Source organism: Salinicoccus cyprini, from assembly GCF_007713705.1.
In the GTDB taxonomy this organism is placed as follows: Bacteria; Bacillota; Bacilli; order Staphylococcales; family Salinicoccaceae; genus Salinicoccus; species Salinicoccus cyprini.
In genome coordinates this window covers 1,036,534-1,217,395 of the sequence record NZ_VMSJ01000001.1, presented here as the reverse complement: position 1 = coordinate 1,217,395, position 180,862 = coordinate 1,036,534, and the positions used below count along the sequence as shown (strand labels likewise).

Genomic DNA, 180,862 nt, shown 5'->3' with positions numbered 1-180,862 from the left:
GGTTCGGCGTGCAAGTGTGGCGACACATTCAGCGGACGAATACTAATCGATCGATGACTTATTCAAATAAATGAAAACCGTGTTTGGTTTTCTGCGCAGCGCATTGTTTCTATCCGGTTTTGAATGTGCATGAGCTGCTTGATGCTTCAGCATTTAGCAGGTCAGTACGCCGCATTGGCGGCGCTACCGATGTACTTTCAGTTTCATATTGTCCGGTGGCGATGGCGGAGAGGCCCCACCTGTTCCCATGCCGAACACAGCAGTTAAGCTCTCCAGCGCCGATGGTAGTTGGACTGACGTCCCGTGAGAGTAGGACGCCGCCGGGCAGTATACATTTTAATATTAATCTTTGGAGAATTAGCTCAGCTGGGAGAGCATCTGCCTTACAAGCAGAGGGTCGGCGGTTCGAACCCGTCATTCTCCACCATTCATTCGCCGGTCTAGCTCAATTGGCAGAGCAACTGACTTGTAATCAGTAGGTTGGGGGTTCGATTCCTCTGGCCGGCACCATTTAATCATTATATGTATATGAGCCATTAGCTCAGTTGGTAGAGCATCTGACTTTTAATCAGAGGGTCAGAGGTTCGAATCCTCTATGGCTCACATATGCGGGTGTGGCGGAACTGGCAGACGCACTAGATTTAGGATCTAGCGCCTTCGGGCGTGGGGGTTCGACTCCCTTCACCCGCACCATTCGCGGAAGTAGTTCAGTGGTAGAACATCACCTTGCCAAGGTGGGGGTCGCGGGTTCGAATCCCGTCTTCCGCTCCATTATTACGCCGGGGTGGCGGAACTGGCAGACGCACAGGACTTAAAATCCTGCGGTAAGTAATTACCGTACCGGTTCGATTCCGGTCCTCGGCACCAGTTTAAAACCTTATATGATGCGCCCGTAGCTCAATTGGATAGAGCGTTTGACTACGGATCAAGAGGTTAGGGGTTCGACTCCTCTCGGGCGCGCTTTAATAATCACGGGAAGTAGCTCAGCTTGGTAGAGCACTTGGTTTGGGACCAAGGGGTCGCAGGTTCGAATCCTGTCTTCCCGACTCATAAGAAATATGCGGGTGTGGCGGAACTGGCAGACGCACTAGATTTAGGATCTAGCGCCTTCGGGCGTGGGGGTTCGACTCCCTTCACCCGCATCGGAATTTCTTTTATCATAAAATGGGGGCTTAGCTCAGCTGGGAGAGCGCCTGCTTTGCACGCAGGAGGTCAGCGGTTCGATCCCGCTAGTCTCCACCATTTTACTCAATATAATTTTCATGGCGGCGTAGCTCAGCTGGCTAGAGCGTACGGTTCATACCCGTGAGGTCGGGGGTTCGATCCCCTCCACCGCCATTATTGGACCTTTAGCTCAGTTGGTCAGAGCAAACGGCTCATAACCGTTGGGTCGCAGGTTCGAGTCCTGCAAGGTCCACCATGCTTTAATTGTATATCATACGGAGGAATACCCAAGTCTGGCTGAAGGGACCGGTCTTGAAAACCGACAGGGGCTTAACGGCTCGCGGGGGTTCGAATCCCTCTTCCTCCGCCATTTTTATTATTATTATCGCGGGATAGAGCAGTCTGGAAGCTCGTCGGGCTCATAACCCGGAGGTCGGTGGTTCAAATCCACCTCCCGCAATTTTCTTTTTTTATTTATATGTGGTCCCGTGGTGTAGCGGTTAACATGCCTGCCTGTCACGCAGGAGATCGCGGGTTCGATTCCCGTCGGGACCGCCATTCTAATAAGCAGTGGTTCAGTAGCTCAGTCGGTAGAGCATGTGATTGAAGCTCACAGTGTCGGCGGTTCGATTCCGTCCTGAACCACCATTTGTGTTGCCGGTCTAGCTCAATTGGCAGAGCAACTGACTTGTAATCAGTAGGTTGGGGGTTCGATTCCTCTGGCCGGCACCATTTTTTCAGTGTATCATGGAGGGGTAGCGAAGTGGCTAAACGCGGCGGACTGTAAATCCGCTCCTTCGGGTTCGGCAGTTCGAATCTGCCCCCCTCCACTTATAGGGGTATAGTTCAATGGTAGAATAGAGGTCTCCAAAACCTTTGATGTGGGTTCAATTCCTACTACCCCTGCCAAGATGGCGGTTGTGGTGAAGTGGTTAACACACCGGATTGTGGTTCCGGCATGCGTGGGTTCGATCCCCATCAGCCGCCCCATTATTGGGCTATCGCCAAGCGGTAAGGCAACGGTTTTTGGTACCGTCATGCGCAGGTTCGAATCCTGCTAGCCCAGCTTCAAGGCGCCATAGCCAAGTGGTAAGGCCGAGGACTGCAAATCCTCTATCACCGGTTCAAATCCGGTTGGCGCCTCCATTAGTTAGATTGCGGAAGTAGTTTAGTGTTCAGAACAGGCTTCTACCTGAAGCAAGACATAGGTTCAAATCCTATCTTCCGCTCCATAAATTTGTTAATACTGGGCCACCGTGGCGGAATTGGCAGACGCGCTGGACTCAAAATCCAGTTCCCTTTGTGGGAGTGTCGGTTCAAACCCGACCGGTGGTATTAGAAGTCTTCTATTAAATATAAATGGTATATCTAAAATTGCCGATGGCGGTCAGGATGAAACATTTCATCCTGACCGTCTTTTTTTGCGACTTGAAACAAGAAGGAGGAGATAATACGAATACTAAAGAAAAACCGAAGAACGTTGCATTACTGGTCAAGGAAATACTTCAAAGGCGATAGACGCTTCTGAGTGATCACCTGATACAAGCATTACACTTCCAAATATGTCATACTGGCATGAAGGCCATAGAGAGGAAGGAATGCTGCATGTCAGATCAGTGGTATAAGATTGATAATACAGGAAAGATTTTTCATGCGTTATCAAACGCGGAAAATTCCTTTGTTTTCAGAGTCTCTATGATTTTGACGGAAAGAATAGATCGAGAGGTGCTTCAGCAAGCATTGGATCAGATTGTCCGCCGTTTTCCAACATTGACTGTTTCACTGAGGAAAGGGCTGTTCTGGGATTATCTTGAGAAGAATGATCAGAAGCTCATGGTGCAGGAAGAGGAGACCTACCCCTGTGCCCCCATTAATCTAAAAACCAGTAGCGGATACTTGATCCGTGTCATATACTATAACAACAGAATATCTTTTGAAGTTTTCCACTCCCTTACGGATGGCAGTGGTGCGATGGAATTTCTGAAGACGCTTGTCTACCAGTATCTGCTTCTCAAAAGGAAAAATATTCATCATGATAATATGATACTTCTGCCACAGGATCTACCAGGTACAGAAGAAATCGAAGACAGCTTCGAAAAGTATGCTTATAAGAATGATAGAAAGTCGATCAGAATGAAAGAAGATCCTGCCTATCAGATTACAGGTACAGCACTTGATACTGCAGGTATCAGTGTCATCCATGGTATAATGGATGGAAATGCTCTGAACCGTCACGCAAAAGGTCACAGCACGACACTCACTGCGTTTCTGACAGCGCTTCTGATCAAGGTCATCAGCAACCAGCATACGGGGCATGAACCGATAGCAGTCGCGCTGCCTGTCAATCTGAGACGTCAGTTCCCATCAAGGACGATGAGAAACTTCTTTGCGGTAGCCAATATAGGTGTTAAAGTGGAAGATGACACAAATTTCGAAGAGATACTTGATGAAGTTGCAATGAAGCTCGTATCCCGTACTGCCAAGGAAAGCCTGCAGAAGGGGATCAACCACCATTTCCAGCTGCAGAGAGGGATGATGACACGCATCATACCAATATTTCTCAAATATCCTGCAATGAGGTATGGATTCAATCACATCGGTGAGCGGACAAAGTCGATGACGCTATCGAACATGGGGAACGTAAAATTACCGAAGTCCATGGAAGCGTACGTTGAACGCATGGATATTGCCCTGTATCCAACAAGCAGAAGTCCAATCAGCTGTGCGGCCGGAACGATTAATGGCCGCATGACAATTACGTTTACACTGTCGATAGCGGAAACGGATATTGTAAGGGATTTTTTCATAGAATTGAAACGGTTGACCGGCCTTGAAATAGAGATCAATTCCAATGAGTGGGGGAACAGCAATGAACCATTGTGAACAGTGCACTATCAATACGAAGCATAATATATGTCCGCTATGCAGCCAGCAGTTGGCATCCATCGATTCCAAGATGGAGAATAGAACATATCCGGCTTATGACAGGCAGTCATTGGGCAAAAGAAAGGCACCGAGAATTGCGGTATTTGCAGGTCTTTCCATCATACTGGCATGCATATTCATCAATCTGATCATCATGCCGCATTTTCTATGGGTATTCTATGTCATGGGTTCTGTTGCCTATGCAGTGATTTCATTGAATCATACGATTCTGTCGAAATCCCATCTTGGCAGCAAGATTGTCGGCCAGGTTGCGAGTCTGACGCTGCTGCTCCTGCTTATCGATTCACAGTCGGGCTTCCTCAGGTGGTCGATCAACTATGCAGTCCCTTTCCTCATCGTTGCCGGTCTCGTGATGGTGACACTCTCAATCCTGACGAAGCGTCTTAAGTGGAAGGGGTATATCAGTTCCATCCTGATGATTGCACTGAGCTTTCTGCCGGCCGCACTGTATTTCTCGGGTCATGCTACAGTTATCTGGCCGAGTGCAGTCGCCAGTCTGTATGCCTTCATGCTGATTGTGTTTTTTGGTGTGTTTGCCCATCAGACCCTATGGACCCAGTTGAGCAGAAGACTTCATATATAAAGGCGAGAGCCCCCTGCTTCAATCGAAGTGGAGGGCTCTTTTATTATTGCCTATAGATGATCAGCACAGCAAGTGTGCTGCCATATGAGAACTTGATATCGATGATTTCTATCTGATGTTCTCATATAGAAATTCGTTCACTTTCTTATCAAGGCCTTTCTCCGTCATGGCACTTATGGTCTTCACCTTCATTAAGCTTCATCCCCTCGTTATCGTTTAATCATATTATCTCCTTAAATTGACTGAAAAGTCACGTAATAATGCGTCGGAAATGGTAAAGTAGTGGCTAAGGGGGAGATACGAATTGAAGGACTACATCAAATATATGAATCTCAAATATCATAGCGAAGAACAAAGCCTTTATTTCATCAGCAGTGAGAGTGGCACGCAGCAGTTATGGAAAATGAATATTGATGGCGGACAGAAGCAAAGGCTCACCGGATCTGATCAGAATGTAAAGAACTTCTGGATTGAGGGGGGCCATATTACAGTTGCAATCGACTATCATGGCAATGAAAGAAACCAGTATCATGCATTCGATGGCAAAGACCTGACGATGTTGACCGATCAGCCGGATTATTTTCATTATTTTGGCATGTACGATAAAGAGAAGCATACGTATACAGTCATCCGCAACCATCATGAATCCTCGGCTTTCGAATTATGCACAATCGATGAAGCGGGTGCTGTTGATATTATTCGCACTTTCGACGCTCCCGTCCATTTCATCCATGAACTGTCACGTGGACGGTTCCTGATGTCGACGGATGTGAATAATGTCGATCAGACGTTGATAATTTTTGACGCGGAGACGGGGAAAGTGAAGACACTCCAATTTCCACAGGCGAGGTATGCAAATTTCAAGTTTGTCCGGAATACATGCCTATGCCTCAGTGACCTGGCCGACGGTTTTAAAAATATATACGAAGTCGATCTCGAGAATGGTACATATGAGAAACGGACCAGCTTCCATTGGGATATCGAGCATTTCAAATTGTTTGAAGACAATCGCAGAGCGTTGCTGTCATGCAATGAAAATGGCTGCTCTTCGCTGTACACCTTGGATCTCGCAACATGGGAAGTGGCCGAACTGCCTTTTGAAAAGGAAGGTGTAGTCCATTCAATGGCTGTTGGGGAGGGTGATAATGTCTTTTTGATCTATTCCTCCGTGGATCAGCCCCACCTGATCCACCGTTATCACCTCACCCGGAAGAATTCTGAAGTGATTGCCGATAATGGGAAAGCTGAAAAAGTAGCGTGGCGCATGGCAGGCTATCCGTCGTTCGATGGATTGGAGATTCCATATTTCATCTACGAAGCAAGCTCGGCTGGAGGGGCTGTCATCCATATCCACGGCGGACCGGAATCACAGGCCAGACCGGAATTCAATGCACTCTACCATCGCCTGAACAGGGCCGGTCTCTCTGTGGCTGTACCGAATATACGCGGCAGTATGGGATACGGACGCGCCTATCTTGAAGCGGATGATAAGGAGAAGCGGCTTGCTGCGATGCAGGATATCGTGGAATTGAGACAGCATCTGATTGAAGCAGGGTATGCAGATGATTGGAATATCAGTGTAATGGGCAGAAGCTACGGTGGTCTGATGACACTGCTGCTGGTCACGCATCATCCGGATCTGTGGACTGCTGCAGTGGATATTGTCGGCATATCGCATTTAAGGACATTCTTTCGGCATACGCCCCCATGGAGACGCAGCCTGAGAGCAGCCGAGTATGGTTCCATAGAGGCGCATGGTGCGTTTCTGGATGATATCTCTCCGCTTTCCAGAAGCAGGGCAATCACTGCCCCTCTGATGATATTCCATAGTCATCATGATTCACGTGTGCCATATACTGAATCCGTGCAGATGGCGGACGCCATGACAGAAAGCGGGCAGGATGTAACTTTTACAGCCTATGGCAATGAAGGTCATACTTTCATGCATCGGGAAAACCTTCAGGATATGAACCGAAAGATTACTGAATTTCTTGCTGCGTACCACATAAAAGCGTAAAAATAGGAAGCACCGAAAGGTGCTTCCTATTTTTATTCACTCAACAGCTCGTCGGAAAGAGAAACGATATACTTCAATTTTGCCCACTGTGCTTCCTCTGTGAGCTCATTACCATGGTGTGTGGAGGCAAATCCACATTGAGGGCTCAGGCAGATCTGGTCTTTTGATACGTATTGTCTGGCTTCCTCGACACGTTCCTTGATAACATCAGCATTTTCCAGTTCACCATGCTTGGAAGTGAACAGGCCGAGAACAACCTGGGGGCCATTCTCAGGGATATGCGCCAATGGTTCAAAATCTCCGGAACGGTCATCATCATACTCGAGGAAGAAACCGTCCACCTGCTCTTTGGCGAACAGCACAGGAGCAATTTTGGCATAGCTGCCTTCAAATGCCCACTTGGATCTGTAGTTTCCACGGCACAAGTGAGTCGTCACTACAAGGTCATCCGGCTTCTTCTCAAGTGCACCATTGGCGACTCTCAATGCGAGGTCGATCAGCGTCTCCCTGTCGTAGCCGCTGTCATTGAACGGAACTTCAGGGGCACTGAGGCCGGCGATATACACATCATCCAGCTGGAGATATCGGCAGCCGGCATCGTAGAAGGCCTGTATGGCATCCTGATAGGCTTTGATGACATCATCCGCATATTCCTCGACGTCAGGATAGATATCGAGGTTTCTAACACCCGCATTGAACAGCTGGTTCGGGCTCGGAATGGTCTGTTTGGCTACTGCACGATCACCGACGATCTCCTTGAATTCCTTGAAGTCGGCCACGTGGGGATGGTCAGGGTTGAAAGATACTTTGCCGGTTACTCGGATGTTGTATCTTTCCGTTTCAATGCCGTCGAACTGGTAGCCGTGGTCCGGTATGTAGCCTTCCACACCATCCAGGTGCTCCAGGAAATCAGTGTGCCAGAAGCGGCGTCTGAACTCTCCATCTGTAACTGCTTTGAGTCCCACCTCGATCTGCTTGTCGACAACACGCTTGATCTCTTCTGTTTCAATCTCCCTCAGTTCTGCATAGGATATCTTATCCTGGGCGTAGTCCTTTCTCGCCTGGTGGATGCTGTCAGGCCGCAGAAGACTGCCCACATGATCCGCTTTGAATGGTGCCTGCACTGTAGTTTTTGTCATTTTAATCCCTCATTTTCAAATTTTAATATAATAAATCCCCAACTTATCCGGTTAAGATAAATTGGGGATGAACACCCGTTTATCTCATCTGCGAGCATGGCTCTCTGGATTTAGCACGACACTTCATGTACGTTGCTGAGGTTTCATCGGGCCAGTCCCTCCACCTCTCTGGATAAGAGTTGTAATTATTATATTAGTGAGTACTCTAAAGGATAAAGAATTTTCTGTCAAGTGAAGCAGTAAGATTGACTATAACCATTTTTATAAATAAAGTATAAATAACTTGCTAAAAGTAAGTAAGTATTGTAATATTGAATTGTCTTTAATTAGAGATAATATTTTCTGGAGGGATTACAATGACAAAATTCGTATCAGATCCAGCGCACTCCGAAGTCGGCTTTCAAGTTAAACATATGATGGTTTCAAAAGTGAAAGGGTACTTCGAATCATTTATATTTGAAGTGGACACAGATAAGCTGGAAACATTCGAGAATGCTGAAGTGTATGCAGAAATAGACGTAGAGAGCATCAGCACAAAAAATGCAGATCGTGATGCGCACTTGAAATCAGAAGATTTCTTCAACGTTGAGAAGAATCCCAAAATCATCTTCAAATCAAGCAACGTTACGAAAAATGGGGATACAGTGACCGTCGACGGCAATGCAACAATCAATGGCATCACCAAGGAGATGAGCATCGACCTGCAGTACAATGGCAAGGGCACAAACCCTTGGGGGCAGGAAGTGCATGGCTTTGAAACTGAGTTTACAATCAATCGTGAAGACTTCGGCCTGACATGGAACCAGCAGCTTGAAACTGGCGGTGTACTTGTCAGCAAGGACGTCAAGGCGATGCTCGAACTTCAGTTCTCCGAGCAGAGCAAATAGAATAGGCAGCATCCGGTTCAACTGGCCACGGGAAGTGAATTTTCACTCTCCGTGGCTTTTTTGGTGTATAAACTGGGGACAAAAGCAACTGGTAGTAGTCATTCCCTCAATTTACAATAAAATTCAGAACTGTTATACTCGCGAAAAGTCCCTCAATAAAGGAGATGGCACATGGGAATGAAGAAAGGAAAACTTCTATCAGGTGCAGCTGTGTCGATCATGCTGCTGTCAGCATGCAGCAATGATATCGAAAGCATCCAGCAGGCACTTGATGGATCGGAAGAAAAACAGGCATCTGCTGTTTCGGAACTGCAGCAGGTGATGGAACTGGAGAGCCAGCTCCAGAATGCATTTCAAACGGGTATATCGGAAGATGAAGATTTGAGTTCCTTTTCTGACGGGTCTGCTTCTGTCTTTACTAATATCGATGAAAGAAAGCAGGCATTGGAGAATCTCGATGGCATCAGCAGTGAACTTACCGAGCAGAAGGAAAAGTTTGCAGAAATTGATGTACAGAGCGTTTCTGAAGAAACCGTCGATGAGGTTGAAAATACCATCCAATCCTTGAACGAATCCATTGATGCGTTTGCAACGAAGTATGGAGAAGACCTTGAACAGCAGAGGGATTATTTCGAATCCCTGGGGCAGGATGACACTACATATGAAAATTTCAAGACAGGGATAGAGTCCATCAATGACAGTCGCGAAAAGACGCAGTCACTGCTTGCCGAACTGGATACGGAGATTGCTGCCTTGCAGAATCTGCAGGGTGACCTTTCCTCACAGCTCGACGCAGCAGCCGATGAATGATGTTACCAAAGGAGATGGACATGATGAAGAAAAGAGTATTTCTATTGATGTGCTGCGGCAGTATACTATTTGCCGGCTGTCAGAACGATAGTCCTGAAGATGAATCGAACGCCGACGCATCCTCACATCAGGCGGCAAACGAAGAGCAGCCGGAATCAACTGAAGAATCATCTGTGGAAGAAGTGACGGAAGAAGCTGAAACAGTGGAATTGCCAAAACCGGTTGAACAAGCAGCATATGAGTATAGTGTCAACGAAAATACATATGCAATACAGCCGATCGAAGGCAGCAGTGCAGAGTCGCAGGTCGCCCTGCTGACATATGATGACGCACCGGATGGTCATGCTGTCCGGATTGCTGAAATACTTGCACAGCATGACGCGCCGGCCATATTCTTTGTCAATGGAATGTATCTTGAATCGGAAGCGGGCAGGGATGCTCTCAACACGATCCATGAAATGGGTTTTGAAATCGGCAACCATACACAGACGCATGCCAGCCTGCCGGATCTTTCACCAGAAGCACAGCGCGCGGAGATAGTGGAGACAAATGATCTGGTTGAAGAGATTACAGGTGAGCGGCCCCGCTTTTTCCGTGCCCCTTTCGGACAGAATACCGAAACGTCAAGCCGGATTGCCAGTGAACAGGGGATGGTACTGATGAACTGGACGTACGGTTACGATTGGGAGGCAGCCTATCAGGAAGCGGATGCTCTGGCGGACATCATGGTCAACTCGGAATATCTCAACGCCGGTTCCAATCTGCTCATGCATGATCGTGCCTGGACACGGGATGCCTCTGCCGATATTGTCGAAGGTCTGAGAGGCAAAGGGTATACCATCGTAGATCCGGACAAAATTTCATCTCCGGAAAGAGAGGCGGCAGCCGAATGAGCGGACGTATGATTGGTTCAGCAATAGCACTTCTATTTTCAACACTATTTATTGCATCGGAAGCAAGTGCGGCGGAAACTTCGGTGCTGGATCTGCATGAAGGTCCTCTGCTGAGTGTACCGGAGGAATTTCCAGAGCAGTTCAAGTATGACAGCGGCGTCGATATCGCCTATCCGGAGTCGGGGGTCAAGGGCATCTATGTATCCGGATATTCCGCGGGTGGCGCAAGAATGGATGATCTGACCGGTCTCATTTCAAATACAGCGCTGAATGCGATGGTCATCGATGTCAAAGAGGACGAAGGCTACATGATGATGGATCTTGATTCCGACAACGAGACGATCCAGTCGCTTTCCTATGATTATGTGGATCCCGAAAAGCTGATGACACATATGGAGCAGGAAGAAATATATCCAATTGCTCGTGTCGTCGTCTTCAAGGATTCACAGCTGGCCGAAGCAAGACCCGAGCTCTCCTTCACGGATCAGAACGGCAATGTGTGGAAGAATGGTCGTGGAGAAAGCTTCGTCAATCCTTTCTCAAAAGAAGTATGGGACTATAACGTGGAGGTGGCGAAGCAGGCTGTAAAACTGGGATTCAAGGAAATCCAGTTCGACTATGTCCGCTTCCCAGAAGGGTTTGAACACCGCGCAGATACACTCGAGTACACGATGGGCGAATATGAGAATGCGGATATGAATGCAGTCGACAAGCGCGTTGCTGCTGTGACTGATTTTGTAGCATATGCGCGACAAGCGCTTGAGCCATACGATGTCGATGTGTCCGTCGACATCTTCGGCTATGCAGCCACCTTGCCGGAAGCGCCCGGCATCGGTCAGAACTTCTCCAAGATAGCGAGCAATGTCGATGTCATTTCATCCATGATCTATCCGAGCCATTGGGGAAACGGCTATTTCGAAATTCCGAAACCCGACCTTGAACCGTATGAAACCATTTCGGAATACATGAAGGTAGAAAATGAAGTACTTGGACAGCTTGAAGATGCTCCTGTATCCCGGCCTTGGCTCCAGGACTTTACCGCTTCTTATCTGGGTGCTGGAAACTATAAGCAGTATGGTGTCGAGGAGATCGAGGCCCAGGTGCAGGCCCTTTACGATAATGGCGTACAGGAGTTCCTGCTGTGGGATGCCTCGAACAGATATACGCGAGGCGTGGATTATGCCGATGATGGAGCGCAATAGCAGTAGGAAACACATAATGAAGATCATGTCCCTCGACATGGTCTTCATTTTATTTGATAATGATTTTAACAAGGCAATAACAACCGTAAAAGGAGCAGAGCAGATGGACCACAGCCATATTATTGAGGACGCGAAAAAATGGGTGCGCGATTTTCATGCACAGGATGCAACAGGGCATGACTACTGGCATATCATGCGTGTGTATAACAACGCCCTCTCGCTGCAGGACGAAGAGGGGGGAGACCGCTTCATCATCGAAGTGGCGGCGCTCTTTCATGACATGATCGACTATAAGCTGATCGGCAATGTGGATCAGCAGATTGATGAGATAGAAAGGTTTCTGGATGAGCGGGATGTGGAGGCGGATACCATACGGCGCATCATCCATGCCATGCAGGCTGTATCCTTCAAAGGGGGCACCAATGCGGTCAAGGTGGGATCGCTTGAGGATGCAATTGTGCAGGATGCGGATCGTCTGGATGCACTTGGCGCAATCGGCATTGCGCGGACTTTCGTATATGGCGGAAATAAAGGGCATGATATGCACCATCCGGACACACAGGCACGTGAAAATATGACATTCGAGCAGTACAGCCAGGAAGACAATACGATGATCAGCCATTTCTACGAAAAACTGCTGAAACTGAAGTTCCTAATGCATACGGATACTGCAAAGGCAGTTGCAGAGGCACGGCATCAGTTCATGGAAAACTACCTGGAACAGTTCTATGCGGAGTGGGACGGCAAAATATAAACGGGATGGAGAGTGTGCTATGAAGAACCCATTATTTGATAGCTATCCGATTACTGAAACTATGGCGGGATATCATACTGTCTTTTGGAAAAATGAACATTATGCGAGGTTTGATCCGGATGATGCGGGCTGGACTTTAAAGATGTCGGATATCCTGGAAGCAGAGGCGCGTCTCGCACGTTTTGCTCCATTCATAGAAGCGGCTTTTCCTGAAACACAGCCTCATAACGGTGTAATAGAGTCCCCATTGATCGAAGTGGATGAAATGAAACAGCACTTGAATGAAAAGTATAATGTGAGCATTAGTGGCGCAGTGTATGTCAAAGCGGATGACCGCCTCCCGGTGTCCGGCTCCGTCAAAGCAAGAGGCGGCATCTATGAAGTGCTCAAACATGCAGAAGATCTTGCCGTTGAGCATAATATGATTGTCCCGGATGATGATTATGCGCAGTTCCGGTCGGAGAAGTTTCATCAGTTCTTTTCAGAGCATACGATTGTTTGTGGGTCGACAGGGAACCTCGGCCTCAGCATCGGCATCATCAGTGCTGAACTCGGCTTCAAAGTAATCATCCATATGTCGAGTGATGCGAAGCAGTGGAAGAAGGACATGCTGCGTGAGCGCGGTGTCATGGTCGTCGAACATGAAGATGATTACAGCAAGGCTGTAGAAGCGGGACGTGAAGTGGCACTTCAGGATGACCACAGCTACTTTATTGACGACGAGGATTCAGTGCCTCTATTTCTTGGCTATGCTGTATCCGCATTGCGACTCAAGGATCAGCTTGACACCGAGGGTGTCAAGGTCGATGCCGAGCATCCCCTGTATGTCTATCTGCCATGCGGCGTCGGAAGTGCGCCTGGTGGCATCAGTTTCGGTCTGAAGCAGGTTTTCGGGGATGCTGTCCATCCGGTCTTTGCAGAACCGGTCCAGTCACCGTGCATGCTGCTCGGTATTTTGACTGGATTGCATGATGTTATTGCGGTGGGTGATATTGGCCTCGATAATCGTACGACTGCTGATGGCCTTGCTGTCGGCAGACCATCAAAGTTTGTCGGCAGAATGCTTGAGAAGCACATCCACTCATTCTTTACAGTGGAAGATGCAGAAATGCACGCTCTTTTGGCTGCAGCGCATGACCTTGAGAATATGAAGATGGAACCTTCAGCAGCAACCGGTTTCCCGGGCCCCGCCATAATCCATCAGCATCCGGAAGACCCTCATCTGAGTAATGCGACGCATATCGTGTGGAGTACAGGCGGCAGCATGGTGCCGGATGCAGAATGGCAGTCGGACTGTGAGGCAGGCAGGTAGACTGTCTGAATGGATGGTCTTTCTGTTTGTCAGACAGGAAAAGTGAATGTATAATATAATGATTGCAATTTCGCATATGACCAGCTTCAAATAAAGAATTCATAAGGAAAGGCAGGTGAAAATATGAATAGACACGAATTCAAGCAGAAGGTCATCGACTATGCACATTCCATAGGCATCGATGAGATCGGATTCACCCATGCAGAGCCGTTCCATGAGCTCAGGGAGAAGCTGATCGACTATCATGCGAAAGGGTATGCCTCAGGCTTTGAGAAAGGAACGATTGATGAGCGGACGGATCCGAAACTGTCGCTCAGTTCTGCAGAGAGCATCATCTCGATTGCCGTCGGCTATCCGAACCGGCTGCCCGATGCGCCGAAGAGCAGAAAAGGCGAGCGGCGCGGACTCTTTGCCCGTGCTTCGTGGGGCGTCGACTACCATACGCTGCTCAACAGACGGCTTGAAAAGCTCGAAGCGTATATCAAATCTCTTGATCCTGACATCGAAACGAAGTCCATGGTGGATACGGGCGTCATGAGTGATAGGGAAGTCGCGAGACGCAGTGGTCTCGGCTATATTGGAAAGAATGGTTTTGTCATCAATCCGGAACTTGGCACATACTCATACCTCGGCGAGATGCTTACGAGCTATCCATTTCCACCGGATGAGGAACTGATCGACTCATGCGGCGACTGCAATCTGTGTGTCGACCGCTGCCCGACGGGTGCACTGGTCGGCAATGGACAGCTGAATTCACAGAAGTGCATTTCATTCCTCACCCAGACGAAAGGATTTCTGCCGGATGAATACCGTGGCAAGATCGGCAATCGCCTGTATGGCTGTGATACATGCCAGCAGGTGTGTCCAAGAAATAAAGGCATCAACACCGATCATCACGATGATATCGTGCTGGAACCTGAAATTCTGAAGCCGGAGCTTGCCGGACTGCTTGAAATATCGAATAGGGAATTCAAGGAGACATACGGACATCTGGCTGGTGTATGGAGAGGGAAAAAGCCCATCCAGCGCAATGCCATCATTGCACTGGCGCATTTCAAGGAGACAAGTGCTGTCGATCTGCTGAAGCGTGTGGCAGAGAATGACCCGAGGCCGGTGATCAAAGGGACTGCCTACTGGGCTGTCGGCCAGATAGAAGGAGACAGGGCACTTGATTATATAAATGAAAGATTTAGAATGGAAACAGACGAAGCAGTCAGAGATGAGATGCTCAAAGGCATCCAGGAAGTGGTCTAGGAGGTTTCAATGCCAAATCATATTGTTTTATATCAACCGGAAATACCGAATAATACAGGAAATATCGGCAGGACATGTGCAGCAACGGATACGACACTGCATCTGATCCATCCGCTCGGATTTTCCACCGACGACAAGATGCTCAAACGGGCAGGGCTCGACTACTGGCCGAACATCAATGTCGTCCATCACGACTCCGTGGAAGCATTCTTCGAGGCGACGGAGGGCAACTATTATCTCCTTACCAAATTCGCCACAAAGTACTACACGGATCTCGACTACAGTAATCATGATGAAAACCACTACTTCGTATTCGGAAGGGAGACTTCCGGGCTCCCGGACTGGATGAAGGAGAAATATGCAGATACAGCACTCAGAGTACCGATGACCGATAAGGTCAGATCCCTCAACCTGGCGAATACCGCTGCGATTCTCGTATATGAAGCGCTGAAGCAGCAGGCGTTCCCACAACTACACTAGGAGGCAGAGTATGAACTCAGTTATTGAACTATTGAATAATCACCGCTCCATCAGGAAATTCAAGGACGAGGCGCTGGATGAGGAAACAATCTGGACGCTTGTCACTGCCGCCCAGTCTGCAAGTACATCCAGCTATGTACAGGCGTACAGCATCATGGGTATCACGGATAAGGATAAGAAAGCGGCACTCAGGGAAATCAGTACCCAGCCTTATGTGGAGCACAATGGCCACCTTTTCGTCTTCCTGATCGACTACAACCGCCATGTCGAGCTATCCAAAGATAAAGGCGAGCCGATCGCCTTCGACAAGACCGAGCAGCTGATTGTCGGCACGGTCGACGCGGCCCTTGCTGCACAGAATCTGGCAGTGGCAGCAGAGAGCATGGGGCTCGGCATCTGCTATATCGGGTCTTTGAGAAATGATATGGCCCGTGTCATAGAAATCCTCGAACTGCCAAAAGGTGTCGTGCCGCTGTTCGGAATGGTCGCAGGCCATCCGGATCATTCAGGCAGCAAGAAGGAAAGACTGCCTTTTGAAGCGGTGTACCATGAAAATACGTACCAGCCGGTCGGTGAGCTGAAAGATGTCATCGACGACTACGACACACGCATCAGCGACTACTACAGCGAGCGCACGGATGGGGCGCGCAGTGATACCTGGAGCGATCAGGTCATCGGCATGCTCGGACAGAAGCAGCGTCTCGATGTTGACGGTGTACTGAAGAACCAGGGTTTTCTCGGCCAATAAAAAAATAAGCCATGCAGATGCATGGCTTATTTGGATTGCTGCTATATTTTCTCTTCGCCGTTATCCCTGTAGCCCCACTCTGATTCACGGCTCGATGCCAGAATAGAAGCAATGAAGGATATGCTGACCATCAGTATTAGAAATGCTTTCATGATTCGCGCCTCCTAATTTTCCGTACATAACATCATTATAAACGATAACCAGTAAAGAAAAAAGCTGAAAAGGCATAAAAGTTTTGTTAGAAATCCTTATGATGAGGGTAAAACAAGAAAGACATTGAGAAATCGAGGGGGAATCAACATGGCAATGAATTTTAAAATTTTCCAGGATAAAGAACTGGTCAGCATCTATATGGCCGATATCATCAGAAAACAGGTGCATAACAACCCGACAAGTGTAATCGGCCTTGAACTGAATGAGGAGCTGGACTGGACCTATAGGAAGTTTGTAGGTGAATCCAAGCAGCATCCGGCAGATTTCTCACAGATCTACATTGTCGGCATCAATCGCGACGGTGACAGGGAAGTATTCGAGCAACTGGATATACCGGATGACCAGCTTAAACTGGATGGTTCTGCCGATACGATGAAGAAGGTGCTGGATGACAAGGACCAGGCGAACTTGACAGTCCTTTCGATCGGTGCCAATAAGAATCTCGGATACACGGAATCCGGCGACAACGACCAGCTGTTTGATTCTCGGGAACTGATGCTTGTCGCCACCGGGAGTGACAAGGCCGAGGCGATCAGAAGTCTGTATGACGCAGTCGAGAACCACGATGATGATTTCGGCAAGGTGAAGCAGCACCGTATGGTGACAGTCGTGATGGATAAGGAAGCGGCAGCACTGCTTGATCAGGATATTGTAGAATACTACACTTCCGAATTCGCCTAGGAGGAAAAGTATGAAAAAGGATAATGACAAGGATATCGACTACAGAAAAGATATTGAGCCTGATGAGAACGAAATGACCCAGGACATGGAAGATGTGAAAGCACTCGGCAAAGAGATGGAACAGATCTCACAGAATGAAGACTATCCGATCGATTCTTCCGACGATGAGTCCCACGGGGTGGGTCCTGATGACAACTAAATGACATGAAACAGATGAATCCTTCTGAAAATTAGTATAAAATATTTCTTGTATACTAATTATCAGGAGGTTTTTTGATTGTCATATAGAATAGAGAAGGATACGATCGGTGAAATTGAAGTTCCAAGTGATAAATACTGGGCGGCACAGACGGAAAGAAGCAGACAGAACTTCCCTGTCGGCAAGGAGAAGATGCCTCTTGAAGTCATCGTTGCCTTTGCACATCTGAAGAAGGCGGCGGCAGTCTCGAACCATGCACTCGGCAAATTGTCTGAGCAGAAGAAGGATGCCATTGTCCATGCATGCGACCGGATCATTGCACGTGAACTGGATGAACATTTCCCACTCGTTGTGTGGCAGACAGGAAGCGGCACCCAGAGCAATATGAACGTCAATGAGGTCGTCAGCTATGTAGCCAACGAATATCTAGGGGCCAAGGGTAGTGAAGAGAAGGTCCATCCGAATGACGATGTAAATAAATCCCAAAGCTCCAATGATACTTATCCGACAGCCATGCATGTTGCGCTCCATCAGGCTGTAGAAGAACAGCTCATGCCCGCACTTGATCTATTGAGATCAACTTTTGAAGAGAAGGAGGAAGCGTTCAAGGATATCATCAAGATCGGTCGTACCCATCTTCAGGATGCGACACCACTGACGCTTGGCCAGGAGATCAGCGGCTGGAGATACATGCTCGAAAAATGTGAAACACTGATTGGTGAATCAAAACAACAGCTCAAAAATCTTGCAATCGGCGGCACTGCTGTCGGTACAGGCATCAATGCCCATCCGGAGTTCGGCGACAGGGTTGCAAAGGAAATCTCGAATCAGACAGGCTACGAGTTCATATCCTCTCCGAACAAGTTTCATGCGCTCACTTCCCATGACGAAGTGGTATACCTCCACGGTGCGCTGAAAGCACTGGCAGCGGATCTCATGAAAATTGCCAATGATGTCAGATGGCTCGCCTCCGGACCAAGAGCCGGCATCGCAGAAATTGAAATACCTGCAAATGAGCCTGGTTCCTCCATCATGCCGGGCAAAGTCAATCCGACCCAGTCCGAAATGCTGACCATGGTGGCAACCCAGGTGTTCGGAAATGATGCAGCAGTCGGCTTTGCCGCTTCCCAGGGCAATTTTGAGCTGAATGTATTCAAACCGGTCATTCTGTATAACACGCTGCAGTCGATCTATCTGCTATCGGATGGCATGAAGACGTTTAACGACAAGTGTGCTGTGGGAATAGAGCCTGTGGAAGAGAACATAGAGCGTTTCCTTAAAAATTCATTGATGCTAGTTACAGCGCTCAATCCGCATATCGGCTATGAAAACGCCGCAAAAATCGCAAAGAACGCCCATGAGAAGGGCATTACACTGAAAGAATCTGCAGTGGAATCCGGCCATCTTACTGAAGAGCAGTTCGATGAGTGGATCAACCCGGCAGACATGATTCAATCCAGAGAGTAGGAGCTTGCTTATGAAAAGGATCGGACTCATCGATATCGGTTCCAATACAGTGCGCCTTGTGCTGTTCGAATATACCAGTGGGACGGGACTGAAGGAACTGCAGAACATCAAAACCCCTGCAAGACTTGCACGGTTTCTTGATAAGGACAACGTCATGGCCGAAGAAGGCATCAATAATCTCCTTTCCATTCTGAACAGTTTCCAGCTGATCAGTGAAAAGTATGATGTTGAAGAAATCTATCCCGTAGCGACAGCGGCCATCCGCCAGTCGGTCAATGTGGATGATATTCTGAAAAGGGCAAAATCTGAAGTCGGCATGGAAATAAAAGTGATCACAGGCAAGGAAGAGGCCCGCTACGGCTACCACGCCGTCGTTCATACAATCAGCAATATGGATGCTGTCACCATCGATATCGGTGGGGGCAGTACCGAACTGACATTTTTTGAAAATAAAGAGCTGATCCATTCCGTCAGTCTGCCTTTTGGTGTGGTTACATTGAATACGATGTTCTTCCAGGGCAAGGAGCACAACGATGAAGAAGCACTTGAGAAGACGGAGAAGTATGTCAAGGAACAGCTCAAATCGGTCAAATGGCTTTCAAAACGCAAAGTACCTATACTGGCAATTGGAGGCAGTGCGCGGAACATTGCACGCATCCACCAGTCGTCGATCAACTACCCGATAGCAGGGGTTCACGGCTATTCCATGGATCGCAATGACCTTCAGGATGTCTATGACCTGCTCGAGGGTACGAATTCAGACGACCTGGATGACATCGACGGCCTGAGCAAGGACCGCAGCGATATCATCCTGCCGAGTTCAATTGTCTTCAAGTCCCTTTATGACGTCGTCAAGGCCAATGAGTTCAAATTCAGCCGCAAAGGACTCAGAGAGGGGCTCGCCATGTCCATTATCTCGAAGGACTACCCGGCGGCCTTCAACAAGTACCATATTTTCAGAGACTCTCTTATCGAACTGTCGAATGACTTCCACATCCAGAGAGAAGAGGGCGAGAAGCGTCAGCAGATCGCAGAACGTATTTCCCACGAGCTTGAAAAATTCGATTTCATCTCCCTTGGCAAGCACGAAAAATACTTGATGAAGAATGCGGCGCATATCTTCTATTTGGGATCCTTCATTGACAGGGACGCTACAAGTCAGCATACTTATTATCTGATCTCAAACAGTAATATCAATGGCATTGTCCACCTCGACCGGGTGCGACTGGCACTTCTTGCAAGTTTCAAGAACAAGACACTGCTACAGTTCTTCGCTGAAGAGACAGGGTGGTTCGATGCAGACGATCTGGACAGCCTGCAGACGCTTGGCAGCATACTGAAGTTTGCCAATGCACTGAATATCTCAAATACCAATATTGTCCAGGATCTCTTTTTGGAAAAGGCTGACGACAAGATGCGTCTGACAGTCAGGTATAAAGGCGATCCGATTGCTGAAGAGTATCAGGCGATAAGACAGAAGAAGCACATTGAAAAAATCATGGACACGGGTCTGGAGATCAGGTTCGTGGAAGCCTGATAACTATCTTTAATCAAGGGAGTAGGAGAATAGTGATGACATATCGATTGAATGATAAGGAGTATTACAACAATCGGGAATTGAGCTGGCTCAGATTCAACTACAGGGTCATTGAAGAAGCGGCAGATGTCAATAATCCGCTTCTTGAGAAACTGAAGTTTCTGGCAATCACCAGCTCGAATCTGGATGAATTTTTCATGGTCCGGGTAGCGGGTATCAAGGACCAGATCAAAATGAACTATCATGAGCCGGATACAAAAACACAGCTGACACCACAAGAACAGCTTGAAGGCATCAGCAGACTGAACCGGCAGAACAGCACGATACAATACGAATATTATCATCGTCTGATGCGCGAACTGGAAGAATATGATATCTACCTGAAGCGCCCCGACGACTTGTCGGAAGACCTTCAGAATGAAATCGAATCCATTTTCGATACGGAAATCTATCCGTCTCTTACTCCTCTCGGTATCGACGCCTATCGGCCGTTTCCAAAACTGATGAATAAGAAAATCAACATATTCGTCAATCTATCCAATAAGCTGGGCGAACAGACTGCCATCGTGCAGCTGCCTACCGTCATCCGCCGCTATTTTGAACTGACTGACGGCAGGAAGACCTATTTCGTATTGGCAGAGGATATTATAGAGAAGCATATCAGCAAGCTGTTCGGCGGTTATGAGATTGATCGTACCTTCCCATTCAGAATTACAAGAAATGCAGACTTGACGATACATGAGGAAGGTGCGGCGGATCTTCTGATTGAAATTGAAAGGTTCTTGAAAGAGCGTACAAAGGGAGCTGCAGTCCGGCTTGAAATAGACATCAGTAAAAATGACAGCACCAACGGTTCATTCCTGCGCAGTGAACTGGGACTGTCGGAACAGGATGTATATAAATTTGATGCACCGCTCGATCTGACGTTCCTGTTCGGATTGACTTCCGACCTGAAGGACAGATTCCCGCATCTGGCATACCCGCCATTTACGCCTCAGGAGCCGGCACTGCTGTCAGGCAAGAACATATATGAGCTGGCGCTTGAGAAGGATATATTCTTCCATCACCCGTTCGAGAGCTTCCATCCCATCGTCGACTTCATGCGCGAGGCGGCCGAAGATCCGAATGTACTGGCCATCAAGCAGACCCTCTACCGTGTATCAAGCGATTCGCCGATCATCGAAGCGCTGAAGAATGCTGCAGAGAACGGCAAACAGGTGACTGTCCTTGTTGAACTGAAGGCAAGGTTCGATGAGGAGAATAATGTACAGTGGGCGAAGGAACTTGAGGATGCCGGCTGTCATGTCATCTACGGCATGAACTATTTGAAGACGCACAGCAAGATCACGCTCGTCGTCAAGCGTGTAAAGGGCAAGCTGGTCCGCTACGTCCATCTTGGTACCGGAAACTATAATGATTCCACTGCAAAGCTGTATACGGATATGGGCATCATCACGACGGATGAGGATATCGGCAACGATGCCATCAATTTCTTCAACTATCTCAGCGGATATTCCCTGAAGCCGGATTACAAGGCCCTGCACGTGGCACCATTTGAAATAAGGGATCTCTTTGCGGAATACATCGATAAGGAGATCGAGTTCCACAAGGAGAACGGCAAAGGATATATTTTTGCCAAGATGAATTCCCTGACGGACAAGAAAATCATCAACAAGCTGCTCCAGGCTTCCCAGGAAGGCGTAAAAGTGGATCTTGTCATACGCGGCATCTGCTGTCTGAAGCCAGGAATAGAGGATGTCAGCGACAACATCAGAGTCATCAGTATCGTCGGCAGGTTCCTGGAGCACTCCAGAATCTACTACTTCAACCACAATGGGGAAGAGAAGATGTTCCTTTCTTCGGCTGATATGATGACGCGCAACATGATCAAGCGCGTCGAAATCCTCTTCCCGATCAAAGATCCATTGATTGTCGAAGAGATCAGATCCATCAGCCGTCTGTACCTGAAGGATAACATCAAAGCCCGTATCCAGAAGCAGGACGGTTCCTACGAATATGTTGAAAATGAGCACGAACCGATCAGTGCCCAGGTCGAACTGATGAGGCGTGCTGAGAGACATGGCAGGGAACAGCTGGTGCAGAAGGAAAACCAGCTGCTGCTGAAAGTCAGAAATCGATTCAGACGCAAAAATTAGAGTGGCTGAAGGCCAGGGAGGACATCCCTGGCCTTTTTTGCATGCCATAGTACATTGACTTTATTCTGAAATTTATATAAACTGACTAGATATAAATAGAAGAAGAGGTGAAGACATGACCACGTATGAGGAATTCCTTAAGAACGCCCGTAACTACCGTACTGTGCCGGTGATTGAATCTTTCAGCACTGATCTGCTGACGCCGGTACAGATGTTTCATTCGTTGAAAGATGAAGCAGTATATATGCTGGAAAGTCAGGAGCCTGATTCGGCGTGGTCCAACTTCTCCTTTATCGGTCTCGATCCAATGATGGAAATACAGGAATCGGAACACAAGTTCATCATCCGTGATCTGGAAAGAGGGCACCAGTCTACAGCACCTTCCTTCAAAAGGGCATTTGAAACGACGGTCGAGCGGCTGCAGGTGAAAATTCCGGATATGGACATTCCATTCAAAGGTGGCGGTGTCGGCTATATCAGCTATGATGCCATCAGCGATTATGAGCCTGTACCGGATGCGCCGTTTGAAAAGGAGCGGCTGTCGAACTATCACCTGCTGTTCTGCCGCTCGCTCCTTGTATACGATCATCATTCAAAAGAACTGAACATCATCCATTTTGCGAGGGTTGATGCCGAGCAGGATACTGAAGAGATCTACTATGATGCCATTGCTGCAATCGAGCATATCAGAACAAGTCTGATGCAGGGCAGCAGACTATCCGATCTGCTGCTGCCGACGGTTCTGCCGAAAACGGAAGGATTCGAGCTCGACAGCAACTATGAGAAACAGAAGTTTCTACAGGACGTCGGCAAAATAAGAGACTATATAGAAGCCGGAGATATCCTCCAGGCCGTGCTTTCGCAGCGTTTCCATAAAAAGACGGAGAGAAGCGGTTTTGAGCTCTACCGTGTGCTGAGAAAAGTGAACCCATCCCCCTACATGTACTACTTGAAGTTTGATGGTGTCGAAGTCATCGGCAGCTCCCCGGAGCGCCAGCTTGAAGTGCAGGATGGCAATCTGGAAATCCATCCGATTGCCGGTACAAGAAGAAGAGGGGTTACGGTAGCTGAGGATGAAATGCTTGCCGAGGAACTGCTCAATGATGAAAAGGAGCGTGCAGAGCACCGCATGCTCGTCGATCTGGCCAGAAATGACATCGGCAGGGTGGCTGAGTATGGTTCTGTAGATGTGAGCGAATATATGGTGATCGGCAGATTCTCGAGAGTCATGCACATCATCAGCAAAGTCCAAGGCAGGCTCAAAGCCGGCATATCGCCGATCGATGCATTCATCTCCTCGTTTCCCGCCGGAACGCTCTCCGGCGCCCCTAAAGTGCGTGCCATGCAGATACTGCGTGAACTCGAACCGACAGCAAGAAATCTCTATGGCGGAAGCATCCTATACCTCGGATTCGATGGCAATATCGATTCCTGCATTACAATACGGACCATGACACTGGTCGGCCAGGACCTGTATATCCAGGCAGGTGCCGGAGTGGTTGCCGATTCCGATCCTGAAGCGGAATATCAGGAGACGATCAGCAAGGCAAGCGCTCTGGAGCACACCGTCCGTCTGACAGAAAGCATTTTCGGCAACAGAAATACAATGAAGGTATAGGAGGGCTGATATGATATACATGATCGACCATTACGATTCGTTCACCTTCAACATTGTGCAGGCGCTTGGAGAAATGGGGGAGGAGATCGTTGTCAGAAGAAACGATGAAGTGGCCTTTGAGGAGATCGATAGGCTGGCTCCGGACCTCATATTCCTTTCTCCCGGAGCAAAGCGTCCGGAAGATACGGGAATGACCATGGAGGTCATAGAACATTACAAGGAAACAATTCCGATATTCGGTGTATGCCTCGGCCATCAGACCATCGCCCATGTATTCGGCGGGATGGTCGGGCGCACGAGCAGGCTGATGCACGGCAAGACGTCTCTGTTGTACCACGAAGGTACAGGCATCTATGAAGGCATGTCCCAGGCCTCGGAAGTGATGAACTACCATTCCCTCATCGTCGACAAGGAGACCTTGCCCGACTGCTTCATAGTCACAGCAAAATCGGAGCTTGGTGAAATTGCCGGCATCAGACACCGCACGCTGCCGATTGAAGGCGTCCAGTTCCACCCCGAGTCCATCGGTTCTGCAGAAGGCAGACGACTGATCAGAAATGTCGTGCAGAAATTCTGCAGAGACAAGAAAACACCTTTGAAACAATAAGTTTCAAAGGTGTTTTTCCATTCTATAAGGCATCCTTATCCAGCTGTACAGTGACTGTTTTCTGCAGTATCGGATGGATGAATTCTATTTTATAGCTGAAGAGCTGAAGGTCTCTGAGTGTGGAATCGCCATAGAGCGGATCTCCGATAACAGGAAAACCGGCATGTGCGAGGTGTACGCGGATCTGGTGCGTACGTCCGGTCTCGAGCTCTATTTCCAGTTCGCAGTAGTCGGCACCTACTTTCGAACCGATGATGTGGGTGACCGCTTCCTTGCCTTTTGATGTCACATGATACTTGTTGCGCTCCTTCGGATCCTTGGCGATGGGTGCACTGATCGTCTGGGGCTCAAAGCGTTTCTTCGTATCTATTCTGGCAATGTAGGTGCGCTTGATGTCGCGTTCGCTCAGCATATGGTCGAGCATCTTTTTGACAAGCGGGTTTTTCGCGACGAGCAGCACACCTTTCGTCTCCTGGTCGAGCCGATGGATGGGTTCGAGATATTCCGCTTCCAGTGTATAGATTGCATGGTTCATCAGCGTATTCGTTTCATTCATCTGGTTCGGGTGGGTTTTGACCCCCCTCGGCTTGAACAGTACCGCGAGATACCGGTCTTCATACATGACATCACAGTTGCGGTAGCTTGGCTTATACTGGCTGCGCGCGCCCGTATCAGGAAGGATGACCAGGTCATCGGCTGAGATCGTCGCGTTCAATGGTGCATTTTCGCCGTTGATGATAATATCCTTCGACATGCGCAGGAAGTGCAGTTCTTTTTTTGGCACGTGCAGCGTCTTCAGTACCTCTTCCAGTGTCATGCCATCGAATTTCTGATGCATATTGAATTTCATCTATTCCGCTCCTGTCATGGCATTGATGAACTGTACATATTCATCCGCATTGCCCGGGTTGCCCGCGAAACGGTCCACCTCTTCGCCATTTTCATAATAGACAAGTGTCGGCGTCGCTTCGATTGCGTAGTCGTTCCATGCCTGTTCGTATTCCAGAATATTGAGCTGGGTGACTTCTTCGCCGGTCTGATTGAATGCATCGATCAGGAATGGCGTGGCGGCGGCACAGTGGGAACATGTCGGACTCCAGAAGTAGACGAATTCGCCATCGCCCGCATCTATGATCTCCCTTGTTTCATCGAGTGTTTTGTTGTAGTGGTAGTTTTCGTCCTCAAGCTTGTCGATTGTGGCACCGCTCAAGTTTTCCGATTCGAGATCTGTGTACGGGTAGTAGCCGTCTTCCGGATTCTCAGAAGCGCTGTTCATGAAGATGAAGACAGCGGCGAAAGCGACGATGACAAGAGCGATGATGCCGTAGAATATTTTATTTCCCATGTTATGAACTCCTTTTTATTTTCTTTTTATCATAAATGATAATATAAAGATGAGGGTAAAAGCAATGAATGAGAGGAAAGGTATTGTGATGAAGCCGAACCAGTTGATGTACTGGACGGTGCACGATACACCTGTGCATGCGGCCAGATTATCCCCGAGGAAGCTGAGCTTCTGCAGTCCATAGTGGTAGACTGCAAGGAGCAGACCGATCCCGCTCATTATGCGGATATAGTATTTTGCACCCATATCATTCCTGATGATCGAGATGATCGAGATGATGACGAGCGGGTACATGAGAATGCGCTGGTACCAGCAGAACTCGCAAGGGACATACTGTCTGATTTCACTGAAGTAGAGAGAGCCGAGCGTGGCGATCAGCGCAGTGAAGAAGATCAGCTGCATGAAGAGTTTGTTATTGGTCACACTATTCCTCCTGTTTGCTGTTTTATTTCAGGTTCATACTATATCATTATAAGTGATATCATTGGACACGTGGGAACGATATATTTACAAAGTTATTAACATTTGGCCGAGGAGAGGTGTTACGATGAAAAGCAAGCTCCAGCTGCTCAAGGATATCGCTGAGTTCCTCAATGAGGAAACCGATCGCAGCACCATGATTCATGGTGCATTGAAGATGCTGGTCGACCATTCCGAATTCGATACAGGATGGCTGTTCTTCATCAACGAAGAAGGACAGCACGAACTGAGTGCCCACTACCGGCTGCCCCCCTCATTGCAGAAGGCAGGGCATCAGCATCTGTGCGAAGGCAGATGCTGGTGTGTAAACAAGTACAACAATAAGGAGCTCCGGACTGCGACCAATATATTCGTCTGCTCACGTCTTGAAAAGGCACGGATCGACTATCCGGAGGAGAATAACGGCATCACCCACCATGCGACAGTGCCGCTCATTTCTGGTGATGAATCCTTCGGTCTTCTGAATGTTGCGAGCCCGCACAGGCAGGAGTTCAGCCAGGATGAACTTGATCTGCTCGAATCCGTGGCATTCCAGATCGGATCAACACTGAAACGGATCGAACTGACTGCACAGGAGCAGGAGAACATGATCATCAGGGAAAGACAGCGGCTGGCACGGGATCTTCATGATTCTGTCAATCAGATGCTCTTTTCGATCGGTATCACTTCCCATGCAGCCAAAAGCATGAAGGATGAAAATAAGCTTAAAGACGCATTCAATTCGATCGAGCATACTTCAAAGCATGCGATGAAGGAGATGAAGGCACTGATCTGGCAGCTTAAGCCGATCGGTCTTGAAAATGGCATCATCGATGCTGTCGAGAAATATGCAGAACTGCTGGATCTTGAAATCGATATCCAGGTCGATGGCTTCTACGACGTATCCGACCAGGTGGAGGTGGGACTCTACAGGGTCATCCAGGAAAGCCTCAACAACATCAGAAAGCATTCAGGCGCCAATGTGGCAGTCATCAGAATGAACGCCGGTCCGAAAGTGCTCCAGGTCACCATTGAAGATGGCGGACGGGGATTTGACGCACTCGAGCAGCAGAAATTCAGCTATGGCTTGTCCAACATGAAGGAGCGCATCCATAAGCTTGGCGGCACATTTGAAATTACATCAGAAACAGGCAAAGGGACGCGGACCATCATCAGCGTCCCTTCAAAGGAGTGAGTACATGTATAATATCATCCTGGTGGATGACCACCATATCGTCAGGGAAGGGATGAAGTTCCTTTTGTCCACCACAGAGGACATCAATGTTCTGGATGACTTCAGTACAGGCCAGGAAGTACTGGACTATCTGAAAGGGAATCATGAAAGGACGGATCTGGTACTGCTGGACCTGGTCATGCCTGAAATGGATGGCATCGAAGCGACACGTGCCATTAAGAGCCACTATCCGGACATCAAGGTGCTCGTCCTGTCCAGCTATACAAGCGAAGAATATATCCGTCCTGTGTTTGCCGCCCACGCTGATGGGTACATCATCAAGGAGATGGAAGCCGAGGAACTGATCGATTCGATCATCAAGGTGATCGAGGGCGAAAAGGTGATCCATCCAAATATTCTTGAAGTCATCGATCGGGAAGGGGATATGCCTCATGAGAAGAATGCATTATCCGCCCGCGAAGTCGAGGTACTGCGTGAAATCGTCAAAGGAAAATCCAACAAGGAGATCGGCGAGGCACTCTATGTCAGTGAAAAGACTGTGAAGACGCACGTCAGCCATATACTGAATAAACTTGAAGTTTCAGATCGGACGCAGGCAGTCATCTACGCCATCAAATATAATATCGTTGAACTCTGATTACCCGCATCATAAAGGATAAGGAACCGTTTACACTTTCAGATTGCAAGCCGTGGTCCCAGACAGTATAATTGAAAGAAGAGTTTCAAGATTTGGAGGGGTAATATGAAAGTAGGAAATAAACTGACAATACAGATCATCACCGCCCTGATTCTCGGCATCATTGTCGGATCGGTATTCAACCTGATGGCCGACCAGGCATGGGTGCAGTGGATCGACCGGTACATATTCAATGTGGTGGGTCAGCTGTTCCTGAACATGATATTCATGATGGTTGTGCCTGTTGTATTCATTTCAATCGTACTCGGCGTGGTCAACGTCGGGGATCCGAAGATGCTTGGGGGCATCGGCATCAAGACACTGGCCTTCTACCTGGTGACTACAGCATTGGCCATCACCATTGCCATGACTGTCGCCAACATTCTGAACCCGGGGGAAGGACAGTCCCCACTGCTTGATTCCGACGAAGTATCGGAATACCGGGAGACTGAGCTTGAAGGCGGTGCCACAGGTGAAGCCATCCAGCAGGGATTTGACCAGACACTGATCAATCTGGTGCCGACCAATGTCCTTGAAGCGATGAGTACACAGAACATGCTGCAGATCATCACGTTCGCCATTTTCATCGGTATCGCAATGATCGCCATCAAGGATAAGACGACAGGTCTCGTGACGCTGTTCGAGCAGGCGAATGAGGTCGTCATGTGGATTGTTCTGGCCATCATGAAATACTTTGCTGCCATCGGTGCATTCGGACTGGTTGCCACAGCGTTCGTCCAGGCAGGATTCGGTGCAATCCAGCAGCTCGGCATGTACTTCCTATGCGTACTGCTGGCACTCTTCATCCATTTTGCGATTGTCTACGGATCAGCAGTCCAGTTTCTTGCGAAAAAAAGTTTCATCTGGTTCATCAGAAACTTTGCGCCGGCAATGGGTGTGGCGTTCAGTACTTCATCCTCAAGTGCTGTGCTGCCGATCTCACTTGAGACCGCGCAGGAGAATCTGAAGGTCCGTAAAAGCATATCAAGCTTTGTACAGCCGCTCGGCTCGACGATCAACATGGATGGTACAGCCATCATGCAGGGTGTCGCTACGGTCTTCATCGCCCAGCTCTCAGGAGTGGATCTGACGATCATGCAGATGATCACGGTTGTCATCATTGCAACGATCGCAAGCATCGGTACTGCCGGGGTCCCTGGTGTCGGCCTTGTCATGCTGGCGATGGTTCTGACGGCAGTCGGCCTCGACCCGGCAGCAATCGGTATCATCATCGGTATCGACAGGCTGCTTGATATGACACGTACGATGGTCAATGTCACGGGTGATGCAGCAATTGCACTGGTGATCAACGAGCAGCAGACAAGACGCGAAGAAGCCGGAAATAGCCGGACATAGAACTCGGGATTACACAATCTGATAGGAGCATATATTGAACACTTAGTGAATTTCAATATATGCTCTTTTAATTTTTCGTGAAATATATTATTATATTAAAAGTGTATTATTATCGAATGGAAATTTTACAATATCCGATATGAGTGAAAGGAAGAAAAGAATGGATAAACAGACTTTTACGGAGATGCTCCAGTCCAAGTTCAAGATTGTCAGAACGGAAGCCGGCTATACGCAGGATTCCATGAGTCAGACAATCGGGCTCTCCAAAAAGACGCTCGTACAGATCGAAAAAGAACGTATCCTTCCCAACTGGACAACATGCATCTCGCTTTGCGCACTCTTCAGGGATAGTGAAGTCCTGACCAATTCGTTTGGAGGAGATCCTCTGGAACTGGCACAGGTGATTTCAAGAGGTCACTGTGTCTACCCGAACTATGAAGGTGAAGCGGTATATTGGGAAGATCTGGACAGAAAGAACGGTTTCCGTCTGCAATATAATAAAAGCAATAGGATATATAGAGTTCTCAACTCCATGAACCAGCCGGTACATGCTTCATATATTGAAAGAGAAATCAGAACATATTTCATGAGACAGACGGACCTGCAGCCGGTCTGATTACTGGAAAGCACCGGAAGGTGCTTTTTCTTTTGGTTTCGTGTACGATAATGGCAGGAAAAGGAGGGCTTTTTGTTGAATGATGGCTTTCAGATCATACTAATGACCATACTGGGTGCACTGATCGGCGGCTTGACCAATATGCTTGCAATCCGCATGCTGTTCAGACCCTATGAAGCAAAATACCTCTTTGGCAGACGTCTTCCCCTGACACCGGGGGTCATCCCGCGCAGGCGGGAGGAGGCATCTGTCAAAATGGGGGAAATCATTACGAAGCATCTGCTGACACCGGATGCCTTCGTAGAGAAGCTCGGAAGTCGTGAAACACAGAATTTCATCATGCTGTTCCTCGATCGGCAGATAGAAACGATCGAATCCGAGAAACTGACACTGAGGTACTTCATGAACCGCCTCAACGATGGGCTGGCGGACAAGGTAGTCAAGGGCTTCAACGACAAGCTCAGGGAGAAGGTCGATGAAGAAGGCGTAAACCTCTATGGCCGGAAAATAGGCACTCTGGTGCCTGAGGATGCCATGACGACGCTCGATGGCAAGGTCCGTGATCTGCAGCCCCAGATCACTTCGAAGGTGGAAGCGTATATCAATTCGGAGAAAGGGTATCGCGACTTCTATACCATGACTGACGAGTTCATTGAAAATCGAGGCAGACTGGCCCGCTCACTGAAATATCTCATGTCAAAGGAAACGATTGTCGCCAATATAAGGAACGAACTGAACAAGCTGATCCATCACCCGAAGATGAGCGAAATACAGGTGCGCATCATCAATGATGAATATGAGAAGATCAAAAACAGCCGGGTGGATGAACTGATTTCAGACAGCGACCGGGAAAAACTTGTCCATAGTGTCTATGATGTACTCAGAAAACAGATTGATATGGAAGGCATACTGGACTATCCGATTTCAGAGTTCAACCGTGATATGTTCGAATCCTTCAAAGCACGCGGCAAATACCAGCTGCGTGATAACATCATCGAATACATGCAGAAGAATACCGGCAGGATTGTCGAAAAACTCCAGCTTGCAGAAGTCATCAAAAAGCAGATTGACAGTTTCGAACTCAGCCATATAGAAGATCTTGTAATGGAGATTTCAAGCAAGGAATTCCGGATGATTACAATGCTCGGCTTCTTTCTTGGCGGGCTTATCGGAATCATCCAGGGTCTTATCGTTGTGTTTTTATAAGCTGCTATTTTGTGTTACAGTATAGATATCTTTATTAAAGGGAGTTTTTAATCAATGGCAGTTAATGTATACGATCAGGCCAATGCATTGGAAGATGCACTGCGCAAATCAGATGAGTTTCAGAATATGAAGGACCTGTACGGCAAGGTGAACTCCAACCCGGAATCCAAACAGCTCTTCGATGAGTTCAGACAGATTCAGATGGATCTGCAGCAGAAGCAGATGCAGGGTGAGGAAATCCTTGAAGAGGATGTACAGCAGGCTCAGAAATCAGCAGAAGATATTGAAAAAGACGAAAATATCAAAGCATTGATGGAAGCGGAACAGAAAATGAGTGAACTCATCCAGGATCTGAATCGTGTAATCATGAAACCTATAGAGGAACTCTATGGTCTGAATAACCAGAATTAATTGATGAAGAGGTCTGCCATAGGCCTCTTTCTTTTATTTTTTTTGGTATAATCAATTTATAATGCCTATGAAAAGTCAGGTGGAATATATATGGTCAAATTCATACACAGCGCAGATCTGCATCTAGATAGTCCTTTCAAGTCACGTTCCAAAATGCCTTCCGGCCTATTTGAAGTACTGATGGAGAGTACATATAACAGTGTTGCAAGAATGATGGATACTGCGATTGAAGAGAAGGTCGATTTCATCATCATCGCAGGGGATGTATTCGATCAGGCGAACCGGACTCTGAAATCCGAAATATTCATGAAGCGCCAGTTTGAAAGATTGAAGGAAGCGGGTATTTTTGCGTATGTCATCCACGGCAACCACGATCCGCTGACGGACGGCTTCAAGACGTCCTGGCCGGACAATGTAACAGTCTTCAAGGAAAATGTGGAGACATATGAAATGGTCAGTGCCAAAGGGGAGAAAGTGTCCCTGCATGGTTTCAGCTATTATCTCGATGACTCCTATGAGAATAAGCTGGATGACTATCCTATCAACTCGATGAATCAAGGTATACATATCGGCATACTTCATGGAACGTATGCCAAAAGCCGCTACAGCCAGGAGAGGTATACGGAATTCAATCTCGAAGTGCTGAATGACAAACTGTACCACTACTGGGCGCTCGGTCATATCCATCAGCGGGATCAGCTCAGCGATCTGCCGCCCATCCATTACTCGGGCAACATACAGGGCCGCCATAAAAATGAGCATGGGGAAAAGGGTTTTCTGCTCGTTGAAGGGGATGACGTCTATCTGAACACGCGCTTTGTTGCTGTACAGGAGATCATCTTTGCAGAATACCAGCTGGAAATCGATTCCTTGAACAAGCAGGATATATACCAGGCCATTGTCGAGTTCAAGCATCGCCTGAGGGAGAAGGGGCGGCACATCATCCAGCTCGATCTGATCTATGATGGCGAGGATACGATTGCAGACGCCGACTTCACTGAAGTCATCGAACTCCTGAAGGAGGATGAAAGAGATATCAGGCAGTTCATCTGGATCGATGCACTGCATCTTAAATATATGAACCAGGACAACATCGCCCTGCTCAATGATATAAAAGCAAGCTATTCTTCCAACAGGGAACTGTTCAAGGAAGCGGTGAATGCGCTCTACATGGACCCGCGACTCAACAGGTATCTTGGCCCCGTCCAGGACATTGCACAGGAAGAACTGCTGAAAGAAGGCGAAGAACGCCTTAAAATGCTGATGAGGAAGTAGTGGATATATGAAAATTATTGCGCTTAATATATATGGCTATGGAAAGATTACGGAGACGGAGATAAACACCAATCAGCATTTCATCCAATTTTTTGGAGAAAATGAAGCCGGTAAATCGACAATGCAGTCATTCATCCATTCGATCCTGTTCGGGTTTCCGACACGGAAGGAGCAGGAGCCGAGAAGAGAACCGCGTATGCACAACCTCTATGGCGGCAAAATTACCGTCGATTTTCCGGATGAGGATGGTCCCATCGAGATCGAGCGTATCAAAGGCAAGATCCAGGGGGATGTGAAAGTCTACTTCGATGATGGTACAGTGAGAGGTGAAGACTGGCTGATCAAGAAGCTGAACTTCATCGACAAGAAGACGTACCGGTCGATATTTTCATTCGATGTGCTCGGTCTTCAGGACATCCATAAGAACATGACCGAAGATAAGCTGCAGGAATACCTGCTCCGTGCCGGTGCCCTCGGCTCTCATGAATATGATGAGATGCTCAGTGCCATCGATACGGAAATGAAATCAATATACAAGAAGAATGGCATCAATCCCGAACTGAACAGGGAAATGGAAGAGATGTCCGACATCACCGGCAGAATCAAGGCATTGGAACAGACCGAGGAGCAGTATAAGCATCTGGTCAATGAAAAAATCAAGACCGAGGAAAGTCTCAATGCCAAAAAGAATGCATTGTATCAGCTCGATACGGTACGCAAGCAGAAGATGAAGGAAGTCATGTATCATAAGGACATCAAAGAGTGGAAATCACTTGAAGACAAGCTGAATATAGACCCTGTCATCTTTCCCGAGCAGGGGCTGGAGCGCTATGAAGCATTGAAGCATCAGGTCCAGCAGACGAAACAGGATATCGCGCTCCGATCAGAGAAGCTCAAAGTGCTCAAGGCTGAGCTTGCTGGCATTACATTGCCGGATAAGTCCCGATTATCCTATTTGGAAAGCATCCAGAAGAAGGAGCCGGACATCAAGCAGAAGCATCTTGAATACGCGCGGCTCAACCTGGCAATCGAAACGCTCGAGGAGGAGATTGTCCAGCTCAGGCGTGATATCGGCTGGAATCATGAGCATCATGAAGTGGACGATTCGAACATCGTCAAGGAGTCCGTCCAGACAGTACTGTCAAAAATTGATGAAGTCGCTCTTGAAGAGCAGTTCCTTGTGCGTGAAATTGATCATCTGAAGTCGGATATCAAACAGTTGAACCATGACATAGAACGCCTTGAAGAAGAGCAGATCAGCGATGACCGCATCCGCATCAAGAAGGAAGTGATCGACAGGGAGTTCGAGCTGAAAGAGAAGGAGAAGATGTTCAGCCTGATCGAGAAGGACTATGAGCGGGAGAAGAGGGAGCGCAACCGCATCAAGCGTGGACAGTCCGGACTCATCATCGGCATCAGTGTCATCGCACTCATTACCGGCATATTCTACCTCTTCAATTCGAACTGGCTGATGGGTGGCATCTTCCTGGCCATCGGTGTCATTACATTGCTGCTTCTGATGCTGACGAACCAGAAGGAAGATGATTCGCTGAGAAACGACTATGAAGATGAAGTCAAGGAGCTCAAAGAGATCATAGAAACAATAAAGAGAAACAATAATGTCGATTTCGATCTCAATGATGCAAGAGACCTGAAGATGGATCTGAAGACTCAGAAGACAAAAAGAATCTCCGCGAACGTCAGACTGGAAGAGATGAAGGAAACACTGGCACTGAAGGAAACCACTCATGATTCACTGAATACGGATCTTGCCGCAATCAAGCAGGATCTGAAAGTGAATCCGGATATCGAGAACAAGTACATTGTCGATGCAATCCATACCATCAGGGAGATCAAGCAGAAGAGGAACCAGATCAGCAGGCATAATGTGGAGATGGATAATATCAACCGCGAACTGAAGGAATTCAAAAGGTCAGTCAAGGATGAGCTTGTAAAGTTCGATATCCATTACGATGACAGTACTGTTTTCTACGATGTCAAAAACATGGTTTCAAAAATGTATAAGGATGAAAACCACTATAATAGACTGAAAGACCAGATCGGCCTGCTTGAGAATGAAATCAAAGTGCTATCCGATAGGAACAATGCAGGCAGCGAGGAGATCATCCAGCTCTTCGATTATGTCGATGCAGAAGACGAAGAAGAGTATTACTATTTTGCAAGGAAGTACAAGGAGTACCACAGCAATATTGAACGATTCAGAGAACTGAGTGAAAAGCTCGAGGAAGAACATTTCGATTATGATGCGAGAAATGAACTCTCGAAATTCCTTCTTGCTGATCTGAAGGAAGAGGAAGATGCCATTTCAGAACAGATCGAGGAGTTCAACCAGAAGGTCCAGAACGAACAGAAGGTCCTCGCGGAGCTGAATTCCGAAATCAGCAATCTGGAAAGCGACGGCAAACTGAGTGAAGTCAACCACCAGTTCGAGATGAAGAAAGCCTTCATCCAGAATCTTTCACAGGAATACATGTCACTGAACTATATCCGCATCCTGATAGAAACACATATCAAGGCAATCAAGGATGAAAGGCTGCCTGTCGTCATCGAGGAAGCGCGGAGCATCTTCGAGAAAGTGACGCGCGGACGCTACATCAACGTCATCTATGATGAGGATGGCATCAAGGTTAGGCATGTCAATGGACAGCTCTTCCATCCACTCGAACTGTCCCAGTCGACCAAGGAGATGCTCTACATCAGCCTGAGGTTGAGCCTGATCAAGGCGTTGAAAGGGTACTACCAGCTGCCGCTCATCATCGACGATGCCTTCGTTCATTTTGACAAGGAGCGCAAAAAGATCATCATGGACTATCTGCGCAGTGAAGTGAACGACCAGGTACTGTACTTTACATGTAATCTGGACAGTGCAATTTCTTCCTCCCAGACAGTCAAACTTAAAGAAAGAGTAAAATGAGGTGCTGCACTTGAATAATATATCCAAACTGAAACCAGGAGACTCGGTGGAATCATTCTACCTGATAAAAAGGAGCCAGCAGGGCGTCACATCCCAGGGAAAACCCTATATGACACTTTTCCTGCAGGATCGTACAGGTGAGATCGAAGCAAAATTATGGTCGGTCTCACGTGAAGATATGGAAGTTCTGAAACCCGAGACGCTCATCAAGGTCAAAGGGGATGTCATCGACTACCGTAATAAGAAGCAGATGAAAATCGCTGCGTTCAGAACAGCGACTGAAGCGGATGATCTGAATCCCAAGGATTTCGTGGAAAAGGCGCCGATTGATGAAGATACCTTATATGAAAGCGTCATGGATTATGTAATAAAGATAGAAAATGGCAGCCTGCAACGCATTGTAAGACAGATTCTGAACAAGTATAAGAAGGAATTTCTGAGCTTTCCGGCAGCCATGACGAACCATCATGATTTCGTCTCCGGTCTTGCTTATCATGTGCACTACATGCTGAGGACAGCAGAAGCATTGTGTGACATCTATCCATCCCTGAACCGAAGCCTGCTCTACAGCAGTATTATTCTTCATGATATCGGCAAGGTCAAGGAACTGTCGGGACCGGTGGGAACGACATATACGGTGGAAGGGAATCTTATCGGACATATTGTCATTGCCAGTGAGGAGATTTCCAGAGTGGCCGAAGATCTGAAGATCGACGGTGAGGAAGTCATGCTGCTCAAGCACATGATTCTGAGCCACCACGGCAAGCTTGAATATGGATCCCCGAAGCCACCGATGCTGAAGGAAGCGGAGATCCTGCACTTCATCGATAATATCGATGCACGCATGATGATGATGGACAAACATGTGGAGAAGGCGGACAAGGGCCAGTTCACAGAGCGGGTATTCCCGCTTGAGAACCGTTTCTTCTACCGTCCGGAAACACTCGATTAGAACTAAAAATGACCTGGGACATATGTCCCAGGTCATTTTTCTACTCTTCAGATGAAGTTTCTTCTGTGGATTCTTCAGCAGAAGCTTCCTCAGTCGTCTCTTCTTCTGTGGATTCCTCAGTAGATTCCTCGGCTGAGGCTTCCTCTGTTGTCTCTTCCTCGGTAGACGCTTCTTCTGTCGATTCCTCTTCAGAAGACGCTTCCTCAGTTGATCCCTCAGTAGAACCTTCTTCTGTGGAGGCTTCACTATCGGTGTTCAAGTATGTTTCTTCAATATACGTACGGATTTCTTCGTTTTCAAACTCTGCATTGTATTCTTCAAGCAGATCATTATAGAATCCGAGCACCTGTTCCTGATTCTCCTGGATTCTTGTGGAAACGATCTGACGTTTGATCGCATCGAGTTCTTCATCTATATTTTCTTCCTGATGTCTTTTGATGATATGATATCCAAATTCAGATTCTACGACATCGGACACTTCGCCTTTTTCCAGGTTGAAAAGAGCCTCTTCGAATGGTTCAACCATCTGGCCACGCTGTACATAGCCGAGTTCACCATTATTCTGGGCACTGCCTGTATCGTCGGATTCTTCAGCTGCAACCTCTCCGAAATCTCTGCCATCCTCTATTTCCTGAAGCAGGGATTCCGCTTTTTCTTTTGCTTCTGCATCACTGAGTCCGCCTTCTTCATCGGAAGTCTGGATCAGGATGTGGGATGCTTCACGTACGGATTCCATTGCTTCCTCGTCCGTCACTTCGAACTTCTCAGCAAAGAACGCATCATGGTATGCATTGTTGATGCGCTGCTCCTTGTACGTTTCGACAGTCATGCCGGGCTGCTGTTGCTGAAGCACTGCGGCAAACTGATCCTCTCCACCCATTGCTTCGATCTCCTCATTGATCTGGGCTTCGATCTCCTCGCGGTCGACTGCATCAGAATACTTGTCCTGCAGTATGGTATCCAACGTCAATTGGAATGTACGGTTCGCAATATTGTCTGTTCCAAGTTCATTAAGTATATCGTCGGTAGTGACATCGCCAGCATCGCTGGTAGCGAGTACGTTTCCGAATTCGGTTTCGTTCTCGGCTGCACTGTCGCTGCTGCTGTCATTTCCGCAGCCGGCCAGTCCTACAAGACCGAGGCCTACGACGATCGGCGCTAATTTCTTCTTCATCTGCAAATCTCCTTTAAATATGGCTATGGAAATTAATATAGCATAATAAAGCAGCGGCGTACAAATGATTGTACAGCCGCCGTTCCATGATTGCTATTTTTTTGTGAACGTATTTTGAACTTCCTCAGCCCGGTTCTGCAGATTGCTGACATCGCCTTTGATATGTTCTATATTCGGATTGATGTCAGCCTGGTAGTTGCTGATCATCGCCTTGATTTCATCACCCAGTGTGCTGAACACTTCCTGCGACTCATGTTTCGTCTTCAGGAAGGAAGACTTCACTTCATTTGCTTCTATTTTAAGCTGGTCGAGCTGTGTCTTGAGGTTCCCGGAATTTGATTTCAATGAAGACTGAAGCTCACTTCCGGACTTTGGTGCGTTAAGTACTGCAATCAGAGCTCCGCCGGTTGCACCTACAAGAAAGCCGACTGCAATATTTTTGAATTTCATAGTCGTGTCACGTCCTTTTTTTCCTACACATACCCTGACTTTTGAAGGGTTAAGCATTCAAATGGGTGCGTATGATGTTTTGTATTTCTGATTTTTCTTCGTCTGTCCGCTTATTCGGATCCTGTTCCCAGTGGTAGCCGAAACCATCATATTCATCCTTGTAGCGCGGAATCAGATGGAAGTGGATGTGGAATACCGACTGTGATGCATAAGCGCCGTTGTTCTGTACGACGTTCAGACCTTCCGGTGAGAATGCACTTCTGAGCGCATTGGCCATCTTCGTAATGACCTTCATCAGGTGGGCGCCTGTTTCTTCGTCAAGGTCATAGATGTTTTCCACCGGTTTTCTCGGCACGACGAGCGTATGTCCTTTCGATAGGGGGAAAGCGTCTGTGAATGCAATGCAGACATCATCTTCATAGACAATATTGGCAGGAATCTCACCAGCTGCAATCTGTTCAAAAATAGTTTTGCTCATTCATTGTACCTCCATTGATCTGTTGTGATATATTTGTTTAGTATAAGTATACAAATAATATATCACAAATAAAAGGAAGTCGAATATGGTACTTCAAATCAATCAACTGACTGGCGGCTATTCGAAGACGCCGGTAATACGGGATATCTCCTTCAATATAGAGGCAGGAGAGATTGTCGGGCTCATCGGGCTGAACGGCGCCGGAAAGAGTACCACCATCAAGCACATACTGGGGCTTCTCAGACCCCATTCAGGTGAAATCAGGGTAGGGGGCATGACCGCCGAGATGGATATCGAAGCCTACCGCAGACAGCTCGCCTATATACCCGAATCTCCGGTGCTCTATGAGGAGCTGACGCTTAGAGAGCATATCCAGATGACGGCAATGGCCTATGGCATCGACGAAGCCACTGCGCTGGAACGCTCAGAGCGCCTGCTTGAAATATTCAGGCTGGAGACGAAAGTGGACATGTTTCCTACACATTTCTCAAAGGGGATGAAGCAGAAAGTGATGCTGATCTGCGCATTTCTGTCGCATCCAGATCTTTATATCATAGATGAGCCGTTCCTTGGTCTGGATCCACTCGGTATCGAGTCCCTCATCAATCTGATGGTTGAAGAAAAGCATAAGGGCCGCTCGATACTGATGAGTACACACATCCTTGCGACAGCTGAAAGATACTGCGACCGTTTTGCAATCATAGATGATGGGCGTCTCATTGCTTTCGGAAGCCTCGATGCACTCAGGTCGGAGTTCAATATGCCGGGCGCCACTCTGGATGAAGTATACTTGAGAATCACAGGGGGCGGCATTCAGAATGTCTGATCAACTATTCAGAAGCAGATTGAATGAGGACATAGCGAGAAGGAGCTATTATGGGAAGTTCATTTTCAACAGCCATTTCCTCATCTTCCTGACAATTACAGCCGGATTCTTCCTCTATTCCCTGCTCAGTCTGCTCGAGACCCTCGAACCGACGCTGTGGCTTGATGTGATTGCCGCATTCCTGGTCAGCATACTGCTCATTCCGGCGTACCGGACATTGCTGAAAGAGGCGGATGGTGTTTTCCTGCTGCCCTATGAGGCGAAGTTCGGCAAGTATCTTTCGGCTGCCGACAGATACTCTCTGACCCTCGGTATCATCAAGCCGCTCATTGGCGGCACCATTGCCGTGCTTCTCCTGACAGTGGGGCATGGTCTGGTTGAAATCATCACTTTCATTGCCGGTGCCATCATCTTCTATGTAATGAACTTCCATATCAAGAAGGCAGTCGTAAACTCCAGGCTGTCGACTCCTTGGATGATGGCAGGCCTCATCGGCCTAAGCTTCATCTCCCTGATGCTGATCGTGCAGAGTCCGTTCTGGCTGCTGCCGGCAGTTGCGGTTTACTGGGTGGCACTTGTATATGCCAGACGTACCAGCCATCCCCGCCTCGACTGGAATGCCATGATAGACTATGAGGCATCCCAGCTCAACAGCTACTATCGTAATGTTGCCCTGTTCACCAATGTCAGCCATATCGATAAGCAGTTCAAAAGAAGAAGATATCTGGATCCCTTCCTGTGGCAGCCCAAAGGGCGGGCCTTCAGCAAGGAAAAGATGTATGAATATCTGTTCTACAGAACATTTGCGAGGAGTCACGACCTGCCGATGATCATACTGCGTCTGATTCTGCTGTTCGGCATTGTCATGGTGTGGATCGGAAATCTGTATTTCTCCATCATCATCGTGCTGTTCGGCATCTACATCATCGTACTCCAGATGTCCCAGATCTATACGGCACAGGCCTATCTGCTCTGGCCGAAAGTCTGGCCGGTCGACCGGGGATTCATCCAGAAGAGCTATGTCGACTATTCCCACAAGCTTGTTCTTGTGATCAGTGTCCTTTTCAGCCTCATATTCCTTGGTATCCACTACGAATATTTCTTTCTTGTAATCCTGTTTCCATTGTGGGGCTACTTCATCAATCGAAGTCTGAGCAGAACCGTGTATAGAAAAGAAAAAGAATTAAGCGACTGATATATCAGTCGCTTAAAATTCGTCTTCAGGGTCCGCCTCATTATCTTTAAGAGGCAGGTAGAGCCTTGCAGATATGGATTTGTGGAACAGCGCTTCTGCGGTCCTGTATTTGCTGAGCGCTTCTGCTGTAAGGTAGTTCCTGTAGCTGTTCGTCTGTTTGAAGTCATTATAGGTCGACGTCTTTGCCCACTGTATGAAGACGATGAAACCATCTCCGGCAAGCGCTTCACCGATGCGGTATGCCAGTACGCCATTGGTATCGGACAGTATATCGTTCACTTCGGCAAGGTGGCTGTACATCGGGTCCTTGTTCTCCCCGGGTATCGGGATGTAGTGGATTGAGGTGGGCGAATCTTCGAGTGGTCCGGAAGAATTGATGAGGTCATAGGATTGCCTCGAGCTGAAGATACTGTCATTGCTGTCGCTTTCATAGTACAGCACTGCATCCTGACCCATTGCTGCGATAGAGACTCCGGAATGCTTCCTTGCAAGGCTCTGCATGTAGGTAATTGTTCCTGTTGTCAGGTGTAGTTTCATTATGTTCACCTCATATATAGTCTTATCTTGACTATACCCTGAATACAGATGCGGGTAAACCTTCAAAAAATAAATCGATTTTTTGACATTCATACAGCAATTTATAATAATTATCATCAATGTGTTAGAATATTGATGGATATATAAAAATTGGAGGAAAAAACTTTGTTCAATGATACGATAATTAAAGCGGCTAAAGGAGAAAAGACGGATTATACGCCTGTCTGGTTCATGAGACAGGTCGGGCGCAGCCAGCCGGAGTACAACAAGGTCAAGGAAAAATATTCCCTGCTGGAGATCACCCGCCAGCCGGAACTGACCGCGTATCTTACTGCGACTCCCGTTGAAAACTATAATGTGGACGCAGCTGTGCTATATAAAGATATCGTTTCTCCTCTGGCACCCATCGGTATAGATGTCGACATCAAACCTGGAATCGGCCCGGTCATACAGAATCCGATCCGCGACATCAAGGATGTGGAGAAGCTCGGGGAACTCGACCCCTACAAGGATCTCGACTATATCTACAAGACCATCGAAATTCTGACCAAGGAAAAGCTGAATGTGCCCCTCATCGGGTTCTGTGGTGCACCTTTTACAGTAGCAAGCTACATGATTGAAGGTGGACCTTCAAAAAATTATCATAGGACGAAGCAGATGATGTACAACCAGCCGGAAACATGGTTCAAGCTGATGGACAAGCTTGCCGACATGAACATCCGATATCTCAGAGCACAGGTGGAATCCGGTGCAAGCATGATCCAGATCTTCGATTCATGGGGCGGCGCACTGAACAGCGAGGATTATGCATACTATCTTTCACCTGCAATGAAGAAGATCATCAGCAGTGTCAAGGAGATGGGTGCACCTGTCATCATCTTCGGCATCGGCGCATCCCATCTCCTTTCAGAGTGGGATGATCTCGGGACGGATGTCATCGGGCTTGACTGGAGAACGTCGATCGACCAGGCCAGAGCGGCCGGCGTGAAGAAGGCGCTGCAGGGCAACCTGGATCCGGCACTCCTGCTTGCAGACTGGGATGTCATCGAGAAGCAGACGAAGACCATTCTCGATCAGGGAAAGAACAACGGTCATATATTCAATCTGGGACATGGCGTATTCCCGGAAGTGGACCCGGAAACACTTAGGAAATTGACTTCATATGTACACGAATACAGTAAAGGACAGTGATTGGAATGAAACAGAAAAAAGGCCTGCTTGTCATGGCATATGGTACACCATATAAAGAAGAAGATATCGAACCCTACTACACGCATATCCGTCGCGGAAGAAAGCCATCCGAAGAGGCGCTTCAGGACCTGAAAGACCGCTATGAGGCAATCGGCGGCATCTCTCCGTTGGCTGATACGACCAAAAGACAGGCGGAAGCACTGGTCAACCAGCTGAACGCCTCACAGAACGAAGTGGAGTACGAACTTTTCATCGGTCTCAAGCACATCGATCCATTCATTGAAGAGGCTGTGGAAGCGATGCATGACCATGGCATCACGGAAGCGGTATCCGTCGTACTCGCACCACACTACTCCAACTTCTCCGTCGGATCCTACAATAAGCGGGCCAGGGAAGAAGCTGAAAAATACGGCATCTCGATCAAATCCGTTGAGTCCTACTATGAGCAGCAGCCGTTCATCGACTTCTGGACGGAAGCGGTCAAATCCTCTCTTGAGGAAGTGCCTGAGTCCGAACTGGCTGACACGGCTATTGTCGTCAGTGCACACAGCCTTCCGGAGAAGATCAAGGAACAGAATGATCCATATCCGGACCAGCTTGCAGAAACAGCTGAACTTATCAAGAACAATGCCGATCTTGAAAATGTCCATATCGGCTGGCAGTCGGAAGGCAATACACCGGATCCATGGCTTGGACCCGACGTACAGGATCTGACAAAGGCACTGCATGAAGAACATGGATACAAGCACTTCATCTACCTTCCTGTAGGGTTCGTATGCGAACACCTGGAAGTCCTTTTCGATAATGATGTGGAATGCAGGGATGTGTGTGATGAAGTCGGTGCCGGCTACCATAGACCGAAGATGCCGAACACTGACGAGCGTTTCATCCAGGCGATGATCAACGAAATCAATAGACTGTAGTAAAGAAGGCTGATTATAGTGAGAAAAGTAGCAGTGATAGGTGCCGGCATTACAGGATTGGCAGCTGCGCATTATCTGTCGAAGCATGATGATGTCGAAGTTGATCTTTTTGAAAAAAGCGATCGGGCAGGCGGCAAGATCAGAACGTACCGCCAGGACGGCTATACCATTGAACTTGGTCCTGAATCGTATCTGGCCAGAAAGCAGATCATGACTGAGCTGGCGGAGGAGATCGGACTTGGTGATGATCTCGTACGCAATCAGACAGGCACTTCATATATCTATGTAAACAACAGGCTGTCACCGATGCCAAAAGGTGCAGTGCTCGGCATGCCGACCGAGCTGGTGCCGTTTCTGACGACAGACCTCGTTTCAGCCGGTGCCAAGCTCAGAACAGGTCTTGATTTCATCAAGAAGCCGCTGCCGGTGTATACGGATATATCCGTCGGCAAGTTTTTCAGAAGCAGAGTAGGCGACGAAATGCTCGAGAATGTCATTGAACCGCTCCTGTCCGGCATATATGGCACCAATATCGACGAACTGAGCCTGATGTCCACATTCCCGAACTTCAAGGAACTTGAGGAGACGCATGGCAGCCTCATCAGAGGCATGTACAATCAGAGAAAGAACGCACCGAAATCCGGTGGACGAAAGCAGGGGCAGTTCCTGCAGTTCAAGCATGGCCTGCAGTCCTTTATTGACAGCCTGCTTGCCTTCATAGAAGAAAACGGCGTATCCGCGTTCTTTGAACATGATGTCGAATCCATCACCAAAAGTGGCTCGGGCTACACAATGCATGTCAACGGGGAAGAAAGATCCTATGACAATATCATTGTCACTACGCCGCACTTCCAGTATAAGAGATGGTTCGAAGACCTGCCGCTTGAATACTTCAAGCATATGAAAGCGACAAGTGTTGCGACTGTCGTCATGGCATTCGAAGATCATCAGGTGGAGAATGATATCGACGGCACCGGTTTTGTTGTCAGCAGGAAGATGGATACTTCCATCACTGCATGTACATGGACGAACAAGAAGTGGGCGCATGCAGCACCGGAAGGCAAGGCGCTCCTGAGGGCATATGTCGGCCGTCCCGGTGATTATATCGTCGATGAGAAGACGGATGAGGAAATTGTCCGTCTGGCACGGAAGGACCTCGATAGTATCATGACAATCAGTGGAGAACCGGAATTCACCATTGTGACCCGGCTTAAAAACTCCATGCCGCAGTACAAGGTGGGGCATAAGGAGATGATCGGCGGCATTCATGACTATATGGCCGAGCATTATCCTGGAGTGGTGCTGACAGGCGCCTCCCATAGCGGTGTCGGTCTGCCGGACTGCATCAGACAGGCAAAAGAAGCAGTGGACTCACTGGTTCAATAAGATGGCAAGAAATGCCCTGGATGTTATCATGTATAATATCAGGGCATTTTTTAAGGAGGCAGATTTATGAAGTTCATATCAAACAACAATATTACAGATCCGATGATCAACCTGGCCATGGAAGAATACGTGCTACGTGAAATTCCGACGGATGATTCGTATTTCCTGTTCTATGTCAATCAGCCATCCATCATCATCGGCAAGAACCAGAACACCATCGAAGAGATCAATGAATCGTATATCCGGGAGAATGACATCAAAGTCGTCCGCCGAGTATCCGGAGGCGGAGCTGTCTACCACGATGAAGGCAACCTGAATTTCAGCTTCATTACTGAAGATGATGGGGATAGTTTCCATAATTTCCGCAAGTTCACACAACCGATTGTTGATGTGCTGCAGGATATGGGCGTGAATGCTGAGCTATCCGGCAGGAATGACCTCGAAATTGATGGCAAAAAAGTTTCCGGGAATGCAATGTTCAGCCTGAAGGGCAGAATGTTCTCGCATGGTACACTCATGCTCGACAGTGACATATCAGAAGTACAGAACGCCTTGAAAGTGAACCCTAAGAAGATTGAATCCAAAGGCATAAAATCGGTCCGATCACGCGTCGGCAATATCAATGATTATATGGAAGAAAAGCTCGACATCGAAGTGTTCAAGGAGAAGATTCTGGAATATATATTTGATGGAAAAGAGAATATCGAAGAATATATACTGACAGAAGAAGACTGGGAGAAGATCAGGAAGCTGTCCGAGGAAAAGTATCAGACATGGGAATGGAACTATGGACGCAATCCGAAGTACAACTTCAATGCTTCCCACAAGTTCGATGCCGGACTGCTCGATGTCAGACTGGACGTCAGGAAAGGCAGAATACAGCACGCTAAAATATTCGGTGATTTCTTCGGGGTAGGGGAAGTGGATGTCATTGAAGAGAAGCTTATCGGCGTAGAGCATGAAAGACAGGCAATCGATCAGGCTCTTGTCGATGTTGACATCAGCTTCTATCTTGGGAGAATTACACGAGAAGAGTTTCTGAACCTTATCGCATAAAAAATAAGCTGACTTTCAACAATATGTACAGTGTACAAGTTGAAAGTCAGCTTTTTTCATGTCTGTTATGCGGCATCTTCATCTTCATTCGTCAATTCCTTCAGCAGTGATGTATAGGTCATGAACTTCTCTTCATCCTTTTCCATGAGTGCCTCTTCAATCTTTTCGGTATATCGATTACGATTGTAGTCATCCATAGCTTCCTGAAGTAATAGTTCAGCGGACAGGTCATTGATGGTATTGATGAAGACTCGCAACTGGTTAACTGGGTATACTTGTTTGTTCATCCCTAAATCCCCCTTCATCATTTGGTTGTTACAAATTATATAACACGAAATAGGTTTGGTCAAACTGAGTTTAGAATATTTAGATTATTTATTGTTGTAATTTTACTATATTGAGTAAATATTTAACATCAATATTATATATAGTTAACATTTATAAACTTATGTGATATCATGAAGATGTTGGAATATTTGAAAAAGGGGAGCCTAATGAATAGACTACATTATCAGATACATGAAGAAACGATGTACATTGTACCAGTCAGCAATGGAGGCTATATAGAAAGCAGAGTGGGGGAAACTTACGGAGAAGGTATCGAGTGCAGACTGGCACCGAACAAGCTGATCGAGCGCAACTGCAGAAACCATTCGCAGAACTACTCAGCAAGGAAGGACTTGAGCAGGACACTGACCGGAATCTCAAGCAAAGTGCCGATCATTGTCGATCTGTTCGGATCATATATATACTTCTGCACACATTCCGACAGGGTGAGTGAGAACAACTGGTTCAATATCAAGCATATCCAGTCCTATTCGAATGATGAAGGGATGACACGTGTACAGTTTTCAAACAATGAGGAACGCATCATCGATATATCATATGCTTCATTCAACAACCAGTATCTGAATGCCTTGAAGCTTCATTATAAATTCAACCAGCAGAAGGAGAAATACCAGAAGAAAGAGATGAATATGCATTTCCAATATCCCACACTCGGCCGGGGAGAAGCGGCTCAGATCAATGAATCCATCTATCATTCCTACATAAACTACATCAATGGCCTACAAATCAGGGATAGGGTGTAAATTTAAATTAAAACATGTTAAATAACGGTTGAAAAAACGTGTGGAATTGTTATAATTGTAAATGTTCGATTGAAAAATAACATTGTTCCACAGTAGCTCAGTGGTAGAGCTATCGGCTGTTAACCGATCGGTCGTAGGTTCGAATCCTACCTGTGGAGCCATGGAGATGTACTCAAGTGGCTGAAGAGGCGCCCCTGCTAAGGGTGTAGGTCGTTCTGCGGCGCGAGGGTTCAAATCCCTCCATCTCCGCTACATTCCCTGTAACCCCCGTGGTTGCAGGGTTTTTTGTTTTTTGGCTACAAAAAAAGAGCGCCATGAGCGCTCATATATCAGGAACAACTTTTAAGTTTTTCGAGTATATCCAGTGGTGTCATGCCATCTTCCAGATAACCGACTTTGAAAACCGGATTTTCAAGGTTTTCATATGCAACGACAGGCACTCCGGAGATGACCTTATGGTCCGGATCATCAATCATGCGCAGGAATTCCTCCATGCAGATGCCTCTTTCACTGAGGAGTTCTTCGATGGAATCATATTCTTCCACAAAGTAGCTCTTTTCAGTATTATCTATATGCTTACTCATCTTTTCTTTCAAATATTCCATCTCCCTATGTATGGGGTGTAGCGGGATTGCAAAGGCAAAGGGTCATATCGAACCTTATAATTAGATTGCTGCCTAGAAACAACTGCAGAAACTAGAATCAGATGTGTTCTTTCTATAATCTTCACATCTGTTTTGATGCATCAGATGCATTCGATCCATTATAGCATGTCCGAGTTGCCGAGTATACTTAAATTCGGGCAAGTTTGAAATCAATAATGTTATGATGCTGCAAATACAGAAATGACGGTGCCAAGAAGCACCGCCATCGCATTGTGATAATCTATGGATTTGATTTACTATCTGTTGATGAACTGTTCCTCTTCATCATCATGCTTCTTGAAATACTCCTCTTCGTCTTCTGTTATCATATCCGGGTTATTATCTTCCACTTCCACCATTGTCCTGACACCACTGTTCACATCAATCACTTCAGTGTCATACTCGTCTCTAGGGACGACGTTGATATACTTTTCTCCTACAGCATCCATTTCAGGAGAGTCCGTATCTTCAATGTTAAGTCCTTCAAAAACGATGATTTCTCCATTTTCGTAGTGGTTCATGAGATCGTTTCTGCTGCCTTCGTCAAAATCAAGCTGGTCTATATCACGATCGGGGTTATCGGAATTCTGATCAATGATGTTGATGCCTGAGAAGTTGTCTTTAAGTTCCGACAGGTCAGTTCTGGAGATGACAGTATAGTTTTTCAAGTCGATGTAGTTTTCAAGGTAGACTTTGGCATCTTTTACAGTTTTAAATGGTTTATATTGATTTTTATACATAGGTAATGACCTCCATTTATAGTTAGGTAGTTATTCCCTGCAAATAAAAAATCAAACTAAAAACCCTGCAATATGAGTTTGCAGGGTTGCCGTTTGTCATATATCCATTCAGCTGACAGCCATGATCACCCGGTTGCCTGAAGGATCGATCGAGGTGACCATCTGGTCTGCTGTAGAGACTTCATACTTCATTTTTCTGAGGCGTTCGACAGCCGCATCGAGTGCGTCCTGGTCCGGGTAGGACAAAGTGAAAGTATCCAGGCCGACACTTCCTGGCTCAGGCTGTGGAGCATCGGTGCCGTTCCATACGTTGATGGCGATATGGTGATGATATTTCCCTGTAGACATGAAAACGGCCTTGCCATGTATGTGGCTGACGACTGATAGTCCGAGACATTCTGTATAGAAGTTTGTTGCGGGTGCAAGACTGGAAACATGGAGGTGCAGATGTCCCATGATCGCTGATTCGGGCATCTTTTCCCATTTCTGTCCTGGCGCCATGGTTGTTGCCATATCTTCAAAGTTGAGTGGATCCGTTGTCATGACAACATGGTTTCGCGCCCAAGTCCATTGGTCGGGAGAACGGTCACAATAGAATTCTATGCCGTTGCCATCGGGATCATCGACGTAGATGGCTTCGCTTACATTATGATCAGCTGCTCCGACTTCCAGATCATTCTGCAGAAGGTGGACAAGCAATGCAGCAAGCTCCGACCTGTTCTGAAGGAGAATGGCAAAATGATACAGACCTGTCGTCTTCTTCTTTTCAATGGGATGCTCCGGCACAGTGAGCGACAGGAAGCTGGTTTTCCCATCTGCTGTCAGATGCACTTCATTGCCGTTCTGCTCGAGTATGGAAAAGCCGAGCAGGCCGGTATAGAAGTTGAGTGCAGCCTGCATATCCGACACATTTATTTTTACGTGGGAAACGTATGTTAAGGGTGGTGTATGGAAATTCATGTGTTCCTCCTTGGTAATAACTTAGTGTAACAAACTATATAATAGTAATAACTATATGTAAAGTAAAAAAGTATCTTTATGTATAGTAGTGTATATGATATAATGTGCACGTAAGGATGTGATATTATGAAACAATCAATTCTTTGTCCAAAGTTTGAAAAAGCTGTAACAATGCTGAGTCAGAGATGGACGGCCCTGGTCATCTATCAGATGCTCGAAGCACCTCAGCGTTTCGGTGAAATACAGGCTGCAATTGGAATAAGCGGCAAAGTACTCTCCGATAGACTTAAAGATATGGAGCAGGAAGGTCTTATAAAAAGGGATGTCTATCCTGAGACGCCTGTAGTTATAGAGTATTCTCTTACGGAGAGGGGACGTTCTCTCGAGCCGGTATTAAGAGACATTGAAAAATGGGCAGAGGAATGGGTCCAGATCGACTAGGTGGCAGACTGTCGCAGGACAGGTTTCCTTTGCTTATAAATAAAGTGATAGGGGGTGGAATCTTTGGAAGATTCCACCCCCTATCTATTTGCCTTGGATAACGGTAGAGGGTTTCTCCACATTATATATTACCATTGGTCGGGAAAACTAGTCATTAGTCCTTTTGACTTCGACATCAAGATCGGTAGTCGCTGGACCTTCTATTACGTTTCCTTTGAAGTTGAAGCGTGAGCCGTGGCATGGGCAGTCCCAAGTTCTATCGGACTGGTTCCAGCTGAGGCTGCAGCCCATGTGTGTACAGCGGTTGTCGACGACATAGTATTCATTGCTGTCCTCATCCTTATAAAGGCCTTTCTTCATCATACCATCCCTGACGACTGCACCTTCGCCGGCTGACAGATCGACCTCATCCATACTCGGGTAGCTCTTCAGCATATTCTTCGCCTCGACACCCATGCTCTCAAGCGGTGTCGTTCCCTGGTCTTTAAGCTGATGGAGTAGACCCTTGCTCCTATGGGGGCTCAGCATTTCATGATAGCGGTTGTCCTTCCCTTCAATCAGATCCGAGATGATCATGGAGGAGAGCACGCCATTTGTCATACCGTATTTATTGAATCCCGCTGCAACAAATACATTATCACGATCCGTATCAAAATAGCCGATATAGGGCATCGAGTCGACTGTCATAAGATCCTGGGCCCTGTATGCATAGAGGCGTTCATGATTGGTCGTCTTCTGATCGGCATAGAGTCTCAGTTTTTCAAGCTGGTCGACCATGTCCTTTTCCATGTAGGACATGTGCCCCATGCCACCGAAAAGCAGGGTAGGCAGTTCATTGTCTGCGCCCATTATATGCCTTGTCGTCAGGCTCGGTCCATCCTGACCACCAAGAGACACATTTTCAGGTGGCGGCGTGGAGGTAGTGACAACCAGACCATAGGAGCGGTTGATCTTGAAGCTGTTGAAATAGAAACCCTGGTAGTCGAGGAATGGAAAGTGTGTAGCGATGATCAGATGCCTGAAATGTATGCTGTTCCCATCATTCGTTGCCAGAGTATCGCCATCGAGAGATTTCCCACGAGTATGTTCATATATGCTGACGTCTTTTTCTGCGAGTACTTCAAGAATGCCCTTCAGATACTTGAGAGGGTGGAACTCCGCCTGGTTGCGCATGATGAGTTCAGCTGCCGTTTCAAAAGGGAGATCCAGTTCCTTTTTCAGTAGAGTCCCATCGATGCCCAGTTCCTTATAAGCCTCAGCTTCCTTTTCAAGTTCGCTGACGGATGCATCTTCCTCGACATACATGACACCATCGACTCTTCTGAAATCGCCGTCTATATTGTGCTTCCTGCCGATGGCCTCCATTTCAGCAATGGCCTCCATCTGGGAATCATAGTACAGACGTGCCGTCTCCTTATCCTTCTGTTTGATGAGCTGGCTGTAGAGCATTCCCTGCTGGGCCATGATGCGTGCTGTCGTATTGGCAGTTGTGCCGCCAAGAATGTAATCCGTATCAATCACAGTGACCTTATAGCCTTTCATGGCGAGCTGGTAGGCATTCATCAGCCCGGTGATGCCGGCACCGACGACAAGGACCTCGGTTTCAATATCGTTTTCAAGTTTTGGGTAGGAAGGCAATTCTGCAGTATCGGACCATATGGAAATATTATCATGCTTGAATTCGCTCATTAAGTAATCCTCCTTGAGTCGTTTGTCTCCTTTACCCCAAATGGAAGAAGTATACTTAAAAACAGTCGAATTAATGAAAGTGTAAATTTTACGTAACAAAATTAACAAAAGCGCTTGAAAATGTATGCTGAAAAGTATAATATATATATCAGGCGTTGAAACAGACGTAATAACATTAGCGCGGGATAGAGCAGTCTGGAAGCTCGTCGGGCTCATAACCCGGAGGTCGGTGGTTCAAATCCACCTCCCGCAATTTTTTTACATAAGGTCCCGTGGTGTAGCGGTTAACATGCCTGCCTGTCACGCAGGAGATCGCGGGTTCGATTCCCGTCGGGACCGCCATTTTTAATTATTACATATCTATAATCAAGGTTCAGTAGCTCAGTCGGTAGAGCATGTGATTGAAGCTCACAGTGTCGGCGGTTCGATTCCGTCCTGAACCATTATTCATCCATTTATTATGGCGGTTGTGGTGAAGTGGTTAACACACCGGATTGTGGTTCCGGCATGCGTGGGTTCGAACCCCATCAGCCGCCCCATATTAAATGCGGGTGTAGTTAAATGGTATAACCTCAGCCTTCCAAGCTGATGTCGTCGGTTCGATTCCGATCACCCGCTCCAATCATATTGTTCCACAGTAGCTCAGTGGTAGAGCTATCGGCTGTTAACCGATCGGTCGTAGGTTCGAATCCTACCTGTGGAGCCATGGCCCGTTGGTCAAGTGGTTAAGACACCGCCCTTTCACGGCGGTAACACGGGTTCGAATCCCGTACGGGTCATACTTCAGAAGTGAGCCAGCTCACTTCTGTTTTCAATCAAGGACAGTTGGCCGAGCGGCTTAAGGCGCACGCCTGGAACGCGTGTATACGGCAACCCCGTATCGAGGGTTCGAATCCCTCACTGTCCGCTACTTGAATAGCTTGAATATGAGAGACCCCGTCAAATGATGATTTGACGGGGTTTTTTCATGCTGCAAATTTTTCATTTTTGACGGTCGCTACAGTTTTCAGTTGTCGAAAGTGCATCATATCTGGTACTTTTAACTAATCGATGGTCCTTGTGATAAAATCGAACACGCAGACGATGAGAGGGGCAACTATCAAAATTTCTAATACAGATTTTGAGTGATAAAACAGGAGGAATTTCATATGAGTGATAAACTGGCTAATGTTATCAACTGGTTTCTATCCAAAGAGACAATGACGTACAACAAGCTGCAGACGCTGCTCTACTATTCCCAGGCCTGGACGGTGGCCATATTGAATGATAGTGAAGAGGAGCTGGACTATAAACTGTTCGATGAAAGTTTCGAAGCATGGGAATTCGGCCCTGCCATTCCCGAAGTTTATGAAAGGTTCAATGACTATGATGAGTCGGCATTGTCTGATGCTTTTGATAACTATGAATTCAATGAAGATGTAGAGGATATCCTTGAAGAGGTGCTTTCCTTGTATGGGGATTTCAGCGAAGAAGATCTCGGATACATTGTTCGGCATGAGAAGCCCTGGCGTGAAGCGAGACTCTATGATACTCGGCAGAATGTGATTCCTCTCGAGCGCATCTACAGCTACTTTGCTGAAAAGCAGGATAGATATAATTTTTGATGGTTCCTAAGGTGATATATTAATAAAACGTTCATGTGCATGGCACGTGAACGTTTTATTATCATGAGTGAAATGCATTCATAAGTATATGTAGAATAGACAGGCGGGCATTGTCTGCAATCCCCACCTGTGTCTGTATCAGTATATTATGCTACGTTTCTGCAAGCCTCTGCACATTTGAAGCATGCTTCCGCGCATTTCTGGCAGTGGTCGTGGTCATGCTTCTCACATTCTTTACCGCATGCTTCACAGATGGTCGCACATACGTGAGCCAGTTCTTTGACGAATGGGGAGTTTCTTGCGATTGCCTGTTCGAGATAATTGCATATGTCTGCACATTCTCTGTCGAGACGGATGCATTCCGCCATCATCTTAACGTCATCTTCCTTCAGGCAGGCGTCGAAGCAGTGGTTGCAGGCTGCCATGCATTCATGCAAAGTGCTGAGTAGTTGCTGGTGCTGTTCGTGTGCCATGAGTAATCACTCCTATATAGATTTTAACGCATACATATTTCAAATTCCCACTATCATAAAAATTAAACATCCTTGCGCGGATCAGGAGGACACATCCAAATAGCCGTAGTGGAACAGGCTGGTCTTTCTTTTCAGCTGGGTGAAACCCAACTGGCTGAACCGGCTGCTTTTCCAGTGGTCCTTCATTACGACACGATGTCGGGCGACGCGTACTGCTTCATGGATGATATCCAGTGTCAGTTCGCCATGATGCGCCTGCCGATGGATGTTTTGGATACCATCCGATGCTTCAATGCTTTCGTCGAACATTGGGTCAAAGTAGACGACGTCGTAGGCATTATCCGGAAGTGTCTCCAGATAGGAAAAATGATTTTTGTGCAGGGTGGTGATTCTGCGCATCGCTTCATTCATTTCATGGTTGCCTGCATCGTAAGTCCTGAGGCCTTCTGAGACAATCATATGGAGCAGGGGGTCAGCCTCCACTGCAGTGACCTGGCCGCTGCTGCCTGCAACAAGGCTTGCGATTATGCTGTCTGAGGCTAGTCCCATTGTACAGTCAAGCAGCTTCATGCCGGTCTTGAGTCCCAATGCTGAAATAAAGGGATCTTCTTCACTGTTCATGAGTCTTCGTGCGCGGACCATGGCCATGTTTGGATGAAATGTCATCGCGGTTTCCTTGTCGAGGGGGATGACAGAGATTCCTTTCCTGCTGACGACAGTGATATCCTGCTGGTATTCATCTTTCAGAGCGCTGATCGACTTTTTCCTGCGCGCGATATACGGGTGACCATATGAAGCGGCAATTTCCCCGGCATATTCAATTGTAGGACTATCGCTTCTTCCGCCTGTGGTTATTATCATGGACTGCTCCTTAATTAATATGACCCTGGCAATGGCAGCCAGGGTCATATTAATGGTCTTACATCAGAATCCATCAGATTACTCTTCGGAGTCTTCTGTAGTTTCTTCTTCTGTAGTTTCAGATTCACTCATTTCAATCGTGTAATCAAGTGGTTCCACTTCTTCCTCCGCCATTGGGTTTTCACGACTCTGCAGTACAGTTTCGAGTTCGGTATCCACTGGGCCATAAGCAACAAGAGCAGTTACTGTTTCGCCGGAATCTATTCTCTCTGATGAAGCAGCAGCTTCATCGCTCTTTTCAAAGTCTTCAGGTAGATCCATTGTCAAGTTCTCCAGTGTTGTTTCTCCTCCCTCAGTGATTTGTCTCACTGCAAGGTCAAGGCCAAAGGCTTCCTGTGGAGAAGTTGCAACATCAGAGTTGTTTGTAAACTCGAATTCAATAGTTACAAGCTCGGTCGGCCCTGGTTCTTCGGCACCTTCCTCTGTTTCTTCTTCAGCAGGTTCGGGTTCAATGGTGTGCTGACCGAATTCAGTCATCTCGTATTCCCCGTATTCTCCCGAAAATGCAACTGCACCGGATTCAGTCGAGCCGTCGGCAGATTCCTCCTCAGTCGATTCTTCCTCAGTTGCTGTTTCTTCCTCGCTGGATGTTTCTTCCGAACCACTATCCCCACTGCATGCTCCTAAAAGCAGAGCTGATGAAAGCCCGCCTGCAAGCAGGTATTTTCTTAAACTCATACGGATTTCCCCCTAAAAATGTAGATACATAATTATTATAGTATAATTTCATGAATAATCAATATTATTACGGTTCATGAAATAATCGATTTTTTTCTTTTTTGTAGTATAATGGAGTTACTAAATAATATCGATATAGTACGGAGAATGCATATGATAGCCTATCATGAAGTAAATGAATACTTGGATGCCATGGAATTGCCGAAGAGCATCGAAGAAATACTGACAATCGATTACGCGCTTGAAGGTAAGGAACTGAAGTTCCTGAGCGCCGCCAAACATCATTTGGAGCAATCCATAGATCTCGAAAGCTACCGATACAAAAAAGTACATTGCATCGGCTGCTGCAAGATCAATCTTACACGCACAGGACTCTATTTTCTGCTTGATGACGAGATCATCGGAGTACATACATCCATTATAAAGGGATTCAGTGATAATGCGGATTGGGAGATCACGCAGTTCCATCTGAAAGACGTCAAGGAGTTGGATTTTGATTTTGAATCTTCAAGCATCTCCAAATTCGAAACAGGCATCCTGTTCCTGAAGGTTCTGAATGAAAGAGGAGCGCTGCGCAGCCGTACTTTCCGCAATATTAATCCGAACCATTTCCAGTGCTTCCGCGATTTCCATACAAATGTAATGCAGGATAAAATGGTATAAAAAGACCTTGGCGACATGTCGCCAAGGTCTTTATATTCCTGTAAGTCCATTCAGCAGAAGCCCGATTGTCAGCAGTAATCCGAAAATGGTATTGAGTTTGCCCATGGATGCCATCGCTGGTATTAATTCCTGAGGTGTACTGCCTTTCCACATCAATTTTACCGTTTTTATGAAAACAGGTAACGACAGGAGTACGAGGAGCAGAAATATGGATCCGTATGGTTTGAATAGGGCAATCCATACGATGAAGCCATATGCGAATGCCAGCAGTGCTGCTGTCGTCAGGACTGCGATCGGCTTTCCGACAAGTATGACGAATGTTTTCCTTCCGCTCTCCTTATCCTTTTTCCTATCCCTGATATTATTCGCCATGTTCAGCAGACCGATGGTGATGGCGACGGGGATGGAAATCATGAGGGGGAAGTAGTGGAGGGTGCCTGTATGGATGAAGAATGTGATCATTATGATGACCGTCCCCATGAAGAATCCTGCAAAGATTTCTCCAAAAGGTGTCCATGAGATCGGATAGGGGCCGCCTGTATAAAGATAGCCGACTGCCATCGATATTGCGCCAACAACGAGTACCCAGAAAGAGCTGCCCAAGGTGATATATATGCCGATCAGTCCTGCCAGAATGTAGAAGGCGACAGCAATGCTTATTACAGCCTTCGGTGACATCCCGTTTCTGACGATTGCGCCCGCAATGCCGACCGACTCGGCACTGTCGAGCCCCTTTTTATAGTCGAAATATTCATTGAACATATTGGTTGCAGACTGGATGAGCAGCGTTGCAATAAGCATCGCGAAAAACATATCCCATCTGATTGATGAAAATAAAAGTACACTGGCCGTTCCGACCAGTACCGGTATGAAGCCTGCCGTCAATGTATGGGGTCTGGTCAGGCTGATATACTTTCTGATACCGGTATGTGTATCTGTTCCTTGCATGTCCATCTTCCTTTTTACTTATGATGAAACAATTTTAGCACATTTGGTCATATATCATACACAGCTAAATGAATAAATGATAAAATAGCATTAATTATGCAGAAAGAAGTGTGTATTAATGAACTTGGAAGCATATCAAAATATTCTGGATGATGTCAGGCTGGATTCCGAAAGCACATATCTCAGTCTGCAGCTGCCTACTCATGGATATGATCTGGATGAACAGAAGATTTTTTCATATTTTCATGAATCTCAGGGTGCAAGGTACTGGTTCCGTTCGAAAGATGACCGATACAATACAATCGGTATAGAGTATCTGGAAAGCATCAGGAGAGACAAATACTCTGCGAAGGCGCTCTCCGTCCAGAAATCTTCATTATATGGCAAGATCCAGCAGGTTCCGCTTGAAGCGGATATGCAATCTTCACTCAGCCTCTTTGGAGGTACACGCTTTGACAGCAAAGATACTTCCGATGAGTGGAATGACTTCGCGATGGTGGATTTCCATCTTCCGAAGTGGCAGTTCGATCTTGCCAATAAAGAGCTTTTCTATTCAGTTCGACTTGAAACTGTCGATATTGCTTCTGTTCTTACAGAAATATCAAGAGAGCTTGAAAACATTTCAGCGGTCACGAAAAGCACCTTCGAAGCACCGCAGATCAATATGGAAAAGGATATCTTTCCCGAGGAATGGAAAGCCCTCGTCGATCAGGCTGTCGATATACTGGACGACAGGGATTTCAGGAAAGTGGTGCTTGCCAGACAGCGTCTGCTGACATTCAAATCACAGGTGGATCCTCTTTTCCTGCTGAAAAGGCTGAATGACGAGGCCGACACCTATACCATCTACTATGAAAAGGGGAAATCGCTGTTCATCTCCAAATCACCTGAGAAGCTGTTCGATATCCGAAGCAATACGTTGACGACCAATGCGATTGCAGGTTCTTCAGAACGTACTGGTGAAGCGGCGAAGGATGAGGGACAGAAGGCCTTCCTCCTGAAGGATGAGAAAAACCGCTATGAGCATGAGCTTGTAAGGGAATCCATCGTGGAGGACCTCAAGCCATATACCGACCGGGTGGAATTCACAGCTGAACCGGATGTACTGGAGAACAAGTATATATACCACCTCCATACTCCAATCAGTGCGGAACTGACCGACGAGACCAGCGTCTTCGAACTGCTTGATGCCATTCATCCGACACCGGCCGTCGGGGGCATGCCGAAGGACCGTGCAAGGGAATACATCATGCAGGAAGAACATGGAACAAGAGGGCTCTACGCAGCACCCATCGGTATTATTCACGAGGATAATGAAAGTGAGTTTGTCGTTGCCATAAGATCCATGCTGCTTCACGCAAATAGTGCAACCTTGTTTGCAGGATGCGGGATCGTGAAAGGGTCCTCGAGCGAGAAGGAGTTTGAGGAGACGCGCGTCAAATTTACACCGATGCTGAATGTACTGGGGGTTGAAACAAGATGATGTCTACCAATCATCAGGAAACATTGACATACCAGGTGTTTACACTAATAGACCTTCTGCAGTCCTATGGCATGCGGGAGGTCGTCATCAGTCCGGGTTCTCGTTCAACACCGATTGCTCTGGCGGCGGAACTGCACCCGGATATCCGGACGTATATCCACCCGGATGAGCGGAGTGCAGCTTTCTTTGCGCTGGGACTTTCCAAAGAAGGGCGTTCACCGGTCGGTCTGATCTGTACTTCCGGTACTGCAGCAGCAAACTACATGCCGGCAATTGCAGAAGCCGATCTCAGTCACGTGCCGCTCATCGCATTGACTGCGGACCGTCCTCATGAGCTGAGAGACGTTGGAGCGCCGCAGGCGATCAACCAGCGGAACATGTATCGTAATTATATAAGATACTATACGGAGCTGCCGATCGCAGATGCCCACCCATCCCATTCGGATATGCTCGAGACGAAAATTCTCCAGTGTGCTCAGCATTTCCAAGGTGTGGACCGTGGGCCGGTTCATATCAATGTTCCGATAAGAGAGCCGCTCATGCCGGATATGACCCGCACTGATCTTTTCCACAGGACGCCGCGTGCTATGCCCGAGTACAGTGTGGCACTTTCGTCGGGTCTTCATTTTGAAGGTCATGGCCTGGTCATCATCGGGGAGACAGCAGATGATCTGGAAAGTGTGTCTTCAGTTCTCGATAGGGAGAATCTTACTGTGATTGCCGATCCGCGCCAGCATATAAGACGTACACTTCCGAATGTGATTACGCACCATGATCTGATTTTCAGCAATCTGAATCAAGAGCAGCTGAAGCGTCTCGAAGCCGAGGTCGACTTCATCATAAGAATCGGGGAACCGCTCACTTCGAAAGTGACCAATCAGTTCCTGTCGAAGACGGGCATTCCGCAATACCTTTTCAGTGAGTATCAGCAGTTGAAAACCTTCCCGGCCACGCCGCAGGCTGCCTATGTCGGACCAATCGGTACGCTCGTCGGTAATACTGGATTCACAAATGCCGGAGGCGGACCGAAGTCCTGGCTGACTGAGCTCGACCGCCGCATCAGCAACCGTGTCGAAGCATATGTTACGGACTATGAGGATGAAGGACGCTTCATGTATGAGATCATCAGGCACACCGACCCGGATCGCTCACTATTTCTGTCCAACAGCATGCCGATCAGGGATGGTGAACGGTATGATCTTGATAATACCCAGAAAATCTATGCAAACAGAGGCGCTAATGGAATTGATGGTGTTGTCTCCACCGCGCTCGGCATGGCGGTAAAAACACCGATCACCCTGATCATCGGGGATATTGCGCTCTATCATGATATGAACGGACTGATCATGTCCAAACTGGAAGGTATCGATATCAACATCATCGTCTTCAACAATAATGGCGGTGGCATATTCAGTTTCCTGCCCCAGAGCGAGAACAAGGACTACTTCGAACGGCTCTTCGGTACACCGCTCGATCTGGATTTCAAGCATGCCGCCGATCTATACGGTTTCAATTATACAAGTACGGAAATGGTCCAGGATGTGACGGATGAGCTGATGAATCAGGGTGGCCGGAATATCATCGAAATAAAAACGGACAGGGCTGTCAACGTCGACTCTCATCAGAAGCTGAGCAGACAGATTGAAGATGTGGTGAAATCCGTTGAGATTTAATTATCATTACAGTGACAACGGCAAGGAGCGGACCATTCTGCTCCTTCATGGTTTTATTTCGGATATGGAGAGCATGGCGCATGTTTCCGTTGCCGCTGGACCATACTTCAATGTGCTCAAAATCGATCTGCCTGGATTCGGAGGTACCCGGAGCGTGGGCATCGACTATACGATGGACACGATTGGGGACGGCATACAGGCCATTCTGGACGCGCTTTCCATCCCGAAAGTGAATATCATGGGATATTCGATGGGCGGCAGGGTGGCATTGTCCTTTATTGTCAATCATCCCGAATCGGTGGAGCGTGCCATACTCGAGAGCAGTTCGCCGGGAATCGCGTCTTCATCGGACCGGGAAAGCCGACTGTTGACCGACAGGAGAAGGGCGGACCGCATCAATGGGGACTATGGTTCTTTTATTGACGAGTGGGAGGCACTGCCGCTTTTTAACAGCCAGAAGCAGCTGTCTGACACACTCCACGCCGAACAGCGGGCCAACCGGCTTGCCCAGATACCGAAGGAAGTGGCGGACAGTCTGCTCAAGTATGGCACCGGTGTGCAGCCTGCGTACTGGGATAGGCTTCCCGACATCAATATGCCTGTTCTGCTTGTAGTCGGGGAAAGAGATGAGAAATTCAGAGCGATCAATGCGACAATGGCAGACCGGTTGCCGGATGCACGATTTGAGATTATCGAAGGAGCGGGACATAACGTCCATATGGAATCTCCGGAAAAGTTTGGTACAATAATGATAGATTTCTTAATAGGAGGATGAAGTATGTCAAGAGAATGGCAGACGCTTAAAGAATACAAAGAAATTAAATATGAGTTCTATAATGGAATAGCAAAGGTGACGATCAATCGTCCGGAAGTGCGCAATGCATTCACACCGCAGACCGTCACTGAAATGATTGATGCATTCATGAGAGCAAGAGATGATCAGAATGTTGCTGTCATCGTTCTGGCGGGCGAAGGCGATATGGCCTTCTGTTCCGGTGGAGACCAGAAAGTGCGTGGCCATGGCGGCTACGTCGGAGAGGACAATATCCCGCGTTTGAACGTACTTGATCTGCAGAGGCTGATCCGTGTCATTCCTAAACCCGTTGTGGCAATGGTGTCCGGCTATGCCATCGGTGGTGGACATGTTCTGCATGTCGTGTGCGACCTGACAATTGCAGCAGACAATGCACGCTTCGGCCAGACCGGTCCTAAAGTCGGTTCTTTCGATGCCGGCTATGGTGCTGGCTACCTGGCACGCATCGTCGGACATAAGAAGGCGCGTGAAATCTGGTACTTGTGCAGACAGTACAATGCAGAAGAAGCGCTCGATATGGGTCTCGTCAACACTGTTGTTCCACTCGAAGAGCTTGAAGACGAAACAGTCAAATGGTGTGAAGAGATGATGGCACATTCTCCAACTGCACTGCGGATGCTGAAGGCGGGCATGAATGCCGATACGGATGGTCTTGCAGGACTTCAGCAGATGGCAGGAGATGCAACGCTGCTCTATTACACGACAGACGAAGCCAAAGAGGGCAGAGAAGCATTCAAGGAAAAAAGAAAGCCTGATTTCGGCCAGTTCCCGAGATTCCCATAAGCATTAATCAGCCCATCGGAAGATGGGCTTTTTTAAAGGTGGAGTAGACTATGTATAATTGGCTGCAGATCCAGGCACAGCGTGTGCCGGATAAGCCGGCCGTCATTTTTGATGGTGAAACGGTGACTTTTTCACAACTATATAATGAATCTTTGAAGCTCAAAGATCATATGGCATCTTTGAACAGGGAGCGTGTCGGTCTTTTCATCGGAAATACTATGGATGCAGTGCATGTCATCCATGCTGCCATAATGGCGGGCATCGAGATCGTGCTGATCAATACGCGGCTGACGGAACGTGAAATCGCCCGGCAGCTCGATGATATCGGAGTGGACACTGTGGTGGCGACAGAACCGCTTGAATTGGAAGGATATGCTGTCCACGGAATGGCAGCTCTATGGAATAGGGACCCGGTCCCTTGTCAGCCCGCAGCCGTCTCAGGTGACAGTATACTATCGATCATGTTTACATCAGGTACGACCGGCAGGGCGAAAGCCGTTCCCCAGACGTTCGGCAATCATCATGCTTCCGCTCTCGGATGCGAAGACCGTTTCGGGTATTCAGAGGGCAGCGTCTGGATGAACGTCAATCCGATTTATCATATATCCGGCTTTTCGGTACTTTTGAGATCAGTGATCCGTGGATGTACGATGGTACTGGTGGAGAAATTTCACGAAGATTCAGTGTGGGGTGCAGTTGAAGAATACAAGGTGACACACACCAGCATGGTGCCGGTCATGCTCGATCGGCTGCTCGGCCGGCCGATGCCGGCTCATGAGCTGCAAGGTGTACTGCTTGGAGGTGCCGGAGTGACCAGGGAAGTTCTGAGGGCTGCCCTTGATGCAGGGCTGCCGGTATACAATTCATTCGGCATGACTGAAACGTGCTCGCAGATCGTCTCCATTGCCCATGATGATCCGAAGATTTTGGAAGGTACGGTCGGGCGGCCGCTCGACAACATCGAAATAAGGATCGATGACAGCAATGACGGTGAACTGCTTGTACGCGGTGCACCGATCACACAAGGCTATCTGAATGCAGAGATTAAGGTGTCGGACGGCTACTTCAGAACAGGCGATATGGGATATATCGATGCGGACGGCTACCTTTACATACTGGACCGGCGCAGGGATCTGATCATCAGTGGTGGCGAGAATGTGTATCCGAAAGAGATTGAGGATGCGGTCAATATGATTCCGGCAATTTCGAATGCGGCGGTTGTTAAAAGGAAGGACGCCAAGTGGGGCGAAGTGCCCATCCTGCTGATAGAAGAGAGGACAGGAATGGCAATAGAAGACGATGAGATCATGGGTCATCTGAACGGGCTTCTTGCACGATATAAACTGCCGAAAGAGATCCACCGGATGCCGCGCATCGTGATGACCTCGACCGGTAAAGTTTCAAGAGCACAGAATCAGAAAGTCTACGATGCAAAAAAGAAACAGTGATTCGGTGATCACTGCTTCTTTTCATAATTGTCCGGATTGAGAGGCACAGGATCGTACCCGCCGGGATGGAATGGATGGCATTTAAGAATGCGCCTGGCTGCCAGATAGCCGCCCTTGAAGGCACCATGTTCCTGTACAGCTTCTATACCGTAGTTGGAGCATGTCGGATTGAACCGGCAGCTCGGTGGAAACATGGGGGAGATCGCTTTCTGATAGAAGCGCATCAGCCATAGAAGGATTGTTTTCATATAATCACCGCTCCAGCATTTAATACTATTATGATATAGGGTACACTGGATTTAAGCAAATTTGGAGATGATAGCATGCTTCGATTCAAAGACCATAAAGGCAGGAAGGTCACGTTGGAACTCGGCTCTGATGCACCACCTGGTCACATACTCTGCATCTGCAGAATGGATGGAAAATATCTGCTGACCGATCATAGAACCCGCGGAATAGAGTTCCCGGGCGGCAAGATCGAAGCAGGAGAAAGTCCCGAGGAAGCGCTGCACAGGGAAGTGTTCGAAGAGACGGGCGCGAGCCTTGATGCAGTCAAATACATCGGTGCGTATACTGTGCATGACGCAAAACCATTTGTTAAGGCTGTATTCTTTGCTGAAGTGAAGGATATATTCTTCATATGCGAATACAGCGAAACACACGGACCGGTCATCTACAGGACAATCGAGGAGATTCCGGAAGACAGGAGAAGCTTCCTGCTGGATGATGCCTGCATCGACTACTTGTATCAGATGAGCAGGAATGACGAATTTTTCAAATAAATGCGCCGGATATCAAATAGGATATCGGGCGCATTATTTTTATTCATCTAGAGTTTGAAGCCGCCTGTTTCAGCAATGCCTTCGGATTCAGCTCCGAACTTCTTGAAGTTTTCTATGAATGATTCTTTCAATTTATGGGCTTTTTCGTCATATGCTTCTTCGGAAACCCATGTATTGCGAGGGTTCAGAATTTCCTTTGGGACACCGGTAACGAAAGCCGGAATGCTCAGTCCGAACACGGAATCCTCTTCAAATGCATTGAGGGCGAGTTCTCCACTGATGGCTCTTCTTACCATGGAACGTGTATATTTAAGGTCCATGCGTTTGCCGACACCATATTCTCCACCGCTCCAGCCGGTGTTGACCAGATATACATCCACGCCATGCTCATCAATCAGATCGCCGAGCATGTTTGCATAGGTCGTTGCATGCAGTGGTAGGAAAGGGGAGCCGAAGCATGTTGAAAATACAGGCTGTGGTGACGTGATTCCGCGTTCCGTACCGGCAAGCTTCGATGTGAATCCGCTCAGGAAGTGGTACATCGCCTGTTCTTTGGTCAGCTTGGAAATCGGCGGGAGCACACCGAATGCATCTGCAGTCAGGAAGATGATTGTTGTCGGGTGTCCGGCTACGGATGGTATGCGTGCGTTGTCTATATGGTCGATCGGGTAGGCTGCACGTGTATTCTCAGTCAGCGACCCATCATCATAGTCCGGTACGCCTGCTTCATCCATGACGACATTTTCAAGTACAGAACCGAATTTGATGGCTTTGAAGATTTCGGGTTCCTTTTCGGGGGAAAGGTTGATCGTTTTTGCATAGCATCCGCCTTCGATATTGAAGACCCCGTCTTCATTCCAGCCGTGCTCGTCATCACCTATGAGTTCCCTTTGGGAATCGGCGGAAAGCGTCGTCTTGCCTGTGCCGGAAAGTCCGAAGAAAAGGGCGACGTCCTTGTTTTCTCCAACATTGGCGGAGCAGTGCATGCTCATGACACCCTGTTCGGGGAGGAGATAGTTCATGATGGAGAAGATGGATTTCTTCATTTCACCAGCATATTCGGTACCACCGATCAGTATGATGCCTTTCTCGAGTGAAACGATGATGAAAGCTTCCGATCCCGTCCCGTCAGTCGATGGGTCCGCTTTGAAAGTCGGCGCAGATACGATGGTGAACTGTGATTCGATATCAAGCGCCTCTTCCTTCGTTTCAGGTCGGATGAACATCGTACGTGCAAACATATTGTGCCAGCTGAACTCATTCACTACACTGAGATTGAGACGCGTCTTCTCATCCGCACCCGCATAGCCATTGAAAACAAAGATTTCTTCCTTTGATCCAAGGTGATCGATGACCTTCTCGAACAGGTTATCGAAAACTTCCTGTGAAATCGGCTGATTGACTTCTCCCCAGTCCACTTTGTTCTCGGATACTGCATCTTTGACAATGAAACGGTCTTTGGGGCTGCGACCGGTATACTTGCCTGTCTCGGCACGCAAAGCACCTGTTTCCGTCAGTTTGCCTTCTTTTCTTTTCAAGGATTTTTCGACGAGTTGAGATACAGAAAGTTGGAAATGCGACGATTCTTTGGATACCAGATTCTGTATGAGTTCTGAGTGGTTTGTCATAATTTTTGCCCCCATTTTTATGTATTTAACAAAGTAAATGATACTTTCACGAATTAGTATAACACATTGATAAATGTCGTAACATAATATTTACAAAATAATATCGCCTTGATTTGAATGCAATCATATAGTATATTATAGGGAAGTTATCTCTTATCAAGAGCCGGTGGAGGGAACATACCCGACGAAGCCCAGCAACCTCTTTTCTATAAAGAAAGGTGCTAAAGGATGCAGAAGTTATTCTGATCGATAAGGGGAAGAGCGAAGCCTTTTCTCGTATTATTGAGAAAAGGCTTTATTTTTTGGTAGCAGGAGATAGCTAATAATCATAAAGGAGAAATATTCAATGGCAGAACGCAGACTTTTCACTTCCGAATCCGTAACGGAAGGACATCCGGATAAGATTGCAGATCAGATTTCAGACGCCATTCTGGATGAAATACTAAAAGGGGACCAGCACGCAAGAGTTGCCTGTGAGACAGTTGTCAACACTGGTATGGCAATGATCGTCGGAGAGATAAGTACAAATACTTACGTCGATATCCCCAAAATAGTGAGGGAGACTGTCAAGGAAATCGGATATACCCGTGCCAAATACGGCTATGATTACAAGACGATGTCCGTATTGACGGGTATAGATGAACAGTCTTCGGATATTGCGCAAGGCGTGAATAATGCTGTCGAAACAAGGGAGACGGAAGCCGTTTCAACTGGTGCCGGCGACCAGGGGCTCATGTTCGGTTTCGCCTGTGATGAAACGGAGGAACTGATGCCACTGCCGATCTCATTGGCCCATAAATTATCAAGACGTCTGACACAGGTCAGAAAAGATGGAACCATCGACTACTTGAGACCGGACGGGAAGACGCAGGTCACTGTTGAGTATGACGAAAATAATGCAGTCAAAAGAGTGGATACCATCGTCATTTCATCACAGCACCATGAAGAAGTCGAAACGAAGACGATCCAGGAGGACCTGATCACCCACGTCATCCAGGAAGTGGTGCCGGCAGAACTTCTTGATGAAAATACACGCTATATCATCAACCCGACGGGGCGTTTTGTCATCGGTGGACCTCAAGGAGATGCAGGATTGACCGGCAGGAAAATAATCGTAGATACCTACGGTGGTTATGCCCGCCATGGCGGTGGTGCTTTCAGTGGTAAGGACCCGACCAAAGTCGACCGTTCTGCAGCCTATGCAGCACGATATATCGCTAAAAATATTGTTGCTGCCAAAATTGCCTCAACATGTGAGATCCAGCTTGCATATGCAATCGGAGTCAGTGAACCTGTATCCATATCCGTGGATACTTTCGGTACTTCAGACTATAAGGAATCGGATATCGTCAATGTCATCCGTAGAACATTCAATCTATCTCCGGACGGCATCATAGAGATGCTTGATCTGCGCCGTCCAATCTATAAGAATACTGCAAGCTACGGCCACTTCGGCAGAGAAGACCATGATTTCCCCTGGGAAAGACTGGATAAGGCAGCCCGATTGAAAGAGGCGCTCTCAAGTCTCAAAGTAAACTAAAAAAAGTCCCGGACATTTGTCCGGGACTTTATATTGGATAAGAATTACTCTGACTCTTCAGATGTCTCTTCTTCCATTGTCATTTCTTCAGTAGTTTCCTCTTCCATTGTCTCTTCTTCCATAGTGCCTTCTTCTGTAGTTGCTTCTTCAGTGGATTCTTCACTACCGCCTCCGCCACATGCACCGAGTACGAGCACTGAAGCAAAGCCGCCTGCCATTAGATACTTTTTGAGTTCCATGATTATTCCTCCTAGTTTTTTAACTATAGGTTAATTGATGACACTCGCTATCTCTCTATCTATCTAGCAAGTTAATAACTTATTACCCATGCGAAAAATAATAAAACATGCTGAAACCTATAAATTTTAATTAAGACCAAAAAAAATCACAATAATGGAAGTGGTACCAAATAGCGCTTACAAAAAATAATGAAAAAGCTTGGGGACATTTCCATCAAATTATTTGTTTTTGACCGTAAATGTATATTATTTTGATATAATGAACAAAGCTTCAAGCAAAACAGCTATTCTAATATGGAAGGATTTGAAACAAGGCATGAATACGGAAATCTTTACAGACCCGATTTTTATTGCACTGGCTGCACTGCTGCTCATTATTGCCATTGCTTTCCTGGTCTATTATTTGAAGCATAGAAATAAAGTCGATGCGCTTCAGAAGGACTATGCAAAAGAAAAGGAAAATCTGGTTGAAAAGTATGAATCGGATAATGAAACGCAGCGGCTGGAGCATAAAAAGGAAGTTTCCACGCTGAATGAAAAATATCATGATGAAACAACACTGCTCAACAACAAGCTTTCAAGCCTTCGCCAGTTTACAGTGGACAAGGGGGAATATCTTACGGATCTGTCCCTGATCCAGCTGAAGGACCGCCTCGTTCGTAATGAAAAGATCAGGGAGACGGACATGTACATTCTGTCGAACGTCTATCTGCCATCCAGAAACTATACGAATACAAGAAAGATCGACCACCTGGTACTCACACGTACAGGCATCTATCTGATCGATTCCAAGTACTGGAAAGGGCATATTCTTCACGGTGTGAGCGAAAGCAATTTCGAGGCGCTACCATACGTCGAGTCCTTCTTTGATCTGCTCGACCTGGACAAGTCCAAGGAACAGACCCTGATCTTCGAGAAAGACGATGAAAAGAACGTCTCGGTCAACTATTATAATGATACAATCGAAGAAACCAAGATTTCTGCAGAAAAGCTGAAGAACATTTTCAAGCTGCAGTATGACGTTGTTCCGATCATCTATTTCAATCCGCAGGATAATGGCAACTATTCGATCTCGAACTATTCCACTGATCCATCCATCAAAGTGCTCGTCGGTGAAGAGGAGCTTGAAAACTTCTTCATGAAGTATGTTTTCCATGGCCGTTTCCAGTATACGGTCAAGGATCTCGACGAGATTGCAGAAGCAATCTTCCAATTGAATCCATAAGCCTATTCTTTGTTTTAATGAAAGAAAAGCCCTATAATTTTTTTATAGGGCTTTTTATCCATTCAAAGGAGGCGTCATGATGTCTGAAGAAATCGTGGTACTGAATCCTGCAACCGGTGAAGAGGTTGATCGGATCAGAAAGGATAGCAAAGAGGATATCGAGAAGAAGATCGACAAGGCACATGAAATGTTCAAGCAGTATAAAAAGAAGAACGCACATGACCGCAGTGCACTGATGGTCAGATGGGCAGCGCTCATCCGGGAGAACAAGGATGAGATTGCCGAACTGATTACGAAGGAGAATGGTAAGCCGATCAAGGAAGCCGCAGGAGAAGTGGAGTATGCGTGCAGTTATATCGACTACTATGCCGAAGAAGGCAAAAGAGTGTACGGACGTACAATTCCCCAGCACGAAGATGATGTGCGGCTCGTTGTGACGAAGCAGCCGATCGGTGTTGTTGCTGCCATCACACCGTGGAACTTCCCGGTGGCCATGATGGCAAGGAAGGCGGCACCTGCAGTGGCAGCCGGCTGTACATTCCTGGTAAAGCCGGCAAGTGAAACGCCGCTGTCAGCAATGAGATTCCTTGATCTTGCGCTTGAAGCAGGTTTTGAGGAAGGTGTCATCCAGTATGTCACAGCTTCCGGCAAGGAAGCAGGGGAAGTATTTGCAAAATCTGAAAAAGTCATGAAACTGACATTTACCGGCTCGACTGCCGTCGGTAAGACGCTGATGGAGGGTGCGGCTTCTACAGTAAAGAATATTACGATGGAGCTTGGTGGACACGCACCGCTTGTCGTCCATAAGGATGCAGATCTTGATGTGGCAGTGGAACATGCCATTGCAGCTAAGTTCAGAAATTCCGGTCAGACGTGCGTATGTGCCAACAGGTTCTATGTACATGAAGATATTGCAGAAGCGTTCAGTGAAAAGTTTGCGGAGCAGGTTAAGTCGCTCAAAGTCGGCAACGGCATGGATGAAGATGTCAAAATCGGACCGATGATCAATGAGGATGGCTATGACAAGGTCATTGAGCATATTAATGATGCGAAGGATAAAGGCGGCCACATCATTGCAGGCGGCGAAGGCAATAAGGATTCAGGATACTTCATCGAACCGACTGTCATTACAGGAGCAACGGATGACATGATCATCATGAATGAAGAGACATTCGGTCCCGTCGCACCCATCCAGACATTCGCGGATCTGGATGAAGCGATAGAGAAGGCGAATGACACCGAATATGGTCTCGCAGCCTACTTCTTCACTGAAAGCTATCGTGATGGCATCAGGCTGCAGGAAGGCCTGAACTTCGGTGTACTCGGCTGGAACAACGGCAAACCAAGTGCAGCACACATTCCATTTGGTGGACTGAAGGAAAGCGGCATCGGTCGTGAAGGCGGTCCGGAAGGTATCGAACCTTATCTGGAAACAAAAATCACTTCAATGAAAATATAGAAACATATAGAACAAGTAGAGGCCGCAACGCTTTGTTGCGGCCTTTATTCATGCAGCGATGGATACACCAATCAGCAGTCCGAGCGAAAGCGAGACCAGGCAGAAGAAAAACATCATGAAAGTGTACTTGATCAGTTTCCTGTATTCCTTCTGCTCAAACAGTTTCAGCTGTTCGACGGTGAAAGCGGAGTAGGTCGTGAAACCGCCGAGAAAGCCGAATATGATCATGAAATATAGGAAAGTGCCCTGAATGATCAGAGGCATGGAAATTCCCATGCAAAGGGCTCCTGCAGTGTTCACAGTAAATGCGGCATAGGGCAGGCTGAAGCGTTCAAAAATCCGAAGAGAGGCAATGAAACCTCTCAAGGATGCACCGGCAGCTGCACCAAGTGAGATGAGCAGAATATTGATCATTGCCTCGCTCCACCTGCCTTCCATCCGAGCAGTATCATGGATAGGCCACCGAACAAGTTGATAGCGCCATAAACTGTAAATATCAGGTAGTCACCGATTGAGAGCAGTACGTACTGATCATAGGTCAGTAATGAAAATGTGGTGAAGCTGCCAAGCAGACCGGTTATCAGGAAATCCTGCAAGTAGCCGGTCCGTCCCTTAAATTTGGATAGTACAGTCCCTGCAGCAAAAGCACCGAACATATTCACGGCCAATGTGCCGATGAAAAAGGGGAGCATCATGGAAGCTGCTGCCACGGAAATGGCAAAGCGGAGACTGGCACCAATCATGGCACCGAGCGATATGCATATGTATTTTTTCAAACTTCACCCTCCGTCAATATAATCTGGTAGCATGCAAAATCCTTTAAATATTACTATAATGTTATCATATACTTACAATTGGAGAGAATATCAAAATGGAGCATCAGCACAGAATAGCAATTATAGGCGGAGGGTTTGCAGGCATCTCCATCTTGAACCACCTTGTAGACAGTACAGCCTATGATGAGGAATTGCATATCGATATATATGATAGGGAGCAGATGATGGGTAATGGCCATGCATATCAGGAAGATAGCATGCACCTGCTCCTTAATATACCAACTGAAGCCATGGTCTTTGATGGCAGTGCACCAAGTTTCGAAAACTGGCTTTTGACAAATGGCTATTCTGCAGATACGTATGTGAGCAGGGCTCTGTTTGGCAGATATTTGAGAGACAGGCTGGATGTGCTGTGTACAAAGCATGAGTGCATCACCTTGAACTATTCGATGATCAATGATCTTCAGTATGATTCAACAACAAAACATTTCACCCTTCATGTGGAAGATGAAAAGAGAACATATACACATGTTTTCCTGACAGTTGGCCAGCTCGGATATGATGACCCCTATGACTTGAAGGGGACTCCAAACTACATCCATGACCCATATCCGGTCGAAGAGAAATTGCCGAGATCTGGAGAAATGTCAGTAGGCATCATCGGTTCCGGTCTCTCTGCAATCGACTGCATCCGCTATCTGCTGCTTGAGACCGATGCAAAGGAAGTATATGCATTTTCCAGAAGTGGGGAAATGCCGTCGGTGAGGGGGCCATATAGAGAAGTGGAGTTGCAGTTTTTCACTTATGATCGGCTGCATGAAAAGATTCATAACGAAGAAATCAGCTTTTCAGAAGTCAAAGCACTGTTCATGAAAGAGCTGACCTACCAGGGCATCGATTGGAGACTATTCTATCGGCGGACAGGGAACGCGATACAGGACCTCGAATACGACCTTGAACATTCCGGAGCGGTCGGCCAGCTGCAGTATGTAATATCGAAAGCGAATCCGATATTCAGTGATGTGTACCAGTTTCTCCCGCGGTCGGATAAGCGTAAGTTTCTGGCTAGATATCACCATTTCATCGAAGAGAACCATTCTCCGATGCCAGGGCCGGTAGCAGAAAAGATAATAGAATGGGCGAACTCGGGAAAGCTTCATATCATAGAAGGTGTAAGCGACGTTTCTGCATCGGGAGCATTTGATGTTGAGCTGGCGGACGGCAGGAAATTCACCATGGATGTACTTGTCAATGCTACAGGACCATCTGGAGAAGTACAAAAGAGCAAAGATGGCATCATCAGTAGAATTCTGGACCATTTCCTTGCCACTCCTGATGAATTTGGAGGCATAATGGTCGATCAGAAGGATAGGGTCATCAGTCCAAAAACCGGGACAGTCGATAATATGTATGTGCTGGGCGCTCTGACTTTCGGTTCAAACTATCTATCCAATTCTGTTCATCTGCTCACCAGTAATGCAAAAAAAATCATAGAAAGCTTCCATATGGAAAGAAAATAGAGAGGAGCGCAACCCAGGTTGCGCTCCTCTCTACTTTTTGAACACTTTCGCTAGTGCGAGTCCCGCGACTATCATTCCTGCAGCGGCCGCGCCTGTCTTGAACATCGGATTTTTCGTAATCGACTTTACGACAAGGTTGATGTTCTGGGGACGTTCTGCAAGTCTTCTCATGAAGTAGGCGTACCAGTCGCTTCCGAAAGGTATGTAGACACATACATTGTAGCCTCTATCCACCAGTTCCCGCTGCAGATCCTTACGGAAACCGAAAAGCATCTGGAACTCGAACTGGTCGTTCGGAATGTCATTCTCCTTGATGAACTCGATGATGTTCTCAATGATGTTGTGGTCATGCGTCGCTATGGATGTAAACCCGCTGCCATTGGTCAGGTGAAGTCTGATAAGCAGTTCGAGTGCCTTGTCTATATCGGCCTTCTCCTGTAGTGCCACCTGTGGGGATTCCTTGTATGCCCCTTTGACGAAACGGATTCTGTTGTCTTTATATTTATAGACATCATCCTTGGCAGTGAACAGATAGGACTGGAGCACTGTCCCCACATTGTCGAACTCCTCGATCAATGTATCGACGATGCGGATGGTGTCATCGTAGGAATCATGGTTTTCCATATCTATATTGACGAACATATCCTGTGCCTTTGCCGCCTCGACAATTTCCCTGATATTTAGAAGGCAGAAGTCATAATCTATATGGAGTCCGATCTGTGTCAGCTTGATGGATGCCGAAGCATCGACCCCATTATCTCCAATTGCCTGGATCATCTCCAGAATAAGATCCTTTTCCTTCAGGGCATCCGACCGCTCAGTGACAAACTCACCAAGGTTATCAAAACTGACGCTCATGCCCTGGGCATTGATATCCTTGATTCTTTCGATGGTGTCCTCCACCGTGATTCCGGCGACCACCTTGCTGGCTCCAAACTTCAGGCCAACCTTCTTGCTTGCTTCATTCAGTGCATCATTCTGTGATAGTGCGATGAAAACATCTCTTAGTAATGGCATAATCTACCTCCTGAATCTTCGTACAATTTATATTCTACTCCTGATCACAATTTTTTGACAACTTAAATGTGTATAAATCCGGTTATTTGTAATGAGGAATATGGTCGACATACGTTTCGTTTATTCTTTTCATATCCGCAAGATCTGCTTCCGTCAATTCCCTGACGACTCTGGCAGGTCTGCCGAAGGCCAGTGTATTGGCAGGAATCTCCGTACCCGGTGTCACCAGGCTGCCGGCACCAATGAAGGCGTTCTCTCCGATGACCGCACCGTCGAGTATGGTGGAATCCATACCGATCAGTGCACCCTGTCTGATGGTGCAGCTATGCAGTGTCACCTTGTGGCCGACGGTCACATGATCTTCTATGATGAGCGGCATGTCCGGCGTCTCATGGAGGATGGAGAGGTCCTGGATATTCGTGTGGCTGCCGATGCGGATGGGGCCGATATCGCCTCTCAACACGGTGCCGAACCATACAGATGCATGCGCACCAAGCTCAACATCGCCGATGACGGTTGCATTGGGAGCTATAAAAGCGCTTTCATTTATTTTTGGACTGTATCCCTTATAGTCGATGATCATTTCTCATGTCCTTTCTTCAAACAGATTGATATAATAAGTCTATCATATCAGAAAGAATTAAAGTACGTTAGGAGCATGGCAATGTGGAAATGGGAAACGGATAGGCAGGCAAAGGGTGTCATAGTGGTGGTCCATGATATGCTCGAGCACCATGAGTACTATACGCAGCTGATCTCACAGCTGAGAAATTCAGGATATCACGTCGTCAGCGGTGACCTTCCGGGTCATGGCCAGACGACACGTATGAATAAAGGACACATTTCCGACTTCAGCCAGTACACGGACCGTGTACGGGAATGGCACGAGGTGGCACGTGCCTATAGGCTGCCGACCTTCCTGCTGGGACAAGGTCTAGGAGGTCTGATTGTGATAGAGGCACTGCGTCAGAATCTGGTAGGGGCGGATGGCATCATACTGCTCAACCCGATGCTTTCATTCAAGCAGTCATTCATCAACAGGAAAAATACAATACGTACAAGCATAAGAACAACGAGCGATACGACGCGGTTCGACCCGGGCATTCATTTCAGCCAGTTCACTGAAGATCCGGGATTTCTGGATCAGTATGACAATGATGAGCTGCTTGTCAGAAAAGTGAGCTACCATTGGTACCGGACAGTCATCAACCAGATGAAGGCGACGACGGAATTCATGGAAGATTTTCCTGATGTGCCTGTGCTCGCCATGCTGAGCCGGGGAAATGAGATCATCGAGCCGCTTCTTTCCGCAAAATACATCAAGCAGATGCGTACAAGGGAACTGTCATTGCATATGCTCGATAATATCCAGCACAGTGTGTTCCAGCGCGATGATACGGATGTACCGTACTATCATCTCGAGCGTTTCCTGAATGCCCAGCTGTTCAGGATCGGTCTTATTGGATAAAAGAACAGGAACGCCTGAATTTTCAGGCGTTCCTGTTCTTTTCAATGCATATGATGAAAGGGGCGTCATTCTTCTGGTTGATGAACTGGTACTTCAGTATCTGCGCTTCTTTTTGGGACCACTTGGATAGAGACTCGAGCAGTACATCTTTTTCTGTTTTTCCAGCAGGATGACCGTGGTAGACAACAATGATGATTCTTCCGCCATCAACGAGCAGGTTGAAGATCTTCTCGATGGCAGGCATCGTCGACTCATGGCTGGTGGTGATTGATTGGTCGCCTCTAGGCAAGTACCCAAGATTGAACATGGCTGCTTTTACAGAGGTATCTATATAGCTGTCGGCATTTGCGTGGGAGTCCAGTATGAATTCGATATGATCCATCGTCCCGACGAGTGCGCGGGCATTGGCGAGTGCCTGTTCCTGGACGTCGAAACTGTAGACTCTACCGCTTTCCCCCGTACATGCAGCAAGAAACTTCGTATCATGTCCATTGCCGCATGTAGCATCAACTACAGTATCTCCCTGCTGGATGATTTCTTCAGCCAGAATTTTGGCCTGTGGCAGTATTCGTTTAAGCATTGGTCTTCTCCTTGTAGCGGGTTCCCTGATAGGAGCCTCTTCTTTTCAGTTCGTCATCGATGCTGTTCAGTACGTTCCATTTGTCCGTACTCCACATGGGTCCGATAAGCTGGTCGATCGGTCCGTCACCGGTGATGCGGTGGATGATCATTTCTTCCGGCAGTATTTCAAGCTGATCGCATACGAGCTTTATATATTCATCCTGGCTCAGGAATGATAATCTGCCTTTTTCGTACTGCTTGACCATCGGCGTGCCTTTCAGCAGATGGAGCAGATGGATCTTGATGCCCTGTACATCCATGTCGGCAACAGCCTGTGCTGTCTCCATCATCATTGCATAGTCCTCTTCAGGCAGGCCATTGATGATATGGCTGCATACATTGATATCATGCTTCCTGAGTTTTGCCACGCCTTTATGGTAGCACTGCATATCATGGGCGCGGTTGATCAGCTGGCTTGTCCTGTCATGGATGGTCTGGAGGCCGAGCTCGACCCAGAGATACGTGCGCTCGTTCAATTCCGCAAGGTATTCCACGACGTCATCCGGCAGGCAGTCGGGTCTGGTACCGATGGAAAGTCCGACGACGCCCTCTATTTCCAGTGCTGCCTCGAATTTTTCACGCAATACACTAACAGGCGCATGCGTATTGGTGAACGACTGGAAGTAGGCGATGTATTTGCCGTTCTTCCATTTCTGCTGCTGCATGCGTCCTCTGATCTTCTCGAACTGGACGGGAATCGGATCGACGCGGCTGCCGGCAAAGTCCCCGCTGCCTGCAACGGAACAGAAGGTGCAGCCGCCATAGGCGACGGTGCCGTCCCGGTTCGGACAGTCGAATCCTGCATCCAGTGCCACTTTGAAGATTTTTTCATTGAATGTATTTTTAAGATGATAGTTCAGTGTATGATACCGCTTATCATCAAAACTGTATTCGAAGCCAGTCATTATTTTCACCTCTTATTCCTATTTGGCATTGTACCATATCTGGCTGGTCCGGAAGTACATGATCTGGAAAGATCACTTCGGAAAGGGCAGTTTATAAAGAGCGGGACTTGTTGTAGTATGGAAGAAGAAAAGTGATGTCAAAACGTATAATGCTAAGGAGAAATTATGCTCAAAGTTGAAAAGTTGAACAAGAAGTATGGCAGCAGCTACGCAGTGCGGGATCTTGATTTTACAGTCGGCAGCGGGGAGCTGTTTGCGTTCATCGGTCCGAACGGCTCAGGCAAATCCACAACAATCCGCATGCTGACCGGGCTGCAAAAGGCATCGAGCGGGTCAGTGGAGATGTTCGGGGAAGTGATGGGGCCGGGCAAGACGCACCTGAAGGCAAGGCTCAGCTTCATTCCCGATACGCCGGACCTGATGGGCAAGCTCACCGGCAGGGAATACCTCAATTTCATAGCGAGTGTCTATAAGATTGATGAGACCGTCTTTCTGGAGGAGCAGCAGAAGCTTCTGGCACTGTTCGATCTAGAAGGACGGCTCGATACGCTGATAGAGGAATATTCCCACGGCATGAAGCAGAAGGTGGCATTGATCGGAGCACTCGTCCATAAGCCGGATATCCTCTTTCTCGATGAGCCGACAGTGGGGCTTGACCCGAAGAGCAACAGGAATCTCAAAGATCATCTGCGTGACTACATCAAGTCGGGCCGTACGGTTTTTCTGACGACCCACAATCTTTCGCTTGCTGAAGAGATCGCAACGGATATACTCATCATCTATAATGGAAGAAAGTTGGCCCAGGGCACTTTATCGGAGCTTAGAGAAGCGAATGGGAATGCCTCGGCACGGCTCGAAGATATCTTTCTGGAATTGACAGAGGTGGACCGAAATGATCCGTCTGATACTTGATACGGAACGGCGTGCGCTCTTCAACTATTGGAAAGTGCTGGGTGAATCGAAAAGAATCCTCTATATACTGATCGGTCTCCTGTTGCTGCTGATTCCTCTGCCACTCGTGACGACACTGCTGTTCTCGATCACCGCTTCGCTCGATGAGAACTATATGGACCTGTATCTTCTGATACTGTCGGTTGCCAGTGGGGTCATACTCATCCTGGTGTCGATACATTTCATCATCAAGGATATGATTCTGAGCGGAAGTATAACGCACTACATGTCGTATCCGATATCTGCAGCGGAACTGTTCCATGCGAAGTTCATCAAGCACAATCTGCTTTATTCAACTTCCATCATGCTGCCACTGTCAATAATAGTAGGTGCAGCGCTCGCTGTAAGATATGATCAATGGCTGCTGCTGCCAAACAGCATTGTCTACTTCATTGTGCTGGGGTTGGTTTTCACTTCCATTTCGTTCGGACTTGTATTTCTGACGGCAAACATCCTGCCGGTTAAAAAAGTCAGTGAAATACTCGCTTTTCTCGGTGGCATGTCATTTCTGCTGATCTACGTCATCATGTTTGCGATTGCCGACTCGTTTACGGGCATATTGGCGATGTTCCCTCAATTGCCGGTGTTATACAGCGGCGTTCTATATGATTACAGTGCTGTCCCGGGCATACTCGGCCCAATCATCATGATCCTGGCCGCAATCGCCATCATCATATCGACCAGATTCATCGTAGTACGCGCAATAGACAGAGTAGGGGTCGCAGAAGGGCATTCGGCCGGGAAGAGGAAGACCGGCAGAAGCAGCATCAGCCATCCTGTCATCGTGCTGGTGTCCAAGGATCTGAAGCTGTCGTACCGGAACTACAGGGAACTTGCTGTCCTGCTGCCCCTATATGTGCTGCCGCTCGTGCTTGTCTACTTCTCCTCACCGGCAGAAGCAGAGACGCGGTCGCTCGTCATGGGAGGCAGCCAGCTGCTCTCGGCAGCTGCCGGAGGTGCACTGATCACCGCATTATACATCAGTGCCCACCATACCGCGCGGGATGCGGAGCACTTCCAGATGGTGCAGCTGCTGCCGGTACAAGGCACCAAGCTCGCACTGGCCAAATATCTTTTCAACCTCGTGGCGACTGTACCAATCCTCATGGTCATTTTCACCATCACATGGTTTTTCTCGACAGCTGGAGTGGAAACCTTGCTGTTCATGCTTCCAGGCATCGTGCTGGTCTGTCTTGCCGCGGTGCCGGTCGGCATGCTGATCGGCAGTTCAAGTCCCGTGGTGAGCCGGAAAAATCCATCGAAACGGCTCGATACAAAAAGCGGCATCATCATCACGATGATCATGTTCTTCGTCTTCATGATGATCTCGATGCTTCCATTAATTCTGGAAGGAATGGCAGTGGGCATCCGGCAGGGGCTGATTGCCATGGCTATACTCGGCATATGCGCTATCATATCCTGGTTCATACTCGGCAGCGTAGCGAAGAAATACGACTCAGGTTTCAAAATCACTTATAAGGACTGATGGCAATGACAGAACTCTATTATATGAATACACCGATCGGCTGGCTGAAGATCCGTGCCGCCAGGGACCGTATTGTCGAACTGGACCACGTGCTGGAGATGGAAGTGCCGAATGAGGTTGATCTCGATGGATCCTCCCCGGTCATCAGGCAGTGTGTCAGGGAACTTCAGGAGTATTTCAGCGGGTCGCGCACCCATTTCGATGTACCGCTTGAGTTTACCGCCGGGACGCCGTTCCAGCAGAAAGTATGGCAGCGTCTCATCGAGATACCCTATGGTGAGACAATCAGCTATAAGATGCTGGCTGCGGACTGCGGGGGACCGAATCATTCGAGGGCGGTGGCGAATGCCAATGGAAAGAATCCGATATCGATCATCGTACCGTGCCACCGGGTCATTGCATCGGATGGTTCACTTGGCGGCTACACGGGCGGTCTTGATAAAAAGCGCGGTCTGCTTCACGTTGAAGGCATCGATATATCTGCCACTTGAAGATACATCTTGCCAATTGTATGAATATAATCTATATTTATAAGTGTTGGAGTCAGTAGTATACGGATGCATTTCAAGAGAGCTGGTGGATGCTGCGAACCAGTAGTGGATGTATATGAACTTGTCCAGATCAAAACTAATCTTATCAAATGAAGTTGCACTTAACGGTGAATGCGGGTGGTACCGCGGTCGTATAGATATATGATCGTCCCATGCTTATACAGGCATGGGATTATTTATATTCAAGGAGGATTCTTATGGCGTTCAATCATCAGGATATTGAAAAGAAATGGCAGACACACTGGGAACAGGAAAAGATATTCAGGACAGAGGAAGAGTATGACAAGAAAAAATTCTACGCACTCGACATGTTCCCTTATCCATCAGGCGCCGGGCTTCATGTCGGGCACCCGGAAGGCTATACCGCAACAGACATCATTTCAAGAATGAAAAGGATGCAGGGATACAATGTACTGCACCCGATTGGCTGGGATGCGTTTGGACTGCCGGCTGAGCAGTACGCCATCGATACCGGCAATGATATCCGTGAATTCAATGAAAAGAATATCGACAACTTCCGCCGCCAGATCAAGGAGCTCGGATTCAGCTATGACTGGGACCGTGAAATCAATACGACGGATCCTGAGTACTACAAATGGACCCAGTGGATTTTCATCCAGCTCTACAACAAGGGGCTGGCCTATGTCGATGAAGTGCCGGTGAACTGGTGCGAAGCACTGGGAACGGTGCTTGCCAATGAAGAGGTCATCGATGGTGTGTCGGAACGCGGGGGACACCCTGTCGTCAGAAAGCCGATGAAGCAGTGGATGCTCAAGATCACGGCATATGCCGATCGTCTGCTTGAAGATCTTGAGGATCTGGACTGGCCGGAATCACTGAAGGATATGCAGAGAAACTGGATCGGCAGATCTGAAGGGGCGAACATCACTTTCCAGATCGAAGGCACAGGTGAATCATTCACTGCCTTTACAACGCGTCCGGATACAATCCACGGTGCAACGTATGCCGTATTGTCACCTGAACATGCACTGATCGATGACATTACAACGGATGAGTACAGATCACAGATCGAAGCCTATCAGGAGAAGGCTGCGAGGAAGAGTGAGCTGGAACGTACAGACCTGTCGAAGGAGAAGTCGGGCGCATTCACAGGCGCCTATGCCATCAATCCACTTTCCGGCGAAAAAATGCCGATATGGATTGCGGACTATGTTCTTGCTTCATACGGCACCGGCGCCATCATGGCTGTACCGGCGCATGATGCGCGCGACTACGAATTCGCCAAGGAATACGACCTGCCGATCAAGGCGGTCGTGGAAGGCGGCGACATTGATGAGGAAGCATACACTGGAGACGGTATTCACATCAATTCCGGCGAACTCGATGGTCTCGACAAGGAAGCGGCCATTACAAAAGCCATTGAAATACTGAGCGAAAAGGGTGCCGGAGAACAGAAGACCACGTACAAGCTTCGTGACTGGCTGTTTGCACGCCAACGCTACTGGGGCGAACCGATTCCTGTCGTCTACTGGGAAGATGGTACGATGAGTGTGCTGGATGAAGCGGAACTGCCGCTCATGCTGCCTGAAATGGACGAAATCAAGCCTTCAGGCACGGGTGAATCTCCACTCGCCAATAATGAGGAATGGCTCACAGTCGTGAGGGAAGATGGCGTCAAAGGCCGCAGGGAAACGAATACGATGCCGCAATGGGCAGGCAGCTGCTGGTACTATTTGAGGTTCATCGATCCGCATAATACCGAAGCACTTGCTTCGAAAGAAAAGCTTCAGCACTGGATGCCTGTCGATCTCTATATCGGCGGTGCAGAACATGCTGTACTGCACCTGCTCTACGCGAGGTTCTGGCACAAGGTGCTGTATGATGTCGGTGTGGTGGAAACGAAGGAGCCGTTCCAGAAGCTGTTCAACCAGGGCATGATCCTTGGTGAAGGCAACGAAAAGATGAGCAAGTCCAAGGGCAATGTCATCAACCCGGATGATATCGTCATCTCACACGGTGCGGATACGCTCCGACTGTACGAGATGTTCATGGGGCCGCTCGACGCTTCCATCGCATGGAGTGACAACGGTCTTGACGGTGCACGCCGCTTCCTCGACCGCGTCTGGAGACTGCTTGTCGATGAGAATGGACAGCTGAAGGACAGTGTCGTCGAAAGTGCGACACCTGCGCTCGATAAGGTATACCACGCGACGGTCAGGAAAGTGACTGAAGACTTCGAGTCCCTGAATTTCAATACTGCCATTTCGCAGCTCATGGTGTTCATCAATGAAGGCTACAAGCAGGAACAGATGAACCGCGGGTATATTGAAGGTTTCGTCAAACTGCTGTCGCCTGTCGCCCCCCACGTTGCTGAAGAACTCTGGGAAAAACTCGGGTACAGTGAAACCATCAGCTATGCAGCATGGCCGGCATTCGATGAGTCGAAGCTCGTTGAAGATGAAGTTGAAATCGTCATCCAGGTCAATGGCAAGGTCAAGGAAAAGATGAACGTCCCGGCTGAAGCCGGCAAGGAAGATCTCGAACGCATCGCAATCGAGTCGGACCGTGTACAGGAGGCCATCCGTGAAAAGACGGTGAGGAAGGTCATCGTTGTACCGGGCAAACTTGTAAATATCGTTGCAAACTAGCAGAAGACCTCCCGGAATCCGGGAGGTCTTTCTATTTGGTAGTGCTGTGGCCGGCTACATAGCCGGTGACCAGTGCACTCGTAATATTATAGCCGCCTGTATATCCGTGGATATCCAGTACTTCTCCTGCGAAATACAGTCCTTTTGTCACCCGGCTCTCCATCGTCTGTGGTGTGATCTCCTTGAGTGATACACCACCGCCGGTAACAAAGGCCTTCTCGATGGACTGGGTGCCATCGATACGGAATTCGAAGCCTTTCAGAAACTGGATGATCTGTTCCGTATTTTCCTTGGAGACGTGATGCCCGTTCACCGAGCCATCGATTTCAAGGAAGTCGAGCAGGAACAGGACAAGGCGTTCCTGGAGCAGCGTCTTCAGTGTATTCTTCAGAGAGCGGTCACGGTTGCCGGCGATTGTTTCCTCGATCATATCACGCAGCTGACCTGCACTTTTGCCGGGGAAGAAATCCAGTGACATGAGTATGACTTTCTTCTTCTGGCTCTTCTGCTCCTTATAGACGAACTGGCTGCAGCGCAGTGCTGCCGGACCACTGACACCGAAATGGGTGAAGATCATATCCATCCTGTGCGTCACCCTCGGCTTTCTATTCTTCTTCAGAACGGAAAGGGCCACGTCCGAGAGACTGAGTCCTTTCAGTCTGCCTTCTCGGATGAAGGCTTCCGGCGAAGTGATGGGCACTTCCGTCGCGAAAAGCTCTGTGATCGTATGGCCCAAAGAAGCGGCAAAACGGTGGCCATCCCCCGTCGATCCGGTCTGTGGGACACTCCTGCCACCGGTAGTGATGATGACGTTTTCTGCTTCAAGAATTGATCCGTCCTGCAGTCTGACGCCTGTCACCTGTTCTTCATCCGTCAGAATTTCCTTGACGATGGTCTCGGTCCGTACTTCCACATTGTGTTCTTCAAGTGTTGCAAGGAAGACGTCCAGTATATCCTGTGCCTTATCCGTGACCGGAAACATCCTGCCATGATCCTCCTCCTTCAGGCTGACGCCCCGGGATTCAACGAAATGGATGATGCTCTCATTGTCGAAAGTACTGAACGGGCCATACAGGAATTTCCCGTTTCCCGGTATATGGCTGATGATCTCCTCATAAGGCAGACGGTTGGTCACGTTGCAGCGGCCGCCACCCGAGATGAGGAGTTTCTTTCCGAGTGACCTGTTCTTCTCTATGAGCAGTACGCGATTGCCATTTTCTGAGGCGGCATGCGCGGCCATGAGGCCGCTTACACCACCACCGACTACTATCGTATGATACATGGGATGTTCTCCTTTTTGTTTAAAACTGATATGCTTTCGATTATAATGGATATTATTCTTAATGTAAGAGGGTTATAAAATGTCTGATTCGAATAAACTGGTACGGGGTACATTCCTTCTCACCATTGCTACATTCATCACCAAGCTACTGGGAATGCTGTATCTCATTCCATTTTACAGTATTATGGGCGGGGAAGAAAATCTTGCCCTGTACGGCTATGCGTATACACCGTATACCATCATGCTCTCCATAGCAGCCGCCGGTGTGCCGGGGGCCGTATCCAAATATATTTCAAAGTATAATGCACTGGGTGCCTATGCAACCAGTCAGAAACTGTACCGGTCGAGCCTGATTGTCATGATGGCATCAGGTTTAATTGCGTTTCTTGCGCTTTTCATTGCAGCGCCATTCATCGCGGAGCTGCAGATGCTTGCAGCCGGGGACGGGGCACACAGATGGTCGACTGATGATATCACGCGCATCATCAGGGTCGTCAGTGTCGCAGTCATCGTCGTACCGTTCATGGCGACATGGCGGGGCATTTTCCAGGGATTTGAATCATTTGGACCGACAAGTGTCTCCGCCGTCATCGAGCAGGCGATCAGAATCATCTTCCTGCTCGGAGGTGCCTTCCTTGTTCTGAACGTGTGGGGCGGTACGGTACAGACAGCAAATGAAATTGCAGTCTTTGCCGCTTTCGTCGGCGTCCTTGGTTCCATGGCGACACTCCTGTATTTCTGGAGAAAAAGGAAGAATCACATTGATGAAATGATTGCATCGGATAATACCGAGTATGACTTCTCCTATCGTGAAATGTATTCTGAAATCATCCGCTACGGTATTCCATTCATCATCGTCAGCATCAGCATCCCGCTGACGCTGTTCATCGACCAGCTGACACATAACAACGGTCTCGCCCTAGTCGGCGTACCGGAGGAGTACCATGATGCATGGTTCGGCATGCTCAATCTGACGACCCACAAGCTCGTCATGATTCCGACTGCCTTTGCTTCCGCCTTTGCAATCACGGTCCTGCCATTCATTACGAAGAACTATCAGAAAGGCAATATGGAAGGGGTCCATCAGCAGATCAGAATGATGGTGCTCATGCTGCTCTTCTTCGTCATTCCCGCTGCACTCGGCATGATGATCCTGTCGGCGCCGCTTTATACATCATTCTATGAATTCAATGCGATGGGCATAAAGATCCTGCTGTTCTATGCGCCTGTCAGCATTGCGATTTCACTGTTCACGATCACCTGCTCGGTTGTCCAGGGGATAGACAAGCAGAATCTGACACTCTATGTGGTTCTAGCCATGCTAGCCATCAAGGCGGCCATCAACATCCCGCTGATCATCCAGTTCGGTACAGTCGGTGCCGTAATGGGTACAGGCATTGCTCTCAGCATCGGTGCACTGATCAACTTCCTGATCATCAAACGATATGGCAGATTCCACTTCAGGTCGCTCGTGAAGCCTCTCATCCAGATCGTCGTCTACAGTCTGGCGATGCTGCTTGTTGTGGAACTCATCTACTATGCATTCATTTTCAACATGGAAGTCGAGCAGAAGATCAACTCCATCATCATCATGGCAGTTGCCGTGCCAGCTGGTGGCTTTGTATACATGCTCCTTTCTTTCAAAAGTGGACTGGCGGATGAGATTCTAGGCAGTCGGGCGGATAAGATAAGAAAGAGATTGAAGGTGCTCTAGATGAGGCTTGATAAATATCTGTCGAATGCAGGGACAGGCAGCCGCAGTAAGGTCAAGGCAATGATCAAAAAGAAGCGGGTCGAGGTCGACGGTGTGGTTGCGACCGACCCGAAGTCGGAAACAGCCCACGACAGTGTTGTCATGGTCGATGGTGTACGCATAATACTTGAAAACCATATATACTTGATGCTCAACAAGCCGAAAGGCGTCATTTCTTCCACTGAGAAAGGACAGGCACGAACAGTGATGGATCTGATCGATCACCCGCAGAAGGATGAACTGTTCCCGGTAGGCAGGCTGGATAAGGATACGACCGGCCTGCTGCTGATTACCAATGATGGCAGATTTGCCCATGAGCTGCTGAGTCCAAAGCATAAGATCGGCAAGACCTATGTGGCAAAACTGAAGAAGGATGTTTCATCATCCGACATTGAAACGCTTGAAAAAGGCATTCCATTGAAGGATTTCACCACTGCGCCCGCAGCGGCCAGAAGGATTGCCGAAAGGGAGGTCGAGCTGACCATCACCGAAGGCAAGTTCCATCAGGTGAAAAGAATGTTCCAGTATCTCGGGAACGAAGTGACTGACCTCCACCGGACCCGGATCGGTGAAATGGTGCTTGATGAAATACTGCCGGCAGGCAGCTGCAGAAGATTGCATGAAAATGAGCTCAAGTTGTTGAAAAAGGTTTAGCCCCAAGGGGAAGGGGTAAATACCAATCAGATATTCAAAATAAAACTTTATAAGAGGTGTTGGAAATGGCTAGGAAAACTGGAGGATTACTGAAAGTTGCAGCAATGCTTGGACTTGCAGTGGCAGCAAAGCAATTATCCAAGAAAGAGAACCGCGATGTAGTTAAAAATGAATACAATAAAGTAAAAGAAGACCCTAAAGGCTATGCCCAGAATGTGCAGGAGAAACTTTCCAAGCAGGCTGGCGAGTATCAGGAGATGGCCAAGAATGAATATGGCAAGGTCAAGGAAGATCCTAAAGGCTATGCCCAGAACGTCCAGGGTAAAGTGACGGAGCAGGCTTCAGGCTATCAGGAGAAATTCACCAAACAGGCGGGCGAATACCAGGAGAAAGCCAAATCCGAGTTCAACAAGGCTAAGGAAGATCCTAAAGGCTATGCACGCCATGCCCAGGATAAGGTCAAATCCAGAATGAATAAGGAAGAGGCCGACCAGGAGCCGAATGATGAAAATGAAGAAAACAACCAGAATGACAAGATTTCTCCTACTCAAGGGGAGAGCAGCGTAGATGATGACGGCGAAGAGCATTTTACAAAGCCTGACAGAATGGATGCAGAAGGTCAGCTCACTGCCGAGCAGATGAATAACGAGTGGATTTCGGAAGGTGGTCTTCATCCCCAGGAGAATCTGCAGGATGATGTATCCTTCGGCGGTCTGAACAAGGATAATGCTACAGACGTCGATGTAGTGGATGATCAGGGCGAGAAGAACGAAAACCATAATATCCACGTCGTCACTGATGATGATAGCAATAAAGACAGCAAGTCAAACGGCAATAAGAACAGCAGCAAGTCGAATAACAGCAATTCCAACAACAGCAAATAGTCAGTTTTTCAAGGGAACAGGCGCATTTATTGCCCTGTTCCCTTGTTTTTGCATTTCTTTTTCTTTATTATTGTAAAAAAGATTAGGCTACATAAGATGGGGGAACATGCTGATGGATTATAAAGCTCTGGTTGAATCCTACAAGGAGAATCTGATGGAAGATCTGTTTGGGCTTCTTGAGATAGAAAGTGTCAAAGGAGAGCCTTCGAAGGATGCACCGGTGGGTACCGGGCCTAAACGTGCACTCGACTATATGCTTGAAATCGGTCGCCGTGATGGTTTTTCCACGCTGGATGTCAAGAACATCGCAGGGCATATCGAAGCCGGAGAAGGAGAGAGGATATTCGGCATATTAGGGCATGTCGATGTAGTCCCGCCTGGGAAAGGATGGAATACAGATCCTTTTACACCGGAAATCATAGGGGATGAAATAGTGGCAAGAGGGGTCCAGGATGACAAGGGGCCGACCATTGCCGCCTATTATGCCATGAAGATCCTGAAAGATCAGGGAGCGCCATTCAAATACCGTACACGTCTGATCATCGGTACAGACGAAGAATCGGACTGGCAGTGCACCGCCGCCTATTTCAAGACCGAAGAGATGCCGGATGCAGGCTTTGCTCCGGATGCCGCCTTCCCGCTGATACACGGGGAGAAAGGTATTTCAACATTCAATTTTGTTCAGAAGCAGACATCACTGGATGAAGACGAGCCGAGAATCGAGCTGAAGGCGCTGATTTCCGGTGAACGATATAATATGGTGCCGGAGGATGCCGTAGCAAAATTGAAGGTCCAGCAGAACATGAGTGAAGTCATCCAGTCCTACGAAGATTTTCTGAGAGAGACGGAGGCTGTGGGGGCATACGAAGTGGATAATGGCTTCCTCAAGCTGAGCATCCAGGGCAGGAGCGCCCATGGTTCCACACCGGAAGCCGGAGTGAACGCCGGACTGATCCTGCTCCAGTTCCTTGATCGTCTTGAACTGGATAACAATGCCAGGGCGTTTGCTGAATTTGCAATGGCCAGGCTGGTGGGGAAGACGGATGGCTCACAGCTCGATATGGACCACTCACACACTGAAATGGGTAAGACATCAGTGAATGTCGGTATGATCAACTATACAGAAGTCGACGGCGGCATCTTCGGCATCAACCTCAGATATCCGGAAGGGATGGATTTTAATGCCAGGATGGATGCTCTGAAGAATGATGTATCGAAAAAGGGCTTCACCATCGAAGATCTGGACTATCAGCCGCCCCACTATGTAGACAAGGAAGATCCTCTGGTCAAAATACTGACCGATGCCTACCGCAACCATGTGGATGATCAGACCGAGCCATTCACCATCGGCGGCGGCACTTATGCACGCACCCTGGAGAAGGGGGTGGCGTTTGGAGCCATGTTCAAGGAAACTGCAGATACGATGCACCAGAAGAATGAACGCATGAAGGTTGAAGAACTGCTGAAGGCGACGGAAATTTATCTGGAGGCACTTCATAGAATATGTATAAAGGGTGAAATGGATGAAAATCAGCTATTATAATGGAGAATTCAAAAATGATGATGAAGTCACAGTAGACTATAACGATCGGGCTTTCTATTTTGGTGATGGTGTCTATGAAGTGGTAAGAGTGTACAACAACGAGTTCTTTACATTGGAAGAACACATGGACCGCCTGGTCAGAAGTGCATCGGAAATCGGGATCGATAATCTTGACCGTTCCAGAATGGTGGAGATCGTCACCCAGCTGAATGAAAAAAATAATATTGATAATGGTTCCATCTATATACAAGTATCCAGAGGTATCGGCAAGAGGAACCATGCCTATCCATTGGATAAGTCGCCGGTTGTCCTTGCATACATGAATGAAATATCACGTCCCACTGCCCAGATGGAAGATGGCATCAGTACCATTACTGCAGACGACTACAGATGGCTGAAATGCCACGTGAAAAGTCTGAACCTGCTGGCGAACGTCATGGAGAAGGAGCGTGCTGTACGCGCTGGTGCCCATGAAACGATCCTGCATCGGGATGGTGTCGTCACCGAAGGTTCTTCAACAAACGTATTCATCGTCAAAGATGGTGTACTCAGGACACATCCTGCTGACAATATGATACTGAACGGCATTACAAGGCTTGAAGTGCTGAAGGTCGCCGAGGCCCGGAACATCCCTTATGAAGAGAAAGCATTCACTGTCGATGAACTGATGGATGCGGATGAAATCTTCATCACGAGCACTACGCAGGAAGTGACACCTGTCACCGAAGTGGACAAAAAAACGGTCGCCAACGGATCAAAAGGCGAGGTCACACATGCCATTCAGGAAGGGTTCGATGAGAAGATCCATAAATTAAACCTGGTTAAATAATGTTAACCTGAAAAATTACTCTAATTAATTTATGGTGCTTCAATGCTTACAGTGTATGGATTTGTGGACACGTAACGCCCTGTTGTCATAAAATCGATGGATAATAGTCCTTGAAATAAACAATGAAACCCTATAAAATTTATAACTACGAACAGAAACCGGCGCTATCTTATTTTTTAATATTTAGCGCTTTTTTCTTTGATGACGAAAAGAGGTGTGGAACTTGGAGCATTTCTATCAGCTCGGCTGGACACTTGACCCTGTGGGTGGAGCATCTGGCGAAGCCTACAAGGCAGAGCAAGATGGCAGGAAGCTGTTCCTGAAACGTAATGCCAGCCCTTTCCTTGCAGCGCTGTCCGCTGAAGGTATTGTACCGAAACTGGTCTGGACCAAAAGAATAGAGACCGGAGAAGTAGTGACAGCACAGCATTGGAAAAATGGCCGGGAGCTGACTCGTGAAGAGATGTGCTCGGAGAGGGTGGCCGCTTTGATGAAGAAGATCCATACATCAAGGCCGCTCCTCACCATGCTGAAAAAGCTTGGCATGAAACCCATGCTGCCTGATCTGCTGCTTAATAAGATACAGACGTCACTTTCCCCGAAAGTCAATGCCCACCACACTGTACGTGCAGCAATCCAATATCTGGAAAATGAAATGCCCGTAATAGACGAGGCGTTCTGTACAGTGTGCCATGGAGACGTCAACCATAACAATTGGCTTCTATCCGATCAGGATGAGCTTTATCTTGTGGACTGGGAAGGTGCCATGATTGCAGACCCTGCAATCGATCTCGGCATGATTCTCTATACGTATGTGGATCTGGATGACTGGGAAAGCTGGCTCGGTGTCTATGGTAAGCCTCTGGACCGGGATCTGATGAAGCGGATGAAGTGGTACACGCTTGTCCAGGCCATCACCATGATCCAGTGGTACGAAGATCATAAGCGTTTCAAGGATATGAATGACTGGATCATTTTCCTTAATAAGGTGATCCAGAGAGACCGTTTTATTTAATTTTAAATTTTCAAGTGATAGCAAGCAGGTGGAGAAAGATAATGAGAATGCGCAATAAGCCTTGGGCAATGGATTTTTTACAGCAGAACAATAGCATCGTGGACATCGATTCCTCCTATTCCGGAAGAGTAGGGGCATTCTTTCCCGAGACAAGACCACTTCATGTAGAAGTGGGTACCGGCATGGGCACATTCATAACCGAACTGGCAAAAAGGCATCCTGACGTCAACTTTGTTGGCATAGAACTGGATAAGAATGTGATGATCCGGGTCGTCGAGAAGGTGCTTGAGGCAGAGCTTCTGAACGTCAGGCTCGTGCTGCTCGATGCGAATGCGATAGATGCGTACTTCAGGAATGATCCGGTATCCCGCATCTATCTGAATTTCTCGGATCCATGGCCGAAGAGCCGCCATGAGAAACGCCGTCTGACCTCCCGGTCATTTCTTGAGAAATACAGTGCCATCCTGGAAGACGGGGGGCTGCTGCAGTTCAAGACGGACAACAGGGGTCTCTTCGAATTCAGTCTTGTAAGCATGAACAGTTTCGGCATGTCTTTCGATGAGGTCAAGCTCGATCTGCATGCTGATGAACCGGAAGATAATATCCGGACGGAGTACGAAGAGAAGTTTTCCGCAAAAGGGAATAAAATCTACAGAATCAGAGCATCTTTCTAAAGGTGCTTTTTTTATGTCGTGTATTTCCTCAGGAAAGAATGATAAAATAGTGTTGCGTACCAGAGCATCCAATCCGTCTATATAAAAGAGATCACGGAAACTACAGTTCAGTAGTTTCCATGATCTCTCCTGTATAGGCGTCGGCAGTGAACTGATAGCGTGCCTTGCCGCGTCTGCTGTTCATATGTAGGCGTCCTCTGTAGACGTCCCGGTCTATACCGAGAAATTTGCTTCTGGCTGTACGATGGTCTATCGAGATGAATGAAATGCCTTCATACCGGCTGTGCAGCGCATCAATGATCGACTCGGGCCGAATATGCCTGTTCCGTCTGAACCAGACATACGGCGGAATCAGAATGATGGCAAAAAGAAGTATGATTCCGATGATTTTCTGTATCATGAGCAGGACCTCCTATCGCAATAATTTTAGCATATTTTTCAAGTCATATGATTACAAAAGGGGAATATAGATGAAAATTGCAACCAACACACTCGAAAGAATGAAGACACTGACAGAACTGCATGGTGCGCCTGGTTTTGAAGACAAGGTGCGCAGCTATATGAAAAAAGAGATGGAGCCGTTTGCTGATGAAATCATGCAGGACGGTCTGGGTGGCATCTTCGCGCTCAAAAAGTCGAAAGTTGAAAACGCGCCGAAGGTCATGATTGCAGGTCATATGGATGAAGTCGGATTCATGGTGACACAGCTGGCGGACAATGGAATGATCAAATTCACTCCACTGGGCGGATGGTCGAACGATGTATTGCTGAGCCACAAGTTCAAAGTGCGGACGTCCGAAGACAAAGAAATTACAGGTGTCATCGGCAGCGTCCCTGTCCACTTCAGAAAAGGGGAGGGCAACAAGCCGGTCCAGCTCGACGATATGCTGCTTGATGTCGGTGCCGACAGCAGGGAAGACCTTGAGTCGATGGGCATCCGCCCTGGTGATTCCATCGTGCCTGACGTCAATTTCGAAGTGCTTGAACAGGAAAATAAACTGCTCGCCAAAGCATGGGATAACCGCTACGGCTGTCTGATCGCAATTGAGACGCTTGAGGCTCTGGCTGACGTGGAGCTTGACTGCGACCTGTATGTCGGTGCCAATGTGCAGGAGGAAGTCGGCCTGAGAGGCGCCAAAGTGAGCGCCAACATGATCAAGCCGGATATTGCATTTGCTGTGGACTGTTCGCCGGCAAACGACATGCTCGGCAACAAGGATGATATCGGAAAGATCGGCGAAGGCACGCTCGTCCGCATCATGGACCGGACAATGATCCTGTCGAAGCCGATGCGCGACTATATGCTTGAAACTGCTGATGCACATGATATCAAGTTCCAGTACTACCAGTCACCAGGCGGTACGGATGCCGGCAGCATCCACGTATCGAATGAAGGCGTCGTCAGTGCCGTTGTCGGTATCGTTGCCCGCTATATCCACACATCCCACTCGATCATCAATGCAGAGGACTACATGCACGCCAAAACGATGCTGACGGAACTCGTCAGAGGCATCGACCATGATAGAGTTGCAGAGCTGAGAGGACAGTAAATGAGAGGATTTCTTAGAAGATGGTTCATTGATGGCATGAGTTTCATGGCACTCGGCCTGTTTTCTTCGCTCATCATCGGTCTGATCATCGATACGATCGGAACCTATGTGCCGTATCTTGAAAGTCTGAAGGAGATCGGTGCAGTCGCCATGGCCATGACCGGTGCTGCAATCGGTGCCGCAATTGCCTACGGTCTGAAGGCTTCGCCCCTCGTCATATTCTCCGTCGTTGTCGTAAGCTACGCTGCCTATGATATGGGGGGTGCTGCCGGGAGCTATATCGCGAGCATCATATCGATAGAGATCGCCAGGCTCTATGCAGGCAGGACCAAAATTGATATCATCATCACACCGCTTTTCACCATCATTTTCGGTTATCTTATCGCGCGTTTTGTCGGTCCGGTCATCGGCGACTTCATGACAAGCATGGGCGAAGTCATCGTGTTTGCCACAGATCAGCGTCCATTCATCATGGGAATGCTTGTTGCGGTCATCTTCGGAATTACACTGACTGCACCGCTGTCCAGTGCAGCGCTTGCCCTCATGCTCGATATCAGCGGACTCGCTGCCGGTGCTGCCGTCATCGGCTGCTGCTGCCACATGGTGGGCCTGGCTGTAACAGGGTATAGGGACAATGGCTTTTCCGGCGTGCTGTCCATCGGCCTTGGCACTTCGATGCTCCAGGTGCCGAACGTACTGCTCAATCCATTCATCCTGCTGCCGCCCGTTCTGGCCAGTGCCATCATCGCGCCTGTCATGACGGTGTTCTTCCCGATGGAGAACAACGCAGCAGGTGCCGGCATGGGCACGAGCGGTCTGGTCGGACAGATCATGACCATCGAGACCATGGGACCATCACCGAGGGTATGGGTACTCATCATCGTGTTCCAAATTGTTTTACCTGCTGTAGTAACTCTGGTATTCTATACTTTGCTGAAACGCGCAGGGCTGATCAAAGAAGGCGATCAGAGGCTCAAACTGGGTGCTAAAGAATAGAACGGAGGAAATCTGATGAATATTTTCCAGCTGAAGAACAGGATTGTCGAGAAACTTGAAGAAAGACGCAATGATTTCCTGACTTCTTTCGACCGCAAAGAGGAAATGCTCAGGGTGGAAAGAAAAGATAACGGGAAAGGTCTCGATATTGCCTTGTCGAAGGCAGTCGACAAGGCAAAGAATGATGAGAATTTCATTGAAGAAATCGTGTATTATATAAATGAAACACTGGAGCGCATGAAAGAGGAGGAGATCAGTCTCGATGAGGCGGCGATCTATCCGGTCATCCGCTCGACAAGTTTCCATAAGGAAAATAAGAACGGTGATGCATTCATCGTTGATGCGCATACGAATGAGACGAATATATACTATGCAGTGGATTTTCAAAACAGCTACAGACTGATTGATGAAAAGCTGCTCAGAACGCTCGGCCTCGACAAGGAAGCACTGCGCAAGCTCGCGGAAAGAAACATGAAACAGCTGCCGATCTCACATAAAGGCGAAACCATCCAGGAGAACGACTTCTACTTCATCAACCATAATGACGGCTACGATGCCACACGCATTCTGAATGAAGAGATGCTTCGCGGCATGCATGACAAGTTCGACGGTGAAATGCTCGTAGGACTGCCGCATCAGGATGTGCTGATCATCGCCAATGTGAGAAACAGTGTCGGATATGATATCATGGCACAGATGATGATGCAGTATTTCGCAGAGGGACTGACACCGATCACCTCCCTGACATTCTCGTATCGTGAAAAGAAACTGGAGCCGGTATTCATACTCGGTAAACAAAAGAATCATAAAAGAGGTAGAGAAGAATGAAACTGACTTATAATCATAAGCATGTCGGAGATGTGCTGCTTGTCACTTTAAGAAAAACAGAAACCCCGTCCTATGAGCATCATGAAGGTCTGACTGTCATCAAAGACGGTGATGAGATCATCGGATTGAACATATTCGATGCTTCACGTTCCTTTTCCCTGCCGGATGCTGTCAATATCGAGCCGGATGAAACGATCGTAGGAGAAATCAACAATCTGCTGGAAACGAAGGGCATCAATCCAATCGACCCGGACATGTCACCGAAGTTTGTAGTCGGCAAAGTGCTCGAAAAATCAAAGCATCCGGATGCAGATAAGCTGAATGTATGCAAGGTGGATGTTGGCGATGAGGAACTGCAGATCGTCTGTGGTGCACCCAATGTCGATTCCGGCCAGCACGTAGTCGTGGCAAAAGTAGGGGCCATCATGCCTGATGGCTTGTATATCAGACCTTCTACATTAAGGGGTGTCGATTCAAAAGGAATGATCTGTTCCAAAAAGGAGCTCAATCTTCCGGATGACGGCATCAAAGGCATATATGTCCTCGATGACAGCTATGAAGTCGCACAACCATTCGAAGTGAAATAAGGGTGATTGGATGAACAGATCAAGAAGGAGAAGACAGTTTGGTCGCAGCATGGATGAGAACCATTCCGACAAGGAAAGGTTCAGATTTCCTCTGGATATGGATGATTCGGCGCAGGATGCTGCACTCAGTCAGCAGGAGGATCGGACTTCGGAACAAAAAAGCCATGATGATCCGATAAGAAGAGAGCAGCAGAAATCACTGCTCGATGACAGCCGCTACCAGAGAAGGCGTCCGAAAAAGAACACCATTATAAAGGCCCGCGAAGTGCCTTCGGCGATACACGGCTCGAAAGGGAATCCAGGTTCGAAAAAAAATGATCAGCAGGACGCGTCTGCTGACAGTGAAAAATCCGGGTACGTCTCACCAATCGTCGAGGAGCTGAAACGTGAACGTCAGAACCGTGAAAAAAGACAACAGAAGCGTCTCGAGCACAACGGGAAAAAGATGCAGATCCATCCGACGCATCTCGAGCCGTCACCTGCCGAAGAGACGCAGCCGGATGTTTCGGATCAGGACGAAGACATCCGTGAAGCGCAGCAGTCCGCTTCTCCTTTCAATGTCATCATGACACCCTATGATAAGAATAAGCATAGATCGAGCCAGAATACAGTTAAACGGAGTGGCCCTAAAAGTACGTTGCCACCCCTACATATATTAGGTGAAGGTCAAAACAGCGCCTATGAAACTTCCGGTGAATCATTCGCCGATGAGGTGGTTGCTGCGTTTGATGCGATTGGTGTCCCGACAAAAGTCATCGCCTATAAGACGAATGGCATCATCGGCCGCTACGAGCTTTCTCTGGAAAGAAACTTCAGGCTGAATGTCATCGGCAAGCTGAAGGAGCATCTCGTGGAAGTGCTCCCGTTCGATGACGTTAAAATCGTCGCGCCGATTGTGGGTACAAGCAATATAGGTGTCGAATTTGTACTGCCTGTCATCCACCCGATTCCATTCAGCACATTATTTGCATCCAGTTCACTCAGCACAAGAAAGAATGACTACAAATTTGTCGTAGGCAAGACGGTGGATGACCAGATATTCAGCTTCCCATTGCAGAAGGCCGGACATATACTGATCTATGGCGGAGAAGCAGTTGATTCCACATCGGTCATCGACAACATCCTCGTTTCCCTGATGATGAACCATGGCCCGAGAGAACTTGAAATCATGGTGGCTTCCGACAAAGAGAGCCACAGAGCATATGGTTCGCTTCCTTATGCATTCAGGGAGCCGGTATCACTGACAGAGAAGCATGTACTTACGGACGCCCTGGAAGAGCTGAATGACAGGCACAACCAGTTCAGAAGAGCGCATGTACGCAATCTGGACAGCTATAACAAGCGTGTCAGAAATGATGCCAAAAAGAGTGTAGTAGTGATTGTCATTGATGATCTGTCGGAATTGTTCGAGCATAACAATCCGGAGGCGATCCGCAGCATTGTACAGCTTCTGAAGAAAGGCAAGCCGCTCGGCATGCATCTGATCATGAACCATTCCAGGAAAGATGTCGGTATACGATTCGAGCTGCTGCAGATGATGCACACCCGTATTTCGTTCAAGGACGAGAAATCCCGGGTGGTGGATGGCAGCAATGAACTGGTCCGGGGCAATGATATGCTGATCCAGATTCCAACATCCAACAAGCCGCTCAGAGTGAATGCCGGTATATTGGACCAGAAAATAAAGGAGAATGTCCTTTCCTATTTGAAAGGTATGACCCGATGAACGAATTAATGAAAGTATGGTGACCGCATGGAAAAATATCATTTTATAGGAATTAAAGGCGCAGGTATGAGCGCCCTGGCCCAGGTGCTCCATGACCTCGGTCATGAAGTGCAGGGAGCCGACATAGAAAAGGAAGTTTTCACTGAGCACCAGCTCAGAGACAAAGGCATCAGGATTCTGCCTTTCGACCTTGCCAATGTCGTGGAAGGCTTCACCTATATTGCAGGAAACGCCTTCGATGACAATCATGTTGAAATCAGAACAGCATTGGAGAAAGGGTATCCGGTCATCCGCTATCATGAATTTCTCTCGCAATTCATGAACCAGTTCACATCGATTGCCGTAACCGGGGCGCATGGCAAGACTTCCACTACCGGCCTGCTCAGCCATGTAATGAACGGGGACGTCGATACGACGTTTCTTATCGGTGATGGCACCGGATTCGGCCTCGAAAACAGCGAATATTTCACTTTCGAATCATGTGAATACAAGCGTCACTTTCTGAGCTACCACCCGGATTATGCCATCATCACCAATATCGATTTCGACCATCCGGACTACTTCAAGGACCTGGATGATGTCGTCAGCGCCTTTTCGGAAATGGCGGACCAGGTGAAAAAGGGTGTCATCGCCTATGGTGGGGATGCACACACACGGACACTTGACTATAAAGTGCCTGTATACTTCTATGGCATCAATGGTGATTTTGACGTCCGGGCCTCAAATATTGAAACGGTCTCCAACGGCACACGATTTGATGTGCATGTCGGAAGTGAATTCCTGGATACTTTCACGATTCCGATGTATGGGGACCATCATGTGCTCAATTCTCTTGCTGTCATTACAGTCGGCTATCTTGAGAAGCTTGACATGGAGAACATCAAGCGGGCTTTCATGACGTTTGGTGGCGTCAAAAGGCGCTTCAGCGAGACATTCAAGAATGGCATGGTCATCGTGGATGACTACGCGCACCACCCGAAGGAAATACGGGCGACGCTCGAAACAGCGAGGAAGAAGTACAGTGGGCGTGAGATCGTCACTGTATTCCAGCCGCATACTTTTTCAAGAACGAAAAAGTTTCTGAATGAATTCGCGGATGCTCTGTCCGCTTCCGACAAGGCCTATATCGTTGATATATTCGGGTCTGCCCGGGAGAACGAAGGAGAACTGTCGAGCCGTGATCTGGTCGATCTCATCCCGGATGCGGAGCTGCTCGATGAAAGCGATGATATTGCGAGACTCAATACACATGAAGGCGCGGTAATCATATTCATGGGTGCCGGTGATATTCAGAAATATGAAAAAAGATTTACAGAGTTATTATCCTGATAAGCATGAAACATGTTTATTATAGATGCATTTGGGTTAATTTAAAGAGTGAATAACAAAAAGACATAGATGGAGGCGTTATGATGGATTGGCAAATTATTTTATACATTGCCGCAGGTGTTGCAGCACTTGCTTTCCTGATTCTTTGTATTGCAATTGCAGTCGTACTGTTCTCAGTCAAGAAGAATCTGGACCATGTTGCAAAGACACTTGACGGAGTAGAAGGACAGATTCAAGGTATTACGAGAGAGTCTACCGACCTGCTGCACAAGACAAACCGTCTGGCAGAAGATGTACAGGGCAAATCCGCGAAACTGAACTCTGTAGTGGATGCTGTACAAGGTATTGGGCAATCCATGAATAACCTGAATTCTTCAGTTGATAGGGTGACGAATTCAATTACCCACAACATATCACAGAATGAAGACAAGATTTCACAGGTTGTCCAATGGTCGAATGTCGCAATGGAAGTTGCAGACAAATGGCAGATGCGCCAGAAACGCAATAGCGCATTCAATACAAAGTATTCCACAACAGCAGAAAGCGATCCGGAGAACCTGCCGGTTGCTGTAAACCATTCTGTAACAACAAATGACAATCTGGATGAAAACCGTGTGAACGCTGGACTTGACGACGAAAGAAACAAATAGGAGGTCTTTATATGGAAACCTATAATCGTGACCGCCATCTGCACGGCGTTGAGGAGTACGAACAGCAGATCAATCAGACGACTGGCAGAGATTTCTCCATCGGTCTGATCATCGGCCTACTTGTAGGTACGGTTGGCGGTCTGCTGCTTGCCCCGAAATCCGGAGATGCGCTAAGAGACGATATTTCAGATCAGACCCAGAAATTCTCCAAAAGCTCAGGCAATGATAGTGGAGGAGAAGATAAAGGTCTCAAGGAGAAAGTTCAGGAAAAAACGGATGAACTTCGCAGCAAAGCAGAAGACAAGAAAGATGAAATGAATGCCAAGAAGGGCGAAAAGGAAGAGCAGAAGAGAGTGAAATCACTTGATGAATCCGCAGTCAAAGCACAGAAGGATGCGATTCATGAAGAAGTAAATGAACCGAGTACTGAAAATCCGAACACTGTAGACATGTCCAGGTTTGCTGAAAGTTCCGAAGCAGACAAGAAGTCATAGTTGTTCGTCAACAGAAAATAACCACATGTTCAGTCATGTGGTTATTTTTTTGATCGATATGTGCCATCAGAGCTATCAGATTAGAAATAATTTTATGCTTGGAAATATTTTTTCATGACGAAACTCCACGGTTCATGTTATTATATTACAAAAAGCGTTTTCAGAAGCGTGCGGAGGTGCAATATGACGGTTACTATATATGATGTTGCCAGAGAGGCCAAAGTTTCCATGGCAACCGTCTCAAGAGTGCTTAACGGGAATCCCAACGTCAAGCCCGAAACGAGAAAAAAGGTTAAAGATGTAATAGAAAGGCTGGACTATCGTCCAAATGCCGTAGCACGTGGTCTGGCAAGCAAGAAGACGACGACTGTCGGTGTCATCATCCCGGATATCTCCAACCTGTATTACTCTTCATTGGCAAGAGGTCTTGATGATATTGCCGAGATGTACAACTATCAGATCATCATTACCAATACGGATAATGACCCCGATAAGGAAAGGGACGCTTTCCTCGGTCTGATCAGCAAGCAGGTCGACGGCATCGTATTCCTCGGTGGTGCCTTGAATGAGGAAACACTCAATGACATCAAAAAGTCCCATCTGCCTGTCGTCATATGCGGCACAAGTGAAAAGGATGAAAATATGCCTTCAGTCAATATCGACTATAATGAGGCGATCAAAGAGGCGGCTTCGAAGTTTCTGGATGGTGGTGCCGAGCAGATTGCATTCGTCAAAGGGTCGTATTCCGAGCAGTTGGAACGCCATATAGTAGATGGTCTCAAGACTGCCTATAGTGAGCACGACAGATCATTCGATGAAAAATATATCCTTTCCACCGGAGCGGACTACCAGTCCGGAGCAGAACTCTACGAAACCATACGGGAACTCGAAGCGGATGTCGTCATTACGATGAGTGACGATGCTGCCATCGGTGTCCTGCATAAGGCGATGGATCATGATATTTCAATTCCTGATCAGCTTCAAGTATTGAGCTGCAGCAACACACGCCTTGTCAACATGGTACGCCCGCAACTCTCAAGCATCGCACTGCCGCTATATGATATCGGTGCAGTCGGCATGAGGCTGCTGACAAAGTATATGAACGAAGAGACTGTGGAAGAGGCCAATGTCATCCTTCCTTACAGAATCGAATATCGTGGCACGACAAAATAGCACATTTCTCCACATGGAAAAGCACCCTGATCATGATCAGGGTGCTTTTCTACATTTCTGCTACTGCTGCTCGAGATGGAGCATGGCACGCGACATCATGCTGCGGTTCTTTTCGTTTATTTCGTCGCGTCTTGGTATATCCATGTAGTCATCAAGTGCATCTTCCCAATTAATGGGGAAGTCGACAGGACATTTCTTCTGATACTGCGCCATATACGATTCGGGCAACCTGCCTCGAGGCGCTTTCTGACTGTTCATAGCTAACCAGACCTGGGCCCACATGCGGGGAACGACCTGCCAGATATTATAGCCGCCACCGCCAACAGCAATCCACTTCCCATCGGTATACTTGTCTGCCATCTCATTGACGAAGCGGGGAATCTCCTCGAAAGTGCGTGAAGTCAGCGAGAGATGGGTCATCGGGTCGCGAAAATGAGCATCGACACCATTCTGGCTGAAGATGACATCCGGCTTGAATTTTATAATTGCCGCTTCCAGCGTCTCCTTGAAAATCGATAGAAAAGAATCATCTTCTGTAAATGCATCAATCGGCAGATTGACGGCATAGCCGAAGCCTTCCTCGGTTCCGCGCTCTGTCAGGCTGCCGGTGCCTGGGAATAGATAGCGGCCCGTTTCATGGATGGAGTAGGTCATCACTTCGTTCGTATGATAGAAAATCCACTGTACACCATCCCCGTGGTGGGCATCCGTATCAATATAGAGCACGCGCTTATTATACTTTGTTCTAAGATATTCTATGGCGACTGCCGTATCATTGTAGATGCAGAAGCCGCCGGCGCGTCCACTGAAGCCATGGTGCAGACCGCCGGAAAGATTGAGCGCCTTATCGCACCTTCCTTCCATCACCGCTTCTACAGCGGTAAGTGTGGCACCGACAAGCATCCGGCTCTTATCATGCATGTCCTTGAAGCTCGGTGTATCCTCGGTATCAAGACCATAGTTCTCAAGCTTGTTTTCCGGAAGTTCACCTTTCCCTGCAAGTTTTACCGCTTCAATATAATCCCTCTTATGGACGAGTTCGAGCTCCTCATCCGTCGCTTCTCTTGGTTTGACAATATCAGATTGTTTCAGATGACCCGACGCCATCAATAGATCGGTGGTCATCTTAAGACGCATCTGATTGAAAGGATGAGTGGAATTGAACCGGTACTTGAGCAGAGCTTCATCATAGATGTAGACGGGATCTGTCATTGACCCATCTGGGAGGGTTCAAGTACTGTGAACCCTCTATCTTTGAGTAGGTCGATGGCTTTTCGTGGATTCATGGCCTGAACCCTGAGCAGGATGGTCTTGTATCCTTTCTTCTCCTTGTTCCTGTAGACGGAAATGCTTATTATTCTGATATTCAGCTCCTTGAATACTTTGCCGATATCGTAGATGACGCCTGTCCGGTCTTCGATATCGATTTCTATGATGGAGCCCGGTTCAGTCATGCCGGTGAGTTCAATGTAGGTGTTCAGCATATCCTTCTGGGTGACGATGCCGATCACCCTGTCATCCCTGAGGACAGGGATCGCTCCGATGGAATAGTGGTAGAAATCCAGTGCAATCTCTTCTACGAAATCCATCGGATGGCAGTAGGTGACGCGCTTGCGCATAATTCTTGAGATGGGCACGTTCAGTGTAAAGTCCGGGTCTTCATCGGAAAGTACAGAGGGCAGGGTCAGTTTGATATCCCTGTCTGAAATGATTCCGACCAGCCGTGCGTCCTTGTCCACGATTGGTATATGGCGGAAGGCATTTGCGCTCATCAAGTTCAGCGCGTCTTCGATCGTATGTACTTCGGTAAGTGTCTTTGCCGGTGAGGTCATTATTCTTTCAACTAGCATGCTACTCCTCCTAGATAAAAAAGCGGTTTTTGAATCTGAGTTTATCAAAAGCCATCATCTGTTCTTCTTCGATATTCTTGCCGACGCGTGCCATCAGTGTGTTTGCAGGGTGCCCGGTGATTTCGGGGTCGTTCGTCTGAAAGACTTCAAAGCCTGCACTCGCCATCAGTCTGATCATCAGCTCCTTGTACTCATACACATCGAGTCCGCTGTTCTTCAGATCCCAATGCCAGTAGTATTCGGTCGTTATGATGATGTAGTTCTCCATATAGTCATCCTGCACTGCCAGCCTGAGCAGCCGCTTGCCAAGACCGAAACTGCGGTAGTCCAGACTGATCTCGACAGCACCGAGCTCCATGATGTAGGGCAGGTTGCCGTCGGACCAGCGTTCCATGGGATCGGGGTGCAGGAAAGTCACGTATCCGATGATATGGGATTCCGAACGCACAATGAGTATCCGCCCTTCCTTTAGATCGGCAATTTCCATGATTGCTTCGAACTGCTCTTTTGGCGGACGAAAAGCATCCAGACCGTCATCGAATGTAAAGGCGGAAAGCGCGTCGGCTGTCAAAGGACCTTCGACGATAAAAGTATGATTTTCCGTCTCGTACTCCTCTTTGTAATAAGTCTTTGTATGATGCAAAAAAAGACCTCCCGAATTTATTTCAATTATTTTGAAAAATTGCTCTATTCTATTATATAATAATAGATGTAAAAGAGAAAACACAAAAGGGGAGTTATGATTATGAAGGTAGAACTCTATGAAGCAACGGATCAGAATCCTAATCTGAAGGATTATGATGAGGCGGTGAAGCACCATGACTGGAGCGAAGTCGAGAAGCAGTTTTCCTGGTATGAAACGGGAAAATACAACATGGCGTATGAATGCATAGACAGGCATGCTGAAAATGGAAAGGGAGACAAGATTGCCCTACATTATAAGAATGGCGATCAGAAAAGTTCTTATACATTCGAAGAACTGAAGAAGGCATCGAATAAAGCAGCCAACGTTCTGAAAGATGAAGCCGGAGTTGTCAAAGGGGACCGCGTATTCATATTCATGGCAAGAAGTCCTGAACTTTATTTCTCACTGCTCGGTGCGTTGAAAATTGGTGCAATCGTCGGGCCGCTTTTCGAAGCGTTCATGGAGAAGGCTGTCAGGGATCGTCTCGAGAACAGTGATGCGAAAGTCATCATCACGACACCGGAACTGCTGCCGAGAATTCCTGTGGACGACCTGCCAAGCCTTGAGAAGGTTGTTGTTGTCGGAGACGGTGTCGAAGCGGAGCATATCGATTTCAACAAAAGTTATGAGAGCGCTTCCGATGAATTCGAGGTTGAATGGCTGGATAAGGAGGATGGTCTCATACTGCACTATACGAGTGGATCGACTGGCCAGCCGAAAGGCGTTCTGCATGTCCAGCATGCCATGGTACAGCATTACATCTCAGGGAAATATGTTCTCGATCTGAAGGAGGATGATGTCTACTGGTGTACAGCCGATCCGGGCTGGGTAACGGGCACATCATATGGCATCTTTGCCCCTTGGCTCAATGGTGCAACCAATGTCGTTGTCGGCGGCCGTTTCTCTCCTGAAGCATGGTATGGTGCCATCCAGGATCTTGACGTCACGATCTGGTACAGTGCACCGACTGCCTTCCGCATGCTCATGGGAGCAGGGGATGAGATTGTAAATGAATTTGATCTATCCTCCCTACGTCATGTCCTTTCTGTCGGTGAACCGCTGAACCCGGAAGTCGTCAAATGGGGCATGAAGGTGTTCAACCTGAGAATACATGATACGTGGTGGATGACGGAAACGGGTGCGCATATGATCGTCAACCTGCCTTCCATGGACATCAAGGGCGGTTCCATGGGCAAACCGCTGCCGGGTGTGGAAGCGGCCATCATCGACGATGAAGGCAATGAACTTCCGGCAAACCGCATGGGCAACCTGGCCATGAAGAGCGGATGGCCGTCCATGATGCGCAAGATATGGAAGAACGATGCCAAGTACGACTCCTACTTCATTGGGGACTGGTACGTTTCCGGAGACTCAGCCTATAAGGATGAGGAAGGCTACTACTGGTTCCAGGGACGTGTGGATGATGTCATCATGACAGCCGGTGAACGTGTCGGACCGTTCGAAATCGAATCCAAGCTCGTGGAACATCCGGCTGTACAGGAAGCCGGTGTCATCGGCAAGCCTGATCCAATACGTGGTGAAATCGTCAAGGCGTTCATCTCATTGAGAGAAGGGAACGAAGCGACGGATGAACTGAAAGAGGAGATACGCAAATTCGTCAAAGAAGGACTGGCGGCACATGCTGCACCAAGGGAAATCGAATTCAAGGAGAAGCTGCCGAAAACAAGAAGTGGTAAGATCATGCGCCGCGTGCTGAAGGCATGGGAGCTCGATCTGCCGGCAGGCGATCTTTCCTCAATGGATGACGACTAGAAAATCGTACTTATGAAGTGGATAGCCCCTGCGAAATGCAGGGGCATTTTAGTGTTGATTATGGCATAATGGAATTGAGAGAATCGTTACGCATCAGAAAAGGAGATGATATTATGGCACATATGACAGATCAGGAAATCGCAGTGCAGGCAGACATCAGACCGATTGAGGAGATTGCCGAAAAGGCGGGCATTCCCTACGATGCCCTGGAGATGTACGGCAAATACAAGGCGAAGGTGGATATACATAAAATTGAAGGGGATGCCAAGCAGGCAAAAGTTGTACTTGTCTCTGCAATGAATCCGACACCGGCCGGCGAAGGCAAATCCACGTGCACAGTCGGACTTGCCGACGCTTTCAATCAGCTTGAGAAGAACGTGATGGTCGCGCTCCGTGAACCTTCCCTTGGGCCCGTCATGGGAATCAAAGGCGGTGCAACAGGCGGAGGACGTGCGCAGGTGCTCCCGATGGAGGAGATCAATCTGCATTTCAATGGTGACCTCCACGCCATCACGACAGCGAACAACGCACTGTCTGCATTCATCGACAACCATATCCATCATGGCAACACGCTCAACATCGATCCGAGGCGCGTGACATGGAAACGTGTTCTGGATATGAACGACCGCGCGCTGCGCCAGGTCGTTGTCGGACTGGGCGGTGTGACCCGGGGCGTACCAAGAGAAGATGGATTCGACATTACGGTCGCAAGCGAAATCATGGCTGTGCTGTGTCTGGCAAACGACCTCATCGACCTGAAGAAGAAGCTCGCTGAAATCGTCATCGGCTACACTTATGATCGTGAGCCTGTCACTGTTGGACAGCTTGAAGTGGAAGGTGCCCTTGCACTGCTGCTCAAGGAGGCGGTGAAGCCGAACCTTGTCCAGACGATGGAAGGCACACCTGCACTCATCCACGGCGGACCATTTGCGAACATTGCACACGGATGCAATTCCCTTATTGCTACGAATACCGCCAGAAAGCTTGCCGATATTGTCGTGACTGAATGCGGCTTCGGTTCCGATCTTGGCGGGGAGAAATTCATGAACATCAAAGCCCGGAAAGGCAGCTTTGCACCGGATGCACTTGTGCTTGTAGCGACGATCCGTGCACTCAAGATGAACGGCGGTGTTGCCAAGAAGGACCTTGGCGAAGCAAATCTTGAAGCTTTGAAGCTGGGCATCGTAAATCTTGAAAAGCATATTGAAAACGCACGCAAGTTCGGTGTTGAACCTGTAGTTGCGCTCAATGATTTCGTGACGGATACCGACGAGGAGAGAAACTTTGTGCTCGACTGGTGCAGAGAGCAGGACGTAAGGGTATCACTGACAAAAGTCTGGGAGCAGGGGGGTGCCGGTGGTACCGATCTCGCAGAAAAGGTGCTTGAAGTGCTCGAAACACCTCAGAACTTCCACCATCTTTATGAAGATGCACTGCCGATCGATCAGAAGATAGAGACGATTGTCACTGAAGTATACGGGGGCGATGGTGTCATCTTTACAGACAAGGCCAAGAAACAGCTGGCTGAAATCGATCGCCATGGCTGGGGCCGCTTCCCGGTCTGCATGGCCAAGACCCAGTATTCCCTGAGTGACGATCCCGCGCTGCTTGGAAGACCGACAGGGTTCAAAGTGACCGTCAGAGAAGTGGTTGCGAAAACCGGCGCCGGCTTTGTTGTCGCGTTGACAGGCGATATCATGACAATGCCTGGACTGCCGAAGACCCCTTCTGCTGTAAATATGGACGTAGACGCCGAAGGCAATTCCAAAGGACTATTCTAAAAGCATAAAAAAGATGGCCACTTTCCTATTTCAGGAAGGTGGCCATCTTCAATTTTTATTCTTCGTCATCTTCATCTTCGTCATCAGAGCTTGAGGAACTGCCCCGACCGACGCTGTAGCGGTTGTCATAGGAGTTTGTCACTGTACCTCTGAGGTCGGAAGTACTGAGTTCGGAGTCGAAATCCTCACCCATTCTTTCCATGATCTCAGAATTGTCCAGCTCTTCCTTATCAGTCAGCCTTGTATCTTCTGCAATCAGACCTTCAATCGGCCGGTCAAGATTACGTTCACAATCTTCTTCCGTCTCCATGGTCAGTGCACAGTACTCGACTTCCCTGACAGAAGATGGACGGCTGAAGCGTTCATTGGCACCGAGCTGTTCCGGAGCCACTTCGCTTATTGCCTGTGCCAGGGCACGCCAGTTGTATATATGCAAGTGCTGTTCGCTATCCTGATTGGCAACTTGAGGAATGTTGCGGTCGTAGCCCATCCATACACCAAGAGTGACTTTAGGGTTGTATCCCATGAACCATGAGTCCACAAAGCCGTTGGATGTACCCGTCTTCGCTGCCCAGTCGTAAGTGTCGCTGACACTGTTGTAGTAGTCCTGGATGTAGTAGGCAGATCCAGTCTGGAATGTCTCTTTCAGAATATCCGTCATCAGATAGGCTGTGGAATCCTTGAATACTTGCGTGGATTCACTTTCGTGCTCATAGATGGTCTCACCTTCAGGGTTTGTAATGGATTCAATCATATAGCTGTCCACGAGCTCACCGTTATTGCCGAATGTCGAGAATGCGTTTGTATTGTCTTCAATGGACATGGCATTTGAACCAAGAGGCATTGAAGGAATCAGTGTATCTTGATCTGAATAGAAAGTTTCACCAATCGGGATGTTCATTTTCTGGAAGTACTCCTGCGGATTTTCCTGCCTTACATCCGCCCACAGTCTCAATGTACTCAAGTTGTAGGAGTTGCTCAGGGCATGTCTGGCGGATACAAGTCCAAATTCTTCATCTACATCGTAGTTGCGCGGACTGTAGTCCTCGCCGTAAGGATTTGGTATCGTGAAGATTTCATCCAGCAGGACAGTGTCCGGTGCAATGATGCCCTTGTCGATGGCTGGACCGTAGGTGATCAGCGGTTTCATTGTAGAACCTGCTTGACGGCTTGTCTGGGTCGCATGGTTGATGGAGGAACGGTCATGATCACGTCCGCCGATGAAGCCTAGAATTTTACCCGTTGCATTGTCTTTCAGCATCGCACCGAGTTCATGCTCGAGAACCTCGTCACTTTCTGCCTGTTCTTCTTCTGTTGCATCGGTGGCATCAGCTACATTTCTTGATCCATAGTAGTAGCTCGAATTATCTTTGACGTTCTGCATCGTATCGTAGATGGTCTTATCAATCGTTGTTTCGATATGGTAGCCCTGATTTCTAAGAGCAATGTTGGCTTCGTTAGTATACTCCTGATTGATGAGCGGAGTGGAATCGACATCTTCTCTAGTCAGTCCATCCTGCTCGGCAAGATAATACTTGAGTATGTCGATGCTGCGTCTTTCCACTTCTTCAGTCAGGAATGGATAGTTCTGGTTCGGTACTGTGACGCTGTCCGCCAAATTGGCATAGAGGTCATACTCGAGCGCCTGATCATATTCCTCCTGCGTGATGACTTCTTCTGTCAGCATTCTTTCAAGAACGAACCGCTGCCTGTTCTTGCCTGCTTCAAGCAGTTCCGGATCTTTTACAGTACCACCCTGCAGAAATGGTGTATATGCATATGGATTCTGGGGGAGTCCGGCGATGAACGCACTTTCTGCCAGATTCAGATCGCCTGCATTCTTGCCGAAGATGCCTTCAGCGGCTGCCTGGACACCTGCGATGTTCTGACCATTGGCATTACGGCCGAACGATACGGCATTCAAGTATGCTTCCAGTATCTCTTCTTTTGTAAGCATTTTTTCGACCCGGAAAGCAAGCAGCAGTTCTGTCGCCTTGCGGTCGAATGTCGTCTCATTTGTCAGCAGCTGGTTCTTGACGAGCTGCTGCGTCAGTGTACTGCCGCCTGTACTGGAACTGGAGCCGGCAACCTGCTGGAGGGTGGCTCTCAGGAAGGCTTTCGGTACAACACCGTTATGATCGTGGAAGTATTCATCTTCAGTGGCGATGAGTGCTTCGGAGACGTAGGGTGATATGCTGTCGTAGTCGACCCGCTCACGTATCAGATCGGCTCTTAATGTACCAAGCGCTTCCCCTGAACCGAATGCAACGGTTGTACTTTCCGTCATCTCTGTCAGTGCCGTCCTCACTTCTTCCTCAGCCTGGATCTCCTCATCATTCACAAGCGCGGCGAAGTAGCCGAGGCCGATGCTGAAGGCAAGTATGCCGACCAGTGTAAATGCAAGCACTGAGAAAAGGATGATGTTCCAGATGGTATCGTAGGCTGTGAAGAATGAAATTCTGAGAGGGGAGCCCGTCTTTCTGAAGCGTGAAGTGACGCTATTGAATTTCTCTTTGAAAGTGGATCCTTCGATGCCGTCCGCTTTCGTTTCTGTATCTCTGCGAGAAAATAGATTTTTGATATAAGTAAAAAAGTCGTTATTCTTCTTCATTGTTACCTCCTATCACCGGTCATTATATCATATTCGAAACAGTTAGAGTTAGTGATTCAAAGACGGCTATGACTGTTTTGTGAAGCATCATCGCGTTCTTCTCGTTCTGTCGATCTAAAAGAACAGTCATTGCTCCGCTTGACTTTTTGACATCGACACTATATCATTTTTATAAATTGATATTATTCGAATGGCAGACAAGTAGACGGTGCGGCGGAATATAGAGAGCTGATGGGTGGTGGAAATCAGTGCACGCGACCGGACGAATACACTGCATCATAACATTCGTGCGTCGGGGCGGACGTTTTTGCCCACTAAGTAAAACTGTTTGGTGGTACCGTGTATTCAGCACCCTTACTCATGTAGGGGTGCTTTTTTATATCAATTTCTATAATAAATAATATTCCGGGAGGAAATAGACATGAATGCTTTGCTGGAAGATTTGAAGTACAGGGACATCATCTATCAGATGACGGATGAAGAAAAGATTACAGAACTGCTCGAGCGCGGGCAGCTGTCACTATACTGCGGGGCAGACCCGACTGCTGACAGTCTCCATATCGGCCACCTTGTGCCTTTCCTGACACTCAGAAGATTTCAGGAGCACGGGCACCGTCCGATTGTACTGATTGGTGGCGGTACCGGCATGATTGGTGACCCATCCTTCAAGAGTGAGGAGCGGAAGCTCCAGACCGAGGATCAGATCGATGACAACGTTGCAGGAATCAGGAGTCAGATGGAGAATATATTCGATTTCTCCGATGAAAATGGGGCAATCCTTGTAAATAATAAGGACTGGCTGCAGGAGATCAGCCTGATCAGCTTCCTCAGAGACTACGGCAAGCACGTCAGCCTGAACTACATGCTTGCGAAGGATGCCATCCAGACCCGTCTTGAAACCGGCATCTCCTACACCGAATTCACATACACGATTCTCCAGGCCATCGACTTCGGTCACCTGAACAGGCACTTCGACTGCAAGATGCAGATCGGTGGATCAGACCAGTGGGGCAATATCACAAGCGGGCTCGATCTGATGCGTCGTGTATACGGAGAAACGGAAGCGGAAGGCATGACCATTCCGCTCGTGACCAAGGCGGATGGCAAGAAGTTCGGCAAGACGGAATCCGGAAACATCTGGCTTGATCCGAAGCGTACTTCGCCATACGAGTTCTACCAGTTCTGGATCAACCAGAGTGATGCGGATGTCATCAAATTCATCAAGCTCTTCACATTCATTGAAAGGGAAGAGATAGAAGCACTCGAAGAATCAGTGGAAAATGAACCACATCTGAGAAAGGCGCAGAGACGCCTGGCTGAAGACATTACGGCTTTCATCCACGGGGAGGAAGCATTGGAGGAAGCACAGAGAATTACAGAAGCGCTTTTCAATGGCGAAATCAAATCGCTTTCTGTTGATCAGATCAAGGACGCTTTCAAAGATGTACCATCGGCATCCTACACGGATGAGGATATGAACATCGTCAAGGTGATTGTTGAAACCGGCATTTCCTCATCACGCAGGCAGGCGAGGGAGGACATCAAGAACGGTGCCATCTACATCAACGGAGAACGCCAGCAGGATGTGGACTACGAAATTGCTCAAGGGGACAAGCTCGACGGGGAGTTCACTGTCATCAGAAGAGGCAAGAAGAAATATCATGTTGTGAAATATTCCTGAGTTGACCGGGGCTGATGCTAAGCATCAGCCCCTTTTGCATGCACCAGACATGGTGCCGAGTGTTTAAACAATTCCATTCGTGATATTATATAGGAAATAAAAGTTTAGAACAGGAGAAGAGAAAATGAAAAAACTACTGATACCCCTAGGCGTCATCATCGGGTTCTTCATCATCCTTGCGATGATATTCGCACCAAAGTACAACCAGTTCGTCAGTCTGGAGGAGGAAGTGAACCAGCAGGAGTCCCAGATCGAGACCCAGCTTCAAAGAAGGGGCGATCTCATACCGAACCTTGTCAGCACAGTACAGGGATATGCTTCCCAGGAACAAGAGATCTTCACTGATATTGCTGAAGCAAGAAGTCAGCTGGCAGGCGCACAAGGTGTAGAGGAGATGGCTGAGGCGAACGGCGAAGTCACTTCAGCACTGTCAAGGCTTCTGGCGATTTCGGAGAACTACCCGGACCTACAGGCGAGTGAGCAGTTTACAGGACTACGTGATGAACTGGCAGGTGCAGAGAACCGGATTGCCGTGGCGCGCCAGGATTATAATACAGCTGTCCAGGAGTACAATCAGAACACACGCACATTCCCAGGCAACGTCATTGCCGGACTTTTCAATTTCGACGAGAAAGCATATTTTGAAGCGGATGCATCAAGCAGGGAAGTACCTGAAGTTGAATTCAACACTGAACAGGATGGAGAGTAATGAAACGCCTGGTCACGCTCATGCTGATTCTATTCGTGTTTGCAAGTGTACCTGCTGAAGCACGGGTGGCCCTGCCTTCACTGGATACTTCCCATTACTTCGTCCAGGATAATGCAGGTGTACTGAGCGATACTGCAGTTCAGGAAATCAATGAAATGGGTACACATCTTGAAGAGGGCACGGGCGTTGAAATGCTGCTCCTGACAATGCCTTCGACGGGTCAGGAGCATCGGCAGGACTATGCGCTCAAGGCGTTGCGCGAATACGGTATCGGCAAATCCGAGACGGATAATGGTATCGTGATCCTGCTCAATCTGGACAACGGCAATGAATACAACAACCGGGGTGTCGAAGTCCAGGTGGGCTATGGCATCGAAGGGTACCTGAACGATGCCAAGATCGGAAGGATCATCGATGACGTTGCGATGGAGGACTTCATCCAGGCGACAGAAGCGGAAAATGGCTCTGCTGACGCAGCTGCCCACTATGCCCAAGGGCTATCCGATCTCTATGAAGCACTCTACCAGGAGTCGCTTGAAGCATATGGATATGAGAATGGGGAATTCACCCGGGATACACCGGCAGCAGATGAGAACATGCCATCGGCACAAAACGGAGATCCTGGTACCGGAGGCTCCATTTTCAGGCTGCTGTTCATGATGGCAGTGATCTATCTGCTGTTCAAGATCATGGGCGGAGGTGGCAGACCACCGAGAGGCGGTGGACGTAGACGCCGCAGAGGCGGTCCATTCATATTCTTTCCACCATCCGGGGGCGGCGGCTCCAGCGGCGGCGGTTTCGGTGGCGGTGGCTTCGGCGGATTTGGCGGCGGCTCCGGAGGCGGAGGCGGCGCAGGCCGAGGATTCTGATATGAAGTCATATAAAAAAGTTCTGTGGAGAAATCCACAGAACTTTTTTTAGAATATGAAATGTGCAATCAGTGTAATGATCGGCAATGTGATGGCAGTACGGAGCAGGAAGATGACGAACAGTTTACCAAGTCCAACCGGTATTTTCGAACCGAGTATGACGCCACCCACTTCCGACAAGTAGATCAGCTGTGTAATACTCAGCGCTCCGATGATGAAGCGGGTCATATCGGCTGATACGCCCTCGATCAGTATGGCGGGCAGGAACATATCGGTGAATCCGATGAACAGTGCTTCAGACGCCGCCTGTGCTTCCGGTATGCCCATCAGTTCGAGAACGGGGACGAACGGTGCACCAATCCATGAGAATATCGGTGTAAATTCCGCAAGCATTGTGCCGAGTGTACCGATGGCCATGACAATCGGCAGTACTGCAAACCACATGTCAGCAACAGTTTTGATGCCGTCTTTTACGAAATCCCCGAACCCTTCAGCATTTTCAGAGCGGTCAAGTGCTTTCTTATAGCCCCATGTGAAAGGGTTGTAGCCTCTGGGGATGGTTTCATCCACTTCTTCGCCTTCGACATAATAGTCATCCTTGATCCAGGACAACGGTGGGATTCTCGGCATGATCAGTGCGGCCACAATGCCGGCAACGATGATGGTCAAATAGAATAGTCCAAAGTAGTCCATCAGACCAATCAGGTCCAGTATGACAATGGAGAATGTAATGGATACGACCGAAAATGTCGTCGCTATGACCGATGCTTCTCTTTTGGAATAGAAGCCTTTTTCGTACTGGTTGCTTGTCAGCAGGACACCGACTGTGCCATCCCCGACCCATGATGCCAGGTTGTCCACGGTGGATCGGCCGGGCAGTGTAAATAGCGGGCGCATGATTTTGGCGAATATCGAGCCGACAAACTCAAGCAGTCCATAGTTGAGCAGGAGCGGGAGCAGAATGCCGGCAAACAGGAAGACAGCAAACAGTGTCGGCAGCAGGTCATTAAGTATCATACCGCCGGTGACATCGGAAATGATGGCTTCCGGTCCGACTGCGATATACGTCATCAGTGCAAATACGGCACCGACAGCACGCAGAATGACCCAGATCGGATTTGTTCGGAACAGATTTCTTATGAATTCGGAACCAGGCTCGATCACCCAGCTGAACAGTATGCTCAATAGGGCCGAAATGTTTATAAGTATGACGACAATAAGAATAACAGTATTCGCTCCGAGCAGTTCATTCAGCCCATTCGCCAGATAGGCGACTGGTATTGTAGTCTCTCCATCCACTTGTATCGGAAAAAGGAACATCAGTATCCCGATCAGTGAGGGAATAAGAAATTTAAATAAAGTTGCAGTTCTATGCATAAAAAGACCTCCTTGATTAATAATTATACATGGTAGAAGCTTTTTGTAAATCACGAATATGTAGAAAGCGTTTTCAAATCATGTTTTTATTTTATACTTCACTTCATACTTATGCAACGTGTATTTTTTTATTTCAACCAGCAAGTATAAATTGGTATAATAAGGAAAAGGGGGCATTTAGATGCAAATTATTGATACTCATTGTGATGCACTGCTGAAGCTGCAGTCGGATCGTAGACGGACTTATTCGTTTCGGGACCGGATGGTGGATTTTAAAGATGGGGCTGAACTTGAAACAAATGCCGATCGATTGGCAGAAGGCCAGGTGAAGGTGCAGTTCTTTGCAATATTCATCCCGCCACTGCTGCCGGATAATGAAAAGTGGCAGCATGCACTGGAGCAGGTGGACTGTTTCTACAATGAAGTGCTCAGTCAGGACAACTTTGTTCATATCAGACGCTTTGGTGAAATCAGTCAGCTTGAGGATGGGCAGATTGGTGCAGTGCTGACGCTTGAAGGTGCCGATGCTGTAGGAAATGATCTAGTGAAATTGCGGACACTCTTCAGGCTTGGTGTACTGTCTGTCGGACTGACATGGAACAACGCCAACCTTGTTGCTGATGGGGTGGGGGAAACCCGGAATACCGGACTGACCGAATTCGGCCTGCAGTTCATAGACTGCTGCAATAATCATAATGTGCTTGTCGACATCAGCCATCTGAATCCGGAAGGCGTGGATGTGGTCATGGACCGGGCAGACCATGTCATTGCGACGCATTCGAATGCAAGGACAGTGTTCGATCATCCAAGAAATCTATGCGATGATCAGATCAGAATGCTGGTCGGCAAGGGGGGCATGATCAATATTGTTTTCAACCCGCCGTTCATTACGGAAGGGGATGCACAAATCGAGGATCTGTTTCCTCATATCGATCATATTCTGGATCTCGTTGGAGAGGATGCCATCGGACTCGGATCGGATTTTGACGGCATCGCTTCATATGTGGAGGGGCTGGAGCATGCCGGCCAATATCAGAATCTTGCAGATATGCTGATCAAGCGCTACGGCGAGAACTTTGCCAGAAAGATGACACATGGGAATTTCATATCGAATTATGTAGAAAAAGACTTGTCATAGACAAGTCTTTTTATGAGCCTTTTTCTGAAGTCAGCTGTTCATAGTCTTCCTGGATGCCCTGGTAGCGTTCTTGTACCAATTCTTCCTGCGACTCGATTTCAGCAAGCTGGTCATCAACTTTTTCCCTGAAGTCACTATCACCCAGCGGGTTGTAGTTGATGAAGGTACGGTTGAATTCGCCATAGAGTTCAACAAGGTTTTCAAGGGAATTCGTATATGTCAGCATCTCTTCTTTGAGCTGCTCGTGTTCTGTGCCTGTTACAGTATAATTGTGGATGGTTCTTCTCAAGTCTTCAATTCTAGGAAGGGCTTCTTCGTAGATCATGCGGAGTTTGGCCTCCCGGTCTTCACTTTCTTCCATTTCATTGAATAGTTCGGTAAACTCCGTCTCCAGCTCTTCATGATTCCTTTCAAAAGCTTCATAGAGATCATCGAGCGCCTGCCGATCACCTTGGGCACAGCCTGCCAGAAGCAGGAATATCAATATCGGAATCAATTTCTTCATCATACCACCTCATCCGTATTTTAACACGTATATGTTTATATGCGTCATGTTATGATGTATACTGGTCAAGTTGATTTTTTTGAATGGGTGATTATAATGAATAGAAAATTACTGTTGACCTTCACTGTCGGGGTTTTTCTCCTTGGCATGATGGAACTCATCATCTCGGGTATACTAGAACTCATGAGCTCGGACCTTGGCATCTCGAATGCACTGACAGGGCAGCTGATTACAGTCTATGCCGTGAGTTTTGCCATTTTCGGCCCCGTCCTTGTCAAAGCGACCGAGAAATTCAGACCCAAACCTATCATTCTCGCATCTCTTGTCATTTTCATAATCGGCAATCTGATTTTCGGACTTTCCAGCACATTTCTGATGCTTGCGGTCGGCCGTGTAGTTACAGCACTGGCGGCGGCTGTGTTCATCGTCAAGATCATGGATATGACCGTACTGCTTTCAGCTCCCGCCATCCGCGGCCGCATGATTGCTCTCGTTTATATGGGATTCAGCGCAGCCAACGTTTTCGGCATTCCGATCGGCACCATTGTCGGCCAGCAGTTCGGCTGGCGTGTCATCTTCTGGCTTGTCATACTGCTTGCGATTCTCGTCGGTTTCGGCATCATTGCACTGACACCGGATAAGAAGGGTGACGATCTTGGTGAACCGGTAGCCGATAAAATATTGAATATGAAAAATATTGCTCTATATATCGGTGTGACGATGTCGGTTCTGATCGGCAACTATATCGTCATCGGCTATATTTCCCCGCTCATGACATCAAATGGCTATACGATTGGAAGTGTCTCCATTGCGCTTCTCATTGCTGGTGCCGGCGGCATGCTGGGCACCATACTCGGCGGAAATATGGTCGACCGGATCGGCACGAAGAAGACCCTTTCGATCATGCTGTCGCTCTTCATGGTATCGATGGCACTCATGCCGCTGCTCTATGGCATCCCCGTGCTGTTCTATATCAATCTCTTCTTGTGGAGTCTGTTCCAGTGGAGTACGAGCCCGACCGTGCAGAGTGGGCTTGTGCTGAATGTCCAGGGTTCGGCAGCCAATGTCTTCAGCTGGAATATGTCGGGACTGAATCTCGGTATCGGCATCGGTGCAATCATCGGCGGCATCTATATCAACTGGTTTGATATCAGTTATGCACCTTGGCTCAGTGTCTTCATCATCGCCATGGGACTTTTGTGCACCGTGTTCATCAAAGATGCGGATCACTCGTATCAATAAGCCATTATAAAGGTTGTGAATTGAATGTTCATCAGACTGATACTGATTATTGCACTTTCGTTTTTCGTCATATATGGAATGAACCACCTTGATATTGCAGATGTGGGATACAGCTTCCGCACGGTGGCGATCACTGCAGCTGCGATCATCGCGCTCGGTCTGTTGTACCGGGTCTTCACAAAGTTTCTGAAGATTGTCCTGTTCGTTTTCGTCTTTCTGCCGCTTGTGGCATTCGGCATCTATTATATCTATTCCTATCTTACAGGGACTCCAATGGAATTTTTCGATATGGAGTGGATCCAAAGAGGCGCTCAATGGCTGTGAGCGTCTTTTTTTGTACTCATCAATGGGGGCCATCGGTACATATGATGTCCATTAGTTTTAAAGGGTGCCTTTTAGGAAACAATATAATAACGAAATAGCACAGGGAGGGGGAATCGCATGTTTTTCTTTGATTGGCAGTGGTGGAATACGGTAAGCAACATTGCATTGATCATCAATATTATACTGGCAGTCGTCATGATTGTTTTTGAAGATAAGAAAGCTTCGTCCATATGGGCGTGGCTGATGGTTCTTTTTTTCATTCCGGTCATCGGCTTTTTCCTCTACCTCCTCCTCGGCAGATCGACCGGACAGCAGAAATGGTCCGACAGTGATGACTTGCCAAGCAAGAATCTGATTGAAAAGCAGAAGGCGCAATTCAACGATGACAAGCTGTTTACACCAGGTTCAGTACCTGAAAGATTCAACGCGCTGATCGGGATGCTGATGAGAAATGATGATTCGGTCTTCTCCAAAAATAACAGTGTCCGTATGTTCACTGCCGGCGAAGATAAATTCGAGGCCCTTTTTGATGACATCGATTCTGCAGAACACCATATCCATATGGAGTACTACATCATGCGGGATGATCAGCTCGGGCGCCGTCTCCGTGACATTCTCACCAGAAAGGCGGAAGAAGGGGTAAAGGTGCGCTTCCTTTATGATGGAATCGGTTCGCGCAAGATCGGAAAGAAGTTCTTTTCCGAACTCCGTAAGCATGGAGGTGAGACAAAGTCTTTTTCTTCCGTGGTGTCCGCATTGATGAGGTTCCGCCTCAATTTCCGCAATCACCGCAAACTGGTTGTCATTGATGGCGCTATCGGCTATACGGGTGGATACAATGTCGGAGATGAGTATTTGGGCCGCAGTTCAAAGTTCGGCTTCTGGCGGGATACCCATCTCAGAATGGAAGGACAGTCTGTCCACCTGCTGCAGGAACGTTTCATCTCCGATTGGAACAAGTATGGCAGGGATGACAGTATTCCATTCGAGGATCAGTACTTTCCACCGCCGGGGCCGGGTGGAGATATGCCCCTGCAGATTGTTTCAAGTGGTCCCGACTCGGAAGGTGGGGAAATCATGCATGGTTTCATCAAAGCAATCCAGGAGGCCGAGGACTACATCTACATTCAAAGTCCATATTTCGTTCCTTCTTCAGGAATACTTGCATCGCTCCGTGTTGCAGCATTGAGCGGTATCGACGTCCGCATCATGATTCCAAACAAGCCGGATCATCCTTTTGTGTATCCGACAACGTTTTCCTTTTCAGCTGAAATGATGAAAGCAGGAGCGAAGATCCATATTTATGACAACGGATTCCTGCATGCCAAAACGATGGTAATTGATGATAAAATATCTTCTGTCGGTACAGCGAATGTGGATATCCGAAGTTCCGAGCTGAATTTTGAAATGAATACCTTCATCTACAGTGAAGATTTCGCAGCAGAAATGAAAAGTACCTTCGAAGCGGATATGGAGCAATCCAAACAGCTGACGAGAAAGATGTATGAAAGCCGTTCATACTACCAGAAATTCAAGGAACATGCATCCAGACTTTTATCTCCGCTGCTTTAACGGATATTGCATGATAGATCCTTCCATCAGCTGCCATATGGCAGCTGATTTTTTGATTCGATGTATCATAAACAAAATGTTCCGGGACGATTTCATCTGTATCTTCTATGGTATGATTAGAAAAAATATGTATTTCAGGAGGCATTCTATGCAACAGAACTATACGCCGGTCCAGTCACCTGAGAGGGTATTCGAGCTTGATGCGGTGCGTGGATTTGCGCTGTTCGGCATTCTGATGATGAACATCATGAGCTTTGCCGGGCCGCAGGTCGAAGGACAGCTGACGATGCAGACAAGTGACATCTACACTGGCAGCAATGCCATCGTCATCTTTCTGATCAACGTACTGGTCACCTCCAATTTCTACACGATGTTCTCTTTCCTGTTCGGACTCGGCTTCTACATTTTTCTCTCGAGGGCTGAGAAGAAACCGGGATCTACATACTTGCTGTTTACCAGAAGAATGGTTGTGCTGCTCTGTTTCGGCATCGCCCATGCAGTTTTCATCTGGTATGGTGATATACTGACCGTCTATGCCATCACCGGACTGCTGCTCATGTTCTTCTATCGGTTCAAACCGGCAGTCAACCTTATCGTTGCCATCATTCTGCTCCTCCTCGGCACTGTATTCGTACTGCTGCTGACGCTACTGATGTATAGTGTGCGTAATATGGATATGGGTGAATTCATTGTTCCAGGTAATGGGTTCGGCATGATGTCGGCTGCTGAGGGCTCCTACATGGACATCGTCAATCTGAATATTTCAGTACTCAGCATGATGATTACAAGTAATGTCGTCATGGTGCCATTCGTGCTGGCAATGTTCCTTATTGGACTGTATGTCGGCCAGAAGGGATATTTTGAACGTCTGGCATCAATCGGTGGTCTGCTATGGAAAGTGGCACTCGTTGGCATCATTGCCGGATTGCCGATCAAATTCCTGACAGGATACGCCATGACCTACGGTATGGAAGATCCGATGTGGTCAATCGCCTCGATGCTTGCCTATACTATAGGTGGTCCGCTCATGTCGCTCGGCTACGTCGCACTGCTGCTGCTGATCATGAGGCGTTTCAGAGGGCTGACAGGGCTTCTGCAGCCGGTCGGCCAGATGGCCTTGACGAACTATATCGGACAGAGCATCGTGATGATTACACTATTTTTCGGTTTTGATCTGTTCAATACAATCGATGCAGTATGGTTCCCGGCAATTGTACTCGGCACATTCATCGTGCAAATTGTACTCAGCCACCTGTGGATGAAGCAGTTCAGGTTCGGGCCGCTCGAATGGATCTGGCGCACCCTGACATATGGCAGAATACTTGGCATAAAAAAATAAGACCGTGAGGTCTTATATTGAAGACAAACCCGGTGTGACATGAGGTTTGTCTTCTTTTTATGTATTTTGATGGATTCCGAATCGTAGGCGTCGCCATGGCGAGTTAGAGGGCCAATTCACCATCGTGGGCGTAGCCACGGCGAGTTAGAGGGCCAACTCACCATCGGGGTCGATTGTGATGATGACCGCGACGGACTATTATCGTTCAGGGGAATCGGCTTTTCCATCCTGCACCCGCTGTCTATTGATTTCAGCATACTCTTCCCCTGATCTGCAGATTTCCTACATCCTGATAAAAAGGCTGCAGACATGTCATTCTAATATGACTTTGTCTACAGCCTGAGACCGTCAGGTCTTATTTTTTTACTTCACTGAACAGTCTGTCGAGATCCTGCTCTTTCGACTGCTTGCTGATGATCGAAATGCTGCCGTCTGTTTCCATGACGACCGCCATGACTTGGGAAAGATCACTCTTGCCGCTTGAGCGGGCCGCCTGTCTGACTTCGACTTCGAGCACGCGTGCCTTTTTCATGTTGTCTGTGAGATACTCTCCATCATAATAGAGCAGGACAGGCTGGGATTTGACGAGCTTGCTGACTGTTCTGCTTTTGACAGACAGCTTGGTGATGATGTACTGCATGACCACCAGGACGAGGAAGGCCGTCACCCCTTGAGCCAGAGTAATGCTTTTGCTGGTCATGATGCTCGCAAGAGTGGAACCGAGCGCTACTGTCACAACCAAATCAAAAGCATTCATTTTCGTCAATGTCCGTTTGCCGCTCACCCTGAGAATGAGGACGAGTGACAGGTAGGCCATAATTCCGATCAGTATGGTTCTTAAAATGACATTGAAATTTCCGAATATGAGTGTATCGAACGACATCAGACCACCTCCTGGATCTAGATTTTGGTTTTACGCTGCCAATCAGCACTTGTGAACTTCAGTTCTGTATCGAGATAGCCATGGAAAATATCATAATCGACCGGTTGGCCGTCCATCCAGTTTTTGAAGTCGAATTCATGGAGCGGTCCGTTCTCACCAAGTTTTATTCCTGCTGTAAGACGATGCCTATCATATACGGATGTATGGATGGTACCCGCCCAGCTTCTGTAGTTGTCGACAAAAAGCCCGTGGCGCCGGTCTGTAAACAGTTCCAGCAGTTCGGCCCTTGACGGCCTGTCCAGGTTCTCAAGTATATCGAGCCGCTCCTTCGAATCGACAAGATATCTCCTGTTCTCATCGGCCAGGCTTTCATAATGGTTAGTACATATATGGGTGTCTCTGAAGGCAAGTCCTCTGGCAGAAGTTTCTGCCAGAAACGAATGATCTTCCTTATCCTGGATGATATAGCTGAACCCACCACGGTGGGGGAGATCCATAAGCAGGTGTCGCGCCTCTTCAGCAGTCCTGCACAGTTCCAGGATGAATCTGCCGATGATGAAGCATGTAAAGCCGTCAGCAGGCTGTTTCCTGTTCATGAAATTATATGCCATGACGAGCCCGTGCTCATTCATACCGTCCATTCTACCTGTTACCCTTGAAGCCGGTCCGATATGCGCGTAGCCCTGATCCGGCTTGAAAAGTTTATACATGCCGTCATAGGTATTCGGATGGTAGTCATAGTTTCTGATGAATACATCATCGTCGATGTAGACGCTGCATCCGCTGTCCCTTGGTGAGACACGGTAGTGGGCGAGGTTCAGAAGAACGTCGCGATCGGTGATCCGGAGCGACTCCTTGAGTCCCATGATTTCGTCCCATATATGCGGGGCAAAATGCATGTAGAGTGCTTTCGTCTCTTCAAAATCAAGGCTGAATTTCGGTCGGCGCTTGATCCATTCATAATTTCTGTTGTCCATATAGTGGGTCTCAAGCAGCCATTTTCCCTGCTCGATGCCATAATCGTAGTGATTGCCTCTGAATGTTTGTACTGCTGCGCTGATTTTCTGCATTGGAAACTTCTCCTTATTGATTTTAAAACCGCTTTCATTTACTATTGGAAGTGTTCTACCGAATATTGAAATATTACTATATCCGGGAGGTTGCTTGATGATAACATTTTTTGCATCCATTATTCTACTTGTCGTCGGTTATTTTACATATGGAAAATATATCGACCGGATGTTCGGACCGAAGGACGACCGGCCGACGCCAGCAAATCATCAGCGTGATGATGTTGATTTCGTACCGATGGGAAAAGAACGCAATTCATTGATCCAGCTTCTCAACATCGCTGGTGTCGGTCCTATATTCGGACCAATTATGGGAGCGCTTTACGGACCGGTCGCCTTTATCTGGATTGTCGTCGGATCCATCTTTGCCGGGGCGGTCCATGACTATCTTACAGGCATGATTTCAATCAGAAACCAGGGGGCGCATCTTCCGGCACTGGCAAGCAAGTTTCTCGGTAAGGGCATGAAGCACATCGTCAATGCCTTCACACTGCTTCTGCTTCTGCTTGTCGGTACGGTATTCGTTACTTCCCCAGCCATACTGCTGCATTCACTTATGGACGGAAGGGTGGCACTCGGCATCATACTGGCTGTGATATTCATCTACTATATCCTGTCGACTGTGCTGCCGATTGACAAGATCATCGGGAAGATCTACCCGTTCTTCGGTGCAATCCTCCTGTTCAGTGCAGTGGCGATCGGCTTCAGGCTTGTCCAGACGGGGGCGCAGATTCCTGAGCTTACCTGGGGCAACATGCACCCTGACAACCTGCCGATCTTCCCGCTGCTGTTCTTCACCATCACCTGCAGGGCACTGTCAGGGTTCCATGCGACACAGTCGCCGATCATTTCGAGGACGACTGCCAGGGAATCCAATGGGCGGCAGATCTTCTATGGCATGATGATTGCTGAAGGCATCATCGCGATGGTGTGGGCTGCTGCTGCGATGAGCCTCTTTGATGGATATGGCGGGCTGGCACAGGTCCTCGCCCAAGGTGAAGCTGCACTTGTCGTATCGGAAGCTTCGGTTCTGCTGCTCGGCTCGGTTGCGGGCACACTGGCAATTCTCGGTGTCATCATCCTGCCGATCACAAGTGGAGATACGGCCTTCAGAAGTGCACGGATGATCATTGCCGACTACCTTTCATTTTCACAAGGTGAAATATGGAAGCGTTTCAGCATTGCGATACCGATGTTCGTCATCAGCTACTGCCTGACACTGATCGACTTTACAATACTCTGGAGATACTTCTCCTGGGCCAATCAGACGACAGCCGTCATTGCATTATGGGTTGGCGTCATGTATCTTCTGCTTGCTAAGAAGAACTACTGGGTGGCGCTCATACCTGCTGTCTTCATGACATTCAACGTATTCACGTATATTCTCTACGAACAGATGGGCTTCGGACTGGACCTGAATGTTTCGTATGCCGGCGGGGCCATTCTGACGATACTGTGGTGCATCCATTTCTACAGGGTGTATAGAAAAACAGTGGGAGCAAGCGCATTTCCGATCGACTATCCGATTGCGGCGGAGGCAAGATCAACATACTAGCACATTACCAAACAGAGCATACCGGGCGGTATGCTCTGTTTATATTCATTTCTGTTCACTGCCCATATAAGTGGGTATATTATAGTCATGGACCTGCCATTTGGATTCGGCATGTTCGATGTAGCTCACACTGCAGTTATCAAGCTTTGTGCCGAGCATGTCGATTTCATCGCTGAAGAGCGACAGGATGGATTTGATTGTGCGGGAGTGGGCTGTCAGCAGTACGTACTGACCGGCATGCTGTTCCAGTATCCGATCAAGCGCAACCTGGACGCGTTCTGCCAGTGCTTCGAAAGTTTCGGCTCCCGGGAGTTCACCGTGCGGATACTTCTCCATGATATCATCGATATGGTGGCCTTCGAGTTCACCGAAATACTGCTCTTTCAGTTCATCCATCGTCTCTATCGGCAGGTCATGGTACTTGTTGATGATTTCGGCCGTGCGGTGGGCACGCCCGAGCGGGCTTGAAACAATGGCGTCGAATGGTTCATCCTTCAGTTTCTCGGCAGCGCATTCCGCCTGGTATTCCCCCTCTTCGTTCAAGGGGATGTCGGAAGCACCCTGGAGTTTCTTCAACCGGTTGAATTCTGTCAGTCCATGTCGTACTAGGCAAAGTCTGGTCATAATGCACCTCAATCGTATTTTACATATATGATAACACGAGTTTGAATTGATAGGTGGAACGGAGGTCTTTTGGTAGAATGAATTATGGAATGAAATCAATGGAGGTAGGGGCTTTGAGTAGAAGAATTGCAATCATATCGGATATACATGCCAACTTCAACGCGCTTTCCATGGTGATGACTGATATGGAACAGTTTGAGGTCGATGAGATCTTCTGCCTTGGGGATATCATCTCCATCGGCCACCAGACGAACGAAGTGCTGCACATGCTGCGCGGACTTGATCATCTTTCGGTCATCCGGGGCAATCACGATGAAGAAGTGCTGAAGGTGATCAGAGGCATGCCTTCATCAGTGACAGGGGCGGAGCACGATCATCACGTGTGGGTAGCCGATCACCTGGATTCCCGGTTCATACCGTTTCTCGATGCCATGCCGTTATCCATGAATAAAAGCATCATGGACTTTGATATTCTGCTCACCCACTACCATCTGAATCCTGATGATACATACTGTCCGATAGATATGTCACCTTCTGTGGAAACACTCGGTGCCATTTATGAAGAGGATCCCTATGACATCATACTGTTTGGACACGACCATATGCAGCATCACTTCGAATCGGGACAGCAGGTATTCATCAATCCGGGTCCACTTGGTCTGGCGCCGAATGGCCTTGCGCCATACACCATCATGGAAATCAATGGACAAGCTGTCAATTTTATTCATAGGAAGGTTCCCTACGATCATAATGATTTTGTAGAAGGTCTTAAGAGGGAAAATCCTCCAGCGATAGACTTCATCATGAATGTACTGCTTAAGGAGAGAGGCTAGAAAATGGAAATAAGACCAATTGAAATGAAAGACATCGACGCGTTTCTCAATCTGCTCATGAACCTGGAAACAAGCAGTGAAACAGGGCTGCATGAGACACATATACTGAACACATCAAACACGGAGGCACTGCTCACATCAGTGCTGCAGAACGCCAAGAGACAGATATTCGTCGCCATCGATCAACAGGAGCTGACAGGTTATATCAGTCTGTCTGGCAACCATGGTGAAATGATAAAGCACCGGGCGAATATATCACTTGGCATACTGCCGACGGAGCAGCAGAATAGTATCGGCAGAAATCTGCTCAATGCCGGCATCATATGGGCCGAAGACAATGGCATCCACCGTCTGGAACTCTCCATCCGTGATGACTTTGAGGAACTGATCGAACTGTATATGGCCCTCGGATTTCTGAAAGAAGGGGAACGGATCGATGCTCTGCGCATTGGTGAAGAATACAGGAATGAAATCTATCTATATAGATTGATCAATTAGTGGAGTGGAGGGATGATATGAATCTGCAAAGTTTCTATATCGGTGACAAGCATGCTGAAGTGACCATGATGCTGGGTGAAGATGCAGTCCATCAGAAAGAGGGGAGACCGGCAGTGGTGATCTGCCCGGGCGGCAGCTATATGTATGTATCTGACAGGGAAGCGGAGCCGGTGGGATATGAGTTTCTGGCGAAAGGGTATCATGTTTTCATACTCAGGTATTCCACAATCGGGACAGCCATGAGGAAGGAAAAAGGCAGAGTCAACCGTGATGAGCTGTACCAGGCGGCCGGAATGGTGGAGGCGGATGCTGTACTCGGCTCCGAATTCCCAGGACCACTGCTCGAGCTGACGAAAACAATCACCTTCATCCGGGAAAACTGCCATGAATTCAATGTCGACCCAGACCGCATCGGGGTACTGGGTTTTTCTGCCGGCGGCCATCTGGCAGCCAGTCTCGGAGTCCATTGGCACTCCGAGTGGCTGCGCGATCTGACAGAAACGGAATCCAGGTGGTACCGCCCGAACTTCCAGATTCTTGCCTATCCGATTCTCGATTATATGCTCAATAGGGAAATCGCAGAGTCGCGGGGCATAGGAGATCCGAGATACATGTCGACTGCGTCAAGGATGATATTCGGTCCTGAAATCAAGGAGGAAATCTTGGAGCGTGCCCATATCAGAGCCCACGTTTCTGCCAGTACACCGCCGACTTTCATCTGGCATACGGTCGAGGACAAGCTCGTTTTCGTAGAGAACTCGCTCGATTTTGCGAAAGCTCTGGAGACCCATCAAGTACCATGGGAGCTCCACACATTCAAAAGCGGCAGCCATGGTCTCAGTCTGGCGACAGAGGCGACAGGCATGGCCGACGCACGGGCATCACAATGGACACCGCTCATGTTCAGCTGGCTCGAAGAAACTTTGAAATAAAAAAAGACGCCTGCTCAGCGTCTTCTCGTATAGTGGATCTTAAAATGTGTAAATGTCTCTGTATGTTCTGGGTAGATGAACTGGATGAATTTATCTTTGTCCGGTGTAATTTCTCGAAGTATGTACTCCGACTTGATATTTTCCTTCATCTTGTCACCCGGTATATATTCAAAATCCGTCCTGTCGTTCGTGCTGTCCTTAACCTTCACCAAGATCGCCATATGCACCAACTCCTCTATTCATATATAACCGGATATTTAACATTTAAACATGATGTATTGTGCACAACTTAAATTTGGAAGGATGATACTATGGACTTCAGAACGCTGCATCTCGGTGATCTGCCGGAACTGCTCGAACTGCAGAAAAAAGTGTATGACAATCTTGAAGATAAGGAAATACTCCAGACTCTGACCAGGGAGGAGTTCAAACTGATCATAATGCAGGGCTTCATCATCGGTGTCTACGAAGATGGGAAGCTGATCGGTTCACGTTCCATGCGCGTCCCTTCTGTTAAAGAGAAGGAGCATCTTGCCGACGATATAGGCATCAAAGAAAAGCAGAGTGTCATCTATTCGGAAATCAGCTTCATTGATCCTGAGAAGCGGGGGCGCGGGCTGCAGACCGAGATGGGGCGTGAACTGATTGAAATGGTCCGCAATGATGGCCGCTTCGATAATATACTGACGACAGTCATGCCGGCGAACGTCCCAAGCCTGAAAGACAAGTTCCGGCTCGGATTCAAGATCAGGAAGACCACATACAAATACAATGGTAAGAAACGCCATATCATGCATATGAGCCTAACAAAGCCTTTTGAGCCGGAAGGCGAGCCGGTAAAGGTGCACTACCGGGATACAGACTGGATGGAGGAGAACGGAGATGCCTATATCGGCAACAACTTTGATGGGAAACATATCTACTATTACAGCAAATAGCAAGAGGCATGGGAGTACTGGTATGCTCCCATGCCTCTTTTCTAGATGATTTCAGACTATGCAGATGCATCACTCTGATGTTTCCGGATGGCAGGATAGGGTAGCGGATAATAAAATACAGGATGGAGGCTATAAGATGATCATACTTGAGGAAACAAAATTTCCGAACATCATCCGGATTGACGTCGATGGCAAAGTGACGAAAGAGGACGCAGAAAAATCAAGGACATTCATCAACGAACATTATGGTGATGACAAAGCACTCAGTGCTCTTGTCTACATCAAGGATTTTGGTGGTGTCGGTCCAGTCGGCATGGCGAAAGGTACGGTGATGGATATCAGTCACTGGAATCAGTATAGGAAATTTGCGGTCATCACTGATTCAGCATGGCAGGAGGGCGGCGCGAAACTGGTCGATCTTCTGCCGGGCATAGAAGTGGAACAGTTCGACCGGGCACAGGTGGACCAGGCATACGCGTGGCTGAAGGACTAGGATGATTACGAGTATTTCACCGGCCAGAATATGACATCAAGCGCTTCAACGTAGTGGGCGCGTACGGGTTCGCCTTCGATATCACCCGGCATAAGGGAGTCGATGCCACCATTTTCATAGACGACTGAAGCTTGGGCAGGCTGCCACGGCAGATGGTGGATGCCGATATGCACGACTGCCCCTTTGACCGTATTAAATAGATAATACCGTTCGAGAAGCCAGTAGTCGAGCGTACCAAGCAGCGGTTTTTCGGGTTCGGAGACGGATTTGTACCGCCCCTTGAAATAGGCAGACGCATCGTGCTGACGATGACTCGAGAAGTGTATCCATCCATTTTTCTTTGCTGCTTTCATTCCTGCCTTGAAATAGGGCAGGCTGCCAGATCGTGCACCGATGACTGGAATGATTTTGGCCGCATCCAGACTGAAGAAGTAGATACCGGGTATATTCTGATGTCTGACATAAGTTCTGACATTGAGTTCCAGAAATTTGTGCGCATAGGGGAATTTCGGCAAGCCTCTCAGCTGCATATTGCGAACGTTGAATGAAAATATGGAAATCCATGCATAGCCGTCATAAATGTCCAGTTCAAGTGCTTCAGGAACATGGGGAAGAAGTGCTTGCGGTTCCACCGGGATATGCATGCACATCAGATCCTCCCATCTCTGATACATGCTCCACGGTCCGTCCGGCAATGGTGCATTTCTTCCCTCCGTATAGTCCAATAACGTCTGTTTCATAACTGTCCACCGTCCTTTAATTTTTGTATAGCCTCTACCCTCCTCCATCAAACAATATGTTTGGTACATGTAACGGGGGGGACAGTGCACTGTATACGAAAATCGGGAATAGAGGGTGAATGATGCAGCATGTAAAAGCAATGCTGATCAAAGCGGTCATGACGCTTGCGGTATTATGGATTGTTCTTGGCGCCTTTTATGGTATGGATTTCTGGCCGATGATTCTCGGAACGACAATTGTTCTTGGTATACTGTCATACTTTGCAGGTGATATGGGCATTCTGCCGGCAGCAGGCAATGCAATGGCGACAATTTCCGACCTGGTGCTTTCTTTCCTTGTCGTATGGCTGATAGGACTGTGGCTGACTGACCTTACCGGAGGCGAAGTGGCAGTTGCAGCAATCATCTCTGCCATAGTCATCGCAGTCGGAGAGTATCTCTTCCATATTTACCTCTTGAAGAGTGGTCCAGTGGCGCATCACAGAACAGACAGTAAAGTTTAATAGAAACGAATATCTTTCCATCCAAACCCCGGACTGCTGTAATTACAGTGCCGGGGTTTTATTGGTGGAGAATCATTCTATAGGAGGCGAAGACAGATGGACAATCTGCAGGATATGCTTACTTATGCCGTGAAGCTTACCACTGGTCTGGTCGGCGTCATGATTGTAATGCGTCTGATCGGCAAGAAGGAACTGGCCCAGATTACACCCCTTGACTTCATCTATGCGCTGATTCTCGGCAGTACAATAGAAGAATCCCTGTATGAATCGACGATGCCATTCTACGATATGCTGTTTGCGCTGTTCTATTGGGGACTGCTGATTTATATTATTGAAAAGGTGGCGGTCAATAATGGGTGGCTCAGAAAGGTGGCCAAGGGCAAGCCTCAGCTCTTGATCAGCAATGGAATACTGGATACTGAAGTGATGCGGAAGAATAAGATGGATTTGGATGAAGTCAGGGAGCTGTTCAGGATGAATGGTATATTTTCCTTAAGAACCGTAAGATATGCTATTCTCGAAAATAGTGGATTTCTGTCTGTTCTGGAATATGCCGGTGACGAACCTCCATCCAGGAAGGAAATGGGCATCGAATATGGAGAAAATGACTGGAACCATCTTTTTGTGGACGCTGGGAAAGTAGAGCAGGAAGCATTGAAAGATGCCGGCGTTGATGAAGCATGGTTGAGGCAAAAGATCGAGGAAGAGACTGATTGTGATTTTGAAGATGTGTACTTTGCCGAATGGAGCCAGAGCAAGGGATTCTTCATCCAGTCGAAAAACCAAAAGTTCAGATAATTTAAACTTGTATTCGATACTATGATAGAATTTATTAAGTATACGACAGATTATCCATGGAGAAAGGTGTTTTCAGATGAGTATCGATTCGAAGATTGTAGAAGAAGCAGTGGAATTCAGACGTCAGTTGCATAGGAATCCTGAACTCAGTGGTCAGGAGCATGAAACGTCAAAGCGCATCCAGGAGAAGCTCGACACAATCGGCATTCCTTATACGACAGGATTTGCAGAAACCGGTGTGCTCGGCGTCATCGAGGGAAATAAGCCGGGACCGACCATCGGCCTGAGAGCCGATATCGATGCGCTTCCGATTACCGAGAGTTCAGGGGAAGCATTCACATCCGAAACAGAAGGCGTGATGCATGCGTGCGGCCATGATGCCCACACGGCCATGCTTTTCGGTACAGCAAAATATCTTCTCGAAAGACGGGATGAGATCGAAGGAAAGATCCTGCTCATCTTCCAGCCGGCGGAAGAACAGTCTCCGACAGGCGGTTCCAGACAGATGATGGAAGATGGTGTATTCGATGAACATGAACCGGAAGTGCTCATTGCACAGCATGTGTGGCCCCAACTTCCCGTCGGACAGTTTGGTGTCATGGCAGGGCCGATCATGGGCAATTCGGATCGTTTCAGAATTACTGTGACAGGATCCGGAGGCCATGCGTCGATGCCGCATGATACGGTGGATGCGATTGCTGCAGCCAATCAGATTGTCACGACACTGCAGACGATTGTCAGCAGGAATGCCAACCCATTCGATCCGGCAGTGGTCACCGTCGGGAAGTTCAATGCCGGTTTCCAGTATAACGTCATTGCTGAGACTGCTGAACTCGAGGGCACCATCCGTACGCAGAGTGATGAGATGAAAAATAAAGTGAAGCAGCGGTTCTTCGATGTTGTCGGGAACGTTGCAGAGGCCATGGGTGTCAAAGTGGAGATTGATTATATGGACGGCTACCCTGCGACAGTCAACGATGAGGAGTGGGCGGAACAGGTTTATAAAACGGTGCACCGCATGTATGGTGATGAGGCACTGCCGAATCTTACGCCAAGTCTTGGAGGAGAAGATTTCAGCCGGTTCCTGCAGAAGTACCCGGGTGTATACTACTGGCTTGGCAGTTCTGTAGGCGAAGGGCAGAAGCCCCTTCATAATCCGTCATTCAGGTTCAACGAAGATGCGATTTCGTATGGGATTGAAGGAATGGCCCAGGTGGCAATCGATACGCTTAAAACATTGAAGAGCAAAGAGTGAAGAAAGTCATGATCGGATAAAGCGAACAAAAGCCACCTTGAAGGTGGCTTTTGTCGATTCTAGCGTAAAGTACTCTTCTGCTTCCTGGTCAGATGCAATTTGCAGGATGATTGCTTCATCTTCATACATGATGCTCCCCTGGTCTTCCGTAATGCGCTCGTCCTGTTCATCTCCATAAAAAATACCTGTACATGAACCGAGAATGACCATCAGTACGACGAGTGAGAGTACGATGATCAAACAGCCGACAAGACCGGACTTTTTCCTGCTTTCATATCTGCCTTCCATACCCGTATGCTTTCCTGCTTCTCTTTTGGCTTTTGCCTCTTCTGTTCCATTATCCATCTATCCATCCCCCGAAGTTGTTTATATTACTATACCCGGAAATGGAGCAGGGAAGCATCGATAGTTTGCTATACTCCATTTAAGCACTGAATATCAGCCTGTAAGCACGTCAGAAACCGGATATCTGATTTTATCCTGTTTCGGTTTTGCCAGGGAGAAGGCCAGGTTCAATGGTCCAAGTTTCCCGAAGAACATGACCAGTATGATGACAAGCTTTCCGATAGGGGACAGGTCCGCTGTAATCCCCATCGACAGACCGACTGTTCCGAAAGCGGAAACGACTTCGAACACAATTTCTATGAATAGTGCATTCTCGCTGATTGTCATGATGAAGATGGCTGCGAGTATCAGCAGCACACTCAGTATCGATATCGAAAGGGCCCGGAATATGACTGCCGCCCTGATTGACCGTTTGCCGATATTGATCTGGCTCTTCTGCTGCAGCAGTGGAATGATGGACAGGACCAGGATCAGAAATGAGGTCAGCTTGATGCCGCCGCCAGTTGATGCACTGCCTGCACCGATGAACATCAGAAGCAGCATCATGGTGACTGTCGAATCATTCAGACTGCCGATATCCAGTGTATTGAATCCGGCCGTTCTCGGTGTAACTGCCTGGAAATAGGAAGCCCACAGCTGATCTTTCAGAGAGGAGAGCGCGCCGAGTGTGTTCGGGTTATTGAACTCCAATATGAAAAACAGGAACATTGCCACAACGTTGATGATGAGTGTACCGGTAATCATCAGTTTGGAGTGCAGGGTCAGTTTTCTGAAGCTGCGCTTATGCCAGGCGTCAATCAGTACAGTAAACCCGATTCCCCCCGTAATGAAGAGGAAGGTGATCATCAGATTGACGACCGGGTCGCCGACGTAGCCGGTCAGACTGTCCGACCATATGGAAAAGCCCGCATTATTGAACGCAGATATCGAATGGAACAGGCTGTAGTACAGTCCTTCGATCCACCCGTACTCAGGGACCCATCTGATCGCAAGAACCATCATTGCGATGAATTCGATGACAAATGAGTAGATGAACAGCCCTTTGACCAGTTCAAGCACCCCATCGAGAGAAGACTGGTTCAGCGCCTGCTTGATCTCCATTCTTCTTTTGAACCCGACCTTTTTGCCAAGTGCCATGTAGATCATTACTGCAAATGACATGATGCCGATTCCGCCTGCCTGTATCAGGGCGAGTATGACCACCTGTCCGAATATGGTGAAATCAGTTCCTGTGTCCACAACCGCCAGACCTGTAACCGTCATGGCAGAAGTGGAAGTGAACAGTGCATCTATCCAGGTGATTGAATCGGTTGTCGAGACAGGCAGCTTCAGCAGAATCGATCCGATGACAATAAAGATGAAGAACACAACGACCAGCAGCTGGGATGGGTTGAACGTCAGATATCTGATCTTCTTCACTTCATATACCTTCTTCTGCCATTGAATGAGATTTTAATGCAGACGATGGGCAACTCAACTGGAATGCAGGAAAAGAATTTATCATGATGTGCCTCCACTATATTCATATGTTCGAAGCCATATTACTCCCAAGGTGGATTTTTGTAAAGAATTATTTCATGTATTTTTTTGCAAATATGAATATTAATTTTAATATAGAAATTCAATTTATGAAAATGTCATTAATATTATTATGACAAGTCTTTAGAATTGTAAAAGCACAAAAATTTTACGGACATTATAAGTTTCTCTGGACGATTTTCCGTTAATACTGTAGAGTATTATTTTTTATGATATTAAGGGAGAGTTTATCATGTTGAACCACTTCAGTAGAAATACCATTCTGTTCGTTTTTATGATCGGCACGTTTGCCATAGGAATGACAGAGTATGTAGTGACAGGCCTGCTGACACAGTTCTCGGAAAACCTACCTTGATGTGCCATTGTCGGCTACCGGAATGCTGCTCAGTGTCTACGCGATCAGTGTAGCGGTTTTCGGGCCCATTCTAAGGATTCTTACATTAAAAAATTCACAGAGGAAACTGCTCATTGTTTTTGCTTCTGTATTTACAGTCAGCAACATCATTGCGGCGACAGCTCCGAATTTTGAGGTCCTGCTCGCTTCGAGGCTGATTGCAGCATCCATACATGCACCTTTCTTCGGATTGTGCATGAGTATTGCCGTAGACATATCGGAACCGAACAAGCGGACAAGCGCGATAGCCGCTGTGCAGGGCGGACTGACAGTTGCTGTAATGCTCGGTGTGCCTTTCGGAGCACTCATCGGTGGCGTACTGGATTGGCGCGTGGTGTTCTGGATCATCGCATTGTTCGGGTTCATCACACTCATCGGAGTAGCCATCGTGACACCCCGGGCAGTGCAGAGAGAGGCGCCCGCTCTGCTGAAAGAGCTTTCGATGCTTAAAAATAAAACCGTCGTACTGGTATTGGCAATGATCATTTTCGGGTATTCCGGCGTCTTCGTTGCATATACGTTCAATGAACCTATGCTCAGGGAAATATCCGGATTCGGTGTGACAGGTGTGACAGTGAGTCTGCTTGCATTCGGTATCGGTGCTGTACTTGCGAACACACTCGCCGGAAGAATCATTCCGATCAATCTGACCAGAAGCCTTCTCATCAGTTTGTTTTCTCTAGGTATAATACTGTTCGCCTTTACATTTCTTCTCGAAATTCCAGTCCTTGCAGTGGGTGTCAGCTTTCTATTCGGAGCAGGCGTTTTCGGCACAGCACCACTGCTGAATTCCAAAATAATAATTGCAGCAAAAGAATCACCCGCACTATCAGGAACCATCACAGCCTCCACCTTCAATCTCGCAAACGCCCTTGGGGCAGCAATTGGCAGTGCGTTATTGGGTAGAGAACTCGGCTACACTTCAATTACATTCATTGCAGGTGCGATCATATTCTTTGGTCTGATCATCATGGTGATCACGAGCAGGGTCGAGGACCGTTCACTTTTTGAATAGTTTCATAGCAACTTGGCTGTAGATGCATCAATCCCCCTTCAAGGCATTGGACTTTGAAGGGGGATTTGCCATGCAGCAGGGAAGTCAGGTGGAGTGCTGCCTACGGTATTCATCAATCAGTTTGAAGTATTGGAGGTCACCATACCCCAACGTCTGAAATCTGTGCATCAGCAATCTGACAAGTTCATCATCGGCCAGGTAATTATTTCTACTGATATAATCAGTTATTCTATTATCCGCCTGTGACATTTCCATATAAAGCCGGGCCGACTGGTACATGACAGGTGTCAGTGCTTTCTTCGGAAATTCCTGGTTGACCAGCAGACTTCTGTAGATGCTGTAATAACTGCCGAGAAAGACTTCATACTGTGCCACTTTGAATTCATCATCCCTGAAACTGTTATGATGGACAATCCCTTCAAATCCGATCTGCTCCAGGTAGGCAAGCATCGTCAGCATGTTCATCTGACAGAACATATCCTCACCGAACCACAGGACGATGAGCTTATATTTGTCCAGATCAATCCTGCGGATATGGCTGACGACCTTGTCATGATAATCTCCAGTTGAAACTCCGTGACCACTTGCTCTTAGATGGATGAAATGATCATCGAACAGTGGTGTGCTAGTGGGATTCACGCACATCGCTTCGTTGAATGGGATGTAACCCGACTTTCCCATCATCTCTTTTCTGCTGAATTCATCATACATGTCCTGACCGTTAAGCACATTCAGTATTTCCGAGTCCTCATAATCAGTTTTCTTCTCAGGCAAAGCTGCACTAGTGATATTGTCTGCATTGCGCAAGGCGTTCGTTCCTTTCCTTTCCACAATTTTTAAACCGGGCATGGACTGGAGAGGCAGGTCACGAGCTCTGAATTCACCAGGTGCAACCCCGAAAGTATTCTTGAATGCCCGACTATAGGCTTCCTGCGATGCATAACCATACTTTATGGCGATATCGATGATCCTGCCCTCTTCCTTCAGGTCAGCAGCCGACAGAAACAACCTTCTATTCTTCACATAGCTTCTGATCGTCATACCCGTTGCCTGGTGAAATCTGAAAGAACAGTAGTAGGGTGAATACCCCATATGCACGGCCAACTCATTCAAGTTGAATTTTTTATCCAGGTGATCTTCCATCCAGTCGACCATCCATTGCGTAAATTCACTCATCACTTCACCTCCTGGAATTCATTCTATCAGGACAAGTATAAGCTTGTTTGATAATAGTTGTGGAGCATAGAGTAATGTTACAATAGAATGGAAAATACGAAGGAGGGGTTATGGTGTTTGGAAACAAGAAGGATGAAGGAGATAACAGGTTCGTTATTGAACAGATGAAGACAAACGATGCAGTCTTCAACTGCTATGTCATAACCGATCAGGATACAGGGGTTCAATACTTATACACGTGGGGCGGTACCGGCGGCAGCATGACACCACTACTGGATGAGAACGGCCAGGTAGTTGTGAAGAAGTAAATAATAATACGGTTTGAATCCCTCACTGGGATTCAAACCTTGATTATCCGTTTAAAAGAATCAAACTCTTACAATATGGAAATCTGATTCTTTGTTTACCTAATGATATAATTATTTTCCCCTTTGCAATCATACTGGAAAGAGGTGCAGCATGACGGAATACATCTACTTGGCAAGTGACAAGCCATTAGCTCTAGGATCAGTAGGGGATAGAGGGATTCATATCGAAAATCTCTCCTGGTACCCAACTGAAAATGCAGCAGAGTCCTTTTATTTTGAAGGGTTGGAGAATGAAAATAATATTTATGAAACTGATTCATATGCATATAAGCTTCCTGAGCGCGGCACCAAGAAAGTGAGTGGAATGGAAAGAAAGGCAGTTTCACTTCTATATGACTACATAAAGGCGCATTTTGCTGAAAATGACGCCTATTTCCTGACTATAAAGTTTGTTTTGAATGGCTATGAAAATGGTTTTATAAAGGAAAAGAGAAGTATAAAACTGGAAGAGTTGCGAAAAGTGGACTTGTACTATTCGGAAGCAGCCCTGCTTGAAGTTGTGAAATGAAAAAAGCTCCAGGCCCCTTCGAAAAGGGTCTGGAGCTTTGAAATAGTGTTCCCACTTATTACCTGGAATAGAATTCTACGATAAGCTGTTCGTTGATGTCAGCAGAGAGTTCTGAACGCTCTGGTTGACGTACGAAGGAACCTTCCATTTTTTCTTCGTCGAATGAAAGATATTCTGGAACGAAGTTGTTGTACTCAATCGCTTCTTTAACGATGTCGAGGTTGCGGGATTTCTCACGCAGGCCGATAGTCTGTCCAGCTTTAAGCGTGTAGGATGGGATATCCACACGTCCACCGTCTACTGTTACGTGACCGTGGTTGACAAGCTGACGTGCTTGACGGCGTGTTCTTGCAAGTCCGAGCTGGTATACGACTGCATCCAGACGGGAAGCGAGAAGGATCATGAAGTTTTCACCATGAACACCTTTCATTTTTGCAGAACGGTCGAAGATTGTGCGGAATTGACGTTCGTTGATTCCGTACATGTAGCGGAGTTTCTGCTTCTCCTGCAGTTGCATTCCGTATTCGGAAAGCTTGATTCTTTGTGTTGGTCCATGATCACCAGGTGCGTATGGACGGCGTTCCAATTCTTTGCCAGTACCAGTCAGGGAAATTCCGAGACGACGGGACTTTTTCCAGATTGAACCTCTAAAACGAGCCATTATGACTCCTCCTTATTGTTTTTATTCATGCAAAAAACATCATAAGGTTGATAACCACTTACATGGGCATGCGATTTAAAGTGCCTTCGCCTTATAGCATCAGTTACACAGCACATCCCTCACCGGGAACCGCATGCTGGCATGTAATGGTCATCCGCTACTTAATCCGTTCATTTACACAATTAATGATTATACACAAATATCAATTGCTTGTCAATAGCTGTCCATCTAGATATACTGTTTCAATACTTCAACGAATTCGATCAGGCCCTGACGATCTTCGTCTGTGAAGCGGTCGAATGAAGGGGAGTCGATGTCGAGTACACCGATCGGTGTACCGTCTTTGTAGATCGGCACGACGATTTCTGAACGGCTGTTGGCATCGCATGCGATGTGGCCGGGGAATTGTGTTACATCATCGACGATGAATACGTCGTTGCCTCTGAAGGCAAGGCCGCAGACGCCTTTACCGTTCTGGATTCTGACGCAGGCAGGCAGTCCCTGGAATGGTCCGAGTACGAGTTCATCTGCCGGTTCATCGTAGAGGTAGAAGCCGACCCAGTTGATGTCCTCGAGGAATACATTCAGAAGGCTTGAAGCATTGGACAGATTAGCGATACGGTTTGTCTCGTCTTCAAGAAGGCCTTTCAGCATCTGGTTCAATTGTGCATAGTCCTTGATTTGTGTTTCTGTAAACATTATCTATCACCCTGTCTATATAAATATTCTTGAATTATACATTTATATGTTTTTTCTTTCAATTTTTTAAGCTATAATCTAATTATATACTTAGGAGGTAGCTGTATGTGGGTCTATGTTTTAATCGTTGTCATACTTGCCATCGTCATCGCGATCGGCATGCTATTATATATACGCAATATCAGAAAAGATGACATAAAGACACAATCTATAAAACTCGAGGGAATGCGGAATCTGCCATTTCAGGATGAGCTTGTGAAGGTCAAGAACTACAACCTTCATGGTGAGGCACAATCACTGTACAAGACTTGGCAGTCCGACTGGCAGGGCGTATTGAAGCATTCCCTGACAGAGGCCCAAAATGACCTGGACCAGGCTGCTGCTGATGTAGAGAAATTTCGTTTCAAGGACAGCCGTGAGAAGACTGAAAGTGCAAATGCTAAACTTGAAGGTGTCGAAAGCAAGTACAAGGAGCTTTCCGGCGAGATCCATCAGCTGATTTCCTCGAATGAGGAAGGTGAAAGAAAGTACAATGAAGCTGAGCGGCTCTATCGTGAAGCGAAACGCGATGTGCTTGCGAATGGACATCAGTTCGGCGAGGCGCAGCCACCTCTTGAGAAGTTGATCGAAACATATGAACCTGAACTTAAGGCCTATGAGAAGCAGGTCAATCAGGGCAACTATGTGACAGCGAACAAAGAGATAGACGAAGTGCATGAGGAGCTGTCCATATTGAAGGAGAACATGGACGAGATTCCGCTCCTGATCAAGGAAGTCCAGAAGGATCTGCCCCAGCAGTTCCAGGAAGTGCGCTTCGGCTGCCGTGATCTGAAGGCGGAGGGCTATGACCTTGAACACGTCAAGGTGGAGGGCAAGCTGTCCACACTGAAGGGCAAGCTGAATCTTGTCGAGCCTTTGATTACACGACTTGAGCTGGACGAAGCACGCGATATTCTTGAAGACATCAATAACCAGCTTGATGACATGCTCGAACTGATCGAACACGAAGTGAGAGCGAAGACTAAAGTGGACCACGAGAAGGATATCATTACAGATGATCTGTTCCTGGCGAAGGATATGAACTACACGCTGCGTACGGAGATCGACTATGTAAAAGAGCAGTACCATATAAACGAGACGGACATCCACAGAGTTCAGAAGTTCGAACACGAAATCGAGAACATGATAGACGTCTATGATGAAGTCATCACCGAAACAAGCAAGACGACGGCACGCTACAGCGAAGTGCTGGATAATCTCGAATACATCAAGGATAACATCGGTTCGATAAATGACGAGCAGCAGCAGATCCAGCAGTATCTGGTCAATCTGCGCGAAGATGAAGCGGAGGCACGTGAGAACTCCATTCTCATCCAGGACCGCAAAGAGGAAATCTACAGGGAGCTGCTCGGATCCAATCTTTCCAGTGTACCGGAGAAGTTCCTCGTCATGAAGAATGAACTGGACATCGATATCAAGGAAATCAACAAGTATTTCCAGAGACGGCCTCTGAATGTCCAGTACATCAAAGATAAGGTGAACCGCACAGTCGTGCTGATGAATAAATATGAGCAGGAAGCCTATGAGATCCTGCAGGAAGCCAGACTGACAGAAGTGATGATCCAGTATGGCAACCGCTATAGAAGAGATGATCCGGACTTCAATCAGATGCTGACGGAAGCGGAAAGGCTCTTCAGGGAGAACCGCTACAAGCGCGCGCTGCAGATTGCCGAAAAGGCGCTTGAAAAAGTAGAACCGGGTGCAGCATCACGCATTGAGAAAGAATTCGATAAGCAATAGAACAGGTGGCTTGGGATATTCATCCCGAGTCCCTTTTACGTGAGGAGAGATATTTTGATATACATGGACAATGCAGCAACAACGCGTCCATACAGTGAAGTGATGAAGACTTTCATGAACGTCAATGAAGCCTACTACTTCAATACCGCAAGCATCCACCAGTCGGGGCGGAAAGCGTCGCAGCTCCTTGAGGCTTCAAGAAAACAGATTGTGGAGCTGCTCGGGGTTCCGGATTACCGCTGTATTTTTACGTCCGGTGCGACGGAGGCCAATAATCTGGTGATCCAGAGTGTACTTGGGCGGAAGCGCACATACGGCCGGACAGTACTTGTCAGTGAACTCGAACATCCGAGCGTCCTTGGCGTACTGGAGGCGATGAAAAATGATGGTTTTAGGATCAAGTACATCAGAACACTGCCTGACGGTACAGTGGATATTGAACATGTCAGGAGGCTGCTGGATGATGATGTCATATTCATCACCGTCATGGCTGTCAACAACATCACCGGCAGTATCCAGCCCATTGCTGAAATCACAGAATTGCTCAAAGGCTATCCGAAAGCACATTTCCATACCGACGCAACACAGGCCATCGGCAAGATCGATATGGACTATACCGGGGTGGATTCATTAAGCTTCAGCAGCCATAAGTTCCATGGCCTGAAAGGGACCGGTGCACTGGTTGCGAAGGAGCCGAGGACACTATCGCCGATCCTCCATGGCGGGGGCCATGAAAATAACATCAGAAGCGGAACCGTCAATCTGCCGGGTGCAGTGGCGATGGCACGTGCACTGCGTATTGCGACTGAGCAGCGGGATGCTGCCGCTGGCAGGATTGCCGGATTCAACCATAAAGTCAGAATGGCGCTCCGAGACATGCGCGCCATTCATCTACAGCCTTCCGGCGTCCCCCATATACTGAATGTGTCATTCATAGGTGCAAAAGGTGAAGTCGTTGTGAATGCACTCGGCAATCGCGGCATCATGGTATCGACAACAAGCGCATGTGCCTCGAAACTGAAGAAACTGAATGAAACGCTGCTCGCCATGGACAATGAACGGGCTGTCATAGAAGGCAGCATAAGAATATCTTTCAGCGGTCTGACCAAGGAAGAAGAAGTAGATGAACTGATCACTGCCCTTCGAGCGGTGCATGAGGAAATAGGAGAGGTTTTAAAATGATATACGATCATATTCTGGTAAGATATGGAGAAATTACGCTCAAGACCAAAAATAGAAAAATGTTCATACGCGCATTAAGAGAGAACATGAAGCGTGCCCTGTCGGACTTCAATGTCCAGATCCATACGCAATGGGACCGTGCCTACGTCACCTTGCAGGATGAAGACCATACAGCCGTCATGGCTGCGCTCGAAAATATCAACGGCATATTGAGCGTTTCGCCGATAGCAAAGATTGAGCGGACTGAAGCTGCGATGAAGGAGACAGCTGTTCATTTTGCGGATACTTTCGGTACGGAGGATACGTTCAAGATCGAGGTGAGAAGGACGGATAAGACCTACCACCTTAATACATCCGATATCCAGCGGATGCTTGGTGGCTACGTACTGGAAAATGTCCCGCATCTCGGCGTTGATGTCAAAAAACCGGACCACCAGATCATGGTCGAAGTGCGGGCAGAGGCAATATATATGTATCATGAAGTCATCCAATGCATCGGCGGACTGCCGATCGGCACAGGCGGCAAAGCGCTGCTGATGATTTCAGGCGGCATCGATTCACCTGTGGCAGGGCTTGAAGTCATGAAGAAGGGCGTGGAGCTCGAGGCCGTCCATTTCCACTCGCCGCCATACACCAGTCCCCAGGCGACGGAGAAGGTCAAGCAGCTCGTCGATATATTGTCGCGCCGTACAGGCACCGACATCAAGCTGCACATCGTACCATTCACTGAACTGCAGACGACGGTCCATGACTGGATACCGGACAACATGTCCATGACGACGACCCGCCGCCTCATGCTGATCATCGCGGAGCGTCTTGCCGAAAAAATCAATGCGAAAGCCATCGTCAATGGTGAGAATCTCGGCCAGGTTGCGTCCCAGACATTGACGAGCATGCATGCCATCAATGCCGTGACGAACTTTCCGGTGCTGCGTCCGCTACTGACGCTCGAAAAGAATGAGATTGTCGAGATGGCAAAAAAATTCGGTACGTATGAAACATCAGTTCTACCGTATGAGGACTGCTGCACCATATTCAAGCCGAAAGCGCCGAAAACAAGACCGGAAGTCGGAAAGGTCGAGAAGTTCGAATCCAAAGTGGATTTCGAACCGATGATCGAAAAGGCACTTGCCAATATCGAATGCTATTCTGCTCTCGAAGCGGAAAAAAATGAAGCATTTGATTCGCTGCTGTAATCATGCCGGAAATAGAACTTTCCACACTTCTGCTGGTCATCGCATTCGGCTTTCTCGCAGCATTCATCGATTCCGTCGTCGGGGGCGGGGGACTGGTATCCATTCCTGCACTGCTTGCCACAGGCATGTCACCTGCGACTGCACTCGGTACGAACAAGCTTGCTTCATCTTTCGGTTCCCTGACCAGCTCCTTGAAATTTCTGCGTGCCCGGCACGTGGACTTCCGACTGGTCATGAAGCTGTTCCCGCTCAGCTTTCTGCTGTCGGTCGGCGGTGCGCTGCTGGCAGTGCAGATGCCCGGTGAGCTGCTGAAACCTCTTGTACTGGTCATGCTGATATTCGTACTCGTCTATACGCTCGTGAACAAGGATTGGGGTGGAATGGAGAAGAAGATGGTGTTCACATCCAGAAAGGTTGCCATTCTCATTCTTTTCGTTCTGATCATCGGTTTCTATGATGGGTTCATGGGCGGGGGAACAGGGTCATTCCTGATGTTCCTCATGCTGTTTACAGGCTTCGACTTCCTGAGATCCGCCGGCAATGCCAAAGTACTGAATTTTGCGAGCAACATCGGTGGTCTGCTCCTTTTCATCATCATGGGGGAAGTGAGCTATACGTATGGCTTCGTCATGGCGGGAAGCATGATTCTCGGTTCATATACAGGTGCCCACATGGCCATTTCGAAAGGGGTCGGCTATGTAAAGGCGCTGTTCATCATTGTGACGACGATACTCATCATAAAAAATCTATACGACTTTTTCCTGTCGGGCATATAAAAAACTTCCTCTGTATCAGAGGAAGTTTCTTTGTGCTTTATGCCAGAATGTATTATTTCTGAGTTTCAGCGTCTTGATGAGCTTATCACTCATGCCGAGCTCCACTTTTTCGGTGTTCCGCATGCTCATTGCTTCGTTATCAAGAGACATGACCGGATAGTAGTCGACATTCTTGTCGATGAGCAGCGTCAGCGGGCGTTCCTTGCTGAGCAGGAAGCTTGTGCCGAGTGTACGGTGGGTATTGTTGTTGACGCTCGCCATCTCCGTCACCTGGATGGCATGGACGAGCGGATCGACGACTGCGCCCCCAAGTGATTTATTATAGCCGGTGGAACCTGTCGGAGTGGACACCAGTATGCCATCACCATTGAACTGCTCGAAGAGGAAGTTGCTGATATAGACATCCATCTTTATTGTTCTGACGATGCTTGAGCGCAATGTGAATTCGTTCAGGCAGTAGCTCGGTTCATTGTCGTTCACCCTTACTTCCAGTGCCGGGTAGTTTCTGACATCGATGTCATCCTTCTGGAATGCTTCTTCAAGGCTCTGCAGATCCTGGTAGTGGAAGTCGACGTAGAAGTATTTGCCGCTGTCGATGGCAATGCCAAGGTAGACACAGTCGTCCCTGAAATTACTGCGTCTGACCGCCTGTAGAAAAGCGCCGTCTCCACCGATCGAAGCGATGATATCCGCTTCCTGGTCCGAGTCGACCGTACTGATGCCAAGCCTTTGGAAAAGCTTTGAAAGGTCTTCGCATATGGTCTCTGTCTCTTCTCCATGTGGTGCAAAGAAGTAGATGGTTTTATAGTTGATCAATCCGTTCACTCCTATTCCCTGTAGATGATAAGTCTATGGTATCATAAAAACGATATACAATATAAGCAGAAAGGGATGTTGATGTGAAGAGAATCATTGCAGTTGTCGTTGCATTATCGCTGCTTGTCTTCGGCGTTGTCGCTTCGATTTTCAATACGATGTGGGCAAGTGATTGGGAAGACCTTTTCAACGAATATGCCAATGCGGAGTTTCCGCCTTCCTTTGTTGTCGAAGCTGGAGATGCAGACAGCAGAATTGCCATGCTCAATGTGGAAGGAACGATTGTCGATTCCGGTGAAACCGGTGTGTTTGCCCAGCAGGGATACAACCACAGATTGACAGTCGAGGCACTGAAGGAAATCATTTCCGACGACAGTATAAAAGGCATACTACTGAACGTGGATTCTCCAGGTGGTGGTGTCTATGAGAGTGCAGAGATACATAAATATCTCATGGAAGCCAAGGAAGCAGGCAAGACCATCTACAGCTCCATGGGCGGCATGGCGGCTTCCGGTGGATATTATGTATCAGCACCTGCCGACCAGATTTTCGCTTCTGAAGAAACGTTGACCGGTTCAATCGGTGTCATCATGCAGAGTATCAACTACAGCCAGCTTGCAGAAGATTATGGTGTCGAATTCGAAACCTATGCAAGTGGCGACATGAAGGAGATGCTGAGCGGCCATAGGGATCCGACAGAAGAGGAGACACAGTATGTCCAGAACATGGTCGACAGCATGTATCAGGATTTTGTCACTGTTGTATCAGAAGGCAGAGGCATGGATGAAGCGGAAGTCAGAGAGCTCGCGGACGGGCGGATCTTCCTTGGAGGCGACGCAGTCGACAATGGACTCGTCGACCAGCTCGGCTACGTCGAGGATGCGCTGGCTGGTCTGAAGGAGAACATCGGTGGTAATCCGGAAGTCATCGAATACGGATATGACGGTACCAATCGTATATCCTTCAACTATAAGGCAAAAAGTTTCATCAGTGGTCTTTTTGGTGATACCGAAATTGCACAGATCGAATCATTGCTCAGAAACAGACAGGGTGTCGAGCCCATGTATCTGTATGAGCAGTAGGAGGGAACTGTATGGAACATAATGAAAGATACAGGCCGGAAACGAATGATTCCCTGTCCGACAAGCTTGATTATATGGCCACTGCCCACTTCTTCACCAGGGCAATCAGCTATATCATTGATATCATCATCCTATGGTCGATTTCCCAGATTCTGATCTATCCCATACTGAATGTACTGGACATACGGGAAGCATATCTGTGGATACCGTTCTTCAGTGCTGATAGTATTATGGTGGCAGTCATATACTTTACGTATTTCGTTCTGATGACGCACTTCTTCCAGGCAACACTCGGGAAGATGATTACAGGCATCAGTGTCATATCGCAGAATGGCGGCAGGCTGACGTTCGTGCAGGTGATTTACCGTGAACTGGTCGGACGCTTCATCTGCAATAGACTTTTCTATCTGCCATATCTGATGATCATCTTTACGGAGAACCGTATCGGGCTCCATGACTTTTTCGCAGACACCCATGTGGTCAAGAATAATTATCAAAGTTACAAAAACATGATTAAATCCCGCTATATGAGGGAAACGTATGATGGACAGTAATTATATCAGGAGGATGATTTCAAATGGCCGATGTAACATTTAAGGGAAATCCAATGACTCTAAGAGGCGAGGAACTGAAGGTCGGAGACCAGGCACCGGATTTCACCGTGCTGGATACAAGTCTTGAGCCAGTCAGCCTCAGTAATTATGATGGAAAGAAAAAATTGATCAGTGTCATACCATCCATTGATACGGGTGTATGCAGTACCCAGACAAAAACATTCAACGAAAAGGCAGTGGATGTTGATGATACGGTAGTCCTGACAATATCCAATGACCTGCCATTCGCGCAGAAAAGATGGTCTGCAGACGAAGGATTGCAGAACGCAATCACTTTGAGTGACCACAGGGATCTTTCTTTCGGTGAAAACTATGGCGTTGTAATGGAAGAGCTGAGACTGCTTGCACGCAGTGTCTTCATCCTTGATGAAAACAACAAGGTGACATACGTCGAATATGTGCCGGAAGGTACGGATCATCCGAATTACGACAAAGCAATTGAAGCATTGCAATCAATGTAATATAATGTACAAGGATTCTGGACTGCCATCCGTTGGCAGTCCATATTTTATGGCAATGAGGAGATTTTATGGAACAGACGAATATGGAAAGAACATATCAGAAACTTATACAGGAAACAGACCAGCTGCTGGAGGAGAATCCAGGTGTTTCAAGGCTTGAAGCACTTGGAGAAGCACTGCTCTATGTCGAGGGCGAAGGGTCTTTTGCCGAACGCAGAAAAGCATTCCAGTTCGCCTACCTCTATCAGGTGCAAAAGGAACAGGTCCAGCCGAACCACCAGCTGACTCCGGATACAATCGGATATATGGTGGCCCATCTCGTCCAGCTGTTCGGCGGCAAGTCTGCAGCAATTCTTGATGCAGGCAGCGGTACGGGCCACCTGGCGATGACAGTAAGAGAACAGGCGGAAAATGCACAGCTTACAGGTATTGAAGTGGATCCTGTACTGGCGCGTCTCAATGCGAACCTATGCGAGTTCCTCGAAGTGCCGATGGACATCTATCCCCAGGACATCATCGAACCGGCGCGTCTGAACCAGGTGGATGCTGCAATCGGCGATCTTCCGGTCGGCTACTATCCGATTGAAGTTGATGGGTTCACGACAGCCTTCAAAAAAGGGAAGAGCTACGCGCACCTGCTGATGCTCGAGAGCGCCATGACCTATGTCAAAGATGATGGGATTGGTGTTTTTGTAGTCCCTTCCAATATGCTTGAGAAGGATAATGAAACCATCAAGCAGTATCTGTCTGAAAGTGCGACACTTCTGATGTTCCTGAACTTGCCGAAAAGCATTTTCAAGACAGAGAACCAGCGGAAATCCATCATAGTAGTGAAGCAGAACTTCTCACCACTCAAGAATAATGAAGTACTGATCGGGGATGTACCCGATTTCAAGAATACAACTCAATTCAAACACTTCTTGGAACAGACAGAATCATGGTATGATAGTTACGCCAACAATTAATTTCGGGAGGAAATCATGTCTAAGATCATAGCTATAAATGCGGGTAGCTCATCCTTTAAATTCCAGCTTTTTGAGATGCCCGAAGAAAAAGAGATCGCAAAAGGTCTTGTAGAGCGTATTGGAATGGATAACGGTATTTTTTCCATTACCATCGATGGAGAGAAGCACAAGATGGAACAGGACTTCAAAGACCACGAAGAAGCGGTCAACATCATGCTTAAGGAGCTTGTGGATTTCAATGTCATCAAGGACATCAATGAAATCGATGCAAGTGGCCATAGGGTTGTACACGGCGGTGAAATCTTCGACGATTCCGCTCTGATTGATGAAGAGACGATCCGTCACATCCAGGAACTCAGCGAACTGGCACCCCTTCACAATCCGGCCAACCTGATGGGCATCAATGCATTCCGTGAACTGCTGCCAAACGTGCCCCACGTGGCAGTTTTCGATACTTCATTCCACCAGACGATGCCTGAGAGTTCATATCTCTACAGTCTGCCGTACAACTACTATGAAGATTACGGCATCAGAAAATACGGATTCCATGGTACAAGCCATAAATACGTTACAGAACGTGCCAGCGAGATGATGGGCAGACCACTCGAGGAACTGAGAATCATCAGTTGCCACCTTGGTAACGGCGCAAGCATCGCGGCAGTCAAGGGCGGCAAATCCGTCGATACTTCCATGGGCTTTACACCCCTTGCAGGTGTCACCATGGGTACACGCTCAGGCAACATCGACCCGGCACTCATTCCATATATCATGGAAAAGACCGGCAAGTCGGCAGTTGAAGTACTGAACGTACTGAACAAGGAATCCGGACTCCTCGGTGTCAGCGGATTTTCAAGCGACCTTCGTGACATAGAGAGCGAAGCACAAAAAGGTAACGAAAGAGCCATCCTTGCACTTGAAGTATTCGGCGAAAGAATCCACAAGTACATGGGCTCCTATGCCACACGCATGGGCGGACTCGACGCCATCATCTTCACAGCAGGCGTTGGTGAGAACTCAGATATCGTCCGTGAAAAAGTTGTTCAGGGACTCGAGTTCATGGGCGTCTACTTCGATCCGACAATGAACAATGTACGCGGTGAAGAGAAGTTCATCAACCACCCTTACTCTCCAGTCAAGATCATCATCATTCCTACAGATGAGGAAGTCATGATCGCAAGAGACGTCATGAGAGTTGCAGGGCTGTAATTTAATTGATCATCAAAATAAGACCAACCATCCTTTATCAGGCCGATAGAGGATGGTTTTCTTTAAGTTCAGGAACAAACAGGCTTTCGTGAAGGATATTAGCAACTTGTAGATGGAGAAGTTATAATATATGTAACTCTATTCAATTCTAAAAGACAAAGGTGAAATATATAATGGATTATGTAGCGGTAGACCTTGAAACGGCCAATGGGAATCGGAGTTCGATCTGCTCGATTGGCCTGGTCAAGTTCAAAGATGGTGAAATCATAGATGAGTACTACTCCCTGGTCGATCCGGAGGTGGAGTATTTTGCCCGCATGAATATCAATATCCACGGTATTACGGAGGATGATGTTGCGGGAGAACCGACTTTCCCTGAAGTGATGAAAGAAGTGGAGGCGTTCATAGGGGACTATCCGCTTGTGGCGCACTTCTCACAGTTTGACATGTATGCCCTGGAGGATGCCTACAATCGATATGAAATGGAGATCCCGCCGTTCCAGTATTTCTGTTCCTTCAGGCTGTCGAAGCAGCTTTATAAGATGTCTTCGTATAGGCTGCCGGCGATGTGTGCCTATTTCGGCATCGACAATTCGAATCACCACAATGCGCTGGCGGATGCGAGGATGAGCGGGCTGATTGCGCATCATATATTTGAACAGCATGATATGGATCTTGAGGCATTTAATAGGAAGCACAACTATGATACAGGCACGCTCGGCGGCAGGGGGTTCCGCAAGAAGGGGAGCAGGCGTTCAAGCGTAAAATCGCCTGAAGTCAAGGTGGATGAATCGAAGTTTCAGCCGGATCATGAACTGTACGGCAAGAATATATGCTTCACCGGCACACTGTCACAGATGAAACGTGCAGATGCAGCGCAGGCTGTGACGGATATCGGTGGGGTCTTTGAAAAGAATATATCGAGAAATACAGATTATCTTGTTGTCGGTGGTAAGGGAGATCAGCAGACTGCGAGGAAAAGCAGCAAGGTAAAGCAGGCACTCGAGATGATATCAGGTGGTCGCAGCATAAGGATTATGAGCGAAGCGGAATTCATCAGCATTCTATACTAAAGTAAAAAGTCTCCGAAGTTAATTCGGAGACTTTTTTGATGGCTATTTATTTTCATTCAAGAACTCTTCTGTTGCCACAACAGGTTCGAAGTCTTCCGGCAATGTTTCGGTTCTGACAACGAGTACATCACATGGTGCATGGCGTACGATGGACTCTGAAACGGAACCGATGATGAAGCGTTCCACTGCATTCAGACCGGTTGCACCACAAGCGATGAGATCGGCGCCTGTCTTTTTAACGGCTTTTTTCGGAATGATGGACTTCGGTGAACCGTAGTCGATGATCTTATCGACTTTCTGGACGCCGCGGTCGCGGGCAAGCTCTTCATAACCATCGAGCAGTTTCTGTGCAAAATCGTTGGCACGCTGTGAAATTGTGCGGTCATATGCTTCTACTGACGCGAAGGAACGTGTGTCGATGACGTTGATGATGGAGAGCTTGGAATCATTACGCTTTGCAATATCTATTGCTTTGTGGAATGCCCATTCAGCTTCTCTGGATCCATCGACGGCGATAAGGATGTTATCATACTTGAGCATTTGAATACCCCCTCCATTGATGTAGCGCTTTCAATAATAGTATACCACATTTTAGGATGATTATAACTTTTATACAAAGACTGAATGACTATTTTGTGAACTCTATGCTATAATTGTGGCGTTCATAGATTCATCAATGGAAGGGGTTTCAAGAAATGATCATAGGGGTACCGAAGGAAATCAAGAACAACGAAAGTCGCGTCGGGCTGACGCCAGGTGGGGTGCATGCTTTCGTTGAAGCGGGACACACCGTACTGGTGGAAAAGGGGGCCGGTGCAGGCTCTTATTTTGAGGATGTAGACTACACGGGTGCAGGTGCGGAGATTGTGGATACTGCCGACGAAGTGTGGGATGTGGAGATGGTGGTGAAGGTCAAGGAACCGCTGCCGGAGGAGTTCAGCCATTTCAAGGAGAATATGATTCTGTTTACATATCTGCATCTGGCACCTGAAAAGGAGCTGACACAGGCACTTCTTGAAAAGAAGGTCACTTCGATTGCCTACGAAACGATCCAGCTGCCGGATGGCTCACTGCCACTGCTTTCTCCGATGAGTGAAGTGGCTGGACGCATGGCGGCGCAGGTCGGTGCGGAGTATCTGCAGAAGATTAAAGGCGGCAAAGGGATCCTGCTCAGTGGTGTACCTGGCGTATCACGCGGTAAGGTGAGCATCATCGGCGGAGGCATCGCGGGGACGAATGCAGCCAAGATGGCTGTTGGACTAGGCGCGGATGTAACAGTTCTCGATCTCAATCCGAAACGTTTGAGGGAACTTGATGATCTCTTTGGCACGAGTGTCCAGACACTCATGTCATCTCCACTGAACATTGCACAGGCGGTCAAGGGTAGTGACCTTGTCATCGGTGCTGTTCTCATTCCAGGCGCGCGTGCGCCGCGTCTCGTCACCGAGGATATGATCCGTACGATGAATGCCGGATCGGTCATTGTGGATATCGCCATCGACCAGGGGGGCATCTTCGAGACGACTGACAAGGTGACGACACATGATGATCCGATCTACTTCAAGCATGATGTCGTCCACTATGCTGTAGCGAACATGCCAGGTGCCGTGCCGCGTACGTCGACGATTGCACTGACGAATGCGACGATGGCATATGGTCTTCAGATTGCCAATAAAGGCTATGTAGAAGCAGCGAAGCAGAATGCATCACTGCTCGGTGGATTCAATACGATCCAGGGGCATGTGACATACAAGGCTGTGGCTGAAGCCCAAGGTATTGAATACCGTGAAATCAGCGAATTTCTATAGGATAAAGGAAATCTCCGAAGCAGGTTTAACTGCTCCGGAGATTTTTATTGCTTATGGCTTCATGACGACTTTGATGCATTCATCTTCATGGTCATGGAATATCTGATACATTTTCTCGGCTTTCTTCAGCGGGACATTGTGAGTGATGATGTCCGTCGGGTCGATATCTCCGCGTTCCACCATTCTGTAGAGTTCAGGCATGAAGTGGATGACCGGTGCCTGACCTGTCTTCATGATGACGTTTCTTGAGAAGATCTGTGGCAATGGGAATCCATTGGCAGGCGCACCGTACACCCCGGTCAGCTGGATCGTACCGAACTTTTTGACTGAATCTGCAGCTGTGATGATCGGATCGATGGTGCCTGCCTGGCCGCCGAGTGTCTTGATACGATCCTTGACAGTGATTTCACCGTCCATGCCGACACAGTCGATGACGACTTCAGCACCGCCTCTTGTCAATTCATGGAGGTGTTTGCCGATATCATCATAGGATTTATAATTGAATGTCTCAACATTGTTGGTGCGTCTTGCGTGCTCGAGCCTCACTTCGTTCTGGTCGACGGCAATGACGCGGGATGCACCTTTCATCCATGCAAACTTCTGTGTCATGAGACCGATCGGGCCGGAACCGAGTACAATGACAGTATCGCCTTTTTTGACACCACTGTGAATAACGCTCCAGTATGCTGTCGGCATGACGTCTGAAAGGAACAGCAGGCTTTCATCTTCCAGTTCGCTCTCTTTCGGTACGACAAAAGATGTAAAGTCGGCGTAAGGGACTCTCAAATATTCAGCCTGTCCACCAGGGTAGTTGCCGAATGCTTCGGAGTAGCCGAAATAGGCGCCGGTGTCTGCGTGGGGATTCGATACATCACATTGGCTTTCCATTTCATTCTGGCAGAAGTGGCATTCTCCACAGCTGACGTTGAAAGGAATGACGACACGGTCACCTTTTTTGATCTTCTTGACGCCGGGACCCACTTCTTCGACAATGCCCATCGGTTCATGCCCGATGATGTAGTCGTTTGAAATCGGCATGCTTTTTCTGTAGAGGTGCAAATCGGATCCGCATATGGCAGTGGTAGTCACACGTATGATCATGTCAGTGCCTTCCTGGAGTTCGGGCGCTTTCATCTTCTTGACTTTGACTTTCTGTTTGCCTTGTACAGTAACAGCTTGCATTCATTGACACATCCTTTAATTGAGTATTGCATACACTATTCCCTGGAAGTGTAAACGTAAACATGTGGCTAGTCCGAGATACAGACCACATCAAAAGGAATGCTGGCGAGCAATGCCATCTTCTGCTGTTCATCCGAGACGACCGGTATGATGGCAATCCGCTTCTTGGCATGGATCTTCAGCTTGGCCAGAGGCTGCAGCAGTCTGTAGTCGTCCGGGTCCTGTCCACGGAGGTCGTACATGACACCGGAGACATCATGAGAAACGAGTTCATCCAGCAGCCGGCTCTGCAGGAAGACGGGTACTCTGCTGAAGCTTGGTCCGGCAATGAAATGCCGGTTCCCGATAATCTTCGACAGCTCGCTGACGAATGGCAGGTTGATATGATGATGGCCATCCTCGAAAATCTGATCCGTAATGAAGCCATCGGTACCATCGAGCATACGTATGGTTTCTATGATGATATTGCTGAGCAGAAATGGATCTGGTTCTTCCCAGTGGTTTACGGCAACGAACTGCTCACTTTCCGGGTGCAGTGCCTGCTTCATGGCAGGCAGGGCAAGATTGGGTGTGCTGAAATCTTTCCGGGCCAGTATTTCCGATGGGTGGTTATGTGACAGCGCATGGCTGCGATGGATTGTTTTCATGTATTTCACCTCGTCAAAATTGTATCATAATAATGAATGAACCAGGCCTGTCTGGGTAAAGAAGTAATATGCAATACTAATTCGAAAGGAAGGATTTCATGAAACTGAGCTATCACGGCCATTCAATCATCCAGCTTGAAAATAATGATTCAAAAGTCATTGTGGACCCTTTCATCAATGGCAACGAACTGACGGATCTGAGTACCGGAGATGTTGAGGTCGACTATATTCTTCTGACGCACGGCCATAATGACCACGTCGGAGATACAGTTGAAATTGCGAAGAAGAATAATGCGACAGTAGTGGCACCGGTGGAACTCGCAGACTATCTGGACGGCAAGGGTGTCGAAGCCGTCGGGATGAACATCGGCGGCAGCAAGACTTTTGAATTCGGTTCTGTCAAATTCGTCCATGCATTCCACAGTTCGAGCTTCACTGAGGAAGATGGCAGCATCCAGTATACGGGCATGCCGACAGGCATCATCATCGAAGCGGATAACAGGAAGATCTATCATGCAGGTGATACAGGCATATTCGGGGACATGAAGCTGATATCGGAACTCAATGGACCATTTGATGTCGCCTTCGTGCCGATCGGTGACCACTTCACCATGGGCATCGATGACGCAGTACATGCGACGGATGAACTGATAAAGCCTAAAGTTGTGGTACCCGTACACTACAATACTTTCCCACCGATCAAGCAGGATGGTGACACGTTCAAAGACAAGCTGTCGACAGCCTGCCAGGTGCTGAAACCAGGTGAAACGGTGGATTTTGAACAGCATATGGGAATATAATGGTATCAAGGGGAACACCCGGGAGTGGTGTTCCTTATTTTTATATATGATTGCCGGGTGATTGAATGTCGAAGCATGATGAAATATTGGAATATATATACAGCCTGCCTGAGGGGGCGAAGATTTCGGTCCGGCAGATATCGGCGCATCTTGAGGTATCCGATGGTACAAGCTACCGGGCCATCAAGGATGCAGAGAAGGAAGGGCTGGTCAAGACAATCGAGCGGGTCGGCACCATCAGGGTCGCCCCGAAAGAGGAGTACATAGCAGGCAACCTAAGTTTTGAACAGGTGAACAGGGTGATCGAAGGCAAGGTTCTGGCCGGTACCGGTGGGCTTGATCGGGAAATCAGCAAGTTCATCATCGGGGCGATGCGTACGGATGCGCTTGAAAGCTATCTTGAGGAAGGGGCGCTCCTGATTGTAGGAAACCGTGAGGATGCCCAGTGGCGGGCGCTCGAAAACCTTTCAGGCATCCTCATCACCGGTGGTTTCGGGGCTGATGCTGAAATACTGAAGCAGGCAGAGGCACTTTCACTGCCGGTCATATCGACTGCAGCAGATACTTTTTCCGTGGCTTCCCTCATCCAGAGGGAACTCTACAGCGTACTCATGATGACGAACGTCATCACGGCGAGTGATCTGGTCATAAGGCAGGATGAGTATGTATATGACATGATCGAAGGCCGGGATAAAAAGTACTTTCCTGCCGACAGGATGACAGTGCTGACAGAAGCGGGCAAGTTCAGGGGGATCATCAAGTCATCGGAGCTGTCGAAGCTCGCCGAGAAGGACTGGCACATATTCGTATCCGACATCGTCGCCAGTACTTCAAGTACATTGCAGAGTCTGAGGCAGCTGATGAGCTGGCATCAGCTGAACATTCTGCCGGTCACGGACGAGGAGCGTACTCTGGTCGGCATCGTGCACAGGCGGGATGTCTTCCGTCAGCGGGAGCCGAGGAAGCTTGGTGGCGGACTGACGGCGGAGAACCTGATCGACAGGGAAATCAGAATCGATGACAACCGGATCCATATCAAAGTGATGCCTTTCATGACGGATGAGTATGGCAGTATCGCACAGTCGGAATTCATGCGGCTGATCGAGCGCCTTGCCGAGGTGGTGCTCGGCAACCATGGCATATACAGCTATCATATCGATACACTCAATGTCATGAATATCAAACTGGTCCAGCTGTACCAGGAACTTGTCATCGAAGGCGATATTCTCGATCTCGGAGACCAGTTTCTAAGACTCGAGGTCGAAGCGCGGTCAGATGACGGCATCTATATGAAAGCGACACTGCTTATCCAGTACTATAAAGAAAAATAGACAAGTGAATGATCACTTGTCTATTTTTTGGCTTTACGATTGAAATCTGCCCATGCTTCATCTTCAATAGGTATGTTACCTTTGAAATATTTCCTCGCAGCGTTGAAATGCCATATATTATAGGCGCCGAAAATAACGAACAGTGCACCGATAATATAGGATACGGCTGTAGGAAACTGGATGATCGTATTCAAGCCGAAGGACAGGATCAGCACACCAAGCCAGATTCTTGATATGCTGTTATAATATGCCTTTCTTACATCACGGTCGTTTCTGATCATCCTGATCTTATAGACGATGAACATGAAAAGGCTGAGAAACAGCACGGTGACCAGAAAGGATACAGCAATCTGATATGACATTTCCATCGGATACAACTCCATTCCTTAATGTAGTATAATTTATTATATTAGCCAAGTAAATCCAAACAGAAGGAGATTTTCAATTGTTCACAGAATATATGAATCACTATCCATCTCTTAGAGACAACTATAAGAAACTGCTCAACATGATCAACGATTATGATGAAGTCATCATATTGAGACACGTAAGGCCGGACCCGGACGCCATCGGATCGCAGCTTGGGCTGAAGGAGATTCTGAAGTCCATTTTTCCGAACAAGAAGGTGACGGCACTCGGAGAGAGTGAGACCTCCCTTGAATTCCTTGGACAGATGGATACGGCGACATCCGTCGAAAAGCCGCTTCTCATCGTCGTCGATACTGCTGGAGCAGGCCGGATCGATGGCGACATCTCCCTCGGTGACAAGATCGTCAAGATCGACCACCACCCGAACCATGAACCATACGGTGACCTGAATATTGTCGAAACAGGCGTATCCTCCACTTCGGAGCTGATATACCTGCTGGCTGATGCATGGGGCTTCGACAACGACTATATCAATGATGTTTCAGCAAGGCTGCTGTATTCAGGCATTGTGGGCGACACGGGCAGGTTCCTGTTCAACAATACAAGCACGCTGACGCTCAAGGTGGCATCGGAATTGAGAAAGTTCGACTTCGATGCTGCGAAGGATATGATGGATATGAACAGGCAGTCGATCGAACAGTTCAGATTCAAAGGCTACCTGATCAACAATTTCAAAATGACCGATAAAGGTGTGCTGTATGTATGGGTGCCGGCTTCAGTACTTTCCGAATACGGACTTACGAGCAATGAGGCGAGCATGCATGTCAACATCTACAGGGAAATTGATGAGGCCGGAATATGGTTCATGGCGGTGGAGGAGGAGACGGATATCCGTGTCAGGCTGCGCTCCAAGGAGACGGTCATCAATGACGTCGCAGAATCATTCGGTGGCGGTGGCCATCCGCTGGCCAGCGGCGTCAGCATTGCATCGCAAGATGAGCTGCAACTGCTGGTTGAAGCATTGGACCGTAAACTTTAAAGGGGGACACGCCCTATGATCAATTTGAATGTTCACAGCTGCTACGAATTCCTAAACAGCAACATCAGAATCGACCCGCTGCTGAAGAAGATTTCCGGAGACGGGCAGACTGCTGTTGCACTGACCGATTCGAACCGCCTGCACGGCATTTATCATTTTGTCAGCAGGGCGGAGCATTTCGGCGTCAAGCCGCTGGTCGGCATGGAGATCCGGGTCGATGACCAGCTGGATGGCATACCGCTTGTGCTGATAGCGAAAAATACGGCAGGCTACCTGGAACTGGTGCGTCTGTCGGCAATGCTCTCCTATAAGGACCTTGAATATACCCCGGAGAGCTATCTGGAGAGGAACATCCATGATTGTGTGGTGATCGCCAAAACGGATTCAGGTGCCGGGCTGCTCGAATCGATCCCCGTCGACGGTGCAGACCGCTATATTGCGCATTCTGTGGCGGATGACCGCTATCAGCGTGTATACATGAAGCAGGCGAACTACGTGGAAGCGGAGGACCTCTCTGCCAAAATAGTGCTCAATGCCATTCGTGACAATGAAAGAATGGCGCCTGGAGATCTCGGTTCCCGCAGAGGCGATGACTTCATCCGGACGGAGAGTGATCTGGATGGAGCGGAAAAGCAGTTTCTGGCCGGCAATATGGAACTGGTGGAAAAGTGCAATGTCACACTGCCGAAGGCCAGGCAGACACTACCGCATTTTCCGCATGAGGATAACAGCGATTCCAAAACATTCCTGTGGCAGATGCTGATGGCGCAGCTCGAAGCCAGAACCGATGGCAGCGGCAGGTACATGGAACGGATGAAGTATGAGTATGACATCATCGTGGAGATGGGCTACGAAGACTACTTTCTGATCGTTCAGGATGCCGTCAATCATGCCAAGGAATCCGGCATCTATGTTGGACCGGGCCGGGGGTCGTCCAGTGCGAGCCTGGTGTCTTTCCTGCTGAACATCACCGAAATCGATCCGCTGAAATATGATCTGCTGTTCGAACGCTTCTTGAATCCGGAGCGTGTGACGATGCCGGATATCGATATAGATTTCGAGGATACGAGACGCGATGAAGTGGTGGCATATCTGATCGACAAGTACGGGGAGATGAATGTTGCCCATATTGTGACATACGGTACACTGAGTGCCAAAATGGCAGCCCGCGATGTCGGCAGGGTGCTCGGATTCAGTGATGATGAACTGAAGATGATATCAAATATCATCCCGGATGCACCGGGTACAACGCTTGAGCGGGCCTTTGACAGGAAGGAGTTTCATGCACTCATGGAGGCGGATGGGAAATATGGCATATACGCGACTCTGTGCCGGAAAATAGAGGGGCTGCCGCGGCATACTTCGACGCACGCCGCCGGTGTCCTGTTGAGTGCAGAACGACTGACCAGCAGTGTGCCTGTCATTTTCACTGAAGGCTATACCCTCAGCCAGTGGCCGATGAAGGAAGTGGAAGGCTCCGGACTGCTCAAGATCGATATTCTCGGCCTCAGGAACCTTTCCCTGCTCAAATACATGGTCAATCAGATCAGGCGGACGGATGCTGGCTTCAGTCTGGACAGTATTCCGGATGACAACAAGGAAGTCTACAGGCTGCTCGGCCGCGGCATGACACTCGGCATCTTCCAGCTTGAATCTGACGGCATCCGCAAAGTCATACGCGATATGAAACCGGAGCAGTTTCTCGACATAGTGGCCGTCAACGCACTCTACCGGCCGGGCCCGATGAAGGAGATTCCGAACTATATCGAAGGCAAAAGAAACCCTTCCTCCGTAAAGTACCCCCATGCCGATATAAAAGACATACTTAAGGAAACATACGGCGTCATCGTCTATCAGGAGCAGATCATGCAGATTGCAGCAAGAATTGCCGGATATACTTACGCTGAAGCGGATATATTGAGACGTGCGATGAGCAAGAAGGACCGGGAGACACTCGAGAAGGAGCGCGGCCGCTTTGAAAAGGGTGCGGCGGAAAAAGGCTACAGCAGCAACGTCGGACATCACATTTTCAACCTGATACTCGAATTTGCCGACTACGGCTTCCCGAAAAGCCATGCGGTCGCCTACAGCAGAATCTCCTACATGCTCGCCTATATCAAGGCGGTATATCCTGAAATATTCTATGCCGTCATACTTTTTCACCACTTCGGCAATGATGCGAAAATTAAGCAGGTCATCGGTGAGATGAAGCAGAGGCGCATATCGATGCACCCACCGGACATCAACCGTTCGAGGTGGAGCAATCATCCATCCGATGGTGTCCAGCTCGGATTTTCGATGATCCGGGGCATGACCCGCCGCATGGGCGAAGCCATACTTGAAGCACGCAGGGAAGGCCCGTTCACTGACCTCTATGATCTGAAGACGCGTGTCAGCCAGGTTCCACTGAACCGGAAGGTGCTGACACAGCTCATACTTTCCGGTGCGCTCGATGGTTTTCAGGAGAACAGGAAGACCATGCTCCAGACACTCCCCATGCTGGATGATCTGAATGCCGAGGAGTACGCCCATGATTCATTCCTCAGCACGCTCGGTTTCAGCATTAAAAAAGAATACAGCTACACTGAAGAGATGGATGAGATTGAAAAGGTGGAAGGGGAAAAGGAAGTCTTCGGCTTCTACCTGTCCGACCATCCGGTCGTTTCAGTACAGAAATCACTGCAGTATATTCCTTTTTCGCTGCTTCATCAGAAGCAGCAGGGCACCTATCTCGTATTCTTTGAAAATATAAAGGTGATCCGTACGAAAAAGGGGCAGAACATGGCATTCGTCAGAATCGCCGATGGCCATCAGGAGATGGAAGGCGTCATATTTCCGAAAGTCTACTTCAATGTCCACCATAAGCTGTCCCGGACGATTGCGGCAGTATCCGGCAGGATGGAGACACGCAAGTCGGAACCCCAGCTGATCATCGAGGATGTGCAGGATCTCGCAGCATTCAAAAGCAGCCACATCCATTCAACGAAGCGGATTGTCATACGCAATTCGGACAGCTATGAACTGGATGGAATCGATGCAGCAAAAGGAATTCCGGTATTTGATTTTGACAACCAGCAAAAGCTTGGTAATATTGAAACATCCAATATTGACAGATTACTGCAAAGTGTCGACCTGTCGGATATACGTCTGCTCAGTTGAAACTGTTGTCACCAAATTCGGATAATGTTAATATTATTAGTGGTACGACCACTCAAGAAAGGAAGATCATAGTGTCCCTAAGAGATGATGCATTAGAACTTCATAAAGAAAAACAAGGTAAACTTTCCGTAAACTCCAAAGTGGAGATAAAAGACAAGGAGGCGCTGAGCCTCGCCTATTCACCAGGTGTTGCAGAGCCATGCAAGGAGATATATGAAGATGAGCGTACGGTCTTCGACTATACGATCAAAAGCAATACTGTCGGTGTCATCACAGACGGTTCTGCAGTGCTCGGCCTTGGCAATATCGGTGCAATGGCAAGCCTGCCGGTAATGGAGGGCAAAAGCGCCCTGTTCAAAAACTTCGCAGGTGTCGATTCATTCCCGCTTGCACTGGATACGAACGATGTCGATGAGATTGTCAGGACAGTCAAGCTGCTGACGCCTGTCTTCGGCGGCATCAACCTGGAGGATATCTCTGCACCAAGATGCTTTGAAATCGAGGAGCGCCTTGGCCGTGAGACGGATATACCGGTCTTCCATGATGACCAGCATGGTACTGCCATCGTTACACTGAGTGGTCTGATGAATGCGTTGAAACTGACCGGAAAATCTCTGAATCAGATCAAGGTCGTTCTGAATGGGGCAGGCGCTGCGGGTGTGGCAATCGTCAAACTGCTGCACAGCTTCGGCGTCAAGGAAATGATCATGTGCGATTCAAGAGGCGCCATATATGAAGGCAGACCGAATGGCATGAATGATGTCAAAGATGAAGTCAGCCGTTTCACCAACCATGCCCATAAGCAGGGTGAACTCAAGGATGTCATCGAAGAAGCGGATGTATTCATCGGTGTATCAGTTGCAGGTGCACTGACAGAGGAGATGGTCAAAACCATGGCCGAAGACCCGATCATATTCGCGATGGCGAATCCAAATCCGGAAATCATGCCTGAAGATGCCAAGGCAGCAGGGGCACTCGTCATCGGTACCGGACGCAGCGACTTCCCGAACCAGATCAACAATGTACTTGCATTCCCCGGCATTTTCAGAGGGGCGCTTGATGTCAGGGCGACGCACATCAACGATGAAATGAAAAAGGCGGCTGTACTGGCCATTGCAGACCTCATCGAGGAAGACGAACTGACAAGCGACTATGTCATTCCGGACCCTTTCAACAAGGAAGTCGCCCCGCGCGTCGCCAGAGCAGTGGCAGAAGCTGCCATGCAGACCGGCGTCAACCGTATCAAGGTGGATCCGGAAGCAGTCTATCAGAAAGCGCGCAGTCTGACGCTCTGATAATGGATGATATGACAGAAAGAAAAGGTCTGGAAAACATTGTTGAAGAAATTCACAATCTGATTGAATCAGAGAATATCCAGGTCGGTGACAAGCTGCCGAGTGAAAGATATCTCAAGGAAAAACTGAATGTCAGCAGACAGAGTGTCAGGGAAGCATTGAGAGCACTTGAACTGCTTGGCATCATCTATGTACGTCGTGGAGAGGGCACTTTTTTAGCTGACGTCGACAGTCACCAGCTTTTCCAACTTATCGGAAAATATCTCATCAGAACAGAAAGACAGCAGAAGGAAATAATTGAAATAAAACAGATGATAGAGGCCTATGTGAAGTCCAAGCATGATGACGACAGCATGGATGTCGAAGCCGATGACAATCAGATCATGAAGAAGATCTACGTTCTGCTCGATAAATACTCACAGGCCTTCAAATCGTAAAGAAACAGGGAGTTTATTATGCTAAAAGACTTGTTCTCCAAGCTGAATAAGAAAGTTAATGAAACAGACCGTAAAGACGGCACATTTGAAAACAGTGAAGCAATCATGACGAAGTGCCCGAGCTGCAAGAAGATACTGTATTCCAAAGAACTATATAAACGGCTGAATGTCTGCACAAACTGTGAACACCATCTGCCGATCACTGCACCGGACCGGATGGAAGCACTGATGGATGAAGGCACCCTCAAGCCGATTCTTGAAGAGATTACATCCGCCAACCCTCTGAATTTCCCGAACTATGAGTCGAAGCTCATCAAAGACAGGGAGAAGACGGGTCTGAATGAGGCGGTAGTATGCGCTGAAGGCGAGATAGTGGGCAATAAGGCAGTGGTTGCCATCATGGATGCCCGCTTCAGAATGGGCAGCATGGGTTCTGCTGTAGGCGAAAAACTCGCCAGAGCGTTCGAATATGCGACAAAACGCCGTCTGCCTGTCATCGTCTTTACAGCAAGCGGCGGTGCACGCATGCAGGAAGGCATCATCTCACTGATGCAGATGGCTAAGGTGAGCGTGGCCATAGAACGCCATAGTCAGGCCGGCCTGCTCTATATTGCCTATATGACAAATCCGACCACTGGTGGCGTTTCCGCAAGTTTCGCCTCTGTCGGCGACATCAATCTCGCTGAAAAAGGCGCGATGATCGGCTTTGCCGGCAGACGGGTCATTGAAGAGACCATCAAGGAAAAGCTGCCGGAAGACTTCCAGACAGCCGAGTTTCTATTGAAGCACGGGCAGCTGGATGAGGTCGTCAACCGCAGGGATATGAAAAACTATCTCGGAAGAATACTGAAATTGCATAGTGAGGTGTGACCATGGCGTTTGATTTTGAAAAGCCGATATTCGAACTGGAAGAAAAGATCGGAGAACTTGAGAAGTATGCTGCAAAGAACAAGCTGGATCTGACGAAGGAAATCAGCTTTCTGGAGAAAAAAGTCGAAGATAAGAAAACAGAAGTCTATACCAATCTGACACCATGGCAGCGTGTCGAGATCGCAAGATATGTAAAACGGCCGACGACGTTGGAATATATTGAGGCAATGTTCGATGATTTCATCGAATTCTTCGGCGACCGCGCCTATAGTGACGATGCTGCGATCGTAGGCGGAATCGCCTCCTACCATGGCACAGCCGTGACCGTCATCGGACACCAGCGCGGACGTGACACGAAGGGCAACATCCATAGAAACTTCGGCATGGCCCATCCGGACGGCTACCGCAAGGCACTGCGTCTGATGAAGCAGGCCGACAAGTTCAATCGTCCGGTCATCTGCTTCATCGATACCAAGGGTGCGTATCCCGGCAAGGCGGCGGAGGAGCGGGGGCAGAGTGAATCCATCGCCCGCAACCTTGTTGAGATGGCGGGCCTCAAAGTACCTGTCATCAGCATCGTCATCGGAGAAGGGGGGTCCGGCGGTGCATTGGCGCTTGGCGTATGCAATCGTCTGCTGATGCTCGAGAATGCCACATATTCCGTCATTTCGCCTGAAGGTGCAGCAAGCATCCTGTTCAAGGACGCTTCCCTCAAGGAGATAGCAGCGGAATCCCTCAAGATCACTGCAGCGGACCTCAAGGAATTCGGCATTGCCGACGAGGTGGTCGAAGAGCCGCAGGGCGGTGCGCATAACGACCGCGAAGCGGTGTTTGGTGCACTTGACCGGACCGTCCAAAAGCATCTGGATGAACTTTCCGGAATGGATGGACAGCGTCTGATGGACGACCGCTATGATAAATATATGAATATTGGAGTCTTTTCCGAACAGTCCTGATAACGGCTGTTCTTTTTTAGGAGTAAAAGCGGTTTCAGCCATTCAAATGATGGATAAGGAAAGTCAGGTATGATATTTTAAGGATAAGATAACGTTTCAACGGAGGGAACACATGAAGAAAATAGCTGTACTGACAAGCGGTGGCGATTCCCCTGGCATGAATGCCGCGGTAAGGGCCGTCGTAAGAAAAGGCATCTACGAGGGTGTCGAGGTCCATGGTGTCTACCAGGGCTACCAGGGGCTTGTCAACGACAATATAAAGAAGCTTGAGCTCGGTGACGTGGGTGATATCATCCAAAGGGGTGGTACGAAGCTCTATTCGGCCCGCTGTCCGGAATTCATCGAACCCGATGTCAGAAAAAAAGCGATTGCGAATCTGCAGAAACGTGGCATCGACTCTCTCGTCGTCATCGGCGGGGATGGTTCCTACAGAGGTGCACAAAGGCTGAATGAAGAAGGGATAAAAACAGTCGGTGTTCCCGGCACGATAGACAACGACATCAACGGCACCGACTACACGATCGGCTTTGATACCGCATTGAACACGATTGTGGATGCTGTCGACAGGATCAGGGATACGGCGACAAGCCATGAACGGACGTTCATCGTCGAAGTCATGGGAAGGGACGCAGGTGATCTCGCCCTATGGGCAGGTGTTGCCGGCGGTGCCGAGACCATCCTCATTCCAGAATCCCATTCGGACATCAAGGAAGTTGCAGAAAGAATCGAGACAGGAATGAAACGGGGTAAGAAGCACTCCATCATCATTGTGGCGGAAGGTGTGATGACTGCTGCACAATGCGGTGAGGAATTGCGTAAATATATCAATATAGACACACGCGAAAGTGTACTCGGGCATATGCAGCGCGGCGGTAAACCGACCGGCAGCGACCGGGTCCTCGCTTCAAGGCTCGGCGCCTATGCTGTCGAGCTGCTGCTCAACGATGTTCATGGCCATGCAGTGGGTATAGAAGATAATCGCCTGACTAGAACGAGCTTTGATCGGGTATTTGAAGAGAGCCACAGAATCGATGAAGGACTGTTCAGACTTTCAAAAGAGTTATCCATATAGGAGGAATATATAAATGCGTAACACTAAAATAGTATGTACGATCGGACCTGCTTCCGAAGCACCTGAAATGCTGGGCAAGCTGATTGATGCAGGGATGAATATTGCCCGCCTGAACTTCTCCCACGGGGATCATGAGGAACATCGTGCAAGAATAAGGAACATCAGGGAAGCTGCTGATAAGGCAGGCCGTACTGTAGCGATCATGCTTGATACGAAAGGTCCTGAAATCCGTACGCATACAATGGAAAATGGCGGCATCGAACTTTCCAAAGGCCAGGCAGTCAGTGTGTCCATGGAGGAAGTCGTCGGTACACCGGAAAAGTTCTCTGTGACCTATCCGGGACTGATCGATGACGTTGAGACAGGTGGTGTCATTCTGCTTGATGATGGACTGATTGAACTTGAAATCGAAAAGATAGATCATGAAAATGGGGAAATTCATTGTCGAGTATTGAACAACGGTCTTCTGAAAAATAAAAAGGGTGTAAACGTGCCGGGTGTTTCCGTGAAGCTTCCGGGAATCACCGAAAAGGATAAGGAGGACATCATCTTCGGTATCGGTGAAGGCGTCGACTTCATAGCTGCAAGCTTCATCCGCACCAACAAGGATGTGCTCGAGATCCGTGAGCTGCTGGAGGAGAAATCCGCTGCACAGATCAATATCATTCCGAAGATCGAGAACCAGGAAGGCATCGATAATATTACGGAGATTCTGGAAGTATCAGATGGACTGATGGTCGCCCGTGGAGATATGGGTGTTGAAATCCCGCCTGAATCCGTACCGATGGTGCAGAAGGATCTGATCAGGAAATGCAACCTGCTCGGCAAGCCGGTCATCACAGCAACGCAGATGCTTGATTCGATGCAGAACAACCCACGCTGTACACGTGCTGAAGCAAGTGATGTTGCCAATGCCATCTACGATGGTACGGATGCCATCATGCTCAGTGGTGAGACGGCAGCAGGAAGCTATCCACTCGAGTCTGTCCAGACGATGGCAAGCATCGCCGTATCGGCTGAAGCGGCGCAGGACTACAAGAAACTGCTGTCAGAGCGGACGAAGTCACTGCAGACGACACTCGTGACCGCCATCGGTGTTTCAGTGGCGCATACTGCACTCAATCTGAAGTGTAAAGCCATTGTCGCTGCTACCGAATCGGGCCATACTGCAAGAATGATTTCCAAATACCGTCCGCATGCGGATATCGTTGCAGTCACACCGCACAGCCACGTCGCAAGACAGCTGCAGCTCGTCTGGGGTGTCCACCCTGTAGTCAAAAAAGGGAAGAGGGACACGGATGAACTCCTCAACGTCTCAGTATCCGCAGCAGTGGAGAAAGGATTCGCCGGACAGGGAGATCTGCTGATTATTACTGCAGGTGTACCGACAGGGGAAGCGGGCACAACCAACCTGATGAAACTGCATATTGTCGGCGACAAGCTGATCATGGCGCAGGGCATCGGCCGAAAAAGCACAGTCGGTGAAGTTGCAGTAATCAGATCTGCAAGTGAGATGGCAGATCGGGATCTGGCTGGAAAAGTAGTGGTCGTACAATCCGTCGACTCCGATATGACACCTTATCTTGAAAAGGCTGCAGGTCTTGTCACGGTGGAAGGCGGTCTGACATCCCATGGAGCAATTGTAGGCCTCAACCTCGATCTGCCTACCATTGTAGGGGCGGCGGATGCACTGGATGTTCTTCAGGAAGGCATGATCATCACAGTTGATGCCGAACAGAACAGCGTCTTCAGTGGACACGCCAACGTACTATAGGAGAATTCCGTGAAAAGGGTACTGGGAAGTACCCTTTTTTTGTTGTGGACCGGCAGGTCGGCCGGTATAATGGTGATGAGGTGGCAAAGATGAAAAAGTTATTATTGCTGGCAATGATTCTATTGCTCGCAGCATGTGGAAATAATGGGAGCGGCAATGAAGCTTCCAATGAGGAATCGCAGGAATCGACCGAAGAATCATCAGACTCCGGTTCTGATGAAGAAACACAGACAACAGAAGAAGAGGGCGCGGTAGAAGCACCTGAAATCATAGAGGAAGCAAACGCGGCATGGGGAGATACTGTAAGCTATGAAGCAAGACAGACCTCAAGCATTTCATCTGGTGATGGCCAGTATGTCGTAAGGACGATCACCACCAGAAGTGAACAGAATGAAATCAAGATAGAAGTGGATGATGGGGAACAGATACAGACCCATTATGTGGTTGATGGTGAGCATTTCATCTATCAGAATGGCAGTATAGAAGCACAGGACCAGTCACTTGAGATGGAGAACAGCGCATATGGAGATCTGCTGTCCCAGCTGGAACCCTTGTCTGCAGGTACAGTTTCAGAGCAGGATACAGGCTATGAGATCAGATATGAAATAGACAGCCGTGAAGATGCGATACCGTTTTTCAACGATGAGGTCCAGAACGTCATCCAGGATGTTGATATGTTCAATGGTCTGATTACAGTTCAATTCAATGAAGACTACCAGTATACCGGGGCGGAGCTGACGTTGACAGTCGGCAGCGGCCAGGAGGAACTCAATATTACATCCAACATCACCATGGATCGGATAGGGGAAATCGACCTTATCGAAAAACCGAAGGAAATGTAGAAGCATCGTCCGTTTACAGCAAACGGACGATTTTTTTACTTCTCATATGTACACGCCAGTGTAATTATACATGATTTTAATTATTCAAAAAATTGACATTATTATACAAGCTAAATAGAATATAGGGTACAAGGGGGAATTGAAATGTCAGAGATTGATTACAGGAAAATTGCATCGCAGCCCGAATTCGAGTCACTTCTGAAAAAGCGCAACAAGTTCATTCTGCCAATCAGCATATTTTTCATTATTGCCACGCTGCTGTTTCCAGTACTTACCGGCTATACCGACATCCTCAATAATGAAGCATTCGGTAATATTTCGTGGGCATGGATCTACGCGCTTCTGCTCTTCATTATGGTGTGGACTCTTGTAACCGTTTACATGAAGCGGGCGAAAGCGTTCGACAAGGAAGCGGATGAAATCATCAGGAAGTACAGGGAAGGGGAATACAAATGAATCTGACAGTCATCATCATGTTTCTGGTATTCGTAGGAGCAACTTTGGTCATTACATATTTTGCTTCCAAACGGACAAATTCCACAAAAGATTTCTATACAGCGGGCGGAGGTCTGACAGGCTGGCAGAACGGACTGGCCATTTCCGGTGACTATCTGTCGGCAGCTTCATTCCTTGGAATTGCCGGTGCCATTGCACTATGGGGATTTGATGGTTTTTTCTATAGCGTCGGTTATCTGACAGCATATCTTGTTGTCCTGTACATCGTTGCCGAGCCGCTCAGAAACCTCGGGAAGTATACAGTTGCCGACATGATTGCAGCACGTTTTGAAATGAAGAAGGTCAGAGCGTTTGCAGCACTGTCCTCGATTACAATCGTCATCTTCTACATGCTTGCCCAGCTCGTCGGGGCAGGGGCGCTCATCCAGCTGCTTTTTGATATTCCATACAGCGTTTCAGTCATCATCGTCGGCATCATGATGACCATCTACGTCCTTTTCGGGGGCATGACGGCCACGAGCTGGGTACAGATGGTCAAAGCGATACTGCTGATGATCGGTACGATACTGATTTCATTCCTCGTACTGCTCCAGTTCAATTTCAATATATTCACGATGTTCGGCGAAATGAAGAATATCACCGCGCCCGAGCTTGAAGGGTCGTTTCTGAATCCCGGGGCTCAGGGCGAGTCACCGCTCAATAACATTTCACTGATGATCGCCCTGCTGTTCGGTACAGCCGGTCTGCCACACATCCTCATGAGATTCTTTACCGTAAGAGACGCAAAGACGGCGAGAAGCTCCGTAATGTGGGCCACATGGATCATCGGCATATTCTATATACTCACCATATTCCTCGGCTTCGGGGCCGCAGCGCTTCTGACGAGGGAAGAGATCATTGCAGCCAATCCAGCCGGCAACATGGCGGCACCGCTGCTTGCTGAAAGGCTGGGTGGAGATCTGCTCATGTCATTCGTTGCAGCTGTGGCATTTGCAACCATTCTGGCTGTCGTTGCCGGGCTGGTACTTTCCGGCGCCAGTGCATTCGCACATGATATATACGCCCAGGTCATCAAGAAAGGACAGGTTTCCGAAAGCCAGCAGATGCTTGCTGCCAAAATTGCAGCATTCAGTGTCAGTGTACTTTCCATCATTCTCGCCATTTTTGCGCAGGATCAGAACGTTGCATTCCTTGTATCTCTTGCTTTCTGTGTCGCTGCAAGTGCCAACTTGCCGGTCATCGTCTATACGATTTTCTGGAAGCGTTTCAATACACAGGGTGCGATTGCCGGCATCATAACCGGACTTGTCGTTTCCCTCGTTCTGGTCATACTCAGCCCGAACGTCATGGACCCTTCCGGAGCCGGATTCATTGCAGTGGAACCGATATTCCCATTGAATAATCCTGCTCTGATTTCAGTGCCTGCCGGTTTCATCGGCGCATTCCTTGGAACATTCCTCGGAAAACCGGAATCCCATGAAAAGTACAGGGAAGTCAAAGTAAAATCCGTCACTGGAATATCAACATCCGATGTCAGCCACTAAATATAAGATTAACTTATGAGAATCGATAAGTTAATTAATCATTTCTTAATTAGACGATAATTCTATGAAATTATCGTCTTTTCCCTTTTGTAAGGGCTTTCGAGGCGGTTAACGATATAATTTTCACAATCTGTAGAAGATTCTTGAATTGTTCACAAACCTTTTGAATTTGATATAATGGACTTAAAGCCAGATGGCTATTTAATGATTTACGAGAAGGAGAATCGATATGTCTGACAAAAAAGGTTTAGAAGGCGTTGTAGCGGCTGAGTCCCGCATCAGTTCCATCATTGGTTCACAACTTACTTACTGTGGTTATGAAATCGATGACCTCGCTGAAAATGCACTGTTTGAAGAAGTCGTTTTTCTGCTTTGGAATGATAGGCTGCCGAATCAGAGCGAATTGGAAGCATTCCAGGGTAAAATGTTTGATTACATGACACTCAATCCACGGATTTATGGTCATTTCGAAGAATACGCTGCAGATAAGGTGCATCCGATGACAGCTGTGCGGACCGCACTGTCCTATCTTGCCCACTTCGACCCGAATGCCGAGGATATGAGCGATGAAGCCAATCAGGAAAAAGCGATTCGCATCCAGGCAAAGATTGCGTCGGTAGTCGCAGCATTTTCCAGAATCAGAAACGGCCAGGAAGTCATCAAGCCGAAGCAGGGTCTGACTTATGCTGCGAACTTCCTCTACATGCTGTATGGCGAAGAGCCGAACGATACACAGGTGGAGGCAATGAACAAGGCGCTTGTTCTGCATGCTGACCATGAACTGAATGCATCTACATTCACAGCCCGTGTCTGTGTGGCAACGCTATCTGATGTCTACTCCGGCGTGAGTGCAGCAGCTGGCGCACTGAAAGGTCCACTGCATGGTGGTGCCAATGAGCGCGTAATGCAGATGCTGTCAGAAATCGAATCTGTCGATGCAGTGGAAGGCTATCTCGAAGAGAAGTTTGCGAACAAGGAAAAGATCATGGGCATGGGCCACCGTGTATACAAAGAAGGAGATCCACGTGCCAAGTATCTGAAGGATATGTCGAAGAAGCTGACAGATGAGGCAGGAGAGCCTGAATTCTATGAGAAATCCGTTAAGATCGCCGAGGTTGTGGAAAGGGAGAAAGGTCTGCTTCCGAATGTCGACTTCTTCAGTGCCACTGTATATCACTCACTCGGCATCGATCATGACCTGTTCACACCGATCTTTGCGGTCAGTCGTGTTTCCGGCTGGCTCGCACACATCCTTGAACAGTATCAGGATAACCGTCTGATCAGACCGAGAGCGGAGTATATCGGTCAGACAGGCAAGAAGTATGAATCGATTGAAAACAGATAACGGATCGAGATCAAAAACTGGAGGAATATAATCTATGTCTAGTCAAAAGATAACTACAAATAATGGTGTCCTTAATGTACCGGATCAGCCTGTCATTCCCTACATCGAAGGGGACGGCATCGGCCCGGACATCTGGAGTGCAGCAAGCAAAGTACTGGATGGCGCCGTAGAGAAAGCCTATGATGGCAAGAAGAAAATCGAATGGAAAGAAGTGCTTGCCGGACAGAAGGCCTATGATAAGACAGGCGAATGGCTGCCACAGGAAACACTGGATACGATTGATGAATATCTGCTGGCCATCAAAGGCCCATTGACAACACCGATCGGCGGCGGCATCCGTTCCCTAAACGTTGCATTGAGACAGGAACTGGATCTTTTCACCTGCCTGCGTCCCGTCAGATATTTTGAAGGCGTGCCTTCTCCGTTGAAGCGTCCTGAAGATACAGACATGGTCATTTTCCGCGAAAATACCGAAGATATCTATGCAGGTATAGAATTCCAGGAAGGTACGGATGATGTCAAGAAAGTCATCGACTTCCTGCAAAATGAAATGGGCGCCAAAAACATCCGTTTCCCTGAAACTTCCGGTATCGGCATCAAGCCGGTTTCAAAGGAAGGTACGGAAAGACTTGTACGTTCAGCAATCAACTACGCGATTGAAAACAATCGTCCATCTGTAACACTTGTCCATAAAGGCAACATCATGAAATTCACTGAGGGAGCGTTCAAAGCGTGGGGCTACGACCTTGCAGAACGTGAATTCGGAGATAAGGTCTTCACATGGAAAGTCTACGATAAGATCGTTGAGGATGAAGGCCGTGAAGCTGCGGACAAAGCACAGTCAGAAGCTGAAGCAGCTGGCAAAATCATCATCAAGGATGCCATTGCAGACATCTTCCTGCAGCAGATTCTGACACGACCGAAGGATTTCGGTGTTGTTGCGACCATGAACCTGAACGGAGACTACATCTCCGACGCGCTTGCAGCGCAGGTGGGCGGTATCGGCATTGCGCCAGGAGCCAACATCAACTACGAAACAGGACATGCAATTTTCGAAGCTACTCATGGTACTGCACCGAAGTATGCGGGTCTTGATAAAGTGAACCCTTCTTCAGTCATACTTTCAGGTGTACTCATGCTCGAGCACCTTGGGTGGCAGGAAGCTGCTGACCTGGTTACGAAAGCAATGGAAAAAACAATTGCTTCCAAAGTCGTCACGTATGACTTCGCCCGTCTGATGGATGGTGCGACAGAAGTGAAGTGTTCCGAATTTGGAGATGAACTCATCAAAAACATGTAGGCATGTTTGCTGACTAGGAGCGTGGATAGTATGAACAGAAAGAAGATTTCAGTGATTGGTGCCGGCTTTACAGGAGCGACGACTGCCTTCATTGCAGCCTCAAAAGCACTGGGTGATATTGTTCTTGTGGATATTCCGCAATCTGAGGACCCGACCCGTGGCAAGGCGCTCGATATGATGGAGGCGACACCGGTTCTCGGAACTGATGTGGATATCAAAGGTACAAGCAGCTATGAAGATACGAGGGACTCGGATCTTGTCATCATTACAGCAGGAATTGCAAGAAAGCCCGGCATGAGCCGGGACGATCTTGTGAAGACCAACCAGAAGGTGATGTCTGCTGTCACGCGTGAAATCGTGAAGTATTCACCGGACTGCTCGATCATTGTTCTGACCAATCCGGTGGACGCAATGACCTATACTGTATTCAAGGAGTCCGGTTTCCCGAAGAACAGAGTAATCGGCCAGTCAGGCGTTCTCGATACGGCGAGATTCCGAACTTTCGTGGCGGAAGAGCTGAAACTATCCGTCAAGGATGTCCAAGGTTTCGTTCTCGGCGGCCATGGAGATGACATGGTACCACTCATCCGCTATTCAAACGTGGGTGGCGTGCCGCTTTCAAGCCTGCTCAATCAGGATCGGATCGATGCCATCATAGAGCGTACCAGAAAAGGTGGCGCTGAAATTGTCAACCTGCTGGGGAATGGATCGGCATACTATGCCCCTGCGGCGGCGCTTGTCGAAATGGCTGAAGCAATCCTGTTCGACCAGAAGCGTGTACTTCCTGCAATTGCATATCTCGAAGGTGAATATGGCTATGATAATCTCTATCTTGGTGTACCTACAGTACTGGGTGCAGAAGGTATAGAGAAAATCATGGAACTGGAGCTTTCTGATGAGGAAAAAGCCCAATTGGATAAATCCAGGGATTCTGTCACTCATGTCATGAACATGCTGAAATAATATTTGTAAAATTCAAGTACGGGTATTATACTGGAAAGGCTGCCTTCATGGTGGCCTTTTTCAATTTTCAAAAATCTATAAATAAATGGGAGGGAATTTTAGGAATGGAAAATGGTAGAAAGAAAAATGGTATCTTTCAAAAATTCCTTGATTTTGTCGAATGGCTGGGTAACAAGCTGCCGCATCCGGTGACACTTTTTGCACTGCTTGCAGGGCTTACACTTATCGCTTCGGCAATCCTGTCGATGCTTGAAATCACAGTCGAGCATCCGGCGGAGGATCAAGGTGCTGTTTCAGTCAATAACCTGCTGAACGGAGAAGGCATCAGCTACATATTCTCCAGCATGACAGAGAATTTCATCAACTTTGCACCGCTTGGTGTTGTACTCATGACCATGCTTGGAATTGGTGTCGCTGAACGTTCAGGACTGATCAGTGCAGCGCTGCGCGGGTTTGTCCTGGCAATACCGAACCAGCTGATCACTGCCGGTCTTGTGTTTGCCGGTATCATGTCTTCACTTGCATCCGATGCAGGCTACGTTGTACTGCCACCGCTCGGTGCTGTACTCTATCTGGCACTTGGCAGGCACCCGCTTGCCGGTCTGGCCGCAGCATTTGCCGGGGTCTCTGCAGGGTTTTCAGCCAACCTGCTGCTGAGCGGAACGGACGCCCTGCTGTCCGAACTGACGATTGCTGCAGCTGCAGTTCTTGATCCGCAGTATGCTGAAGGTATGAACGTTGCAATGAACTACTACTTCATTTTCGTCAGTGTATTCCTGCTTACACTTGTCGGCTGGTTTGTATCCGATAAGATTGTCGAGCCGAGACTCGGCAAGTTCGACTCAAAAAATGCCGATCAGGAAGCAGTCGACAATACGGATGAAATGAATCCACTTGAACCGGTTGAAAAGAAAGGGCTGACCTGGGCAATCATCTCAATGGTAGTCGGTGCACTGCTTGCATCACTGCTTGTCGTACTGCCGAACTCGCCAATGCGAGGGGAAGAGGCAGTGGGCGGATATATGGATCAGATCATCCAGTCACCATTCATGAGTGACGGACTGGTACCGATCATAGCGATTCTTTTCTTCATTCCGGGTCTTGTCTATGGGCTGATTACAAAATCCATCAGAAATGACAAGGATGTTGCAGACCAGATGACGAAAACGATGGCAGCAATGGGCATGTTCATCGTGCTGGCATTCACGGCCGGTCAATTCGTTGCATACTTTGCTGAATCCAATATCGGACTGGTAATCGGTGTATACGGCGCCGAACTGCTTGAAACACTGAATCTGACTGGTATTCCGCTGATCATCGGCTTCATGCTTGTCACTGCAATCGTCAACCTGTTCATTGGTAGTGCGAGTGCGAAATGGGCGATGATGGCACCGATATTCGTGCCGATACTGATGCAGCTCGGCTATTCTCCGGAGCTCACGACAATGGCATATCGTGTGGCGGATTCTTCAACCAACATCATTACACCGCTCATGACCTACTTTGCAATCATCATTGCATTCGCGCAGCAGTACGATAGAAATATCGGGATTGGTACGCTGATTTCCGTCATGCTGCCATACTCCATCTTCTTCTTCGTCTCCTGGGCGATCATGCTGATTGTGTGGATGCTGTTCGGCATTCCACTCGGACCGAATGCACCAATCGAATACGCTGGATAATTATGAAGGGCACAGCAATCGCTGTGCCTTTATTTATGGATTAAACCGGTATGGAAATGTATAATCTGATTATGGAGAGACTGGTAACGGACGGTCGGATCATTTCGATAGAGAGGAGATAGGGAAATGAAGAAACTGATACTGATAGACGGCAACAGTATGGCGTTTCGTGCATTCTACGGGCTGCCGCTGCTGAGCAATCAGAGCGGGCTCCACACGAACGCCATCTTCGGTTATGCCAGGCTTCTTGAGAAGCTGATAGAGGAAGAGGCGCCGACGCACTTTCTTGTCGCCTTTGATGCAGGCAAATCGACTTTCAGACACAAGCAGTATGAGGAGTATAAAGGGGGCAGACAGAAGACGCCGCCTGAACTGGGTGAGCAGTTCGCACCGATACGGCGTCTGATTGATGCATACGGCATCAAACGGTATGAAGCGGAGGAGTATGAAGCCGATGACATCATCGGTACGCTCAGCAGAAAAGCGGATGAAGAAGGGTTCCAGACCATCATCATCACAGGTGATAAGGACTTGACCCAGCTGGCCAGTGAAAATACAGTCATCCATTACACGAAAAAAGGCATATCCGACATAGACCGGTATACACCGGAACACATCCAGGAAATATACGGACTCGCGCCCGAGCAGATCATAGATTTGAAAGGGCTGATGGGCGATAAGTCCGATAATATTCCAGGTGTGCCGGGTGTAGGGGAGAAGACGGCACTTAAACTGCTCGGTGAACATGGGTCTGTCGAAGCAGTGCTTGAAAATCTGGAAGGCGTCAAAGGGAAGAAGCTGAAGGAGAACCTGACGGAACATAGAGAGGATGCATTGATGAGCAAGTCGCTCGCAACCATCTACCGGGAAGTGCCGCTTGATTTCGATATGGATTCCCTTCTGTTCACCAATGAAAATGAAGAAGAGAAATATGCAATCTTCAAAGAGCTCGAATTCGAGTCTCTGCTGAAGAATATGGAGGCTTCCGAGGCGGAGGATAAGAAGGAATTTGAATCGGAACGTGTCGATGCACTGGATCAGCTCGATGCAGACGTCTCCTTCCATCTTGAAGTCCGTGCAGATAATTATCTGGTAAATGGACCCGAGGATATCGCCGTCACAGACGGAGTAAGAACCTTCATCAGCAAGGTCGAAGATGTGGATCAGACCAAACTGCAGCAGTTCCTCAAGTCGAGAGATACCATCAATGTCTACGATATAAAGCGCCAGATGGGTCTTCTAAAGCACCTGGGCATTCATTTCGAAGACTTTGATACGGATATCATGCTTGGCAGCTTCCTGCTCGATCCATCAAAGAAAATCATCGATGCAGCAGAGACTGTCGGCCAGTTCAATGTCAATATAGACAGTGACGACTTCCATTACGGCAAGGGACGTAATGCCAAGCAGCCGACAGGGGAAGTGCATGAAAAGTTCCTGATGGATAAAGTCATGGCAGTACATCATGTCGGACCACTGATGGCGGAATCGCTCAAGGAAGATGACATGTATGACCTTTGGAAGGACCTTGAGATTCCACTGGCAAAAGTGCTGTCCGGCATGGAATACCGCGGCATCACAGTGGATGCTGGACGTCTTCGGGATATGGAAAGTGAAATAAAGGAACGCCTTGTTGAAATTGAAGGAAAAATATATGAACTCGCAGGAGAGGAATTCAACATCAATTCTCCCAAACAGCTTGGCATCGTTCTTTTCGAGAAGCTGGATCTGCCCGTCATCAAGAAGACCAAGACAGGCTATTCCACTGCCGTCGATGTACTGGAAGAGCTGCAGAGCAGGCATGAGATTGTCAGCTATCTTCTGGACTACCGTTCACTGTCCAAACTCCAGTCGACATATGTCATCGGACTGCAGGGCGAGATCAAGGAGGATTCCAGAATCCATACACGCTTCAACCAGACTCTGGCACAGACGGGCCGGCTGTCTTCAGTCGAGCCAAACCTTCAGAACATACCGATACGCATCGATGAAGGCCGACGGATCAGAAAGGCATTCGTACCGAAAAGTGACGACCACGTACTGCTGGCGCTCGACTATTCGCAGATCGAGCTCAGGGTGCTTGCACACATCACCGGTGATGAGACCATGACCAGCGCCTTTACAAGTGATACCGATATTCATACAAAGACTGCCATGGAAGTCTTCGGTGTGGAACGGGAAGATGTCACCAGTGATATGAGAAGGAACGCAAAGGCGGTCAACTTCGGTATCGTCTATGGCATCAGCGACTATGGACTGAGCCAGAACCTTGGCATTACAAGAAAAGAAGCCAAGACGTTCATCGACAACTATCTGGATTCCTTCCCCGAAGTCAAGATGTTCATGAAATCCATCATCCAGGATGCCAGACGCGATGGCTATGTGAAGACGCTGCTCAACCGCAGAAGGTATATCCCGGATATCCAGAGCCGCAATTTCAACGCAAAGAGCTTTGCTGAACGGACAGCCATGAACTCGCCGATCCAGGGAAGTGCAGCAGATATAATCAAACTCGCCATGGTAAAATACGAACAATCGGAAGAAGCACAGAAATTCAATGCCGAATTGCTGCTGCAGATCCACGATGAGCTGATTTTTGATGTTCCGGAGGAAGAAGTGGAAGCATTCATCCCGGTCATCAAGGATATTATGGAGAATGCAATGGCACTCTCGGTGCCACTCAAAGTGGACTATGGATATGGCAGCGATTGGTATGAAGTGAAGTAGGTGGAAATATGCCGGAACTACCGGAAGTGGAACTGGTCAGGCGTGCCCTGGCCCAAGAAGTGGAAGGCGTTACTATCGAAGCAGTGGCGTTTTCCGATTTTGTAGTAAATGGACATCAGATTGGGCGGAGAACCATCGTCAAGGAAGACCTTGGGGCATTCGGTCCCCGTGTCCATGGTGCGGCAATCAGAAAGATCGGCCGGCGTGGCAAGTACTTGTATTTCATAATGGAGAAATCAGGTGAAGTGTTCCATATGATTTCGCATCTTGGAATGTCGGGCGCCTACTTTGTCCGAGACTCGGTCGAGTCGATCACGGATGCGAACTACCGCAAGCACTGGCAGGTCGTCTTCAGGCTTGCAGATGGACGTGCGCTGATCTACTGTGATATCAGGCGGTTCGGGGAAATGGCCACGGTAGGCAGAATGGGGGATTTCCCACCATTTACGCGCATGGCGGTGGAGTATACGGATCCAGATAGCCTGCCTGAGTTCCTGGACAGGGCGAAAGCACCGGCGAACAGCAATAAGGCGATCAAAGCGGTGATTATGGACAGCTCGGTCATACCCGGTGTCGGGAACATCTATGCATCGGAAGCACTGTTCACAGCGGGCATACTGCCGACACGAAAAGCAGGCAATGTGTCCGTCGCAAGGCTGGTGGATCTCCATCGGGCCATTACCGACGTCTTCAACCTTTCCATAGAAAGCGGCGGTTCGACCATCTCCGACTATAGAGGCGTATCCGGTGAAAAAGGCAGCATGCAGGACCGTTTCAACATCTACCAGAAAAAGACGTGCCGGGCATGCGGCGGTCCAATCAGGACGAAGACGATAGCGACAAGAAATACATTCTATTGCACTAGATGTCAGAGGTGAAACAATGAACCAGGTAATTGGACTTACAGGCGGCATTGCAAGCGGCAAGTCGACCGCCGCCGACTATATCAGAGAAAAAGGGTATCCCATCCTTGATGCGGATGTCTATGCAAGGCAGTCGACACAGAAGGATGGCCCCGCATATCCGGGCATCGTCGAGCATTTCGGCAGCAGCATCATCGGGGAAGATGGTGAAATCGACCGCAAAAAGCTCGGTGCCATCGTCTTCAACGACAGCAGGGAAAGGGAAGTGCTGAATCGTCTCGTACATCCGGAAGTCCGCAGGATGATGGACAGGGATAAGGAAAAGGCGCTTTCTGTGAGCCACGTCTTTCTGGATATCCCGCTCCTTTTCGAAAACGGTCTCGATCGTCAATGTGACATCACATTGACAGTATACGTTGATCAGGAGACGCAGATCGAGCGGCTGATGGCGCGGAATGACTTCGACCGGTCCGAAGCGCTCGCCCGGATCAACAGCCAGATGCCGCTGTCGGAAAAAAGGGAGAGAAGTACTGAAGTGCTTGATAACAATGGCTCGAAAGCGGATCTTTTCAGCCAGATAGATGACTTCCTGTCCAATCTGGAAAAGTGATATTTTATATGAAATACTGCTTTAAATTGCAGGTCATTATGTTATACTAATTATTGAAAAGTATAGCATAAAGGGGCAATGGTCATGAAAAAAGTAGCGATTAACGGTCTTGGAAGAATCGGCAGAATGGTGTTCCGCATTGCCGCTGCCTCTGATGATGTCGAACTCGTCGCAGTGAATGCAAGCTATCCTGCAGAAACAATTGCACATCTTCTCAACTACGATACGACACACGGCAAGTGGGATAAGAAGGTTGAAGCAAAAGAAGACGGACTTGTCATCGACGGCAAGAAGATCCAGCTCACAAGTGAAAGAAATCCTGAAAATCTTCCATGGGGATCGCTTGGTGTCGATCTTGTGATAGAGGCAACCGGAGCATTCAACCATGGTGACAAGGCAAGTGCACACGTAAGGGCAGGCGCAAAGAAAGTACTCCTTACCGCACCATCGAAAGGCGGAGATGTCCAGACGATTGTGCTCGGCGTAAATGATGAAGCGCTGGACCTTGATACATATGATGTATTTTCCAATGCTTCCTGTACGACGAACTGTCTGGCACCAGTCGCAAAAGTGCTGGATGACGCCTTCGGCATCAAAAATGGTCTGATGACGACTGTGCACGCCTATACGAATGATCAGAAGAACATCGACAACCCGCATAAGGATCTGCGCAGGGCACGTTCATGCGGGGACAACATCATTCCGACATCCACCGGTGCTGCAAAGGCGCTCGGTGTCGTACTGCCCCAGCTGAATGGCAAGCTGCATGGCCTGGCACTGCGTGTGCCCGTATCGAATGTGTCGCTTGTCGACCTTGTTGTCGATCTTGATACACCGGTGACGAAGGCACAGCTGAACGAAGCATTCGAGAAGCAGTCGGAGGGTGAGCTTTCCGGCATACTCGGCATCACCGACGCGCCGCTCGTATCGAGCGACTTCAATACCGACAGCAGGAGCTCCATCGTTGATGCCTCGCTGACGATGGTCATGGATGACAATAAAGTGAAGGTGCTGGCATGGTACGATAACGAATGGGGATATTCCACACGGGTTGTGGAACTGGCAGGGAAAATTGCCAACAGTCTATAGTGGTATCTGAAAAGAAGAAACTGATGTTTCTTCTTTTTTTATGCGTAATATATTATAATGGTATACTAATCCTTGAGAAGTGAGGTGGTCATATGAAATGTCCAAACTGCCATCAGACAAGTTCCAGGGTCATCGATTCCAGACATACGGATGAGGTGTCCGCCATACGCAGGCGGAGGGAATGCGAGAACTGCGGATTCCGGTTCACTACTTTCGAACGGATGGAACTGTCCCCCCTCGTCGTTGTCAAGAAGGATGGAAACAGGGAAGTCTTCAGCCGCGAGAAGCTCATGGATGGACTGCTGAGAGCATGCGAGAAACGTCCGATACCATATGAAGCACTTGAAAAAACGACTGCGCGCATAGAGTCTGCGCTCAGAAATCTGAATAAAGCAGAAATCACAAGCAATGAAATCGGTGAATTTGTCATGCAGGAGCTGATTACACTGGATCAGGTGGCCTACGTCCGGTTCGCCTCCGTATATAAGGAATTCAAGGATATCGATCAGCTGATGGATACATTGAATCATCTGGCCAAAGGCAGGGATGACGATGAACTTCAATGAGCGGCTGAAGCCGAATACCGAATTCATGGTCTATAACCCTGCTGCTTTTGAAAAGTCCCATCTCAATGTCCTGAACGAGCTGTATCTTCCGCTCATCCATCAGGACGCAGCAATGGCCTATATATATCTTCAGGAATCTTCGGCATACTATGAGGCACTCGAAATCAGATTCCATAAGGAAATAATGGATGAACTGAACATGCCATTATCCAGCTTCTCCAGAATACTCGAGAAACTGGAAGGCATCGGTCTGGTGAGATCCTTTGTATCTGATGAAGCACATGATGATCTTTTCATATATGAACTGCTGCAGCCTCTGACGCCGGAAGCCTTCTTCAAGGATCCGATGCTGAGCCTGTATCTCCATAACCACCTCGGTCCGGATGCCTACAAAAGAAAGAAGGACCGTCTGTGCTATCCTCGGAAGCCTGAGCATTTCACCGAAGTGACACGGAAGTTCACGGAAGTGTTCCAGGCAGGGAACGGGGAAGGATACAGTATTCCCGAAGATTCCTTCAGAAAGGACAACGTTTCAACAGGCCCCAATATCGATCTTGATGATTTCGATTTTGATGTCCTCTTTACACACCTGAAAGGCACAAGGATCGACCGTGCATTCTTCACGAAGGAAGTCCGGATGCTGATTGTCAAACTGAGCGTGCTGTTCAACCTCAATGCATATGATATGAAGCAGATTCTGCTGCCTGTAACCACACAATATGCCGGCATTGATAAAGAGCAGTTGAGATATGAGGCCAGAAAGTACTACCAGAAAGAGCATAAGGGCAAACTGCCTGCAATCAGATCCTCCGATGCCGAACCCGAGCAGAAGGAAGCAAAGCACTCCAGTGATTCCTATATCGAGCGCCTTGAATCGATCAGTCCGCTCGATCGGCTGAATGATATCCGGAACCATCAGCCGAGTGACAGTGATCTGAAGCTCGTGACGGACATCATCGCCAAGACGAGTCTGCCGAACGGCGTCATCAACCTCCTACTCGAGTACGTCTACCAGCAGAAGGAAGGCAATCTGAACTATCCATATACGATGAAGATTGCAAGGGACTGGGAGGAGAAGGGCATCCGTTCGGCCAGGGAGGCATACCAGTCCATCATGGAATTCAGAAAGCAGCGGAATACGAAGCGCAACAGTCGGGAACGTCAGGGCGAACGCAGGCCTGCATGGATGGATGACAAGAAGCAGGCGGCACCGAAGACGGATGTGGACAAGAAGCCTGTGCCTGAAAAAGGGGCAGTCCAGAAGACAGCAAAAGACGACCCGGAACTCCAGAAAATGATAGATGACTTTAGAAAATCCAGGTGATTCAGATGGAACCTATAAACCAGTTCTTAAAGAACAATAAAAAAATACAGGATAACAATGACAGACTGTACGAATCTCTAATTCAGCACCCGAGAATTGTGGAGCTGATTGAAAACAGCGATTTTGAAATCACACGCTCCATGATCAGAAATGATCTGCTGCAGCTTAAACGCTATACAGAGCAGTCATTGGCGTGCGAGAACTGCCCATCCCTCGGGCAGTGCATCAATCATCCACAGGGGTATGTCCCTT

The 180,862-nt window shown here is 48.1% G+C and carries 176 protein-coding genes, 34 tRNA genes, 1 rRNA gene, 1 pseudogene and 2 riboswitches (1 of these 214 cut by a window edge); of the genes and pseudogenes, 162 read left to right on the top strand and 50 right to left on the bottom strand.

Going from position 1 to position 180,862, the window contains the following annotated elements; genetic code table 11:
• Positions 1-211 precede the first annotated feature (211 nt).
• The 27 genes from rrf (at position 212) to FO441_RS06080 (ending at position 4,693) form a co-directional block, all read left to right on the top strand.
• A 5S ribosomal RNA gene (gene rrf / locus FO441_RS06210) occupies positions 212-326 on the top strand.
• A 25-nt stretch (positions 327-351) separates the two neighbouring features.
• Positions 352-427: transfer RNA gene (locus FO441_RS06205), tRNA-Val, on the top strand.
• Positions 428-434: 7 nt separating this feature from the next.
• Positions 435-510, top strand: a tRNA-Thr gene (locus FO441_RS06200).
• A 20-nt stretch (positions 511-530) separates the two neighbouring features.
• Positions 531-603, top strand: a tRNA-Lys gene (locus FO441_RS06195).
• Positions 604-608: 5 nt separating this feature from the next.
• Positions 609-693, top strand: a tRNA-Leu gene (locus tag FO441_RS06190).
• A gap of 3 nt (positions 694-696) precedes the next feature.
• Positions 697-771, top strand: a tRNA-Gly gene (locus FO441_RS06185).
• 7 nt (positions 772-778) lie between these two features.
• Positions 779-867: transfer RNA gene (locus FO441_RS06180), tRNA-Leu, on the top strand.
• A 19-nt stretch (positions 868-886) separates the two neighbouring features.
• A tRNA-Arg gene (locus FO441_RS06175) sits at positions 887-960 on the top strand.
• A gap of 12 nt (positions 961-972) precedes the next feature.
• Positions 973-1,046: transfer RNA gene (locus FO441_RS06170), tRNA-Pro, on the top strand.
• A 14-nt stretch (positions 1,047-1,060) separates the two neighbouring features.
• Positions 1,061-1,142 (top strand) — tRNA-Leu (locus tag FO441_RS06165).
• A 24-nt stretch (positions 1,143-1,166) separates the two neighbouring features.
• Positions 1,167-1,242 (top strand) — tRNA-Ala (locus FO441_RS06160).
• A 22-nt stretch (positions 1,243-1,264) separates the two neighbouring features.
• Positions 1,265-1,338: transfer RNA gene (locus tag FO441_RS06155), tRNA-Met, on the top strand.
• 5 nt (positions 1,339-1,343) lie between these two features.
• A tRNA-Ile gene (locus tag FO441_RS06150) sits at positions 1,344-1,420 on the top strand.
• 21 nt (positions 1,421-1,441) lie between these two features.
• Positions 1,442-1,534, top strand: a tRNA-Ser gene (locus FO441_RS06145).
• 16 nt (positions 1,535-1,550) lie between these two features.
• Positions 1,551-1,624 (top strand) — tRNA-Met (locus FO441_RS06140).
• 22 nt (positions 1,625-1,646) lie between these two features.
• Positions 1,647-1,722 (top strand) — tRNA-Asp (locus FO441_RS06135).
• A gap of 14 nt (positions 1,723-1,736) precedes the next feature.
• Positions 1,737-1,812 (top strand) — tRNA-Phe (locus tag FO441_RS06130).
• 8 nt (positions 1,813-1,820) lie between these two features.
• Positions 1,821-1,896: transfer RNA gene (locus tag FO441_RS06125), tRNA-Thr, on the top strand.
• Between the two features lie 17 nt (positions 1,897-1,913).
• Positions 1,914-1,994: transfer RNA gene (locus FO441_RS06120), tRNA-Tyr, on the top strand.
• Positions 1,995-1,999: 5 nt separating this feature from the next.
• Positions 2,000-2,073, top strand: a tRNA-Trp gene (locus tag FO441_RS06115).
• A gap of 5 nt (positions 2,074-2,078) precedes the next feature.
• Positions 2,079-2,154 (top strand) — tRNA-His (locus FO441_RS06110).
• A 4-nt stretch (positions 2,155-2,158) separates the two neighbouring features.
• Positions 2,159-2,230, top strand: a tRNA-Gln gene (locus tag FO441_RS06105).
• Positions 2,231-2,236: 6 nt separating this feature from the next.
• Positions 2,237-2,310: transfer RNA gene (locus FO441_RS06100), tRNA-Cys, on the top strand.
• Positions 2,311-2,321: 11 nt separating this feature from the next.
• Positions 2,322-2,396, top strand: a tRNA-Arg gene (locus tag FO441_RS06095).
• A gap of 18 nt (positions 2,397-2,414) precedes the next feature.
• Positions 2,415-2,499: transfer RNA gene (locus FO441_RS06090), tRNA-Leu, on the top strand.
• 405 nt (positions 2,500-2,904) lie between these two features.
• On the top strand, positions 2,905-4,047 hold the full coding sequence (locus tag FO441_RS06085) for an alcohol acetyltransferase (RefSeq protein ID WP_246095024.1): 1,143 nt from the start codon (positions 2,905-2,907) through the stop codon (positions 4,045-4,047).
• Positions 4,034-4,693, top strand: a complete 660-nt coding sequence (locus tag FO441_RS06080; RefSeq protein WP_145287221.1) for a DUF6320 domain-containing protein — start codon at positions 4,034-4,036, stop codon at positions 4,691-4,693. Before FO441_RS06085 ends, FO441_RS06080 begins: the two co-directional genes overlap by 14 nt.
• 43 nt (positions 4,694-4,736) lie before the next feature.
• Here the strand turns inward: FO441_RS06080 and FO441_RS12685 are convergent.
• Positions 4,737-4,885: pseudogene (locus tag FO441_RS12685) on the bottom strand (sporulation protein Cse60).
• Positions 4,886-4,997: 112 nt separating this feature from the next.
• Here FO441_RS12685 and FO441_RS06070 point away from each other — a divergent pair.
• Positions 4,998-6,710 carry a S9 family peptidase gene (locus FO441_RS06070; protein ID WP_145287219.1) on the top strand — a complete coding sequence of 571 codons (1,713 nt, stop codon included), beginning with the start codon at positions 4,998-5,000 and terminating at the stop codon, positions 6,708-6,710.
• 32 nt (positions 6,711-6,742) lie between these two features.
• Here the strand turns inward: FO441_RS06070 and FO441_RS06065 are convergent, their stop codons facing one another.
• Positions 6,743-7,849, bottom strand: a complete 1,107-nt coding sequence (locus tag FO441_RS06065; protein WP_145287216.1) for a 5-methyltetrahydropteroyltriglutamate--homocysteine S-methyltransferase — start codon at positions 7,847-7,849, stop codon at positions 6,743-6,745.
• 81 nt (positions 7,850-7,930) lie between these two features.
• Positions 7,931-8,028, bottom strand: a riboswitch (SAM riboswitch).
• A 177-nt stretch (positions 8,029-8,205) separates the two neighbouring features.
• Here FO441_RS06065 and FO441_RS06060 point away from each other — a divergent pair.
• The 16 genes from FO441_RS06060 (at position 8,206) to FO441_RS05985 (ending at position 24,667) form a co-directional block, all read left to right on the top strand.
• Positions 8,206-8,736, top strand: coding sequence for a YceI family protein (locus tag FO441_RS06060; RefSeq protein WP_145287213.1), 531 nt, complete (start codon positions 8,206-8,208; stop codon positions 8,734-8,736).
• Positions 8,737-8,913: 177 nt separating this feature from the next.
• Positions 8,914-9,546: a YkyA family protein gene (locus FO441_RS06055; RefSeq protein WP_186365474.1), complete on the top strand. Its 633-nt coding sequence runs from the start codon at positions 8,914-8,916 to the stop codon at positions 9,544-9,546.
• A gap of 23 nt (positions 9,547-9,569) precedes the next feature.
• Positions 9,570-10,439: a polysaccharide deacetylase family protein gene (locus tag FO441_RS06050; RefSeq protein WP_145287207.1), complete on the top strand. Its 870-nt coding sequence runs from the start codon at positions 9,570-9,572 to the stop codon at positions 10,437-10,439.
• Positions 10,436-11,641: a putative glycoside hydrolase gene (locus tag FO441_RS06045; RefSeq protein ID WP_246095022.1), complete on the top strand. Its 1,206-nt coding sequence runs from the start codon at positions 10,436-10,438 to the stop codon at positions 11,639-11,641. Before FO441_RS06050 ends, FO441_RS06045 begins: the two co-directional genes overlap by 4 nt.
• Before the next feature lie 16 nt (positions 11,642-11,657).
• Complete coding sequence (locus tag FO441_RS06040) at positions 11,658-12,395, top strand: HD domain-containing protein (protein ID WP_246095020.1); 738 nt, start codon at positions 11,658-11,660, stop codon at positions 12,393-12,395.
• Between the two features lie 19 nt (positions 12,396-12,414).
• Positions 12,415-13,707: a D-serine ammonia-lyase gene (locus tag FO441_RS06035; protein WP_246095018.1), complete on the top strand. Its 1,293-nt coding sequence runs from the start codon at positions 12,415-12,417 to the stop codon at positions 13,705-13,707.
• A 123-nt stretch (positions 13,708-13,830) separates the two neighbouring features.
• Positions 13,831-14,961: a tRNA epoxyqueuosine(34) reductase QueG gene (gene queG, locus FO441_RS06030; protein WP_145287201.1), complete on the top strand. Its 1,131-nt coding sequence runs from the start codon at positions 13,831-13,833 to the stop codon at positions 14,959-14,961.
• Positions 14,962-14,970: 9 nt separating this feature from the next.
• A complete protein-coding gene (gene trmL, locus FO441_RS06025; protein WP_145287198.1) occupies positions 14,971-15,441 on the top strand; it encodes a tRNA (uridine(34)/cytosine(34)/5-carboxymethylaminomethyluridine(34)-2'-O)-methyltransferase TrmL in 471 nt (156 codons plus the stop codon).
• A gap of 10 nt (positions 15,442-15,451) precedes the next feature.
• Positions 15,452-16,189, top strand: coding sequence for an oxygen-insensitive NADPH nitroreductase (gene nfsA / locus FO441_RS06020; RefSeq protein WP_145287195.1), 738 nt, complete (start codon positions 15,452-15,454; stop codon positions 16,187-16,189).
• 300 nt (positions 16,190-16,489) lie between these two features.
• Positions 16,490-17,083, top strand: coding sequence for a sugar phosphate isomerase family (locus FO441_RS06015; RefSeq protein WP_145287193.1), 594 nt, complete (start codon positions 16,490-16,492; stop codon positions 17,081-17,083).
• A 10-nt stretch (positions 17,084-17,093) separates the two neighbouring features.
• On the top strand, positions 17,094-17,282 hold the full coding sequence (locus FO441_RS06010) for an SAS053 family DNA gyrase inhibitor (RefSeq protein WP_145287190.1): 189 nt from the start codon (positions 17,094-17,096) through the stop codon (positions 17,280-17,282).
• A 78-nt stretch (positions 17,283-17,360) separates the two neighbouring features.
• Positions 17,361-18,749 (top strand): class II fumarate hydratase, encoded by a 1,389-nt coding sequence (gene fumC / locus FO441_RS06005; RefSeq protein WP_145287187.1) that lies wholly within the window; start codon positions 17,361-17,363, stop codon positions 18,747-18,749.
• A gap of 10 nt (positions 18,750-18,759) precedes the next feature.
• Positions 18,760-20,286 carry an exopolyphosphatase gene (gene ppx / locus FO441_RS06000; protein WP_145287184.1) on the top strand — a complete coding sequence of 509 codons (1,527 nt, stop codon included), beginning with the start codon at positions 18,760-18,762 and terminating at the stop codon, positions 20,284-20,286.
• A gap of 35 nt (positions 20,287-20,321) precedes the next feature.
• Positions 20,322-22,442, top strand: a complete 2,121-nt coding sequence (locus FO441_RS05995) for an RNA degradosome polyphosphate kinase (RefSeq protein ID WP_145287181.1) — start codon at positions 20,322-20,324, stop codon at positions 22,440-22,442.
• Between the two features lie 115 nt (positions 22,443-22,557).
• Entirely contained in the window at positions 22,558-24,060 is a 1,503-nt protein-coding gene (trpE, locus tag FO441_RS05990) for an anthranilate synthase component I (protein WP_145287178.1), read from the top strand.
• A 10-nt stretch (positions 24,061-24,070) separates the two neighbouring features.
• Positions 24,071-24,667 (top strand): anthranilate synthase component II, encoded by a 597-nt coding sequence (locus FO441_RS05985; RefSeq protein WP_145287175.1) that lies wholly within the window; start codon positions 24,071-24,073, stop codon positions 24,665-24,667.
• 22 nt (positions 24,668-24,689) lie between these two features.
• Here the strand turns inward: FO441_RS05985 and FO441_RS05980 are convergent, their stop codons facing one another.
• The 3 genes from FO441_RS05980 to FO441_RS05970 are packed head-to-tail and all read right to left on the bottom strand — an operon-like array spanning position 24,690 to position 26,414.
• Positions 24,690-25,517, bottom strand: coding sequence for an RluA family pseudouridine synthase (locus FO441_RS05980; RefSeq protein WP_145287172.1), 828 nt, complete (start codon positions 25,515-25,517; stop codon positions 24,690-24,692).
• Entirely contained in the window at positions 25,518-26,012 is a 495-nt protein-coding gene (locus tag FO441_RS05975; RefSeq protein WP_145287169.1) for a thioredoxin family protein, read from the bottom strand.
• 15 nt (positions 26,013-26,027) lie between these two features.
• Complete coding sequence (locus FO441_RS05970) at positions 26,028-26,414, bottom strand: disulfide oxidoreductase (RefSeq protein ID WP_145287391.1); 387 nt, start codon at positions 26,412-26,414, stop codon at positions 26,028-26,030.
• Positions 26,415-26,559: 145 nt separating this feature from the next.
• Here FO441_RS05970 and FO441_RS05965 point away from each other — a divergent pair, with 145 nt between their 5' ends.
• The 9 genes from FO441_RS05965 to yhaM all read left to right on the top strand — a co-directional run bounded on the left by FO441_RS05965 (position 26,560) and on the right by yhaM (position 37,093).
• On the top strand, positions 26,560-27,666 hold the full coding sequence (locus FO441_RS05965; protein WP_145287166.1) for a GAF domain-containing sensor histidine kinase: 1,107 nt from the start codon (positions 26,560-26,562) through the stop codon (positions 27,664-27,666).
• Between the two features lie 4 nt (positions 27,667-27,670).
• Positions 27,671-28,303: a response regulator gene (locus FO441_RS05960; protein WP_145287164.1), complete on the top strand. Its 633-nt coding sequence runs from the start codon at positions 27,671-27,673 to the stop codon at positions 28,301-28,303.
• Between the two features lie 105 nt (positions 28,304-28,408).
• A complete protein-coding gene (locus FO441_RS05955) occupies positions 28,409-29,698 on the top strand; it encodes a dicarboxylate/amino acid:cation symporter (RefSeq protein WP_145287161.1) in 1,290 nt (429 codons plus the stop codon).
• A 160-nt stretch (positions 29,699-29,858) separates the two neighbouring features.
• A complete protein-coding gene (xdrA, locus tag FO441_RS05950; protein ID WP_145287158.1) occupies positions 29,859-30,314 on the top strand; it encodes an XRE family transcriptional regulator XdrA in 456 nt (151 codons plus the stop codon).
• 75 nt (positions 30,315-30,389) lie between these two features.
• Positions 30,390-31,520 (top strand): DUF445 domain-containing protein, encoded by a 1,131-nt coding sequence (locus FO441_RS05945; RefSeq protein ID WP_145287155.1) that lies wholly within the window; start codon positions 30,390-30,392, stop codon positions 31,518-31,520.
• A 54-nt stretch (positions 31,521-31,574) separates the two neighbouring features.
• Entirely contained in the window at positions 31,575-31,931 is a 357-nt protein-coding gene (locus FO441_RS05940; protein WP_145287152.1) for a YlbF/YmcA family competence regulator, read from the top strand.
• Between the two features lie 90 nt (positions 31,932-32,021).
• Entirely contained in the window at positions 32,022-33,206 is a 1,185-nt protein-coding gene (locus FO441_RS05935; protein ID WP_145287149.1) for a metallophosphoesterase family protein, read from the top strand.
• A gap of 7 nt (positions 33,207-33,213) precedes the next feature.
• A complete protein-coding gene (locus FO441_RS05930) occupies positions 33,214-36,141 on the top strand; it encodes an ATP-binding protein (RefSeq protein WP_145287146.1) in 2,928 nt (975 codons plus the stop codon).
• Positions 36,142-36,151: 10 nt separating this feature from the next.
• Positions 36,152-37,093, top strand: a complete 942-nt coding sequence (yhaM, locus tag FO441_RS05925) for a 3'-5' exoribonuclease YhaM (protein WP_145287143.1) — start codon at positions 36,152-36,154, stop codon at positions 37,091-37,093.
• Between the two features lie 40 nt (positions 37,094-37,133).
• Here yhaM and FO441_RS05920 read toward each other — a convergent pair whose 3' ends face one another.
• The 3 genes from FO441_RS05920 to FO441_RS05910 form a co-directional block, all read right to left on the bottom strand.
• Positions 37,134-38,267: a foldase protein PrsA gene (locus FO441_RS05920; protein ID WP_145287140.1), complete on the bottom strand. Its 1,134-nt coding sequence runs from the start codon at positions 38,265-38,267 to the stop codon at positions 37,134-37,136.
• A 93-nt stretch (positions 38,268-38,360) separates the two neighbouring features.
• Positions 38,361-38,717 (bottom strand): YtxH domain-containing protein, encoded by a 357-nt coding sequence (locus FO441_RS05915; protein ID WP_145287137.1) that lies wholly within the window; start codon positions 38,715-38,717, stop codon positions 38,361-38,363.
• A gap of 49 nt (positions 38,718-38,766) precedes the next feature.
• The gene (locus tag FO441_RS05910; RefSeq protein ID WP_145287134.1) at positions 38,767-39,195 is read right to left on the bottom strand and encodes an HIT family protein; all 429 of its coding nucleotides are present in this window, start codon (positions 39,193-39,195) and stop codon (positions 38,767-38,769) included.
• Between the two features lie 85 nt (positions 39,196-39,280).
• Here FO441_RS05910 and FO441_RS05905 point away from each other — a divergent pair, with 85 nt between their 5' ends.
• Together FO441_RS05905 and FO441_RS05900 are read left to right on the top strand one after the other, a co-directional pair.
• On the top strand, positions 39,281-40,021 hold the full coding sequence (locus FO441_RS05905) for an ABC transporter ATP-binding protein (RefSeq protein ID WP_145287132.1): 741 nt from the start codon (positions 39,281-39,283) through the stop codon (positions 40,019-40,021).
• Complete coding sequence (locus tag FO441_RS05900; RefSeq protein WP_145287129.1) at positions 40,014-41,216, top strand: ABC transporter permease; 1,203 nt, start codon at positions 40,014-40,016, stop codon at positions 41,214-41,216. The genes FO441_RS05905 and FO441_RS05900 overlap by 8 nt, the downstream gene beginning before the upstream one ends.
• A 12-nt stretch (positions 41,217-41,228) precedes the next feature.
• On the opposite strand, the gene FO441_RS05895 is transcribed toward FO441_RS05900, so the two are convergent.
• Positions 41,229-41,753: a hypothetical protein gene (locus tag FO441_RS05895; RefSeq protein ID WP_145287126.1), complete on the bottom strand. Its 525-nt coding sequence runs from the start codon at positions 41,751-41,753 to the stop codon at positions 41,229-41,231.
• Positions 41,754-41,918: 165 nt separating this feature from the next.
• Here FO441_RS05895 and hemE point away from each other — a divergent pair, with 165 nt between their 5' ends.
• The 4 genes from hemE to lplA all read left to right on the top strand — a co-directional run bounded on the left by hemE (position 41,919) and on the right by lplA (position 46,309).
• Positions 41,919-42,944, top strand: a complete 1,026-nt coding sequence (gene hemE / locus FO441_RS05890; protein ID WP_145287123.1) for a uroporphyrinogen decarboxylase — start codon at positions 41,919-41,921, stop codon at positions 42,942-42,944.
• 5 nt (positions 42,945-42,949) lie between these two features.
• Positions 42,950-43,867 (top strand): ferrochelatase, encoded by a 918-nt coding sequence (hemH, locus tag FO441_RS05885; RefSeq protein ID WP_145287120.1) that lies wholly within the window; start codon positions 42,950-42,952, stop codon positions 43,865-43,867.
• 15 nt (positions 43,868-43,882) lie between these two features.
• Positions 43,883-45,253 carry a protoporphyrinogen oxidase gene (gene hemY, locus FO441_RS05880; protein WP_145287118.1) on the top strand — a complete coding sequence of 457 codons (1,371 nt, stop codon included), beginning with the start codon at positions 43,883-43,885 and terminating at the stop codon, positions 45,251-45,253.
• Positions 45,254-45,319: 66 nt separating this feature from the next.
• Positions 45,320-46,309: a lipoate--protein ligase gene (lplA, locus tag FO441_RS05875; RefSeq protein WP_145287115.1), complete on the top strand. Its 990-nt coding sequence runs from the start codon at positions 45,320-45,322 to the stop codon at positions 46,307-46,309.
• Positions 46,310-46,374: 65 nt separating this feature from the next.
• On the opposite strand, the gene FO441_RS05870 is transcribed toward lplA, so the two are convergent.
• The gene (locus FO441_RS05870; RefSeq protein WP_145287112.1) at positions 46,375-46,596 is read right to left on the bottom strand and encodes an IDEAL domain-containing protein; all 222 of its coding nucleotides are present in this window, start codon (positions 46,594-46,596) and stop codon (positions 46,375-46,377) included.
• 207 nt (positions 46,597-46,803) lie between these two features.
• Here FO441_RS05870 and FO441_RS05865 point away from each other — a divergent pair, with 207 nt between their 5' ends.
• The 3 genes from FO441_RS05865 (at position 46,804) to FO441_RS05855 (ending at position 47,649) form a co-directional block, all read left to right on the top strand.
• The gene (locus FO441_RS05865) at positions 46,804-47,400 is read left to right on the top strand and encodes a competence protein ComK (RefSeq protein ID WP_145287109.1); all 597 of its coding nucleotides are present in this window, start codon (positions 46,804-46,806) and stop codon (positions 47,398-47,400) included.
• Between the two features lie 86 nt (positions 47,401-47,486).
• Positions 47,487-47,561 (top strand) — tRNA-Asn (locus FO441_RS05860).
• Position 47,562: 1 nt separating this feature from the next.
• Positions 47,563-47,649, top strand: a tRNA-Ser gene (locus FO441_RS05855).
• An 80-nt stretch (positions 47,650-47,729) separates the two neighbouring features.
• On the opposite strand, the gene FO441_RS05850 is transcribed toward FO441_RS05855, so the two are convergent.
• The 3 genes from FO441_RS05850 to FO441_RS05840 all read right to left on the bottom strand — a co-directional run bounded on the left by FO441_RS05850 (position 47,730) and on the right by FO441_RS05840 (position 49,744).
• Entirely contained in the window at positions 47,730-47,996 is a 267-nt protein-coding gene (locus tag FO441_RS05850; protein WP_186365473.1) for a hypothetical protein, read from the bottom strand.
• 305 nt (positions 47,997-48,301) lie between these two features.
• Positions 48,302-48,784 carry a hypothetical protein gene (locus FO441_RS05845; RefSeq protein WP_145287104.1) on the bottom strand — a complete coding sequence of 161 codons (483 nt, stop codon included), beginning with the start codon at positions 48,782-48,784 and terminating at the stop codon, positions 48,302-48,304.
• A gap of 108 nt (positions 48,785-48,892) precedes the next feature.
• A complete protein-coding gene (locus tag FO441_RS05840; protein WP_145287101.1) occupies positions 48,893-49,744 on the bottom strand; it encodes a VOC family protein in 852 nt (283 codons plus the stop codon).
• Positions 49,745-49,870: 126 nt separating this feature from the next.
• Between FO441_RS05840 and FO441_RS05835 the strand changes: the two genes are divergently transcribed.
• Positions 49,871-50,185 carry a winged helix-turn-helix transcriptional regulator gene (locus FO441_RS05835; protein WP_145287098.1) on the top strand — a complete coding sequence of 105 codons (315 nt, stop codon included), beginning with the start codon at positions 49,871-49,873 and terminating at the stop codon, positions 50,183-50,185.
• A gap of 147 nt (positions 50,186-50,332) precedes the next feature.
• Here the strand turns inward: FO441_RS05835 and FO441_RS05830 are convergent, their stop codons facing one another.
• Positions 50,333-51,874, bottom strand: coding sequence for an FAD-dependent oxidoreductase (locus FO441_RS05830; RefSeq protein WP_145287095.1), 1,542 nt, complete (start codon positions 51,872-51,874; stop codon positions 50,333-50,335).
• Between the two features lie 179 nt (positions 51,875-52,053).
• Here FO441_RS05830 and FO441_RS05825 point away from each other — a divergent pair.
• The 9 genes from FO441_RS05825 to FO441_RS05785 all read left to right on the top strand — a co-directional run bounded on the left by FO441_RS05825 (position 52,054) and on the right by FO441_RS05785 (position 53,478).
• A tRNA-Met gene (locus tag FO441_RS05825) sits at positions 52,054-52,127 on the top strand.
• 13 nt (positions 52,128-52,140) lie between these two features.
• Positions 52,141-52,216, top strand: a tRNA-Asp gene (locus FO441_RS05820).
• A 28-nt stretch (positions 52,217-52,244) separates the two neighbouring features.
• Positions 52,245-52,317 (top strand) — tRNA-Phe (locus FO441_RS05815).
• Between the two features lie 20 nt (positions 52,318-52,337).
• A tRNA-His gene (locus FO441_RS05810) sits at positions 52,338-52,413 on the top strand.
• Between the two features lie 8 nt (positions 52,414-52,421).
• Positions 52,422-52,495 (top strand) — tRNA-Gly (locus tag FO441_RS05805).
• A gap of 10 nt (positions 52,496-52,505) precedes the next feature.
• A tRNA-Asn gene (locus FO441_RS05800) sits at positions 52,506-52,580 on the top strand.
• 1 nt (position 52,581) lies between these two features.
• Positions 52,582-52,653 (top strand) — tRNA-Glu (locus FO441_RS05795).
• A 40-nt stretch (positions 52,654-52,693) separates the two neighbouring features.
• A tRNA-Ser gene (locus FO441_RS05790) sits at positions 52,694-52,781 on the top strand.
• 241 nt (positions 52,782-53,022) lie between these two features.
• Positions 53,023-53,478 (top strand): Panacea domain-containing protein, encoded by a 456-nt coding sequence (locus FO441_RS05785; protein WP_145287092.1) that lies wholly within the window; start codon positions 53,023-53,025, stop codon positions 53,476-53,478.
• A gap of 146 nt (positions 53,479-53,624) precedes the next feature.
• On the opposite strand, the gene FO441_RS05780 is transcribed toward FO441_RS05785, so the two are convergent.
• From FO441_RS05780 to FO441_RS05770, 3 genes are all read right to left on the bottom strand, one after another.
• Complete coding sequence (locus tag FO441_RS05780) at positions 53,625-53,951, bottom strand: four-helix bundle copper-binding protein (RefSeq protein ID WP_145287089.1); 327 nt, start codon at positions 53,949-53,951, stop codon at positions 53,625-53,627.
• Between the two features lie 81 nt (positions 53,952-54,032).
• On the bottom strand, positions 54,033-54,812 hold the full coding sequence (locus FO441_RS05775; RefSeq protein WP_145287086.1) for a class I SAM-dependent methyltransferase: 780 nt from the start codon (positions 54,810-54,812) through the stop codon (positions 54,033-54,035).
• Positions 54,813-54,890: 78 nt separating this feature from the next.
• Positions 54,891-55,550, bottom strand: coding sequence for a DUF5067 domain-containing protein (locus tag FO441_RS05770; RefSeq protein WP_145287083.1), 660 nt, complete (start codon positions 55,548-55,550; stop codon positions 54,891-54,893).
• Between the two features lie 153 nt (positions 55,551-55,703).
• Between FO441_RS05770 and FO441_RS05765 the strand changes: the two genes are divergently transcribed.
• Positions 55,704-56,213, top strand: coding sequence for a hypothetical protein (locus FO441_RS05765; protein ID WP_145287080.1), 510 nt, complete (start codon positions 55,704-55,706; stop codon positions 56,211-56,213).
• Between the two features lie 30 nt (positions 56,214-56,243).
• On the opposite strand, the gene FO441_RS05760 is transcribed toward FO441_RS05765, so the two are convergent.
• Complete coding sequence (locus FO441_RS05760; protein ID WP_145287077.1) at positions 56,244-57,161, bottom strand: 1,4-dihydroxy-2-naphthoate polyprenyltransferase; 918 nt, start codon at positions 57,159-57,161, stop codon at positions 56,244-56,246.
• A 118-nt stretch (positions 57,162-57,279) separates the two neighbouring features.
• Between FO441_RS05760 and FO441_RS05755 the strand changes: the two genes are divergently transcribed.
• Genes FO441_RS05755 through menE form a run of 5 tightly spaced genes read left to right on the top strand, consistent with a single transcriptional unit; the run spans position 57,280 to position 63,362 of the window.
• Complete coding sequence (locus FO441_RS05755) at positions 57,280-58,644, top strand: isochorismate synthase (RefSeq protein ID WP_145287074.1); 1,365 nt, start codon at positions 57,280-57,282, stop codon at positions 58,642-58,644.
• Positions 58,641-60,317, top strand: a complete 1,677-nt coding sequence (gene menD / locus FO441_RS05750) for a 2-succinyl-5-enolpyruvyl-6-hydroxy-3-cyclohexene-1-carboxylic-acid synthase (RefSeq protein ID WP_246095015.1) — start codon at positions 58,641-58,643, stop codon at positions 60,315-60,317. Before FO441_RS05755 ends, menD begins: the two co-directional genes overlap by 4 nt.
• Positions 60,307-61,092, top strand: a complete 786-nt coding sequence (menH, locus tag FO441_RS05745; protein WP_145287068.1) for a 2-succinyl-6-hydroxy-2,4-cyclohexadiene-1-carboxylate synthase — start codon at positions 60,307-60,309, stop codon at positions 61,090-61,092. Before menD ends, menH begins: the two co-directional genes overlap by 11 nt.
• A 3-nt stretch (positions 61,093-61,095) precedes the next feature.
• On the top strand, positions 61,096-61,914 hold the full coding sequence (menB, locus tag FO441_RS05740; protein ID WP_145287065.1) for a 1,4-dihydroxy-2-naphthoyl-CoA synthase: 819 nt from the start codon (positions 61,096-61,098) through the stop codon (positions 61,912-61,914).
• 50 nt (positions 61,915-61,964) lie between these two features.
• Complete coding sequence (gene menE / locus FO441_RS05735) at positions 61,965-63,362, top strand: o-succinylbenzoate--CoA ligase (RefSeq protein WP_145287062.1); 1,398 nt, start codon at positions 61,965-61,967, stop codon at positions 63,360-63,362.
• An 8-nt stretch (positions 63,363-63,370) separates the two neighbouring features.
• Here menE and yidD read toward each other — a convergent pair whose 3' ends face one another.
• Positions 63,371-63,610, bottom strand: coding sequence for a membrane protein insertion efficiency factor YidD (gene yidD, locus FO441_RS05730; RefSeq protein WP_145287059.1), 240 nt, complete (start codon positions 63,608-63,610; stop codon positions 63,371-63,373).
• Between the two features lie 75 nt (positions 63,611-63,685).
• Here yidD and FO441_RS05725 point away from each other — a divergent pair, with 75 nt between their 5' ends.
• Positions 63,686-64,144, top strand: coding sequence for an NUDIX domain-containing protein (locus tag FO441_RS05725; protein ID WP_145287056.1), 459 nt, complete (start codon positions 63,686-63,688; stop codon positions 64,142-64,144).
• Positions 64,145-64,191: 47 nt separating this feature from the next.
• Here FO441_RS05725 and pckA read toward each other — a convergent pair whose 3' ends face one another.
• Entirely contained in the window at positions 64,192-65,772 is a 1,581-nt protein-coding gene (gene pckA / locus FO441_RS05720; protein WP_186365472.1) for a phosphoenolpyruvate carboxykinase (ATP), read from the bottom strand.
• A gap of 150 nt (positions 65,773-65,922) precedes the next feature.
• Positions 65,923-66,028: riboswitch (SAM riboswitch) on the top strand.
• Between the two features lie 90 nt (positions 66,029-66,118).
• Here pckA and metK point away from each other — a divergent pair.
• On the top strand, positions 66,119-67,312 hold the full coding sequence (gene metK / locus FO441_RS05715; RefSeq protein ID WP_145287050.1) for a methionine adenosyltransferase: 1,194 nt from the start codon (positions 66,119-66,121) through the stop codon (positions 67,310-67,312).
• 44 nt (positions 67,313-67,356) lie between these two features.
• On the opposite strand, the gene FO441_RS05710 is transcribed toward metK, so the two are convergent.
• A complete protein-coding gene (locus FO441_RS05710; protein ID WP_145287047.1) occupies positions 67,357-67,551 on the bottom strand; it encodes a hypothetical protein in 195 nt (64 codons plus the stop codon).
• Between the two features lie 316 nt (positions 67,552-67,867).
• Between FO441_RS05710 and FO441_RS05705 the strand changes: the two genes are divergently transcribed.
• Together FO441_RS05705 and FO441_RS05700 are read left to right on the top strand one after the other, a co-directional pair.
• Positions 67,868-68,776 carry a nuclease-related domain-containing protein gene (locus FO441_RS05705; protein ID WP_145287044.1) on the top strand — a complete coding sequence of 303 codons (909 nt, stop codon included), beginning with the start codon at positions 67,868-67,870 and terminating at the stop codon, positions 68,774-68,776.
• A gap of 79 nt (positions 68,777-68,855) precedes the next feature.
• The gene (locus FO441_RS05700; RefSeq protein WP_145287041.1) at positions 68,856-70,235 is read left to right on the top strand and encodes an NAD-dependent succinate-semialdehyde dehydrogenase; all 1,380 of its coding nucleotides are present in this window, start codon (positions 68,856-68,858) and stop codon (positions 70,233-70,235) included.
• Between the two features lie 48 nt (positions 70,236-70,283).
• Here FO441_RS05700 and FO441_RS05695 read toward each other — a convergent pair whose 3' ends face one another.
• On the bottom strand, positions 70,284-70,649 hold the full coding sequence (locus tag FO441_RS05695) for a fluoride efflux transporter FluC (RefSeq protein WP_145287037.1): 366 nt from the start codon (positions 70,647-70,649) through the stop codon (positions 70,284-70,286).
• The gene (locus FO441_RS05690) at positions 70,646-71,011 is read right to left on the bottom strand and encodes a fluoride efflux transporter FluC (protein WP_145287035.1); all 366 of its coding nucleotides are present in this window, start codon (positions 71,009-71,011) and stop codon (positions 70,646-70,648) included. The genes FO441_RS05695 and FO441_RS05690 overlap by 4 nt, the downstream gene beginning before the upstream one ends.
• Before the next feature lie 95 nt (positions 71,012-71,106).
• Here FO441_RS05690 and FO441_RS05685 point away from each other — a divergent pair, with 95 nt between their 5' ends.
• Positions 71,107-72,531: an FAD/NAD(P)-binding protein gene (locus tag FO441_RS05685; RefSeq protein ID WP_145287032.1), complete on the top strand. Its 1,425-nt coding sequence runs from the start codon at positions 71,107-71,109 to the stop codon at positions 72,529-72,531.
• Between the two features lie 30 nt (positions 72,532-72,561).
• Here FO441_RS05685 and FO441_RS05680 read toward each other — a convergent pair whose 3' ends face one another.
• Entirely contained in the window at positions 72,562-73,548 is a 987-nt protein-coding gene (locus FO441_RS05680) for a proline dehydrogenase family protein (RefSeq protein ID WP_145287029.1), read from the bottom strand.
• An 82-nt stretch (positions 73,549-73,630) separates the two neighbouring features.
• Positions 73,631-74,131: a gamma carbonic anhydrase gene (locus FO441_RS05675; RefSeq protein ID WP_145287026.1), complete on the bottom strand. Its 501-nt coding sequence runs from the start codon at positions 74,129-74,131 to the stop codon at positions 73,631-73,633.
• A gap of 81 nt (positions 74,132-74,212) precedes the next feature.
• Here FO441_RS05675 and FO441_RS05670 point away from each other — a divergent pair, with 81 nt between their 5' ends.
• Positions 74,213-75,016, top strand: coding sequence for an alpha/beta fold hydrolase (locus FO441_RS05670; RefSeq protein WP_145287023.1), 804 nt, complete (start codon positions 74,213-74,215; stop codon positions 75,014-75,016).
• A 22-nt stretch (positions 75,017-75,038) separates the two neighbouring features.
• Here the strand turns inward: FO441_RS05670 and mnmM are convergent, their stop codons facing one another.
• The gene (gene mnmM, locus FO441_RS05665; protein WP_145287020.1) at positions 75,039-75,596 is read right to left on the bottom strand and encodes a tRNA 5-(aminomethyl)-2-thiouridylate-methyltransferase MnmM; all 558 of its coding nucleotides are present in this window, start codon (positions 75,594-75,596) and stop codon (positions 75,039-75,041) included.
• Positions 75,589-76,542 (bottom strand): tRNA modification radical SAM protein MnmL/YtqA, encoded by a 954-nt coding sequence (mnmL, locus tag FO441_RS05660; protein WP_145287018.1) that lies wholly within the window; start codon positions 76,540-76,542, stop codon positions 75,589-75,591. The genes mnmM and mnmL overlap by 8 nt, the downstream gene beginning before the upstream one ends.
• Before the next feature lie 165 nt (positions 76,543-76,707).
• Between mnmL and FO441_RS05655 the strand changes: the two genes are divergently transcribed.
• From FO441_RS05655 to leuS, 4 genes are all read left to right on the top strand, one after another.
• Positions 76,708-77,454, top strand: a complete 747-nt coding sequence (locus tag FO441_RS05655) for an ABC transporter ATP-binding protein (RefSeq protein WP_145287015.1) — start codon at positions 76,708-76,710, stop codon at positions 77,452-77,454.
• The gene (locus FO441_RS05650; RefSeq protein ID WP_145287013.1) at positions 77,435-78,979 is read left to right on the top strand and encodes a hypothetical protein; all 1,545 of its coding nucleotides are present in this window, start codon (positions 77,435-77,437) and stop codon (positions 78,977-78,979) included. The genes FO441_RS05655 and FO441_RS05650 overlap by 20 nt, the downstream gene beginning before the upstream one ends.
• Before the next feature lie 5 nt (positions 78,980-78,984).
• Complete coding sequence (locus tag FO441_RS05645) at positions 78,985-79,470, top strand: methylated-DNA--[protein]-cysteine S-methyltransferase (protein ID WP_186365471.1); 486 nt, start codon at positions 78,985-78,987, stop codon at positions 79,468-79,470.
• Positions 79,471-79,727: 257 nt separating this feature from the next.
• On the top strand, positions 79,728-82,139 hold the full coding sequence (leuS, locus tag FO441_RS05640; protein WP_145287008.1) for a leucine--tRNA ligase: 2,412 nt from the start codon (positions 79,728-79,730) through the stop codon (positions 82,137-82,139).
• Positions 82,140-82,170: 31 nt separating this feature from the next.
• Here the strand turns inward: leuS and FO441_RS05635 are convergent, their stop codons facing one another.
• The gene (locus FO441_RS05635; protein ID WP_145287005.1) at positions 82,171-83,421 is read right to left on the bottom strand and encodes a BaiN/RdsA family NAD(P)/FAD-dependent oxidoreductase; all 1,251 of its coding nucleotides are present in this window, start codon (positions 83,419-83,421) and stop codon (positions 82,171-82,173) included.
• Between the two features lie 79 nt (positions 83,422-83,500).
• On the opposite strand from FO441_RS05635, the gene FO441_RS05630 reads away from it, so the two are divergent.
• The 7 genes from FO441_RS05630 to trmB all read left to right on the top strand — a co-directional run bounded on the left by FO441_RS05630 (position 83,501) and on the right by trmB (position 90,773).
• On the top strand, positions 83,501-85,135 hold the full coding sequence (locus tag FO441_RS05630; protein ID WP_145287002.1) for a putative polysaccharide biosynthesis protein: 1,635 nt from the start codon (positions 83,501-83,503) through the stop codon (positions 85,133-85,135).
• Entirely contained in the window at positions 85,136-85,828 is a 693-nt protein-coding gene (locus FO441_RS05625; RefSeq protein WP_145286999.1) for a pseudouridine synthase, read from the top strand. It begins immediately after the preceding gene.
• 65 nt (positions 85,829-85,893) lie between these two features.
• The gene (locus FO441_RS05620; RefSeq protein ID WP_145286996.1) at positions 85,894-86,712 is read left to right on the top strand and encodes a hypothetical protein; all 819 of its coding nucleotides are present in this window, start codon (positions 85,894-85,896) and stop codon (positions 86,710-86,712) included.
• Between the two features lie 112 nt (positions 86,713-86,824).
• Positions 86,825-88,255 (top strand): dipeptidase PepV, encoded by a 1,431-nt coding sequence (gene pepV / locus FO441_RS05615; RefSeq protein ID WP_145286993.1) that lies wholly within the window; start codon positions 86,825-86,827, stop codon positions 88,253-88,255.
• On the top strand, positions 88,236-89,084 hold the full coding sequence (gene dat / locus FO441_RS05610) for a D-amino-acid transaminase (RefSeq protein ID WP_145286990.1): 849 nt from the start codon (positions 88,236-88,238) through the stop codon (positions 89,082-89,084). Before pepV ends, dat begins: the two co-directional genes overlap by 20 nt.
• A 223-nt stretch (positions 89,085-89,307) precedes the next feature.
• On the top strand, positions 89,308-90,099 hold the full coding sequence (locus tag FO441_RS05605; RefSeq protein WP_145286987.1) for a phosphotransferase family protein: 792 nt from the start codon (positions 89,308-89,310) through the stop codon (positions 90,097-90,099).
• A 41-nt stretch (positions 90,100-90,140) separates the two neighbouring features.
• Positions 90,141-90,773: a tRNA (guanosine(46)-N7)-methyltransferase TrmB gene (gene trmB / locus FO441_RS05600; RefSeq protein WP_145286984.1), complete on the top strand. Its 633-nt coding sequence runs from the start codon at positions 90,141-90,143 to the stop codon at positions 90,771-90,773.
• A 100-nt stretch (positions 90,774-90,873) separates the two neighbouring features.
• Here trmB and FO441_RS05595 read toward each other — a convergent pair whose 3' ends face one another.
• Positions 90,874-91,173 carry a hypothetical protein gene (locus tag FO441_RS05595; protein WP_145286981.1) on the bottom strand — a complete coding sequence of 100 codons (300 nt, stop codon included), beginning with the start codon at positions 91,171-91,173 and terminating at the stop codon, positions 90,874-90,876.
• Positions 91,174-91,243: 70 nt separating this feature from the next.
• Between FO441_RS05595 and FO441_RS05590 the strand changes: the two genes are divergently transcribed.
• The 9 genes from FO441_RS05590 to ccpA all read left to right on the top strand — a co-directional run bounded on the left by FO441_RS05590 (position 91,244) and on the right by ccpA (position 100,106).
• A complete protein-coding gene (locus FO441_RS05590; protein ID WP_145286978.1) occupies positions 91,244-92,323 on the top strand; it encodes a M42 family metallopeptidase in 1,080 nt (359 codons plus the stop codon).
• Positions 92,324-93,319 (top strand): PTS sugar transporter subunit IIC, encoded by a 996-nt coding sequence (locus FO441_RS05585; RefSeq protein WP_145286975.1) that lies wholly within the window; start codon positions 92,324-92,326, stop codon positions 93,317-93,319. It begins immediately after the preceding gene.
• 15 nt (positions 93,320-93,334) lie between these two features.
• Positions 93,335-94,147 carry a DUF1444 family protein gene (locus FO441_RS05580; protein ID WP_145286972.1) on the top strand — a complete coding sequence of 271 codons (813 nt, stop codon included), beginning with the start codon at positions 93,335-93,337 and terminating at the stop codon, positions 94,145-94,147.
• Positions 94,144-94,734: a YtpR family tRNA-binding protein gene (ytpR, locus tag FO441_RS05575; RefSeq protein ID WP_145286969.1), complete on the top strand. Its 591-nt coding sequence runs from the start codon at positions 94,144-94,146 to the stop codon at positions 94,732-94,734. Before FO441_RS05580 ends, ytpR begins: the two co-directional genes overlap by 4 nt.
• 10 nt (positions 94,735-94,744) lie before the next feature.
• A complete protein-coding gene (locus FO441_RS05570; RefSeq protein ID WP_145286967.1) occupies positions 94,745-96,460 on the top strand; it encodes a DNA translocase FtsK in 1,716 nt (571 codons plus the stop codon).
• A 27-nt stretch (positions 96,461-96,487) separates the two neighbouring features.
• The gene (murC, locus tag FO441_RS05565; protein WP_145286964.1) at positions 96,488-97,789 is read left to right on the top strand and encodes a UDP-N-acetylmuramate--L-alanine ligase; all 1,302 of its coding nucleotides are present in this window, start codon (positions 96,488-96,490) and stop codon (positions 97,787-97,789) included.
• A gap of 83 nt (positions 97,790-97,872) precedes the next feature.
• Entirely contained in the window at positions 97,873-98,439 is a 567-nt protein-coding gene (locus FO441_RS05560) for a DUF948 domain-containing protein (RefSeq protein ID WP_145286962.1), read from the top strand.
• An 11-nt stretch (positions 98,440-98,450) separates the two neighbouring features.
• Positions 98,451-98,933 (top strand): YtxH domain-containing protein, encoded by a 483-nt coding sequence (locus FO441_RS05555; protein WP_145286960.1) that lies wholly within the window; start codon positions 98,451-98,453, stop codon positions 98,931-98,933.
• A gap of 183 nt (positions 98,934-99,116) precedes the next feature.
• Positions 99,117-100,106 (top strand): catabolite control protein A, encoded by a 990-nt coding sequence (gene ccpA, locus FO441_RS05550; RefSeq protein WP_145286958.1) that lies wholly within the window; start codon positions 99,117-99,119, stop codon positions 100,104-100,106.
• Positions 100,107-100,166: 60 nt separating this feature from the next.
• Here the strand turns inward: ccpA and FO441_RS05545 are convergent, their stop codons facing one another.
• From FO441_RS05545 to FO441_RS05535, 3 genes are read right to left on the bottom strand one after another with little or no spacing between them, the layout of a single operon-like run.
• Positions 100,167-101,318, bottom strand: coding sequence for an acetoin utilization protein AcuC (locus tag FO441_RS05545; protein WP_145286956.1), 1,152 nt, complete (start codon positions 101,316-101,318; stop codon positions 100,167-100,169).
• A complete protein-coding gene (locus tag FO441_RS05540; RefSeq protein ID WP_145286954.1) occupies positions 101,315-101,956 on the bottom strand; it encodes a CBS and ACT domain-containing protein in 642 nt (213 codons plus the stop codon). The genes FO441_RS05545 and FO441_RS05540 overlap by 4 nt, the downstream gene beginning before the upstream one ends.
• 10 nt (positions 101,957-101,966) lie before the next feature.
• Positions 101,967-102,599, bottom strand: coding sequence for a GNAT family N-acetyltransferase (locus FO441_RS05535; RefSeq protein WP_145286952.1), 633 nt, complete (start codon positions 102,597-102,599; stop codon positions 101,967-101,969).
• A gap of 102 nt (positions 102,600-102,701) precedes the next feature.
• On the opposite strand from FO441_RS05535, the gene acsA reads away from it, so the two are divergent.
• Positions 102,702-104,414 carry an acetate--CoA ligase gene (gene acsA / locus FO441_RS05530; protein ID WP_145286945.1) on the top strand — a complete coding sequence of 571 codons (1,713 nt, stop codon included), beginning with the start codon at positions 102,702-102,704 and terminating at the stop codon, positions 104,412-104,414.
• 113 nt (positions 104,415-104,527) lie between these two features.
• The gene (locus FO441_RS05525; protein WP_145286943.1) at positions 104,528-106,195 is read left to right on the top strand and encodes a formate--tetrahydrofolate ligase; all 1,668 of its coding nucleotides are present in this window, start codon (positions 104,528-104,530) and stop codon (positions 106,193-106,195) included.
• A gap of 55 nt (positions 106,196-106,250) precedes the next feature.
• Here FO441_RS05525 and FO441_RS05520 read toward each other — a convergent pair whose 3' ends face one another.
• Positions 106,251-108,806 carry a transglycosylase domain-containing protein gene (locus FO441_RS05520; protein ID WP_145286940.1) on the bottom strand — a complete coding sequence of 852 codons (2,556 nt, stop codon included), beginning with the start codon at positions 108,804-108,806 and terminating at the stop codon, positions 106,251-106,253.
• Between the two features lie 421 nt (positions 108,807-109,227).
• Between FO441_RS05520 and tyrS the strand changes: the two genes are divergently transcribed.
• The 3 genes from tyrS to FO441_RS12575 all read left to right on the top strand — a co-directional run bounded on the left by tyrS (position 109,228) and on the right by FO441_RS12575 (position 112,065).
• Complete coding sequence (tyrS, locus tag FO441_RS05515) at positions 109,228-110,487, top strand: tyrosine--tRNA ligase (RefSeq protein WP_145286937.1); 1,260 nt, start codon at positions 109,228-109,230, stop codon at positions 110,485-110,487.
• A gap of 124 nt (positions 110,488-110,611) precedes the next feature.
• Positions 110,612-111,196 (top strand): LemA family protein, encoded by a 585-nt coding sequence (locus FO441_RS05510; protein WP_145286934.1) that lies wholly within the window; start codon positions 110,612-110,614, stop codon positions 111,194-111,196.
• Positions 111,196-112,065 (top strand): TPM domain-containing protein, encoded by an 870-nt coding sequence (locus tag FO441_RS12575; RefSeq protein ID WP_186365470.1) that lies wholly within the window; start codon positions 111,196-111,198, stop codon positions 112,063-112,065. The genes FO441_RS05510 and FO441_RS12575 overlap by 1 nt, the downstream gene beginning before the upstream one ends.
• A gap of 48 nt (positions 112,066-112,113) precedes the next feature.
• On the opposite strand, the gene FO441_RS05500 is transcribed toward FO441_RS12575, so the two are convergent.
• Complete coding sequence (locus tag FO441_RS05500) at positions 112,114-113,442, bottom strand: YjiH family protein (RefSeq protein ID WP_145286931.1); 1,329 nt, start codon at positions 113,440-113,442, stop codon at positions 112,114-112,116.
• A gap of 181 nt (positions 113,443-113,623) precedes the next feature.
• Here FO441_RS05500 and FO441_RS05495 point away from each other — a divergent pair, with 181 nt between their 5' ends.
• Positions 113,624-114,580 (top strand): dipeptidase, encoded by a 957-nt coding sequence (locus FO441_RS05495; RefSeq protein ID WP_145286928.1) that lies wholly within the window; start codon positions 113,624-113,626, stop codon positions 114,578-114,580.
• Positions 114,581-114,590: 10 nt separating this feature from the next.
• Here the strand turns inward: FO441_RS05495 and FO441_RS05490 are convergent, their stop codons facing one another.
• Entirely contained in the window at positions 114,591-115,085 is a 495-nt protein-coding gene (locus FO441_RS05490) for a hypothetical protein (protein ID WP_145286926.1), read from the bottom strand.
• A gap of 96 nt (positions 115,086-115,181) precedes the next feature.
• Here FO441_RS05490 and FO441_RS05485 point away from each other — a divergent pair, with 96 nt between their 5' ends.
• The 4 genes from FO441_RS05485 to FO441_RS05470 all read left to right on the top strand — a co-directional run bounded on the left by FO441_RS05485 (position 115,182) and on the right by FO441_RS05470 (position 119,562).
• Entirely contained in the window at positions 115,182-116,327 is a 1,146-nt protein-coding gene (locus tag FO441_RS05485; RefSeq protein WP_145286923.1) for an MFS transporter, read from the top strand.
• A 24-nt stretch (positions 116,328-116,351) separates the two neighbouring features.
• Positions 116,352-116,651 (top strand): hypothetical protein, encoded by a 300-nt coding sequence (locus FO441_RS05480; protein ID WP_145286920.1) that lies wholly within the window; start codon positions 116,352-116,354, stop codon positions 116,649-116,651.
• Positions 116,652-116,768: 117 nt separating this feature from the next.
• A complete protein-coding gene (cls, locus tag FO441_RS05475) occupies positions 116,769-118,223 on the top strand; it encodes a cardiolipin synthase (protein ID WP_145286917.1) in 1,455 nt (484 codons plus the stop codon).
• 148 nt (positions 118,224-118,371) lie between these two features.
• Positions 118,372-119,562 (top strand): DUF418 domain-containing protein, encoded by a 1,191-nt coding sequence (locus FO441_RS05470; RefSeq protein ID WP_145286914.1) that lies wholly within the window; start codon positions 118,372-118,374, stop codon positions 119,560-119,562.
• A gap of 355 nt (positions 119,563-119,917) precedes the next feature.
• On the opposite strand, the gene FO441_RS05465 is transcribed toward FO441_RS05470, so the two are convergent.
• Both FO441_RS05465 and FO441_RS05460 read right to left on the bottom strand, forming a co-directional pair.
• Positions 119,918-120,445, bottom strand: a complete 528-nt coding sequence (locus FO441_RS05465; protein WP_145286911.1) for a DUF421 domain-containing protein — start codon at positions 120,443-120,445, stop codon at positions 119,918-119,920.
• Positions 120,446-120,462: 17 nt separating this feature from the next.
• Positions 120,463-121,515, bottom strand: a complete 1,053-nt coding sequence (locus FO441_RS05460) for a C45 family autoproteolytic acyltransferase/hydrolase (protein ID WP_145286908.1) — start codon at positions 121,513-121,515, stop codon at positions 120,463-120,465.
• A 97-nt stretch (positions 121,516-121,612) separates the two neighbouring features.
• Here FO441_RS05460 and FO441_RS05455 point away from each other — a divergent pair, with 97 nt between their 5' ends.
• Positions 121,613-123,070: a carbon starvation CstA family protein gene (locus FO441_RS05455; protein WP_145286906.1), complete on the top strand. Its 1,458-nt coding sequence runs from the start codon at positions 121,613-121,615 to the stop codon at positions 123,068-123,070.
• 45 nt (positions 123,071-123,115) lie between these two features.
• On the opposite strand, the gene FO441_RS05450 is transcribed toward FO441_RS05455, so the two are convergent.
• Positions 123,116-123,694: a histidine phosphatase family protein gene (locus tag FO441_RS05450; RefSeq protein WP_145286903.1), complete on the bottom strand. Its 579-nt coding sequence runs from the start codon at positions 123,692-123,694 to the stop codon at positions 123,116-123,118.
• Between the two features lie 113 nt (positions 123,695-123,807).
• Here FO441_RS05450 and FO441_RS05445 point away from each other — a divergent pair, with 113 nt between their 5' ends.
• From FO441_RS05445 to FO441_RS05435, 3 genes are read left to right on the top strand one after another with little or no spacing between them, the layout of a single operon-like run.
• Positions 123,808-124,527, top strand: coding sequence for a metallophosphoesterase family protein (locus FO441_RS05445; protein ID WP_186365469.1), 720 nt, complete (start codon positions 123,808-123,810; stop codon positions 124,525-124,527).
• Between the two features lie 3 nt (positions 124,528-124,530).
• Entirely contained in the window at positions 124,531-125,025 is a 495-nt protein-coding gene (locus FO441_RS05440) for a GNAT family N-acetyltransferase (protein WP_246095014.1), read from the top strand.
• Positions 125,026-125,042: 17 nt separating this feature from the next.
• Positions 125,043-125,957: an alpha/beta hydrolase gene (locus FO441_RS05435; RefSeq protein WP_145286897.1), complete on the top strand. Its 915-nt coding sequence runs from the start codon at positions 125,043-125,045 to the stop codon at positions 125,955-125,957.
• Between the two features lie 14 nt (positions 125,958-125,971).
• Here FO441_RS05435 and FO441_RS05430 read toward each other — a convergent pair whose 3' ends face one another.
• Positions 125,972-126,178: a hypothetical protein gene (locus FO441_RS05430; RefSeq protein ID WP_145286894.1), complete on the bottom strand. Its 207-nt coding sequence runs from the start codon at positions 126,176-126,178 to the stop codon at positions 125,972-125,974.
• Between the two features lie 90 nt (positions 126,179-126,268).
• On the opposite strand from FO441_RS05430, the gene FO441_RS05425 reads away from it, so the two are divergent.
• Both FO441_RS05425 and FO441_RS05420 read left to right on the top strand, forming a co-directional pair.
• The gene (locus FO441_RS05425) at positions 126,269-126,895 is read left to right on the top strand and encodes a GNAT family N-acetyltransferase (protein ID WP_145286891.1); all 627 of its coding nucleotides are present in this window, start codon (positions 126,269-126,271) and stop codon (positions 126,893-126,895) included.
• A 136-nt stretch (positions 126,896-127,031) separates the two neighbouring features.
• A complete protein-coding gene (locus FO441_RS05420) occupies positions 127,032-127,388 on the top strand; it encodes a SpoIIAA family protein (RefSeq protein ID WP_145286888.1) in 357 nt (118 codons plus the stop codon).
• Positions 127,389-127,393: 5 nt separating this feature from the next.
• Here FO441_RS05420 and FO441_RS05415 read toward each other — a convergent pair whose 3' ends face one another.
• Positions 127,394-128,128, bottom strand: a complete 735-nt coding sequence (locus FO441_RS05415) for a YqjF family protein (protein ID WP_186365468.1) — start codon at positions 128,126-128,128, stop codon at positions 127,394-127,396.
• Positions 128,129-128,250: 122 nt separating this feature from the next.
• Between FO441_RS05415 and FO441_RS05410 the strand changes: the two genes are divergently transcribed.
• The 3 genes from FO441_RS05410 to FO441_RS05400 all read left to right on the top strand — a co-directional run bounded on the left by FO441_RS05410 (position 128,251) and on the right by FO441_RS05400 (position 130,684).
• Positions 128,251-128,631 carry a DUF2512 family protein gene (locus FO441_RS05410; protein WP_145286882.1) on the top strand — a complete coding sequence of 127 codons (381 nt, stop codon included), beginning with the start codon at positions 128,251-128,253 and terminating at the stop codon, positions 128,629-128,631.
• A 96-nt stretch (positions 128,632-128,727) separates the two neighbouring features.
• The gene (locus FO441_RS05405; RefSeq protein ID WP_145286879.1) at positions 128,728-129,429 is read left to right on the top strand and encodes a DUF421 domain-containing protein; all 702 of its coding nucleotides are present in this window, start codon (positions 128,728-128,730) and stop codon (positions 129,427-129,429) included.
• Positions 129,430-129,505: 76 nt separating this feature from the next.
• On the top strand, positions 129,506-130,684 hold the full coding sequence (locus FO441_RS05400; protein WP_145286876.1) for a M20 metallopeptidase family protein: 1,179 nt from the start codon (positions 129,506-129,508) through the stop codon (positions 130,682-130,684).
• Between the two features lie 6 nt (positions 130,685-130,690).
• On the opposite strand, the gene FO441_RS05395 is transcribed toward FO441_RS05400, so the two are convergent.
• Both FO441_RS05395 and FO441_RS05390 read right to left on the bottom strand, forming a co-directional pair.
• Positions 130,691-131,029 (bottom strand): hypothetical protein, encoded by a 339-nt coding sequence (locus FO441_RS05395; RefSeq protein WP_145286873.1) that lies wholly within the window; start codon positions 131,027-131,029, stop codon positions 130,691-130,693.
• A gap of 93 nt (positions 131,030-131,122) precedes the next feature.
• On the bottom strand, positions 131,123-132,448 hold the full coding sequence (locus FO441_RS05390) for a TrkH family potassium uptake protein (protein WP_281287277.1): 1,326 nt from the start codon (positions 132,446-132,448) through the stop codon (positions 131,123-131,125).
• 352 nt (positions 132,449-132,800) lie between these two features.
• Here FO441_RS05390 and FO441_RS12720 point away from each other — a divergent pair, with 352 nt between their 5' ends.
• Positions 132,801-132,923 carry a hypothetical protein gene (locus FO441_RS12720; protein WP_281287276.1) on the top strand — a complete coding sequence of 41 codons (123 nt, stop codon included), beginning with the start codon at positions 132,801-132,803 and terminating at the stop codon, positions 132,921-132,923.
• 7 nt (positions 132,924-132,930) lie between these two features.
• Entirely contained in the window at positions 132,931-133,977 is a 1,047-nt protein-coding gene (locus FO441_RS05385; RefSeq protein WP_246095013.1) for an MFS transporter, read from the top strand.
• A gap of 84 nt (positions 133,978-134,061) precedes the next feature.
• Here the strand turns inward: FO441_RS05385 and FO441_RS05380 are convergent, their stop codons facing one another.
• Complete coding sequence (locus FO441_RS05380) at positions 134,062-135,153, bottom strand: helix-turn-helix transcriptional regulator (protein WP_145286871.1); 1,092 nt, start codon at positions 135,151-135,153, stop codon at positions 134,062-134,064.
• Positions 135,154-135,266: 113 nt separating this feature from the next.
• Between FO441_RS05380 and FO441_RS05375 the strand changes: the two genes are divergently transcribed.
• Positions 135,267-135,461: a DUF6440 family protein gene (locus FO441_RS05375; protein ID WP_145286869.1), complete on the top strand. Its 195-nt coding sequence runs from the start codon at positions 135,267-135,269 to the stop codon at positions 135,459-135,461.
• A gap of 151 nt (positions 135,462-135,612) precedes the next feature.
• Entirely contained in the window at positions 135,613-136,029 is a 417-nt protein-coding gene (locus tag FO441_RS05370; protein WP_145286866.1) for a hypothetical protein, read from the top strand.
• Positions 136,030-136,087: 58 nt separating this feature from the next.
• Here the strand turns inward: FO441_RS05370 and rpsD are convergent, their stop codons facing one another.
• The gene (gene rpsD / locus FO441_RS05365; RefSeq protein WP_145286863.1) at positions 136,088-136,690 is read right to left on the bottom strand and encodes a 30S ribosomal protein S4; all 603 of its coding nucleotides are present in this window, start codon (positions 136,688-136,690) and stop codon (positions 136,088-136,090) included.
• A gap of 228 nt (positions 136,691-136,918) precedes the next feature.
• Positions 136,919-137,389 carry a GAF domain-containing protein gene (locus tag FO441_RS05360; RefSeq protein ID WP_145286860.1) on the bottom strand — a complete coding sequence of 157 codons (471 nt, stop codon included), beginning with the start codon at positions 137,387-137,389 and terminating at the stop codon, positions 136,919-136,921.
• A 105-nt stretch (positions 137,390-137,494) separates the two neighbouring features.
• Between FO441_RS05360 and FO441_RS05355 the strand changes: the two genes are divergently transcribed.
• The 4 genes from FO441_RS05355 (at position 137,495) to FO441_RS05340 (ending at position 142,343) form a co-directional block, all read left to right on the top strand.
• Positions 137,495-139,189, top strand: a complete 1,695-nt coding sequence (locus FO441_RS05355) for a septation ring formation regulator EzrA (RefSeq protein ID WP_145286857.1) — start codon at positions 137,495-137,497, stop codon at positions 139,187-139,189.
• A 63-nt stretch (positions 139,190-139,252) separates the two neighbouring features.
• Positions 139,253-140,371 (top strand): cysteine desulfurase family protein, encoded by a 1,119-nt coding sequence (locus FO441_RS05350; RefSeq protein ID WP_246095041.1) that lies wholly within the window; start codon positions 139,253-139,255, stop codon positions 140,369-140,371.
• The gene (gene thiI / locus FO441_RS05345; RefSeq protein ID WP_145286851.1) at positions 140,368-141,567 is read left to right on the top strand and encodes a tRNA uracil 4-sulfurtransferase ThiI; all 1,200 of its coding nucleotides are present in this window, start codon (positions 140,368-140,370) and stop codon (positions 141,565-141,567) included. The genes FO441_RS05350 and thiI overlap by 4 nt, the downstream gene beginning before the upstream one ends.
• Before the next feature lie 2 nt (positions 141,568-141,569).
• Positions 141,570-142,343 carry a TSUP family transporter gene (locus FO441_RS05340; RefSeq protein WP_145286848.1) on the top strand — a complete coding sequence of 258 codons (774 nt, stop codon included), beginning with the start codon at positions 141,570-141,572 and terminating at the stop codon, positions 142,341-142,343.
• Positions 142,344-142,358: 15 nt separating this feature from the next.
• Here FO441_RS05340 and FO441_RS05335 read toward each other — a convergent pair whose 3' ends face one another.
• Complete coding sequence (locus tag FO441_RS05335) at positions 142,359-143,168, bottom strand: NAD kinase (RefSeq protein ID WP_246095011.1); 810 nt, start codon at positions 143,166-143,168, stop codon at positions 142,359-142,361.
• Between the two features lie 74 nt (positions 143,169-143,242).
• Between FO441_RS05335 and sppA the strand changes: the two genes are divergently transcribed.
• The 6 genes from sppA to FO441_RS05305 all read left to right on the top strand — a co-directional run bounded on the left by sppA (position 143,243) and on the right by FO441_RS05305 (position 148,560).
• On the top strand, positions 143,243-144,241 hold the full coding sequence (sppA, locus tag FO441_RS05330; protein ID WP_145286842.1) for a signal peptide peptidase SppA: 999 nt from the start codon (positions 143,243-143,245) through the stop codon (positions 144,239-144,241).
• An 11-nt stretch (positions 144,242-144,252) separates the two neighbouring features.
• Entirely contained in the window at positions 144,253-144,795 is a 543-nt protein-coding gene (locus FO441_RS05325) for an RDD family protein (RefSeq protein ID WP_145286839.1), read from the top strand.
• 23 nt (positions 144,796-144,818) lie between these two features.
• Positions 144,819-145,316, top strand: coding sequence for a thiol peroxidase (gene tpx / locus FO441_RS05320; protein ID WP_145286836.1), 498 nt, complete (start codon positions 144,819-144,821; stop codon positions 145,314-145,316).
• Positions 145,317-145,384: 68 nt separating this feature from the next.
• On the top strand, positions 145,385-146,281 hold the full coding sequence (locus FO441_RS05315) for a class I SAM-dependent methyltransferase (RefSeq protein ID WP_145286833.1): 897 nt from the start codon (positions 145,385-145,387) through the stop codon (positions 146,279-146,281).
• Between the two features lie 15 nt (positions 146,282-146,296).
• Positions 146,297-147,487, top strand: a complete 1,191-nt coding sequence (locus FO441_RS05310; protein ID WP_145286830.1) for an acetate kinase — start codon at positions 146,297-146,299, stop codon at positions 147,485-147,487.
• Between the two features lie 173 nt (positions 147,488-147,660).
• Positions 147,661-148,560, top strand: a complete 900-nt coding sequence (locus FO441_RS05305) for an exonuclease domain-containing protein (RefSeq protein WP_145286827.1) — start codon at positions 147,661-147,663, stop codon at positions 148,558-148,560.
• Positions 148,561-148,602: 42 nt separating this feature from the next.
• On the opposite strand, the gene FO441_RS05300 is transcribed toward FO441_RS05305, so the two are convergent.
• Positions 148,603-149,100 (bottom strand): universal stress protein, encoded by a 498-nt coding sequence (locus FO441_RS05300; protein WP_145286823.1) that lies wholly within the window; start codon positions 149,098-149,100, stop codon positions 148,603-148,605.
• A gap of 155 nt (positions 149,101-149,255) precedes the next feature.
• Here FO441_RS05300 and ald point away from each other — a divergent pair, with 155 nt between their 5' ends.
• Complete coding sequence (gene ald, locus FO441_RS05295; RefSeq protein ID WP_145286820.1) at positions 149,256-150,368, top strand: alanine dehydrogenase; 1,113 nt, start codon at positions 149,256-149,258, stop codon at positions 150,366-150,368.
• 51 nt (positions 150,369-150,419) lie between these two features.
• Here ald and FO441_RS05290 read toward each other — a convergent pair whose 3' ends face one another.
• Together FO441_RS05290 and FO441_RS05285 are read right to left on the bottom strand one after the other, a co-directional pair.
• Positions 150,420-151,550: an alcohol dehydrogenase catalytic domain-containing protein gene (locus FO441_RS05290; RefSeq protein WP_145286817.1), complete on the bottom strand. Its 1,131-nt coding sequence runs from the start codon at positions 151,548-151,550 to the stop codon at positions 150,420-150,422.
• Between the two features lie 68 nt (positions 151,551-151,618).
• Positions 151,619-152,197: a hypothetical protein gene (locus FO441_RS05285; RefSeq protein WP_145286814.1), complete on the bottom strand. Its 579-nt coding sequence runs from the start codon at positions 152,195-152,197 to the stop codon at positions 151,619-151,621.
• A 98-nt stretch (positions 152,198-152,295) separates the two neighbouring features.
• Here FO441_RS05285 and FO441_RS05280 point away from each other — a divergent pair, with 98 nt between their 5' ends.
• Both FO441_RS05280 and FO441_RS05275 read left to right on the top strand, forming a co-directional pair.
• Positions 152,296-152,997 carry a metal-dependent hydrolase gene (locus FO441_RS05280; RefSeq protein ID WP_145286811.1) on the top strand — a complete coding sequence of 234 codons (702 nt, stop codon included), beginning with the start codon at positions 152,296-152,298 and terminating at the stop codon, positions 152,995-152,997.
• Between the two features lie 65 nt (positions 152,998-153,062).
• On the top strand, positions 153,063-154,328 hold the full coding sequence (locus FO441_RS05275) for a DRTGG domain-containing protein (protein WP_145286808.1): 1,266 nt from the start codon (positions 153,063-153,065) through the stop codon (positions 154,326-154,328).
• A gap of 20 nt (positions 154,329-154,348) precedes the next feature.
• On the opposite strand, the gene FO441_RS05270 is transcribed toward FO441_RS05275, so the two are convergent.
• Positions 154,349-154,696, bottom strand: coding sequence for a YtpI family protein (locus FO441_RS05270; RefSeq protein WP_145286805.1), 348 nt, complete (start codon positions 154,694-154,696; stop codon positions 154,349-154,351).
• Positions 154,697-154,773: 77 nt separating this feature from the next.
• On the opposite strand from FO441_RS05270, the gene FO441_RS05265 reads away from it, so the two are divergent.
• From FO441_RS05265 to dnaI, 22 genes are all read left to right on the top strand, one after another.
• Entirely contained in the window at positions 154,774-155,736 is a 963-nt protein-coding gene (locus FO441_RS05265; protein ID WP_145286802.1) for a DHH family phosphoesterase, read from the top strand.
• Between the two features lie 15 nt (positions 155,737-155,751).
• A complete protein-coding gene (locus FO441_RS05260) occupies positions 155,752-158,895 on the top strand; it encodes a DNA polymerase III subunit alpha (RefSeq protein WP_145286799.1) in 3,144 nt (1,047 codons plus the stop codon).
• Between the two features lie 71 nt (positions 158,896-158,966).
• Positions 158,967-160,190, top strand: coding sequence for an NADP-dependent malic enzyme (gene ystJ / locus FO441_RS05255; protein WP_145286797.1), 1,224 nt, complete (start codon positions 158,967-158,969; stop codon positions 160,188-160,190).
• Between the two features lie 2 nt (positions 160,191-160,192).
• Positions 160,193-160,627 (top strand): FadR/GntR family transcriptional regulator, encoded by a 435-nt coding sequence (locus FO441_RS05250; protein ID WP_237604917.1) that lies wholly within the window; start codon positions 160,193-160,195, stop codon positions 160,625-160,627.
• 18 nt (positions 160,628-160,645) lie between these two features.
• Entirely contained in the window at positions 160,646-161,497 is an 852-nt protein-coding gene (gene accD / locus FO441_RS05245) for an acetyl-CoA carboxylase, carboxyltransferase subunit beta (protein WP_145286794.1), read from the top strand.
• A 2-nt stretch (positions 161,498-161,499) separates the two neighbouring features.
• Positions 161,500-162,453 (top strand): acetyl-CoA carboxylase carboxyltransferase subunit alpha, encoded by a 954-nt coding sequence (locus tag FO441_RS05240; protein ID WP_145286792.1) that lies wholly within the window; start codon positions 161,500-161,502, stop codon positions 162,451-162,453.
• 112 nt (positions 162,454-162,565) lie between these two features.
• Positions 162,566-163,525 (top strand): 6-phosphofructokinase, encoded by a 960-nt coding sequence (pfkA, locus tag FO441_RS05235; protein ID WP_145286788.1) that lies wholly within the window; start codon positions 162,566-162,568, stop codon positions 163,523-163,525.
• Positions 163,526-163,538: 13 nt separating this feature from the next.
• Complete coding sequence (gene pyk / locus FO441_RS05230; RefSeq protein ID WP_145286785.1) at positions 163,539-165,299, top strand: pyruvate kinase; 1,761 nt, start codon at positions 163,539-163,541, stop codon at positions 165,297-165,299.
• 89 nt (positions 165,300-165,388) lie between these two features.
• Complete coding sequence (locus FO441_RS05225) at positions 165,389-166,141, top strand: hypothetical protein (RefSeq protein WP_145286782.1); 753 nt, start codon at positions 165,389-165,391, stop codon at positions 166,139-166,141.
• Positions 166,142-166,285: 144 nt separating this feature from the next.
• Positions 166,286-166,597 carry a DUF485 domain-containing protein gene (locus FO441_RS05220; RefSeq protein WP_145286779.1) on the top strand — a complete coding sequence of 104 codons (312 nt, stop codon included), beginning with the start codon at positions 166,286-166,288 and terminating at the stop codon, positions 166,595-166,597.
• Positions 166,594-168,141 (top strand): solute symporter family protein, encoded by a 1,548-nt coding sequence (locus tag FO441_RS05215; RefSeq protein ID WP_145286757.1) that lies wholly within the window; start codon positions 166,594-166,596, stop codon positions 168,139-168,141. The genes FO441_RS05220 and FO441_RS05215 overlap by 4 nt, the downstream gene beginning before the upstream one ends.
• Before the next feature lie 229 nt (positions 168,142-168,370).
• A complete protein-coding gene (locus FO441_RS05210) occupies positions 168,371-169,486 on the top strand; it encodes a citrate synthase (RefSeq protein WP_145286754.1) in 1,116 nt (371 codons plus the stop codon).
• Positions 169,487-169,520: 34 nt separating this feature from the next.
• Positions 169,521-170,786 carry an NADP-dependent isocitrate dehydrogenase gene (gene icd, locus FO441_RS05205; protein ID WP_145286750.1) on the top strand — a complete coding sequence of 422 codons (1,266 nt, stop codon included), beginning with the start codon at positions 169,521-169,523 and terminating at the stop codon, positions 170,784-170,786.
• Between the two features lie 30 nt (positions 170,787-170,816).
• Positions 170,817-171,749, top strand: coding sequence for a malate dehydrogenase (gene mdh, locus FO441_RS05200; RefSeq protein ID WP_145286747.1), 933 nt, complete (start codon positions 170,817-170,819; stop codon positions 171,747-171,749).
• A gap of 104 nt (positions 171,750-171,853) precedes the next feature.
• Positions 171,854-173,431, top strand: a complete 1,578-nt coding sequence (locus tag FO441_RS05195) for an AbgT family transporter (protein WP_145286743.1) — start codon at positions 171,854-171,856, stop codon at positions 173,429-173,431.
• Positions 173,432-173,557: 126 nt separating this feature from the next.
• Positions 173,558-176,158 (top strand): DNA polymerase I, encoded by a 2,601-nt coding sequence (polA, locus tag FO441_RS05190; RefSeq protein WP_145286740.1) that lies wholly within the window; start codon positions 173,558-173,560, stop codon positions 176,156-176,158.
• A gap of 8 nt (positions 176,159-176,166) precedes the next feature.
• Positions 176,167-177,036 (top strand): bifunctional DNA-formamidopyrimidine glycosylase/DNA-(apurinic or apyrimidinic site) lyase, encoded by an 870-nt coding sequence (gene mutM, locus FO441_RS05185; protein ID WP_145286737.1) that lies wholly within the window; start codon positions 176,167-176,169, stop codon positions 177,034-177,036.
• A gap of 4 nt (positions 177,037-177,040) precedes the next feature.
• Positions 177,041-177,631, top strand: a complete 591-nt coding sequence (gene coaE / locus FO441_RS05180; protein ID WP_145286733.1) for a dephospho-CoA kinase — start codon at positions 177,041-177,043, stop codon at positions 177,629-177,631.
• An 84-nt stretch (positions 177,632-177,715) separates the two neighbouring features.
• Positions 177,716-178,720 (top strand): glyceraldehyde-3-phosphate dehydrogenase, encoded by a 1,005-nt coding sequence (locus FO441_RS05175; protein WP_186365467.1) that lies wholly within the window; start codon positions 177,716-177,718, stop codon positions 178,718-178,720.
• A gap of 92 nt (positions 178,721-178,812) precedes the next feature.
• Positions 178,813-179,286, top strand: coding sequence for a transcriptional regulator NrdR (gene nrdR / locus FO441_RS05170; RefSeq protein WP_145286728.1), 474 nt, complete (start codon positions 178,813-178,815; stop codon positions 179,284-179,286).
• The gene (locus FO441_RS05165; RefSeq protein WP_145287380.1) at positions 179,273-180,610 is read left to right on the top strand and encodes a replication initiation and membrane attachment family protein; all 1,338 of its coding nucleotides are present in this window, start codon (positions 179,273-179,275) and stop codon (positions 180,608-180,610) included. Before nrdR ends, FO441_RS05165 begins: the two co-directional genes overlap by 14 nt.
• Before the next feature lie 5 nt (positions 180,611-180,615).
• A protein-coding gene (dnaI, locus tag FO441_RS05160; RefSeq protein WP_145286725.1) for a primosomal protein DnaI crosses the window boundary here: on the top strand, positions 180,616-180,862 show its 5' end (the start). Its footprint extends 683 nt past the window's final position; the window shows 247 of its 930 coding nt (coding positions 1-247); it begins with the start codon at positions 180,616-180,618; its stop codon lies beyond the right edge, outside the window.

What these genes read in the sequence shown, in the direction of transcription:
- trmL (WP_145287198.1), top strand. Translation starts at nt 14,971, where the DNA reads ATGCCAAATCATATTGTTTTATATCAACCGGAAATACCGAATAATACA.
- ald (WP_145286820.1), top strand. Translation starts at nt 149,256, where the DNA reads ATGATCATAGGGGTACCGAAGGAAATCAAGAACAACGAAAGTCGCGTC.
- FO441_RS05630 (WP_145287002.1), top strand. Translation starts at nt 83,501, where the DNA reads ATGTCTGATTCGAATAAACTGGTACGGGGTACATTCCTTCTCACCATT.
- queG (WP_145287201.1), top strand. Translation starts at nt 13,831, where the DNA reads ATGAATAGACACGAATTCAAGCAGAAGGTCATCGACTATGCACATTCC.
- FO441_RS05465 (WP_145286911.1), bottom strand. Translation starts at nt 120,445, where the DNA reads ATGTCGTTCGATACACTCATATTCGGAAATTTCAATGTCATTTTAAGA.
- FO441_RS06055 (WP_186365474.1), top strand. Translation starts at nt 8,914, where the DNA reads ATGAAGAAAGGAAAACTTCTATCAGGTGCAGCTGTGTCGATCATGCTG.
- FO441_RS05520 (WP_145286940.1), bottom strand. Translation starts at nt 108,806, where the DNA reads ATGAAGAAGAATAACGACTTTTTTACTTATATCAAAAATCTATTTTCT.
- FO441_RS05980 (WP_145287172.1), bottom strand. Translation starts at nt 25,517, where the DNA reads ATGAAATTCAATATGCATCAGAAATTCGATGGCATGACACTGGAAGAG.
- FO441_RS05490 (WP_145286926.1), bottom strand. Translation starts at nt 115,085, where the DNA reads ATGAAGAAATTGATTCCGATATTGATATTCCTGCTTCTGGCAGGCTGT.
- FO441_RS05540 (WP_145286954.1), bottom strand. Translation starts at nt 101,956, where the DNA reads ATGCTAGTTGAAAGAATAATGACCTCACCGGCAAAGACACTTACCGAA.
- tpx (WP_145286836.1), top strand. Translation starts at nt 144,819, where the DNA reads ATGGCCGATGTAACATTTAAGGGAAATCCAATGACTCTAAGAGGCGAG.
- FO441_RS05570 (WP_145286967.1), top strand. Translation starts at nt 94,745, where the DNA reads ATGAACAGATCAAGAAGGAGAAGACAGTTTGGTCGCAGCATGGATGAG.
- FO441_RS06060 (WP_145287213.1), top strand. Translation starts at nt 8,206, where the DNA reads ATGACAAAATTCGTATCAGATCCAGCGCACTCCGAAGTCGGCTTTCAA.
- FO441_RS05300 (WP_145286823.1), bottom strand. Translation starts at nt 149,100, where the DNA reads ATGCTCAAGTATGATAACATCCTTATCGCCGTCGATGGATCCAGAGAA.
- FO441_RS05840 (WP_145287101.1), bottom strand. Translation starts at nt 49,744, where the DNA reads ATGAATTTCCATACACCACCCTTAACATACGTTTCCCACGTAAAAATA.
- FO441_RS05210 (WP_145286754.1), top strand. Translation starts at nt 168,371, where the DNA reads ATGTCTGACAAAAAAGGTTTAGAAGGCGTTGTAGCGGCTGAGTCCCGC.
- FO441_RS05970 (WP_145287391.1), bottom strand. Translation starts at nt 26,414, where the DNA reads ATGCAGCTGATCTTCTTCACTGCGCTGATCGCCACGCTCGGCTCTCTC.
- accD (WP_145286794.1), top strand. Translation starts at nt 160,646, where the DNA reads ATGCTAAAAGACTTGTTCTCCAAGCTGAATAAGAAAGTTAATGAAACA.
- FO441_RS05315 (WP_145286833.1), top strand. Translation starts at nt 145,385, where the DNA reads ATGGAACAGACGAATATGGAAAGAACATATCAGAAACTTATACAGGAA.
- FO441_RS05275 (WP_145286808.1), top strand. Translation starts at nt 153,063, where the DNA reads ATGTCGAAGCATGATGAAATATTGGAATATATATACAGCCTGCCTGAG.
- trpE (WP_145287178.1), top strand. Translation starts at nt 22,558, where the DNA reads ATGACCACGTATGAGGAATTCCTTAAGAACGCCCGTAACTACCGTACT.
- menE (WP_145287062.1), top strand. Translation starts at nt 61,965, where the DNA reads ATGTATAATTGGCTGCAGATCCAGGCACAGCGTGTGCCGGATAAGCCG.
- FO441_RS05700 (WP_145287041.1), top strand. Translation starts at nt 68,856, where the DNA reads ATGTCTGAAGAAATCGTGGTACTGAATCCTGCAACCGGTGAAGAGGTT.
- FO441_RS05835 (WP_145287098.1), top strand. Translation starts at nt 49,871, where the DNA reads ATGAAACAATCAATTCTTTGTCCAAAGTTTGAAAAAGCTGTAACAATG.
- FO441_RS05680 (WP_145287029.1), bottom strand. Translation starts at nt 73,548, where the DNA reads ATGCCATTACTAAGAGATGTTTTCATCGCACTATCACAGAATGATGCA.
- FO441_RS05555 (WP_145286960.1), top strand. Translation starts at nt 98,451, where the DNA reads ATGGAAACCTATAATCGTGACCGCCATCTGCACGGCGTTGAGGAGTAC.
- FO441_RS05340 (WP_145286848.1), top strand. Translation starts at nt 141,570, where the DNA reads ATGCCGGAAATAGAACTTTCCACACTTCTGCTGGTCATCGCATTCGGC.
- polA (WP_145286740.1), top strand. Translation starts at nt 173,558, where the DNA reads ATGAAGAAACTGATACTGATAGACGGCAACAGTATGGCGTTTCGTGCA.
- FO441_RS05400 (WP_145286876.1), top strand. Translation starts at nt 129,506, where the DNA reads ATGAGTATCGATTCGAAGATTGTAGAAGAAGCAGTGGAATTCAGACGT.
- FO441_RS05480 (WP_145286920.1), top strand. Translation starts at nt 116,352, where the DNA reads ATGTTCATCAGACTGATACTGATTATTGCACTTTCGTTTTTCGTCATA.
- FO441_RS05415 (WP_186365468.1), bottom strand. Translation starts at nt 128,128, where the DNA reads ATGAAACAGACGTTATTGGACTATACGGAGGGAAGAAATGCACCATTG.
- FO441_RS05845 (WP_145287104.1), bottom strand. Translation starts at nt 48,784, where the DNA reads ATGTATAAAAATCAATATAAACCATTTAAAACTGTAAAAGATGCCAAA.
- FO441_RS05635 (WP_145287005.1), bottom strand. Translation starts at nt 83,421, where the DNA reads ATGTATCATACGATAGTAGTCGGTGGTGGTGTAAGCGGCCTCATGGCC.
- FO441_RS06010 (WP_145287190.1), top strand. Translation starts at nt 17,094, where the DNA reads ATGAAAAAGGATAATGACAAGGATATCGACTACAGAAAAGATATTGAG.
- FO441_RS05910 (WP_145287134.1), bottom strand. Translation starts at nt 39,195, where the DNA reads ATGAGCAAAACTATTTTTGAACAGATTGCAGCTGGTGAGATTCCTGCC.
- FO441_RS06015 (WP_145287193.1), top strand. Translation starts at nt 16,490, where the DNA reads ATGGCAATGAATTTTAAAATTTTCCAGGATAAAGAACTGGTCAGCATC.
- FO441_RS05560 (WP_145286962.1), top strand. Translation starts at nt 97,873, where the DNA reads ATGGATTGGCAAATTATTTTATACATTGCCGCAGGTGTTGCAGCACTT.
- FO441_RS05305 (WP_145286827.1), top strand. Translation starts at nt 147,661, where the DNA reads ATGGATTATGTAGCGGTAGACCTTGAAACGGCCAATGGGAATCGGAGT.
- FO441_RS05455 (WP_145286906.1), top strand. Translation starts at nt 121,613, where the DNA reads ATGATAACATTTTTTGCATCCATTATTCTACTTGTCGTCGGTTATTTT.
- FO441_RS06065 (WP_145287216.1), bottom strand. Translation starts at nt 7,849, where the DNA reads ATGACAAAAACTACAGTGCAGGCACCATTCAAAGCGGATCATGTGGGC.
- hemH (WP_145287120.1), top strand. Translation starts at nt 42,950, where the DNA reads ATGAAACAGAAAAAAGGCCTGCTTGTCATGGCATATGGTACACCATAT.
- pckA (WP_186365472.1), bottom strand. Translation starts at nt 65,772, where the DNA reads ATGACAAACCACTCAGAACTCATACAGAATCTGGTATCCAAAGAATCG.
- cls (WP_145286917.1), top strand. Translation starts at nt 116,769, where the DNA reads ATGTTTTTCTTTGATTGGCAGTGGTGGAATACGGTAAGCAACATTGCA.
- FO441_RS05975 (WP_145287169.1), bottom strand. Translation starts at nt 26,012, where the DNA reads ATGGGAAATAAAATATTCTACGGCATCATCGCTCTTGTCATCGTCGCT.
- FO441_RS05435 (WP_145286897.1), top strand. Translation starts at nt 125,043, where the DNA reads ATGAATCTGCAAAGTTTCTATATCGGTGACAAGCATGCTGAAGTGACC.
- FO441_RS05590 (WP_145286978.1), top strand. Translation starts at nt 91,244, where the DNA reads ATGAAAATTGCAACCAACACACTCGAAAGAATGAAGACACTGACAGAA.
- FO441_RS05290 (WP_145286817.1), bottom strand. Translation starts at nt 151,550, where the DNA reads ATGCAAGCTGTTACTGTACAAGGCAAACAGAAAGTCAAAGTCAAGAAG.
- mnmM (WP_145287020.1), bottom strand. Translation starts at nt 75,596, where the DNA reads ATGCTTAAACGAATACTGCCACAGGCCAAAATTCTGGCTGAAGAAATC.
- FO441_RS05930 (WP_145287146.1), top strand. Translation starts at nt 33,214, where the DNA reads ATGAAAATTATTGCGCTTAATATATATGGCTATGGAAAGATTACGGAG.
- menD (WP_246095015.1), top strand. Translation starts at nt 58,641, where the DNA reads ATGATGTCTACCAATCATCAGGAAACATTGACATACCAGGTGTTTACA.
- yidD (WP_145287059.1), bottom strand. Translation starts at nt 63,610, where the DNA reads ATGAAAACAATCCTTCTATGGCTGATGCGCTTCTATCAGAAAGCGATC.
- FO441_RS05240 (WP_145286792.1), top strand. Translation starts at nt 161,500, where the DNA reads ATGGCGTTTGATTTTGAAAAGCCGATATTCGAACTGGAAGAAAAGATC.
- FO441_RS05430 (WP_145286894.1), bottom strand. Translation starts at nt 126,178, where the DNA reads ATGGCGATCTTGGTGAAGGTTAAGGACAGCACGAACGACAGGACGGAT.
- nfsA (WP_145287195.1), top strand. Translation starts at nt 15,452, where the DNA reads ATGAACTCAGTTATTGAACTATTGAATAATCACCGCTCCATCAGGAAA.
- mnmL (WP_145287018.1), bottom strand. Translation starts at nt 76,542, where the DNA reads ATGACTGGCTTCGAATACAGTTTTGATGATAAGCGGTATCATACACTG.
- FO441_RS05705 (WP_145287044.1), top strand. Translation starts at nt 67,868, where the DNA reads ATGAATACGGAAATCTTTACAGACCCGATTTTTATTGCACTGGCTGCA.
- FO441_RS05760 (WP_145287077.1), bottom strand. Translation starts at nt 57,161, where the DNA reads ATGCAAGGAACAGATACACATACCGGTATCAGAAAGTATATCAGCCTG.
- FO441_RS05470 (WP_145286914.1), top strand. Translation starts at nt 118,372, where the DNA reads ATGCAACAGAACTATACGCCGGTCCAGTCACCTGAGAGGGTATTCGAG.
- FO441_RS05580 (WP_145286972.1), top strand. Translation starts at nt 93,335, where the DNA reads ATGAATATTTTCCAGCTGAAGAACAGGATTGTCGAGAAACTTGAAGAA.
- FO441_RS05350 (WP_246095041.1), top strand. Translation starts at nt 139,253, where the DNA reads ATGGACAATGCAGCAACAACGCGTCCATACAGTGAAGTGATGAAGACT.
- pfkA (WP_145286788.1), top strand. Translation starts at nt 162,566, where the DNA reads ATGAAGAAAATAGCTGTACTGACAAGCGGTGGCGATTCCCCTGGCATG.
- FO441_RS06050 (WP_145287207.1), top strand. Translation starts at nt 9,570, where the DNA reads ATGAAGAAAAGAGTATTTCTATTGATGTGCTGCGGCAGTATACTATTT.
- FO441_RS05625 (WP_145286999.1), top strand. Translation starts at nt 85,136, where the DNA reads ATGAGGCTTGATAAATATCTGTCGAATGCAGGGACAGGCAGCCGCAGT.
- FO441_RS05905 (WP_145287132.1), top strand. Translation starts at nt 39,281, where the DNA reads ATGGTACTTCAAATCAATCAACTGACTGGCGGCTATTCGAAGACGCCG.
- FO441_RS06035 (WP_246095018.1), top strand. Translation starts at nt 12,415, where the DNA reads ATGAAGAACCCATTATTTGATAGCTATCCGATTACTGAAACTATGGCG.
- FO441_RS05495 (WP_145286928.1), top strand. Translation starts at nt 113,624, where the DNA reads ATGCAAATTATTGATACTCATTGTGATGCACTGCTGAAGCTGCAGTCG.
- FO441_RS05675 (WP_145287026.1), bottom strand. Translation starts at nt 74,131, where the DNA reads ATGATCATCGACTATAAGGGATACAGTCCAAAAATAAATGAAAGCGCT.
- FO441_RS05325 (WP_145286839.1), top strand. Translation starts at nt 144,253, where the DNA reads ATGGAACATAATGAAAGATACAGGCCGGAAACGAATGATTCCCTGTCC.
- FO441_RS05450 (WP_145286903.1), bottom strand. Translation starts at nt 123,694, where the DNA reads ATGACCAGACTTTGCCTAGTACGACATGGACTGACAGAATTCAACCGG.
- FO441_RS05935 (WP_145287149.1), top strand. Translation starts at nt 32,022, where the DNA reads ATGGTCAAATTCATACACAGCGCAGATCTGCATCTAGATAGTCCTTTC.
- FO441_RS05685 (WP_145287032.1), top strand. Translation starts at nt 71,107, where the DNA reads ATGGAGCATCAGCACAGAATAGCAATTATAGGCGGAGGGTTTGCAGGC.
- acsA (WP_145286945.1), top strand. Translation starts at nt 102,702, where the DNA reads ATGAAGGTAGAACTCTATGAAGCAACGGATCAGAATCCTAATCTGAAG.
- FO441_RS05785 (WP_145287092.1), top strand. Translation starts at nt 53,023, where the DNA reads ATGAGTGATAAACTGGCTAATGTTATCAACTGGTTTCTATCCAAAGAG.
- thiI (WP_145286851.1), top strand. Translation starts at nt 140,368, where the DNA reads ATGATATACGATCATATTCTGGTAAGATATGGAGAAATTACGCTCAAG.
- FO441_RS05650 (WP_145287013.1), top strand. Translation starts at nt 77,435, where the DNA reads ATGATCCGTCTGATACTTGATACGGAACGGCGTGCGCTCTTCAACTAT.
- FO441_RS05260 (WP_145286799.1), top strand. Translation starts at nt 155,752, where the DNA reads ATGATCAATTTGAATGTTCACAGCTGCTACGAATTCCTAAACAGCAAC.
- FO441_RS05280 (WP_145286811.1), top strand. Translation starts at nt 152,296, where the DNA reads ATGAAACTGAGCTATCACGGCCATTCAATCATCCAGCTTGAAAATAAT.
- xdrA (WP_145287158.1), top strand. Translation starts at nt 29,859, where the DNA reads ATGGATAAACAGACTTTTACGGAGATGCTCCAGTCCAAGTTCAAGATT.
- lplA (WP_145287115.1), top strand. Translation starts at nt 45,320, where the DNA reads ATGAAGTTCATATCAAACAACAATATTACAGATCCGATGATCAACCTG.
- FO441_RS05995 (WP_145287181.1), top strand. Translation starts at nt 20,322, where the DNA reads ATGACATATCGATTGAATGATAAGGAGTATTACAACAATCGGGAATTG.
- FO441_RS12720 (WP_281287276.1), top strand. Translation starts at nt 132,801, where the DNA reads ATGTTGAACCACTTCAGTAGAAATACCATTCTGTTCGTTTTTATGATC.
- FO441_RS05460 (WP_145286908.1), bottom strand. Translation starts at nt 121,515, where the DNA reads ATGCAGAAAATCAGCGCAGCAGTACAAACATTCAGAGGCAATCACTAC.
- FO441_RS05425 (WP_145286891.1), top strand. Translation starts at nt 126,269, where the DNA reads ATGGACTTCAGAACGCTGCATCTCGGTGATCTGCCGGAACTGCTCGAA.
- FO441_RS05360 (WP_145286860.1), bottom strand. Translation starts at nt 137,389, where the DNA reads ATGTTTACAGAAACACAAATCAAGGACTATGCACAATTGAACCAGATG.
- FO441_RS05310 (WP_145286830.1), top strand. Translation starts at nt 146,297, where the DNA reads ATGTCTAAGATCATAGCTATAAATGCGGGTAGCTCATCCTTTAAATTC.
- FO441_RS05380 (WP_145286871.1), bottom strand. Translation starts at nt 135,153, where the DNA reads ATGAGTGAATTTACGCAATGGATGGTCGACTGGATGGAAGATCACCTG.
- FO441_RS05420 (WP_145286888.1), top strand. Translation starts at nt 127,032, where the DNA reads ATGATCATACTTGAGGAAACAAAATTTCCGAACATCATCCGGATTGAC.
- leuS (WP_145287008.1), top strand. Translation starts at nt 79,728, where the DNA reads ATGGCGTTCAATCATCAGGATATTGAAAAGAAATGGCAGACACACTGG.
- metK (WP_145287050.1), top strand. Translation starts at nt 66,119, where the DNA reads ATGGCAGAACGCAGACTTTTCACTTCCGAATCCGTAACGGAAGGACAT.
- FO441_RS05395 (WP_145286873.1), bottom strand. Translation starts at nt 131,029, where the DNA reads ATGGATAATGGAACAGAAGAGGCAAAAGCCAAAAGAGAAGCAGGAAAG.
- FO441_RS05220 (WP_145286779.1), top strand. Translation starts at nt 166,286, where the DNA reads ATGTCAGAGATTGATTACAGGAAAATTGCATCGCAGCCCGAATTCGAG.
- FO441_RS05270 (WP_145286805.1), bottom strand. Translation starts at nt 154,696, where the DNA reads ATGGAAATGTCATATCAGATTGCTGTATCCTTTCTGGTCACCGTGCTG.
- rpsD (WP_145286863.1), bottom strand. Translation starts at nt 136,690, where the DNA reads ATGGCTCGTTTTAGAGGTTCAATCTGGAAAAAGTCCCGTCGTCTCGGA.
- FO441_RS05755 (WP_145287074.1), top strand. Translation starts at nt 57,280, where the DNA reads ATGAACTTGGAAGCATATCAAAATATTCTGGATGATGTCAGGCTGGAT.
- FO441_RS05900 (WP_145287129.1), top strand. Translation starts at nt 40,014, where the DNA reads ATGTCTGATCAACTATTCAGAAGCAGATTGAATGAGGACATAGCGAGA.
- pyk (WP_145286785.1), top strand. Translation starts at nt 163,539, where the DNA reads ATGCGTAACACTAAAATAGTATGTACGATCGGACCTGCTTCCGAAGCA.
- FO441_RS05765 (WP_145287080.1), top strand. Translation starts at nt 55,704, where the DNA reads ATGATAGCCTATCATGAAGTAAATGAATACTTGGATGCCATGGAATTG.
- FO441_RS05670 (WP_145287023.1), top strand. Translation starts at nt 74,213, where the DNA reads ATGTGGAAATGGGAAACGGATAGGCAGGCAAAGGGTGTCATAGTGGTG.
- FO441_RS05985 (WP_145287175.1), top strand. Translation starts at nt 24,071, where the DNA reads ATGATATACATGATCGACCATTACGATTCGTTCACCTTCAACATTGTG.
- FO441_RS06040 (WP_246095020.1), top strand. Translation starts at nt 11,658, where the DNA reads ATGAAGATCATGTCCCTCGACATGGTCTTCATTTTATTTGATAATGAT.
- FO441_RS05285 (WP_145286814.1), bottom strand. Translation starts at nt 152,197, where the DNA reads ATGAAAACAATCCATCGCAGCCATGCGCTGTCACATAACCACCCATCG.
- FO441_RS05695 (WP_145287037.1), bottom strand. Translation starts at nt 70,649, where the DNA reads ATGATCAATATTCTGCTCATCTCACTTGGTGCAGCTGCCGGTGCATCC.
- dat (WP_145286990.1), top strand. Translation starts at nt 88,236, where the DNA reads ATGAAAATCAGCTATTATAATGGAGAATTCAAAAATGATGATGAAGTC.
- FO441_RS05920 (WP_145287140.1), bottom strand. Translation starts at nt 38,267, where the DNA reads ATGAAGAAGAAATTAGCGCCGATCGTCGTAGGCCTCGGTCTTGTAGGA.
- FO441_RS05175 (WP_186365467.1), top strand. Translation starts at nt 177,716, where the DNA reads ATGAAAAAAGTAGCGATTAACGGTCTTGGAAGAATCGGCAGAATGGTG.
- FO441_RS05585 (WP_145286975.1), top strand. Translation starts at nt 92,324, where the DNA reads ATGAGAGGATTTCTTAGAAGATGGTTCATTGATGGCATGAGTTTCATG.
- FO441_RS06045 (WP_246095022.1), top strand. Translation starts at nt 10,436, where the DNA reads ATGAGCGGACGTATGATTGGTTCAGCAATAGCACTTCTATTTTCAACA.
- FO441_RS05870 (WP_145287112.1), bottom strand. Translation starts at nt 46,596, where the DNA reads ATGAACAAACAAGTATACCCAGTTAACCAGTTGCGAGTCTTCATCAAT.
- mutM (WP_145286737.1), top strand. Translation starts at nt 176,167, where the DNA reads ATGCCGGAACTACCGGAAGTGGAACTGGTCAGGCGTGCCCTGGCCCAA.
- FO441_RS05225 (WP_145286782.1), top strand. Translation starts at nt 165,389, where the DNA reads ATGAAAAAGTTATTATTGCTGGCAATGATTCTATTGCTCGCAGCATGT.
- pepV (WP_145286993.1), top strand. Translation starts at nt 86,825, where the DNA reads ATGGATTATAAAGCTCTGGTTGAATCCTACAAGGAGAATCTGATGGAA.
- ytpR (WP_145286969.1), top strand. Translation starts at nt 94,144, where the DNA reads ATGAAACTGACTTATAATCATAAGCATGTCGGAGATGTGCTGCTTGTC.
- murC (WP_145286964.1), top strand. Translation starts at nt 96,488, where the DNA reads ATGGAAAAATATCATTTTATAGGAATTAAAGGCGCAGGTATGAGCGCC.
- menB (WP_145287065.1), top strand. Translation starts at nt 61,096, where the DNA reads ATGTCAAGAGAATGGCAGACGCTTAAAGAATACAAAGAAATTAAATAT.
- coaE (WP_145286733.1), top strand. Translation starts at nt 177,041, where the DNA reads ATGAACCAGGTAATTGGACTTACAGGCGGCATTGCAAGCGGCAAGTCG.
- FO441_RS05195 (WP_145286743.1), top strand. Translation starts at nt 171,854, where the DNA reads ATGGAAAATGGTAGAAAGAAAAATGGTATCTTTCAAAAATTCCTTGAT.
- FO441_RS05770 (WP_145287083.1), bottom strand. Translation starts at nt 55,550, where the DNA reads ATGAGTTTAAGAAAATACCTGCTTGCAGGCGGGCTTTCATCAGCTCTG.
- nrdR (WP_145286728.1), top strand. Translation starts at nt 178,813, where the DNA reads ATGAAATGTCCAAACTGCCATCAGACAAGTTCCAGGGTCATCGATTCC.
- trmB (WP_145286984.1), top strand. Translation starts at nt 90,141, where the DNA reads ATGAGAATGCGCAATAAGCCTTGGGCAATGGATTTTTTACAGCAGAAC.
- FO441_RS05165 (WP_145287380.1), top strand. Translation starts at nt 179,273, where the DNA reads ATGAACTTCAATGAGCGGCTGAAGCCGAATACCGAATTCATGGTCTAT.
- FO441_RS05485 (WP_145286923.1), top strand. Translation starts at nt 115,182, where the DNA reads ATGAATAGAAAATTACTGTTGACCTTCACTGTCGGGGTTTTTCTCCTT.
- FO441_RS05895 (WP_145287126.1), bottom strand. Translation starts at nt 41,753, where the DNA reads ATGAAACTACACCTGACAACAGGAACAATTACCTACATGCAGAGCCTT.
- FO441_RS05955 (WP_145287161.1), top strand. Translation starts at nt 28,409, where the DNA reads ATGAAAGTAGGAAATAAACTGACAATACAGATCATCACCGCCCTGATT.
- FO441_RS05620 (WP_145286996.1), top strand. Translation starts at nt 85,894, where the DNA reads ATGGCTAGGAAAACTGGAGGATTACTGAAAGTTGCAGCAATGCTTGGA.
- FO441_RS05780 (WP_145287089.1), bottom strand. Translation starts at nt 53,951, where the DNA reads ATGGCACACGAACAGCACCAGCAACTACTCAGCACTTTGCATGAATGC.
- mdh (WP_145286747.1), top strand. Translation starts at nt 170,817, where the DNA reads ATGAACAGAAAGAAGATTTCAGTGATTGGTGCCGGCTTTACAGGAGCG.
- FO441_RS05370 (WP_145286866.1), top strand. Translation starts at nt 135,613, where the DNA reads ATGACGGAATACATCTACTTGGCAAGTGACAAGCCATTAGCTCTAGGA.
- FO441_RS05215 (WP_145286757.1), top strand. Translation starts at nt 166,594, where the DNA reads ATGAATCTGACAGTCATCATCATGTTTCTGGTATTCGTAGGAGCAACT.
- FO441_RS05965 (WP_145287166.1), top strand. Translation starts at nt 26,560, where the DNA reads ATGAAAAGCAAGCTCCAGCTGCTCAAGGATATCGCTGAGTTCCTCAAT.
- ccpA (WP_145286958.1), top strand. Translation starts at nt 99,117, where the DNA reads ATGACGGTTACTATATATGATGTTGCCAGAGAGGCCAAAGTTTCCATG.
- FO441_RS05410 (WP_145286882.1), top strand. Translation starts at nt 128,251, where the DNA reads ATGCAGCATGTAAAAGCAATGCTGATCAAAGCGGTCATGACGCTTGCG.
- FO441_RS05655 (WP_145287015.1), top strand. Translation starts at nt 76,708, where the DNA reads ATGCTCAAAGTTGAAAAGTTGAACAAGAAGTATGGCAGCAGCTACGCA.
- FO441_RS05725 (WP_145287056.1), top strand. Translation starts at nt 63,686, where the DNA reads ATGCTTCGATTCAAAGACCATAAAGGCAGGAAGGTCACGTTGGAACTC.
- FO441_RS06080 (WP_145287221.1), top strand. Translation starts at nt 4,034, where the DNA reads ATGAACCATTGTGAACAGTGCACTATCAATACGAAGCATAATATATGT.
- FO441_RS05915 (WP_145287137.1), bottom strand. Translation starts at nt 38,717, where the DNA reads ATGAAATTCAAAAATATTGCAGTCGGCTTTCTTGTAGGTGCAACCGGC.
- FO441_RS05525 (WP_145286943.1), top strand. Translation starts at nt 104,528, where the DNA reads ATGGCACATATGACAGATCAGGAAATCGCAGTGCAGGCAGACATCAGA.
- icd (WP_145286750.1), top strand. Translation starts at nt 169,521, where the DNA reads ATGTCTAGTCAAAAGATAACTACAAATAATGGTGTCCTTAATGTACCG.
- FO441_RS05545 (WP_145286956.1), bottom strand. Translation starts at nt 101,318, where the DNA reads ATGACAGATCCCGTCTACATCTATGATGAAGCTCTGCTCAAGTACCGG.
- FO441_RS05960 (WP_145287164.1), top strand. Translation starts at nt 27,671, where the DNA reads ATGTATAATATCATCCTGGTGGATGACCACCATATCGTCAGGGAAGGG.
- FO441_RS05355 (WP_145286857.1), top strand. Translation starts at nt 137,495, where the DNA reads ATGTGGGTCTATGTTTTAATCGTTGTCATACTTGCCATCGTCATCGCG.
- FO441_RS05595 (WP_145286981.1), bottom strand. Translation starts at nt 91,173, where the DNA reads ATGATACAGAAAATCATCGGAATCATACTTCTTTTTGCCATCATTCTG.
- FO441_RS12575 (WP_186365470.1), top strand. Translation starts at nt 111,196, where the DNA reads ATGAAACGCCTGGTCACGCTCATGCTGATTCTATTCGTGTTTGCAAGT.
- FO441_RS05250 (WP_237604917.1), top strand. Translation starts at nt 160,193, where the DNA reads ATGGATGATATGACAGAAAGAAAAGGTCTGGAAAACATTGTTGAAGAA.
- FO441_RS05710 (WP_145287047.1), bottom strand. Translation starts at nt 67,551, where the DNA reads ATGGAACTCAAAAAGTATCTAATGGCAGGCGGCTTTGCTTCAGTGCTC.
- ppx (WP_145287184.1), top strand. Translation starts at nt 18,760, where the DNA reads ATGAAAAGGATCGGACTCATCGATATCGGTTCCAATACAGTGCGCCTT.
- FO441_RS05940 (WP_145287152.1), top strand. Translation starts at nt 31,575, where the DNA reads ATGGCAGTTAATGTATACGATCAGGCCAATGCATTGGAAGATGCACTG.
- FO441_RS05500 (WP_145286931.1), bottom strand. Translation starts at nt 113,442, where the DNA reads ATGCATAGAACTGCAACTTTATTTAAATTTCTTATTCCCTCACTGATC.
- FO441_RS05440 (WP_246095014.1), top strand. Translation starts at nt 124,531, where the DNA reads ATGGAAATAAGACCAATTGAAATGAAAGACATCGACGCGTTTCTCAAT.
- FO441_RS05830 (WP_145287095.1), bottom strand. Translation starts at nt 51,874, where the DNA reads ATGAGCGAATTCAAGCATGATAATATTTCCATATGGTCCGATACTGCA.
- FO441_RS05645 (WP_186365471.1), top strand. Translation starts at nt 78,985, where the DNA reads ATGACAGAACTCTATTATATGAATACACCGATCGGCTGGCTGAAGATC.
- FO441_RS05510 (WP_145286934.1), top strand. Translation starts at nt 110,612, where the DNA reads ATGAAAAAACTACTGATACCCCTAGGCGTCATCATCGGGTTCTTCATC.
- tyrS (WP_145286937.1), top strand. Translation starts at nt 109,228, where the DNA reads ATGAATGCTTTGCTGGAAGATTTGAAGTACAGGGACATCATCTATCAG.
- FO441_RS05775 (WP_145287086.1), bottom strand. Translation starts at nt 54,812, where the DNA reads ATGATAATAACCACAGGCGGAAGAAGCGATAGTCCTACAATTGAATAT.
- FO441_RS05405 (WP_145286879.1), top strand. Translation starts at nt 128,728, where the DNA reads ATGGACAATCTGCAGGATATGCTTACTTATGCCGTGAAGCTTACCACT.
- FO441_RS05865 (WP_145287109.1), top strand. Translation starts at nt 46,804, where the DNA reads ATGAATAGACTACATTATCAGATACATGAAGAAACGATGTACATTGTA.